The organism is Kaistia nematophila (assembly GCF_026343855.1).
Lineage (GTDB): Bacteria > Pseudomonadota > Alphaproteobacteria > Rhizobiales > Kaistiaceae > Kaistia > Kaistia nematophila.
Genome location: NZ_JAPKNK010000006.1, coordinates 111,154 through 303,138, shown reverse-complemented (window position 1 = coordinate 303,138; position 191,985 = coordinate 111,154). Strand labels below are relative to the sequence as shown.

At 65.9% G+C, this 191,985-nt stretch carries 197 protein-coding genes, 2 tRNA genes and 1 pseudogene; 98 read left to right on the top strand and 102 right to left on the bottom strand.

Annotated features, from left to right (window positions below; translation table 11 throughout):
* Nucleotides 1–125: 125 nt before the first annotated feature.
* The 4 genes from OSH07_RS16050 to OSH07_RS16030 form a co-directional block, all read right to left on the bottom strand.
* The gene (locus OSH07_RS16050; RefSeq protein ID WP_266339677.1) at nucleotides 126–860 is read right to left on the bottom strand and encodes an outer membrane protein; all 735 of its coding nucleotides are present in this window, start codon (nucleotides 858–860) and stop codon (nucleotides 126–128) included.
* A gap of 516 nt (nucleotides 861–1,376) precedes the next feature.
* Nucleotides 1,377–2,102 (bottom strand): outer membrane protein, encoded by a 726-nt coding sequence (locus OSH07_RS16045; protein ID WP_266339676.1) that lies wholly within the window; start codon nucleotides 2,100–2,102, stop codon nucleotides 1,377–1,379.
* Between the two features lie 1,332 nt (nucleotides 2,103–3,434).
* On the bottom strand, nucleotides 3,435–4,232 hold the full coding sequence (locus tag OSH07_RS16035) for an RBBP9/YdeN family alpha/beta hydrolase (protein WP_266339675.1): 798 nt from the start codon (nucleotides 4,230–4,232) through the stop codon (nucleotides 3,435–3,437).
* Nucleotides 4,233–4,293: 61 nt separating this feature from the next.
* The gene (locus OSH07_RS16030; RefSeq protein ID WP_266339674.1) at nucleotides 4,294–5,409 is read right to left on the bottom strand and encodes an anhydro-N-acetylmuramic acid kinase; all 1,116 of its coding nucleotides are present in this window, start codon (nucleotides 5,407–5,409) and stop codon (nucleotides 4,294–4,296) included.
* Between the two features lie 315 nt (nucleotides 5,410–5,724).
* On the opposite strand from OSH07_RS16030, the gene OSH07_RS16025 reads away from it, so the two are divergent.
* Both OSH07_RS16025 and tyrS read left to right on the top strand, forming a co-directional pair.
* Nucleotides 5,725–6,786 (top strand): 3-deoxy-7-phosphoheptulonate synthase, encoded by a 1,062-nt coding sequence (locus OSH07_RS16025; protein ID WP_338149888.1) that lies wholly within the window; start codon nucleotides 5,725–5,727, stop codon nucleotides 6,784–6,786.
* Nucleotides 6,787–6,879: 93 nt separating this feature from the next.
* Nucleotides 6,880–8,133, top strand: coding sequence for a tyrosine--tRNA ligase (tyrS, locus tag OSH07_RS16020; RefSeq protein WP_266339672.1), 1,254 nt, complete (start codon nucleotides 6,880–6,882; stop codon nucleotides 8,131–8,133).
* A gap of 248 nt (nucleotides 8,134–8,381) precedes the next feature.
* On the opposite strand, the gene OSH07_RS16015 is transcribed toward tyrS, so the two are convergent.
* Both OSH07_RS16015 and OSH07_RS16010 read right to left on the bottom strand, forming a co-directional pair.
* Nucleotides 8,382–11,138, bottom strand: coding sequence for an autotransporter family protein (locus OSH07_RS16015; RefSeq protein WP_266339671.1), 2,757 nt, complete (start codon nucleotides 11,136–11,138; stop codon nucleotides 8,382–8,384).
* A 539-nt stretch (nucleotides 11,139–11,677) separates the two neighbouring features.
* Complete coding sequence (locus OSH07_RS16010; RefSeq protein WP_266339670.1) at nucleotides 11,678–15,010, bottom strand: YhdP family protein; 3,333 nt, start codon at nucleotides 15,008–15,010, stop codon at nucleotides 11,678–11,680.
* A 314-nt stretch (nucleotides 15,011–15,324) separates the two neighbouring features.
* Between OSH07_RS16010 and bcp the strand changes: the two genes are divergently transcribed.
* From bcp to OSH07_RS15990, 4 genes and pseudogenes are all read left to right on the top strand, one after another.
* Nucleotides 15,325–15,792, top strand: coding sequence for a thioredoxin-dependent thiol peroxidase (gene bcp / locus OSH07_RS16005; RefSeq protein ID WP_266339669.1), 468 nt, complete (start codon nucleotides 15,325–15,327; stop codon nucleotides 15,790–15,792).
* A gap of 7 nt (nucleotides 15,793–15,799) precedes the next feature.
* Nucleotides 15,800–16,627 carry a ferritin-like domain-containing protein gene (locus tag OSH07_RS16000; RefSeq protein ID WP_266339668.1) on the top strand — a complete coding sequence of 276 codons (828 nt, stop codon included), beginning with the start codon at nucleotides 15,800–15,802 and terminating at the stop codon, nucleotides 16,625–16,627.
* 106 nt (nucleotides 16,628–16,733) lie between these two features.
* Entirely contained in the window at nucleotides 16,734–18,173 is a 1,440-nt protein-coding gene (locus OSH07_RS15995) for a peptidoglycan DD-metalloendopeptidase family protein (RefSeq protein WP_266339667.1), read from the top strand.
* 25 nt (nucleotides 18,174–18,198) lie between these two features.
* Nucleotides 18,199–18,806 (top strand): annotated as a pseudogene (locus OSH07_RS15990) (nucleotidyltransferase domain-containing protein).
* Between the two features lie 11 nt (nucleotides 18,807–18,817).
* On the opposite strand, the gene OSH07_RS15985 reads toward OSH07_RS15990, so the two are convergent.
* Nucleotides 18,818–19,789, bottom strand: coding sequence for a GlxA family transcriptional regulator (locus tag OSH07_RS15985; RefSeq protein WP_266339666.1), 972 nt, complete (start codon nucleotides 19,787–19,789; stop codon nucleotides 18,818–18,820).
* Nucleotides 19,790–19,891: 102 nt separating this feature from the next.
* Between OSH07_RS15985 and OSH07_RS15980 the strand changes: the two genes are divergently transcribed.
* The 3 genes from OSH07_RS15980 (at nucleotide 19,892) to OSH07_RS15970 (ending at nucleotide 21,722) form a co-directional block, all read left to right on the top strand.
* Nucleotides 19,892–20,440 (top strand): cysteine hydrolase family protein, encoded by a 549-nt coding sequence (locus OSH07_RS15980; protein ID WP_266339665.1) that lies wholly within the window; start codon nucleotides 19,892–19,894, stop codon nucleotides 20,438–20,440.
* 91 nt (nucleotides 20,441–20,531) lie between these two features.
* Nucleotides 20,532–21,005, top strand: coding sequence for a cupin domain-containing protein (locus tag OSH07_RS15975; RefSeq protein WP_266339664.1), 474 nt, complete (start codon nucleotides 20,532–20,534; stop codon nucleotides 21,003–21,005).
* Between the two features lie 120 nt (nucleotides 21,006–21,125).
* A complete protein-coding gene (locus OSH07_RS15970) occupies nucleotides 21,126–21,722 on the top strand; it encodes a class I SAM-dependent methyltransferase (RefSeq protein WP_266339663.1) in 597 nt (198 codons plus the stop codon).
* Nucleotides 21,723–21,799: 77 nt separating this feature from the next.
* Here OSH07_RS15970 and prfB read toward each other — a convergent pair.
* Nucleotides 21,800–22,928 (bottom strand): peptide chain release factor 2 gene (prfB, locus tag OSH07_RS15965; RefSeq protein WP_266339662.1). Its coding sequence is split into 2 segments (ribosomal slippage): nucleotides 21,800–22,858 and nucleotides 22,860–22,928, totalling 1,128 coding nucleotides; the frame shifts between segments, so codons are not numbered across the junction.
* A 107-nt stretch (nucleotides 22,929–23,035) separates the two neighbouring features.
* On the opposite strand from prfB, the gene OSH07_RS15960 reads away from it, so the two are divergent.
* On the top strand, nucleotides 23,036–23,644 hold the full coding sequence (locus tag OSH07_RS15960) for a DUF4893 domain-containing protein (RefSeq protein ID WP_266339661.1): 609 nt from the start codon (nucleotides 23,036–23,038) through the stop codon (nucleotides 23,642–23,644).
* Between the two features lie 176 nt (nucleotides 23,645–23,820).
* On the opposite strand, the gene mgtE is transcribed toward OSH07_RS15960, so the two are convergent.
* The 5 genes from mgtE to OSH07_RS15935 form a co-directional block, all read right to left on the bottom strand.
* Nucleotides 23,821–25,188 carry a magnesium transporter gene (mgtE, locus tag OSH07_RS15955; RefSeq protein ID WP_266339660.1) on the bottom strand — a complete coding sequence of 456 codons (1,368 nt, stop codon included), beginning with the start codon at nucleotides 25,186–25,188 and terminating at the stop codon, nucleotides 23,821–23,823.
* A 314-nt stretch (nucleotides 25,189–25,502) separates the two neighbouring features.
* A complete protein-coding gene (locus tag OSH07_RS15950) occupies nucleotides 25,503–25,940 on the bottom strand; it encodes an EamA family transporter (protein ID WP_266339659.1) in 438 nt (145 codons plus the stop codon).
* 190 nt (nucleotides 25,941–26,130) lie between these two features.
* The gene (locus tag OSH07_RS15945) at nucleotides 26,131–26,646 is read right to left on the bottom strand and encodes a GNAT family N-acetyltransferase (protein ID WP_266339658.1); all 516 of its coding nucleotides are present in this window, start codon (nucleotides 26,644–26,646) and stop codon (nucleotides 26,131–26,133) included.
* A gap of 61 nt (nucleotides 26,647–26,707) precedes the next feature.
* Entirely contained in the window at nucleotides 26,708–29,143 is a 2,436-nt protein-coding gene (locus OSH07_RS15940; RefSeq protein ID WP_266339657.1) for a penicillin-binding protein 1A, read from the bottom strand.
* Between the two features lie 323 nt (nucleotides 29,144–29,466).
* Nucleotides 29,467–30,642, bottom strand: a complete 1,176-nt coding sequence (locus OSH07_RS15935; RefSeq protein ID WP_266339656.1) for an N-acetylmuramoyl-L-alanine amidase — start codon at nucleotides 30,640–30,642, stop codon at nucleotides 29,467–29,469.
* 971 nt (nucleotides 30,643–31,613) lie between these two features.
* On the opposite strand from OSH07_RS15935, the gene OSH07_RS15930 reads away from it, so the two are divergent.
* Nucleotides 31,614–34,484 (top strand): Rne/Rng family ribonuclease, encoded by a 2,871-nt coding sequence (locus OSH07_RS15930; protein WP_266339655.1) that lies wholly within the window; start codon nucleotides 31,614–31,616, stop codon nucleotides 34,482–34,484.
* Nucleotides 34,485–34,572: 88 nt separating this feature from the next.
* On the opposite strand, the gene OSH07_RS15925 is transcribed toward OSH07_RS15930, so the two are convergent.
* A complete protein-coding gene (locus tag OSH07_RS15925) occupies nucleotides 34,573–35,001 on the bottom strand; it encodes an organic hydroperoxide resistance protein (protein ID WP_266339654.1) in 429 nt (142 codons plus the stop codon).
* Between the two features lie 182 nt (nucleotides 35,002–35,183).
* On the opposite strand from OSH07_RS15925, the gene OSH07_RS15920 reads away from it, so the two are divergent.
* From OSH07_RS15920 to OSH07_RS15890, 7 genes are all read left to right on the top strand, one after another.
* On the top strand, nucleotides 35,184–35,663 hold the full coding sequence (locus OSH07_RS15920) for a MarR family winged helix-turn-helix transcriptional regulator (protein ID WP_266339653.1): 480 nt from the start codon (nucleotides 35,184–35,186) through the stop codon (nucleotides 35,661–35,663).
* Nucleotides 35,664–35,768: 105 nt separating this feature from the next.
* Nucleotides 35,769–36,173, top strand: a complete 405-nt coding sequence (locus OSH07_RS15915) for an NADH:ubiquinone oxidoreductase subunit NDUFA12 (RefSeq protein WP_266339652.1) — start codon at nucleotides 35,769–35,771, stop codon at nucleotides 36,171–36,173.
* A gap of 821 nt (nucleotides 36,174–36,994) precedes the next feature.
* Entirely contained in the window at nucleotides 36,995–40,702 is a 3,708-nt protein-coding gene (locus OSH07_RS15910; protein WP_266339651.1) for a vitamin B12-dependent ribonucleotide reductase, read from the top strand.
* A 131-nt stretch (nucleotides 40,703–40,833) separates the two neighbouring features.
* Nucleotides 40,834–41,232, top strand: coding sequence for a DUF3010 family protein (locus OSH07_RS15905; RefSeq protein WP_266339650.1), 399 nt, complete (start codon nucleotides 40,834–40,836; stop codon nucleotides 41,230–41,232).
* 3 nt (nucleotides 41,233–41,235) lie between these two features.
* Nucleotides 41,236–42,300 carry a protein kinase domain-containing protein gene (locus OSH07_RS15900; RefSeq protein ID WP_266339649.1) on the top strand — a complete coding sequence of 355 codons (1,065 nt, stop codon included), beginning with the start codon at nucleotides 41,236–41,238 and terminating at the stop codon, nucleotides 42,298–42,300.
* 151 nt (nucleotides 42,301–42,451) lie between these two features.
* Entirely contained in the window at nucleotides 42,452–42,880 is a 429-nt protein-coding gene (gene parS, locus OSH07_RS15895; protein WP_266339648.1) for a type II RES/Xre toxin-antitoxin system antitoxin, read from the top strand.
* 43 nt (nucleotides 42,881–42,923) lie between these two features.
* Nucleotides 42,924–43,361, top strand: a complete 438-nt coding sequence (locus tag OSH07_RS15890) for an RES family NAD+ phosphorylase (RefSeq protein WP_266339647.1) — start codon at nucleotides 42,924–42,926, stop codon at nucleotides 43,359–43,361.
* A 15-nt stretch (nucleotides 43,362–43,376) separates the two neighbouring features.
* Here OSH07_RS15890 and OSH07_RS15885 read toward each other — a convergent pair whose 3' ends face one another.
* On the bottom strand, nucleotides 43,377–43,784 hold the full coding sequence (locus OSH07_RS15885) for a hypothetical protein (RefSeq protein ID WP_266339646.1): 408 nt from the start codon (nucleotides 43,782–43,784) through the stop codon (nucleotides 43,377–43,379).
* A 131-nt stretch (nucleotides 43,785–43,915) separates the two neighbouring features.
* Between OSH07_RS15885 and OSH07_RS15880 the strand changes: the two genes are divergently transcribed.
* The 6 genes from OSH07_RS15880 to OSH07_RS15855 all read left to right on the top strand — a co-directional run bounded on the left by OSH07_RS15880 (nucleotide 43,916) and on the right by OSH07_RS15855 (nucleotide 49,455).
* Nucleotides 43,916–44,521 carry a TetR/AcrR family transcriptional regulator gene (locus tag OSH07_RS15880; RefSeq protein ID WP_266339692.1) on the top strand — a complete coding sequence of 202 codons (606 nt, stop codon included), beginning with the start codon at nucleotides 43,916–43,918 and terminating at the stop codon, nucleotides 44,519–44,521.
* A 69-nt stretch (nucleotides 44,522–44,590) separates the two neighbouring features.
* Nucleotides 44,591–45,289: a pentapeptide repeat-containing protein gene (locus OSH07_RS15875; protein ID WP_266339645.1), complete on the top strand. Its 699-nt coding sequence runs from the start codon at nucleotides 44,591–44,593 to the stop codon at nucleotides 45,287–45,289.
* Nucleotides 45,290–45,389: 100 nt separating this feature from the next.
* Nucleotides 45,390–45,560, top strand: coding sequence for a hypothetical protein (locus OSH07_RS15870; protein WP_266339644.1), 171 nt, complete (start codon nucleotides 45,390–45,392; stop codon nucleotides 45,558–45,560).
* 215 nt (nucleotides 45,561–45,775) lie between these two features.
* On the top strand, nucleotides 45,776–45,937 hold the full coding sequence (locus OSH07_RS15865; protein ID WP_266339643.1) for a hypothetical protein: 162 nt from the start codon (nucleotides 45,776–45,778) through the stop codon (nucleotides 45,935–45,937).
* A 240-nt stretch (nucleotides 45,938–46,177) separates the two neighbouring features.
* A complete protein-coding gene (locus OSH07_RS15860; protein ID WP_266339642.1) occupies nucleotides 46,178–47,320 on the top strand; it encodes a hypothetical protein in 1,143 nt (380 codons plus the stop codon).
* Between the two features lie 164 nt (nucleotides 47,321–47,484).
* Nucleotides 47,485–49,455, top strand: coding sequence for a hypothetical protein (locus OSH07_RS15855; RefSeq protein ID WP_266339641.1), 1,971 nt, complete (start codon nucleotides 47,485–47,487; stop codon nucleotides 49,453–49,455).
* Nucleotides 49,456–49,513: 58 nt separating this feature from the next.
* Here the strand turns inward: OSH07_RS15855 and OSH07_RS15850 are convergent, their stop codons facing one another.
* The gene (locus OSH07_RS15850) at nucleotides 49,514–50,137 is read right to left on the bottom strand and encodes an FMN-dependent NADH-azoreductase (RefSeq protein ID WP_266339640.1); all 624 of its coding nucleotides are present in this window, start codon (nucleotides 50,135–50,137) and stop codon (nucleotides 49,514–49,516) included.
* Between the two features lie 114 nt (nucleotides 50,138–50,251).
* On the opposite strand from OSH07_RS15850, the gene OSH07_RS15845 reads away from it, so the two are divergent.
* On the top strand, nucleotides 50,252–50,863 hold the full coding sequence (locus OSH07_RS15845; protein WP_266339639.1) for a TetR/AcrR family transcriptional regulator: 612 nt from the start codon (nucleotides 50,252–50,254) through the stop codon (nucleotides 50,861–50,863).
* Nucleotides 50,864–51,008: 145 nt separating this feature from the next.
* Here the strand turns inward: OSH07_RS15845 and cydC are convergent, their stop codons facing one another.
* A complete protein-coding gene (gene cydC / locus OSH07_RS15840) occupies nucleotides 51,009–52,664 on the bottom strand; it encodes a thiol reductant ABC exporter subunit CydC (RefSeq protein ID WP_266339638.1) in 1,656 nt (551 codons plus the stop codon).
* Nucleotides 52,661–54,373 (bottom strand): thiol reductant ABC exporter subunit CydD, encoded by a 1,713-nt coding sequence (gene cydD / locus OSH07_RS15835; protein ID WP_266339637.1) that lies wholly within the window; start codon nucleotides 54,371–54,373, stop codon nucleotides 52,661–52,663. Before cydD ends, cydC begins: the two co-directional genes overlap by 4 nt.
* A 207-nt stretch (nucleotides 54,374–54,580) precedes the next feature.
* Here cydD and OSH07_RS15830 point away from each other — a divergent pair, with 207 nt between their 5' ends.
* From OSH07_RS15830 to cydX, 3 genes are read left to right on the top strand one after another with little or no spacing between them, the layout of a single operon-like run.
* Nucleotides 54,581–56,161 carry a cytochrome ubiquinol oxidase subunit I gene (locus tag OSH07_RS15830; protein ID WP_266339691.1) on the top strand — a complete coding sequence of 527 codons (1,581 nt, stop codon included), beginning with the start codon at nucleotides 54,581–54,583 and terminating at the stop codon, nucleotides 56,159–56,161.
* 15 nt (nucleotides 56,162–56,176) lie between these two features.
* Nucleotides 56,177–57,328, top strand: a complete 1,152-nt coding sequence (gene cydB, locus OSH07_RS15825; protein WP_266339636.1) for a cytochrome d ubiquinol oxidase subunit II — start codon at nucleotides 56,177–56,179, stop codon at nucleotides 57,326–57,328.
* A 15-nt stretch (nucleotides 57,329–57,343) separates the two neighbouring features.
* Entirely contained in the window at nucleotides 57,344–57,472 is a 129-nt protein-coding gene (gene cydX, locus OSH07_RS15820; RefSeq protein WP_266339635.1) for a cytochrome bd-I oxidase subunit CydX, read from the top strand.
* Between the two features lie 110 nt (nucleotides 57,473–57,582).
* On the opposite strand, the gene OSH07_RS15815 is transcribed toward cydX, so the two are convergent.
* Nucleotides 57,583–58,593: a saccharopine dehydrogenase family protein gene (locus OSH07_RS15815; protein ID WP_266339634.1), complete on the bottom strand. Its 1,011-nt coding sequence runs from the start codon at nucleotides 58,591–58,593 to the stop codon at nucleotides 57,583–57,585.
* 66 nt (nucleotides 58,594–58,659) lie between these two features.
* Between OSH07_RS15815 and OSH07_RS15810 the strand changes: the two genes are divergently transcribed.
* On the top strand, nucleotides 58,660–59,019 hold the full coding sequence (locus tag OSH07_RS15810; protein ID WP_266339633.1) for a winged helix-turn-helix transcriptional regulator: 360 nt from the start codon (nucleotides 58,660–58,662) through the stop codon (nucleotides 59,017–59,019).
* On the opposite strand, the gene OSH07_RS15805 is transcribed toward OSH07_RS15810, so the two are convergent.
* The gene (locus OSH07_RS15805) at nucleotides 59,016–60,002 is read right to left on the bottom strand and encodes a CorA family divalent cation transporter (RefSeq protein ID WP_266339632.1); all 987 of its coding nucleotides are present in this window, start codon (nucleotides 60,000–60,002) and stop codon (nucleotides 59,016–59,018) included. The two genes, OSH07_RS15810 and OSH07_RS15805, sit on opposite strands and share 4 nt — an antisense overlap.
* Before the next feature lie 242 nt (nucleotides 60,003–60,244).
* Between OSH07_RS15805 and OSH07_RS15800 the strand changes: the two genes are divergently transcribed.
* Both OSH07_RS15800 and amaB read left to right on the top strand, forming a co-directional pair.
* Nucleotides 60,245–61,528, top strand: coding sequence for an NAD(P)/FAD-dependent oxidoreductase (locus OSH07_RS15800; RefSeq protein WP_266339631.1), 1,284 nt, complete (start codon nucleotides 60,245–60,247; stop codon nucleotides 61,526–61,528).
* A 36-nt stretch (nucleotides 61,529–61,564) separates the two neighbouring features.
* Entirely contained in the window at nucleotides 61,565–63,106 is a 1,542-nt protein-coding gene (gene amaB / locus OSH07_RS15795; protein ID WP_266339630.1) for an L-piperidine-6-carboxylate dehydrogenase, read from the top strand.
* Between the two features lie 80 nt (nucleotides 63,107–63,186).
* Here amaB and OSH07_RS15790 read toward each other — a convergent pair whose 3' ends face one another.
* Both OSH07_RS15790 and OSH07_RS15785 read right to left on the bottom strand, forming a co-directional pair.
* Nucleotides 63,187–63,378 carry a CsbD family protein gene (locus OSH07_RS15790; protein ID WP_266339629.1) on the bottom strand — a complete coding sequence of 64 codons (192 nt, stop codon included), beginning with the start codon at nucleotides 63,376–63,378 and terminating at the stop codon, nucleotides 63,187–63,189.
* A gap of 60 nt (nucleotides 63,379–63,438) precedes the next feature.
* Complete coding sequence (locus OSH07_RS15785; RefSeq protein ID WP_266339628.1) at nucleotides 63,439–64,644, bottom strand: MFS transporter; 1,206 nt, start codon at nucleotides 64,642–64,644, stop codon at nucleotides 63,439–63,441.
* 167 nt (nucleotides 64,645–64,811) lie between these two features.
* Here OSH07_RS15785 and OSH07_RS15780 point away from each other — a divergent pair, with 167 nt between their 5' ends.
* The 7 genes from OSH07_RS15780 (at nucleotide 64,812) to OSH07_RS15750 (ending at nucleotide 71,229) form a co-directional block, all read left to right on the top strand.
* Nucleotides 64,812–65,699, top strand: a complete 888-nt coding sequence (locus tag OSH07_RS15780; RefSeq protein ID WP_266339627.1) for a LysR family transcriptional regulator — start codon at nucleotides 64,812–64,814, stop codon at nucleotides 65,697–65,699.
* 48 nt (nucleotides 65,700–65,747) lie between these two features.
* Nucleotides 65,748–66,350, top strand: a complete 603-nt coding sequence (locus tag OSH07_RS15775) for an alpha/beta fold hydrolase (protein WP_266339626.1) — start codon at nucleotides 65,748–65,750, stop codon at nucleotides 66,348–66,350.
* A 397-nt stretch (nucleotides 66,351–66,747) separates the two neighbouring features.
* A complete protein-coding gene (locus tag OSH07_RS15770; RefSeq protein WP_266339625.1) occupies nucleotides 66,748–67,944 on the top strand; it encodes a substrate-binding protein in 1,197 nt (398 codons plus the stop codon).
* Between the two features lie 11 nt (nucleotides 67,945–67,955).
* Nucleotides 67,956–68,708 (top strand): ABC transporter ATP-binding protein, encoded by a 753-nt coding sequence (locus OSH07_RS15765; protein WP_266339624.1) that lies wholly within the window; start codon nucleotides 67,956–67,958, stop codon nucleotides 68,706–68,708.
* Nucleotides 68,701–69,405 carry an ABC transporter ATP-binding protein gene (locus OSH07_RS15760; RefSeq protein WP_266339623.1) on the top strand — a complete coding sequence of 235 codons (705 nt, stop codon included), beginning with the start codon at nucleotides 68,701–68,703 and terminating at the stop codon, nucleotides 69,403–69,405. Before OSH07_RS15765 ends, OSH07_RS15760 begins: the two co-directional genes overlap by 8 nt.
* A 4-nt stretch (nucleotides 69,406–69,409) precedes the next feature.
* Complete coding sequence (locus OSH07_RS15755) at nucleotides 69,410–70,267, top strand: branched-chain amino acid ABC transporter permease (RefSeq protein WP_266339622.1); 858 nt, start codon at nucleotides 69,410–69,412, stop codon at nucleotides 70,265–70,267.
* Nucleotides 70,264–71,229, top strand: a complete 966-nt coding sequence (locus OSH07_RS15750; protein WP_266339621.1) for a branched-chain amino acid ABC transporter permease — start codon at nucleotides 70,264–70,266, stop codon at nucleotides 71,227–71,229. The genes OSH07_RS15755 and OSH07_RS15750 overlap by 4 nt, the downstream gene beginning before the upstream one ends.
* Before the next feature lie 26 nt (nucleotides 71,230–71,255).
* Here OSH07_RS15750 and OSH07_RS15745 read toward each other — a convergent pair whose 3' ends face one another.
* Nucleotides 71,256–72,047 carry an inositol monophosphatase family protein gene (locus OSH07_RS15745; RefSeq protein WP_266339620.1) on the bottom strand — a complete coding sequence of 264 codons (792 nt, stop codon included), beginning with the start codon at nucleotides 72,045–72,047 and terminating at the stop codon, nucleotides 71,256–71,258.
* A gap of 27 nt (nucleotides 72,048–72,074) precedes the next feature.
* Nucleotides 72,075–72,758, bottom strand: a complete 684-nt coding sequence (locus OSH07_RS15740; RefSeq protein ID WP_266339619.1) for a FadR/GntR family transcriptional regulator — start codon at nucleotides 72,756–72,758, stop codon at nucleotides 72,075–72,077.
* A gap of 421 nt (nucleotides 72,759–73,179) precedes the next feature.
* On the opposite strand from OSH07_RS15740, the gene OSH07_RS15735 reads away from it, so the two are divergent.
* The gene (locus OSH07_RS15735; protein WP_266339618.1) at nucleotides 73,180–75,144 is read left to right on the top strand and encodes an autotransporter outer membrane beta-barrel domain-containing protein; all 1,965 of its coding nucleotides are present in this window, start codon (nucleotides 73,180–73,182) and stop codon (nucleotides 75,142–75,144) included.
* Nucleotides 75,145–75,248: 104 nt separating this feature from the next.
* Here the strand turns inward: OSH07_RS15735 and OSH07_RS15730 are convergent.
* Nucleotides 75,249–75,325, bottom strand: a tRNA-Met gene (locus OSH07_RS15730).
* Between the two features lie 338 nt (nucleotides 75,326–75,663).
* Here OSH07_RS15730 and aspT point away from each other — a divergent pair.
* Both aspT and OSH07_RS15720 read left to right on the top strand, forming a co-directional pair.
* On the top strand, nucleotides 75,664–77,355 hold the full coding sequence (gene aspT / locus OSH07_RS15725; RefSeq protein ID WP_266339617.1) for an aspartate-alanine antiporter: 1,692 nt from the start codon (nucleotides 75,664–75,666) through the stop codon (nucleotides 77,353–77,355).
* Between the two features lie 10 nt (nucleotides 77,356–77,365).
* On the top strand, nucleotides 77,366–78,979 hold the full coding sequence (locus OSH07_RS15720) for a bifunctional aspartate transaminase/aspartate 4-decarboxylase (RefSeq protein WP_266339616.1): 1,614 nt from the start codon (nucleotides 77,366–77,368) through the stop codon (nucleotides 78,977–78,979).
* A 359-nt stretch (nucleotides 78,980–79,338) separates the two neighbouring features.
* On the opposite strand, the gene OSH07_RS15715 is transcribed toward OSH07_RS15720, so the two are convergent.
* On the bottom strand, nucleotides 79,339–79,743 hold the full coding sequence (locus tag OSH07_RS15715) for a PRC-barrel domain-containing protein (protein ID WP_266339615.1): 405 nt from the start codon (nucleotides 79,741–79,743) through the stop codon (nucleotides 79,339–79,341).
* Between the two features lie 389 nt (nucleotides 79,744–80,132).
* Between OSH07_RS15715 and OSH07_RS15710 the strand changes: the two genes are divergently transcribed.
* Genes OSH07_RS15710 through OSH07_RS15700 form a run of 3 tightly spaced genes read left to right on the top strand, consistent with a single transcriptional unit; the run spans nucleotide 80,133 to nucleotide 83,122 of the window.
* Complete coding sequence (locus OSH07_RS15710; RefSeq protein WP_266339614.1) at nucleotides 80,133–81,635, top strand: sensor histidine kinase; 1,503 nt, start codon at nucleotides 80,133–80,135, stop codon at nucleotides 81,633–81,635.
* Between the two features lie 33 nt (nucleotides 81,636–81,668).
* A complete protein-coding gene (locus tag OSH07_RS15705) occupies nucleotides 81,669–82,082 on the top strand; it encodes a response regulator (RefSeq protein ID WP_266339690.1) in 414 nt (137 codons plus the stop codon).
* A 2-nt stretch (nucleotides 82,083–82,084) separates the two neighbouring features.
* Nucleotides 82,085–83,122 carry a histidine kinase dimerization/phosphoacceptor domain -containing protein gene (locus OSH07_RS15700; RefSeq protein WP_266339613.1) on the top strand — a complete coding sequence of 346 codons (1,038 nt, stop codon included), beginning with the start codon at nucleotides 82,085–82,087 and terminating at the stop codon, nucleotides 83,120–83,122.
* A 52-nt stretch (nucleotides 83,123–83,174) separates the two neighbouring features.
* On the opposite strand, the gene OSH07_RS15695 is transcribed toward OSH07_RS15700, so the two are convergent.
* A complete protein-coding gene (locus OSH07_RS15695) occupies nucleotides 83,175–83,888 on the bottom strand; it encodes an SOS response-associated peptidase (protein ID WP_266339612.1) in 714 nt (237 codons plus the stop codon).
* 101 nt (nucleotides 83,889–83,989) lie between these two features.
* Here OSH07_RS15695 and OSH07_RS15690 point away from each other — a divergent pair, with 101 nt between their 5' ends.
* On the top strand, nucleotides 83,990–84,175 hold the full coding sequence (locus OSH07_RS15690) for a hypothetical protein (protein WP_266339611.1): 186 nt from the start codon (nucleotides 83,990–83,992) through the stop codon (nucleotides 84,173–84,175).
* 1,236 nt (nucleotides 84,176–85,411) lie between these two features.
* On the opposite strand, the gene OSH07_RS15685 is transcribed toward OSH07_RS15690, so the two are convergent.
* The 3 genes from OSH07_RS15685 to OSH07_RS15675 all read right to left on the bottom strand — a co-directional run bounded on the left by OSH07_RS15685 (nucleotide 85,412) and on the right by OSH07_RS15675 (nucleotide 87,653).
* The gene (locus OSH07_RS15685; protein ID WP_266339610.1) at nucleotides 85,412–86,656 is read right to left on the bottom strand and encodes an NRAMP family divalent metal transporter; all 1,245 of its coding nucleotides are present in this window, start codon (nucleotides 86,654–86,656) and stop codon (nucleotides 85,412–85,414) included.
* Between the two features lie 110 nt (nucleotides 86,657–86,766).
* On the bottom strand, nucleotides 86,767–87,339 hold the full coding sequence (locus OSH07_RS15680) for a general stress protein (protein WP_266339609.1): 573 nt from the start codon (nucleotides 87,337–87,339) through the stop codon (nucleotides 86,767–86,769).
* 17 nt (nucleotides 87,340–87,356) lie between these two features.
* Nucleotides 87,357–87,653 carry a PepSY domain-containing protein gene (locus OSH07_RS15675; protein ID WP_266339608.1) on the bottom strand — a complete coding sequence of 99 codons (297 nt, stop codon included), beginning with the start codon at nucleotides 87,651–87,653 and terminating at the stop codon, nucleotides 87,357–87,359.
* A gap of 306 nt (nucleotides 87,654–87,959) precedes the next feature.
* Here OSH07_RS15675 and OSH07_RS15670 point away from each other — a divergent pair, with 306 nt between their 5' ends.
* From OSH07_RS15670 to OSH07_RS15660, 3 genes are all read left to right on the top strand, one after another.
* Nucleotides 87,960–88,463: a YciE/YciF ferroxidase family protein gene (locus tag OSH07_RS15670; protein ID WP_266339607.1), complete on the top strand. Its 504-nt coding sequence runs from the start codon at nucleotides 87,960–87,962 to the stop codon at nucleotides 88,461–88,463.
* A 141-nt stretch (nucleotides 88,464–88,604) separates the two neighbouring features.
* Nucleotides 88,605–89,225, top strand: coding sequence for a cysteine hydrolase family protein (locus OSH07_RS15665; RefSeq protein WP_266339606.1), 621 nt, complete (start codon nucleotides 88,605–88,607; stop codon nucleotides 89,223–89,225).
* Nucleotides 89,226–89,259: 34 nt separating this feature from the next.
* Nucleotides 89,260–90,219 (top strand): SDR family oxidoreductase, encoded by a 960-nt coding sequence (locus OSH07_RS15660; RefSeq protein WP_266339605.1) that lies wholly within the window; start codon nucleotides 89,260–89,262, stop codon nucleotides 90,217–90,219.
* 36 nt (nucleotides 90,220–90,255) lie between these two features.
* Here the strand turns inward: OSH07_RS15660 and OSH07_RS15655 are convergent, their stop codons facing one another.
* Together OSH07_RS15655 and OSH07_RS24460 are read right to left on the bottom strand one after the other, a co-directional pair.
* Nucleotides 90,256–91,512 (bottom strand): NAD(P)/FAD-dependent oxidoreductase, encoded by a 1,257-nt coding sequence (locus tag OSH07_RS15655; protein ID WP_266339604.1) that lies wholly within the window; start codon nucleotides 91,510–91,512, stop codon nucleotides 90,256–90,258.
* A 51-nt stretch (nucleotides 91,513–91,563) separates the two neighbouring features.
* Entirely contained in the window at nucleotides 91,564–91,764 is a 201-nt protein-coding gene (locus tag OSH07_RS24460) for a KGG domain-containing protein (RefSeq protein ID WP_338149886.1), read from the bottom strand.
* A 195-nt stretch (nucleotides 91,765–91,959) separates the two neighbouring features.
* Between OSH07_RS24460 and OSH07_RS15645 the strand changes: the two genes are divergently transcribed.
* The 4 genes from OSH07_RS15645 (at nucleotide 91,960) to OSH07_RS15630 (ending at nucleotide 93,470) form a co-directional block, all read left to right on the top strand.
* Nucleotides 91,960–92,223 carry a helix-turn-helix domain-containing protein gene (locus OSH07_RS15645; RefSeq protein WP_266339603.1) on the top strand — a complete coding sequence of 88 codons (264 nt, stop codon included), beginning with the start codon at nucleotides 91,960–91,962 and terminating at the stop codon, nucleotides 92,221–92,223.
* A 340-nt stretch (nucleotides 92,224–92,563) separates the two neighbouring features.
* Nucleotides 92,564–92,818 carry a DUF982 domain-containing protein gene (locus OSH07_RS15640; protein ID WP_266339602.1) on the top strand — a complete coding sequence of 85 codons (255 nt, stop codon included), beginning with the start codon at nucleotides 92,564–92,566 and terminating at the stop codon, nucleotides 92,816–92,818.
* Between the two features lie 98 nt (nucleotides 92,819–92,916).
* Nucleotides 92,917–93,105, top strand: coding sequence for a hypothetical protein (locus tag OSH07_RS15635; protein WP_266339601.1), 189 nt, complete (start codon nucleotides 92,917–92,919; stop codon nucleotides 93,103–93,105).
* Nucleotides 93,106–93,260: 155 nt separating this feature from the next.
* Nucleotides 93,261–93,470 (top strand): hypothetical protein, encoded by a 210-nt coding sequence (locus OSH07_RS15630; protein WP_266339600.1) that lies wholly within the window; start codon nucleotides 93,261–93,263, stop codon nucleotides 93,468–93,470.
* Nucleotides 93,471–93,544: 74 nt separating this feature from the next.
* Here OSH07_RS15630 and OSH07_RS15625 read toward each other — a convergent pair whose 3' ends face one another.
* Nucleotides 93,545–94,516, bottom strand: coding sequence for a helix-turn-helix domain-containing protein (locus tag OSH07_RS15625; RefSeq protein ID WP_266339599.1), 972 nt, complete (start codon nucleotides 94,514–94,516; stop codon nucleotides 93,545–93,547).
* Nucleotides 94,517–95,224: 708 nt separating this feature from the next.
* On the opposite strand from OSH07_RS15625, the gene OSH07_RS24530 reads away from it, so the two are divergent.
* The gene (locus OSH07_RS24530; RefSeq protein ID WP_420909638.1) at nucleotides 95,225–96,028 is read left to right on the top strand and encodes a glycosyltransferase family 32 protein; all 804 of its coding nucleotides are present in this window, start codon (nucleotides 95,225–95,227) and stop codon (nucleotides 96,026–96,028) included.
* A 32-nt stretch (nucleotides 96,029–96,060) separates the two neighbouring features.
* Here OSH07_RS24530 and OSH07_RS15620 read toward each other — a convergent pair whose 3' ends face one another.
* The 47 genes from OSH07_RS15620 to OSH07_RS15395 form a co-directional block, all read right to left on the bottom strand.
* Entirely contained in the window at nucleotides 96,061–96,411 is a 351-nt protein-coding gene (locus tag OSH07_RS15620) for a hypothetical protein (protein ID WP_266339598.1), read from the bottom strand.
* A gap of 120 nt (nucleotides 96,412–96,531) precedes the next feature.
* Nucleotides 96,532–96,777 carry a hypothetical protein gene (locus OSH07_RS15615; RefSeq protein ID WP_266339597.1) on the bottom strand — a complete coding sequence of 82 codons (246 nt, stop codon included), beginning with the start codon at nucleotides 96,775–96,777 and terminating at the stop codon, nucleotides 96,532–96,534.
* Nucleotides 96,774–97,436 carry a lysozyme gene (locus tag OSH07_RS15610; RefSeq protein ID WP_266339596.1) on the bottom strand — a complete coding sequence of 221 codons (663 nt, stop codon included), beginning with the start codon at nucleotides 97,434–97,436 and terminating at the stop codon, nucleotides 96,774–96,776. Before OSH07_RS15610 ends, OSH07_RS15615 begins: the two co-directional genes overlap by 4 nt.
* 124 nt (nucleotides 97,437–97,560) lie before the next feature.
* Nucleotides 97,561–98,412: a DNA adenine methylase gene (locus tag OSH07_RS15605; RefSeq protein WP_420909642.1), complete on the bottom strand. Its 852-nt coding sequence runs from the start codon at nucleotides 98,410–98,412 to the stop codon at nucleotides 97,561–97,563.
* 179 nt (nucleotides 98,413–98,591) lie between these two features.
* Nucleotides 98,592–99,275 (bottom strand): hypothetical protein, encoded by a 684-nt coding sequence (locus OSH07_RS15600; protein ID WP_266339594.1) that lies wholly within the window; start codon nucleotides 99,273–99,275, stop codon nucleotides 98,592–98,594.
* Entirely contained in the window at nucleotides 99,275–99,703 is a 429-nt protein-coding gene (locus OSH07_RS15595) for a hypothetical protein (protein ID WP_266339593.1), read from the bottom strand. The genes OSH07_RS15600 and OSH07_RS15595 overlap by 1 nt, the downstream gene beginning before the upstream one ends.
* Nucleotides 99,700–100,596: a hypothetical protein gene (locus OSH07_RS15590; RefSeq protein ID WP_266339592.1), complete on the bottom strand. Its 897-nt coding sequence runs from the start codon at nucleotides 100,594–100,596 to the stop codon at nucleotides 99,700–99,702. The genes OSH07_RS15595 and OSH07_RS15590 overlap by 4 nt, the downstream gene beginning before the upstream one ends.
* A complete protein-coding gene (locus tag OSH07_RS15585; RefSeq protein ID WP_266339591.1) occupies nucleotides 100,533–101,414 on the bottom strand; it encodes a hypothetical protein in 882 nt (293 codons plus the stop codon). The genes OSH07_RS15590 and OSH07_RS15585 overlap by 64 nt, the downstream gene beginning before the upstream one ends.
* Before the next feature lie 20 nt (nucleotides 101,415–101,434).
* Nucleotides 101,435–101,812: a hypothetical protein gene (locus tag OSH07_RS15580; protein WP_266339590.1), complete on the bottom strand. Its 378-nt coding sequence runs from the start codon at nucleotides 101,810–101,812 to the stop codon at nucleotides 101,435–101,437.
* A gap of 41 nt (nucleotides 101,813–101,853) precedes the next feature.
* Nucleotides 101,854–102,219, bottom strand: coding sequence for a hypothetical protein (locus OSH07_RS15575; RefSeq protein ID WP_266339589.1), 366 nt, complete (start codon nucleotides 102,217–102,219; stop codon nucleotides 101,854–101,856).
* Nucleotides 102,220–102,233: 14 nt separating this feature from the next.
* Nucleotides 102,234–102,842 (bottom strand): hypothetical protein, encoded by a 609-nt coding sequence (locus OSH07_RS15570; RefSeq protein ID WP_266339588.1) that lies wholly within the window; start codon nucleotides 102,840–102,842, stop codon nucleotides 102,234–102,236.
* Nucleotides 102,835–103,203 (bottom strand): hypothetical protein, encoded by a 369-nt coding sequence (locus OSH07_RS15565; protein ID WP_266339587.1) that lies wholly within the window; start codon nucleotides 103,201–103,203, stop codon nucleotides 102,835–102,837. The genes OSH07_RS15570 and OSH07_RS15565 overlap by 8 nt, the downstream gene beginning before the upstream one ends.
* Nucleotides 103,204–103,216: 13 nt before the next feature.
* Nucleotides 103,217–103,609, bottom strand: a complete 393-nt coding sequence (locus tag OSH07_RS15560; protein ID WP_266339586.1) for a hypothetical protein — start codon at nucleotides 103,607–103,609, stop codon at nucleotides 103,217–103,219.
* Nucleotides 103,609–103,980: a hypothetical protein gene (locus OSH07_RS15555; protein WP_266339585.1), complete on the bottom strand. Its 372-nt coding sequence runs from the start codon at nucleotides 103,978–103,980 to the stop codon at nucleotides 103,609–103,611. The genes OSH07_RS15560 and OSH07_RS15555 overlap by 1 nt, the downstream gene beginning before the upstream one ends.
* Nucleotides 103,981–103,984: 4 nt before the next feature.
* Nucleotides 103,985–104,926 (bottom strand): hypothetical protein, encoded by a 942-nt coding sequence (locus tag OSH07_RS15550; protein ID WP_266339584.1) that lies wholly within the window; start codon nucleotides 104,924–104,926, stop codon nucleotides 103,985–103,987.
* Nucleotides 104,926–107,424, bottom strand: a complete 2,499-nt coding sequence (locus OSH07_RS15545) for a phage tail protein (protein WP_266339583.1) — start codon at nucleotides 107,422–107,424, stop codon at nucleotides 104,926–104,928. The genes OSH07_RS15550 and OSH07_RS15545 overlap by 1 nt, the downstream gene beginning before the upstream one ends.
* 1 nt (nucleotide 107,425) lies before the next feature.
* On the bottom strand, nucleotides 107,426–107,842 hold the full coding sequence (locus OSH07_RS15540) for a DUF6950 family protein (RefSeq protein ID WP_266339582.1): 417 nt from the start codon (nucleotides 107,840–107,842) through the stop codon (nucleotides 107,426–107,428).
* Nucleotides 107,839–108,471 (bottom strand): hypothetical protein, encoded by a 633-nt coding sequence (locus OSH07_RS15535; protein WP_266339581.1) that lies wholly within the window; start codon nucleotides 108,469–108,471, stop codon nucleotides 107,839–107,841. The genes OSH07_RS15540 and OSH07_RS15535 overlap by 4 nt, the downstream gene beginning before the upstream one ends.
* On the bottom strand, nucleotides 108,471–109,094 hold the full coding sequence (locus tag OSH07_RS15530) for a hypothetical protein (RefSeq protein WP_266339580.1): 624 nt from the start codon (nucleotides 109,092–109,094) through the stop codon (nucleotides 108,471–108,473). Before OSH07_RS15530 ends, OSH07_RS15535 begins: the two co-directional genes overlap by 1 nt.
* Nucleotides 109,094–111,805, bottom strand: a complete 2,712-nt coding sequence (locus OSH07_RS15525; protein ID WP_266339579.1) for a phage tail length tape measure family protein — start codon at nucleotides 111,803–111,805, stop codon at nucleotides 109,094–109,096. The genes OSH07_RS15530 and OSH07_RS15525 overlap by 1 nt, the downstream gene beginning before the upstream one ends.
* Nucleotides 111,792–112,061 carry a phage tail assembly chaperone gene (locus OSH07_RS24525; RefSeq protein WP_420909641.1) on the bottom strand — a complete coding sequence of 90 codons (270 nt, stop codon included), beginning with the start codon at nucleotides 112,059–112,061 and terminating at the stop codon, nucleotides 111,792–111,794. The genes OSH07_RS15525 and OSH07_RS24525 overlap by 14 nt, the downstream gene beginning before the upstream one ends.
* Before the next feature lie 98 nt (nucleotides 112,062–112,159).
* Nucleotides 112,160–112,561 (bottom strand): hypothetical protein, encoded by a 402-nt coding sequence (locus OSH07_RS15520; protein WP_266339578.1) that lies wholly within the window; start codon nucleotides 112,559–112,561, stop codon nucleotides 112,160–112,162.
* Between the two features lie 43 nt (nucleotides 112,562–112,604).
* Complete coding sequence (locus tag OSH07_RS15515; RefSeq protein ID WP_266339577.1) at nucleotides 112,605–114,080, bottom strand: phage tail tube protein; 1,476 nt, start codon at nucleotides 114,078–114,080, stop codon at nucleotides 112,605–112,607.
* A 24-nt stretch (nucleotides 114,081–114,104) separates the two neighbouring features.
* Complete coding sequence (locus OSH07_RS15510; protein WP_266339576.1) at nucleotides 114,105–114,539, bottom strand: phage tail terminator-like protein; 435 nt, start codon at nucleotides 114,537–114,539, stop codon at nucleotides 114,105–114,107.
* Nucleotides 114,540–114,541: 2 nt separating this feature from the next.
* Nucleotides 114,542–115,210, bottom strand: a complete 669-nt coding sequence (locus tag OSH07_RS15505) for a hypothetical protein (RefSeq protein ID WP_266339575.1) — start codon at nucleotides 115,208–115,210, stop codon at nucleotides 114,542–114,544.
* Complete coding sequence (locus tag OSH07_RS15500; protein ID WP_266339574.1) at nucleotides 115,210–115,536, bottom strand: hypothetical protein; 327 nt, start codon at nucleotides 115,534–115,536, stop codon at nucleotides 115,210–115,212. Before OSH07_RS15500 ends, OSH07_RS15505 begins: the two co-directional genes overlap by 1 nt.
* A complete protein-coding gene (locus OSH07_RS15495) occupies nucleotides 115,537–116,166 on the bottom strand; it encodes a head-tail connector protein (RefSeq protein WP_266339573.1) in 630 nt (209 codons plus the stop codon). It lies immediately after the preceding gene.
* Nucleotide 116,167: 1 nt separating this feature from the next.
* A complete protein-coding gene (locus tag OSH07_RS15490) occupies nucleotides 116,168–116,629 on the bottom strand; it encodes a hypothetical protein (protein ID WP_266339572.1) in 462 nt (153 codons plus the stop codon).
* A 60-nt stretch (nucleotides 116,630–116,689) separates the two neighbouring features.
* On the bottom strand, nucleotides 116,690–117,970 hold the full coding sequence (locus OSH07_RS15485; protein ID WP_266339571.1) for a phage major capsid protein: 1,281 nt from the start codon (nucleotides 117,968–117,970) through the stop codon (nucleotides 116,690–116,692).
* Nucleotides 117,971–118,018: 48 nt separating this feature from the next.
* Nucleotides 118,019–118,618 (bottom strand): HK97 family phage prohead protease, encoded by a 600-nt coding sequence (locus tag OSH07_RS15480; RefSeq protein WP_266339570.1) that lies wholly within the window; start codon nucleotides 118,616–118,618, stop codon nucleotides 118,019–118,021.
* A complete protein-coding gene (locus tag OSH07_RS15475) occupies nucleotides 118,602–119,888 on the bottom strand; it encodes a phage portal protein (RefSeq protein WP_266339569.1) in 1,287 nt (428 codons plus the stop codon). Before OSH07_RS15475 ends, OSH07_RS15480 begins: the two co-directional genes overlap by 17 nt.
* Nucleotides 119,885–121,660 carry a terminase large subunit gene (locus tag OSH07_RS15470; protein WP_266339568.1) on the bottom strand — a complete coding sequence of 592 codons (1,776 nt, stop codon included), beginning with the start codon at nucleotides 121,658–121,660 and terminating at the stop codon, nucleotides 119,885–119,887. The genes OSH07_RS15475 and OSH07_RS15470 overlap by 4 nt, the downstream gene beginning before the upstream one ends.
* Nucleotides 121,657–122,121: a P27 family phage terminase small subunit gene (locus OSH07_RS15465; protein WP_266339567.1), complete on the bottom strand. Its 465-nt coding sequence runs from the start codon at nucleotides 122,119–122,121 to the stop codon at nucleotides 121,657–121,659. The genes OSH07_RS15470 and OSH07_RS15465 overlap by 4 nt, the downstream gene beginning before the upstream one ends.
* Before the next feature lie 122 nt (nucleotides 122,122–122,243).
* Nucleotides 122,244–122,699 (bottom strand): HNH endonuclease, encoded by a 456-nt coding sequence (locus tag OSH07_RS15460; protein WP_266339566.1) that lies wholly within the window; start codon nucleotides 122,697–122,699, stop codon nucleotides 122,244–122,246.
* 90 nt (nucleotides 122,700–122,789) lie between these two features.
* Nucleotides 122,790–123,314 carry a transcription termination/antitermination protein NusG gene (nusG, locus tag OSH07_RS15455; protein ID WP_266339565.1) on the bottom strand — a complete coding sequence of 175 codons (525 nt, stop codon included), beginning with the start codon at nucleotides 123,312–123,314 and terminating at the stop codon, nucleotides 122,790–122,792.
* Between the two features lie 22 nt (nucleotides 123,315–123,336).
* Nucleotides 123,337–124,500, bottom strand: a complete 1,164-nt coding sequence (locus tag OSH07_RS15450; protein ID WP_266339564.1) for a helix-turn-helix domain-containing protein — start codon at nucleotides 124,498–124,500, stop codon at nucleotides 123,337–123,339.
* Nucleotides 124,497–125,048, bottom strand: a complete 552-nt coding sequence (locus tag OSH07_RS15445; RefSeq protein WP_266339563.1) for a helix-turn-helix domain-containing protein — start codon at nucleotides 125,046–125,048, stop codon at nucleotides 124,497–124,499. The genes OSH07_RS15450 and OSH07_RS15445 overlap by 4 nt, the downstream gene beginning before the upstream one ends.
* The gene (locus OSH07_RS15440) at nucleotides 125,045–126,271 is read right to left on the bottom strand and encodes an MT-A70 family methyltransferase (protein ID WP_266339562.1); all 1,227 of its coding nucleotides are present in this window, start codon (nucleotides 126,269–126,271) and stop codon (nucleotides 125,045–125,047) included. Before OSH07_RS15440 ends, OSH07_RS15445 begins: the two co-directional genes overlap by 4 nt.
* On the bottom strand, nucleotides 126,268–126,678 hold the full coding sequence (locus OSH07_RS15435) for a helix-turn-helix domain-containing protein (protein WP_277614290.1): 411 nt from the start codon (nucleotides 126,676–126,678) through the stop codon (nucleotides 126,268–126,270). The genes OSH07_RS15440 and OSH07_RS15435 overlap by 4 nt, the downstream gene beginning before the upstream one ends.
* The gene (locus OSH07_RS15430; RefSeq protein WP_266339561.1) at nucleotides 126,671–127,555 is read right to left on the bottom strand and encodes a DUF6551 family protein; all 885 of its coding nucleotides are present in this window, start codon (nucleotides 127,553–127,555) and stop codon (nucleotides 126,671–126,673) included. Before OSH07_RS15430 ends, OSH07_RS15435 begins: the two co-directional genes overlap by 8 nt.
* Before the next feature lie 24 nt (nucleotides 127,556–127,579).
* Complete coding sequence (locus OSH07_RS15425; protein WP_266339560.1) at nucleotides 127,580–127,903, bottom strand: hypothetical protein; 324 nt, start codon at nucleotides 127,901–127,903, stop codon at nucleotides 127,580–127,582.
* Nucleotides 127,903–128,130 carry a DUF2312 domain-containing protein gene (locus OSH07_RS15420; RefSeq protein WP_266339688.1) on the bottom strand — a complete coding sequence of 76 codons (228 nt, stop codon included), beginning with the start codon at nucleotides 128,128–128,130 and terminating at the stop codon, nucleotides 127,903–127,905. Before OSH07_RS15420 ends, OSH07_RS15425 begins: the two co-directional genes overlap by 1 nt.
* Before the next feature lie 128 nt (nucleotides 128,131–128,258).
* Nucleotides 128,259–128,501, bottom strand: coding sequence for a hypothetical protein (locus tag OSH07_RS15415; protein WP_266339559.1), 243 nt, complete (start codon nucleotides 128,499–128,501; stop codon nucleotides 128,259–128,261).
* On the bottom strand, nucleotides 128,483–129,157 hold the full coding sequence (locus OSH07_RS15410) for a hypothetical protein (RefSeq protein ID WP_266339558.1): 675 nt from the start codon (nucleotides 129,155–129,157) through the stop codon (nucleotides 128,483–128,485). The genes OSH07_RS15415 and OSH07_RS15410 overlap by 19 nt, the downstream gene beginning before the upstream one ends.
* Nucleotides 129,158–129,162: 5 nt before the next feature.
* The gene (locus OSH07_RS15405) at nucleotides 129,163–129,315 is read right to left on the bottom strand and encodes a hypothetical protein (RefSeq protein WP_266339557.1); all 153 of its coding nucleotides are present in this window, start codon (nucleotides 129,313–129,315) and stop codon (nucleotides 129,163–129,165) included.
* On the bottom strand, nucleotides 129,312–129,803 hold the full coding sequence (locus OSH07_RS15400; protein ID WP_266339556.1) for a hypothetical protein: 492 nt from the start codon (nucleotides 129,801–129,803) through the stop codon (nucleotides 129,312–129,314). The genes OSH07_RS15405 and OSH07_RS15400 overlap by 4 nt, the downstream gene beginning before the upstream one ends.
* Before the next feature lie 354 nt (nucleotides 129,804–130,157).
* Entirely contained in the window at nucleotides 130,158–130,415 is a 258-nt protein-coding gene (locus OSH07_RS15395) for a hypothetical protein (RefSeq protein WP_266339555.1), read from the bottom strand.
* A gap of 77 nt (nucleotides 130,416–130,492) precedes the next feature.
* On the opposite strand from OSH07_RS15395, the gene OSH07_RS15390 reads away from it, so the two are divergent.
* From OSH07_RS15390 to OSH07_RS15325, 14 genes are all read left to right on the top strand, one after another.
* The gene (locus tag OSH07_RS15390; RefSeq protein ID WP_266339554.1) at nucleotides 130,493–131,164 is read left to right on the top strand and encodes a S24 family peptidase; all 672 of its coding nucleotides are present in this window, start codon (nucleotides 130,493–130,495) and stop codon (nucleotides 131,162–131,164) included.
* 507 nt (nucleotides 131,165–131,671) lie between these two features.
* Nucleotides 131,672–131,926 carry a hypothetical protein gene (locus OSH07_RS15385; protein WP_266339553.1) on the top strand — a complete coding sequence of 85 codons (255 nt, stop codon included), beginning with the start codon at nucleotides 131,672–131,674 and terminating at the stop codon, nucleotides 131,924–131,926.
* Nucleotides 131,927–132,012: 86 nt separating this feature from the next.
* Complete coding sequence (locus OSH07_RS15380) at nucleotides 132,013–132,309, top strand: hypothetical protein (RefSeq protein ID WP_266339552.1); 297 nt, start codon at nucleotides 132,013–132,015, stop codon at nucleotides 132,307–132,309.
* Nucleotides 132,310–132,399: 90 nt separating this feature from the next.
* Nucleotides 132,400–132,525 (top strand): hypothetical protein, encoded by a 126-nt coding sequence (locus OSH07_RS15375; protein WP_266339551.1) that lies wholly within the window; start codon nucleotides 132,400–132,402, stop codon nucleotides 132,523–132,525.
* Nucleotides 132,522–132,758 carry a hypothetical protein gene (locus OSH07_RS15370; RefSeq protein WP_266339550.1) on the top strand — a complete coding sequence of 79 codons (237 nt, stop codon included), beginning with the start codon at nucleotides 132,522–132,524 and terminating at the stop codon, nucleotides 132,756–132,758. The genes OSH07_RS15375 and OSH07_RS15370 overlap by 4 nt, the downstream gene beginning before the upstream one ends.
* Nucleotides 132,755–134,770: a DNA cytosine methyltransferase gene (locus OSH07_RS15365; RefSeq protein WP_266339549.1), complete on the top strand. Its 2,016-nt coding sequence runs from the start codon at nucleotides 132,755–132,757 to the stop codon at nucleotides 134,768–134,770. The genes OSH07_RS15370 and OSH07_RS15365 overlap by 4 nt, the downstream gene beginning before the upstream one ends.
* Nucleotides 134,767–135,027 (top strand): hypothetical protein, encoded by a 261-nt coding sequence (locus OSH07_RS15360; RefSeq protein ID WP_266339548.1) that lies wholly within the window; start codon nucleotides 134,767–134,769, stop codon nucleotides 135,025–135,027. The genes OSH07_RS15365 and OSH07_RS15360 overlap by 4 nt, the downstream gene beginning before the upstream one ends.
* A complete protein-coding gene (locus OSH07_RS15355) occupies nucleotides 135,024–135,230 on the top strand; it encodes a hypothetical protein (protein WP_266339547.1) in 207 nt (68 codons plus the stop codon). The genes OSH07_RS15360 and OSH07_RS15355 overlap by 4 nt, the downstream gene beginning before the upstream one ends.
* Complete coding sequence (locus tag OSH07_RS15350) at nucleotides 135,227–135,397, top strand: hypothetical protein (protein WP_266339546.1); 171 nt, start codon at nucleotides 135,227–135,229, stop codon at nucleotides 135,395–135,397. Before OSH07_RS15355 ends, OSH07_RS15350 begins: the two co-directional genes overlap by 4 nt.
* Complete coding sequence (locus OSH07_RS15345) at nucleotides 135,394–136,038, top strand: hypothetical protein (protein WP_266339545.1); 645 nt, start codon at nucleotides 135,394–135,396, stop codon at nucleotides 136,036–136,038. Before OSH07_RS15350 ends, OSH07_RS15345 begins: the two co-directional genes overlap by 4 nt.
* Nucleotides 136,035–136,295: an RING finger protein gene (locus OSH07_RS15340; RefSeq protein ID WP_266339544.1), complete on the top strand. Its 261-nt coding sequence runs from the start codon at nucleotides 136,035–136,037 to the stop codon at nucleotides 136,293–136,295. The genes OSH07_RS15345 and OSH07_RS15340 overlap by 4 nt, the downstream gene beginning before the upstream one ends.
* Nucleotides 136,292–136,639: a MerR family transcriptional regulator gene (locus OSH07_RS15335; protein ID WP_266339543.1), complete on the top strand. Its 348-nt coding sequence runs from the start codon at nucleotides 136,292–136,294 to the stop codon at nucleotides 136,637–136,639. The genes OSH07_RS15340 and OSH07_RS15335 overlap by 4 nt, the downstream gene beginning before the upstream one ends.
* Nucleotides 136,636–136,884, top strand: a complete 249-nt coding sequence (locus OSH07_RS15330) for a hypothetical protein (protein WP_266339542.1) — start codon at nucleotides 136,636–136,638, stop codon at nucleotides 136,882–136,884. Before OSH07_RS15335 ends, OSH07_RS15330 begins: the two co-directional genes overlap by 4 nt.
* Entirely contained in the window at nucleotides 136,829–138,514 is a 1,686-nt protein-coding gene (locus OSH07_RS15325) for a recombinase family protein (protein WP_338149887.1), read from the top strand. The genes OSH07_RS15330 and OSH07_RS15325 overlap by 56 nt, the downstream gene beginning before the upstream one ends.
* Here the strand turns inward: OSH07_RS15325 and OSH07_RS15320 are convergent.
* Nucleotides 138,471–138,547: transfer RNA gene (locus tag OSH07_RS15320), tRNA-Met, on the bottom strand. The genes OSH07_RS15325 and OSH07_RS15320 overlap by 44 nt on opposite strands.
* A gap of 111 nt (nucleotides 138,548–138,658) precedes the next feature.
* Entirely contained in the window at nucleotides 138,659–140,440 is a 1,782-nt protein-coding gene (gene aspS, locus OSH07_RS15315) for an aspartate--tRNA ligase (protein WP_266339541.1), read from the bottom strand.
* Nucleotides 140,441–140,886: 446 nt separating this feature from the next.
* Here aspS and rnd point away from each other — a divergent pair, with 446 nt between their 5' ends.
* Nucleotides 140,887–142,065 carry a ribonuclease D gene (rnd, locus tag OSH07_RS15310; RefSeq protein WP_266339540.1) on the top strand — a complete coding sequence of 393 codons (1,179 nt, stop codon included), beginning with the start codon at nucleotides 140,887–140,889 and terminating at the stop codon, nucleotides 142,063–142,065.
* 89 nt (nucleotides 142,066–142,154) lie between these two features.
* On the opposite strand, the gene ppx is transcribed toward rnd, so the two are convergent.
* The 4 genes from ppx to OSH07_RS15290 all read right to left on the bottom strand — a co-directional run bounded on the left by ppx (nucleotide 142,155) and on the right by OSH07_RS15290 (nucleotide 147,803).
* Nucleotides 142,155–143,699, bottom strand: a complete 1,545-nt coding sequence (gene ppx, locus OSH07_RS15305; RefSeq protein WP_266339539.1) for an exopolyphosphatase — start codon at nucleotides 143,697–143,699, stop codon at nucleotides 142,155–142,157.
* Between the two features lies 1 nt (nucleotide 143,700).
* Nucleotides 143,701–145,899, bottom strand: a complete 2,199-nt coding sequence (locus tag OSH07_RS15300; protein ID WP_266339538.1) for an RNA degradosome polyphosphate kinase — start codon at nucleotides 145,897–145,899, stop codon at nucleotides 143,701–143,703.
* A gap of 82 nt (nucleotides 145,900–145,981) precedes the next feature.
* Nucleotides 145,982–146,686, bottom strand: a complete 705-nt coding sequence (locus OSH07_RS15295) for a P-loop NTPase family protein (protein WP_266339537.1) — start codon at nucleotides 146,684–146,686, stop codon at nucleotides 145,982–145,984.
* A 25-nt stretch (nucleotides 146,687–146,711) separates the two neighbouring features.
* Nucleotides 146,712–147,803, bottom strand: coding sequence for an AI-2E family transporter (locus OSH07_RS15290; RefSeq protein WP_266339536.1), 1,092 nt, complete (start codon nucleotides 147,801–147,803; stop codon nucleotides 146,712–146,714).
* 135 nt (nucleotides 147,804–147,938) lie between these two features.
* On the opposite strand from OSH07_RS15290, the gene OSH07_RS15285 reads away from it, so the two are divergent.
* From OSH07_RS15285 to purN, 5 genes are all read left to right on the top strand, one after another.
* Nucleotides 147,939–149,396, top strand: coding sequence for a class I adenylate-forming enzyme family protein (locus OSH07_RS15285; RefSeq protein WP_266339535.1), 1,458 nt, complete (start codon nucleotides 147,939–147,941; stop codon nucleotides 149,394–149,396).
* A gap of 22 nt (nucleotides 149,397–149,418) precedes the next feature.
* A complete protein-coding gene (locus OSH07_RS15280; RefSeq protein ID WP_266339534.1) occupies nucleotides 149,419–149,658 on the top strand; it encodes an acyl carrier protein in 240 nt (79 codons plus the stop codon).
* A gap of 44 nt (nucleotides 149,659–149,702) precedes the next feature.
* Nucleotides 149,703–150,317 (top strand): GNAT family N-acetyltransferase, encoded by a 615-nt coding sequence (locus OSH07_RS15275; protein ID WP_266339533.1) that lies wholly within the window; start codon nucleotides 149,703–149,705, stop codon nucleotides 150,315–150,317.
* Between the two features lie 63 nt (nucleotides 150,318–150,380).
* Complete coding sequence (gene purM / locus OSH07_RS15270; RefSeq protein WP_266339532.1) at nucleotides 150,381–151,454, top strand: phosphoribosylformylglycinamidine cyclo-ligase; 1,074 nt, start codon at nucleotides 150,381–150,383, stop codon at nucleotides 151,452–151,454.
* 2 nt (nucleotides 151,455–151,456) lie between these two features.
* Nucleotides 151,457–152,119, top strand: coding sequence for a phosphoribosylglycinamide formyltransferase (purN, locus tag OSH07_RS15265; RefSeq protein ID WP_266339531.1), 663 nt, complete (start codon nucleotides 151,457–151,459; stop codon nucleotides 152,117–152,119).
* A 12-nt stretch (nucleotides 152,120–152,131) separates the two neighbouring features.
* Here the strand turns inward: purN and OSH07_RS15260 are convergent, their stop codons facing one another.
* Both OSH07_RS15260 and OSH07_RS15255 read right to left on the bottom strand, forming a co-directional pair.
* Complete coding sequence (locus OSH07_RS15260; protein ID WP_266339530.1) at nucleotides 152,132–153,439, bottom strand: MgtC/SapB family protein; 1,308 nt, start codon at nucleotides 153,437–153,439, stop codon at nucleotides 152,132–152,134.
* Between the two features lie 91 nt (nucleotides 153,440–153,530).
* On the bottom strand, nucleotides 153,531–155,618 hold the full coding sequence (locus OSH07_RS15255; protein WP_266339529.1) for a molybdopterin-containing oxidoreductase family protein: 2,088 nt from the start codon (nucleotides 155,616–155,618) through the stop codon (nucleotides 153,531–153,533).
* A 153-nt stretch (nucleotides 155,619–155,771) separates the two neighbouring features.
* On the opposite strand from OSH07_RS15255, the gene OSH07_RS15250 reads away from it, so the two are divergent.
* Complete coding sequence (locus tag OSH07_RS15250) at nucleotides 155,772–156,272, top strand: GFA family protein (RefSeq protein ID WP_266339528.1); 501 nt, start codon at nucleotides 155,772–155,774, stop codon at nucleotides 156,270–156,272.
* A gap of 203 nt (nucleotides 156,273–156,475) precedes the next feature.
* On the top strand, nucleotides 156,476–156,925 hold the full coding sequence (locus tag OSH07_RS15245) for a host attachment family protein (protein WP_266339527.1): 450 nt from the start codon (nucleotides 156,476–156,478) through the stop codon (nucleotides 156,923–156,925).
* On the opposite strand, the gene OSH07_RS15240 is transcribed toward OSH07_RS15245, so the two are convergent.
* Entirely contained in the window at nucleotides 156,922–158,073 is a 1,152-nt protein-coding gene (locus OSH07_RS15240) for a GGDEF domain-containing protein (RefSeq protein ID WP_266339526.1), read from the bottom strand. The genes OSH07_RS15245 and OSH07_RS15240 overlap by 4 nt on opposite strands.
* Nucleotides 158,074–158,310: 237 nt before the next feature.
* Here OSH07_RS15240 and OSH07_RS15235 point away from each other — a divergent pair, with 237 nt between their 5' ends.
* The gene (locus OSH07_RS15235; protein WP_266339686.1) at nucleotides 158,311–159,180 is read left to right on the top strand and encodes a 23S rRNA (adenine(2030)-N(6))-methyltransferase RlmJ; all 870 of its coding nucleotides are present in this window, start codon (nucleotides 158,311–158,313) and stop codon (nucleotides 159,178–159,180) included.
* A gap of 12 nt (nucleotides 159,181–159,192) precedes the next feature.
* On the opposite strand, the gene OSH07_RS15230 is transcribed toward OSH07_RS15235, so the two are convergent.
* Entirely contained in the window at nucleotides 159,193–160,173 is a 981-nt protein-coding gene (locus tag OSH07_RS15230) for a glutathione S-transferase family protein (protein WP_266339525.1), read from the bottom strand.
* A gap of 173 nt (nucleotides 160,174–160,346) precedes the next feature.
* Between OSH07_RS15230 and OSH07_RS15225 the strand changes: the two genes are divergently transcribed.
* The 4 genes from OSH07_RS15225 (at nucleotide 160,347) to OSH07_RS15210 (ending at nucleotide 163,059) form a co-directional block, all read left to right on the top strand.
* On the top strand, nucleotides 160,347–160,811 hold the full coding sequence (locus tag OSH07_RS15225; RefSeq protein ID WP_266339524.1) for a hypothetical protein: 465 nt from the start codon (nucleotides 160,347–160,349) through the stop codon (nucleotides 160,809–160,811).
* 47 nt (nucleotides 160,812–160,858) lie between these two features.
* On the top strand, nucleotides 160,859–161,473 hold the full coding sequence (locus OSH07_RS15220; protein ID WP_266339685.1) for a ribonuclease T2 family protein: 615 nt from the start codon (nucleotides 160,859–160,861) through the stop codon (nucleotides 161,471–161,473).
* Between the two features lie 59 nt (nucleotides 161,474–161,532).
* Nucleotides 161,533–162,135, top strand: coding sequence for a glutathione S-transferase family protein (locus OSH07_RS15215; protein ID WP_266339523.1), 603 nt, complete (start codon nucleotides 161,533–161,535; stop codon nucleotides 162,133–162,135).
* A gap of 78 nt (nucleotides 162,136–162,213) precedes the next feature.
* Nucleotides 162,214–163,059: an inositol monophosphatase family protein gene (locus OSH07_RS15210; RefSeq protein WP_266339522.1), complete on the top strand. Its 846-nt coding sequence runs from the start codon at nucleotides 162,214–162,216 to the stop codon at nucleotides 163,057–163,059.
* 141 nt (nucleotides 163,060–163,200) lie between these two features.
* Here the strand turns inward: OSH07_RS15210 and OSH07_RS15205 are convergent, their stop codons facing one another.
* The gene (locus OSH07_RS15205) at nucleotides 163,201–163,857 is read right to left on the bottom strand and encodes an outer membrane protein (RefSeq protein WP_266339521.1); all 657 of its coding nucleotides are present in this window, start codon (nucleotides 163,855–163,857) and stop codon (nucleotides 163,201–163,203) included.
* Between the two features lie 343 nt (nucleotides 163,858–164,200).
* Between OSH07_RS15205 and OSH07_RS15200 the strand changes: the two genes are divergently transcribed.
* Nucleotides 164,201–164,965 (top strand): SDR family oxidoreductase, encoded by a 765-nt coding sequence (locus tag OSH07_RS15200; RefSeq protein WP_266339520.1) that lies wholly within the window; start codon nucleotides 164,201–164,203, stop codon nucleotides 164,963–164,965.
* The gene (gene uvrC / locus OSH07_RS15195; RefSeq protein WP_266339519.1) at nucleotides 164,929–167,001 is read left to right on the top strand and encodes an excinuclease ABC subunit UvrC; all 2,073 of its coding nucleotides are present in this window, start codon (nucleotides 164,929–164,931) and stop codon (nucleotides 166,999–167,001) included. Before OSH07_RS15200 ends, uvrC begins: the two co-directional genes overlap by 37 nt.
* Before the next feature lie 14 nt (nucleotides 167,002–167,015).
* Here uvrC and OSH07_RS15190 read toward each other — a convergent pair whose 3' ends face one another.
* A complete protein-coding gene (locus tag OSH07_RS15190) occupies nucleotides 167,016–167,540 on the bottom strand; it encodes an opioid growth factor receptor-related protein (RefSeq protein ID WP_266339518.1) in 525 nt (174 codons plus the stop codon).
* Between the two features lie 47 nt (nucleotides 167,541–167,587).
* The gene (locus tag OSH07_RS15185; protein WP_266339517.1) at nucleotides 167,588–168,013 is read right to left on the bottom strand and encodes a VOC family protein; all 426 of its coding nucleotides are present in this window, start codon (nucleotides 168,011–168,013) and stop codon (nucleotides 167,588–167,590) included.
* A gap of 303 nt (nucleotides 168,014–168,316) precedes the next feature.
* On the opposite strand from OSH07_RS15185, the gene OSH07_RS15180 reads away from it, so the two are divergent.
* Complete coding sequence (locus OSH07_RS15180; RefSeq protein ID WP_266339516.1) at nucleotides 168,317–169,771, top strand: DUF1254 domain-containing protein; 1,455 nt, start codon at nucleotides 168,317–168,319, stop codon at nucleotides 169,769–169,771.
* A gap of 81 nt (nucleotides 169,772–169,852) precedes the next feature.
* Here the strand turns inward: OSH07_RS15180 and OSH07_RS15175 are convergent, their stop codons facing one another.
* Nucleotides 169,853–170,563, bottom strand: a complete 711-nt coding sequence (locus OSH07_RS15175; protein ID WP_266339515.1) for an HAD family hydrolase — start codon at nucleotides 170,561–170,563, stop codon at nucleotides 169,853–169,855.
* Between the two features lie 112 nt (nucleotides 170,564–170,675).
* Nucleotides 170,676–171,722 carry a Tim44 domain-containing protein gene (locus OSH07_RS15170; RefSeq protein ID WP_266339514.1) on the bottom strand — a complete coding sequence of 349 codons (1,047 nt, stop codon included), beginning with the start codon at nucleotides 171,720–171,722 and terminating at the stop codon, nucleotides 170,676–170,678.
* Nucleotides 171,723–171,861: 139 nt separating this feature from the next.
* On the opposite strand from OSH07_RS15170, the gene trhO reads away from it, so the two are divergent.
* Complete coding sequence (trhO, locus tag OSH07_RS15165) at nucleotides 171,862–172,626, top strand: oxygen-dependent tRNA uridine(34) hydroxylase TrhO (RefSeq protein ID WP_266339513.1); 765 nt, start codon at nucleotides 171,862–171,864, stop codon at nucleotides 172,624–172,626.
* 160 nt (nucleotides 172,627–172,786) lie between these two features.
* Here trhO and OSH07_RS15160 read toward each other — a convergent pair whose 3' ends face one another.
* Both OSH07_RS15160 and OSH07_RS15155 read right to left on the bottom strand, forming a co-directional pair.
* The gene (locus OSH07_RS15160; protein WP_266339512.1) at nucleotides 172,787–173,041 is read right to left on the bottom strand and encodes a DUF3297 family protein; all 255 of its coding nucleotides are present in this window, start codon (nucleotides 173,039–173,041) and stop codon (nucleotides 172,787–172,789) included.
* An 82-nt stretch (nucleotides 173,042–173,123) separates the two neighbouring features.
* Nucleotides 173,124–173,489: a diacylglycerol kinase gene (locus tag OSH07_RS15155; protein WP_266339511.1), complete on the bottom strand. Its 366-nt coding sequence runs from the start codon at nucleotides 173,487–173,489 to the stop codon at nucleotides 173,124–173,126.
* A gap of 208 nt (nucleotides 173,490–173,697) precedes the next feature.
* Here OSH07_RS15155 and pgsA point away from each other — a divergent pair, with 208 nt between their 5' ends.
* Genes pgsA through OSH07_RS15130 form a run of 5 tightly spaced genes read left to right on the top strand, consistent with a single transcriptional unit; the run spans nucleotide 173,698 to nucleotide 176,360 of the window.
* Complete coding sequence (pgsA, locus tag OSH07_RS15150) at nucleotides 173,698–174,309, top strand: CDP-diacylglycerol--glycerol-3-phosphate 3-phosphatidyltransferase (protein WP_266339510.1); 612 nt, start codon at nucleotides 173,698–173,700, stop codon at nucleotides 174,307–174,309.
* Nucleotides 174,306–174,557, top strand: coding sequence for a molybdopterin converting factor subunit 1 (gene moaD, locus OSH07_RS15145; RefSeq protein WP_266339509.1), 252 nt, complete (start codon nucleotides 174,306–174,308; stop codon nucleotides 174,555–174,557). The genes pgsA and moaD overlap by 4 nt, the downstream gene beginning before the upstream one ends.
* A 7-nt stretch (nucleotides 174,558–174,564) precedes the next feature.
* Nucleotides 174,565–175,044, top strand: coding sequence for a molybdenum cofactor biosynthesis protein MoaE (locus OSH07_RS15140; protein WP_266339508.1), 480 nt, complete (start codon nucleotides 174,565–174,567; stop codon nucleotides 175,042–175,044).
* On the top strand, nucleotides 175,041–175,703 hold the full coding sequence (locus OSH07_RS15135) for an HD domain-containing protein (protein WP_266339507.1): 663 nt from the start codon (nucleotides 175,041–175,043) through the stop codon (nucleotides 175,701–175,703). The genes OSH07_RS15140 and OSH07_RS15135 overlap by 4 nt, the downstream gene beginning before the upstream one ends.
* 36 nt (nucleotides 175,704–175,739) lie before the next feature.
* A complete protein-coding gene (locus OSH07_RS15130; protein ID WP_266339506.1) occupies nucleotides 175,740–176,360 on the top strand; it encodes a glutathione S-transferase family protein in 621 nt (206 codons plus the stop codon).
* A gap of 78 nt (nucleotides 176,361–176,438) precedes the next feature.
* Here OSH07_RS15130 and ndk read toward each other — a convergent pair whose 3' ends face one another.
* Complete coding sequence (ndk, locus tag OSH07_RS15125; protein ID WP_266339505.1) at nucleotides 176,439–176,861, bottom strand: nucleoside-diphosphate kinase; 423 nt, start codon at nucleotides 176,859–176,861, stop codon at nucleotides 176,439–176,441.
* A 115-nt stretch (nucleotides 176,862–176,976) separates the two neighbouring features.
* Nucleotides 176,977–177,678 (bottom strand): cyclic nucleotide-binding domain-containing protein, encoded by a 702-nt coding sequence (locus OSH07_RS15120; RefSeq protein WP_266339504.1) that lies wholly within the window; start codon nucleotides 177,676–177,678, stop codon nucleotides 176,977–176,979.
* 137 nt (nucleotides 177,679–177,815) lie between these two features.
* Between OSH07_RS15120 and OSH07_RS15115 the strand changes: the two genes are divergently transcribed.
* The 3 genes from OSH07_RS15115 to OSH07_RS15105 all read left to right on the top strand — a co-directional run bounded on the left by OSH07_RS15115 (nucleotide 177,816) and on the right by OSH07_RS15105 (nucleotide 181,217).
* Nucleotides 177,816–178,331: a DinB family protein gene (locus OSH07_RS15115; RefSeq protein WP_266339503.1), complete on the top strand. Its 516-nt coding sequence runs from the start codon at nucleotides 177,816–177,818 to the stop codon at nucleotides 178,329–178,331.
* Between the two features lie 110 nt (nucleotides 178,332–178,441).
* The gene (locus OSH07_RS15110) at nucleotides 178,442–179,263 is read left to right on the top strand and encodes a DUF4344 domain-containing metallopeptidase (RefSeq protein ID WP_266339502.1); all 822 of its coding nucleotides are present in this window, start codon (nucleotides 178,442–178,444) and stop codon (nucleotides 179,261–179,263) included.
* Nucleotides 179,264–179,330: 67 nt separating this feature from the next.
* Nucleotides 179,331–181,217 carry an ABC-F family ATP-binding cassette domain-containing protein gene (locus tag OSH07_RS15105; protein ID WP_266339501.1) on the top strand — a complete coding sequence of 629 codons (1,887 nt, stop codon included), beginning with the start codon at nucleotides 179,331–179,333 and terminating at the stop codon, nucleotides 181,215–181,217.
* A 278-nt stretch (nucleotides 181,218–181,495) separates the two neighbouring features.
* On the opposite strand, the gene OSH07_RS15100 is transcribed toward OSH07_RS15105, so the two are convergent.
* Nucleotides 181,496–181,945: a DNA polymerase III subunit chi gene (locus OSH07_RS15100; protein ID WP_266339500.1), complete on the bottom strand. Its 450-nt coding sequence runs from the start codon at nucleotides 181,943–181,945 to the stop codon at nucleotides 181,496–181,498.
* 73 nt (nucleotides 181,946–182,018) lie between these two features.
* Nucleotides 182,019–183,533, bottom strand: a complete 1,515-nt coding sequence (locus OSH07_RS15095; RefSeq protein ID WP_266339499.1) for a leucyl aminopeptidase — start codon at nucleotides 183,531–183,533, stop codon at nucleotides 182,019–182,021.
* A gap of 308 nt (nucleotides 183,534–183,841) precedes the next feature.
* Between OSH07_RS15095 and lptF the strand changes: the two genes are divergently transcribed.
* The 6 genes from lptF (at nucleotide 183,842) to rsmA (ending at nucleotide 191,631) form a co-directional block, all read left to right on the top strand.
* Nucleotides 183,842–185,029 carry an LPS export ABC transporter permease LptF gene (lptF, locus tag OSH07_RS15090; RefSeq protein WP_266339498.1) on the top strand — a complete coding sequence of 396 codons (1,188 nt, stop codon included), beginning with the start codon at nucleotides 183,842–183,844 and terminating at the stop codon, nucleotides 185,027–185,029.
* Nucleotides 185,030–185,032: 3 nt separating this feature from the next.
* Nucleotides 185,033–186,214: an LptF/LptG family permease gene (locus OSH07_RS15085; protein WP_266339497.1), complete on the top strand. Its 1,182-nt coding sequence runs from the start codon at nucleotides 185,033–185,035 to the stop codon at nucleotides 186,212–186,214.
* A 35-nt stretch (nucleotides 186,215–186,249) separates the two neighbouring features.
* On the top strand, nucleotides 186,250–188,646 hold the full coding sequence (locus tag OSH07_RS15080) for an LPS-assembly protein LptD (RefSeq protein ID WP_266339496.1): 2,397 nt from the start codon (nucleotides 186,250–186,252) through the stop codon (nucleotides 188,644–188,646).
* Nucleotides 188,647–188,772: 126 nt separating this feature from the next.
* On the top strand, nucleotides 188,773–189,702 hold the full coding sequence (locus tag OSH07_RS15075) for a SurA N-terminal domain-containing protein (protein WP_266339495.1): 930 nt from the start codon (nucleotides 188,773–188,775) through the stop codon (nucleotides 189,700–189,702).
* 40 nt (nucleotides 189,703–189,742) lie between these two features.
* Nucleotides 189,743–190,798 carry a 4-hydroxythreonine-4-phosphate dehydrogenase PdxA gene (pdxA, locus tag OSH07_RS15070; RefSeq protein WP_266339494.1) on the top strand — a complete coding sequence of 352 codons (1,056 nt, stop codon included), beginning with the start codon at nucleotides 189,743–189,745 and terminating at the stop codon, nucleotides 190,796–190,798.
* Nucleotides 190,799–190,860: 62 nt separating this feature from the next.
* Nucleotides 190,861–191,631 carry a 16S rRNA (adenine(1518)-N(6)/adenine(1519)-N(6))-dimethyltransferase RsmA gene (rsmA, locus tag OSH07_RS15065; protein ID WP_266339684.1) on the top strand — a complete coding sequence of 257 codons (771 nt, stop codon included), beginning with the start codon at nucleotides 190,861–190,863 and terminating at the stop codon, nucleotides 191,629–191,631.
* Between the two features lie 88 nt (nucleotides 191,632–191,719).
* Here the strand turns inward: rsmA and OSH07_RS15060 are convergent, their stop codons facing one another.
* Entirely contained in the window at nucleotides 191,720–191,926 is a 207-nt protein-coding gene (locus OSH07_RS15060) for a helix-turn-helix domain-containing protein (protein ID WP_266339493.1), read from the bottom strand.
* Between the last annotated feature and the right edge of the window lie 59 nt (nucleotides 191,927–191,985).

The following is a 191,985-nucleotide window of genomic DNA, read 5'->3' as shown; positions in this document are numbered from 1 at the left end:
CTGAGCCCTGAGCCCTGAGCCCTGAGCCCTGAGCCCTGAGCAAGGTGCGCCGGCACCTGAAAAACGACAAGCGCCAAAAGGCCCCGCCGAAGCGGAGCCTTTCAGAGTGCGCCCCGTCCGTTCGATCAGAACTTGTAGCTGAGGCCGACCGTGACCGCCGTCTGCGTCCAGTCCGCATCCACCGGCCCTTCGAGGAGCTGGTAGGTCTTGTTGCCGAAATCGGTGTAGCGAAGTTCGGCGCGGGCGATCCAGTTGGGCGAGAAGGCATATTCGGCGCCGACACCGACCGTCCAGCCGACATGCGTATTGCTGTCGTCCGAGCCGAAATTCTCACCGGCATCGTAGTCGTAGCCGTTCGACGACAGCTTGCCGTCGGCGAAGGCGATACCGCCCGTGCCGTAGACCAGGAAGTTGTCGATGGCGTAGCCGGCGCGGGCACGAAGCGAGGCCTGCCACTGGCTCTTCATTTCGAGGTTACCCTCGACATAGTCGCCGCCGAAATTCGTCACGTAGCCGGCATAACCCTCGCTGCCCTTGATGTTGGAATAGTCGAGGTCGCCTTCGACACCGAAGACGAACTGGTCCATCTGCCAGTTGTAGCCGGCATGAACGCCGCCGATGAAGCCGTCCATGTCGAAGCTGTCGGCCGGGGTCGGCTCAGGACCAAACAGATTGCTCTGATTGTCGTCCTCACTGCCCCAGGCATAGCCGGCATGAACGCCCGCGTAGAAGCCGGCCCAGGAAAAGGGAGGCGGCGGCGCCGGCGGCGGCTCATAGGTCAGGTCGGCCGCGAGCGCCCCGCCGACGCCCATGGCAAGAACGGATGCGGCTGCGGCGGCAGCCAGGAGCGAGTGTTTCATGCGTGCCCTCTTCAAGCTCAATGTTCACGAAGAATGCGATGAAAGTGCCACCCAGAAGCCATACCCTAGCACCGCATTGGCAAACAAACCATTGCCAGGCGATCACAGTGACCTCGGAATCTACGTCTGCACCGATCTTTTCTTGGCGGCCGGGTCTTATTCAAAGACAAGTTGAATCGAAAAGCCCCCGAAGACCTCCGGTCGACCTGATCTCGTGCGGTTAGCTAAGAAGAATGGCGCAAGCCATGCTGGCCAATTCGCCGCGCGCGGCCAGGCACCCCGCCGCCGTAGACGCTGGAGCAGGCCTACGCAGAACCGGGAGGCCGGGGCGACGACGACCGGCCGATGGAGGAGGCCCGAGGTAGAACGCCGCGCCCCGCGGAACCGGGAGCGTCCGGCGCCGGCGCGCCGCGCCCTGCCTGAAGGGCGGCTGGCTGCAACGGATCGGTCGCATCGCCGCAAACAAAAGGGCCCCGCAATGCGGGGCCCTCGCTATCTGCCGGAGACTGCAGCCGATCAGAACTTGTAGTTCAGGCCGACCTTGAGCGTGTGGAAGGCGACGTCCGTGTCGAACCGGCCATCGAGGTCCTCGAGGGCATTGTAGCCATCCTGATGTATGCTGCCGAGGTCGACATACAGGTATTCGGTCTTGAGCGTGATGTTCTTGGTGATGCCGTATTCGATGCCGGCGCCGATCGTCCAGCCCCAGCGCGTATCCGAGAAGGACGTGCCGTCCGAGAAGCCGGGCTCGGAATAGTTGGTCTTCACCTCGACATCGCCATAAGCGGCGCCGCCCGTGCCGTAGAACAGCACGTTGTCCCACGCATAGCCGATGCGGCCGCGCAGCGTGCCGAACCAGTCGACGTCGGTCTTCAGGTTGTAGCTGGAGTCGTTCACATAGCTCCAGGTCGAGTCGGCGTTGATACCGGAATAGGCAATATCGGCCTCGACGCCCGCGACCCAGTTGGTCGCGAACTGCCAGTTGTAGCCGATCTGGGCACCGCCGAAGGCGCCGAAGGCGTTGTTGCTGTAGTCGCTATAGGGGAAACCATCGACCGAGAACGCCGTGTCGATGTCCCCGCCGCCAATGCCGCCATGGACGCCAACGTAGAAGCCGGTCCAGTTGAAGACGACCGGAGCAGCGACAGGGGCCGGCTCGTAGGTGAGATCAGCAGCATGCGCGCCGACGACGCCGAGCGCCAGAACCGATGCCATTGTTGCACTGCGCAGAATGAACTTCATCGTGAGCCCCTTTGCTCGCAAACGTGGATCCAGACAACCTTGCTTCACGGGGGGAGGCTATCCAGGTTGCATCAAGCTAGCGCAACTCCATCCGTTTGACTGTTGCGGAAGAGCATCACCAAACCCGCAAGTGACGTAGCGTCTGCCTCACTTTTTCTCCATGATCAACTGATTGCCTTAGGTTTTGACGCCCAAGCATCTGATCGGACAGACATTTTGTAAGGCAACACGAAACACTCGACGGCACGAGGCATCGTCGAGAAAAATAGCAGCCAGGCCTTTGAGAGGCTTCAGAAGGACGAAATGGCCCCCCAATTCAGGGGCAGGAGGGCGTTCGGCACGCCCCTTTAGCCGGACCCAGGCCAACCTTCGCCGGATCCCGGCGGAGGCAGCCAGCAGCCAGGGCCCACACAGGTCCTCGCCGATTCCGCGGGGGATCGAGGTCGAAAGTCTCCCGTCCCGATGTTGCACCGCCGAAAGCCCCCCGCTCGCGCGATGCACTTCCCTGATGCTCCTGATAGCCCGAGGCCGAGACGTCGTTCTGGCCGAAGGAGCCGCCATGGACACCGACATAGAAGCCGGTCCAACTGAATACTTACGGCGCGACGACCACCGGCTCCTGCGTCAGGTCCGCAGCCTGGGCGCCCGCAACGCCCAGCGCGAGCACCGACACCATCGTCATTCCACGCAAAACCGTCTTCTTGCCCAACCCCAGCTCAAGCCGTTAAGCCTCCCCCCGGACGGCTCCCAGCAAGGACACCCGCCCTGATATCTCAGGCTAGCGATTTCAGACGTGATCCGCTGTGGCGGAATTGCACCAGATTCAACCAATTGACGTAGGGAATTGCTGGACTGGGGAGCCGATCCGCCGCCGGGAATCGGGGCATCCGCCCACAACCTATTGATGCGATTACGCTTCGCTCCGGCTATCATTCTAAAATCGAACTATTTTCGTATGACTCAAAAAGCGCGGGTCACATCACCTTTATTTGGGTCACAGGATCGCCGTTCGCACGATTTCAACGCGCCCAGGATGCGACCACCCGGCGGCTGTAACCTGCACGGGAAATTTCCAGAATCCCCTGTCGAAGCAAGACACCCGGAAAGCGGCGCAACAAGGGATGCCAGCGCGGTCGGGGCGGCGCACCACCCAGCTGCAGCGGCGGCGTTTTCCCGCCAGATCGAGGACCGGCGGCTCATCGGTGCCCGATTCAGGCACGATAGCGCGGCCAACGAAAAAGGGCTCCGCCACGACGGAGCCCCTCCCATTCATTCGGTCCATGCCGATCCGGCCCGGCAACCCCTACGGGACGGGGCCCCAGACAGCATTCCCTACATCGTGCCGGTCTTGGGCTGCACCTTCGGCTGCAGCTTGGGCTGCTTCGGCCTCGCACCGGTCAGGCGGACGATCTCCGCCACCACCTGCTGGTGCAGGACGCGGTTCTTGTCGATGTCGAAATGCGACAGCTGCGCCTTGATGTCGGTGCGCTTGCGCACGTCGGAATTGACGACGCGCTTGCCGGCGCCGGCCGGAACGTCGAGCGCCGAGCTCCAGCCATTGTTGGACTGGTAGAGATTCAGGTAGCGGCGCACGCCGGGCGTGATCGGGCCGCTCGTCGTCGGATCGAAGGTGACGACTAGATCGACGGGAACGCCGTTGCGCACCAGTTGCTGGCTCATGACCAGCACCGCATTCGCGCCGAGCGAGTGGCCGATCAGGATGATCGGGCGGGTTCCCTTCGGATCGGCCTTGTACTTGGCGGTGATCTCGGCAGCGATGCGCGGCCAGTTGGCGTGGTTCAGCACCTCGTTCTGCACGCCCTGGGCGCGCAGCTCCTTCGACATGTCGTCCATGCCGAGCGAGAAGACGTTGGCGAGGCCGCGGAAGAGATAGACCTGGGGATCGCGATTGACCTTCGGAGCCGACTTGGCGCGCCGAACGACCGGCTTCTGTTCCGGCCCCGCCACAGCGGCGGCACCGGCCGCGGGCGCAGTTGCCGCGGCGGGTGTCGCGGGCGCCTCGGCCGCCATCGCCTGCACCGTGGCGGCCTCGGCGGATGCCGCCAGCGGCAAGGCCAGCGCCGCGCCGACCATCGACAACAAGCCAAATTTCAGCAGGCGATTGAGCATCCGGATCACTCCCCAGGAAAACGTTGCAACGATGGTGGCCGACACGGGCGCGATTCGTCCATCACGGCGCCGGCGGTCGCGGCTCGGCGAGGACGCCGCCCGGCATCGGATAGGGCACGCCCGTGGTCTCGGGCAGGCTGAGCGGCAGTCCCGCGACGCTGCGGGCGGCGAGATAGGCGAAGGCCTGCGCCTCCATGAAATCGCCCGACCAGCCGAGCGCGTCGGCCGTGGTGACGGTCGCGCCGCTGGCTTCGGCCAGCAGGCGCAGGATGGCCGGATTATGCGCGCCGCCGCCGCAGACGATGATCTCGCCGGCGCCGCCGGCGAGCGCCACGCCGCGCGCGATCGTCTCGGCCGTGAAGGCGGCGAGCGTCGCCGCGGCGTCGGCCGTCGACAGTCGCGCCACCGGCGCGCGCGAAAACGCGTCGCGATCGAGCGATTTCGGTGGCGGCAGGTCGAACCAGGGATCGTCCATCAATTCTGCCAGCGATTGCAGCTGCACCGTGCCGGAGGAGGACAGGACGCCACCGACATCCATGCTGGCGCCAGTCCGCTCACGCACAAGGTCGTCGATCAGCGCATTGCCGGGCCCGGTGTCGAAGGCGACGATCGAACCGTCGGCGCCGATGCGCGTGACGTTTGCGACACCGCCGATATTCACCACGGCGACATCGCCGGAAAGGCCGGCAGCGCGCACAAGCGCCGCATGGAAGACAGGCACCAGCGGTGCCCCCTGCCCGCCCGCCGCGACGTCGGCGGCGCGGAAATCATAGACCACCGGAATGCCGAGCCGATGCGACAGCGCTGCTCCGTCGCCGATCTGGATCGTCAGCCGGCGGTCCGGCGCGTGGAAGACGGTCTGGCCGTGGAAGCCGACCAGGGTGACGCGGGGTGCGTCGACATCCTGCCGCGCCAGCAGCGCCTCGACGGCCTCGGCATGCGCCTCGGTGACGATCCGCTCCGCCTCGCTCAGGATGCCCGGCCGGGCGTCGCGGCTGTCGAGATCGACGGCAGCCGTCAGCGCGGCGCGAAGCACCGCGCGCTCATCAGGCTCATAGGGCCGGAAATGGGTCGGGCCGAAGGCCTCGACTTCTTCGCCGTCGGTCGCGATCAGAGCCGCGTCGACGCCATCCATCGACGTTCCGCTCATGAGTCCGACAACGACAGTCCTGTGCATTGGTTCCCCCGGAAACGTTCTAATCCGGGATAGCGGCAACGGCCGCGTCGGCAAAGAGCAGATCGGCAACAGTCTCGCCGTTTCGTCGAAAGCCGCATTCTCCCCCGTGACAAACCCCGGCGGCTGATCTATATGCGCTTCCATGACTTTCGCCGCCACCACCTATGCTTGGTACTTTAGCTATCCGCTCGCAATGGCGGAGGTAGGGGTGCGCGCGGTCTAAAAACCGCAAAATGTCCCGAAGCCGCCAGACACCTGGCGGCTTTTTTTGTGCCGCCGGGTGGGTCAAAATCACAAGGAACCCACACCGTGCTGATCACCGACGACCTCCGCATCCGCCAGCTGAAAGAACTCTCGACACCGGAACAGGTGATCCGCGAGTTCCCGCGCACCGAGACCGCGACCGACACCGTCACCGCCGCGCGCCGTTCGATCCATGACATCCTGCACGGCACCGACGACCGCCTTACCGTGGTGATCGGTCCCTGCTCGATCCATGATCCCGTCGCCGCCATGGACTACGCCCGCCGCCTCGCCGAAATCCGCCCCTACCTCGCCGACCGGCTCGAGATCATCATGCGGGTGTACTTCGAGAAGCCGCGCACGACGGTCGGCTGGAAGGGCCTGATCAACGATCCCGGCCTCGACGGCAGCTTCGAGATCGACAAGGGCCTGCGAATCGCCCGCAACCTGCTCGTCGACATCAACGATCTCGGCGTGCCGGCCGGCTCGGAATTCCTCGACATGACGACGCCGCAATATTTCGCCGACCTGGTCAGCTGGGGCGCGATCGGTGCGCGCACGACCGAGAGCCAGGTGCATCGTGAGCTGGCCTCCGGCCTTTCCTGCGCCGTCGGCTTCAAGAACGGCACGGACGGCAATGTGAAGATCGCGCTCGACGCGGTGCTCTCGGCCTCGCAGTCGCATCATTTCCTGGCCGTGACCAAGACCGGTCGCGCCGCGATCGCCGAGACGGCCGGCAACGACGACTGCCACATCATCCTGCGCGGCGGCAAGTCGACCAACTACGACGCCGCCAGCGTCGAGGAAGCGGCCAAGGCTTCGGAAAAGGCCGGCATCGCGCCGCGCATCATGATCGATGCCAGCCATGCCAACTCGTCGAAGAAGCCGGAGAACCAGCCGATCGTCGTCGAGGACATCGCCCGCCAGATCGAGGCCGGCGACGACCGCATCATGGGCGTGATGGTCGAGAGCAACCTGGTCGCCGGCCGGCAGGACCTCGTCGAAGGCCAGCCGCTGGTCTACGGCCAGAGCATCACCGATGGCTGCATCGACTGGGATACCTCGGTCGACGTTCTCGAGCGGCTCGCCGCCGCCGTCGAGGCCCGCCGCGCCAAGGCGCGCCGCGCCGCCTGATCCACGATCCGGGAAATTTCGCCCTTCAAGGTGAAATTTCCCGTTCCGGCTGCTAGAAAGCCGGCCAATCCCAACATTCTCCAAAGGTCCGTCATGAGCGCCTTCAAGTCCGAGTTGATGCAGATCCTGACCGAGCGTGGATTCGTCCACCAGTGCTCGGATGGCGAGGGGCTCGATCGCCGCTTCGCGACGGAGACGGTCACCGGCTATATCGGTTTCGACGCCACGGCGAAGAGCCTTCATGTCGGCTCGCTCATGCAGATCATGATGCTGCGCTGGATGCAGAAGACCGGCCACCGCCCGCTCGCGCTGATGGGCGGCGGCACGACGCGCATCGGCGACCCGTCCTTCAAGGACGAGGCGCGCAAGCTCCTGACCGACGAGATGATCGACGAGAACCTCGTCGGCATCCGCAAGGTGTTCGCCAACTACCTCGATTTCGACCGCGCCGAGCGCCCGGCGATCATGGCCAACAATGCCGAATGGCTGAACGGCTTGCAGTACATCGACTTCCTGCGCGATGTCGGCCGCCACTTCTCGGTCAACCGCATGCTGTCCTTCGACTCGGTCAAGCTGCGCCTCGACCGCGAGCAGTCGCTGTCCTTCCTCGAATTCAACTACATGATCCTGCAGGCCTACGACTTCGTCGAGCTGAACCAGCGCTACAATGTCACGCTGCAGATGGGCGGCTCCGACCAGTGGGGCAACATCGTCAACGGCATCGAGCTCGGCCACCGCATGCTCGACAAGCAGTTCTATGCGCTGACGACGCCGCTGCTCACCACCTCTTCCGGCGCCAAGATGGGCAAGACGGCGAACGGCGCCGTCTGGCTCAACGCCGACATGCTCGGCTCCTACGAGTTCTGGCAGTTCTGGCGCAACACCGAGGATGGCGACGTCGAGCGCTTCCTCAAGCTCTACACCGAGCTGCCGATGGGCGAGATCGCCCGCCTTGCGGCGCTGGGCGGTTCCGAGATCAACGACGCGAAGAAGATCCTCGCCACCGAGGTGACCGCGCTGGCGCATGGCCGCGCCGCCGCCGACGAGGCGGCAGAGACGGCCCGCCGCACCTTCGAGGAAGGCGCGCTGGCGGAAAACCTGCCGACCATCGAGGTAGCGGCTTCGGAATTCGCCAACGGCCTCGGCGTGCTGTCGCTTTTCGTTCAGGCCGGCCTCGTCGCCTCGAACGGCGAAGCGCGCCGCCAGATCAAGGGCGGCGGCCTGCGGGTGAACGACCAGGCGGTCACCGACGAGAAGGTTCTGGTCGGCCCCGACGCGCTGACGTCGGAAGGCGTCGTCAAGCTGTCGCTCGGCCGCAAGAAGCATATCCTCGTCCGCCCGCTCTAAAGCTTCGGGCCGGACGAATTTCAGGGCGGCGCAGGTGACTGCGCCGCCCTTTTTCATCTGTGATGCGGCGCTGCCCAATGTATGCGAGCCGCCGGCCTCAACTTTCTGCAGAGGCCGCGGGGCCGTCACGAAGCACGCAATTTGGCCGTGCGATCCAGCCTCGCTCGCAGGCTGCGACATTCAAGCCGCCAACGAAAAAGGGCGGCGCAGTGACCTGCGCCGCCCTTTTTCGTGTCCGGAGAGAAACCTCAGAAGGCGACGCTCAGGCGGCCCTGGATCGAGTTGTCGGCGGCGTCGCTCGCGAGCTGGCCGGCATAGAACAGCCCGAGCTTGGCGCCCGCCGTCACGTCGACGTCGAAGCCGGCCTTGAGCAGGGCCGCGTCCTTGGCGATCGGCGCGCCAGTGACCTGGAAGGCGTCGCCGCCGGAGAACGCGAGCGTGCTGACCGGGATCACGTCGCCCCAGGCATGCTGCCAGGCGGCCGAGCCCTGCAGCGTCACGCCGACATTGCCGACCACGATCTTGTGCTCGGCGCGCAGGCCCAGCGTGCCATAGGTGACGCCCTGGTTGGCGCCGTCGACGGCGAGCGCGGCCGAACCGCCGGTCTCGTTGTAGCCGTCCGTCGACAGATGGACATAAGCGAGGCCGGCGAAGGGCTCGATGGTGGTCGCGGCGCTGACGGCGACGTCGTAGCCGAGCTCGCCGAACACCTGCGCGGTGCCCGCGGAATAGTCCGCCTTTTCGGTCTCGAAGAAACCGGGGATCGAGACGTGCCGCGTCGTATCGACCTCGTTCCAGCTATAGCTGGCGCCGAGGCGGACATTGACGTCCGAGACCTTGCCGCCGGCATAGGCCAGCAGGTGATAGTTGTTGCTGTCGCCGGACGAGGCGCGGTCGTCGAGGCTGAAGCTGGTGCGGCTGTAGCCTGCCGCGGCGCCGATCAGCCAGTCCTGGCCGAAGGTGTGATCGTAGCCCACCAGAACGCCGCCGGTCGAGCGGTTGAGCTTGGCGACATTGGCGTCGCCATCGCTGTGGCCCCAGGAGCCATAGGCCTGAGTCCAGAAGGTGTTGGGCTCGGCGGCAGGCGCGGCGGCCGTGCCCGGGAAGGGAGCGGCGCTGCGCTTGTCGGCCTCGGCATAGCCGGAGGCAAGGCTCGCGGCCGGCGCCGTCGCGCCCTTCGACGGATATTGCAGCCGGCCGAGCACCGCATCGCGCAGGAAATAGCTCTCGTTCAGGAGCGCACTGGCGGAAGCGGCATGGATCTCGCCGGAGATGGCGTTAAGCGCCGCAGGGGCGTCGGCCGTCGAAACGACCTCCATGGCCTCATACAGGGACCCGGAACCGACGGAATCGAGGCCGTTCGCGGCCGCCTTCTGGTTCGCGGTCTGCGCGGCGGAAGCAAACGCGCTCTCGCGGACGAGGCGCAGATAGAGCTCGGTGCCGCCGTTGCCATAGAGCAGTTCGGGCGACACGAAGGCGAAGTCGTGCGGCGCGATCTGGAACGTGTCGTCTGCGTTGCCCGACTGGTTGAACGAGGTAGCGGTGACGATCGTGTAGTTGTAGTTCGCCTTGTAGCCCGAGCTGGAGTCGATCTGCAGCGTCGCACCGTCCAGATCGGCGGCGCCTGACACCTCGATGCGACCGGCCTGACCGTTGGAATCGATGCCGACGACGAAGGTGTCCTCGTCGCCGAGCGAAAAGTCGCCATTGACCTTGAGGCGCGTCCCCACCGCCAGATCGAGCGTGGTCGAGGCGAGGGAACTCTTGAACTGAGCGCTCGAGCCGAGCGCGACCGAGCCCTCGGCAATCTGGAGACCGCTGATCTCGCTGGAAAGGCTACCAATCTTGAGTTCGCTAGCGCCGAGCTTCACCAGCCCGCCTTGGCCGAGCAAGTCGCCCCGCCAGTCGGCGCCGAAGGTAGAGGTGTCGAAGGTCGACGTCGTGCCGTCGACGAGTGTGGCATCGACGTCGGCAGCCGTCACCAGCTGCGAGCCGATCACCCGGATCGTGCCGCCGCCGAGGTTGAAGGCATAGGAGCCCTGGCCGTTGACGCGGTGGGCCCGCAGGCTCGACCCGCCGATCTCCAGCGCGCCGCCATTGAGGTCGTAGGTGCCGGCGCCCGTGCCCGCGAGGAACAGCGAAGACGTGCCGTCTACGCGCAGGACGCCACCGGTCTGGTTGATCGCGCCCGTCGCGTCGGCGGCCCCGTTGTTGGTCTCGCGGCCGAAGCCGATGGCGAGATAGCCGCTGTTCTGGATGGAGACCGTGCCGCCCTCGATGTTGAGGGTGCCGCTGGTGCCCGTCGTCTGGGTGGTGTTGCGGCCGATGGTCATGCGGGCCGCGTCGACAACGAGCTCGCCGCCGCTGATCGTGTAGGTGCCCTGGCCGCCCTGGTTGCCGATGTGGAGCGCGGCGCAGCGAGCCTCGTCGCCACAGGTCGGCGAAACCGTCACCGTGCCGCCGGTCTGATCGACCGTGCCCACGCCGCCATAATAGCCGACCGAGAGGCCGACGCCGAAGGCGACGCTCGCGCCGCTGCCGATGGTCATCGCGCCCAGATTGGAGCCACCCGAACCCACGGCCAGATAGTCGACCGTGCTGCTGCCAGTGAAATTGACCGTGCCGCCGGCGACATAGGCCTCGCCGCCCAGGATCGAGGCGCCGTTCAGCGTCAGGGTGCCCGCCCCCATCTTGGTGAAGGTGCCATAGGGATTCGCCCAGGCAACGCCATCCAGCAGGATCTGGTCGGAGAAGGTTACGGCGCCAGTATTGTTGAGGATGAGCTGATCGGTCGCCGCGACCTCGATCGTGCCGGGCGCGCTCGGCGCCGCGCCGACCAAGCCGTTCAGCTCGGATTCGGTTTCGACGACGATCTGAGCGGCCGATGCCGGAATGGCCAGGACGGCGGTCAGCGCAACCAGAGATGCACCCGCGGCCCAGCGCGTGCGTGCGAGAGAATGCGGCAGAGCGGATCGATCCGCGCTGCCTCGTTTGAACGATGCCATGATGCCCCCAAATGCCCTTGCTCGAAACCGGAACGCCGTGGAGAGCCACGCTCCAACCACGGCTCCTGTCTTCGAGCCCCCCGGAATTGACGGACCAAGGCTATCAACCCGTCCGCCTCACTTCAATACTGATTCATAAGTAATTCAAAATCGGCATGATTCAGAAATATGCGTATATGCGCAGCAAAATGACGATCTTCGGACTCCAAAGGGAATCCATTGTCCGGAAAATCGAAAGTAATATTGTAGTTAATCTACTTATACTTAAGTGTATCGATAAAGCTATCGGAATTATCTGGACCGTAACGCATAGTCAAACTAGCCCCAGACGGCCCAAATTGCCGCCTGCGGCTTAATGCATCGCGATCCTTATCAATTAGGATTGCTTGCAATACGAATGAATCAACCTCGCGTTGCTTCGCGGCGAGGTTGATTTCCGACTGCCTTGACCGGTACGCGCGCACAACCGAGCACAACACGGCGCGTGCAATACCGGCGACAGCCGCCAGCGGATCGCGACGCTAGGCCGCGATGCAGCGTCAGTTCACCGGGAATTCGAAGATCTTGCGGAAGATGCCGGGCGTGATCACCGAGAGCGGGTTGATCATGAGGCTCGGAGCGCTCAGCTTGCCGTCGACCTTGAAGGTCACGCCGATCAGGCCGCCCTTGCTGCCGCCGCCGAGCGCCAGGCCAATGATCGGGAGCCGGCCGAACAGGTTGTTGAAGGCGTAGGCGGGCAGATAGGTGCCGGCCAGCGACACGGTCTGCTTGGCAAGGTCGAGCGTACCGTTGAAGGTAGCGCCGACCGAGGCACCGCGCAGCGTCGCGTCGTCGATCACGACGACCGAGCCGCGCTTGGTATAGTCGAGGCGCATGCGGTCGAACGGCACGTTGGCCGGATCGAGGCCGGTGCGGGTCGCTTCCGGCCCGTTGCCATTGGTCGCCGACACAAGCCGCCCCATCGACGGCTCGTCGACGATGCGGAAATTCAGGATGTCGAACACGCCGGAGAACGGGCCGGAGGAACCAGCACGCTGGCCGGTCAGAGTCATGCGGCCGCCGTAGATGCGGCTGTAGATGTCGATGAAGCGGAACACGCTGCCGGCATCGCCGGAATTCAGCCGCAGTTCGGCCTGGTCGCCGCTGTCGACGAAGTTCATCGAGATGCCGCCCTTGTCGAGCATGCCCTCCAGCGACGCCTTCTGGACGACGCCACCGCGCGCCTGCACGATGATCGCCGCGTCCGACAGGGTCGCCTGGTTGAAGCCGATCAGCGTCGCCACCTTGGCGTCGACCGAGATGTCGGCGGCGGCCTCGTTCGGCCCGGTCGCAGAGGCCTTGTACTGGGCGATCAGGCCGCGCACGTCGAAGGAGGAGCCGCGGGCGACGATCGAATAGCCATTGCCCTTGCGGCTCAGATTGACCGAGATCTGGTCACCCTTGCGCAGCGCCAGCTTGTCGAGCTCGGCCGAGACGAGGCCGTATTTAGCGTCGAGCACCGCCTTGCCGCGAAAGCCGAAGCCGTCGCCGGTGGCGACCATGTTGTCGACGACGAAGCCGTTGCCGGTCGGGCGCAGGTCGAAGCTCAGCTTGGCCGGGACGCCGATCCCCTTCGACCAGCCAACCGCCTGCAGCACCAGGCGGGCCTGCTTCAGGTCAAGCTCGTAGTGCTGGCCCTTGCCGTCGCCAAGGTCGGAGACGATGGCGCCGACGGTGCCGCCGAGCACGTTGTCCAGGCCGATTCCGAGCGCCTTGCGTGCCTTCTCGTCGAGGCTCAGCGTCACCTTGCGGCGCCCCGCCTCGGCCTGGCCGTCGCCATCGGTGTCGCCGAGTGGCTGGGAGACGTCGATCGCCGCGGGTACGCCGTTGATCGTCGCCTTGCCGTGGATGGCCACCTCTGCCGGCGTCGCGGTCATGGCGAGCGCGCCGTTCTGGATCAGCTTGCCCTCGATCGGCGCGCTGCTGGCAAAGCCCGTGGTCGTCAGCGCGACCCGCCAGTCGACCTCGGCCGGCGTCACGCCCGGCCGAAGCGGCAGCTTGATCGAGACGTTCGCGCGCGCCTTGCCGGAAAGCGTCGCCGGGTCGATCGACCGGCGCTCCATGGCGCGGATCGGCTCACTGTCGGCGATCTCGGCCAGCGCGCCGACGCTACCCTCCAGTTGCATCTCGATCTGGCCATCGGGGAAACGCTGCGCGGTGTTGGAGACGGCAAAGGCGCCGGCCGTCACATCGACCGTGCCACCGAGCGGCGTGACGACCTTCCCCTTCTCGACGTCGATGCCGAAGGTCGAGCCGGCCAGCACGGCATTGCCGGTCGCTCCGGTCACCGCCGGCACATTGCCGATGGTGGTGAAGGAGACGTCATCGAGGCGCATGTCGAGGCGCATGTATTCTTCTGGCAGGATCACCCGCTCGCCGGTCCAGAGCACGCCGGACGGCACCGACGCCTCGAACCGGCCCGCCTCGAGCGTGCCGCCCTTGATATGCTCATAGGCCCATTTACGCGCCGCTCCGGCCAGGAAGGGCGGCCACATCTGCTTCAGCGTCGAGAGTGCCATCGGCGTGAAGGAGGCGGCCATCGCCAGCGAGGGCGTGGGCCCGTCGAGGCCGAGCGAACCGGCGGCGGCGACCGATCCGCCCTGGGTGGTTATCGAGGCGTCGGTGAAATCGATCCGCTTGGCCAGAACGTCGGCCGTGCCGACAAAGGCAATGCGGTCGGCGACGATCGGCGGCGCATTGGCGTCGTCCGCGAAGAGGACCGCATTGCGGCTTTCGAGCGTGAATCCGTACTGGCCGTCGGACTTGTCCGAGAGCGGCTTGACCTGGCCGACGACCACGGCGCGGGTATCGCCGAAGAAGAGCGAGGAAGGCTCGATGACGATGGCCCGCCCGGGGACATCCCAGCGCATGCGCACGGTCGCCTCGTCGAGCAGGACCGTATCCTTGCCAAGCCCGGAAACGATGTTGCCAGCGCCGAGATCGAGCCGGGCTGTCGCGGCCTGGATCTCGCCCTTGTCGTTCAGGCGAACGGTGAAACGCCCGAACATCGGCACGTCGGATTGCAGCAGGCTGTCGGGCTTGCCGAAGGCGGGGTTGATGTCGGCGAGCGAGAGCTGCGAGACGATCAGCGAGAGGTTGCGATCGTGGTTGTCGGCATCGACCAGGCGCTCGGCCTGCACGCCCCAGCGGCCGGCATAGCCCGACGTCTCGAAATTGGCTTTCACGGCGCCGCTGCCACCATCCACCGTCAGCGCGATGTCGGTATGACCGAAGGTGCGCAGCTGCATCTGGGACGCATCCCAGAGCTGGATGGTCGAGGCATCGACCGAGAGCCGCTCGAAGCCGCGCGCGATGGCGAAATCCACGGCCGGATCGAGCGCGCCATTGACCGTGCGGAGCGCCCGGAGCAACTCCGGGAAGCCGCCATCGGCCAGCGCGGGGCTGTCCGGCGCGGCCGGCGCCACGCTGATGGCGGAAGGCGCCGGAATGTCCTGGCGGACGGTGTCGGCGGTGCCGAGATAGATCGCGCCCGAGGCGGAGCGCACCAGCGACACGTCGGCGTCAGAGATCTCGACCGTGCGGATATCGAGACGCAGTCGCAGCAGCGACAGCGGATCGATCGCCAGCCGCGCGGCGGGAACGGCGCCGACCACAGCATTGCCACGATCGCGTATCGAAATGTCGTCGATCTGCACCACGAGGCCGAGCACGGGATCGACGTCGATCATCGCCCGGCCGACCTTGACCGCATAGTCGGGGCCGAGGCGCGAGGCGATGGAAACGCGGACGCGATCGCGCACGGCGCCAAGCTCGACAGGGCCGGCCGCGACGATCGCCGCGAGCGTGCCGAAAAGAACGACGACAAACAGCAACAACGCCCCGAGCAGGCGCGCCAGCAAGCGAGACCAGCCACGCCTTCTGGGCGGCGGACGCTCATAGAGAGGCCGATGAGCGCGCGCCGATGGATACTCGTCGAGGCGCATTGTCAGGCGTCAACACCCCTTGCCGGCCGTTCCCGTCCCGGGAGCAGCATGAAACCCATCGGTGACGTCGACCGATCCCGTGGAGCAGACCGACTGACTGATTCCGATCTCAGCCGGAATCGCGGGACGATCCAAGCCCCACTTGCAAATTCCCCGTCAATTCTGCTTCTCACGCCAGACAAGTGCGACGAAAGGAAGGCAGCATGTCCACCCTGGCCCAAGGTTCCCTCGCTCCCGATTTCGACCTCCCGGCCGAAGGCGGCAGCAGAATCAAGCTGTCGGACCTCAGGGGACGCAAGGTTGTTCTCTATTTCTATCCGAAGGACAACACGTCCGGCTGCACTCTGGAAGCGATCGATTTCTCGGCCCGCAAGGCCGACTTCGAAGCCGTCGAAACGATTGTCGTCGGCGTGTCGCCCGACAGCGTGAAATCGCACGATTCCTTTCGCAGGAAGCACGATCTTTCGATCCGCCTCGCCTCCGACGAAAACCACGCCATGCTGGAGAGCTATGGCGTTTGGGCCGAGAAATCGATGTTCGGTCACAAATATATGGGCGTGGTGCGCACGACCTACCTGATCGACCGCGACGGCCGCATCGTCCAGGTTTGGGACAAGGTGAAGGTCAAGGGCCATGTCGACGAGGTTCTCGCCGCGGCGCGGAGCGCCTGAAGCCGACATGCAGTCCACCGATCTCCGCAGCCTCGCCGCCGCCTCCGCTCGCATCGTCGCCACCGCCGACCTCGACGAGAAGGTCGAGCTCGCCTTCGCCACCGCCAAGGCGTGGTTCGGCCGCCGCCTGTCGCTCTCCGCCGGCGCGCTCGACGGCGCCATGCCGGCCCGGCCCGGCCGCCCCGCCAACCTCGTGCTGGTGCCGCCGCGCGAATTGCCGAAGCGGTCGGTCCATTCCGAGCATGGCCGGATCTCGATGATCCACTCGCTCGCCCATATCGAGCTGAACGCCGTCGACCTGACCTGGGACCTGGTCGGCCGATTCGTCCGCGTGCCCCTGCCCCGCTCCTTCTTCGACAACTGGGTGCAGGTCGGCCTGGAGGAAGCCAAGCACTATTCGCTGCTCGCCGACCGGCTGAAGGATCTCGGCGCCGCCTATGGCGACCTGCCGGCGCATGATGGGCTGTGGCAAGCGACGCAGGAGACCGGACACGACCTGACCGCGCGGCTGGCCATCCTGCCCCTCGTGCTGGAGGCGCGCGGGCTCGACGTGACGCCGCCGCTGATCGACAAGATGATCGAGGTCGGCGACACAAAGAGCGCCGACATCATGTCGATCATCTACCGCGACGAAAAGCGCCATGTCGCCTTCGGCGCCAAGTGGTTCCGCTTCATGTGCGACCGCCAGCGCCTGCCGCCGGAACCGACCTTCCGGCAGCTCGTGATCAAGCATTTCCGCGGTCCGCTGAAGCCGCCGTTCAACGAAGCGGCGCGCTCCGAGGCAGGCATGACGCCCGGCTTCTACCGCCCGCTGGCGCCCTCGCGCGACCGCTGAAGCAAAGGCCATCAACCAAGCTTTAACCTTAACCGCCTCTAATCGTTGCGATCGGTCGTTCTCCTCGGCCAAAGGTCCGAGTACCGACGTCACGGTTGGAACGCAGATGCCGAGTCACTATCCAGAATATCATCCCGCCCCCCGCCAGAGCCTGGTCTCCCACCTCCCCGCGCCGCCCTTGCCGGAACCCGAGCCGCAGGCGGAAGCGCGCAGCGGCAAGGGCAAGACCAAGCTCGTCGTCTCGCATGGCGAGGGCGTGCGCGCGATCCATATCCGCCCGCGGACCGTGGCGATCGGCGGCGTCTGCCTGCTTCTGCTCTCCTCGCTCTATTTCGGCGCCACCGCCTATCTGTTCTTCCGTGACGGCCTGCTGAACGCGGCTGCCGAGCGACAGAACGCGATCATCGCCTCGCAGAATGTGCGCGAGGCGCGCGAGGTCGAGGCCGCGGCCATCCACGAGGGCCAGATCTCGGCCTATGAGGGCCAGGTGGCCGCGCTGCGCGACAAGGTCGGCAAGCTCAATTCCGAAATCGAGAACCTGAACAAGACGCGTTCGAAAGAGAACGCCGGCGTCGACGAGAAAGTGCGCAGCCTGCTCGACCGCCAGAAGGAACTCGAGGCCCGCCAGAAGGCGCTGGCCAAGGTCGCCGAAGCGGCGAAGCGCGCCGGACTCGACGTCACCATTCCACCGCCTTCCGCCGCGCCTGCCAAGCCGAAACCCGCCAAGGGCCGCAAGGCCGCGCTCGATCCGGAAGTGACCGGCTCGATCTCGCCGGCCGTCGCCAAGCCGAGCGTGCAATTTGCCGACATGGGCCTGCGCTCGCCGCAGCCGATGCCACCGGTCGTGGCCCCGCGCCTCGATCCGCTCGAGGACAAGATCGCCTCGATGGCCGCCGACCAGGACGCGCTCGTCGGGGCCCTCATGGCGGGCGTCAGCCAGCGCAACCAGAAGATCGACAGCGCGTTGCGCAAGCTCGGCCGCCGCGTTCCTCCCGCCCCTTCGGGCATCGGCGGACCGTTCGTGCCGGCACCGAAGGGCGCCGTCTCCACGCCTGCCGAATTCAAGGCCGACGTCGCGACGCTTTCCAACCAGTTCGACCGCCTCGCCAAGCTCCGCCAGATCGCACTCGCCCTGCCGCTGAAGCGGCCTCTCGAGGACGCCGACATCAGTTCGGGCTTCGGCACCCGCCGCGACCCGTTCCTCGGCCGCCTCGCGACCCATACCGGCATCGACTTCCGCGCCCTCTCCGGCCTGCCGGCCCGCACCGTCAACGCCGGCACCGTCATCGCCGCCGCCTATAATGGCGGCTATGGCAATTGCGTCGATGTCGACCATGGCAATGGCGTCGTGACGCGCTACGGCCACCTGCGCAGCATCAGCGTCAAGGTCGGCGAACGCGTCGTCGCCGGCCAGAAGATCGGCACCGTCGGATCGACCGGCCGCTCGACCGGCCCGCACCTCCACTACGAGATCCGCGTTGACGGCGAGGCGATCGACCCGATGATCTATCTGCGCGCCGGCCAGGAAATCAATCGCCTGCTCTAGCCCTGAACCGGCAGGGCAAGGCGCGATGTCCGAAACCGAAATTCCCGACGACGACGCCTGGAGCGCGTGGCGCCCGGAGGAACTCGGCCGCCGCCTACGCGGCGTCGAGAAACCCTGGTGCGTCGTCGGCGGCTGGGCGCTCGACCTCTGGCACGGGCATGAGACCCGCGCGCACGAGGATCTCGAATTCACCGTGCTGCGCGAGGACGTCGCCGCTTTCCGCGCTGCGCTCGGCGGCATGGCGTTTTTCACCGCCGGCGACGGCATCGTCGCGCCGCTCGTCGACGGACGGGATCCAGCCGCCGGGATCTTCCAGATCTGGGCGCTCGACCGCGCGGCGCGGCGCTGGCGTGTCGACATGATGATCGAGCCGGGAACGCCCACCGGGCGGGAGTCTGCAAGCGCGACAACCGCATCCGGCAGCCTCGTGCGGAAATGGTGGCGGTCACGGGCGACGGACTGCCCTATCTGAAGCCGGCCGCGATCCTGCTGTTCAAGGCCAAGCACCGGCGCCCCAAGGACGAGGCCGATTTCGCCCGCGCCTTGCCGAAGCTTCCGGCCGACGAGCGCGTCTGGCTGCGCGACAGCCTGTGCCTGCTCTACCCCGGCCATGACTGGATCGCCGCGCTCTAGGAGCTGGCGGCTCACGCGTGAAAGCGGCGGCGGTACTCGACCGGCGACAGGCCGACGATGCGCGCAAACACCTTCCGGAACGCACCGGGATCGCCATAACCGACCTCCCAGGCGATCTGGTCGACCGACAGGGCGCTGAACTGCAGCGATTCGCGCGCGCGGTTCACCTTGAGCTGCTGCTGGTATTCCGTCGTCGTCAGTCCGGTCGCCTTGCGGAAGCGGCGCAGGAAGGTCCGCTGCTCCAGCCCCGCCCGCGCCGCGAGATCCTCCAGCGATGCATCCCTGGCGCCGACGCCGTGCAGCCAGTGCTGCGCCTGCAGGACCGCGCGGTCGCCATGCTCCAGCGGCGGCACGAAGGTGCTGTAATAACGCTGCTCGCGGCCGGGCGGATCGACCAGCAGGGTCCGCGCCGTGTCCAGCATCACCTCCGAGCCCAGATAGCGGTCGACCAGCTTGAGGCCAAGGTCGGTCCAGGCCATCAGCCCGCCAGCGGTGATGATGTCGCCCTCGTCGATGATCAGGCGATCGAGATCGAGGCGGGCGTCGGGAAAGCGCTGGCGGAAGCGCTCGCCGAGAACCCAATGCGTGGTTACAGCGCGGCCCGACAGCAGGCCCGTCTCGCCGAGCAGGAAGATGCCGGCGCAAACCGAAACCAGCGTGCCGCCAGCCGCGTGAAACCCCCGCATCCACGCCGCATAGGGCGCCGCCACGGCCGCCTCGACGGGACCGAGCAGGCTCGGGACGACGATGAGGGCGGCCGGCTCCCCGGCCGCGCCTTCCGGCGCCGAATCGAAGACACGGACGACCGGACCGCCGGGCGCGTCCTGTCGCCAGTGCGACACACGGATCGGCTCTGCGTCGACCTTGCCGAGGCGCAGCGCCGCCCGGTTCGCCACGGCGAACAGGTCACCAAGGCCGAGCACCGCCGCCATCTGCGCGTCGGGATAGAGCACCAGCCCGATTTCAGTCGAACGCGTCGCCATTTGTCGGAATCGCCCCGAAGATTGTCGATTTCGCCAGTTTAGCGCGAGGCCGCCTGCCTGCATATTCTCCTCGTCTTTCAACAACGCGTCAGGAAATCCGCCATGAGCCAGCGCGCCCTCATCATCGTCGACCTCCAGAACGACTATTTCCCCGGTGGCGACTTCCCGCTGGACGGCATCGACGCCGCCGCCGCCAACGCGGCGAAGGTCCTCGACGCCGCGCGCCGGAACGGCGACGCGGTGATCCATGTGCAGCATCACTCGCTGGCGCCGGAGGCCACCTTCTTCGTGCCCGGCACGCAGGGCGTCGAGATCAACGCTGCCGTCCGCCCGGCCGAGGGCGAGCCGGTGGTGGTGAAGAACTTCCCCAACTCGTTCCGCGCCACGACGCTCAGGGAACTGCTCGACCAGAAGGGCATCGAAGACGTCGTCATCGTCGGCGCCATGAGCCACATGTGCATAGCCGCGACGGGCCGGGCCGCCGCCGATTTCGGCTATCGCACCACCGTCATCCATGACGCCTGCGCCACCCGGGCGCTGGAGTTCAACGGGACCGTCATCCCGTCGGCGCAGGTCCACGCGGCCAACATGGCCGCGCTCGCCTTCGGCTATGCCAAGGTGATCCCGGCCGCCGAGCACCTCGCCGGCTGACCGACGACCAGGGCCGCGAAATTGATGCGGCGACATTCCGAACCTCCTGTAGATTGATGACGCTACGTCATGCATCGCATGGAGGTTCGGAATGCCAGCGTTCGACAAGCCGCTCGCCTCGTTGCCGGGCCGGGAGCGCATCGTCCGCAATTCGCATGGCGGACAGGTCTTCATCCACGCGACCGCCGCCGAGACCGCCGGCGCGCTCGGCATGTGGGAGACCTTCTCCGCGCCCGGCACGGGGCCGCACTGGCACACGCACACGCGGGAGACCGAGGTCTTCCGCGTCATCAGCGGCCGCTACCGCTTCTGGTGCGGCGACACCGTGGTGGAAGCGGAGCCCGGCGCGACGATCACACTGCCGCCCTATGTGCCGCATTGCTGGCGCAACATCAGCGACGTACCCGGCCGCATGCTGGCGATCGTCACGCCGGGCGGCTTCGAGCAATTGTTCATCGAGCTGGAACGAAGGGGCGCGACATCGGACGCCGACGTATTGGCAATCGAGACCGCGCTCGGGATCGTCGACAGCGGCCTGCAGGGAGCCGCTCGCCCGGATCCCTGACGGACGGCACCGCGATACCTGTCGCGCGCCCATCTGTCTGTCATGGAGATCTGGCAGGAGCTGCGGCAGGACCGCGCGACGCCGACATCCGGTTGCGCGCCAGAGATCGAAGGACGACAGATGGCTGCCCAGGACGACCCGACACTCGATTTCTACACGCGCGAGGCGGCCGCCTATACCACGCGGGTCCAGGGGGCGAGCGAGCGCCGGCTGCAGCACTTCCTCGCCGGCCTGCCGGCCGGCGGCGCCGTGCTCGAACTCGGCTGCGGCGCCGGGCAGGACAGCGAGTTCATGATCGCCCGCGGCTTTGCCGTCCGCCCCACGGACGGCACGCCGGAAATCGCGCAGGCGGCGGAACGGCGGCTCGGCATCCCGGTCGCCACCCTGCTCTTCGACGAACTCGACGAAAGTGAAACCTGCGACGGCATCTGGGCCAATGCCTGCCTGCTGCATGTGCCCCGGGCCGACCTGGCCGCCATCCTCAAGCGGATCCATGCCGCGCTGAAGCCGGGCGGCGTGTTCCATGCGAGCTTCAAGGCCGGCCGGGCAGAAGGCCGCGACCAGTTCGACCGCTACTACAATTACCCATCCGAAGCCTGGCTGCGCGAGCTCTATGGCGCCTTCGATTGGGAGATCGCGATCGAGGCCGGCTTCGGCAGCGGCTTCGACAACAAGCCGACCGACTGGCTCTACGTCACCGCCATTCGCCCCGGCTGAGGCGATGGAATCAAAACGGGCGGAGCCATCGCTCCGCCCGTCGCATTCGTCCACATGGACCGGCGGCAATGCCGCCGTCAGTCGATGTCCTGCACGTCGGCGGCGGGGCCGCCGAGGCGCTGGGCGAGCGCCGCTTCCATGAAGTCGGTCAGGTCGCCGTTCAGCACGTCCTGCGGGCTGGTCGATTCCACGCCGGTGCGCAGATCCTTCACCAGCTGGTACGGCTGCATGACGTAGGAACGGATCTGGTGCCCCCAGCCGATGTCCTTCTTGCTCGACTCGGTCGCCATGGCGGCCGCCTCGCGGCGCTCCAGCTCGGCCTCGTAGAGGCGCGAGCGCAGCATGTCCCAGGCAGCGGCCCGGTTCTTGTGCTGCGAGCGCTCGCTCTGGCACTGCACGACGATGCCGGACGGCATGTGCGTGATGCGCACGGCCGAGTCGGTCGTGTTGATGTGCTGGCCACCGGCGCCCTGCGCGCGATAGGTGTCGATACGGCAGTCGCTTTCGTTGATCTCGATCTCGATCGAATCGTCGACGACCGGATACACCCAGATCGAGGCGAACGAGGTGTGGCGGCGCGCGGCGCTGTCATAGGGCGAGATGCGGACCAGGCGGTGAACGCCCGACTCGGTCTTCAGCCAGCCATAGGACTGCTCGCCCTTGACGAGGATCGTGGCCGACTTGATGCCCGCCTCTTCGCCGTCATGGACTTCCAGCAGTTCGACCTTGCGGCCGCTCTTCTCCGCCCAGCGCGTGTACATGCGCAGCAGGATATTGGCCCAGTCCTGGCTCTCGGTGCCGCCGGCGCCGGCATGGACTTCGAGATAGGTGTCGTTGCCGTCGGCCTCGCCGGACAGCATCGAATTGACCTGGCGCTTGCGGATGTCGCCCTTCAACGCGACGATCGCGGCCTCGGCGTCGGCGATGATCGAGGCGTCGCCTTCGGCCTCGCCCATCTCGATCAGCTCGATATTGTCGGCAAGCTCGCGCTCGCTGGTCAGGACGGCGTTGATGCCATCCTCGAGGCCCTGGCGCTCGCGCATCAGCTTCTGCGCCTTCTGGGGATCATCCCAGAAATTCTGCGTCTCGGAGAGGGCGTTCAGTTCGAGCAGGCGTCTCTGGGCACGATCCCAGTCAAAGATGCCTCCTCAGCAGGGTTATGCCCTGCTTGATTTCGTCGATGATCGATTCGATCTCGGCTCGCATTGGATGGACGTCCATTTCTCGTTCGGGCAGGTTCTCCCCGCCGGGTGGGGCAACATAGTGAGCCCCCCTCTCCATGTAAACCAAGCGGATCGACCCGGGAGACTTTCATGACGCTGCTTCCCAAGGCATTGAACACCCGCCGCCGCCTGCTGGCGGGCCTGGCCCTGCTGCTCTTTCCGGGCATCGCGTTCGCCGATGGCACGATGGCGGCGCGGACCCTGACCAAGACCGACAAGGAGCGGATCGCCCGCTATGAGGCGGCGCAGAAATCCGCCATCGCCGAGGCGCGGAAAGGCGGCGACAGCGCCGAGGTGGCGACGCTCGACGCGCTGCTGGCGTTGAAGCCGCAGCCGATCCTCGGCGTCGACATCCGCGGCGATTATCGCTGCCGAACGATCAAGCTCGGCGGCAGCCTTCCCCTCACCGTCTATGGCTGGTTCAACTGCCGGATCGACGAGGACGACCTCGGCTACCGGCTGACCAAGACGAGCGGCTCGCAGCGCCTGACCGGCCACTTCATCGACGATTCCGCCAATCGCTTGCTCTATTACGGCGTCTCGTACATCGCCGGCGACAAGCCGGGCCGCTACGGCGCCAAGGCCGACGACGACCAGGTCGGCTACTTCCTGAAGACGGGCCCGTCGAGCTACCGCCTCGACCTGCCGCTGCCGAAATTCGAATCGAAGTTCGACATCATCGAGCTGAAGAAGAAGTAGCGTTCACGGGATCACCGTGCGTGCTTCGAGGCCGGCTTTCTTGAACCTCCCCCTCGAGGGGAGGTCGAAAACGCCCTTGCGTTTTCGGGAGGGGGTATTTGGCGAAGATTCCCTCCCCAAGACCGCCCAATGCGGTCTTGCTCCTCCCTCCAGAGGAGGGTTCAAGCGCCCGTCCCCTACAACAGCGTGCCGCTCAGGATGACGAGCGCCACCGAGAAGTAGATGACGAGGCCGGTCACGTCGACGAGCGTCGCGACGAATGGCGCCGAGGCGCTGGCCGGGTCGAACCCGAGCCTCTGCAGGATGAAGGGCAGCATGGAGCCCGTCATCGAACCGAAGGTGACAATGCCGAGAAGACCGGTGCCGACGGTTGCCGCGACCAGGATCCAGTGCTCGCCATAGTCATAGAGGCCCAGCATCTGCCAGACGGTGATGCGGATGATGCCGAGCGTGCCGAGGATGGCGCCGAGCGTCAGGCCGCTCGGCAGCTCGCGCAGCGCGACCCGCCACCAGTCCCTGAGCTTGACCTCGCCGAGCGCCAGCGCGCGGATGATCAGCGACGTCGCCTGCGAACCGGAATTGCCGCCCGAGCTCATGATGAGCGGGATGAACAGGGTCAGGACGATCGCCTTCTCCAGCTCCGTCTCGAAATGCTGCATCGCCGTCGCCGTCAGCATCTCGCCGATGAACAGCGCGCAGAGCCAGCCGGCCCGCTTCCGCATCATCATCAGGAAGCTGATGTCCATGTAGGGCTCGTCGAGCGCCTCCATGCCACCGAACTTCTGCACGTCCTCCGTGCTCTCCTCGAAGATGGTGTCGATGATGTCGTCGACGGTGACGATGCCGACGACATGGAAGCGTTCGTCCACGACCGGCACGGCGATCTGATCGTATTTCGAGAACAGGCGCGCCACTTCCTCGCGGTCTGTGCGGGGGGTGACGGTGATCGGACGGCGGTGCCGGGCTGCGGACAGGACAGGCGCATTCGGTTCGGCCGCGATCAGGCGGCGCAGCGTCACCGTCTGGACCAGGGCCTGCGTTACTGGATCGAGCACGCAGATCGTGTAGATCGTCTCGCGGCTCTTCTCGACCACGCGGATGTGCTGCAGCGTCTGGCCGACGGTCCAGTTGGCCGGCACGCTGACCACCTCCGTCGTCATGATCGAGCCGGCGCTGCCCTCGGGATAGGCGGCCAGCCGGGCGACGGCGTTGCGCGTCTCGGGGTCGAGCTTGGCGATCAGCTGCGACCGGCGCGGCTCCTCGATTTCGGCAAGAAGGTCAGTGGCCCGATCCGCCGACATGCCGGCGAGAACGCGCACCGCGCGCCCGATCGGCAGGCTCGAGATCAGTTCGACCGAGGCCTCGAACTCCGGCTGGTCGAGAACCTCGATCAGCCGATCTTCGGAAAGGCCGGCCAGGATGGCCGGAGCCTCCTCGGGCTCGTGTTCGTTGAGATGTTCGACGAGGTCGGCGACGTGCTCGCCTTCGAGGTCCAGTGCGCGCGAACGCAGGGTCGCCTCGTCTTCGCGGACGATATCTTCCATGACTCACTCCGATCGGCCACCCAGCCGGTCGCGTGAGCCGATCGAGCGATCAGGTCACGGCGGCCGTGGGCGGCGCCTGTATTCGACAGCTACTGTCGCTCGACATGAAACGGGGGTTCCGATGGGGGTCGGCGGCCCGGAGGCAAACCGACTTGACTGTGGTGAGGTGCGCCAGTACGGGCGCGGCGTCAAGGCCTTTCGCGCAGCTCCCTGCAACGAAATCCAAAATGACGCAGAATTGCGGCACGATGGCACCCTGAGGCGGCTACGGAACACGCAGAGCCCGATCCTGGCAAATCCCCCAGGGACCCGGCTCAGCTGCGCATGGCCACCAGAATCGCCCCGGACGCGATCAGGAGCACGCCCAGCCAATTCTTCGCCGAGAGCTTCTCGCTCAGGAAGACGACTCCGAATACCGCCACCAGGACGACGCTCAGCTTGTCGATCGGCGCGACGCGGGCGGCGTCGCCGAGCTTCAGGGCGCGGAAGTAGCAGAGCCAGGACGCGCCCGTCGCGAAGCCGGATAGCACCAGGAAGGCATAGCTCTTCGGCGACACCGTGCCGAAGGGCTGCCACTGACCGGTCGCCGTCAGGATGAAGGCGATGGTGACGAGGATGACGATGGTGCGAATGAAGGTGGCGAAGTCGGAATTGACATTGCTGATGCCGACCTTGGCGAAGATGGCGGTCAGAGCGGCAAAACCGGCTGAGAGCAGCGCCCAGAAGATCCACGACGCAAGCATGTCCCGCATTTCTGTTCTCCTCGGCGAGGCCGGAAGCGTCGCAGAAGGCAGTTCGGCGCGCAACGCGGGAAAGCCCCTCACCCCAGCCCTCTCCCGCGCGCGGGAGAGGGAGCACGACGGCACTCCTCACGAGGACAGGGCCGCGCACCTGCTGGCCCTCACCCGCTTGTGGGAGAGGGTTGGGTGAGGGTCTTGCTGCCTAGCCGAGCGGCCGCACCATAAAGCGGGCGTCGTCGTCGTAGCTGCGGAGCTTCGTCTCAAGCGTCGGGTCCGACACCGTCTCGAAGCCATGTCGGCCCCAGAACCCGGCCGATTCGTTGACCGCGACCAGAGAGACGTCCGGGCAGCCCGCCCTTGCCGCGCCCTCGAGCAGGATCCGGACGATGGCGGAGCCGGCGCCCTGTCCGCGCGTCTCCGGCAGCAAGGCGAGGTCATGGATGTAGTAGGTGGTCGGCCGCTCCGGCAAGGCGCCGAGCAGCGTGTTCAGCGACGGCGGCGCGAAGGCGAGCGCCGGATGGCTCAGCACATAGGCGATGAGCGCGCCGTCCTTCTCATAGACCCAGCATCCCTCGGGCCACAGGCGCAGCCGCTCGGCAAAGATCTCGGGATCCTCGGGATAGGCCTCATGCACGCGATCGGCGATCGCGGCCACGGCCGGGAGGTCGGCCGGCCGCATCGGCCGCCATCCGCCCGTCGTCATCGGAAATTCGGTCATGGTCTCGTTCGGGAATACGGCGCAAACGAAGAGGCCGCGGGGGAGCCCGCGGCCTCTTGGATCAATACAGTCCGCCGGTGCCGGATATGACAGCCCGGTCGGCCTCCGGCGCCACGGTCAGCGGCTGACCATTCGCATCGGTCTGGCCGATGATCGAGTAGGTATCCGGCGGACCCGTGCCCGGCTTGAACGCCTCGAGGATCGTGCCCGGATTGCCGGCGGCGGAGCGCATACCGGTCTTGCGGTCGATCGGGATCAGCGTCAGTCCCTCGGGCACGCGGAAGGGAATGCCCGGCTTGTCCGCAAGCGCCAGCTTGAAGAAGTCGCCGGCGATCGGCGCCGCGACCTCGCCGCCCGTCATGCCACGACCCATCGGCTTCGGATTGTCGTAGCCGATGAAAACGCCAACCACGAGATCCGGCGAGTAGCCGATGAACCAGGCGTCCTTGTAGTCGTTCGAGGTGCCGGTCTTGCCCGCGAGCGGCTTGCCGACGCTCTTAAGCACCGTCGCCGTACCCCGCTGCACCACGCCTTCGAGCATGGAAGTGACCTGGTAGGCCGTCATCGGGTCGAGCACCTGCTCGCGATTGTCCTCGATGACCGGCTCGTCCTGATGGGTCCACTGCTCGGCGTCGCACTGCTCGCAGACCCGCTCCTCATGCTTGAAGATGGTCTTGCCGAAGCGGTCCTGGATGCGGTCGATCAACGTCGGCTTCACCTGGCGGCCGCCATTCGCGAACACCGAATAACCGGAGACCATGCGCAGCACCGTCGTCTCCGACGCGCCAAGCGCGTTCGGAAGGAATGGCCCGAGCTTGTCGTAGACGCCGAAACGCTTGGCGTATTCGGCCACGAGCGGCATGCCCATGTCCTGCGCCAGACGCACCGTCATCACGTTGCGCGACTGCTCGATGCCGGTCCGGAGCGTCGACGGCCCGTAGAACTTCTGGGCGTAGTTTTCCGGACGCCAGATCGGCTGGCCATAGCCTGGGTCGATTTCGATCGGCGCGTCCATCACGACGGAGGACGGCGTGTAGCCATTGTCGAGCGCGGCGGCGTAGACGAATGGCTTGAAGGACGAACCGGGCTGGCGCATCGCCTGCGTCGCACGGTTGAACTGGCTCTCCGAATAGGAGAAGCCGCCATCCATCGCCAGCACGCGGCCGGTATGCGGATCCATCACCACCATGGCGCCGCCGATGTTCGGCACCTGGCGCAGGCGGTAGGAGTCGGGCTTGCCGTCGGCCGGCTCGACATAGACGACGTCGCCGACCTTCAGCACGTTCTCGACGGTCCGCTTGCCGCCGAGCGTCCATTTCATCTCGGAGGCCGGGATCGTGCCCGTTTCGCGCGCGGCCAGCAGCTTGCCGGTTTCGTCACGGCCGGGCTGCAAGCCGATCTGGGCCTCGTCCTTGCTGGTCGCGGTGACGATGGCCAGGCGCCATTCGATGACGTCGGTGAGCGCAGGCACGCTGCCGACGGCAACGCCCCAGTCCCCCTCGATCGGCACGTTCTTGACCGGGCCGCGCCAGCCATGCTGCTCGTCGAACTGCACCAGGCCGTTCATCAGCGCCTGACGCGCCATCACCTGCATGCCCGGGTCGAGCGAGGTGCGGACCGAGAGGCCGCCGTCATAGAGCGCCTTCTCGCCATACATCTGCATCAGCTGACGGCGCACTTCCTCGACGTAATAGTCGGCGGCGAAGATGTGCGGGCTGGCGACGCGCGTCTTGACGCCGAGCGGCTGGGCCTTGGCGGCCTCGCCCTCATCGGCGGTCGCGTAGCCATTCTCGACCATGCGGTCGATGACCCAGTTGCGGCGCTCGATGGCGCGGTCGGCGTAGCGGAAGGGATTGTAGTTGTTCGGGCCCTTCGGCAGGGCGGCGAGATACGCGGCCTCGGAGAGCGTCAGCTCATGCACCGACTTGTCGAAATAGGACAGCGACGCCGCGGCGACGCCATAGGAGCCGAGGCCGAGGAAGATTTCGTTCAGATAGAGCTCGAGGATCTTGTCCTTCGAGTTCGCCTGCTCGATGCGCAGCGACAGGATCGCTTCCTTGATCTTGCGATCGAGCGAGCGCTCGTTGGTGAGCAGGAAGTTCTTGGCGACCTGCTGGGTGATCGTCGAGGCGCCGATCATGCGCTTGTCGGACGAGAGCGCGGCGACGTTCTGCAGCGCGGCGCGGGCGATGCCGTAATAGTCGAGGCCGGCGTGCTGGTAGAAATTCTTGTCTTCGGCCGAGATGAAGGCTGCCTTGACCCGATCCGGGATCGCCTGGATCGGCAGGTAGAGACGCCGCTCGCGGGCATATTCGCCGACCAGCTGGCCGTCCGACGCATGGATGCGCGTCATCACCGGCGGCTCGTATTTCGCCAGCACCTCGACGGAGGGCAGACCGCCCGTCAAGCCGGAGACATACCAAGCCACACCTGCAGCAACTGCCAAGAAAAACACGGCGCCAATCCCGAATAAATAGCCGATTAGTCGCAGAAACATATCGCTCGCGTTCCCCGCTGGATCGCCTTGCCGGCGACGAGCTCAGGCCGACGAGACGAACCCCGGTTCGAAATTGGATGAACGGCCTGGCACGGGTTGCCACACCGGTTCCGATAAAAGAACGACACCGCCCGCGCTCTCCGCGCGACCAACGCCACAAGGCTTCAGGCTCAACCGCCCGTTGACTGAAGGCGAACTGCAGGTTCGTTTGGCCTCGATAGACCCAACGGGTCCGTTCTTCCAGTCGATTTGTGGAGAAACTTGGGCGCAGAGGCCACCAAGGGAAGCGCTGGCGGCTGCGTGATTTTCAGGCAACAGCGGATTCATGGCGCGCCGACCGCGGAATTCGGGGCTTCCGAGGCCGCCATGTTCGCCACCCGGTTGCGGAAATATTCGTCTATCGCCCGCGAGATCGCCACCGCCGTCTTGTCCCGCCATTCGGAGGAAGTCAGCAGCTTTTCATCATCCGGATTGGACAGATAGCCGAGTTCGACCAGCGCCGACGGCACGTCCGGCGCCTTCAGCACCATGAAGCCCGCCTGCTGGTGCGCGCGCTTGAACAGCCGCACGCCGGGCTTCAGTTCCTTGATCACGTTGCGGGCGAAGACGACGGCGAAATTCTTCGTCTCGCGGCGCGCGAGGTCGATCAGGATGTCAGAGACCTCGTTGGTATCCTCGGGCACCTCGACGCCGGCGAGGATGTCGGACTTGTTTTCCGATTCCGCGATCGACGCCGCCATCTGGTCCGAGGCGCGCTCCGACAGGGTGTAGACGGTCGCGCCGCGGATATCGCTGCCCGAGAACGAATCGGCGTGGATCGAGATGAACAGGTCCGCGTGCTTGGCGCGCGCATACTGGACGCGGCCGCGCAGGGGGATGAACGTGTCGTCCGAACGGGTCATCAGCACTTCGTAGCGGCTGTTCGCCTCCAGCTTCTCGCGCAGCGTCTGGGCGAAGGCGAGGACGATGGTCTTCTCCATCATGCCGGACTTCGCGATGGCGCCGGAATCGATTCCGCCATGGCCGGGATCGAGCACGATGCGCAGCTTGCCGTCGTTGGGTGCCGGGCCCGGCGTCGCGTCGAGCTCGTGCTGGGCGGCGGCGCGGTCGCGATCACGCGAGATCCGCAGCGTATCGAGAAAGGCGGTGCGGGTGCTCTTGACCAGGTCGACCACGAGACGGGCGGGCTGGTCGTTCTCGGCCGGCAGCACGAAGGCCTTGTCGACCGCGACCGGCCCGGTCGCGTCGAGCACGATGCGCGACTTGCCGGCGGAGATCAGACCGTAGCGGAAGGCGGAGATCAGCCCCTTGCCGGTCTTGCCGGCGTCGGCGGCGAGGTCGAAATGCATTTCCGGCAGGTCGACGACGACGCGATAGGGCTCGTCGAGCGTAAAGACCGACACGGCCGAAGGGCCGGTCAGGTCCATGACGAAACGGGTGCGCGCCGCATCCCCGACGACGCGGGCCTCGCGCGCGACGACCGGTGCCGTCTCGGCCACGGCCGGGACGACCGCCGACGGATCATCGCCGGCCGAAGGGCTCGCGACCCGCGAGGGAAGCTGCGAAACGGGCGACGCGTCGCCGGGCCGCGATCCGGCCGGCGCAATCGCGGAGGTGATGCTGTTGTCGATCGGGGATTCCGCCGCCGAAGCCAGCGCGGAAACCAGTATGAAGCACCCGGCGCCCAGCCATCGCCCGAGCCCGTGGCGGACCCGTCGCCAACTCCGTGGATTGCCGCTGATGCCTTGTCGTTCTCGCATGCCTGTCGTATCGCCCGGTTCAGCCTGGCCCCCGCCCCGATCACGGCTGTTTAGACGAATAGGATCGAATGGTTAAGAGCTCCTGACCAGACGAGACCGGCGCAGTGTAGCACAACTGAAAAATCTGAGCCGGATCAGTGCCGGTAGCGCCCTCTCGATCGCCGGTCCGCCCCACCCAATATCCTTGCCAAGAATCGTCGCCTTCCATAAAAGGAGACTACGGAATTCATCCTCCGACCGGTTTGCTGCCTAACGTGGCGTGATCGGCATGATGCGGTGGGGCGCTGAGAGACATCCGGCCGGAGCTAACGGCCCAAAGTCCCAGGAGCGCTCCGCGGTCACTTCGGTGCATGGTGGGAGGATGGGACAGGTATCCTTGTCGTGCACGCTCGACTTTTCCGAGCGCTCGACGAGCGGACCTGCGATCCGGCGGCTGCGTGACGCGGAAGCGTCCACGGTCGGATTTCCGGCTGAGGCAACTTGGCCGGCGTGTTCTTCAAGAGGCTCAAAGCGCGTACCGATGTTCTTGCCGACCCCCTATCGTCCCGCCAACCTTGAACCGGCCATTGCCGGTCGGGTGGCATCGACGGTGCTGGCGCAGGCACGCGCACGTTCACTTTTCCCCCATTTCGGCTTCTTCGCGATCAACACGGCATCGGCGCTTCGCGCCGGCCGGAGACTTGCGCGTCGAGCCATGGAGAATTTCCAATATGGCAAACAAGATGCTCATCGATGCCACCCACCCGGAGGAGACCCGGGTCGTGGTGGTGCGCGGCAATCGGGTCGAGGAATTCGACTTTGAATCTGCCAGCCGCAAGCAGCTTCGCGGCAATATCTATCTAGCCAAGGTCACGCGCGTTGAACCCTCGCTGCAGGCGGCCTTTGTTGAATATGGCGGCAACCGCCACGGCTTCCTCGCTTTCTCGGAAATCCACCCCGACTACTACCAGATCCCCGTCGCCGACCGTCAGGCGCTGATCGAGGCGGAAGAGCAGGAAGAGCGCGAGGCCGAGGAGCGCGCCGCCGCCAAGGCCAAGAATGCGCGCCGGCGCAGCGGCCGTTCGGCTGCCGCCAAGGCCGCCGACGAAGCCCGCTCGGAAGCCGTCGGCGCCGAGGAAGGCGCATCGGCCGAAGCAGCCCAGGCTGACGAGGCAAACGCCGAGGCCGGCGCCCATGACGAGGCGCATGCCCACGACGCGCATGCCGGCGAGCACCACGACGATCATTCCCATGATGACGAGGCTCATGGCGAGCGCCGGGCCTCGGCCGAGAGTGACGACCATGCCGACGAGAACGGCGCGGAGGACGATTCCTCGTCGCATCTCGACGCCCCCGCCTCCGATCATAGCGTCGAGGAGATCGGCGGCGACGAGGAGCATGAGGAAGACGCCGTTGAGCTGGTCGGCGCCGAGGACGCGCTCGAGGAACTGCCGGAGCGCCGCCGTGGCCGTGGCCGCCAGTACAAGATCCAGGAAGTGATCAAGCGCCGCCAGGTGCTGCTCGTCCAGGTCGTCAAGGAAGAGCGCGGCAACAAGGGCGCGGCTCTCACCACCTATCTGTCGCTCGCCGGCCGCTATTCGGTGCTGATGCCGAACACGGCGCGCGGCGGCGGCATCTCCCGCAAGATCACCAACACCGCCGATCGCAAGCGCCTCAAGGAAGTCGCCGCCGATCTGGAGGTGCCGGAGGGCATGGGCGTCATCCTGCGCACGGCAGGCGCCTCGCGCACCAAGGCCGAGGTCAAGCGCGACTTCGAATATCTGCTGCGCCTCTGGGAGAACGTCCGCGAGCTGACGCTGCGCTCGGCCGCCCCTACCCTCGTCTATGAGGAAGGCAGCCTGATCAAGCGCTCGATCCGCGATCTCTACAACAAGGACATCGACGAGGTTCTCGTCGCCGGCGATGACGGCTATCGCGAGGCGAAGGACTTCATGCGCATGCTCATGCCGAGCCATGCGAAGAACGTGCAGCCCTATCGCGAGAGCCAGCCGATCTTCGCCCGCACCGGCATCGAGGCGCAGCTCGACGCGATGTTCTCGCCGCAGGTGACGCTGAAGTCCGGCGGCTACATCGTCATCAACCAGACCGAAGCGCTCGTCGCCATCGACGTGAACTCGGGCCGGTCGACGCGCGAGCACAACATCGAGGACACCGCGCACCAGACGAACCTGGAAGCGGCCGAGGAAGTGGCGCGCCAGCTCCGCCTGCGCGATCTCGCCGGCCTGATCGTCGTCGACTTCATCGACATGGAGGAGAAGCGCAACAACCGTTCGGTCGAGCGCAAGCTCAAGGATGCGCTGAAGAACGACCGCGCCCGCATCCAGGTCGGCCGCATCTCGCATTTCGGCCTGCTCGAAATGTCGCGCCAGCGCCTGCGCACCGGCGTCGTCGAGAGCTCGGTCGAGACCTGCCCGCATTGCCATGGCACCGGCTATGTCCGCGCGCCGGCGTCGGTGGCGCTGCATGTTCTGCGCTCGCTCGAGGACAACCTCCTCAAGGGCGCAACCCACAACCTGACCATCCGCACCAAGACGGTCGTCGCGCTCTACATTCTCAACCAGAAGCGCAACCACCTGGCCGAGATCGAGGCGCGCTTCGGCATTGCCATCACCGTTCTCGCCGACGAAAGCGTCAACTCCGCCCAGCACTACATGCTGGAGCGCGGCGAAGCGGTCGCTCCGCGTGACGTCCCGCAGGTCGCGGCCCCGTCTCACATCGTTCATCCCGACACGATCCAGCCGGTCGACGAGGAGATCGAGGACGAGACGGAGGCCGATGGTGCCGAGGCAGAGGCGGAAGCCGCTGGCGAAGGCTCGGCCGATGGCGCCCGTGCCGATGAAGGCGGACGCCGCAAGCGCCGTCGCCGTCGTCGGCGTCGTGGCGGCGAGGCTGCCGGCGAGGCCGGACAGGAAGCCGGAGCCGCCGATGCTGGTGACGAGGACGAGGACGGCGAGGCCGGTGAAGGCGCCGCTGCCGAGGCCTCGACGGGCGAAGCCTCCGAGGCGGGCCAGGACGCCGAAGGCGACGAGACCGAGCACGACGAGAATGGCGAGCCGCGCCGTCGTCGCCGCCGTGGCCGTCGCGGCGGGCGCCGTGGTCGCCGTGGCGCCGAGGGCGAAGGCTCCGAGGAGAACCGGACGCTCGAGCTCGACGAAACCGGCGAAGTCATCTCCGAAGGCTATGTCGAGGTCGAGGATGAAGGCATTCGCGACGTCGAGCCGGAAGATGCCGGCGAGCGCCTGATCGCCTCGGACATCCCGGTCGCCGACATCGCCGACATGTCCGAGCCGTTCCTGGACGAGATCCGCGACGAGCCGGAACTCGACATGCCGGAAACCGGCGACAACGAGGATGACGCGCCGGCGGAAGAACGCCCGAGCTTCAGCGTGATCACCGAGGACACGATCGAGGCCGAGGAACAGGCCGAGGCGGTCGAGCGCGAGCTCGATCAGGCAGCCGCGGCGTCGGAAGCGCCGGCCCCGCAGGCCGAGCCCGCCGCCGAAGAGGCCACGCCCCCGGCAGAGCCCGAGGAAGACCGCCCGAAGCGCGGCGGCTGGTGGCAGCGCCGCTCCTTCTTCTAGGCGCAGCGAAAAGCATCCGGCGAAAGCCCTATGAATCGAAAAGGCCCGGCATCCGCCGGGCCTTTTCCTTTACGAGCTTCGCCGCGTCTCAGACGGCGACGGCGAGGCGGACGTCGAGATTGGAGCGGGTCGCTTCCGAATAGGGGCAGACGACATGCGCCTTGGCGACGAGATCCTCGGCCGCGGCCTTGTCGAAACCCGGGATGGCCACCTGGATCGCCGCGTCGAGGCCGAAGCCGGCGCCGTCGGCGCGCGGACCGATGCCGACTTCCGCCGTCACGGTGGTGTCGTCCGGCAGCTTGACCTTCTCCTTGCCGGCGACGAAGCGGAGTGCGCCCATGAAGCAGGCCGAATAGCCCGCCGCGAAGAGCTGTTCCGGATTGGTGCCGGGGCCGTCATTGCCGCCCAGCGACTTCGGGATGCTCAGTTGAAGATCGAGGCGACCATCGGAGCTGGTGCTGCGGCCGTCGCGGCCACCACCCGAGGACGTTGCGGCGGCGGTGTAAAGTATCGTCATGATTGGCTCCTGCATGCTCGGCGCCGAGGCGCCCATCGGTCCGGCTGTCGTCCGGCGACGAATTAGATCGCACACGATTTAATCGATGACGATATACATGATCGCATGGCTGCGCTGCGATTCAGGCGCTTCCGCTTCAATCGCACGCGACCTAATATGCGCGGTCAAACCGGAGATGCCCCATGGCGCCGACAGATGCCCCCGTGCTCGACCTCGATCGGATGCTCTGCTTCGCGATCTATTCCGCCAATGGCGCCTTCAACCGCGCCTATCGGCCGATGCTCGACCAGCTTGGCCTCACCTACCCGCAATATCTGGTGCTGATGGCGCTCGGCGATGCCGACGGCCTGACCGTCGGCGAGATCGGGGCGCGCGTCTTTCTCGAATCGAACACGCTGACGCCGCTCTTGAAGCGGCTGGAGGCCGCCGGCCACGTCGCCCGCCGCCGCGATGCCGCCGACGAGCGGCAGGTGCGCGTCTCGCTCACCGATCAGGGGCGGTCGCTGCTGCAGGATGCCTGCGCCGTGACCGGGTCGCTCGCCGGCAGGCTCGCCATCACCGAGACGCAGGCGATGGCGCTGCGCGACAGCATCGCCGCGCTGCGCGACATCCTGCAGGATGCCGGCGCCACCGCGCCGGCCGCCGCGGACCGCGACGGATGAGCGCAAGCGGGTCCGTATTCCTCCGGATTGCGCGCGACGGCCTTTGACTTGGCCGCGTCGCGGCGGCATAAGCAGGGGAAATACCTGTCGAGAGAAGGGTCGAAAATGGGCTGGTTCCTGACCGAATTGTTCACCTGGTGGAACGGCCAGACCATGGGCACGCGCCTCTATACCCGGCGCAAGGGCGAAAAGGTCGGCACGGACGAATTCGGCAACACCTATTACCGTACCCCGGACAAGGACCGCACCGCTGGCGGTTTCCCGGAGCGCCGCTGGGTCGTCTACAACGGCTACGCCGAAAGCTCGACGATCCCGACCGGCTGGCATGGCTGGATCCATCACCGCCTCGAGACGCCGCCGTCGCAGCTCGCCTATACGCCGCGCGACTGGCAGAAGCCGCACCAGCCGAACGGCACCGGCACCGCCGCCGCCTATCGCCCCAAGGGCTCGATCGTCGGCGCCGACCAGCGCCCGCGGGCAACCGGCGACTACGAGGCCTGGACGCCCTAGTCCCGCTGCCCCTTTGCCGACCCCGGCCGGCTTGCGAGCCCTCCCCTGCGGAGGGCTCTTTTGTTTCGGGCCCGCCTTGCCCGATCGCGAATGATAGCCTCCGGCCCGCTGGCCGTCCCCGCCCACGCGCCTGCCGATTCGCCGGGCGGTGCGCAGCCGACGAACACCATGGCGAGCGCGCTCCCCGCAAGGCTGGCGGCTTTCCGCCATTTCCAATTTCGCAAGGTCGCCGCGGCCACACTCGCCGCGATCCTCGCCTCCTGTGGAGATTGAGGAAAAGGCGGGCACACCACCCTCCCCGCGGGACCCGTCATGCGGGTGGCATCGCTTCGTGCCTCGGGTCGCAAGGCTTTGTTAACCTTGAAACTCCTGTCGATCCAATCGGCTGTGCCGTTGCGCTACGCAACCGCCTCCGGAAAATGCAATGACAAATCCACATCTAGCCGGCTCAGAATTCACCACCACTATTCCTTGACGCTTTCGCCGGACTCGTCATAGCTTCCGGACAGAGAGTTGGAATGCGCTCTGGGCCGCTCGGCCCAGATTTTCCAGGACATCGCTGGCAGATTCGGCATACGCGGACGGGCAGACTCCCGCCCCGTCTGATCGCCTTTTTGTGTCCTCGGCGTGAGTTCTCAGCCGTGACTTTTGGATGTGTAAATACTATATTTAGAGCTTCAGCGTAGCTTGAGCACAAGATGATGGATGGCTAAAACCCATCCGCGCGTAATGCGTTGGGCAAGGGACAGAGCGGGCGCCATGGCGCGCCTGCCAATGGCGGGTCCGGGACGGGACCGCCAGAAAGCAAGGGGCTTGAGACGATGCGGATCGAACGGCGCTACACTACAGCAGGCCAGTCAGCCTATGCCGGTATCGAGTTCCGAACGACCAAGAGCGAGATCCGCAATCCCGACGGATCGGTCGTCTTCCGGCTGGAAGGCATTGCCGTACCTGCCACCTGGAGCCAGGTCGCGAGCGACATCATCGCCCAGAAGTATTTCCGCAAGGCAGGCGTCCCGGCGCGCCTGAAGCGCGTCGAGGAGAACGACGTTCCGTCCTTCCTCTGGCGCTCGGTCGCCGACGAGAAGGCGCTGGCTGCCCTGCCCGAGAAGGAGCGCTACAGCGGCGAGACCGATTCGCGCCAGGTGTTCGACCGTCTCGCCGGCACCTGGACCTACTGGGGCTGGAAGGGCGGCTATTTCGACACCGAGGAGGACGCCCAGGCCTTCTTCGACGAGCACCGCTACATGCTCGCCACCCAGCGCGTCGCCCCCAACTCGCCGCAGTGGTTCAATACCGGCCTGCACTGGGCCTATGGCATCGACGGCCCGAGCCAGGGCCATTTCTACGTCGACTACAAGACCGGCAAGCTGGTCAAGTCGAAGACCGCCTATGAGCACCCGCAGCCGCATGCCTGCTTCATCCAGTCCGTCTCCGACGACCTGGTGAACGAAGGCGGCATCATGGACCTCTGGGTCCGCGAGGCGCGCCTGTTCAAGTACGGCTCCGGCACCGGCTCCAATTTCTCGGCGCTGCGCGGCGAAGGCGAGCGCCTGTCCGGCGGCGGCAAGTCGTCCGGCCTGATGAGCTTCCTGAAGATTGGCGACCGCGCGGCGGGCGCCATCAAGTCGGGCGGCACGACGCGCCGCGCCGCCAAGATGGTCGTCGTCAACGCCGACCACCCGGATATCGAGAAGTACATCAACTGGAAGGTGCACGAGGAGCAGAAGGTCGCCGCCCTCGTCACCGGCTCGAAGATCAACGCGCAGCACCTCAAGGCCATCATGAAGGCCTGCGTGAACTGCGAGGGCTCGGGCGACGATTGCTTCGACCCGGCCAAGAACCCGGCCCTGAAGCGCGAGATCCGCGCCGCCAAGAAGGCGCTGGTGCCGCAGAACTACGTCCTGCGCGTCATCCAGTTCGCCAAGCAGGGCTACACCGACATCGAATTCCCGACCTACAACACCGACTGGGATTCGGAAGCCTACCTCACGGTCTCGGGCCAGAACTCGAACAACTCCGTCTCGATCACCGACGACTTCCTGCGCGCGGTGGAAACGGATGGTGACTGGAACCTGATCCGCCGCACCGACGGCAAGATCGCCAAGACGCTGAAGGCGCGCGACCTCTGGGAGCAGATCGGCCACGCCGCCTGGGCCTCCGCCGATCCGGGCCTGCACTTCAACACGACGATGAACGAGTGGCACACCAGCCCGGCATCCGGCCGCATCAACGCGTCCAATCCGTGCTCGGAGTACATGTTCCTCGACGACACGGCCTGCAACCTCGCCTCGCTGAACCTTCTGCAGTTCCGCAACGAGGACAAGTCGTTCGACGTCGAGCGCTACGAGCATGCCTGCCGGCTCTGGACCGTCGTGCTCGAGATCTCGGTGCTGATGGCGCAGTTCCCGTCGAAGGAGATCGCCGAGCTCTCCTACGAGTTCCGCACCCTCGGCCTCGGCTACGCCAATATCGGCGGCCTGCTGATGACCGCCGGCATCCCCTATGACTCGGCCGAAGGCCGCGCCATCTGCGGCGCGCTGACCGCGATCATGACCGGCACCGCCTATGCGACCTCGGCCGAGATGGCCAAGGAGCTCGGCCCCTTCCCCGGCTTCGCCAAGAACCGCGAGCCCATGCTCCGCGTCATCCGCAACCATCGCCGCGCGGCGCATGCGGAAGCGACGGGCTATGAGGGCCTGTCGGTGCTGCCGGTGCCGCTCGACCATGCCTCGCTCCGGGATGCCCGCCTCGGCGAGCGCGCCAAGGCGGCCTGGGACAGGGCGCTCTCGCTCGGCGAGCAGCACGGCTACCGCAACGCCCAGGCCACCGTGATCGCGCCGACCGGCACGATCGGCCTGGTCATGGACTGCGACACGACGGGCATCGAGCCGGACTTCGCGCTCGTGAAGTTCAAGAAGCTCGCCGGCGGCGGCTACTTCAAGATCATCAACCGCGCCGTGCCGGAGGCGCTCGCCTCGCTCGGCTATGCCGAGCACCAGATCGCCGAGATCGAGGCCTACGCCGTCGGCCACGCCTCGCTGCGCCAGGCGCCGGGCATAAACCACACGACGCTGAAGGCCAAGGGCTTCACCGACGAAGTCCTGGAGAAGCTGGAGGGCTCGCTCGCCTCCGCCTTCGACATCAAGTTCGTCTTCAACAAGTGGGCGCTTGGCGAGGACTTCCTGAAGTCGATCGGCTTCACCGAGGCGCAGCTGAGCGACCCGGCCTTCGAGATCCTGCCGGCGCTCGGCTTCTCCAAGAAGGACATCGAGGCCGCCAACATCCATGTCTGCGGCGCGATGACCCTCGAGGGCGCCCCGCACCTGAAGACCGAGCACTACGCCGTGTTCGATTGCGCCAATCCCTGCGGCAAGCTCGGCAAGCGCTATCTCTCGGTCGAGAGCCACATCCGCATGATGGCGGCGGCGCAGCCCTTCATCTCGGGCGCCATCTCCAAGACCATCAACATGCCGAACGACGCGACCGTCGAGGACGCGAAGAGCGCCTACATGCTGTCGTGGAAGCTGGCGCTCAAGGCCAACGCGCTCTATCGCGACGGCTCGAAGCTGTCGCAGCCGCTGAACTCGCAGCTTCTCGCCGATGACGAGGACGACGCCGAGGACGCGGTCGAGGCGCTGGTCGCCAAGCCCGCCGCCGCGCGCGCCGAGCAGATCGCCGAGCGCATCGTCGAGCGGATCATCGAGCGCGAAGTCCGCAAGCGGGAGAAGATGCCGGACCGCCGCACGGGCTACACCCAGAAGGCGAATGTCGGCGGCCACAAGGTCTATATCCACACCGGCGAATACCGCGACGGCCGCCTCGGCGAGATCTTCATCGACATGCACAAGGAAGGCGCCGCCTTCCGCGCGATGATGAACAACTTCGCCATCGCCATCTCGCTCGGCCTGCAATATGGCGTGCCGCTGGAAGAATATGTTGAGGCCTTCGTCTTCACCCGCTTCGAGCCGGCCGGCATGGTCACCGGCAACGAGGCGATCAAGAACGCCACCTCGATCCTCGACTACGTCTTCCGCGAGCTGGCCGTGTCCTATCTCGGCCGCAACGACCTGGCGCATGTCGTCCCCGAGGACAACAACGCGACGACGCTCGGCGGCGGCGACCAGCCGACGGTGAAGCCCGCCCCGGTCAGCCACGGCCTCGTCCGCGGCAAGACCGAGCGCTTCAAGCTGGTCGATCGCGCCGGTGAATCGAAGGGCGCCGCCGCGGCTCCGGCCACGACCGCCTCGACCGTGACGGCGCTGCGCACGACGGGCACCGGCGGCGCGGCCGCCACCGCCTTCAAGCGCGACGTCGCCACCGAGGCGGAGCTTGCTATCGGCAATGTGGAGCCGGTCACGGCAGCCCCCGCCGCCCAGCCGAAGCCGAAGGCGGCCGAGCAGGTCGCGATCGCGCGGATGAAGGGCTACGAGGGCGAAAGCTGCACCGAATGCGGCAACTTCACCATGGTGCGCAACGGCACCTGCCTGAAGTGCGACACGTGTGGAAATACGAGCGGCTGCTCGTAGGGGACTAGTTAGCTCTGGATTTGGCGCATCCATGGACTGGCACAACCAGTCCATGGATGCATAGGGCCGCCAGGAATCTAGTCTAGACGGCATCTGGCAGCTTCAATTGAGCCCCCAATTGCAGGAGCACTATGAACGTTCTCGGCGTAGAATTCTCCTCACGTAAGCTCAACTATGTGCTGCTCGCGTGTGAAGGCGAGCATGTGCAGATTTTGCAGTCGAACCGACTTGAGCTTTCCGACACTCGTTCAAGACAAGCCTTGCGAGCGTTTCAAAGTGCGATCGCTGCTCTAATCAACGGGACCAGCCCTGAGCTAATCGGCATCAAGGACAAGCCAGAGACCGGGCACATGCGCGCCGGCGCAGCAGCCTTGAAAATGGAGGGCATCCTACTAGCAGCGGCTCCATGCGACGTCGAGTTTATCTCTGGAAAGAGAATTAATGCCTGTGCGGACGACGATAGCCTTAACGCGTATCACCAGCCGGCATACAAGGCAGCGCTAGCGGCCTTTCGTAAGCAATCGGCCTAACCGATGGAGAATCTTCCCGAGGAGCTACAAGCGGCCATCATCGAACTTCAACGCGATCATGAAGGGTTCGAGTTCCATCCAGTAGGCGCCAACGGCTATCTCGTCTTCGCTAAGAATCGCATTTCGGGAGCGGATGTTGCAGTCAAGTTCTACTATGGTGCTCCCGGAGAACGTCGGCATGATGAGCCGCGTCTTCTCGCCAGCATACGCTCCCCCAACGTTCTCCGCATAATTGACGCTCGAAACCTATCCGATGAATGGGCGTTTTTCCTAACTCCACGATGCGCTGATGGCGATCTCGACTTGCTGATCTCCGCTAGTCCGTCCGCCGTTCAAGCAATCGACGTCGCATTGGGGATATGCACGGGCGCGAGCGCAATTCATGCGAATGGCCTTATCCACCGGGACCTAAAGCCAGCAAATATAGTCTGTGACGAGGGAATTCCGCTAATCGCTGATTTCGGTAGCGTGCGGCAGCTGATTGAAGGTGAAACAGATCTCCCTGCGTCAGGACATAGCGCGCTATACCGCCCACCAGAGTCGTTCGAGACCCGCCGTTATGCCGCGAGTGGCGACATATATCAAATTGGCCTAGTAACCTATCAATTGCTAGGTGGGACACTACCCTACTCACCTTTTGAATACTTCAAAACCTCCGATCACCGTGAGTATTCGAAGATTGTCGATGACTTTGACAAGTCGCAATTCGAGGATGGTGTCATTCATCGCAGAGCAGCCTCAGGCACCCTTATGAAATTCAACTCCCTACCTCCATGGGTAGGTGTCGGCGCCAAAAACGCGCTGCGCGATATGACCCACTTCAATATCGACAAGCGGCTGAGGAGTATGGCTGATGTGGCAGCAGTCCTAACCCGCATCAGGGCAGACATTGCCGATTGGCGATGGGTCGGGGATATTGCCAGATTGGAGCGGAATGATCGCGTGATTGAGCTTCGGCCGATCGGCGATGGAATTTTTGAGCCTATGCAGGCAAAAGGCGGGAGTTTTCGACGAATCCCTGCTCAAGCAAACGGCCTTCTCAAAGACCTAGTCAGTCAGGTGTCCTGACTAAACAAGTTAGTTGCTGGCAGATCGCCAGCTTAACATGCCACCGTTGCCCCCAAGCGGTGCACCGTTCTACCCCACAATCCCGCCCTTGCCGCGTCGGCCACATGCCCCTACTTTTGGTGCATATCGCCAGCAACGGCAGAGGCCTCCCATGGCTCACACCCACGCACTCGACATCGTCGGCGGCGAGAGCGCGCTCGGGATTTCGATCCGCAGCGGGCGCGACCTGATCGCGGCGGTCCGGCACGGCTTGCCGGTCAAGGCGGTCGAGCATGTGCTCGATACCGGCCGGATGACGCTCGCCGAGCTCGATCTGGTCGTGCTGCCGCGCAAGACCCTTTCGCATCGCCGCAAGATCGGCACGCTGACGGCCGACCAGTCCGACCGGCTGATGCGCGCCGCGCGCGTCATCGCCGCCGCCGAGGACACGTTCGGCTCGAAGGAGAAGGCGGCGACCTGGCTGCGCCGGCCGACGACGGCGCTCGGCGACGAGACGCCGTTGTTCCTGCTCGACACCTCGGAAGGCGCGCTGCAGGTGGAAACCCTGCTCGGCCGCATCTCGCACGGCATCGCAGCCTGATGGTCCGCCCTGAGCCGGCGGGCACGACGCCGGGCCGCATACGTTGATCGCCTGGCGCATCAGCCGCGCCCCGTTCGCCGATCTCTCCGGAACCGGCGCGCGGCTCTATGGCGGGCGCTGGAACTCGCCGGGACGCGCGCTGATCTATGCGGCCGAGACGGCGGCGCTCGCCGTGCTCGAGGTCCGCTGCTATCTCGACCTGACGCCCGACCTGCTGCCGGACGATTATGTGCTGACCGGCATCGAGATCGGCGACGCCGCGATCGAGACGGTCGAGGCGTTGCCGGAGGCGCCGCTGGAAGTCGGCGACGCTTGGCTCGCCACGGCGCGAACGCCGGTGCTGCGGGTGCCCTCCTTCATCGTGCCGGAGAGCTTCAACCTGCTGCTGAACCCCGCCCATCCGGCCGCCGGCGATCTCAAGGTGGCGAGCCAGCGACCCTTCCGCTTCGACGCGCGCCTCTGGCAAGCCGGCGGCTTCTGAGCCGCCGGCGCGGCCTCACATTTGCGACGACAGAAGCCCCTCGCGCTGGGGCGCGCGGATGAACTTCTCCACCAGTTCCGGCGTCCACTCGACATATTCGACGAGGAGGCCATCGGCATGGCGGGCATAGAGAAAGCGCCCGGTCGGCGAAGTGGCCGCCGGCTGGGTGATGGTGGCGCCCGCCAGCAGCAGTCGGCGCTCCGCCTCGTCCAGATCCTCGACGATCCACGGGCCGTGACTGTCGCGGATCGGCGCCAGCGCCGCGTCGGCGCCGCCGACGATGAAGGTGTCGCCGATGCCGATCAGGTCCCATTCGCCGAAGCGCAAACGAAGATGCGGCTCGCGACCATGGAGAGCCTGGAATGTCTCGAGCGCCTCGTCGGCATCGTTGGTGAATACGCGGGCATAGGTCTTCAGGATCATGGGATTTTCCTCGATTTCCGATATCTCGCCCAAACGGACGATGCGCGGTCGGATCGCGCCAGCTCGATTCTTAGTGATCACTAAAGAACATGAACTTGACGCCTCGGGTCAAGGGATATTTAGTGACCGCTATGAAACAGGACACCCCATCGCGCGGCGGGCGCCCGCGCGGTTTCGATCGCGACGGCGCACTCGACGTCGCCATGCGGCTTTTCTGGCGGCACGGCTATGAGGGCGTCTCGATCGGCGAGTTGACGCGCGCGCTCGACATCGCGCCGCCCAGCCTCTACGCCGCCTTCGGCAGCAAGGCCGGGCTCTATGAAGAGGCGCTGCGCCGCTACGAGGCGCTTGTGTCGGTGGAACTGCCGCAGCCTGGCGACGCGGCGACGCTGGAAGACGCCGTCCGGCAGATGCTGGAGGCGAGCGTGCGCGCCGTCACGGATCCCGCCGGCGAACTGGGCTGCATGATCTCGACCGGCATGATCTCCGCCCACGCCGAGCACGAAGACCTGGCGCGCGCCGTCTCCGACCGGCGCAACCGCTATCGCGAGGCCATGCTGCGCACGCTCGCGCGCTGGACCGGCGAGGCGGAGGCCGCCGCCCTCGCCCGCTATCTGACCGCCGTCATGCAGGGTCTTTCCGTGCAGGCGCGCGACGGCGCCGGCGCCGACGCGCTTTCTCTCATCGTCGACGAGGTGCTGGCGGGCCTGCGGGCGCGACGACAAAGGGCCGGATAGGTCTGGTCGCCATTGGAGCCCCCGACGGGTTGGCGCTACAACGGGCCGACCAACGAGGCGCCCGATTCCATGACGAAGTCCCCTGCCCGCATTCTTGAAAACCTTTCGGCCGAGCGGGTGCGTCTCGCGACGGTGTTCGATGGCGAGACCGATCTTTCCGGCGTCCGCTTCGTCGATTGCCGGTTCCTCGAATGCGACATCAAGGGGCTGAACCTCGCCGAGGCGGAGTTCGAGCGCTGCGATCTCTCCGGCTCGGATCTGCGCGGCGTCGAGGCGACGGGCTCGCAATGGCGCGAGGTGCGGGCACCGAAGGCGATCCTCGCCGGCGCCGAGCTTTCGGACACCGGCTTCCGGAACTGCAATCTGAGCAATTCCGACTTCGTGCGGGCGCGGCTGACCAATGCCCGCTTCGAGGATTGCAAGCTGACCGGCGGCGATTTCCAGGGCGCCGCGACGATCGGCATTTCCTTCCTGCGCAGCCGCCTCAACGGCGCGATGCTGCGCAACATCGTGTTTCGCAAGGAGCGGATCGACGGGGTCGACTTCGCCGACGCCGACCTCGGCGGCGCGGATTTTCGCGATTGCGTGTTCACCGACTCGTCGCTGCGTTCGGCAAGCCTCAGGGCGGCGAAGTTCGAGGGCGCGGACCTGCGCGGCTGCGATCTCGGCGCGATCACGCTCTCCGATGCCGGCCTCTTCCGCAAGGCGATCATCTCGAAGGCCCAGGCGGCCGAACTGCTCAAGGGAATCGGGCTGATCGTGCTTTGAAATGGCGCTTGCGCGCGACCTTGGGTTGCGCGAACCTCCGGAAGCTCGACGGCGTCAGGTCACATTGCGGGCCGGGCGCGGGGCCAACCAGGGGAAGTCCATGCGTACGCTTCTTGCCGTCCTCGCCCTCAGCGCCGGCCTCGCCGGCCTTTCCAGCCTTTCCGCCTGCACGACCAATCCGAACTCGCCCGCGATCAAGGCGATGGACGATCCGGTCAATGCCTGCGGCCCCGGCGGCACCAGCGGCGACTGCTCGAGCGGCCGCCGCTGATCCACCCTCCCCGGCGGCGGGCGGGCTTTCCCACCTGCCGGTCGGGAGGGCTTCGGCATCCACAGATTTCGGAAACGGCCCGGCTCCCGCAGCGGGAAGGGTAGCCTCGGTTGCGCGCCCGCCTATATCGCCAGGAGATCTCCTCGAAGGCCCCGCCGGACCGGCAACGACGGGGTCCATCGCCGCCATGCGGCACATACGGGTGAAACAAGCACATGCGCTCTTTTCTTATGGTTCTCGCGGTCCTCTCGGCCACCGTTGGCCTTCAGGGCTGCACGACGGATCCGAACTCCCCGGCCATCAAGGCCATGGAGCCGGTCAATGCCTGCGGGTCGGGCGGCACCTCCGACATCAACGCCTGCTCGCGCAGCCGCTGACCGCCCGGCGTCCATCCCGCCCCATACCGGCGGTTGCGGCGCTCAACCGGCGGAATTCCTGCGTGCCGCGAGCGAATCCGGCGGATTCCGTCGCGTGCAATCCCCCATTTTCGCACGGGTGACGTTCATCACAGGCAGGCCGGCCGTTCTTGCTCTCGCCACGAAGTCCGGCCAGAATGCCGGCCGGACCTTGCTTCGGCCCTTGCCGAGGCACTCTCGATTCGTTCCTTGGAGGACATGATGAACCTGACGGTTTCCGGCTTCGCGGTGCGCAGCCTCACGCTCGCATCGGCGCTGATGCTGTCGACCGCCGCCTTCGCGGCTCCCGACGCCCAGAAAATCGCAGACGCCTTCGTCGCCGCCGCCCAGGCCCGCGGCGAGGCCAAGGTCACGTTCGACTCCGCCAAGGCGGACGGCGACAACGTCACGCTCAGCAACGTGAAGATGGTTTCCAAGCACGGCGGCGACGTGAGCATTCCCGCCGTCGTCATCGAAAGCCCGCTGGAGCGCACCAGCGGCGGCTTCACGGCAGCCAGCATCGCCTTCGACGGCGGCAAGGTCGTCGACGACGAGACGACGATCACCTGGCAGAAGGGCATCTTCAAGGACGCCATCGTCCCCGCCCCGACCGAGATCAACTCCAAGGCGAAGATCACGCCGTTCTCGAACATGGAAGTGACGGGGATCAGCGGCGGCGCGGCCGACGCGCCGGCTCCGGTCACCGTCGACGCCGTCAATGTCACGCTCGGCGACGTCATCGAAGGCGCGCCGAACGATGGCCAGCTGCGCATCAGCGGCGTCACCATCCCCGGCGAGGTCCTGAAGGCGGACGAGCAGACCAAGGATTGGGTCGAGCAGCTCGGCTATGACAAGCTGACCTTCGACGTCGGAATCGATGGCGCCTATGACAATTCCAAGCAGAGCTTCACCTTCCGCTCGATCAGCTTCGACGGCAAGGATGTCGGCAAGCTGGTGATCACCGGCACGTTCGGCGGCCTGCCGCGCGACAAGCTGCAGGATCCGGACAAGCTCTCGGAACTCGCCGCCACCGCCACGGTCGACAGCGCCAAGATCCGCTTCGACAATGCCGGCATCGTCGGCCGCATCATCGAGATGCAGGCGAAGGCGATGGGCGCCACCCCGGACCAGTTCGTCGAGCAGATCTCCGGCGCGCTGCCGCTGCTGCTCTCGGTCGTCGGCAACCAGGGCTTCCAGGATCGCATCGCCACCGCGGCGACCGCCTTCCTGAAAGACCCGAAGTCGCTGACCATCACCGCCGCGCCCGGCAATCCGGTCTCGATCATGCAGATCTTCGGCGCCGCCTCGGCCGCGCCGCAGACACTGCCGGACGTGCTGGCCGTCGACATCCAGGCGAACCAGTAAGCGCCGCGGACAGAGGCGCCAGGAACGGACGTGCCAGGCGCGCCGAATGAATTCCCGGGCGGTGCAGACCGCCCGGTTTTTTCTATCCCGGATCGGGACATCTTGAATGTCACGGTCGATCGCGGCTCGCCGAGCCGCCCGGTCGTCCCGCCATGGAGTTACCTATGAGCCGTTCGTCGCTACGCGTCCGACTTCTCGCCGCCGGTGTCAGCGCCTTCGCCATGACGGCGTCGCTGCCCGCCCTTGCCGAGGAGCCGATCGAGACGGCGATCCGCAACTGGGTTTCGACGCTCGACGCCTCGCCCAACTGGGTCGCGGGCTTCTCCGAGCTTTCCTATGACGAAGGCCGGCGCACCGCGACGCTGCGCAACCTTACCATCCGCAGCGAGACGCTGGCGACCAAGCTCGAGATCAGCTTCGGCACCATCGCCATCACCAATTATGCCGAGGCAGCCGATGGCGGCTTCAAGGCGAGCGAGATCACGGCCGACAGCGGCAAGCTCGTGGTGGGCGAATTCGGCAGCTCGACGCTTTCGGATATTCGCGTCGACAACCTGTCGGTGCCGAGCTTCGTCAACTACGTGTTCGACCAGAACCGCATCTTCACCTCGCTCGCCAAGGGCTGGGGCATCATCGCCAAGGCTTCCGTCGACAGCATCCGCGTCGGCCGCATCCAGGCGACGGAGACCTCGGAAGGCCAGACCTCGGCCGCCAGCTTCGGCAGTTACGAACTGAAGGGCATGGCGAACGGCGTCATCGACCAGGTAACGATGGGGCCGATCTCGCAGGAGATGCCCTCGCCCGACGGACTGATCAAGTTCACGATCGACAAGATCGAGGCGCGCAAATACGACCTCGATGCCCTCTCCGCCGTGCTCGATCCCGACCGGTATGCCGGCGGCGTCGGCGATGGCAAGTGGCGCACCGCGCTTGGGCTCGAGGTCTACCGCAACTTCTCGATCGAGATGCCGGGCGCCTCGGTGCGCATGGGCTCGTTCGAAATGGAGAACCTGCGGCTGCGCCAGCCAAAGAAGAGCTTCACCGACTTCCTCGATACGTTCCTTTCCAAGCCCGACCTCCCCGATAACGAAGCGGCGCGGCTGGTGCGCGACAACTTTGCCGGCCTGCTCAGCTTCGCCGGGGTCGGTTCCCTGCGCCTCAGCGACCTCGACGTCACCGCCCCGGAAGTCGAGCGCTTCCATCTCGGCGATTTCCATTTCAACGACTTTTCCAGCGACGGCATCGGCGAGATCGGCGTGCACGACCTCGACGTCGCCATCCAGGACAAGGGTACGCTCGGCGCCGAGCGACTGGCGGTCGGCGGCTTCAAGTTCCCGTCGCCGGAACTGCTGGTCTCGTCGATGTATGCCAGCGAGAGCGGCATCGACTTCGATCCGATGCCGCTTATCCCGACCATGGGCTTCGCCGAAGCGGTCGGCGTCGACGTCACCCAGGGCGGCAAGAAGCTCGGCGCCGTCGATCGCGCCCGCATCGACCTCGGCGACTATATCGGCCCGGTCCCGACCAGCATCGCCAGCGACGTGCGCGGCCTCGACCTCGACCTGTCGCAGATCGACGACCGTCGCGCCCGCGAGATGATCAAGGGCCTCGGCTATGACCGGCTGGTCGCCGACTATGGCTTCCGCCTGTCGTGGCGCGAGGCCGACGAGGCGGTGATCCTCGACGGCTTCAAGCTGGCCATCAAGGACCTGGCGACGATGAATGCCGACGCGACGCTGACGGGGCTGACGCGCCAGGCCATCCAGGATCCCAAGCAGCTGGAAGGCGCGCTGTCGTCGCTGCTTTTCACGCGCGGCAAGCTGTCGGTCGAGGACAAGTCGATCGTCGAGCGCGCCGTCGGGATGCAGGCGAAGAAGATGAACGTCGAGCCGGACAAGTTCCGCCAGCAGATCGCCGGCGCCCTGCCGCTGTTCCTGATGGTGCTGAAGAATCCGGGCTTCCAGGCGAAGCTGGCCCCGGCCTTGCAGGCCTTCATCAAGGCCCCGGGCACGATGACGATCACCGCCGCGCCGGCGACGCCGGTGCCGCTGATGAAGCTGATCGAAACGGCCGACAGTGCGCCGCAGAAGCTGCCCGACCTGCTGCAGGTCGAGATCAAGACCACCAACCCGTAACAAAAAAGGCCGGATCCAGGATCCGGCCTTTTTCTTGGAATGCGCGCGGGATCGACGATCAGGCCGCGATGGAACGGGCCGTCTCCGACGCCTTGGCCTCGGCGGCCGCGACGGCGCTCGCCGCCTGCTCCGGACCGAAGGCGACGCCCTCGACGGTGATCTCCTCGACATCCTTCAGGCCGATGAAGGCGAGGATGAAACGCAGATAGGGCAGCTGGAAATCGGCCGGCTTCATCGGGCCTTCCGAATAGATGCCGCCCTTCGACTCGACCAGCACGACGCGCTTGCCGGTGACGAGACCGACCGGGGCGTTGTCGACATAGGCGAAGGTGCGGCCGGCGCGCGCGACATAATCGAGCCAGGTCTTCAGCGTCGAGGTGATGGTGAAATTGATCATCGCCGAGGCGATGACGATGATGTCGGCGGCGAAGAGCTCGTCGATCAGCGTGTCGGAAAGCGCGGCGATCGCCTTCTGCTCCTCGCTGCGCGCCTCGGCCGGCGTGAACACGGCGCCGAGATAGGCTTCGTCGACATGCGGCAGCGGATCCCGCGCCAGATCACGGCGGACGACGGTTGCGTTCGGATTGTGGGCGACGAGGTCGGCCAGAACACGCTCGGCCACCTTGCTCGAATGCGAGGCGCCGCCGCGAGGGCTCGACGTCACGAAAAGGATGTTGGTCATCGGTCTTCCCTTCACTATGTTACGGAAACCGGCCGAAACCCAGGGGGGGAGCTGCGCCGATACCGTTGAGTAACATTAGCAAATGTTACTATCGGGTAACATCGAGTCAATGGGATGGATGTGAAAAGCGCTGAACAGTCTGTTCACAGCGGCGCCGCTGCGAAGCCGCAGCCGCCGCGCGAGCGCATTCTCGTGGCGGCGCGGGAACTGTTCGGGCGGCACGGCGTCCATGGTGTCGGCGTCGAGACGATCGCCGAGGCAGCCGGCACCAACAAGATGACGCTTTACCGACATTTCGAATCGAAGGACCTGCTGGTGGCCGAGTACCTGCGCGGCCTCGCCGCCGAGGGCGCCGCCATCTGGTGCGAGATCGAAACGGAGCATCCGGGCCAGCCGCTGGCCCAGATCGATGCCTGGCTGACGCGGATCGCCAACCATGTCGAGCACGGCAACGAGGCAGGCTGCGCGCTGGCGAAGGCGGCGGTGCAGATCACCGATCCGGACCATCCCGGCCGCGAGGTGCTGGATGCCAACACCCGCCAGCACCGGGACAATCTGATCCGGCTCTGCCGCGCCTCCGACCTCGCCGAGCCGGAATTGCTGGCCGATCAATTGTTCCTGCTGATCGAAGGATCGCGCGTCACCTGGCAGCATGTCGGCGACGGCCGCCCCGGCGCGGACCTCCCGACGCTGGCGGCCGGCATCATCGCTTCGCACCGGCGCTAGGGTCTCCTCCTTCACCTCTCCCAGAGGGAGAGGTCGACGGCCGCAGGACGGCGGGTGAGGGGTTTAGGCCTCACCCGAGAGATCGCAGCCCCTCACCCGGAGCTTCGCTCCGACCTCTCCCGATGGGAGAGGTGAAGGGTAGGCCTCATCCCTCCAGCGCCAACGCTCCATCCTCCAGCCGATACACCCGATCGACCGCACCCGGCGGCAGGGCGGCGTGCGTGGCGAGCACCAGCGTGCGACCCGTGGTGACGGCGAGCAGGTCGGCGAGGAACGCCGCCTCGGTCGGCCGGTCGAGTCCTGCCGTCGGCTCGTCAAGCAGCAGCACCCTCGCCGGCGACAGCAGCGTGCGCGCCAGGCAGAGCCGCCGCGCCTGTCCGGCCGAAAGCGTCTCGCCGGATTCGCCGAGCCAGGTGTCGAGCCCCTGCGGCAGGCCGCGCACGAAGCCGTCGAGCCGGGCCTTTTCCAGCACGGCGAGAAGCGCCGCATCGTCGGCGGCCGGGTCGGCGATCCTCAGATTGTCGCGGATCGTACCGATGAACACGGGCGCATCCTGCGAAAGCAGCGCGACATGGGCATGGAGATCCGCCTGCCGGACTTCGCGGATACCGACACCGCCGATGCGGATCTCGCCGGCATCGACGTCGACGAGGCGGAGCAGCAGACCGAGCAGCGTCGACTTGCCCGAGCCGCTCTCGCCGACGATGGCGACGCGCTCGCCCGGATGCAGGGTCAGGTCGAGGCCGGAAAGGACCTGCTGGTCGCGGCCATAGGTGAAGCCGACCTTGTCGAAGACGATATCGCCCGTCTCGGGCAGCGCGACCGGTCGGGGGGGATCGATGACAGACGGACGCATGTCGACCAGCGACTGGACGCGCTTCGCCGCCGCGCTGGCCGCGCCAAGCCGGCCGGCACCGCGCAGGATCGGCCCCGAAACCTCGAAAATCGCCATGACGGCAAGCAGCGCGCCAACGAGGACAGGCCCCGAAACGCGGCCCGCTTCCAGCACGGAAAGGCCGACATAGAGCGTGGCGACCGCGGTGGCGCCCGTGCCGAGCACGACGAAGGCAGGCCCGAAGGCGATGCGCCGGCCCTGGCGCAGCCGCGCCGTCCGCACGGCCGCAGCCGCCTCGTCGACCGAGCGGCGGGCGCCGTCGACGGCGCCGAGCGCGACCAGATCCGCGTGGCCGTCGATGCCGTCAAGCACGGCGCTGCGCAGGTCGGCCGCGGTGCGTACCGTGGCGGCGCCGCTGCGGCGGCCGGCGAGCACGATCAGCCCGGGCAGAAGCAGCGTCGTCAGGCCGAAGCCGATGAGCGCTACCGGCAGGCTGTCCGGCAGCACGATCCACAGGAACAGGCCGAGCCCGAGGGCGCCGAAAATCGCGGTCGCGACCGGGGCCACGACCTGCAGGAACATCATGTCGAGGGTCTCGACATCCGCCGTCAGCCGGGCGACGAAATCCCCGGTCCGGTGCGCCGCTGCCCGCAGCGGCACCAGAGGGATCAGCCGCGAAAAGATCCGGACACGAATATCGGACAGGATCTTGAAGGTGGTGGCATGGCCGGCGAGCCGCTCGCCATAGCGCGAGACGATGCGCAGGAACGAGAAGCCGCGCACCATGGCCGAGGGGCCGAAGAGGTTGAAGGTCAGCGCCGAGGTGGCGAGCGCAGCCCCGGTCAGGAACCAGCCGGAGACGCCGAACAGGGTGACACCGGCGGCGAGCGTCAGGCAGGCAAGCAGAAGCGCCAGCAGAAGCCCGCCGGACCGCTTGGCGTAGAGGCTGAACAGAAGCCGCATCATGCCACTCCCAGCATGGACGCCGAGGCGGGCGCCCCGGCGCGGCTGACGATCCGCCTGCGGTCGTCGATCTCGCAGATCCGGTCCATCAACGCCGCGACGGCGGTCGAATGGGTGGCGATCAGCAGGGTGCGGCCGGCGGCGAAATCGAGCACGGCGCGCATGACGCGGGCTTCCGTCTCGCGATCGAGATGGGCGGTCGGCTCGTCGAGCAGTACCAGCGCCGGATCGCGCAGGAAGATGCGGGCGAGCGCTACGCGCTGCGCCTCGCCGCCCGACAGGCCCCTGCCCCGTTCGCCGACCGGGGTATCCAGTCCATCCGGCAGCCTGTCGGCGAAATCGAGCACGCAGGCGCGCTCGGCCGCCGCGCGGACCTCGGCGTCGCTGGCGTCGGCGCGGCCGAGCCGGATATTGCTCGCAATGGAGCCATGGAACAGGCGCGACCGCTGACCGAGCACCGCGACATGGCGGCGAAGTGCCACCTCGTCGATGTCGGCAAGCGACCCGCCGCCGAGCTCGACGCGGCCCTGGTGGGCGCGCAGACGGGCCAGCACCTCGATCAGCGTCGATTTGCCGATGCCGCTCGGGCCGAGCAGCGCGACCGTCTCGCCCGGCGCGATATCGAGCGACGCGTCGGCGAGGATGGCGCCGCGATCCGCCGCCTCGACGGTCAGGTGGCGCACCGTCACGCCGACGGCGCCGCGCGGGCTCCAGTCAACGCCCGGAATTGCCGCGGCCTCATCGACGGCCGGCAATGTCTCGAACACCGCCGAGAGGTTCGTCACCGCCGCCTTGGCCGAGGCGCGATCGTGATAATGGGCCGCGAGCGTGCGCAGCGGCATGTACACTTCGGGCGCCATCAGCAGGCAGAACAGGCCGGCCTGCAGGCCGAGCTCCGCGCCGCGCAGATCGAGCAGACCGATATAGGTGAGCCCGACATAGAGCGCGACGCCGGCGACACCCAGCGCGGCAAAGAACTCGAGCACTGCCGAGGAAAGGAAGGCGATCCTGAGCACGGCGAGCGTGCGCGTCGCGAATTCGTCGCTGGCGCTGCGGACGCGGACGATCTCGTCCTCGGCCCGACCGAACAGCTTCAGCACCAGGAGGCCGCGCAGCCGGTCGGCGAACATGCCGGAAAGCCGCGACAAAGCCGTCAGATGCTGGCGGCTCGCCGCCTCGGCGCCCCAGCCGGCCAGCGCCATGAACAGCGGGATGAGCGGCGCCGTGACGAAGAGAAGCAGGCCGACCGCGAGATCGACCGGCATCAGCCCGACGGCAAAGGCGACCGGCACCACGGCGGCGGCGATCATCGCCGGCACGAAGCGGGAGAAATAGCCGTCGAGCGCCTCGACCTGGTCGAGGATCTGGCTTGCCAGTTCGCCGGAGGCGCGCTGGCGCATCCAGTCCGGCCCGCGCCGCATCAGCGCCGCGAACAGGTCCTTGCGAATCGCCTGCTTGATGTCCTCGGCGGCGCGTATGCCAGCCGCTTCGCCGGCCCAGGCCAGCACCGCCCGCAGTGCAACCAGACCGAGCAGGCCCAGCATCGCCGTTGCCTGCGCCGCACTCGCAACATGGTCGACGATGGCCCGATGCAGGATGGTGGCGAGAAGATAGGCCTGCGCGACGGTGAGGCAGGCGCTGACAAGCGGCACCAGGATCGCCAGCCCCATGGCGCGACGACCGACCCGGCCGCGCGCTTTCAGCCACTTCATCACGGTCGGGCCAGAACGGGCAGACTTCGCGCCCGCTGCGGATTCGGAGGTGTTCATTCACCCAGCTTACAGTGTTCAGGATCATCCGGGCGCTGCCTGTGCCAATCCACCGCACGCGGCAGCTCGCTGCATTGATTTCGCTCAATGTTGCGTGCCTTATGAGCCGGTAGCTGTGAAATCCTGGCGACTCAAAAGGTATAGGCCATGATTGATATCGATATTGTTACTCTGTCGCGGCTGCAGTTCGCTGCCACCGCGATGTATCATTTCCTCTTCGTGCCCCTGACGCTCGGGCTCTCCTTCCTGATGGCGATCATGGAGAGCGTCTATGTTATGACCGGGCGCGAGATCTGGCGCCGCATGACGCTTTTCTGGGGCACCTGCTTCGGTATCAATTTCGCCATGGGCGTCGCTACCGGTGTCGTCATGGAGTTCCAGTTCGGCATGAACTGGTCCTATTACAGCCACTACGTCGGCGACATCTTCGGCGCCCCGCTCGCCATCGAAGGTCTGATGGCCTTCTTCCTGGAAGCGACTTTCATCGGCCTGTTCTTCTTTGGCTGGGACCGCCTGTCGAAGGTGGGGCACCTCATCGTCACCTGGCTGGTCGCCTTCGGCGCCAATTTCTCGGCGCTTTGGATCCTGATCGCCAATGGCTGGATGCAGCATCCGGTCGGTTCGGTCTTCAACCCTGACACGATGCGCATGGAGGTCACCGACTTCATGGCGGTTGTGTTCAACCCGGTCGCCCAGGCCAAGTTCGTCCACACCGTCAGCGCGGGCTACGTCACCGGCGCGATGTTCGTGATGGCGGTCAGCTCCTGGTACCTGCTGCGCGGCCGTCACCAGGAATTCGCCAAGCGTTCGATGGCGGTCGCCGCCAGCTTTGGCCTCGCCGCCGCCCTTTCCGTCGTCGTCCTCGGTGACGAGAGCGGCTACGTCGCGACGGAAAACCAGAAGATGAAGATCGCCGGCATGGAATCCATGTGGCACACCGAGCCGGCCCCGGCCGCGATCAACGTCATCGCCTTCCCCAATATGGAGAAGCAGGAAAACACCTTCGCGATCAGCATTCCCTACGTGCTCGGCCTGATCGGCACGCGCTCGCTGACCACGGAGCTGCCCGGCATCGTCAACCTCGTCGATACCGCGCATGACAAGATCCGCGACGGCATCGAGGCCTACAAGGCGCTGCAGAAGATCCGCGCCAATCCGAACGACACCGCCGCCCGGGCCGAGTTCGACGGCAAGTGGCAGAACCTCGGCTATGGCCTGCTGGTGAAGCAGTTCCGTCCCGACGTCGAGAACGCCACGGAAGAAGACATCACCAAGGCCGCCAATTCGACCATCCCGAACGTGCCGGTGCTGTTCTGGAGCTTCCGCGTGATGGTCGGCCTCGGCTTCTACTTCATCGCCTTCTTCGCAGCCGCCTTCTGGGTCGCCTCGCGGCACAAGCTCGGGGAGCAGCGCTGGACGCTGTGGCTGGCCCTCTTCAGCCTGCCGCTGCCCTGGCTCGCGATCGAGTGCGGCTGGTTGCTGGCCGAGTATGGCCGCCAGCCCTGGGCGATCGAAGGCGTGCTGCCGACCTTCTACGCGGCTTCCGGCCTGACCCTTTGGGATCTCGCCCTCAGCCTCGCGATCTTCCTGATCCTCTACAGCATCCTCGCCGTGATCGAGGTCATCCTGATGGTCAAGACGATCAAGAAGGGTCCGCTGGAATACAACCCCTTCCAGTCCGCCGGCGCCGAAGCGTTGCCGACGGCGGCAACCGCCGCCCCCAAGCTTTGATCCGCGAGGTTCGCCATGCACGACATCGTACCAATCGACTATGAATACCTTCGCCTGATCTGGTGGCTGCTGCTCGGCGTGCTGCTGATCGGCTTCGCGGTGATGGACGGCTTCGATCTCGGGGTCGGCGCCCTGCTCCCCTTCGTCGCCAAGACGGACGAGGAACGGCGCATCGTGATCAACGTCGTCGGCCCGGTCTGGGAAGGTAACCAGGTCTGGCTCATCCTGGGCGGCGGCGCCGTGTTCGCCGCCTTCCCGCTCCTCTATGCCGTCTCCTTCTCCGGGCTATACCTCGCGATGATGGTGATCCTGATCGCCCTCATCCTGCGGCCGGTCGGCTTCAAGTACCGCAGCAAGATCGGCGATCCGGGCTGGCGCTCGAAGTGGGACATGGTGCTGTGCTTCGCCGGCATCGTTCCCGCCCTGATCCTGGGCGTCGCCGTCGGCAACGTCCTGCTCGGCCTGCCCTTCGAGTTCGACGACACGATGCGGGTGTTCTATCGCGGCAACTTCTTCCAGCTGCTGACGCCGTTCGCCCTCCTCGCCGGTCTCGTCAGCCTCTCCATGCTGGTCATGCATGGCGCGGCGCTGCTGACCTGGAAGACGTCCGGCCCGATCGCCGACCGGGCCCGCACCTTCGGCCGCTTCGCCGCGCTGGCCGCCATCGTGCTGTTCGCGCTGGCCGGCGTCTGGGTCACCTACGGCATTGGCGGACATGTCCTGACCAGCGTCGTCGACCCCAACGGTCCGTCCAACCCGCTCGGCAAGACGGCGTCCGTCGTCACCGGCGGCTGGCTGGCCAACTACACGACCTATTCGTGGATGATCCTGGCGCCGATCCTCGGTTTCGTCGGCACGGCGCTCGCCTGGGTCGGCTTCACCGCCCGCAAGCCGGCCATCACCTTCATCACCTCGGCCATCGGCATCCTCGGCATCATCGCAACGGCCGGCGTCTCGCTGTTCCCGTTCCTGCTGCCGTCCTCGATCAGCCCGAATGCCGGCCTGACGATCTGGGATGCGTCTTCCTCGAAGCTGACGCTCTGGATCATGCTGCTGGTGACCTGCTTCTTCATGCCGATCATCCTCGCCTATACGGCCTGGGTGTACCGGGTGATGCGCGGCAAGGTCACGGGCGACAGCATGGCCAAGAACCCCAACGCCTACTGATCGGAGAAACGAGCAATGTGGTACTTCTCCTGGATCCTCGGCCTCAGCCTGGCCTGCGCCTTCGGCATCCTGAACGCCATGTGGTACGAGCTGCGTGACGATCGGCTGAAGGGACGCGTGGCGATCACGCCGCCGGAAGACTAGGCGGCGGAACCGGCGCGCCCGTCGCGCGCCGGCACATGAATGCAGAACGACCGCCCGACGGAACCGTCCGGGCGGTCGTTTCGTTTGGCAGGGTGCCTCCGTCCAGCGCGTCAGCCGCCGCGTCCCTCCGCATGGACCGCGATGCCCTCGGCGGCGAGTTCCCGAGCGAAATCGCCGAGGGCCCAGAGTTCCTCGATGTGATGGACGCCCGCGCGGGGAGCCTCCCGCAGGAGAAGCGCGACCCTGGCGGCGATCAGCGCGGTGATTTCGGCCTCGGCCCAGCCCTCCAGAGCCAGCCGGCGCCGCCGCCCGCCCTTTCCCACGGCCTCGACCGCCAGCGCCGTGCGATCGGAGCCGAGCCGGAAGCGGGCCATGCTCCAGCGCAGGAGCCGGCGGAACCAGTCGCGCCGCGCCAGCCCCGACAAGAGGCGCAGCGAGCTCGCGCCGATCAGCGGCGAGGCGAAGCCCAGCCGCGTGGTCACGCTCGGCCACCCATGCCGACGCATCAGGACATGCTGATCGGCGAAGGCGAAGGGGATGGTGGGAACGGCCCGGCCGGGGACGCCGAAATCGACCGGCACGATCTCTCCCGGCCCGAGCGGCTGCAGATTGTCCAGCGTCCAGTCCACGGCGGCGGCGCCGTGCGCGTCGCCGAGACCGAGCAGCACGCCGATCGTGACGCCCTCGGGCCGATCCAGATCCGCAACAACCTCGAGCGCCATCAGGTTGGTCAGACCCGGCGCGAGGCCGACGGAGAGCACGGCGCTGCCGCCGCTCCGGCGCGCCAGCCCGTCCAGCGCCTCGACACGCGCCAGCACGGCGTCGGTCGCGGAGATGTCGATATAGGCGAGCCCACGCCCCAGCACCGTGGCCGGAAAGTCGGCGGTCGCGAGGTCGATGCAGACGACTACCGTGCCGATCCCGTCGAGCGCCGCGTCCCAGCCGGCCGGATCGGCCATGTCGATGACGGCTCCTTCGCAGCCGAGTGCGGCTGCCGTCGATCGCGCCCGCGCGCCGTCCCGGCCGGCGATCCGCACGCCCGCGACGCCCGCCCGGACCAGCCGCGCGGCGATCCTCTGCCCGACATGGCCATAGCCGCCGACGATCAAATATCCCGCCATCGCTTGTTCCCTGCTGCCTCCGGGGCGATATCACGCCCGACGACGCCGCAAGGACCATACCGAATCGTGACTATCCAAACGGAAAGCCCGCCGAGCGACGATGCGCCAAAGGCCTGTCGCCCCGCCGACTGTCTGGCCGAGGACTGGCTGAGCTTTCTCGGGCATCGATGGAACGCGCTGGCGCTCTGGCAGCTGACGGCGGGGCCTCTGCGCTTCACGGAGCTGCAGGCCGCGCTGCCCCGCATCACGCCCAAGGTCCTGACCGAGCGGGTGGCCGGACTTGTGGCGCGCGGGCTCGTGCTCCGGTCGGAGAGCAACCATTACCCGCGCGAGGTGAGCTACAGCCTCAGTCCGCGCGGACGCGCGCTCGGCCGGATCCTGCTCGATCTCTACGACTGGGCCGAAGCGGACGCCGCCGCCCCCTAATCGAAAAAGCCGAGGCGCTTCAACAGGAGGAGCGTGCAGACGGAGGCGAGGCCGCCGATCAGCGTGGCGCTGATCCAGCCATGCGCGCCCTCGAGAAAGGGCAAGCCGCCGGTATTCATGCCGAAGAAGCCGGTGACGAGCGTCGGCGGCATCAGCAGCGCCGTCATGATCGACAGGAAATAGAGGTGGCGGTTGCTGATCGTGGCGAGCTTCGCGGCGATCTCGTCCTGCAGGAAGCGCGCCCGATCCTGCACCTCCTGCACCTCCTGATCGAGCGTTTCGATCCGACGCAGCAACCTTTCCGCCGCCGCTCGCGAAGCGACATGGCTGTCGTCGGCATGCTCGTCCTCCGCGAATTCGCGCAGGATGCTGCGCAGGCCGGAAAGCTGGCGGTGCAGTTTCACGGCTGTGCGGCGCAGGGGCCCGAGCCGGCGCGACTCGTCGTGCAGGCTTTCGTCGAGCACCCGATCCTCGATCGAATCCGCCTCGGCGCGCGACGCCCGCAACGTCTCGGCGACGGCGCGAAGCACCTGGTCGATCATCATCTCGAACAGGGCGACGGGCCCGCCGACGACCTGCCCGCCATCGACCTTCTTGCGGGTCAGGGCGGCGGCGCGCACAGGATGGCGGCGGCCGGAAACGAGATAGCCGGGGCCGAAGGCAAAGCGCATCGGCACCGTGCGGTCGCTGTCTTCGTCGGGATCCTGCAGCGTGTCGGAGAAGCGGCCCCAGACCGACTGGGTGTCGTATTCGAGCGCCGGGTAATCGTCGGCGCTGAGCAACAGGCGGCGCGCATCCTGCCCGAGCCAGCCGACGCAGTTGACCCAGTCGCGCGCAAGCCTGTTGACGACGTCGAGATGGACCCAGAGGAACCCTTCGCCCGGCGCCGTCGGCACGATCGTATCGTCGAGCGGAACCGGGCGCGCGCGCCCCTCGCCATCGAACCGATAGGCCCAGATCACGCCGGAGGCGGGTCGCGCCATCCGCTCAGCCGGCAATGGATTTTCTGCGTGGCTCATCGATCGTGGGCAACTCGAAATCGTTCAGGCGCGGTGCCTGCCGCATCACTGCGACGACAGTCATGACAGAACGATGACAGTCCCGCAGGGCGTCATGACGCAGCGGCGGGAAGCAACCGGATTTTCATTGTCGACAGACCGCCGGCCAGCCATGATCACCCCTGCCCCTCCGGCACCTGACCGACTGGAACCTGGCGGAACCGCACATGCAGAACGACCCGCGATCGCACGGCCTCTGGGAACGCACGGCGCCCGCCGCTCCGGCCACCTCGCCGCTTCATCGCGATATCAAGGCCGACGTGGTGATCGTCGGCGGCGGCTATACCGGCCTCTCGACGGCATTGCACGCGGCGCGCGACGGGCTCGACGTCGCGCTGCTCGAAGGGGTGGAGTTCGGCTTCGGTGGCTCGGGCCGCAATGTCGGCCTCGTCAATGCCGGCATGTGGGTGATGCCGGACGATCTGCCGGCCACGCTCGGCCGTGATCACGGCGACCGCCTGCTCGACCTGCTCGGCAACGCGCCGAAGCTCGTCTTCGAGATCATCCGCAGCTACGACATCGCCTGCGAGCTGGAAACGGCCGGAACGCTGCATTGCGCTGTCGGCGACAAGGGCCTCGCCGAAATCCGGCAGCGCGCGGCGCAATGGAGCGCGCGCGGCGCGGCCGTGCGCCTGCTCGATGCCGACGAGACAGCGGCGAAGCTCGGAAGCCGCGCCTATGCCGGCTCGCTGCTCGACCTTCGGGCCGGGACGGTGCAGCCGCTCGCCTATGCGCGCGGTCTCGCCCATGCCGCGATCGGCGCCGGCGCGCGGCTGCACACGCGAAGCCCCGTCCGGCAGGCGGAAAGGGTCGCTTCCGGCTGGCGGGTGAAGACCGATCAAGGCAGCGTCACCGCGCCGTGGATCGTCGTCGCGACCGACGCCTATACCAACATGCCCTGGCCCGAGATCCGCAGCGAACAGGTTCACCTGCCCTATTTCAATTTCGCCACCGCGCCGCTCCGCGCGGAACTCCGCCGCTCGATCCTGCCCGAGCGGCAGGGCGCGTGGGACACCAAGGAGGTGCTAAGTTCATTCCGCTTCGACCGCGCCGGACGGCTGGTGTTCGGCAGCGTTGGAGCGCTGCGCGGCACGGGCGCCTCCGTCCACCGCGCCTGGGCCAAGCGGGCGCTCACAAGGATCTATCCGCAGATCGGCGACGTCGCCTTCGAGGCCGAGTGGTATGGCCAGATCGGCATGACCGACAACAGCCTGCCGCGCTTCCACAAGCTGGCGGAGAACGTCATCGCCTTCTCGGGCTATAATGGTCGTGGCATCGCGCCGGGTACGGTGTTCGGCCGCGTGCTGGCGGAGCACATCGCCGGCAGGATCGCCGAAGCCGACCTGCCGCTGCCGGTCACGCCTCCGGTCGAGGCGCGCTTGCGCCGGCTCAAGGAAGCCTATTACGAATTGGGCGCGCAGATCGCCCATCTCGCCGATGCCCGGCTCTGACCGCCGCGCGGACACCACGGAATTCGAGGAAACACCATGACGATCGCCATCAAGAACCCCCTCGCGGCCGAGGTCGACGCCCTGCTCTCCGGCCTGGGCGTCACCGCGGCGCGCACCGGCGGCACGCTCGCCGTCCATTCGCCCATCACCGGCGAGGAACTGGCCCGCCTCGCCGAGACCAGCGCCGCCGATGCCGGCAAGGCGATCGAAACGGCGCACGCCGCCTTCCTGGCCTGGCGCAGCGTGCCGGCGCCGAAGCGAGGCGAGCTGGTGCGCCTGCTCGGCGAGGAACTGCGCGCCCACAAGGCCGCGCTCGGCCGCCTCGTCTCGATCGAAGCCGGCAAGATCGTCTCCGAAGGCCTCGGCGAAGTGCAGGAGATGATCGACATCTGCGATTTCGCCGTCGGCCTGTCGCGCCAGCTCTACGGCCTCACCATCGCCACCGAACGCGGCGACCATCGGATGATGGAGAGCTGGCACCCGCTCGGTGTCACGGGCGTGATCTCGGCCTTCAACTTCCCCGTCGCTGTCTGGTCGTGGAACGCGGCGCTGGCGCTCGTCTGCGGCAACAGCGTCGTCTGGAAACCCTCCGAGAAGACGCCGCTGACAGCACTCGCGACCTCGGCCCTGTTCGAGCGCGCTCTGAAGCGCTTCGTCGCCGAAGGCGGCGCGGCGCCGGAGGGCCTCGCCGCGCTTCTGATCGGCGGACGCGAGATCGGCGAAGTGCTGGTCGATCACCCCCGCGTGCCGCTCGTCTCGGCCACCGGCTCGACCGCCATGGGCCGCATCGTCGGCCCTCGCCTCGCCGGCCGCTTCGCTCGCGCCATCCTCGAACTCGGCGGCAACAACGCCGCCATCGTCTGCCCGTCCGCCGATCTCGACCTGACGCTGCGCGGCGTCGCCTTCGCCGCCATGGGCACGGCCGGACAGCGCTGCACCTCGCTGCGACGCCTGTTCGTGCATGACAGCATCTATGACAGCTTCGTGCCGCGCCTGAAGCAGGCCTATAGCTCGGTGACGATCGGCAATCCGCTGGAGACCGGCACGCTGGTCGGCCCGCTGATCGACGCCGCCGCCTACAAGGGCATGCAGACGGCGCTGGATGCGGCGAAGGCGGCGGGCGGCAGCATCACCGGCGGGGCCCGCGTCGACGCCGACAGGGCGGCGAACGCCTATTACGTCCGTCCCGCCATCGTCGAAATGCCGGAGCAGAGCGGCCCGGTCGCGCACGAGACCTTTGCGCCGATCCTCTACGTCATGCGCTATTCGGCCTTCGAGGACGTGCTGGAACTGCACAATGCCGTGCCGCAGGGCCTCTCCTCGTCGATCTTCACCAACGATCTGCGCGAGGCCGAGACCTTCCTGTCGGTGCGCGGTTCGGATTGCGGCATCGCCAACGTCAACATCGGCCCGTCGGGCGCCGAGATCGGCGGCGCATTCGGCGGCGAGAAGGAAACCGGCGGCGGCCGCGAATCCGGCTCCGACGCCTGGAAGGCCTATATGCGCCGCGCCACCAACACCATCAATTACGGCAAGACGCTGCCGCTGGCGCAGGGCGTCAAATTCGACGTCGCCTAGGACATCGCTGCAAAAGCAAGACCCCGGCCGGTGCGAACCGGCCAGGGTCTCGTCGTTTCGTCAACGATGGAAGAAAGGCGTCAGGCCTTGTCGATGGCGCTCTTCACGGCATCCTTGGCCTTGCCGACCGCCTGCTGGGCCTCGCCCTTCAATTCCTGAGCCTTGCCCTCGGCGCGCAGGCGATCATTGTCGGTCGCCTTGCCAATGCCCTGCTTGACGTTACCGACGGCTTCGTTGGCAAGGCCCTTGATCTTGTCGCTGGTGCTGCTCATCAAATCATCCTCATGATTGTCATTGCGGGAGGACAACCGCCGAACTGGCGGATGGTTCCGCTATGAAACCGGGAAGCCGTGACGGCGCGCCGCCCACGCGACAACCAGCGTCGGCAGCAAGGCGAGGATCATGGCCCACGGAAACGAGACCACGCCGAGGCTGTCGAGCAGCACGCCACCCGCGATGCCGCCGCATGCGATGGCGAGGTTCCAGACCGTGACGACCATCGCCTGCGCGACATCTGCCGCCTCCCTGGCGGTCTTGGCCGAGGCGGTCTGGAACAGCACCGGCGCACCGCCGAAGACGATCCCCCAGACCGCGACCGCGCCATAGACCACCGCGGTCGAATGGCTCCAGAACGCCAGCGCCAGCATCGAGGCGATGAAGGCGACGATGCTCGTCAGCACCACCTCGCGCAGCCAGCGATCGATCAGCACGCCAGCGATCCAGAGGCCGCCGACACCGCCAATGCCGAAGACCAGCAGGATGCCGTCGACGCGATCGAGCAGGCCGAGCGGCGCGAGATAGGGAGCGATGTAGGTGTAGAGGATGTTGTGGGCGAGCACGAAGGCGAAGATGACGAACAGGATGGAGCGGATGCCCGGAATCCGCGCCACGGCGCTGAGCGACAGACGCTTGCCTTCCGGCTGACCCGGGAAATCCGGCACCTTGGCGAGGACCAGGCCGATCAGCACCACCGTCAACCCGCTCATGATGCCGAAGGCGAACCGCCAGCCGACCTGGCCGCCGAGAAAGGTGCCGGCCGGAACGCCGACCGAGAAGGCGAGCGGCGCGCCGATGCCGCTGATCGCGATCGCCCGCCCCGCCAGATGCGATGGCACCATCCGCGCGGCATAGCTTGCGAGCAGCGCCCAGACCAGACCTGCGGAGACGCCGGCGAAAAAGCGCGCCGCCAGCGTCAGCCAGAAATAGCCGGACATGGCCGTCACCGTATTGGTCACGGCGAAGCCGCCGATCGCGAGAAGCAGCAGGCGGCGACGGCGCAGGCCCTGCGTCGCCGTGATCAGCGGGATCGCCGTCAGCAACGAGCCGAGCGCGTAGACCGTGATCAGCTGCCCGGCCATGCTCTCGGAAACGGCGAGGCTGGCGCTGATCCGCGGCAGCAGCCCGGCCGGCATCACCTCCGTCAGCATGGTGATGAAACCGGCCATGGCGAGCGCCAGCAGGCCGGCGAGCGGGAGCGGATCGGAACGGCTGGCGACATGGCCGTCCGGCGGCAAGTCGGTTGGCGTGATGGATGTCATGAACAAGGCCTCTGCCAGAGTTGGGACCGAAGCGGAGACGGCGACGCCAGGTAACGGCGCAGTCTCGAACTCCGGGGTTCGGACGGAAGCTAGAGGCTCGCCCCTGCCCGACAAACAGGCTATAGTTCACAACACTTCCGACAATATCGTCTCGCATCGAGGAGCGAATGGACAGTCTCGGAGCGCTCGGCGCCTTCGTTCAGGCCGCCGATTCCAACGGCTTCACGGAGGCCGGGCGCAGGCTCGGCGTATCGCCGTCCGCCGTCAGCAAGGCCGTCGGACGGCTGGAGGAGCGCCTCGGCGTCCGCCTCTTCCATCGCTCGACGCGGACGATCGCGCTGACCGCCGAGGGCTCACGCTTCCTCGAGCGCTGCCGACGCATCCTCTGCGAGGTCGAGGCGGCCGAGGCCGAACTGACGCAGACGCAGGCCGAGCCGCAAGGCAGGCTACGCGTCAGCCTGCCCTCGATGGGCATCCTGTTCATGCCGAAGTTCGCGGATTTCAAGCGCCGCTATCCGCTGATCGAGGTCGAACTCGATTTCAGCGACCGGCTCGTCGACGTGATCGACGAAGGTTTCGACGCCGTGATTCGGACGGGCGATCCGGCGGATTCGCGCCTGATGGTGCGGAAATTCGGCAGCTTCCGCCGGGTTCTGGTCGCCTCGCCGGCCTATCTGGAGCTGCATGGCCGACCTAGCCGGCCGGAGGACCTCATCGATCACGCCTGCCTGATCTTCCGCTATGCGACGACCGGCAAGCTCGACCGCTGGCCGCTGCACCGCGATGGCGAGCTGCTCGCCATCGACCTGCCGACCACGGTGGTGATGAACACGCTGGAGCCGCAGATCTGCCTTGCCGAGCACGGCCTCGGCATCGCCTGCATCCCCGACCTCGCGATCCACCGCCAGCTGCAGGCCGGCACGCTCGTGACCGTGCTCGACGACTGCATGCCGGTGACGACCGGGCTGAGCGTGCTCTGGCCCTCCAGCCGCCAGCTGTCGCCCAAGCTGCGCGTGTTCGTGGATTTCGCGGCGGAGTGCCTGCTAGAAGCCTGAGCGACGCCGCGCCCGCCCATTTCCGCCATCGATCCAGAGGCACGCCCCATGACGATCTTCTTCCTCCCCGGCGCCGGCGGCAGCGCCTCGTTCTGGCGCCCGGTGTCGGATCGGCTGGACCGCGACGAAGACAGGCATTTCTTCGCCTGGCCGGGCCTCGGCAACGAGCCGGCCGAGCCGGATGTGAACGGCATCGGCGATCTCGTCGGGCGCGTGGTCGACGCGCTCGAAGAGGCCTCCGGCCCTTCCGTGCTCGTCGCGCAATCCATGGGCGGCTATGTGGCGATGCAGGCGACCCTCGCGGCGCCCGGGCGAGTCCGCAGTCTCGTCCTCGCCGTCACCTCGGCAGGCGTGCCGATGGATGAACTCGGCGCCAGCAACTGGCGCGAAAGCTATCGCTCAGGCTTCCCGCATGCGGCGCCATGGATCGGCGATCCAACGGAGGACCTGTCGACGAAGCTGCCGGAGGTGACGGCGCCCTGCCTGCTGCTCTGGGGCGATTCGGACCCGATCAGCCCGGTCGCCGTAGGCAAGAGCCTGCTCGGCCTGCTGCCGGATGCGCGCCTGCACGTCCTGGCCGGCGCCGATCACGACCTCGCCATCACCCACGCCGCCGAGGTCGCGGCCCTGATCCGCGCGCATCTCGCATAGGCGCCAATCCATCCGTTCCGATGCGGCTTCCCGAGGGCGACATCCGCGTATGACGTGTCGGCGACCACCGACCGGAGCCCGGGGACGAGCAAGCCGGCTCAACTCTCCCGAGGGATTGCGAGCAATTCTCGCCAACGCGCGACGACGGCGCGGCTTGGGCGCGGACTGCGCTTTAACGATCGCTTATTTTGTTTGATGAGCAACGATATTCGTTCGCCCAGCCGGAAGGGATCTGGCTGGGAACGCTGCGGGTCCTGGAAGTGACCGGCTCAATTCTGAGCATTTGTGCAAATTGCGGGCGTACGATCAAGACCTCTTGACTGTTAGAGTACAAATGAAATGATTTCCTCTCTGCTATCGACTTGCGAAGACAAGCGCAGAGCAAAGGGGAACGATCATGACGCGAGACAAGAACCTCATTCTGGGTGGCCGCCTGAGCCGCCGTTCCTTCATGGGCGGCGCTGCCGCACTGACCCTGCCGCTGGCGATGCCGAGCCTGGCGCGCGCCCAGGCGGCGCCCTTCAAGCTCGGCGTGCTGCTGCCGTTCTCGGGCGGTCTCGAACTCTTCGCCCAGCAAGGCATCCAGGGCGTGAAGATGGCCGTGGACGAGGCGAACGCCGCCGGCGGCGTGCTCGGCCGCCAGATCGAGATCGTCCAGGCCGACGACAAGACCGATCCGCGCACGGCCGTCGAGCGCGCCACGCAGCTGATCCGCCGCGATGCGGTCAACGCGATCGTCGGGCCCGTCACCAGCGCCAACCGCGACGCGATCAAGTCGACGATCGAGCGCGGCAAAACCCCGCTGCTCTACGCCACCGACTATGAGGGCGGCGTCTGCAGTCCGTGGATGGCCTGCTACAGCGCCGTGCCGGCGCACTTCGTCGAGCCGCTGATCCCGTTCCTCGCCGGCCGCGGCGCCAAGAGCTTCTACCTGTTCGGCGCCGACTACACCTGGCCGCAGAAGATGAATACCGCGATCCGCACCAAGATCGAGGCCAGCGGCGGCAAGGTCGCGGGCGAGGAATACACGCCCTTCGGCATGAAGGATTTCGCCCCGACCTTGCGCAAGATCGAGGAATCCGGCGCTGATTTCGTCATCCTGACGCTGCCGGGCGCCGACGGCGTCACCTTCGTCAAGCAGTTCGCCGCCTCCGGCCTCAAGGGCAAGGTCGGCGTCTCCTTCCTCGGCTTCAACGAGAACTACCTGCCGGGCTTCAGCGGAGAGGAAGCCGAGGGCATCATCGCCCCGCTGCCATTCATGCAGTCGCTCGACCGGCCCGAAACCAAGGAGTTCGTCGCCAAGCAGCAGAAGATGTTCGGCGACGACGTCGTCGTCACCTACTATGCCGACTCCCACTACGGGCTGACGAAGTTCTACCTCGACGCGGTCCGCAAGGCCGACACGGACGACAAGGCCGCCATCATGGCCGCGTTGCCCAACCAGTCGATGATGTCCGGCAATGGCGAGGTGACGCTGCGGCCGTCCGACCGGCATGTCGACCTGAACATCCTGATCGCCTCGGTGAAGGGCGGGAAGCTCGGCATGGAGGAATATATCGGCAAGGTGATCGCACCCGACCAGTGCAGCCTTTGACGAGGTCTTCCGTGACCGTCGACTTCCTGAAAATTGACGGATTGCGCAAGAGCTTCGGCGGCATCCATGCCCTGCAAGGGGTGAGCTTCACGCTCGGGGCCGCCGGGATCAAGTGCATCGTCGGACCGAACGGTTGCGGAAAGAGCACCCTGTTCAACGTGCTCACGGGCGTCCTGACCCCGAGCGCCGGCACGGCGACGCTGGCCGGACGCCGCATCTCCGGGCTCGCCGCCCACAAGGTCAGCCGCATGGGCGTCGGGCGCAAGTTCCAGGTGCCCGGCGTCCTCGCCGACCTCTCCGTCATGGAGCACATGGAGATCGCGCTTGCCGCCCGCGCCACGGGCGGCAAGGTGTGGCGGACGCTACGCTGGCGCGGCAACCGGGCCGAGGCGATCGCCATGCTCGACGAGGCCGGTCTCGCCGACTATGGCGACAAGCTCGCCTCGCAGCTGCCGCACGGCATCAAGCAGCGCCTGGAGATCCTGATGCTGGTCGCGCGCGGCATGAAGCTGCTGCTGCTCGACGAGCCGACCGCCGGCATGACCGCCACCGAGACGCAGGCGACGATCGACCTGATCCGCCGGATCAACCAGACGACCGGCGCGGCGATCCTCGTCATCGAGCACGACATGACCTTCGTGCGCAGCCTCGCCTGCCCGCTGATCGTCATGATGCGCGGCGAGGTGCTGCGCGAGGGCAGCTATGACGAGGTCCGCGCCGACCCGCATGTGCGCGCCGCCTATCTCGGAGACCGCCATGCTTGAGATCAACGCAGTCCGCGCCGGCTATGCCCGCGGCGCCGACGTGCTGAAGGGCATCGACCTCACGGTCGCGCCCGGCGAGCGCCTCGCGATCATGGGGCGCAACGGCATGGGCAAGACCCTGCTGGCGAAGACCATCATCGGGCTGATCAAGCCCTCCGCCGGCGCGATCACGCTCGAAGGCAAGCCGATCGGCGGCCTGCCCGCCCACCGGATCAGCAACATGGGCGTCGCCTATGTGCCGCAGGGGCGCGAGATCTTCGGCGATTTCTCGATCCTCGAGAACCTGCGCATGGGCGTGATCGGCAAGCCCGGCCTCGGGCTGGAGCATCTCGACCAGATCTATCACTGGTTCCCGATCCTGCGCGAGCGCCACGCCCAGCGCGCCGGCACGCTCTCGGGCGGCCAGATGCAGCAGCTCGCCATCGCGCGCGCGCTCATCGGTCGGCCGAAGCTGCTGCTGCTCGACGAGCCGTCCGAGGGCATCCAGCCCAACATCGTGCACGAGATCGCCGAGAAGCTCGCCACGATCAGCGCCACCGAGGGGCTGACCGTCGTCGTCATCGAGCAGAATTTCGAGATGGTCGAGATCCTCGCCGAGCGCGTGGCCTTCCTCGAGAACGGCCTGATCACCGGCGAGAGCCCGACGGCGCGGCTGATCGCCGACCCTGAGCTCATCACGCAGAACATGGGACTTTGAAGCCATGGTGTCCTTGTTCGGACTGGCGCTGGATGCCCTGAACTACGTATCGGTGCTGCTGCTGGTGTGCGTCGGGCTGGTCGTCATCTTCGGCCTGATGCAGGTCATCAATCTCGCCCATGGCGAGTTCTTCCTGCTCGGCGCCTACACGGTTCTGGTGGCGCAGGGGTTCGGCGTACCGTTCTGGCTCGCCGTGCCGATCGCCTTCGTCGCGGTCGGGCTGGTCGGCCTTCTCTGCGACGCGGCCATCCTCCGCTTTATCTATGACCGGCCGGTCGACACGATCCTCGCCACCTGGGGCCTCTCGCTTGCGATCCGGCAGGCGATCGTCATCGTCTTCGGCCCGCAGTCGCAGCAGGTCGCCGCACCGCTGACGGAACCGGTGCAGCTCTTCGGCGTCGCCTATTCCTCCTACCGCCTGGTGGTCATCCTGATCGCCATGCTGGTGGCGCTGGCCGTGTTCCTCGTGCTCTACCGCACGTCCGTCGGCCTCGCCGCGCGCGCCGCCATGGCCAACCGGCAGATGGCGCAGTGCCTCGGCATCAACATGCGCCGGCTCGACCGCGCCACCTTCAGCGTCGGCGCCGGTCTCGCCGGCCTCGCCGGCGCGGTGATGGCGCCGCTGATGAGCGTCGATCCGCAGATGGGCATGGGCTTCGTGCTGCCCGCCTTCCTGTCGATCCTGGTCGGCGGCGTCGGCAGCCCGGCCGGCGCGATCTGGGGCTCGATCGTCATCGGCAGCTCGACGACGCTGGTGTCCGCCTGGTGGACGCCGGTGATCGCGCAGATCGTGGTGTTCCTGCTCGCCATCGTCGCGATCCGCTTCCTTCCCACCGGCCTGTCGGGACTGCGCAGAAAATGACCCTTCGTCTAATTCCGACCCTGGCGGTCTGGGTGGTGCTCGCGGCGCTGCCGACGGTGCTCGGCCTGTGGGAACTGGCCATGTTCGGCCAGTTGCTGATCTACGGCATCGCCGCAATCAGCCTCGCCTTCATCTGGGGCCAGGGCGGGCTGGTCAGCTTCGGCCAGGCGCTGTTCTTCGGCGCCGGCGCCTATGCGATGTCGCTGACGGCGAAGGGCATGCTGCCCGGTATTCCCGAATCCCCCTGGCTCGGCCTGTTGCTCGCCGTCGTCGCCGGCGCCGTGTTCGGCGCGCTGACCGGCGTCGCGCTCTTCTTCGGAAAGGGGCTGCGCACGGCCTATTTCGGCATCATCACCATCGCCGCCGCCGTCATCGCCGAACGCGTGACCACCAACTGGCGCTATATCGGCGGCTTCAACGGCCTGCTCGACGTGCCGCCTCTGCCGCTCCCGGGCGGGCTCGACAGCGCCGATCCGCTTGCCGGCTACCTGCTGGTGCTCGGCTTCGCGCTCCTCGCTTTCCTCTTCCTGCTCGCCGTCGAGCGCTCGCCCTTCGGCACGGTGCTGCGCGGCATTCGCTGCGACGAGCGGCGCATAATGAGCCTCGGCTATTTCGTACCGCTCTGGAAGGTGATGGCGCTCGCGCTTTCGGGCGGCGTGGCCGGCCTCGCCGGCGGCCTGTTCGCGGCCCAGTTCGCCTTCGTCTCGCCCGCCGTCATCGGCCTCGCGCTCTCGACCGAAATCCTGATCTGGGCGGCGGTCGGCGGCAAGGCCGTGCTGATGGCGGCCTTCATCGGCGCCATCTTCGTCAAATACATGGAAGGCTACCTGTCGGAGACGATCGGAAACTACTGGCTGCTCGTCACCGGCATCGCCTTCATCGCCGTCGTCGTGCTCTTCCCGGAAGGCTTGCTGGGGCGGATCTTCAAGCTGCCGCCGCCGGCGCGCCTGCGCCGCGACTAACACCCGTGCCGCAGACCCTGCCGCGCCTAGAGGGCGGATCGAAGCGGCAGGATGCGCTCCATCGCCTCGCGGATCGCCGGCGTGCTCGCGAGAACGGCATTGCCGTTGAGCAGGCCGCCGCCGGCGGTGAAATCGCTCGTCCAGCCGCCGGCCTCCTCGACCAGCAGCAGGCCGGCGAGCACGTCCCAGCTGTGCAGGAACAGCTCGCAATAGCCGTCGATCCGGCCGCAGGCGAGCTGGGCGAGGCCGATCGCGGCGGAGCCGTTCTGGACGAAGGCGAAGCCGTTCTCCAACAGCCGGCCCACCAGCGCGACGTAGTCGACAAGCGGACGCTTCGATGAATAGCCGGCATCGATCAGGGCGTCGGTCGGGCCGCGGGTTTCGCGTACCCGGATCGACCGCCCGTTGCAGGTCGCGCCAAAACCGCGCCGGGCGACGAACATCTCGTCGAGGATCGGGTTATAGACAACGCCGCTCTCGGTGCGGCCCTCCGCATGGAAGGCGATCGACATGGCGAAATGCGGGATCCGGCGCGAGAAATTCGTCGTGCCGTCGATCGGGTCGATCACCCAGAGATTCGCGGCCTCCCCGCCCCCCGATTCCTCGGTCAGGATGCCGTCCCCCGGAAAGGCCTGACCGAGCCTTCCGATCAGGAAGCGGTCGATCTCCAGATCCGCCTCCGTGACGAGATCATGCGCGCCCTTCTCCGTGGCGCGGATGCTATCGCCCGCCTCGAAGTAGCGCCGCGCGATCGCACCGGCCTCGCGGGCGATTTCCTGGGCAAAGGTGTGTCGGCGGGCAATCTCGCTGCTATGCATGGTGGTCTTCGACTATCGATATGAGGGTTATTTCAGGCGGCCGAGACGGGCATCCAGCGAAGCGCGGACATCCGCCTCCGCGCCCTCCAGCAGGGCAATCAGCGCGCGCGAGGCGGCGTCCGGATCGCGCCGCTCGATGGTTTCGACGATCTCGCGATGCAGGCCGAGCGAATGCATCTGGCCGGCAGGGTTGTCGTCCGTCAGGCGGAAACTGATCACCAGAGCCGTCTCGATCAGGGCGGAGAGCGAGCCGATCAGCTCATTGCCGGACATGTGCAGGATCGCCTGGTGGAAGGCGAGGTCCGGAACGGCGAACCGCTCGCCGTCGCTGCCGGCCTGTTCCATCTCGTCGAGCAGCGCGCGCAGCTCGGCGATCTGTTCCGGCGTCGCGCGCTCGGCCGCCAATGCGCCTGCCATCGGCTCGATCGCCCGGCGCAGCTCGAACAGGGAGCGCGCTTCCTCGGCCGTGGTGCGCGTGCTGAAGCGCCAGAGCAGGACGTCGGGATCGAGAAAGTTCCAGTCCTTGCGCGGGCGGACGCGCGTTCCCGTGCGCGGGCGCATTTCCACCATGCCCTTGCCGGCCAGGACCTTCACCACCTCGCGCAGGCCCGTACGGCTGGCGCCGAAGGCGGCGCTCCAGTCGTCGCCGTTCGGCAGCTGGTCGCCCGGAACGAGCTCGCCGCGCACGATGCTGAGGCCGATCTCGTTCAACAGCCGAGCATGCAGGCCGGACCGGGAAGAGCCCTCGATCCGCGGTCTCGTGCGGGATGCCCTCGCGAGGGCGTCGGCATTCTTCATATCATTCACACCATTCACACAGATGTCATGCCCCGGCCCTACTAAGCACACCATCGGCCACGCATCCAGAGTATTCGATACAAAGACGCATAAATAGTTCTCGATATAATTCGATATCTAGAGATCTTATCGATCTGGCTGGATCTATATTCCGGCCCGATACATCTATTCATAGCGATGTATCCCGCGCATTGATTTTGCTGACTTCTATTAATTCAGCGAGATCACCACAAATCGATTTTGAATCTTGCCACCGTCGAGGGCTGCCGCCGTCGGGGAACGATGTCGCGCGGGCTGAGAAATCGACGCAATGCACCAACAGGAATTCGACAGCATGCCATCCACGATGATCGATACTGCCGGCGAAACCGCCCGCCGCCCGGCTCCGCATCAGCGCCGCCTTGCCGCCATGAAGAACGCGGCCGCCGGCCGCCTTCCGAAGACCCTGATGTCCAGCCTGCTCTGGTCGACCGCGCTCGTCGCGACGTCGCTGCCGGCGCTCGCCGTCGAACCGTGGATCATGGTCGAGCGCAACTTCTTCCTCGATGCCGACCCGGCCCGCGGCCAGGGCGTCACCTCGGACGGCACCTACTGGTACTTCTCGGGCACGCATTCGCTCGAGATCGCCGACAGCAACTTCAACACCGTCTCGATCAATTCCGACGCGATCGCCGCCTCGCTGAAGATCCCGTCCGAGTTCTCGGATGCGGGCCTCAACCACATCGGCGACATCGATTACGCTAACGGGCTGCTCTACATCTCGCTCGATTCGAGCAACCGCGACCCGGTGACCAACCTCAAGTACAACAACCCGGTTTTCGCGATCTATGACGCGACGACGCTGGAATATACCGGCCAGGCCTATGTGCTCAATCCGCCGGACGGCACCGTCGATATCGCCAGCTGGGTGGCCGTCGACGCCAAGGCCGGCCTCGCCTATGGCATGGCCTATGACAACGCCACGCAGATCGCCGTCTACAACCTGTCCGATTTCAGCTTCAAGGAATACATCCCGCTGTCGCAGGTCGTGGACCAGGCGCAGGGCGGCAAGATCCTCGATGGCTGGATGTATTTCTCCAGCGACGACGCCGAGAAGACGCTGAGCCGCGCCAATCTCAAGACCGGCGAAGTCGAGGTTCTCGGCTATCTCAAGCTCGACGCCGAGCAGGAAGTCGAAGGCCTCTCCTTCAAGTGGACGAAGGATGGCTGGTCGCTCAACGTCCTCGACCGCGAAGAGAGCTCGCCCGGCAATGGCGAGGAAGGCGTCGCCTTCTACAAGTATCTGCGCCCCTACGGAAACGTGCTCTCCGGCGAGATCCATTCCGACATCAAGGGCGGCCTGATCGAGGATAGCCGCTATGTCCGCGACGCGGCGAACCGCCGTCTCCGCTCGGCCTTCAACGCGATCGCCACGCCGCCGTCGGTGACCGCCACCTTCGACGCCAACGGCCTGCATGCAGCGCCGGCCAATACGGACGGCATCGTACTCTGGGGCGAGGCGCTGGCCCTGACGGCCGACGCCAAGGGCTCCGGCTATGCCGCCGATTTCGACCGCACCGCGGCCGGCTTCGTGGCGGGCGTCGATGCCCCGGTCGGCGGCTGGCGCGTCGGTCTGCTCGGCGGCTACAGCCATTCGAGCTATGACGTCGACGATCGCGCCTCGACCGGTTCGAGCGACAACTACGATATCGGCGTCTATGCCGGTACCCAGTGGGGCGCGCTCGGCTTCCGCTCCGGCGCGATGTATGGCTGGCACGAGATCGACACCCGCCGCAACGTTGTTTTCCCGGCGTTCAGCGAGTCGCTCTCGGCCGACTACAACGCGGCGACCGCGCAGGTCTTCGGCGAACTGGCCTATCGCCTCGACATGGGCAAGAGCGCGATCGAGCCCTTCGCCAACCTCGCCTATGTCCACCTGGACACGGACGGCTTCTCCGAGACCGGCGGCACCATCGCGGCGCTTTCTACCGACGACTCGACGACGGAAAACACCTTCTCGACCTTCGGTGCCCGCGCCTCGACCAAGTTCGATCTCGGCAAGACCAAGACGGCCCTGCACGGCATGCTCGGCTGGCAGCACGCCTATCAGGACGTGACGCCGGTCTCCACCTTCGCCTTCGGCACCGGCGCCTCGTTCGACAGCCTCGGCGTGCCGATCGCCAAGGACGCGCTGGCGCTCGAAGCCGGCTTCGACGTCTCGCTGACCGACAGCGCCACGCTCGGCGCTTCCTATTCGGGCCAGATCGCCAACGACGTCCAGGCGCACGCCTTCAAGATCAACTTCGACGTCAAGCTCTAGTCGTCCGATCCCTTTCCCCGCCGGCGCCAAGCGCTGGCGGGACTTCAAAGGGCCAGCCACAAAGAAAAAGCCCCGGATCTTGCGATCCGGGGCTTTTTCCTTGCTGGTTGCGGGGACCAGATTTGAACTGATGACCTTCAGGTTATGAGCCTGACGAGCTACCGGGCTGCTCCACCCCGCGTCACGCGCGGCGACTTTGTCGTCGCGCAGGGGTGATATAGGGGGTCTGGCCGCCGTTTGAAACCCCACCCGGCGAATTAATCGCGGGTTATGCACGGCGACGAGCCAACGCATTCCAGCCACCGGATCCCCGCCTTCCGCGCCGGGCGGCCGGCGTCGACCTACGCCCGGCCCGCATTGTCTCCAACGACCGCCGACAGGCCATCGAGACATCTTCCAACCGCCAGTAACCATCACCGCGTAAAGCATATCGCCAGGAATTGACCGGGATCGATACGTTCCGATTTGACATCCAAGCTTTTCGGTATCCTGATGACGGCAGTTTCGTTGGAGGTTCCGATGCACTGGATACACGAAATCTTTCAACAATCCCCCGAAATCGCCCTGTTTCTTTCCCTTGCCGGCGGCTATGCGATCGGCAAGATCCAGTTTGGCAAGTTCCAGTTGGGCGGCGTCGCCGGCTCGCTGCTGGTGGCGGTGCTGATCAGCCAGGTCGGCGTCTCGATCGACAACGGCGTCAAGTCGCTGCTGTTCGCGCTGTTCATCTACGCGGTCGGCTTCGAGAGCGGCCCGCAATTCTTCCGCTCGCTCGGCCGCCAGTCGTTGCGCGAGATCGCCATGGCCGTGGTGCTCGCCGTCAGCGGCCTGCTGACCGTGGTCGTGCTCTCGCGCATGTTCGGGCTCGACAAGGGCCTCGCCTCCGGCATCGCCGCCGGCGCGCTGACGCAATCGGCCATCATCGGCACGGCCAGCGCCGCGCTCTCCAAGCTCGGCCTCGCCGCCGACGAGGTGCAGCGCCTGCAGGGCAACGTCGCCGTCGGCTACGCGGTCACCTACATCTTCGGCTCCTTCGGCGCGATCATCATCTGCGTCAACCTGCTGCCGAAGCTGATGGGCCGCAGCATCCGCGACGACGCGATCAAGGCAGAGGCCGAACTTCTCGCGGGCGTCCGGGTCTACGGACCGGGCGAATCCGCCGCGACGCCCGACCTGGTCGGTCGCATCTTCCGCGTCGACCAGGTCGCCGGAAAGACGGTCGCCGAGGTGGAGGCCGGAACGCCGAAGGACGCGGCGATCGCCATCGAACGGGTCAAACGCCGCGGCAAGCTGATCGGCGTCGAGCCCAATCTGCAGCTCGCCAAGGACGACATCGTGCTGCTGGTCGGCCGCCGCGCCGGCATGGTGGCGACAGCCCCTTCGATCGGCCCCGAACTGCAATCGTCGGAGGGCATGGATGTGGTCGTGGCGCTCCGCGACGTCACGATCAGCAATCCCGAATTCGTCGGCAAGACGGTCGGCGAGATCCGGGACATCGCCGCAGCGGACCTCCGGCACGGCATCTTTGTCGTCGGCCTGAAGCGGGCCGACCGGCCGCTGCCGCTCGAACCCGACACCAAGATCGAGACCGGCGACGTCGCGACGCTCTACGGCACCGACCAGGACCTGCAGCGCGCGGCCCGGTCGATCGGCACGGTTCTCGTCCCGAGCGACAAGACGGATTTCGTCTTCCACGGCCTCGGCCTCGTCGTCGGCCTGCTGATCGGGCTGATCGTGGTCCGCATCGGCTCGGTGCCGCTGACGCTCGGCAGCGGCGGCGGCGCGCTGCTGTCGGGCCTGCTGTTCGGCTGGTATCGAAGCCGCAACCTCGCCATGGGCAACATGCCGACGGCGGCGTCGACGCTCCTGCGCGATCTCGGCCTTGCCGGCTTCGTCGCGGTGGTCGGGCTGCAGTCCGGCCTGCAGGCGGTCCAGACCATCGCCACCAGCGGGCTGTCGATCTTCCTGATCGGCGTCGTGGTGACGATCCTGCCGCTGATCATCACCATGCTGTTCGGCCGCTATGTGCTGAAATACGACAACACGGCGGTCTTCGCCGGCGCCCTCGCCGGCTCGCGCAGCGCCAATCCGGCCTTCGGCGAGATCCTCGACAAGGCGGGAAACTCGATCCCGACCACGCCCTTCGCCATCACCTATGCCCTCGCCAACGTGTTCCTGACATTGCTCGGCCCCCTGGTCGTCGCATTCGCCTGAGGAGAACGTCATGCCCCGTGAAGACTATAGCCAGTATGCCAAGCTCAGCCCGTTCGAGCTCAAGGACGCGCTGATCAAGATCGCCTCGAGCGACAAGAACCGGCTGATGCTGAACGCCGGGCGCGGCAATCCGAACTTCCTCGCGACGCTGCCGCGGCGCGCCTTCTTCCGGCTCGGCCTGTTCGCGGCGACGGAGTCGGAACTCTCCTTCTCCTATATGGCCAACGACGTCGGCGGCCTGCCGAAGATCGAAGGCGTCGAAGGCCGCTTCGAGCGCTATATCGCCGACCACCGCGACCTGGAGGGGGTGGCGTTCCTCGGCCGCGCGCTCAGCTATGTCCGCGACCAGCTCGGCCTGTCGGCGTCCGATTTCCTGCATGAGGCGGTCGAGGGCATCCTCGGCTGCAACTATCCCGTCCCGCCGAGAATGCTCCGGGTCAGCGAGGAGATCGTCAAGCAGTACATCGTCAAGGAGATGGCCGCCGGCTTCGTCAACGCGTCGGAGATCGACCTGTTCGCCGTCGAAGGCGGCACCGCCGCCATGACCTACATCTTCGACACGCTGAAGCAGAACAAGCTGATCCAGGAAGGCGATACCGTCGCGATCGGCATGCCGGCCTTCACGCCCTATATCGAGATCCCGGAGCTGAACAATTACCGGCTGAAGCAGATCCACATCAACGCGGACCCGAAGGCCGACTGGCAATACCCGGACTCCGAGATCGACAAGCTGCTCGACAAGGACGTCAAGATCTTCTTCTGCATCAACCCGAGCAACCCGCCCTCGGTGAAGATGGACGATCGCAGCGTCGAGCGCATCACGAAGCTGGTCAGCGAGAAGCGCCCCGACCTGATGATCCTCACCGACGACGTCTACGGGACGTTCGCGGACGACTTCAAGTCGCTGTTCGCCACCTGCCCGGCCAACACGCTGCTGGTCTATTCCTTCTCGAAATATTTCGGCGCGACCGGCTGGCGCCTCGGCGTCGTCGCGGCGCAGCGCGGCAATGTCTTCGACAAGAAGCTCGCGGCGCTGCCCAAGGCCGACAGGAAGGAGCTCGAAGAGCGCTATTCGACCCTGGTGCCGGACGTCTCCGCGCTGAAGTTCCTCGACCGCCTGGTCGCGGACAGCCGCACCGTGGCGCTCAACCATACGGCCGGCCTCTCGACGCCGCAGCAGATCCAGATGGTGCTGTTCTCGCTGTTCGCGCTGATGGACGAGAACGACAGCTACAAGGGCGAACTGAAGAAATTGATCCGCCGCCGCGAGGCCGCGCTCTATCGCGAGCTCGGCCTGCCGCCCGAATCCGGCGGCAACCAGGTCGACTACTACACGCTGCTCGACCTCGAAGACATCGCGCGCCGGCTCTATGGCGACGACTTCGCCGCCTGGGTGACGAAGAACGTCTCGCCGACCGAACTGCTGTTCCGCATCGCCCACGACACCGGCGTCGTGCTGCTGCCGGGCAGCGGCTTCGGCACGCTGCATCCGGCCGGCCGCGCCTCGCTCGCCAATCTGAACGAGTTCGAATACGCCAATATCGGCCGCTCGCTGCGGAAACTCGCCGATCAGGTCCACCAGACCTATCAGGGCGGCAAGAAGAGCAAGCCCCGAAAGGGCTGACGGCCGGCGCCGGGACCACGGGCTGCCGCCTTCGGCGACGACGGGCGAAGGGGCGCCACCGGCCCAAAACAAAAAACCCGCCGGTTAGGGCGGGTTTTTCGTATTTGGTTGCGGGGACACGCAACCAGCTTAGCTTGACACCAAGAACAGACAGCGAATTGGGCGGCTTTCTGCGGTTCACGAAGGTGCTGCCAATCTAGTGTCCTGGATACCAGAGGATCTGTCCACGCCCAGCCTAGCGCACCAAAAGCTGTCCGACGCTTTCGTCATCAGGACTATGAGGCAGGCGGCGCAATCTCTGCCTGTTCCGCGTCTCCGGTCGCCAGCCGCGACGATGGCCGCGCCGTCGCGGGCAACCTTTACTCGGCGTACTTGAATTCCGGCGCCGTCGTCAGGCTCTCCTTGGTCGCGGCATGGAGGATCGTTTTGCCCTTCTGGGTGGTATCCAGTTCCCGATATGGGACGGCGACGAGCTTCGAGCCCAGGCCCAGGAAACCGCCCACCGATACGATGGCGTAGGGTACCTGTTGGTCGGCGGTGAGGATGAGGTCGTCGACCGAGCCGATCTTGTCGCCATTCTCGTTCTCGACGGTCGAGCCGATAATCTTCGACGCCCGCCAACCGGTGGCGATCGTGGCGGGGTCGAGCTTGACCTCGCCGACCGTCTCCTTCGGCGCGGGCTTGGAATCCTGCGCGTAGGCCGGAACGGCGATGGGAGAGGCCAAGACCGCCAGAACGGCCAGTTTCGCGAACATCTTCGTCATCCGAGTGTCTCCGGGTTGTTGCGTGATCATCAACCCGCGCATAGCGGAATCGTTCCTTGCCGCAGTTAATGGCCGGGACAGGAAATTTGCCTGGGGCGTCCGCGGCCTTGCGAAGGCAGTCTCCGAGATAGATGCGGAACTGCGGTGCTGTCCGCCTTGAATGCTGCAGCATCTTCCCGATGTCGCGGGCCTCGGTCCCGCTTCTTCCAGCCGTCATCGCCGCAGCCCAAGATTGTGCCCGGCTGCAGATTGCCGTGGCGACGTTGAGAATGGCACGCCTGAGCCGCGAAAGGGGGCAGAAAGACCCTGATGATGCCCCTTCCCTCCTCCCTACCATTGGCGTACTGACAAGGGCGTCCAGCAGTCGACTGGGCCTGAAATGTGGTCCCATGCCGATCTCGAAAAGCGCCCTCGTCCGCTCGACGGTCCTCTTCATCCTGCTCGGCCTTGCGGCCCTGCTGGCCATCGTCGGAGCCATGTTCTGGCTCGTCAGCGAAACGGCCGACAGCTCGAAGGATCTGATGCAGGCGCGTACCGAACGCTCCTTGCTGATCACCCTGCGAAGCCTGGGCCAGGACGCCGAGACCGGTCAACGCGGCTACCTCTTGACAGGAAACCCGCTGTATCTGGCGCCCTATGAGGACGCAGTCGCGAAGTTCCCAGCCCAGATGGATCGTGTCCAGGCGGCCTTCGAGGGAGATAAGGAGCAGGCGGCCCTGATGGCTCGCCTGCGGCAGACGCTGACGGCGAAGTTCGACGAACTGAAGCGGACGATCGACCTTGCAAAAGGCGGCCAGCACGACGCGGCCATCGCGATCGTCAATGCCGACAGCGGCCGCGAGCTCATGGACGATGCCCGTCAATTCTTCGAACGTTCCATCGCCCGCGCTGATCAGGCCGTGCTCGACAGCATCGCGCGCCAGCAGCGAGGAATCGAGCTGCTTCGCTGGGTGACGTTCCTCGGCGCCCTGGTCATCCTGGTGGTCGTCGGCGGGTCCGCCTGGACCGTCTGGCAATATACTCGCCAGTTGGTGATGGCGCAGCGTGAGGTCGCGACCCTCAACGCCGACCTCGAGCGACGCGTCAGCGAGCGTACCGCCGACCTTGGCCGCGCCAATGAAGAAATCCAGCGCTTCGCCTATATCGTGACGCATGATCTGCGCGCGCCACTCGTCAACATCATGGGGTTCACGAGCGAGCTCGAAGCGAGCCTGGACGCGCTGCAGGACTACGTCGGCCGCGATGAAATGCCATCCACCGGCGACGAGGACGACAAGCAGGCGGCGGCGGCCCGCGTGGCGGCGTTCGACGATCTGCCCGAGGCGATCGGCTTCATCCGCTCGTCGACCCGCAAGATGGATGCGCTGATCAACGCCATCCTGAAACTGTCACGTGAAGGACGCCGCACCCTGAAGCCGGAGAGCATCGAGCTGCAGGCGATCCTCGAGAATGCCGCGGACGCCGTACGCCATCAGATCGTCGAGGCGGGCGGCGAAGTCACCATCGCCGGTGCGCCGCCGGCGCTGCTGTCGGACCGCCTCACGCTGGAGCAGATTTTCGGCAATCTGCTCGACAATGCCGTCAAATATCGGGCGCCGGACCGGCCCCTGCGAATTCACATTCAGGCCGGAACGGGCCCCGGTAACACCATCCAGGTCAAGGTCGCCGACAATGGCCGCGGCATTGCCGCCCAGGACCATGAGCGCATCTTCGAGCTGTTTCGTCGGTCGGGATCGCAGGATCAGCCCGGCGAAGGCATCGGGCTGGCGCACGTCCGATCCATGGCCCGCAATATCGGTGGCGACATCGTCGTCCGGTCGGAACTGGGAACGGGGTCGACATTTGAACTCACATTCGCGCGCGACCTGCGCAAAATCATCGGAGCTGCCTAAGTGAACCAGCACGCCAAACCGGTCGTCATCGTCATGATCGAGGACGACGAGGGCCATGCCCGCCTGATCGAAAAGAACATCCGTCGCGCCGGCGTCAACAACGAGATCCTCCCGTTCACGAACGGCACTGACGCGCTAAAGTATCTGCTGGGGCCCGATGGTTCGGGTCTGGCGAGCGCCGGCCGCCAGATCCTCGTGCTCCTCGACCTGAACCTGCCGGACATGACCGGCATCGACATCCTCGAGAAGATCAAGTCGAACGCCCATACCCGCCGATCGCCAGTCGTTGTCCTGACCACGACGGATGACAGTCGCGAAATCCAGCGCTGCTACGACCTCGGCGCCAACGTCTACATCACCAAGCCGGTCAATTACGACGGTTTCGCCAATGCGATCCGTCAACTCGGCCTGTTCTTCGCGGTCATGCAAGTGCCGGAAACCGAGTAGCAATGCCGAACCGGCCCGTCTCTATCCTCTACATCGACGACGATCCGGGCCTCACCCGGCTCGTGCAGAAGACTCTCGGCCGACGTGGCTATACGGTGGAATCGTCATCGACCGGTGAGGCAGGTCTGGCACGGCTTGCTGATGGCGGCATCGATGTCATCGCCCTCGATCACTTCCTTCCGACCGGTACGGGTCTCGATTTCCTCGGCGATCTCGCCCGATTGCCCGAGCGGCCACCGGTCGTCTACGTCACGGCCTCCGGTGACACGACGGTGATCGTCGCGGCCCTCAAGGCCGGCGCCGCCGACTACGTGCCGAAGGCCGTCGGTGAGGAGTTCCTGGAGATCCTTGGCAGCGCGATCGACCAGGCGGTCGAGAAGGCGCGCTTGCAAAGGGCGCGGGATCTCGCCGAGCACGAAATGCGGATCGCCAAGGAGCGCGCTGAGATCCTGCTGCACGAGGTCAATCATCGCGTCGCCAACAGTCTCGCGATTGTCGGCTCGATGATCCGGCTGCAGACCAACGCCGTGGCGGACCCGCATGTGAAGCAGGCGCTCGGCGAGGCGCAGAGCCGAATTGCAGCGATCGCCGGCGTTCACCGCCGGCTGTACTCGTCGCACGACGTGCGCAACGTCGAGCTTTCGGCCTATCTCGGCGGCCTGGTCAGCGAGCTCGAGACCACGATGAAGGCGTCGGGTCACACCTCGACGACGCTTTGCCAGATGGACACCGCCTTCGTCCCCACGGACAAGGCGGTGACGGTCGGCGTCCTGGTTACGGAACTGGTGATCAACGCGTTCAAGTACGCCTATCCCGATCAACAGACCGGCGAAATCCGCGTCATCCTTCGGATCGAGGATGCAGACCGGCTGGCGCTTATCGTCGAGGATGACGGCGTCGGCCGATCCAGTGCGAACTCGTCGGGTGGAACCGGCGTCGGCAGCCGCATCGTCAGTGCGATGGCAACCAGCCTCGATGCCACGATCGCCTACTCCGAGCCGCCCGGCTGCTCCGCTCGGCTATCCTTCAAGGCGAGTTAGCGGACGCGTAGACGGCAAGAACGACATCGTCAAAGCTCCCGGCCAGGCGGCGCTATCCATCCTGCTTCGTCCCGCGGGCGACGACCTGGAGCGCGCCATCCGGCAGCGGTCGCTGCATCTCCGGCACCTCGTTCGCCGGCGCCGTCATCCAGCGCTCAATCTCGGCCTCGGTCCGCAGGATGACCGGCATCGCCTTCGGGTGGATCGCCTTCACCTCGGCGTTCGGCTCCGTTGTCAGGAAGCCGAACAGGTCGTTCGTCGTTTCCCCTTCCCTCACCTTCCGCACGCTGGTCCAGTTGGTCCATATACCGGCGAAGAAGGCGAGCGGCCGATCCTCGGAAAGGGCGAACCAGATGTCGCCGCCGGCGTCGCGGTTGAATTCCGAGAAGGACGTGAACGGCACCAGGCATCGGTTCTCGACCCCAAGCCAGCGCTGCCAGTGCTTGCTGCCGATGTTGCGGATATTGGTGGTGCCGGAGTCCGGCTCCATCCGCAGCAACTCCTTGAAGTCGACCGTCTGCCCCTTCGCCTCTAGCTTGGCTGCCCGCTTCTTGGTCGCCTCCATCAAGGCGAATTGCGAGGTCGGCATGCCCCACCGGGCCGTTGCCAGCTCGCGGACACCGTCGGCACTGGTGCGCACGATCGGCGCGGCATAGTCGGGGAAGATGCCGGGCAACGGCGGCACATTGCCGGCGTAGTCGCGCAGCGCTTTGGCGAAGGCGCGAATGGCATCCTGCGTTCGGGTCATCGAGTAAAGGTTGCACATGGGGCGAGCCTATCGGGGAGATCGGCCGCCTTCAACCAGAGGCAGATTGACTCTCTCTCGCATGAGAACAAAATAGGAACATAAACCCAGAGGTGACCACCATGGCGCATGCCGCCAAGACCATCGATGCCGAGCAGACCGCGCTCGACGAGCGGGTCGATAGCCTGCTCGCCGCCCACAATGGCGACGCCCGCGCTGTGATCGAGACGCTCTTGCTCACAGCAGATAGCCGCGCCGCGAGGATCTCGTTCGGCTATGTGCGCGGCCGACTACCCGATGAGCCATGAGCATTGGTCGCCCCCTCTCGCCTTGGGCGGTCCTATCGCGGCTGGAACAGAGGGTCAGCCAGCAGAAGGAGGTGCGGCTCACACCGGCGACCGCGGCCCTCTTGTTGCAGGCCCTGCGCGCGTATCTGGCCAACCCCAGACGGGATGAGATCGCGGCCATCATGTGCATGCGCCACAACATCAAACGCGAGCCCTGCCAGCCACTCTGCCGACGGTGCAGGGAAACGGCATGGGAGTTGAAATGCCTGATGCGTGGAGAGATAAACCCCTTCGGCGACGGGGACGATCGCTAGCAGCGGTCTTGTCTAGAACGCCTGGCTGACGTCGAGAGCCAGAAGTCCGACAGCCAAGCAACATCCGATCGTGGCCGCAACCAGACCGACATACATCATCGCGTAGGCAAACGATCTAAACATGCTCGCAAAGGTAGCATGCGAAAAAAGCTGATGATATCGGCACTAGAGTACCGTGCCATTCCGTTCCGGACTATTGTGTTCCCTGACCATTCATTCAAAACTGCCTTGACTCTCATGAAGGGAGCCGCGTTGTGAGCGCGCAATGTCGGAAGATGACTCTCTCTATAGCCTGATGAAACGGGCACTTGATGGAGACGAGAGACGGGACCACTCGCATGGAGGTCCTGTTCATCCACGGATTGCCCATCTCGAAGAAGAGCTGGCCCAACGGGACGCCAAGATCGCCGACCTCAAAAGCTTGGTCTGGGTCCTCTGGGCTGCGCTATTCTGCGTGTTCCTGGTATGGGGACTGAGGGAATGGCTGTCCAGATAGCCAAGCTCGTCTCCAAAAGAAGCGGCGCCAGAGCGAGCTTTCCGTGAGGATCTATTGAAGACATTTGATGCAACCCGCCCCGAGGCGCGAAGTCAGACCCTCTTCTCCATCGCAGCGGCAGCCATTCCGGGTCTACGGCAGCCAGCGCCAGGCGGATCGTGATATCTTCTTTGCGGCTCATGAAACCCAACCTCTCAATCGCGAGGAGTGTGCAATCAGGGAGAAAGCAATAGGGCCGCGCACGCCGCGTCTCTGAGCAGACCTTGCGGCGGGCGGGCCCCTGAGCGCCATCAACTAGGCCCTCGACAAGCCAACGCGTCGGGCCCGGGGCGGTTGCGAATGGATGCTTTCGTGAGAGCCAATATTGAAGGCGCGCCTGAGTGCAAATCTCACCGCCAGCGCCCATCAGCGCAGCAGAGTTCTCACGAGCTCCTGGAGCTGCGAAGGTCAGAAAATGACCATCGCCAACGCCGTTGCGCCCATCAGGAATGTAGTCAGCCACCCCAGAACCTTAAGCGCCAACGGGGCGGTATAGTCCGCCATGACAGAACGCCTTGAGACGGCGACCATCATTCCAGCGAGAACCGGAACCGCCACTATTCCGTTCACGACCGCACTCCAGAAGAGCGCCTTGATGGGACTGAGCGGCGTCCACTCGATCGAGAGCCCGAGTACCACCCCTAGTGCGATCACTGCGTAAAAGGCCTTGGCCCGCATTGGGCGATGCTCAAGGCTCGCTCTCCATCCGCCGATCTCGCAGATCGCATAGGCCGACGACCCGGCCAACACCGGGACGGCAAGCATCCCTGTTCCAATGATTCCCAAGCTGAAAATGGCGAAGGCTAAATTGCCAGCAACTGGCTGCAGCGCCTTCGCGGCGTCCGCCGCGCTTGCGATGTTCACCTGGCCAGCCGCGTGCAACGTTGCCGCCGTTCCCAGCATGATTGCGAGCCCGACGATGTTCGAGACAGCCATGCCGACAAAGGCATCCCAGCGAATTCGGACAAGCGCGTCCTCGCCCTGAGATGGGGCTTGCTTCAGCGGCTTCCGCTCGGGGACCCGGTGGATCTCCTCGACCTCCTGGGAGGCCTGCCAGACAAAGAGGTAAGGACTGATCGTCGTGCCGAATATGGCGACTATCGTCGTAGTGGCATCCCGGCTGCTCAACCGCGGCACCAACATTCCGATAGCCACCGTCGCCCAGTCGATCTTGACCATGAAGAGAAGCGCGACATAGGACAAAAGGACGAGCGTCAACCACCTCAGATAGTCGGCGTATCGATGGTAGGGAATCCAAAGCTGGAGGATCAGCGACGCCAGTGCAAAGGCAACGGTGAAGGCGAGTTGGGCCCGTCCGGCCAAGAGCGCAGCGGCCTCCCCCATCGCCGCCAGATCCGCACCGACATTGATCGTGTTTGCCACGAACAACAGCGCCGCCAGACCCAAGACCACCCAGCGGGGCAGCGTTGCTCCCAGACTATGGATGAGCCCCCTGCCGGTGACACGCCCGATGCGGGCGCTCAGCATCTGAACAGCGACCATGAAGGGGTACGAGAAGACCAGCGTCCAAAGGAGCGTGGGCCCGAATTGGGCCCCTGCCTGGGAGTATGTCGCAATGCCGCTGGGGTCGTCGTCTGCCGCACCGGTAATGAGACCGGGACCCAGCCGCTTCAATTGCTCGCCAAGGCTCATGGCCGCCTACCTGGAAGCCTCAGCTCGCGCCACAAAGGCGGCGCGAGCGCGAAACCGAGATCAAGCCGTGGGGTAGGAACATCCGCAACGGCCTGCCCCGCAGGGAATGCCTAGATCTCATCCTCTCGCCGAAAAGCGGAAGGAGGCGCGTTGGGATCAAAGCGCGTCCAGCCTCCCCGCTCGTAGTCGGCTCGACGCAGGTCGAGGTCGACAGAGCCGCGCTGGAGGATCGTTGTCGCGGCTCCGACGTCCGCGTCCTCGACACGCGCGGTGACCAAGGTCCCGCCGCGCCGGACACCCTCGGCATAGACGTTTGCGTCCCTTTCGGGAATGCCCGAGCTGGTCATCGCGCCAACGATACCGCCTGCAGCGCCGCCCACGACCGCTCCGGCGGCAGCGCCCGCAGCCGTCGAAACGAGCCAGCCTGCCGCCACGACTGGCCCGACGCCGGGGATGGCCATCAGGCCGAGCCCCGTCAGAAGTCCGCCCAAACCTCCGACCGCGGCGCCCAGGCCGGCGCCGGCGCCCGCATCGGCTCCCACGTGCGAATCTTCGATCTCGCCGTTCTGGCCCGATGCAACCACGCTGATGTCGTCCCCTGCGACGCCAAAGGCCTGGAGCTGGTTGACGGCGGCCGCGGCCTCGGCACGACTATCAAACAGGCCGGAAACTGTAGTCGTCATTTTGTATGCTCCCATCGCTACTTGCTGGTGACGTTGCCCTGAAAATCGACCTGGACATCGACGGTTGCGCCATCCTTGGTCGCCTTGCCGCGCCAGATGCCGTTGTCGTCCTTGGAGAGGCCTGACACAGCGGTAAATCCGGCATCAACGATGCGAGCTCGCGCCTGTTCTTCGGTGAAACTATTGGCGCCGGGGACCGGGGCCTTCGGGTTTGTGGATCCCTGGGTCGATACAGCGGGGGTCGTCGCATCCTCCGCGATCGCGGGCAGACAAAGGGCGGCCGAGACCAGCCCGGCTAAGGCTATGGCTTTCATGGAAGTCTCCTCCAAAGGCGCTCCATCTTGAGCGCAGGCGACGAAGACCAATCCCCGCGAAGGCACGAAGTTCCCGAACATTGCACCCTTGCGGAGAGCCCGGCCCAAAGCCGGCGGCGCTGCGGACAGCGCTTCTGCGAATTTCATGGGACGCGGAACCATGGGCCGTGGCGACAGTTGAAACAGCTTCATCCCCGGACCGCCAGGCGTAGCTGACCGCGGTCGGAGGAAGGGGCGGCTGGAGCCGTCATTGCCAGATCGAACCAAGCATCAGCAGCCCGGTACGAAACCGAGGAGGAAACTGTCATGAGCCTGTTTTCGAAAGACATCACGAGCCTGGACGAATTGTTCGTGCACCAGCTTCGGGACATCTACTACGCCGAAAATCAGATCCTGAAGGCCCTTCCCAAGATGGCAGAGAAGGCCAATTCGGCGCCGCTTGCCGAGGCTTTCCGCAATCATCTTGCCGAGACCAAGGAACACGTGAACCGCCTCGAGGAGGTGTTCGAGCTTCACGGTGTCCAGGTGAAGGGCGTCGACTGCCCGGCGATCGACGGCATCATCGAGGAAGCGGACGATGTCGCCGGCGACGTCGACGATTCGGCCGTTCTCGATGCGGCGCTGATTGCGTCTGGCCAGGCGGTCGAGCACTACGAAATGGCCCGCTACGGCACTCTCGTCGCCTGGGCAAAGCAGCTCGGCCGTGACGATTGTGCGGCGCTGCTGCAGCAAAACCTGGATGAAGAAGGCGCAGCCGACAAGAAGCTCTCAGCGCTGGCAGAAGGCGGCGTCAACGCTCGCGCGGCGTGAAAATGGCTCGCTGGCGCCTGCTGCGTACCCTGCTGGGAACGCGGCTGCGCTATCGCAAACCGCCCCGCATCCGGGCACGGCCCTGGTACTATCCCGGATAGTCAGGACCGTCCTCTGGGGCTCAGGAGATGGACGGCCGCTGTGGACGAAATCAAGTCATCGTCGTTTCCGTGGCAACCGACCGAGCGGACCGTTCATCTCTGCATCGACATGCAGGGCCTGTTTGCGGCGGATGGACCATGGCCGACACCCTGGCTGGAGGCTGCTCTTCCGAACATTCTACGCATCGCGGAGTTCAGACCCGAGAGGGCCGTCTTCACCCGCCTCATCCCGCCTCGTACTGCCGAGAACGCCCGGGGCACCTGGCGGCATTACTACGACGTCCATGCTCATGCGACCCGGCAACAGCTGAAACCGGTTTCGCTTCAGCTGTTGCCACCTTTGGCTGCGCTCGTGCCGCCAGCGCTTGTCGTCGACAAGCCCGTCTATTCCGCATTCCTTGGGTCCGATCTGCGCCGCATCCTAATGACGCGGAAGGCCGATGGACTCATCATCACCGGCGCCGAAACCGATGTCTGCGTACTCGCAACGGTGCTTGATGCGGTCGATCTCGGATATCCGGTCTTTGTGATCTCCGACGCGATCTGCAGCTCGACAGACGCCTCGCATGACGCAGTCGTCACCCTTTACCGGACGCGCTTCTACCGCCAGGTGCAGGTTCTGTCGACGGATGCGCTGCTGGAACGCTGGCCGCGAAACTGATGCTTTCAAACAACTCTATAGAAGGGAGGGAACGATGAACTCGGCGAACAAGGCTGCGGAGAGGCAGCGCCGGATCCAGCGACAGGTCGACAGCAACGACGCCTCCGCTTCGCCACGACGCGTCGAGGCCATGCAGGCCGGCGCGCGTGCCTATCCTGCTCCCCCCTTCCCTAAGCAGCGCCACCCAAAGCCTGGACATGAGAGCGAACTCGAGCCGGCCCCGATGTATGAGGCACCCTTCTGGGAGGGATCGGGAAAGCTCGATTCCAAGGTTGCGCTGATCACGGGCGGCGATTCCGGCATCGGCCGGGCCGTTGCGGTTCTTTTTGCCCGCGAGGGGGCTGACGTCGCGATCTTCTACCTCACGGAACATGACGATGCCGAAGAGACGAAATCTGCCGTCGAGGCAGAGGGGCGGCGCTGCGTCCTGATATCCGGCGACGTCAGCCGACGAGAGGATTGCCACGGCGCCGTTGCAAAGACCCTGAAGGAATTCGGCCGCCTTGATGTTCTCGTCAACAACGCGGCGTTCCAGGTGCATTCCGACGCCTTTTCCGACCTGACGGAAGATCACTTCGATGCGACGCTAAAGACCAATCTCTACGGCTATTTCCATATGGCCCAGGAAGCGGCTGCGCACATGCAGCCCGGCTCGGCCATCGTCAATACCGGTTCGGTCACCGGACTTACGGGCTCCAAGAACCTGGTCGACTATTCCATGACGAAGGGCGGCATCCATGCTTTCACGCGGGCGCTGTCCGCGAACCTGATTTCAAAGGGGATCCGGGTGAATGCGGTCGCACCAGGCCCGGTATGGACTCCGCTCAACCCGTCGGAGAAGAGCGCCGAGGACGTGGCGCAGTTCGGAGCCGACACGCCGATGAAACGCCCCGCGCAGCCGGAGGAGATTGCTCCGGCCTATGTCTTCCTGGCGTCGCCCCAATGCTCGAGCTACATCACCGGCGAGATCCTTCCGATCGTCGGAGGCTACTAGCACTCAGCACTGGTACTTAGCTCCGCCGCTCCTAGTTCATCGGTCCAGCGCGAAATCACTGAACCACTGTCGTTCCTCGCCGGCGACGATCGCAGCGATCATGCGCGAGGCAATATAGCTGAACGTGATCCCGTTGCCGCCGTAGCCATAGGCGGCGATAGCCTGGGGCGCCCGAGGAACCCGGCCTATAAGTGGCAACCCGTCGGCGGTTTCGCCAAACGCGGCCGACCAAGAATGGCTGACGTCGAACTCCAGCTGCGGCTGCAGGCCGCGCATGCGCTGGACGAGCCGGGCAGCTTTCTCCGGCATCAAGGATTCCCGCGCGTCCGCAACAGAAATTGCGGCGTCCTCGCCACCGATCAACAGCCGGTCCTGACTATCAAACCGGGCATAGAGATAGGGGTCCGCCGCCTCCCATACCAAAGCACGGTGCGGCCAGAGACGGGCCTCTGCCTGCGGAAGGGTAGCAATACACCAGGTGGAGACTATCCGGTGCAGGTCGGAGGGAACAAAGGACGGCATGTCATAGCCCGTCGCGAGCACGATATGTCGGGCCTCAATCACCGCGCCGGATGCGAGCACTGCCGCGGCACCGTTCTGGGCGAATTGGTAGTCGACGACGGCGTCGGCTACCAGTCGGGCCCCACGCTCGAATGAACGGTGCAGCAGTCCGTTCGCCAGGCGAACAGGATCAGCTTCGGCCGCACCTGAGACGACCAGCGCGGCCGGTCGGCTCATGCCAAAGGATTGCTGCAACTCGGCCATGGATAGATGGGTACTAGGAAGATTCGCCCGGAGTCTCGCCTCCTGTTCCGCCGCCAGGCTGTCGGGTTGGGCGTCGGACTCGGCCAGGTAGAGTGACGGCCTCGCCGCAAAATTGCAGTCGATGGCAAGCCCCGACACAAGCTCACCGAGTTCGCGCAAGGCCGCAAGGCAGCGACCGTAAAGCATGGAGGCCTTGGTAAATCCGTAGCGCTCTGCCAGTTCCACAAGGGATGTGTCGATCTCCCAGAGCAACATCGCGGTGCTTGCCGCCGTACTTCCGCGCCCCGGAAAGGATCGATCCACCATCAGGACGGATTTCCCCTGACGCGTCAGCGCCTCCGCTGCGAATGCCCCCGTGATGCCGGCGCCGACGATAACGACATCGCAGCCGGCGCCACCTCTTAGTTCGAGAATGGGTAACGGAGGCCGTTCATCCGACCAAGGCGCTCTGCCGGAACGCAAAGGATGGATGCGGGGATTTGGCGAAAACTCGGCATTGAGACGTGGATCAGAAGGCAGTCCAGACATCCCCTCCCCCCGAACCGACAGAGGCCCGCCGGACGGCGGGCCTCTCGCAACTTATCGCTGGTCGTTCTGGCGGCCGGGGCGATCCTTGTTGTGGTCGGCACCGCCCTGCTGACGGCTGCCGCCATGCTGGCTCTGCTCGTGCTGCTTCTGGCCACCATGACTATGCTCGCCGCCCTTGCGTCCGGCCTCGGAGGCCTTCTTCGGGCCGTTCGCGAAGTTTCCGGCGCCGCCACGCTTTTCGTTGTCGGGCATTGTTCAAACTCCTCTCTTGCGCTTCCCCCGATAGGACAAGTTCTCAGCGCCAAGGTCGTTCCGAGGACACCGCCAAACATGCCGTTCGGGTGGAGGTGACGCTCCCCTCGGAGCCCGGGCATGTCGCATACATGATAAGGGACGAATATATGCATCCATCCGTCCTAAGCCGCGTTGGCTGGCAGGAGGCCCCGTATGCGGACACCAAGGAACCTGGAGCATGGCCCGGACGGTGACGAAGATCTGCCCGAGGCAGTGATCGCCTTGATTGAAAGCGGCGTCTCGCCCCTCACCGCCGTGCGGCAATGGCGAGGGCTCTCGATCGAGGATCTCGCCATCCGATCCGGTGTCAAAGCTTTCGTCATCCGGAGCGCGGAAGCTGGAAGCGAGCTTTCGCCCGAGGCGCAGGTGAAGCTCGCATGGGCGCTCGATGTTGGCGCGGACCTGTTTATTGACTAGCGACGCCTGAACAAAGCTGCGCCCGCTGCATCGCGGGGGGAAGGATGATCAGCGGGCGCGCCTTGAGTGCATCGCAAGGGTCCGCACTCGACGGATCAACGCCATCCGACGGCGATAGTTGCGCCGCCCCCGCACCCAACTCGCCTCGCCGTTTCTAGATTATCGCTGCAGCGCGTCGATGGCTTGGCAAAGCTCGGAGTGCGCGCCTCGAAGCCAAAGGCCCGCAGGGGTGCGGCGACGGAATCACCTTCGGCGTGGCGGGGCAGCGTCTTGCTCGGGAATTCAGGTCTCCCTCATGAAGGCCGGTGCTTATCCGAATTCTTGCCCTATTTAGCCGGGCATGAACCACAAGTTCGCACCGGTCTACCTCTGGAATTCGGACGGCAAGCAGTTCGCTGTCAGTGACGTGCTCCGCGTCGCCAAGTGGCTGACCGAGCTATGGCCGGCCGAATACCGGGGCACCGACCGGCACATTGAAGCCATGGAGATCTGCCTGCTGGAGTTGGAGGGCAACGCGACGCCAGACGATGTTCGCGCTCTATTCGTCGAAGCGGCGTTCGAAGCCGACCTCTTGGCAGTCGACCTGTTGGCATGAACCGCCCTCCCGAATTGCAAAGGCGCAACCAGGGAGAGTAAGCTGCTGCGACCGTCGGCATGGTTTCGGGCGCCGATGGCAGGGACCGGGAGGTTGAAATGTCCCAGAAGATCTCCTCCGTTATTGTCGAGCTCAACCACTTGGCGGAGCAGGCTCCCGACGCAACAGCTCGTGCCGATCTGCAGGAAGCCGCCCGCACCCTCCAACGGAAAACGACTGCATCGGACCCTGACCATGATCGGGACGACCGGCTGCCTGATGCCACCAATCTGTCGCCAGACGACTGACCAGACTTCAGCGCGTCTGCCTCGACGCCTCGATCAAAGGCGTCGCCCGCACTCGGCTTCTGCAAATGGTGGCAGACTGAGGTACTCTTCCGGCTGTCCAACATCGTCGGAGTCGCAAATGCCAATACAAACTTATGCTTCCGGTCGTCCTGAAGATGGAACTGGAGATGGCTGCGGCGCGACGGCGGCGAAGCCTGTCGGCAGAGGTCGTTGAACGGTTGAGGGTTTCGCCCCTCACCGGGGAGGATACCCACCCCACGGCGCTCGAGATGCGCCGGCAGGCTTTGTGGATAGACATCCAGACCCTGAGAAAGCGTCTCGACGAACTGAGCGAGAAGCTGGAAATTCTAACCGACGGGTCGTGAGCCGTGTGCCTCTGCCGGCGGCCAGAATTGCTATTGCCGCTTCAAGCTCCCATCGTGCATCGCGTGGGAGCGGATCAGCGGTCCAGCTCAGCCAGGAACTTATCCAGCTCGCCAACATGGCGCGGCCCTGCATGGTTCGCCACGCGGTACTCGGACGGGCTAACGCCGAAGCAGGACTTGAAAGCTCGCGAGAATGTTGAAGGGTCGTAAAACCCATAGCGAGCAGCGATGGCTCCGATCTTTTCCTGGTCGTTGGTCACCAACACCTCCGCGATCGCATTGAGGCGCTCCTTTTGAATGACGGCTTCGACGCCCTGATCGGGAAAGATGCGGTAGAGTGCGGACCGGGAGAGACGGAATGTGCTGCAGAGCATATCTATCCCGAGATCCGGGGCTTGGACGCTAGATCGGATCTCGCGAAGAATGCGTTGGTTCATCAGAAAACGCTGCACCTCTCGGGCGTTCTCGGGGTGTCGGGCGAGAGGCGACACGGTAGCGGAAATCAACGCAAGGAGCGTCTTGCGGACCGCTAGCGGGTCGATCGACAGACCGTCGAACAGGCGCCCCCGGAGCGAACTAAGCAGATCCATGAGCAGACCCGCGGAGCCAGACTCGACGATCGGCTCATGGATGCTATCCAAGGTCGACGCCAACTGAACCGATACGGCATCGCGAGGAATGAAAAGGCTGATGACGTCGGTGTCGCTGCCCTGCCCGGAAAACGGCATTCCAAGAGAGGACACATACAGGGTCCTTGGTGCGTAGGGCTGTCGCCAACCATCTGCGATCGGAAGCATAAGCGACCAATGATCTACCGCCGGCTGCCTAACTTGGGTCCACCTTCGCGCATAGCCGAGTCCGGGCATCCGCATGGAAACGAGACCGACACCAGCGAAGTCCCATGCGTTCAGGACTGCCGGAAAGCCTGGTGGTCCGTCCCGCGTGTCGACGCGGGCGACATCAATGACCGTCTCCATGGCGGCGTGCCACATGTCGAACTGCTGATTGGCAGAAACAGTTTCGGTGTCAATCTGAAATCCCGACATTGAAGCCTCGTCAGTCCGCTCCAGCCTTGCAACAGCGGAGGAGAAGGCTACGTCCTTCTGTTGTCGTCTTCCAGACTCCTCGGATGCGGCGGGGCCCTCCACCGCGTCGCATTTGCCCACTCTGCCGGGACGGCGAGCAAGAGGAACAGTCCCCGCTAGAACGCAGGGCTGACGTCGAGCGCAAGAAGCCCTGCGACCCACCAGCATGTGATGGCGGCGGCAATCATGCCTGCATACATCGGTGCAAAGGCGAGCGCTCGTGGCATGTCCGTCAAAGTAGCATGGATCTGGGGTTGGCAGTATGTCGCCTGCTAGAACGAGGCCGCTAGGATGTCGACCGCGGCCTTCCAGATCGCCCACCAGCACAGGAGGGAGAACCCAGTTAGGCTGACGAAGACCGCTGATCGAGTAATGGCCCGTATCATGCTCGCCAAGGTAGCGCCGATCACAGGCTGGTGAAAGCGGCGTGACGGCCGCCACGGCCGCCGCCACATCAGCGTGATGTTCGACGTGACGCCCAGAGAGAGAACCTGAGTGAACCTAACGCGGGCGGGAATGCCTCAGGGAGGCGCCCACGAAGCACCCGCTTGCTTCCGTTGGCGGCCTGGATGACAGCCTGCCTTGGTGGCGAAGCCTGGACATAGGTTATACAAAGCCGGCCAAGGTGCGGCTGAACCGCCGCGTCCACGGATCCCGGAATATCGACTCATGCCAAGAACAAGAATTGGTCCCGTTCACCAGATACTGATCAACCGCCCCTTCAATCGCGCACCCGTCCTCCCCTCTCTCGTTCAGGATAATGTCGACAGACTGAAGCAGCTATATCCCCACTCGCCTTATCGACTTTGGTGCCACGACAGCCTGCGCACCGACCTAGACGCCTTGGGAGGTGATGTTGTCTCAACCTTCGACAAGCTCCGGCCCTTTGCATACAAAGCAGATCTTGCTCGCCTGTGTCTCCTGTACATCTATGGGGGCTTGTACTCGGATCTCTCGCTCTTCTTCCTGAACGCATTCGCGCCTCCCGAGTGGGCGGAGTTCAGCGCCTTTCAAGATGCACCTCAATCGGGCCAGCACTGGACCTCCACCGCCAATGGAATTCTCTGGTCCATACCTGGCAGGACAGAGCTGGAGTTGGCTATCACGGCGATCATGGCGAACTGCTCGTTAGAGTACTACGGCAGCAGCTCGCTTCACCCAACGGGTCCAGCCCTGTTGGGGAAGGCAATGATCAAGGCACTGGCGAATGACTCGGGCGATCGAACCCGGGAATCCCAGTGGATTGGCAAGGCGCGGCTACTTACCCCCGGATCCAGGACAGGAAATCTCGCGTTTTTCGACCCTCATGACAATCTCGTGGCAGTATCACGAAAGAAGGGAGGGACAAGTCTATCGGAGTTGGGGATCGAAGGGGGCAACGATTACAATACGCTATGGAATAGACGTACCGTTTATGGCGAAGGCAGGAAACGTCAGTTAGTGAAGGGTTTCATGCGACGCTTTCAACGATAAGGACAATGCTCCTCCGCTAGCACTCGCCGGGGCTAGTGCTTGGATGGAAGACTTTTCAGTGCCTCGATCGTCGCGGTAAGCGCGGCGATCTGCCCGGCTTGGCTGTCGACCTTGTCGGTGAGCTTGATCAACTGGGCGAGCACCTGGTCCTGATACCGGATCCGGTCCTCGCGCCCGGTGGCTTCGTTCCCCTCCAACACGGTGACGCGGGTCTCCAACTTGGTCGCGGTTCCAACGGCGGCGCTGGCATCGGCAGCAATCCCGTTAAGGTAGAGCCAGAACAGAAAGCTGATGGCAGCGAGAAGCCCCGGCGTTGCGACCATGGAAAGCCGCGACAGGATTAGTATCGTCGTGTTCGCGGCAATCTTGTCTGCAGCAGTCATCGTGCCTTCCACCCGCATGCCTGTTCGCCATAGCTGTCGTGCTTCAGGATCTGCCGCTTCGTCCCCTCGGTAAGCCTGTCCTCGACGGACGGCAGGATCGGCGCCGCGACGTCGCAGAAGTTACCTGCCGTCCCGCATCCAGCGAGACAGCCTGCCACCAACGTCAGCAGCCCCAAGCTGATCCACCTCGGCATCGCTGGCCCTCCTCTTCGATATGGCCTTGAGTTTGTCGGCCGCCTGCCTGGCCTGCTCCTGCCCTCGCCCCACGGCGATCAGCTTCAGCGCGAGGCCGGCCAGGATCAGCAGCAGGGCACCGATGGCCGCCACATAGCGGCCGACGCGCGTCGCGAAGAACCAGGCGATCACCGCGACGCCTGCAGGGTCAGGCGGATGAAGTAGAAGGCGGCCACGGCGGCGCCGATAACGATCACCGCGCCAATGGCATAGGCGATCGGCCCCGGCCCATTGGCCGCCGCGATCACCGTGCCGGCGGCAGTCGCGGCCGGCATCAGCACTTCCGGCTTCGTCAGGATGTTCGCCTTGGGCGGCGCCGCCGGCACCGACGCGCTGGAGACGAAGGAGCCCTTCACCCAGAGGCCACCCTCGGCATTGCGGCGGTTCACCAGGCCGGTGATCTTCTTGCCGTTGTCATTGACCCACTTCGCCATCTCGGCCGGGACCGAGGCGTAGTCGCCCTTGTTCAGCTTCTTCAGCAGGGTCGAGCCGCGGAACTGTTTCTCGCCGATGTTGAAGACGAAGGAGACCAGGGCCGCGAACTGGTTGTCGTTGAGCGACACCTTCACCAGCCGGTTGATGATCTCCTCCGCCTCGCGCAGATCCAGCCGCAGCAGCTCCTCCGCCTTGGCTTCCGTGATGACCGCGCCGGCCTTCACGACATAGTTGCTGTCCGACGTGTGGCCGTAGCCGATGGTCAGGACGTTGCCGGTGTCGAGGTAGGCCTTCGCCTTGAAGCCCTCGAACCCCTTGATCATGGCGATGCCTGCCGCCGTAACTTCGCGGGTCATGTCGTCTCTCCGAATTGTGAAGCGGGATCGATTGAAAGCGCCAGAGCGCGCACCCAGAGTCTGGTCCTGGCTAGATGAAGCACTCCGCCCGCCGGCTAAGCCGCGCGGGCGCTCTTTTGCCGGCTCAGGCGCCAGCGAGGGTTTCGAACAAGGGCATACCGCCTTGCGGTGATGGCACCCCCTTCTCGTTGGTGATGATCAGCTCGGCGACCGTCTGGGCCGCGCCGGAAGCGATCGTATAGGTCGTCTCGACTTCCTCGATCGCGAAGCCGTCAAAGGCCGCGCGCACCTCCGGCGTATCGTTGATCGACAACATGAAGCCGCCGGCGATCGTGCGCAGCTGCGTCGCCAGCTTCACGAAATCGTCGGGACCGAACACACCCTTGCCGTAGTCGTCTTCCGATCCGGCATAAGGCGGATCGAGATAGAACAGCGTCCCGTGCCGGTCATACCGTCCGATAAACTCGCTGTAGTGCAGGCACTCGATCACGACGCCGGCGAGACGCTCGTGAACCGCCTCGAGGATGGGGCCGAGCTTGGTGACGTCGAAGCGGGCCGGCATGTCCGGGGAGACACCGAAGGTCCGGCCGCGAACCTTGCCGCCGAAGGCCAGGCGCTGCAGGTACAGAAACCGCGCCGCGCGCTCGAGGTCCGTCAACGTGGTCGGGTCCGTCGCCGTCAGCCGCTCAAATTCGCGGCGGCTGGCGACCTGGAAGCGCAGCATGTCCAGAAAGGCGACGTAGTGGCGCTGCAGCACGCGGAAGAAGCCGGCGACGTCGCCGCTGATGTCGTTGATCACCTCGGCCTTGGGCGCCCTCTCTCGCTTGAGAAAGACGCCGCCCATGCCGACGAACGGCTCGGCATAGGTGATGTGGTCGATCGCGTCGATCAGCTTGACCAGGCGCGCCGAGAGATTGCGCTTGCCGCCGATATAGCCGGCGACAGGCGAGACCGGCCTGACCGGCCGGAATTCCATTTCCATGGTTCGTTTACTCGAATCGATCACGCTCGACGGGCTGTGCACAGCAGCGGCGGACGTGACGTTGAGCATTTTGGCGTCTTGCGGGGACTCGGTGCCCACCTGTCCCGCAGTTCGGAGCGTTCGCGCGCTCCGGGCCGTCCGCTCCTTTTCGAGCGGCACGGATCTCTAGGCGCCTACCGCCAGTAGGCCGCCGCCATGCGCGGACGGTTCGGCGTGGCACAGTCCGCCGTGATCGCGATCAACGTCTCGAGGTCGTTGCCCATTGCAGCCGTGGCGACATGCGCAGCGAAGACATTCATGGCCTGCGTCGCCTGCACATCGAGCCCGATCCAGGTGATAGCGCCCGTTCCGATGTTGAGCGCCACCGCGATCGCGACGTTGCCGGTGTCAGTCGGGCTGAAGGTGGTCGTCGGGTCCGAGTTGGCCGGCGTCGTACCCGTGGTGACGAACGTCCCGATCGGCGTGGTGCTTTGCAGGTTCTCGAGCATGAACATGTCGAGCGTGCAGCCGCCGGCGGTGCCGTTGGACGAGACGACGATGGTCGCCGACGACATGTCGCTTGGCGCGACATACTGGTAGATGCCGACCATCGTCAGTCCGTTCGGACTCACCGCATTGGGCGAGGCCGCATTCCCGTTGACCGTGCAGCCATTGTAGTTGCGGTTCGCGCCGGAGGCGTCCGAGGTCAGGCACATGACCAGAACAGCGCCGGCCGGAACCGTCTGCCCGAACGACTGCGATGAGAAGGTGAACGACGTCGCGCCCGAAGTCTTCGGTGTCGCCGAGCCGAGAAACGTTACCTTGGCGCCGGACTCCAGAAGGGTGCCGAAGCCCTCGAGGTGATTGACCGCATACATCAGTCGTCGCCCGGCGCCAGGATCTCGTCAGGGTCGAGGTCAACCGCCTCGAGCACGGCAATGGTGTCGGGATCGTCGGAATTGACGAAGGGATAGTCACGCGAGATCCAGCGGACGAACTTCGAACCATCCTGCATCAGGATCGCCATGATCTCGGTCAGCTTGCCCGGATACCGATCGACGCGCGCCTCCACCAGGGTCTTCGCCACCTGGCGCTTCGGCTGCGGAATGGCCGCAGGATCCTGCACCAGGCGCAGCACACGATCGGCCTCGACAGTGTCACCGAAGGGCTCGCCGTATTCCTCGACGATCGGCAGCCAGCGCCAGCCGGGCTTGGTGCCGGCATCCGGGTCGATGAGACGCGCCGGCGAGATCCGGGCGATGACGCCCTGCGGCGAGACGAGCGCGATCAGACTGGCTTCGGTCATGCGTCATTGCCTGTGTTGAAGCTGATCATCAGCTTGATGCCGATCAGGATCGCGTCGCCGGCCATGTTGTCCGAGGCAACCACGCGCGAGACCTCGAACACGACAAGGTCGCTCTCGGCCGGAGTGTTGCCGATTTCGATGGGCGCGCTCTCCGGGCCGATGTAGAGCCAGTTCTGGCCGTTCCAGGCATCATCCGACACCTGCGCGGTCCCGAAGACGCCGTTGATGCCGTCTGCATTGCCAAGCGCGCGGCCGGCCAGCGACCAGACGACATTCTGGCCCGTCGCGCCGCCGGTATTGGTCCAGTAGGGAATGAAAGTGACCGTACCCACGTCCCAGCCCTTCGGCATGGCAACGGCGAAATGCGCGTATTCCTGCGTCGTCGTGTCGAAGTCCATCGTCGACAGGCTGATGTCGTTCGAACCGGAATCGTACTTGCCCCGACCGGCCGGGCTGGTCGCGCGCGGCATCATCGCGCCGGCGGGGATCCAGATCGTTTGCGGACCGACAGGGAAGTGCCGCGCAAGCGGCGTCACGAACATCTGCGCGGCTGTCGTGACATTGAGCAGCGAGCCGGTCGTCGACTTGATCAGGCTGCGCGAGAAGCTCGTCGTACCGGCAATATAGGTGCCGATGCCCCACTCGAAGGCCGAGCCCTCTTCGAGAACGTAGGCGAACTGGTCGCCATTGACCGCTCCGGCAGCAGCGAGGGTTTGATAGTAGCCCGTCGCGGCATTGCCCACGGCAGATCCGAGCGTGAGATTGCCCGCTCCGCCGGCCGCGACGGTCATCCGCACCCGGTCGAACAGTTTGACAGCCATCTTGTTCCTTACTGGTAGTTGGTGCGCCAGGAGCCGCCACGGCCCATCCAGCCGTGCGTTACGGGCTTCCATGTGCCGCCCTTGCGGACGAAGAGCTTGGCCGGCACCGCGATGCCGCCGCGCTTGACGAAGAACAGGCTGCCGCCGATCAACCCCAGCGAGATCTCGGCTGGCAGTGACTGCACATCGCTGCCATGCAGGGCATGGATCTGGCCCAGAGCCGACGCGCCCACGATGGCCGGCTGGGAGACGAGGGATTGCCCACCAAGCGCGTGGATCTGGCCGAGAACGGCGCTGCCGATCTCCGCAGGTGCTCCGACAAGCCCGAGGCCGACGAGCGGCACCAGAACGGCCAGCGATCCTGCATCGATTGCAGCGGGCGCGCCGATGACGGGCAAGCCCGCCAAGGCATGGACCTGGCCGAGCGCCCCCAGACCGATCGCTGCAGCGCCGGAGAGTACCTCCTGCCCGGCCAGGGCGTGGATCTGGCCGAGCGCCGCCGTGCCGATCTCGGCGGGCGCGGTAGCGACCGACAGGCCAAGCAGAGCCACGCCGGCGACGCCAAGCGAACCCAGTCCGATTTCAGCGACCACACCGGCAAGGCTCTGGCCGGCCAGAACGTGGACCTGGCCCAGCGCCGCCATTTGGACGACCGCCGTCGCGGAGACCAGGCCTGCGCCCGTCAGGGCATGGACTTGCCCAAGGACGCCCGCTCCGACGACGGCCCCCGAAGAGGTCACGGCGGCGCCGGAAAGAGCATGAACCTGGCCAAGCGCCGCCGTGCCGATCTGGGCATTAGCGGAGACGACGTCGCTGCCTGAGAGCGCGACGATGTTGCCCGGCGCCTGCCGGCCAAGCGGGACAGAGCCGAGAGGAGCTGATCCGAGCATCTATCCTCGCAGGATGAAGGTCAGGCCGGGCCGAGCAGGGAGACGTCCATGGCGCCAAGCGTGAAGACGTTGCTGGCCGTCACCGGTTGTGTTGCGGTCAGCGCTTGGGCGACCAGCAGGCGACTGTTGACGGTGTCGAGGCCCGCCCAATGTGACGCAGTGCCGGTCGTGGTGATCGATCCATCGGAAATTGCGGTCGATGTCACCTTGCGCCCACCAGAGCGAGCCGCCGGAGAGCCGAAGGCACCGCCTACGGAGAAGGCCTTGCTACCGAGCGCATTGGTAGCGTTGGCGGCCGTGAAGGTAGCCGGCTCGGCATTGCAGACGGCGATCTTGTCTGCCTCGGCGTCGAGCACGTTGAGGCCGAGATCAAGCACCCGGTCGTTCAGATAGGGCATGTGAAGACCTTTCAGTTTGGATTGATGGGCCGCCGGCCAGGTCAGCCGGCGGCGATCTCGGTCGCGCGAGCGATTGCCGCAACCTCATCGGGGTGGTCACTGTCTTCCTGCCACTTGCCCCGAGCATCGAGCAGATAGACGTAGAAGACATTCCGACCGGCGAGCCAGTCGAGATAGGCCATTGGCTGGCCGAGCAGGATGGGCTGGCCGAGAGCGTCACGGTGCGACCAGCCAATCTGTTCCCCGTCCTCGTTCAGAACGGGTTGGGACACCTGATAGTGTGCGGCGGTGTTTTCGTTCGAGAGCAGCGCTTCCGTTGCCTCCGCAGTCTTCCTGGCCGGCCCGCGCTCGACACGCGCCTTGCCGCCGATCTCGATAAGGTCTTCGTTGATACGGATCGTTTCCATGGTCGGTCCTTTGGTTAGGCGGGAACTTTCAGCCAGAGCGCATTTTCCGGCGCGGTGCCGGTCGGGTCGTTGGTGCTGATGGTGATCAAGGGAATGCCGAGCGCGGCGAGCACGTCGGCCGTCGTCGCGCCGGGCGCGCCGGGTGTGCCGGCATTGCCCTGCATGCTGGTCGGCCCGGCCCAGTCGCCGGAGGTCGCGCTGGCCTTGATGTAGATCTGGAACGGCACGACGTCGGTGCGGACGAAGATGAAGCCCTTCGCTGCGGCGTTGTTGGCCGCGCGATCGGTGAGCGCGCCGGTCGCGTCCGGCTTGAAGCCGATGCCCGCCTCGAGCGCCGCGACGATCGACGTCAGGCGGGCGTTGATCTCGACGGCGGAGTGCCAGCCGACGCCAGTGCGCAGGATCCGATAGTCCTGCTCGTCGGTGAGCATGGTGCCATTCCAGGGCGTCGCCAGCGTCAGGCTGGTGTTGCTCGGAACCGCCTCGATCACCGCAAAGCCGTTGCCCTTCAGCAGCGTATCGCCGGGCTTCACCTGGCTCAGGAACGCCGTCAGCGTGCCGAGCACGGCAAGACCGCCGGCGGCGACGGAAATCGAGCCGGCGTGATAGGTGCTGTCAGCCATTCAGGAACTCCTCGAGCGCGGCTTCGATGGCGGCCGGATGCGGCGCGGAACGAATGGCGGCCTGCGTCGCCTGTCGGCGAGCCTCGATCGTCGCCAGCGTTTCCGCCCCGGCCGTTGCCTTCTCGACGACAGATGCCGCCAGTGCGGCGACCCGGACCCCCTTGGCGCGGGCCTCGGCCTTCAGCATCGGCGCCCCGCCCTCGCCTGCCAGCACGCGCTTCGCCTCGGCCAGCTTCCGCGCCCGCAGCATCGCGATCGGCGACGCCGTCTGAGCGTAGATCTGCTGGCCGACGAACTCGTCGAGATGCGCGAGGGCGCCCGCCCGGAACGGGTCCAGGTTCTTCGTCAGTCGGATTTTCAAGGGAAGGCTCCGGCTAGGTGGCCGTAATCTCGGCCGACCAGGGCATGTACGGGAACTGGTCGAAGACAATCGAATAGGTCGCAGGCATGTCGGCCGTCAGCTCCAGCAGCCCGCCCGCGACCGTGACGGGCTCGCCGTCGACGAGCACGACGCAGGGATCCGGCAGGCCGGCGATCTTGACCTTGCTGAGCTTGTCGGCCGGGATCTCGGTGCGGTTGATCGTGATCGGCGCCACCGGCCGGGCGGCAAGCTCGCCGTCGAGCACATAGCTCTGGGCGAAGGCCGCATCGTCCGGGACCGTGAGAAACAGCTGACGCTCCGCCAGGCCGACCAACTCCTCTGGCGAAAAGGCCCCGGAGGCCTGGCCGGTCAGCCTGCCCTCGGCATCGTGATAGAACAACCGCATCAGGTCATCTCGTTGTCGAAGACGTTGTAAGAAAACACTGCGCCCGCCGTGGTGTTGTTGATCGTGAAATAGTTGCTGGCCCGGCGATAGGTGACCTCGAACCCCCGCCCTGGTCCGCGCACGCCACTGGCGCCGTAGAACATATCAACGAGGATCAGCGGCAGGCCGGTGAACGTCTTTGGCAGCGGGATGTTCGTGTTTCCCGTCGGCAGGGCGGCAGTGATGCCCGACAGGAGGGGCCGAAGTCGCTTGGCAGTCGAGTCGAAGACCAGGCCGGAGGCGGGCGCCGTCAGCACGTCATAGCCGGGCCTGGAAAACTGGAAGACGAACTGGCCTTCGCGCAGCCCGATGTAGCCACGGGTGATCGGCATGAGATCAGTCCGTCGGCACAGGCTTGTCGATCACGATGATCGAGACATTGCCCCAGACCCCGTTGCCCCAACGTCGGATCTTCGCCTGCGCTACACCGGGCGAGTTTGTAATGACGTATCCGGACATCGGGTAGGCCGAGCCATAGGTGTTCACCTCTTTGTCGGATGGCAGGGTGTAGATCTGGTCATTCTGGGCACCGTTGAACGTCCCGAAGAAGAAGATGATCGGGTAGTAGCCCTTCCACTCGTAGGTGAAATCGATGTCGGTATAGACGTTGTCCGTGGGGCTGTCGGCCGCGCCCTTCCGGCTCGAGGCGGGCGCATAGGTCTTGTTGATGACCGAGAAGTCGTCGTCGGAACTGAAGACCATCTGCGCCTTCGAACAGGTCTCGACGTCGAAACCTGGCCGCGAGACGTAGAGACCATACTCATTGCCCCGCTTGCCCATCATCATCCGCGCCAGTGGGTGCGGATCGTCGCCGACGATGTCCAGATCGCGCGCCGGGATCTTGAAGACGATGGCGCAGAGGTAATGGTTGAAGCGAAACTGCCCCGACTGTGAATAGATCACCACCCGGTCGTTGTAGGCCTCATAGGTGAGCGATCCCGCTCCTGGCGCCAGCGGGCCGATATCCTCGCGCCACCAGATCGTGCTGCCGTCCGGGCTGGATAGAAACACCTTCACGCACGGGACATAGGGAAGCGCGGGAAAGAAGATCTGCAGCGGGCTCGAATTGTCCGGTCCAGGGCTCTGGCTTGCATTGATGCCAATGATCCTGCGGCTGGCGACCGCATGAATGTTGCCGGCGAAGGGCCAGGCCGTGTCGAAATCGAGCCTGTCGCGTGTCAGGCTCGGATCGGATGCATCGAAGCCGGGCTTTGAAACGCGAGCCCGCCAATCGCCCGGCGACAGCTGGCCCGCAAACAGGCGAGGAGTGGCGACCATCAGGGCTCCGTGAAGATCATGGCGTCGTTGCGCAGATCGAGCTGGACGACGCTGTTCGAGGACTTGATCACCACGCCGCTCATGTAGACGACGCCATCGACGATCGCGAACGGAACGACATTGGTGGCACCGTTACCGATCGAGAACTTGTCGACCTGGAACATGCAGCGCGACACGCCACCGACGATGTCGAGCACCATGCCGGCCTCTTTCCAGTTCGGCGTCCCGACCGAGCCGGCATTCAGGAAGATCTGGAACCGCACGTCGACGCCTGACGGCGCCGCCGTCGCCGCGAACTTCACGAAGCCGCCGGCCGACATCTGGTCGGCCTTGACGTTGACCGCGGTGGTCTGGTCGGCGATCGCCGTGTCGCCGGCGATGTAGGCCTGCGTCACCTGCTGGATGGCAGCGACCAGGTCGCCTCGGATCGCCGCGCGCTGGATGTAGTCGGCGCCGACATTCTCGGCCCCGTCGAGCGCGATCCGATCGATCACCTCGTCGAGTTGGCGCTGCAGTTCCTGCATCGAGCCGCGGGCATCGTTGGTGTTGAGCGCCAGCTCATAGGCCTGTTGCTGCGTCATGCCTTCGGCCACATCCGGCGTCAGGACGTTCAACCATCCCGACCAGGCGGTGTCGCGAGGCGATGCGGGACGATAGCGGCCACGCGCCTGATACTGCGTCCGGCCCAGGATGTTCTGCGAGATCAGGATTGCGCCGGCGTCATAGCGGTCCGTCTCGCTCTGCAAGATGACGGTGCCGTCGACGGCAAGGCGGATCTCGAACTGCACGCCATCGACATCATCGACGTTCGGGTCCCAGGCGAGGCGGATGCCGGCACGCTGGCTGCCCTCATCACCATTGATCGTCACCGGCGTCGCCGACCAGTCGATGATCATCTGCGCCGCTGGCGGCAGGTTGAGCGTCGGCGCGATGACGATCGGCGTGAGGGCGCCAAGGTTGTAGTCGCTCGGATCCACCTCGGTCAGCGTCCAGCCGCTGTTCAGATTGGCGAGATCCTGCACGGCGTCGATGCGCCAGAGCTTGCCGGAATAACGGTTGCGGTCGCTCGACCAGGCGACGAAGTCGTTCGGCTCGAAGATCGAGCAATAGGACGGCATCGGCAGGTTGTGGCGACGGAATCGGCGCGATTCATCGCGGGCCGCCTTCATGAGCCGTTGCACCTGCGTGCCGGAGAAGACGAGCGCATAGTCGACGTCGACGGCCTGGCGCCGGCCGCCATCATCCGCCTCGAGCGTCAGCGAATAGAGCGGCGGCGCATCCTTCTGCACCCAGCCCTCGCCGGGCTCGACGTACTTGGCCGTGACCGCATTGACCGCCTGGTCGAGCGACGGGAACGGTTCCAGCGACTGCTTGTCCGACGTCAGGATATCGGCGTCGGTGAAGGAAAAGATGGCGGAGCCGGCTGCGCCAACATGCGGCTTATAGATGCCGCCGACCTCGGCCAGACGACCGTTGCAGGCCTTCATCAACTCGGCGAGCACGTCGGCCGGAAGCGCCTCGAGCGAGATCTCGCCGGCTGCGCGGAACTGCTTCTCCGTCCCCGAACCGATCGCCGCCACCAGCCGGTCGCACTCATTCGCGGCGGCCGTCCAGGTCGACAGCGGCAATTGCGGCGCCGCGACTGTCTGGCCGCCGAAGAACCATTTTCCGGCGAAGCGGATGCCGCGAATGATGTTGTAGGCAATCACGATCGGATTGTCGGGCGAGCCGGCCCAGGTCGACGGATCGGTCCAGCGCTGCGCGCCATCGCCACCGGCCGAACTGTCGGCGCGCCAGTCATAGAGCGGGATGCCGTCGACGACGAACTTGTACTGCGGCAGGCCCGACCAGAGCTTGTCGTTGAGCCGCGCCGTCATCACGACATAGGCGATGCCGGTGCCGACCCGCGTCGGCAGATAAGGATGCGCCGAACCCGCGAACTTCGACACCATGAGGCTGTCGGCCGCGGTCTGGCGCCCGTCATAGAAACGGACCCAGAGATGATCCTTGCTGTCGTTGCGATATTCCGGGATCGCAACGCCGTTGCCGCCCGGCGTCGCGGCCGGATTCCAGGTCACCTTCTCGCCACCGACCCAGATCTCGGCCAGCCCTTGCACCGGCAGGTCGGACAGCTTGATCACCATCGACAGGAATGCGTTCGGCGTGTTGTCGACCTCGCCCCAGGTGCCGCCGTAGCGGAGCTGGCCGCCAGTCATGGCACGACCAAGGATGAAGAAGCGCGGCAGCGCGCCGCCGCTCTGCAGCTTGCCGGAGACGCCACCAACACCCTGCTGCGGCTTCTTTCCGAAGAGCGTCTGCGACAGATAGGAGAAGCCAATCCCAATGGCGCCGGCAATCGCCGTGCCGACCACCGTTGCAAGCGTGCCGGTCAGACCGATGAAGCCGGCAATCGCGGCGCCGATCGGCAGAGCCCGGGCGGGCTCGATCGCGCCGGCGAGAAGCGCCAGCGCTATGAAGATCACCACGATGAAACGCATGTCAGGGAACCCGGAATGCCCTGGTGACCATGGAGCGGTCGACGCTGCCGAGCCCGTCCGGCCGCAGCACGGTGACACGCGGCCCGCCATAGACGCCAAGCGCCCAGCCTTCCGCCGTCTCGATCGCGGCAATATCGCCGACGCCGGCGCGAACCGGATGGATCTCTTCGAAGAAACTGGCGACGACATCAGGCAGATCCGAGAAGCCGGCACGGCGCAGAGCCTTGGCGGCGCCGGCCGCGTCGTCATAGCTGCCACGAAAGCCGAAACCGAGATCGATCCCGGTCATCGCCTTGACGCAGTCGGCCGCGAACAGCGCGCAGTCGCGTTCGCCCCATTGGAACGGCTCGCGCCTGGTCGCCTCGATCGCTTCATGCAGGGCCGGCCGCCAATCGTCGCGGCGCTGGATCGCGCTCATCTCTGTCCTGCCTTCTCCTGCTTCCTGCCCCAGAACAGCGTCCAGTCGCCGACAACTCCGGCGTCGCGCTCGAAGTCATCGGAGGCGCTGCGCAGGATCTGGCTCTCGTGCGATCCGACATCCGGATTGCGGCGCCGGAGCTCCTGGGTCGTCGAGGTGCAGGAGATCGCCACCGTCGAAGCGCCGCCCTCGGCCGCCGTCTCGATCGGCGCCGTGTCCACCTGGCCGAGAAACCGGCAGCGCGCCGGCGCGACCTGGACCATCGTGACGGGATCGAGGTAGACGCGGTGGATCTCGATCGGCGCATTGCGCACGTCATAGGTCCGCACCGCCTCCTGGACGTCACCATCGATCGCCGCCAGCACGACCTCAACCTCACGCACCGAGATGTCGGAGATCAGCGGGATCTCGCCAACACTGATCAGGGCGTCGCCGATGAAGCTCCTCGCCTCGGTTGCCCCGGTGCGCGGGTTGATGACATTGAAGGCGCCCGGCCCGGCATCCATCCAGAAGCCGAGCGGGACGGGGTTGCCGGTGAGCCGATCCTTCACGGTGAGGGAAATCAGCGTGCGCGCGACGACGGTGCCGGCCTGGATCGCGGCGAGTTCGGCAGGATCAACGTCACGCATCAGACCACCTGCACCGCTTGCAGGTTGATCGAACCGAGCATCCCCTGCGCATTGCCATTGAACGATCCCGGCACCAGCCGCATTTCGACGGTCGAACGCTTCAGCGTCACGTCGGCGTTCGTCGCAGCGCCGGCGCGCAGGTTGGGCACCACCTCGAATTCCGGCGTGACGCCGCCACCGTTCGCAGCCGCCGATACGGCGGAGATCCGGTGAAACGCGCGACGCCCGCCGAAATCGAAGCAGAGGGGATCGCCGCGTGACAGCACGTAACCGGCCGGCAGCCCCTTCAGCGACAAGCTCCGATTGTCGGTACCGAGGCTGTTGATCTTGACTGCGCTGGCGCCAAGACCGGAACCGTCCGGGTCGAGCTTCGGAAAAGGCCGGCGCGGATCCCAGGCGTAGAAGCTGCCCTTCGAGCCGCCGATCTGGTCGATCAGCGTCTCGACATTGAGCAACTGGTCGAGGGTCAGCGTCGAGCATTCCGCCTCCATGGTCCAGAGAGGTGAACGCAAGTCGGCGACACGAATGGTGCCGCCGGCCTGGCCCGACGTTTCCTGGCCGTAGCTCAGGCCGAACTTGACGCTGGCGACGACGAGCGCCGCCATAAGGTCGGTATTCGCCATCAACCGCGCCCCTGAAACTGGCCGCGGACCTGCGCCTTGGTAACGAGGCCCGGCAGATCCGCGCGGAGCTTTCGATCTCGCCGATCGAGTTCCGACTGGAGCCGGGCGAGCGTGTCCTTATCGGCCCCGCCCTGCACGGTGATTGTCGTCGACGGGGCGAAGGTGATGACGTTGCCGCCGCCCCCGCCATTGCCAACGGCCTCGACGCCGAGCCTCCCCCCAGCCAGGCGGCGCAACGGCATGACCGCCTCGAAATCCTTCTCTCCCATGACGCCAGTTCGACCACCGGACATCGGGAAGGGTGTCGGCCGGGTGACGATGCCGCCGTTTGCGAACGGGATCACGTTGCCGCCAGAGAACGCCGCGCCGTTGGCGAACAGGCCTCCCGTGATGGCGCCACCGCCGCCGAGCACGCCGGAGAGCTGTCCGAACAGGCCGCTGATCAGCTGGTCGGTCGCCATCTCGATCAGCTTATCCGCGAGGCGGTTCAGCGAGTTGCCGAGCGCCTCGAGGATCGACTGACCGTCGCGCAGACCGGAGATGAAGCTCGACGAGAAATCCATCGCCATATCCTTGCCGATAGCCAGCTGTTCGTTGAGGCGGATCATCTGCGCCTCGGTCGAGTTCATGTCCTCCGGCAGGCCAGCGCCGCGCAGCGTTGCCGCCACCGTCTGATCGATCGCCGAGCGGCCAAGCTGGCGCCGATCGAAAAGCAGATCCTGCTGCAGCCGCGCCTTCGCCACCTGCTCCGCCAGCGCCGCATATTCATCGGCCAGCTTCTCGATCTCCTTGCGCATCGGCTCGGAGACCTTCCGCCCCTTGTCAGTCGCGCTCGCGAGCAGCTCCTGCCGCATGCGGTACTTCTCGGCCGCAGCATCCGCCATGCCGACAGTCTCGATCTCGACATGCAGCTGGTCGATGCGATCCTGTGCATTCTTGACCAGGTCGCGATAGGCGTTGGCGTCGCGCTCCGCCGCCTTGCCGGCTGCGGCGCCATAGCTGCCATCCGGATTGGCGGCGAGATAGTTCGGCTTCGAACGCGGCAGCGGCACCTTGCTGTCGGCGATACGCTGGCGGGCAGATTCGGCCGCACTGATCGCGGCGGCTCGATCGGCAGCGCTAGCTGTGCTGCCCAGCGCTGTATCGAGCGCCCGGTCCACCTGCTCAAGGTCTGAGAGCTGCGGCAGGGCGATCTGCGAGATCGTCTTGAGGGCATTGGCGTAGTTGTCGAGGCTGACCTGGTTGCGCCGGGCCGCCGAACCGGCAGAGTCGAAGCCGCCAGTCAGCCCAAGGAGCGAGCCCTGCGCCTGATTGGCCGTGTCGGTGATTTCCATCAGCTTCTTGACGGATTTGCCGAGCGCCTCGTTGGTCGGATCGAGGTTGGCCAGGTTGGCAACCTCCGAGCGCAGCTTGCGCACGTCCGGCTGGCCAGAGCGCACGCTTTCGAAGAACCGGTTCAGCGGCGCCTCGAGCGCCTCGAACTGTTCGGCCAGCGCGAAGCCGCCGCCGCTCGCACCGCGGGCGAGGTCACCGAAGCCATAGCGCAGGGCCTCGGAAGCCTTCTTCATCTGGTCCTGCAGATCGTTCTGCTGGATGCGCGCCAGCACTTCGGCGACGTTGCGTCCCTCCGCCGCGAACGCCTCCAGCTTGGGAGCGGCATCGCCATAGCTCGCCTTCAGCGTCTGGATCACGGACTGGTGGCGCTTCAGCACGGACTCGAGGCTTTCGGAATCGCCGCGCATCTTCCTGAAGATCAGGCTGGCCGCATAGCCACCCGCAGCCAGCGCCGCCATGCCGAGCGTCACCGGTGTGATCATCGACGCCAGGCCCTGGAAGGTGCCGACGAGCGCGGTGCGAATGCCACGGCTGCCGAAGATCTGCGAGACCTGTCCGCTCTGCTGGGCCAGGATCATGAAGGGAGACTGGCCGGTGGCGAGACCGGTCGCGATGTCGTTCAGCTGATAGGTGAGGTTCGTCACCTCATGGGCAGCCAGTTTGCTACCGCCGGCGACGCGCGTGAGAGAGCCGGCAGTAGCCTCGTATCGCGCTCTCGCCATCGCCTGTGCCTGCGCCAGCTCACCGGCGGAGATGGCGCCGGCATCGGCGAGCCGGGTATATTGTGCCAGTTCGTCGTTCAGACGATCTAGCGCTGCACCCAGAGGATCGATCTGGGCGCGTAGCTGCGCGGCCTCGCGCGCCATCTGCTGCTCGGCGCGCGCGGCATCCTCGAACACAGCGGCGCTGTCGCGGGCAGACTTGCCACCGGGCGCAAAACTCGCCGAGAGATCCTGATTGAAGTTCTGGCCGGTCTGCTGCGCCATCAGCGCGGCAATCTCAGCCCTTCTGGCGTTCGTCGCGGCTAGCGTCGCATCCATTCGGGCATACTTCGCCGTCAGCCTCTCGACCGCCTCGGCTGCCGCCTGAGTATCGATGACGCCCTGCTCGAGCGCAGCATTGATTATCCGCTGGCCCTTTTCCATCTGCACTTGGGCACGATAGTCCAGATCAATCGACTGGCGCAGCCGGTCATAGGCGCCGGCCGAAGACGTCACCTTCTTGGCGACGGTATCGGTGGCGACACCAAGCGGACCGGCCGAGGCCGCCACCTGCTTCTGCGCCGTGTCGACCAGGCGCAGATCCGCCGCGACCTTGTCGAGGCCCTCCGAGTTGCCACGGACCGACAGTCGCCGGATGGTTTCAAGCGTTGCCATTGTGAGGCTGGTCTTTCCGGGCTTTCTCGCGCTCGCGCTCGAGGTGGTCGAGATAGGTGCTGTCCATCGCCCGGATCAGGGCATGGAAGCGCTCGAAGCTGTCGGCATCATCGAGCCGATGGCGGATGGCGAAACGGTCTATCGCCGTCCAAGGGATGGGTCCGGTCGCAAAGCCGACCGGGCGATCCGTAGTCAGGCACCAGAAGGCATCCCAGACGAAGCGTGTCGCCTCGTCGGGATCCTCGCGTGTCGCCAGGAACGGCAGGTCGCCGAGCGGCAGTCCACTCTCATCTGCCGCAGCCGCGATCCGTTCGGCATGCGCCCCCCACTGGAGATGCCAGTTGAGGGCGCCCGTCAGTTTCCCGCGTCGTCGTCGAGATCGGACTTGCGCCGCTCGGAGACGGCGCCGGCCGCCCAGATCACGCCGTCGCTGAACGCTCGCATGTCGGGATCGGAGAGGATCGCCAGCACATTCTCGCGAGTGAAGGCCAGAGGCTTGCCGTCATCGGCCTCGACCTTCTCCCAGCCCTCGAGCAGGGTCTCGACGATCAGGGTGTTCAGGATCTTATCCTGCTCCGCCGGCTCCTTGCGAAGGTGGCGCGGCAGCGCGGCGGAAAGCTCCGACTGGCGCCGGCGATAGTCGTCGTTGCCGAGACCACGCACACGCAGGCGGATGTCGCCTAGGCCGGGGATGTCGCCGACCCAATCGCCATGCTCGAGCCTGGCGGAATCGATCTTGAGATTTGCGAGTTTCATCGTGAGGGTCCGGGTTGAACAGAGGGAGGGAAGCGGCGCCGTCCTACGGCAGGAACCAGAAGCGGCCGATGCTCATGGTGAAGCCCTTCACGGCGTCCATGATCGCGGTGAAGCCGGCCGACAGCATCACGTCGGCATTCTTGCCGGAGACGCCCGGCGAGCCGCTCGAGAGCTTGATCGACGGGAAATCGAACAGCAGCGCTTCCTTGTTGCCGTCCTGGCGGCCGAGACGCAGGTCGAAGGAGGTCAGCGTGTTGTTGATGACCTTCTGGTAGACCGTGGCGTCGCCGAAATAGGTCTCGAGCGTACCGGTCACCGAGAATTCGCCATTGCCGATGCCGACCGCGCCGAGATGGGCGACGGCGTCCTGGCGGCGAAGATTGTTGTTCACCTCGAACTGCGCCGACATGACGAAGTTCGGGCCGGAGAGAGCCGCGCCGTCGAAGCCGAGGCGACCGACATTCGACGATGTGTTGAGCACCGGATAGGTCGGCGCCGGAACGTCTGTGACGCCAGCGAACCGCACCGATGCGACCTCGGCGTCGGCGCCGATGTAGGACTTAGTATAGGCGGCAGGCTTCTTGGCCGGCGCGTTGACCGACAGCCGGTCGAGCGTCTGACCACGCAGATACTCGTAGGTCACCGGCGAATGGTCGAGATACTGCCGCTCGATCGTGTTCGAGCGCTTCGTCGAGCCGTTCACCAGGAAGTCGCCGGCATAGATCTCGATCGACTTGCCGGTACCGGCGTCGGCCGCAAAGCCTGCCGGCACATTCTCCAGCGACAGCCGGTTCGCTCCGATCGCCGCGATCCGAGCCCAGCCATTCGCGCCGGCCGTCGCGAAGAAGCTGTTCGCCGCCTTGCCGCCGATCAGGATCCACTCGCCGACATGCAAGCCGAGCGTCGTGAAGTCGAGCGCCGTCGACGCCAGCGCATTGCCGCCAGCCGTGACCGCGGAGATGTCGGCCGCCGCGCCGGCGAAACCGACGACGCGCACCGCGGCGCCGACCGGGATCGGATCCGTCTCGGCGGCGAAGGTCGCGGCCGGGAAGACGATAGTCGTGCCGGTCGACGAGGTGACCTTGGCCACCTTGTTGTTGCCCGCGGTAGGCAGTCCGGAAAGCAGTACCAGATGGTTCGCCTTGAAAGGCGAGCCGAGCCCGGCGCCGACCGTCAGCGTCGTCGCGGAGACGTCCGAGATCTCGGTGTCGGTCGTTGCGACCTCGATCGCCGGCTTGCTCGACCATGTGCCCTGCAGGGCCTCTTCGAGATCGTCATCGGCCGACCTAAAGGACAGCTCACCGCCAACGTCGCCGCCCGCTTGGATCCCGACCAGGATCAGATCGGTCACCTGACGGTCCGGCCGGATCTCGGCCGAAACTTCCGTCTGGGGACTCGCCGAAAGACCAGACGAGGTCTGGCGGATGCTCTTGAATGCCGGATTCGGCGGCGTGACGCCAAAGGTCGCTTCCCGAACCTTGGCGAGGGCAACGCGGTTCGTCGACTGAAGGTCGGCCATGGTACGGCTCCGTAGGGTGAAAGATCAGCCGAGCAGATCGGCCTGGTAGGGAACGGCGATCGAGAGCAGCAGGTAGTTGCCGTTGTCGGTGTCGTCCTCGATTGCGGGCGACGTCGGCGCATAGGTCGTCACGCCCATGAAGGTGTCGCTGGCGCCGAATTGCTTGCCGCGGAAGAGCCGCGCCAGCTCGTCCGTCCAGATCAGCGCCAGCAGTCGCCCATCGACAGTGCGCGGCATCGCCAGCACCAGGCGGAAAGCGCCCTCCTCCCGGAAGACGTTGCTGCCCGGCGCGCCGATGGTGATCTGGTCCGACATCGAAACCGGGTACTGAACGACGAGGAAGGCCGAGCCATCGTCCGGCGTGTCGCCGTTGTTGTCGTCAAAGCCGCGAACCGGACAATGCGTCCAGCCGTCCGCGAGCCGCGCCTCGACCGCGGCCACCACCTGTTGCAAGGGCATGTTCAGTGCGTCCTGATCTTGATCGCCGGCTGGCGGCGCAGCCACTCGCCGGGCGCCTTACGGCGGCCATGCCGACGGGCATGGCGAAGCGCGCTGGCGGTGTTGGCCCATTCGTCGATCTGGCCGGCCTGCAGCACGACATGGGTGAAGGAGATCGAGGCAAGATTGGAAAAGCGCCGCGCTGCGATGGCGGCGACGGCCTGAAAGACGCCGTCCGGTGCCTGCGAAGACAGGCCGCGCTCGATCTTGCGGGCATAGGCGACCGAGCTGACGAAGACATATTCCGATGCCGGCGGCACGGCTGCGCCCGGATCAACCACAACGCCGTCAGCGAGGAACAGGAACGACCGCGCATAGCGCCCAGAGCGGATCGGCGACGCCTGCACCAGCATCTCGCCGATCTGGGCGAAGATGTCCTGCAACATCTCGAACTCGAAGACGACGACGCCATCCGGCCGCACGGTCTCGATCGCAGCGCCGGCGCGGCCGTCGACATAGGTGTCATGCGGCGGCACCTGGCCGAGCGCCTGCAGGTTGATGCGCTGCGCCTCGGCCAGCTCGCGCCGGGCGAATGACGCCAGCTCGAGGCTGCGCGCCTCCGGTGACAACGTCTCGTCGAGCATGACGGCGATGTCGCGCTCGATCGAGTCGATCCGCGAGGCGATGGCCATCAGCCGCGGACCTGCAGGTTGATCCGCACAAGCCGATCGTCGATCAGCACGAAATCAGCAGCCTCGACATTGCGGACCCTACCCCGGATGACGACCTTGTCGTTGCGCCTGATAGGCGCGGCGTCAAATTGCGAACCGGCAATCTGGGTTGGCGAAAGCGCAATGTTGGTATCGCCTTGGGCGATGCCGCCGACGATCTCCTCCGGCTTGTAGTCGCGCACGAAGCCTCGCGCGGTCAGGTCGTCCGTGGCCCGTCGCAGAATGACCGTCTGGCCGTGACGCGCGACCGTCCGGTCGAGCATCGCAATGGCGGCGTCGGGTGTCATCTACAGCGGCCAGCGGCGATAGTTGGAGAGCAGCGCGGACACGGCGCGCTCGACAGATCCGGAGACCTCGACGACGCCGCCAAATTGGGTCGAGCCGACACCCTCGACCGTCTCGGTGCGAACGAGCGCATCCCGGCCCGCCAGGCTGGCCGCGAGGCCGACCAGCAGAAGTATGGCGGACCGGATCTGTGCCGGCACTCGCTCCGGCGAGCCATATCCCGCGACGGCCGTAGTCACAATCCGCGACCCTGGTTTCTTCGCAGGCCACTGTCGGCCCGGGCTCAGACCAATCATCGGCGACAGCTCGTCGGCATCGACGTGATAGATATCGGCGGGGACGATCACGCTACTACCGTCGAGGTCGGTGTAAGCGATCGCCAGCAGCTCCTGGATGGGAGCCACAGGCAACGACGTCAGGTCCGAAAAATCGTCGCAGCTCATCTCGATTGTCTGGGTTACCAGGCGGACGCTGCAATGGAGCTCGACGAATTCGCGGGCCGTGGAGATATGCCGCTCGAGCTCCGACTGCCGGTTCGAAGCGGTAAGCGAAATCCCGCATTGCGCGGCAGCCTCGGTGACCGTGGCGGGCTCTTCGGCCGGCCCCTCCAGAAGCTTCGTTGCGCGCCACACGTCAGCCGCGCCGCTTGCGAGGGGAGCCGGCCTTCTCGCTCGCTTCTCCGCCGGCCTGCGGCTCGATCTCTGCCGGCAACGCGAGCGCGGGCTGCGCCGGCTCAGAAGCCCCGGAATCGGCGTCGGCGGCCGAGCCGTCACGCTCATCCGCTACGGGCGCAACTCCGGACTCGACCGCAGCCGTGGCCACTTGGCCCTCGGTCTCGGCCAGCTCCGCAGGCGTGGACGCGGCGGCGCCCTCGTCATCCAGCGCCTCACCCGCCGACGGTTCGATCTGTACCGGTTCGACATCCGCCGCCGATACGGGCCCAGGCACGGCACCGCCAGCCGTCGGCTCGACGGCCACGGCATAGGCAGCCTCGATCAGCCGGGCAGCCTGGACCTCGTCGAAGCGATCCGTTTCGTCGCCGCGGGAAAGGGCAAAGTGAGACCCTGCCAGGCTGACGAGCATCCGCACTTTCATGATGTTTCTCCTCGGGTTTCGCGGGCGGCGGAGGCCGCCCGCCTGGCTGTGCGCTGCGGCCTACGATGCGGCGGTGATGAGGTGCTTGACGGCGGCGCTGTCGCCGAGCTCGCCATCGAAGCGGATCAGGCCGGCGATGCCGAGATCGGGCCAGAAGCGCTCGCGCAGCACGCCGATCGCCGGCGCGCCGACCTTGCGGACGTAGTACTTGCCGAAGTCGCCGAACAGCATGACCTTCTTGGCGGCAGCGAGGGAATCCATCGCCTGGTTGATGCTGTAGCGGTAGCCGAGCAGCGTTCCGGGCTGGCTCTTGGAGACGTCCCCCATCTGCCAGAGATAGTTGCCCTGGCCGTCCTTCAGCTTGCGGATGGCCGCCAGCGTCAGGTCGTTGAACATGAAGCGCACCTTGGGCGACTGGCGATAGGCCGGGTCGACTGAGTGCACGAGATCGATGATCTCGTCGCCGGTGATCGCCGCGGCGGCGACCGACGTCCGGCCAAGGCTCGACGCGGCAACGACGCCGTTCGGCGAGCTCGTGCCGGTTCCGACCGAGAGCTGGCTGTTGGCGATCCGCCCGAGCCGCTCGCCGAGCAGGCTGCCGAGCAACGTCTCGACGTTGAACATCGAGTCCTGGGCCAGTTCGAACGAGAACCGCACGAAATGCGTGTCGAACACGTAGGCGTCGAGCGACTTCTGGCCGAAGGTGACATCCTTGTCGCCGGTGTCGGTGAGCGCGGCGCCCTCGGTATGCGCGGTGGCGGTGACGGCGGTATCATCGACCGTCGGGATCTTCATCGGCACACCGCTCGTCGTGCTGAAGACCGTGCAGATGTCCTCGTCATACATCGGCCCCCAGGCCTTCATCGACTTGACGATCTCGTTCGCCAGCTCGACCGGCACGGTGTAGCCGCCGGCCGAGCCGCCGCCGCCCGAAGTCGACTGGGCGCGGAATTCGGCATTGGCGACCGCGCCGGCACGCAGCACCGCCCGCTCTTCGGCGGAGAGCTCGCTGGGGTCGCCGCCATGCGCCAGGAACTTGTGAAAGATCTCGCGGTACTCGGGCTGGTCGCCCTCGTCCTGGCCGCGCGCCTCGCCTTCCGGCGGAATCGGCCGCAGCCGGGCGCGCAGTTCCTCTTGCCGCTTCTCCGCGGCCACGAGCTGCTCCTCGCGCTCGATCTGCTTCTCGAGCCGGTCGTGCTCAGCCATCGCCTTGTCATGCTGGGCTTCCAGCTCCTTGGCGCGGGCCTCGTCGGTCTCGGCGCCGATCTGGTCGAGACGCTCGCGAGCCTCGGCAACGATGATTGCCTGCTTCTCGCGCAGTTCCTTGATCCGATTAAGCATCGGTCAATCCTTTCCGAAAATGGAGGGGATTGGGCCTTGGCGCGATGCCTAGGCTTTACTCCGGATCCTGAGATCCAGGTTGGTTTTCATCCGCAGCCGGTAGGCGGCGGCCGTGAAATTCTGTCTGCGCTTTTCCTTGCGGGCACTGTCGAGCGATCGCAGCGCGATCGAGGTGCCGTCGTAGGCCGGCTCGGAGACGATCGAGACTTCGCGAAGCTCGACCTCGAGGATGGTGCGAAGCGGGATCTCGCCAGATTCGTCCCACTCCTGGCGCAGCACGACGAAGCCGAACGACATGCCGCTGATGTCGCCCCGCTCGATCAGCGTGCGGATGTCGCGCCCGTCGGAGGTATCGGGAAGATCGATCTCGACCGCGAGCCCCTTCGCGTCCTCCTGCAGACGCAACGTTCCGGCGGTGGTACGCCCGAGCACCCGGCCACGGTCATGGTCGAAAAAGGCGCGGACATCCGCCTTCTGCAGGGTCTTGGTGAAGGCACCGCGCGCCAGAACTTCCTTAAAGTACCCGCCAATGTCGGCGACATCGCCGAAGGTGGCGGCGTATCCGGAGACAGTTGTCGTATCTCCTTCCGCCCTTCGCTCGACGGGTAGGACAAGCGATCGCTGTTCCGCTTCAGGCCGCGTCGTCATTCGTGTCTCCAACATCCGAGGGGGCCTCGGCCGGCGGCGCCGGACCGGACAAGACGGGCGGCGTGGCACGACGACCCAGTTCAACGGTCGCCCCCTGCATGAACAGTTCATCCGCCGCGGAATTCCTGTGGTTGGGGCGGTTCTCGATCGCCCGCCCCTCATTCGGTGTGAGCAGGCCAGACTGAACGCCACGCGCGAGGCCTTCGATCCGGCTCTTGAAGTCGCCGCGCATAAGCGCGTCGAGATTGTGTTCGATGTAGCGCGTCGGATTGAGCCGACCGAACAGCTTCAGGTTCAGCTCGTCCTCGAGCGCCAGGGTCCACTGGCCGATCAGGTGCTTGACCAGGTGCAGGTCCTGCTGCTCGGCATTGGTGAAGGTGGCCCGCTCAAGATCCTGGAGAAACACAGGCGGCAGCTGGTAGGCGCGCGCGATCTCCACGGTCTGGAACTTACGCGCCTCGGTCATCTGCCCCTTGTCCGGATCAAAGCCGACGGGCTTGAGGTCGTGTCCCGGCGGCAGCGGAAAGACCGGCTTGGCGCTCTTCTTGGCGGCATCGATGACGCGATGAATGTCCGCCATCGCCCGCTTCAGGGCGTCCGCACCGGCCGGAAGCGGTCCCGTCAGAGCCAGCGGCGGAACACCGCCGCCGGCAAAAAACGTACTGGCATAGTCATTCATCGCCAGCGCCAACTGGATGGCCTTGGAGGCGAGATTGATCGGCCCATAATGCGATAGCTGATTGGCCCTCAGCATGAACGGGACATCGATCACGTCGCTGCCTGGATATGTCTTGCCGCCGGACTTGTAGGCAAGTTCGACACCATCACGCTGGATGGTGGTGCGGGTCGGATCGAGCAGCCACATCCCCTCAATTCCGGCGGCACCCGGGCGGCTGCGCTCAATCCAGGCGAGGCCGCGTCCACCCGTAAAAACCTGCTGCCAGAAGAACTGCCAGAACTTGAAGGCGCCCATCTGGTCGTTCGGGCTCTTGTGCACGATCGTGCCGAGCTTACCCTTGACCCGGACCGGTCCTTCGGCGGTTTCGCGGTAGGCATGCTTCGGGACGGCGGCGAGTGTCCGGGACAGAAAGGCGACGGCTGCCATGACGGCCGGCACCTTCAGCGCCGTGTCAGTCGTAACCGCGGGCAGATCGACGCCCTGCATCCCGAAGAAGCCGAGAAAGTTTTCGGCACTCACCGGAATCGTTGGGTTTTCCAGCGAAGTTCCCGAGCGTGTCTCACGCTCGACCCGAAGCCCGAGAAACCTCATGCCGACACCAGGCTGAACTCGGGATCATCCCATGGGGAGGTGATGACGCGCTTGCTCCGCAGCGTGGCGACGCCGATCGACATCGCTTTCGAGACGATGCCGTCGATACGGCCGAACGCCTTGTCCTTGGCAAACATCCGATGCCCCGTCCTGTTCTCGTGATAGACGACGGCTGCCGCACAGCTGTTCATCATCGGGTTGCGGTCGATGCGGAGGCGCTTCTCGAAGAGCGCGTTCTCTAGCTTGTTGATGCTGTCCGGCATCCAGAGGTACAGCTCCTGCTCCCCCTCGACGGCGCCCGGCTCCTTCTCGATGATCCGCTTCTGGAAGCCCTGCGGGTGGATCGTGAGCGGCAGATCGGCGCCGATTTCGTTGACGTGGTCGCGGAGCTGTTCGAGGCCGTACTGATCGCAGCCGATCTCGACGGGATGGGTCACGGCGCAGATCTTGGCGAGCGCCTCGGCAATCCAGCGATAGGAAACACGATCGCCGGCGACCGCTTCGATGAAGCCCTGCTTCTCCCAGACATCGTAAGGGGCGCCATCCTTGGCGGCGCGCCGCGCCAGCGTATCACGGGGCGTCCAGAACCATGTCTTCGATGCAAAGACTTCCTGATCCTTGGTGTTGTCGAGCACCCAGGTCAGGGTGAGTGCCGTGAAGTCGCGGACCCGCGAGAGGTCCAGGCCGCCGAAACAGGGATAGCCGGCAAGCACCAGCGCATCGACATCGACATCGCCGACGCAGGCCATCCAGGCCTCGCGCGAGAAGGCCGCCGACTCGGCGTCGGTCCATTCGCAGAAATGCAGCCGCGCGATGCCGTTGCGCTTGCCCGGGATTGCCTTTGCCTGCGCCACGACGCCGGCCAGGTAGTCGCGCGTGATTGTGACGTCGAGCAGCGGGTTTGGCTTGCCCCAGCAGGTGGGATCGTTCTCCCAGTCGTCCATCTCGTCGAGGGAGCAGACGAAGGAAAAGGTCGTGTCATCCTGGATGAGGCCGGCCGCGACGTTCACCGCGTGCTGGTGTTCCTCGAAGCAGATCGAGTTCCGGTCCGTACCGGAGTTGGTCGCCATCGCCAGCAGCGGCTGCTTGCGGAACTTGAAGCCGCGCTCGAGCAGATCGATCGTGTCGCGGTTCTTGTGCTCGTGTACTTCATCGCAGAGCGCGAAGTGCGGTCGCGGCCCCGACTGGCCGTCATCGGATGAGATCGGCTTGAAGAAGCGCCGGTCATTGCCTCGCCCTGCATAGGACAACTGCCACACGGGGTCGATGCCGTGCGACCTCACGCGCGCCTTCAGCGATGGCGACTGGTCCCGCATCGCGACAGCATCACGAAACAGGACCATGGCCTGGTCCTTCTTCGACGCAGCGGCGTAGATCTCTGCACGCGGTTCTGGATCCTTTACCAGGCCGAGCAGGCCAATGCCGGCCAGCATCGGGCTCTTGCCGTTGCCCTTGCCTTCCTCGTCGTAGAAGCGGCGAAACCGGCGCAGTTTGGTGTCGCGCCACTTCCAGCCGAAGATCGAGCCGACCCGGAAGGCTTGGCTCGGATGGAGCTCAAACGGGCGGCCCTCGAAGTCACCGCCGTTCAAGCGGAGGCGGCGCGGGAAGAACCCGATTGCGTCTTCAGCAGCTGCGACATCCCAGAACAGGCCTCGCTTCGGACCATCCTCCAGATCGGTCAGATGGCGCTTGGCGGTATTGCGGACATTCGGACCCGCAACGATACGCCCGGCCGCAACGTCCTCGGCCCATTTGGTGACGGCATCGGTCACGCGAAGTCACCGTCGCCGAAGTCGAAATCGCCCTGATCGGACGTCGCCTTAATGCCTCGCTCGGCCGCAGGCGTGAGCCCGAAATCCCGCAACAGGGTCAGCGCCTGCCGGAAGCTCTCGTTCATCTGGCCGACCTCGGGCCGCGACTTCAGCTGAGCGCCGTTGCGCGTCTGCGTCTCGTAGGTCTCGCCTTCCAATTCCATGGCTGCGCGAAGCCGCTCGTGACGAGCGATGCAGCGGCAGAGCATCACGAAGGATTCGACCATATGCGCCGCCAGCCGATTGACCGTCGGATGGCAGACGCATGGCGCCAGCCGGTCCCAGACCTTCGACACATCGCGCTCGAGGCCACGAGGCTTGAGGCTCCTCGCCTTCGCCTTGGCCGATGCTTCGAAGTCGAGCCGCCGGACGTCTTCTGTCAGCGGTACGACGTTCGAGTTCTGAGGCTTCCGTCCACGCACGATCAGTTTCCCGGATCACAGGCCACTTCTCGAAAGTGGCTTTTTGTCTCCAATTTCCGCTCGCCACACAGAATTGCCCTGAGCGGTCCGGCACCCCAGGCGCTCCAGAGCCCGTGCCACCCCTACCCCATGGGCCAGCCATCGGCATCGAGGCGACGAGGCTGGAGGCGGCGGGTGAGACGTTGGGCGGCGCGGCTGTCGAGCCAGAGGTCGGCGACGCCGATTTCGCCGCTGTCGAACATCAGCTCGAGGCGCTTCTTCACCACATCGTGGTGCCATCGGCAGCACGGCTGCCACATCGAGCTATCCCAGAACTTGGCCTGGTCGCCTCGGTGCGGCTCAACGTGATCAGTGACATCGACGGCGGTCACCTTGCCGACCGCCTTGCAGCCAAGACAGCACGGATGCTGTCGCTTGAACTGCTGCGACGCTCGATCCCAAGCGGCTGTGTAGCCGCGATGTCGGGACGAACCGCGATCGCGCTCATACACGACGTATATGCCGCGCTTGCCAGGTAGCCATACCCTAGGAAGACGAATGCCCGACCGCATCGCTGCGTGCCGGGCATAGAAATCCATCGTGGAGAGCGGGGATCCGCCTCCTGGGGGCGCCCTGCCACTCGCCGTTTCCGGTGCGACAGATCGAGCGCGCTCGTCCTGTGGCCAGCGTTAGGCCAAGAGCCGAAGCAGGTCAACCGGCACACTGACCTCCCTCACGCCTCCAAGCATGCGAACGGACACCATGGCGCGCGCCTGTCCCTGCTCAAAAGAGGCGACGCGCGCCTCGTAACCCACTAGCGGACCGGAGATAATCGTCACCGATGCATCTCTATGAATGAGATCCGGACTGGTCGCCCTGACCTGGTCGAACTCGCCGCAGTCCTGTGCATAGCGCAGCGCGTCTACCAGCTCCGACCGGGCGCGAACCGGCCGCTCGTTGTTCGTCAGGATGCCGCCGACGCCATCGACCTGGAGCAGCTGGTACCAGCGCGGGCAGGCCTCTATCGCGACGAACATATAGCCAGGGAAAACGGCCACCTGCACTTCGCGCTCGGCCTTCACATGCCGAGGCTTGATCCACTTCTTGCCCAGCGGCAGGTAGACCTCGAAGCCCGCTCTCAGCAGCCTGTCCCGCGTCGCCATCTCACGACGCGGGACAGTGTAGACGACGTACCAATCGAACTCGCCTGCCATCAAAGACCTACTTTCAGAATCATCAGCCGGCCCTCGTCACAGTCTGAGCAAGATCGGACGGCCACTGGCTCGGCACCTTGATGAACGGCATCCGCAGGTCGTTGGCGTTGAAGCGGAACAACGAATCCTGCGCCATGCGATCCGCCCAGGCATGGAACTCCGCCGTCTGATTGCCGGCAGCGTCCCGCACGGCAATGGTCACCAGAGCCGCAACTTCGTCCTGTTTCGGGACCGCGTTGGCCGACACGCCGATGCCTTGCCGCGCCTGCCCCCCGAGCGGAAAGGCCTGCTCGAACATGAACTTCACGCGCTCGCCGGCCTTCCACCGCCGCCAGAACACGGCCCACCACAGATCGGTCCCGGGCTCGATCGGCAGCGGCACGCCAGCCGGCGACACGCCGCCGGTTTTAGAGGCGAGATCCAGCCATTTCCGTTCTTCGATGAACGTGAAGAAGCGGCAATGAGCCCTGTCGATGCGCAGCTTAGCGATGAAGACCGGCACGGCCGCGCTCGCAGCGACTCGATCCGCCGCCGACAGCCGCAGCCAGCTGCCATGGGAACGGACGATGTTGTCGGTGTCCTGTTTCGGCCACTGTCGAAACTGAGACATGAACGCTTCGTCGGCCCGCGCAACTTCGGCCAAGGCCGCTCGCTCGGCGCCGGCATCGAGCTTCCTGCGAATTTCCGATCCCGATCCAAGCGGCGCGCGCGCCTCTCTCTCCAAGTCGTTATTAGAAGGGATCGTTCTATTGGATGCCGGTTCTGGACCGGCATCCCCATGCCGGTTCTGGGGCGGCATGGGGGATGCCGGTATACCGGCATGGGGGGAAGCCGGATCGATAGTAACGTCGTCCTCGTCATCATCGTAATCATCAAGACTATTGATGAATTCGGCCGGCCGCTTGTCGTCGAGCAGAACGCGATATTCATGCGAACGCTTGCCATTGTTCGGATGGAAGCGCTCCTGTTGCTGGACATACCCGCACTCGACGAGGATCGCGATCGCCGCCTGGACGGTCGAGCGTGCGCACTGCAACTGCTCGGCCATCTTCACCTGGCTGCGCGAACACCAGCCGCCGCGATCCGTGTGGCGACCGAGCATGCAGAGCACTTGCAGGGCCTTGCCCTTCAAGCGCGGATCCGTGGCGGCCTCGCCATGGATGATCGAATAGCGCGGCCCGCTCATGCCACGCCTCCCGGCGGTCGCGGCCGATCTAGGCCGAGTCTTTCCGCATGTCGCGCGATGCCGTGGACAACAGAAGAATGATCGCGCTCGAGGAAGCGGCCGATCTGCGGCAGCGACAGTTTCGTCTCCTTGGCGGCGCGATACATGATCTCATGGCGCGCCCGCACCAAGGCAGGGTTCCGCCGGTGCGAGAACAGCTCATTCTCGTTGAGGCCATCACGCAGCATCACCGCGGCGGCAATCGACAGCAGATGTTCCATGTCGACGTCCGGCGCCTTCCTCCGCGACGGCCGCGCGGCCACCACCTTGGCGGCACGCTCCCGCCGGCGGGCGACTGCCGCCGGCGCCAACAGAGGCGGCGGCTCGTCCCGCCGCACAGCAGTCGCCCCGGCCGCGATCTGGCCGCGCAGGCGCGCCACGGCGGCGCGCGCGGCGCCATCGGGCGGGTTCGCGCCATGGTGGATCAACAGCAGCGACAGGGATCGTCGGCAGGCCTCGATCCGCTGCCCGCGCGACATGGCGAGGTCTTCAGGTGTTGCGTGGTTCATGCCACCGCCTCCGGCGCTTCCAGCCCCCAGACGTCCCATCCCGGCCGCGCGCGGCGGGCGTTCAGCTCTATCTTGGGGAGGTTCGGGTAATAGGCTTCGATCATCTCGGCGAAGATCTCCGGCTTCGCCGAATGCTCGCCGACGGGCGCCTCGATCACCGAGGGCCATTGCTCGCCCATCGCCGGCGCAGGGATGTCGCCCCGCGTGCCGACGAGCAGCAGCTCGTGCTTGTTGCGGTTCCAGAAGCCAGTGCTGATCCGGTCCTTTAGCCAGATGAACTGCGCCTTGTAGGTGAAGCCCCAATGCTCCATGACGCGCAGCGCAGCCTTGATCATCGGCGCGGTCGCCCAGAGGAACAGCACCGAATCCTTCGCCGCGATGTCGCCGACCGGGCGCGCCACGATGTCGTTGGTCGGCGAGGTCGGATAGTGGTTGTCGGCCGCGCGATCCATGCCCGTCTCGCGGCTATAGACCTCGAACTGCCATTCCGGGTCGGCGTAGATCACGCCGAAGCGCTTTTCCGGCAACGCGCGCTGGCGAACTGCCAGTGCCGCCTCGCGACCGGCGCGCTTTGCCTTCTTCTCCGCCGTCTTTCGGTCGCGAAACTGGCGCGCCACGGCCGCGAAGGCGCGCGGATCGACGCTCTCGACCAAACGCTTTTGCTGGTCGATCGGCAAGGATGCGATGTCGGCCGCTGCTGAAACAGAGACGCGCCCGCCCTCGACGGCGCGGACCAGTTCGGCCGAGCCATGCGCCAGCACTTCGCGCGCCGTCGTGACGCTGCGATCCGAGACGTTCGCGGCGCGCGCCGCCTCGCCCTGGCTGACCTTCCGCAAATTTGCGGAAGGTTCGGTCAGGTCCGTTCGCTCGCCTTGGCGCATCGTCGCGACGCGCGCGGCGATGATCGCGCGCTGGCTCGGCGACAACTGACGGCGATGCAGGTTTCTCGACATGACATAGGCGAGCGGGTCGCTACCGCGAAACTGGCGCGTGTGAACCGTCGCGCCGACGGCGAGCGCGGCGCGGTAGCGGTTGCGGCCGTCGAGGATGGCGCCGTCGAGCAGCTCGATCGGCTCCTGCAGCCCGTTGGCTGCGATGTCCGCCATCAGGTCGTCGAAGGCGTCGCCCTCGATCAGCGGAAACAGGTTCGCCAGCTCGTGAAACGGCAGCTGGCCGACCGGCGCCGGCACATCGCCAGGCTGCCAGGGCGCCACCGTCGTCATGCCGCCTCCGCTGGCCGCGACAACGCGGCGTTGAAGGTCGTGATCATGTCGTTTGCGCGCTGCCGCGCCTCGGCATCGAGGTAGTAGCCCCGTCCCCAGAGCGTGCCGATCGAAATGTCGTGCGGCTTCAGTTTCCTGCGGATCTTGCAGATGAAGACGTCGATGATCTTGATGGCCGGCAGTTCGCCGTCATGCAGCAGGTCATAGGCAGCATTCATCAGCTGCTCCTTGCTGCAGACATCGCGCTTCAGCAGCGCCAGGAAGACCCGCGCCTCGTGTGGCGTCAGGCCCAGACCGGGCGGCAGGTGCAGATGAAGACCGGCGTCGCGCTCGAGCGTCGCGACACGGTCCCGGAGGATCGCGTTCTCGGCCTCGAGCATGGCCACCTTTGCCGCAAGATCAGCCATTGCGCGCCTGCCGTTGTTTCGGCGTGGCGCGGAACCAGGCGATGGCCAGGGCGCGAGCCATCGGCATCTTCATGCCCTTGCGCACGGTGGATTCGGCATGAGCCTGCCACTGGCGGGCCGACTTCGAACGGATCGTTGCCGTCAGGTCGGCCGGATCGAGCGAATCCTTCCATTCCGGCTCGGTCAGCAGTGCGGTGACCGCGCCGATCTCGGCCGAGGCCAGCGGCGCGCGCTGCGCATCGATCAGGATCTTCAGCATCCGCGCCGTGAAATTGACGCCGCGCCGCTCGGTAATCGCGCGCAGCCCGGCGATCGCCATCGTGTCGCCGACCTTGAAGATTCCCTGCGCCGGCGGGCTGCGCAGGATGCGCGCGCCCGCCTTTTCGCAGGCCTGATCCATGGCCACCGCGATCTCGTCGCCCGCGGCGAGCGCGGCGTAGTAGAGCTGGTTGCTCGTCATCGCGACGCGGTTGGAATTGTGCCGGACGAAGGCCATGGCGCGCAGCGCCAGCTCGGCCGCGTCGACCACCATGACGGGAATCGCGTCGATGCCGGGATGGCTCGCCGCGGCGATCGCCGTGTGCTGCCCATCGATCACCATCAACACGCCGTCATCGCCCTCGGCGCAGACCGGCGGCTTGAACGAATCCCACGACCAGTTCCCGACGATGCGGCGGATCAGGGTGACCGACTTGTCCGCCAGCTCGCGCTGATACTTTTCCTCGACGCAGAGCGTCGTCGGATCGACCCAGCGAAATTCAGGCCGGTCGGCCACGACTTCGTTCGGCTCGACACCAGCGATCGGAATCGCCTTGATCGGCCGGAAGCCCGGAACCATGGCGGCAAGGTCGCCGCCGGACACGTCATGCTCGCTCATACGCCATGCCTCCGTTCAATGAATTCAACGTGTTTCACCAGGTGTTTCGCGTGGAACCGGCGCTTCCGGCGGGTTCACCAGCCGCTTGCCCGTCTTGGGGTCGACGAGGAACCAGTAGGGATTGGCGTCGATCCAGAGGCAGAGCCGCAGCATGTTGCCGGCCGAGATCGGCTGCGCGCGTTCAGCGCGGCAGTGCGTGGCGTAGGAAATGCCGGTAATCGTGGCGGCTGCGCGCATGCTGACGCCGAGGATCTCGGATCGATGCGCATGGACGAAGAGGCCGAACGTCTGGCGATCGATGTCCCAGCCGATGGCCGCGCGCGCCGCGCTGTCTTGGGGCGACGCCATCAGACCATCCCCAGCGCGTTCTTGTAGAGTTCGAGGATTGCCTCTTCCTCTTCGCGCTCGTTCGGATCCTTCTTGCGCAGCGCCACGACCTTGCGCACCGTCTTGGTGTCATAGCCATGCGCCTTGGCCTCGCCGTAGACGGCCTTGATGTCGTCGGCGATCGCCTTCTTCTCTTCCTCGAGGCGCTCGATCCGCTCGACGAGCGACCGCAGCTGCGACGCGGCAATGCCGTTGACGTAGTCGCCGCCTTCGCCATCGCTGTCGGACTTGTCGTCGGCCGCAGATTTCGGATTGAGCGTCTTGCCCGGCCGGGCATGGCCGACTGCATAGGGATCGTAGACGTCCTCATGCTCGCTCATGCCGCGCCTCCGAAAAGCTCGGCCTGGCCGGCATCGGCGGCCGGCGTCATCAGCTCTTCCTGTTCGGCCAGCCAGCGCGGAATGGTGACGATCGCGCGCGAGGCGCCCGCCATGGCGACATCCAGATGCGCGAGCGCGACCCAGCGCGAATTGCGCAGGTCGCCATCACGCGACAGGCGGACGGCGCGATCCGTCCGGCCATGCACGAAGAGGTCGAGCGTCAGGATGGGAGCAGCCACGGCTCACCTCCCCGGCTCTGCACCTCGACATGTCGCGGGTGCCAGGCGCGAAGCCGCGACATCCATTCGCGCGCCACATCCATCCGGCTGCCACCGCGGAAGAAATCCCAGCCCTCGAGGCTTCGGATCGGCGCGGCCGTCTCGACATTGTTCGCCCACGGTCCGGGCGGATCACCAATCAGCTCGTCGCGCTCGCGCCGCAGCATGCGCAGATCCATGTCGGCGACGATGCCATGCAGATAGGCCGAGAGCGGCCAGTCCAGCCCAAGCCGGCGATAGATTTCGGCGTCGAGCCCCGCCTTCATGATCTTGAGAGTGCTCTGGATGACGCCGTTCACCGGCCGGCCGAGCCGGTCGATCGCCATACGGTCGAGGCTGGCGACGAACGGCGACGTCGGGTCGCCGATGAAGGCTTCGTGCGCGTCGTGCAGCAGGAAGGCCAGCGCGGCGTCGGTGTCGCCGCCGGTCTCCTGCAGCACGGCGTCGGCGCCGAGATAGGCGTGCTGCGCGGTCGAAAAGCCTCCGCAATCCAGCTTCGCCGTATGCCCGGCGAAGCGGTTGGTCAGCGAAAGCGGAATGGCGACATCGACCATCATGTCGATCGCCGAGAGGTCCGGCCGCGCCAGGTCGACCGCAAGGCCGGAGCGGGTCTGCATCCATCTCATGACTTCACCCAATCAATGACGGTGGAAACGATGGCGGCCCCGGTCAGGAGCAGCGCGGTCGCGCTGCAGAACCAGAGGCCGGTGATGCTGATGGCGCGCCAAAGCGTGTCGCGCGCCTCAGCCGGTGGGGTTTCGGCGAAGGTGCTCACTCGGTCCCCACGACACGAAGGACCGGCCCGCCCTTGGCCTGCGCGATGCCGAGGCGCAGGCCCGCCACGACGCGCTCAAGCGTGCCGGCGTTGCGGTCGAGAATTTCCAGTTCGGCGCCGGTAATCAGGCCATCGGCGAAGGCGGCCGCCGCCGATCCGAGCAACTCGGACGCCGCGCGCATCGTCTCGGTGTAGTGCGCGAGAACGGCGGCTGCGCTGCCCGCCTCCTCGGACGGGCCTTCCAGCCGGCGCCCGCCGAGATCCGCCATGACGGTCGTCACGAGCGGCAGTCCGCAATCGGCCTCGAGCACGAGCACGGCTGCCAGCGGAATGATCGCCTCGTCAGTGGCGACCTGCCAGCGCGAGACCTCGGATTTCGAGGCATGCGCGATGGCCTCGACGCGCTTCAGCCCGCCGCAGGCCTGGACAAGGTCGCGGGTGGCGGATTTCACGCGGTGGAACCAGGCGTCGGAGATGGGTCGGGACATGGTCGCCTCGGGCAAAGCTTTCCCGGCTCGGGAAACGCCATGAGGCTTTCCCAGAGTGGGAACGGTTTCGGTCTGTCAGAAGGGGAGCGTCGGAAACGCCTCAGGGAGGGCCGCGCAGATGTCGACCGTCAGGATGCTGATTCTCGCCAAAATGGAGCGGGCTCGGCTGAAGGAGATCCCGGCCCGCTCCAAGTCTGGGGAGGAAGGAACCTGCGCGCCGCCACATAGCGCGCAGGCCAGTCACGATCGTCCCGTAGACCATTCGACGATCGCTTCTCGGTCCGGCCGCAGCCGGAAGATCGGAGCCCTCGGCGGCGCGAAGACGGTCCACCATTGCCATGTCGGACTCGACGCTCATGCGCTTTCCTCCGCTTTGGGGCGCTCGACATCGTCCGGCCACGCGCCGTGCTCGGGCCATTCATCCGCGAACCATGCCACCAGGCGATCGTAAGTTCGCACGTTGAAGCCACGCCCATCTCGAAGGCGATGGAAGAACGTGTTGTCGTTCAGTGCCCGCTTTCCGACTGTCGCAGGCGAAATGTCTGTCGCCGCCTCAAAGGCGGCGGCCAATGCCAAAAGACTATGCCGAAGTGACTCTTCCATGAGCGCCAATATGCGGATTTATCCGCACATGACAAGAGGAAATTACCGCATGGCATCCGCACACGGAAAAGCGGAATAATCCGCACATGTCAGCAATCCGCGCAGATCAACTGAGGACGCTTCTCCTAAATGAGATGGAGGGGCGGACCGACCCCACCAGGCTCGCCCGCGACATCGGCAGAGGCAAGGATTACATCCGGGATTTTTTAGGCGGCAAGAAAGAGTCCATTGGCGCGGCCGAGCTGCTTGCGATCGAAGAAGTGCTGGGACTTCCGGCAGGAAGATTGACTGGCCGGGCTACGGCGGAGCCCTCGGCAGCGACGGCTCTGGCGCCCACTATCATTCCCGGCCATGAACTTGTCGGCGCTAAAGATCTTCCGGTTTATGCAGCCGCTATGGGCGGGCACGGACACGAGATCGTGACCTTCGATCCGATCGACTGGGTCAAGCGGCCGGTGATCCTTGAACGCGTAAAGGGCGCCTATGGCATCCTAGTGGTGAATACGTCGATGTCGCCCTTATACCGACCGAACGATATCGCACTCATCAACCCCCACCTTGCGCCGACGCCCGATACGGAGGTTGTGCTCTATCATATGCCTCCCAATGGGGAGTCAGAGGCGATGATTAAGACGCTGGTGAGCAGCGCCGCGAAAGAATGGCGGCTGCGTCAGTACAACCCAGCGCAAGACTTTAGTGTCGATCGAGTTGATTGGCCGGTCTGTCACCGCGTCGTCGGCAAATACGACAGGCGGTGAGTCGATGTGACAAAGGCCCGTTCGATGCCCGGGCCTTTCTCTTTCCTAGATCACGCAACATCAGAGAGCGGATCAGCCTCTAGCGGCATTCGTCCATATGCGGCGATAATAACCGCATCGGCATATTCCCCGGTCGTGTCATCGCCCGTCCTTGAGAAGGCAACGACACCCGTTCTTGTCTCCGACAGCCGCCGAGCTCTCGCCGAAGCCTCGTCCGCAGATCCCACCAAGACGGGCTGATCGGCCACTAGAACACCCCTCTTTGAGGCCTGGAACGATTGGACGACATAGTAGGTAATCATCGGACCCTCTCCCTGTTGGCCCTCTCACGCTGACTCCGAAAACAGAACAAAGCAAGAACGAAAAGGGGCAAATCTCGTGCGGATCGAGATGCGGAATTTACCGCATCTAGGGTTGACGTGCGGATTTTTCCGTACAATAGTTCCCCATCGGCGCAGGCATTCCGCCTCGCGCACCGAACCGAGCCCGGTTCCGATGGAGCGACCCATGAAGATCCACGCCAATTCGCTGCGCCATCGGCGCACCAACAAGAGCAACGAGACGGCCCTCGACGTCGCCCGTCGCACCGGCCGCCTGCCGGACCTGATGGCGTCCGAGATGATCGAGCAGGCATCGATCAGCGGCAGCTGCGACGCTGACCACCTGAAGCTCTGCGGCTTCACCCAGGGCGAGATCCTGCTGCACGCAGCCGAAGCCCGCCAGATCGCCGAGCGCCGGACCACCGAGCTTCTCGCGGCCTGACACGATCGTCAGGCCAGCGCGGCTTCGGCGAATTCCCCACCCGCCGAAGCCGCGTCGCCGGACGATCCTGTCCCGGAGACAACCCAATGAACAAGATAAGCCCCCTCGGGGTACCCGGAGTTGCAGAGGCGATATCGCCGATCATTCGCCTGGCGGAACAACTGGCTGAGACCGTGAAGGACTCTGCTGCTTCCCTCTCCATGGAAATCGTCGTCGATGCCGAAGCGCTGAAGGACGTCCATTTCCTGACCATCAGGACCGAGGGCGTCGCTATCGAGATAACCGGCCGCGAGGAATACGAGGCAAGCTACAGGTCAGTCAGGGCAGCAACAGACACCGACGCCTCGTGCATGGCCGCGACCAAGTTGGCCCCCAGCATCTGACACGATCGTCAGGCCAGCGCGGCTTCGGTCCCTGCCCCTCCCCCACCGAAGCCGCGTCGCCGGACGATCCTGTCCTTCGACGAGACCCCCATGAAAACCGTTCTGGATTTCTATGACGCCGTTCGCGGAAGCGAACGGGACGACTGGTTGGCGCTCGCCTTCCTGCCGGCGATGGCGGGACTGGTGATCATCTTCGCGATCGGCTTCGCGCCATGACGGTCATTTCCCCGGCCGATCAGCAAGCCCTGGCCCACGCCGCCGACCTGATGAGCGAGGCATGGCGCCTGCTCTGCGACGCCAAGCGCCTGCGCCAGCCGACGCCGCGCTCCGCCGTCAAAAAGGTGGCCCAGGTCGTCGCCACGGCCCTGCGCATCGCCAACGAACGCGCCCACGACGCCGCCCTTCTGGACGCGCTCGAAAAGTGGCTGGCCGAGGATGCAGCGCGATGATGGAGATCATCGTCGACAGCTTCGCCGGCGGCGGCGGCGCGTCCACCGGCATCGAGATCGCGCTGGGCCGCTCGCCCGACATCGCCATCAACCACGATGCCGAGGCGCTTTCCATGCACGCGGCGAACCATCCCGACACGCTGCACCTGCCGCACAATGTCTGGAAGGTCGATCCGCACGCGGTGACCGCCGGCCGCCCGGTCGGCCTGCTCTGGGCCTCGCCCGACTGCAAGCACTTCTCCAAGGCCAAGGGCGGCAAGCCCGTCGCCCGCAACATCCGTGACCTGGCTTGGGTCGTCGTCCGCTGGGCGCGCCAGGTGCGGCCGCGCGTGATCATCCTCGAGAACGTCGAGGAGTTTCAGGGCTGGGGACCGCTCCGCGAGGACGGCATGCCGTGTCCCGAACGGAAGGGCGAAACGTTCAGGCAGTGGACCGACGAGCTGCGCAAGCTCGGCTACAAGGTCGAATGGCGCGAGATGCGCGCCTGCGACTATGGCGCGCCGACGATCCGCAAGCGCCTGTTCCTGATCGCGCGCCGCGACGGCCGGCCGATCATCTGGCCGAAGCCGGCGCATGGTGACCCGAAGTCGGAGGCTGTGAAGTCGGGCAAGCTGCGGCCCTGGCGCACCGCCGCAGAGATCATCGACTGGTCGCTGCCGTGCCCGTCGATCTTCCTGACGAAGGAAGAGGCGCGCGCCGTCGGCGCCAAGCGGCCGCTGGCCGAGGCCACCATGGCGAGGATCGCCAAGGGCGTGCAGCGCTACGTGCTGGATGCCGCCAAGCCCTTCGTCGTGTCGTTCCGGCACGACCAGGTCGGCCGCGCCATCGACGAGCCGCTGGCAACCGTCACCGCTAACAGCTTCATCAAGCGGCCCGGCGGCGCCGTGCCGCTCGGTCTGGTCACGCCCTTCACCGCGCCGCTCACCCATCAGGGCGGCGACCGCGCCCATTCGCTCGAGGAGCCCGCCCGTACCGTTACGGCCGCGCACCGCGGGGAAGCCGCGCTTGTCGCTCCGGTTCTTTCCTATGCGCAGCAGGGCGGCGCGGTCCGTTCGCCGGAGACGCCCCTGCACACGATCACCGCGTCGTCGAAGGACCAGAACTGCCTCGTCGCGCCGCACCTGATGACCATGCGCAACGCGCAGAAGCCCTTCAATGGCGCGGACGAACCGACGCACACCGTCACAGCCGGCGGCGCAGGGCTCAGCGTGGTTGCGCCCCATCTCGTGCCGCGATACGGCGAGCGAGACGGTCAAGAGCCGCGCACCATGCAAGCCGATGGGCCGATCGGGACCATTGTTCCCGATAGCAACCAGGGCAGTCTCGCTGCCATCCATCTCTCGCGGCAATTCGGCGCTTCGATCGGCAGCGCGGCCGACGCGCCTGTCGGCACGATCACCGCCGGCGGCGGCGGCAAGACAGCGCTCGTTGCAGCCTTCCTTGCCCAGAACAACTACCAGGAGCCCGGGCACGACGCGCGCGAGCCGATGTCGACCATCGTCGCGAAGGGCAGCACGCAGTCGGTTGTCTCGGCCGGCATCCTGAACCTCAAGGGCAGCGATCGGCGCGACGCCGAGATCGACGAGCCCGCGCCGACGATTTGTGCCGGCGGCGGCCATGTCGCCGAGGTCCGCGCCTTCATCGCCAAATACTACGGCTCGACCGAGGACGGCCAGCCGGTCGACGAGCCGTTGCACACCGCCACCGCCAAGCCGCGCTTCGGTCTGGTGACGGTCGAGATCGACGGCGAGCCCTATGCGATCGTCGACATCGGCATGCGCATGCTCTCGCCGCGCGAGCTGTTTCGCGCCCAGGGCTTCCCTGACAGCTACATCATCGACCGCGGCGCCGACGGCGCGCCGCTGACCAAGACCAGCCAGAACCGCATGTGCGGCAACTCGGTCTGCCCGCCCATGGCGGCGGCACTGGTCGCGGCGAACTACGCGGTCGAGGACGTCGATCTTCCCGCCCCTTCCGACATTGGCCCACTCTTTATGGAGGCTGCAGAATGAGCCGCAACTATCTCGTTTGCGCGGGCTGCCATCGGCCGCTCGACATCGGCGACCGCTACTATCCCGGCATCTGTTGCACGCTCGGTGTTTGCTGCGCGCCGACCTTCGATGCACTGCTCCAGGAGCCGACCAGCTTCGTCGAGCGGGACGACGACACGATGCCGCTCAGCCGCGAGAAGCGCCAGGCCATGCTCGACGAGCACCTCGCCACCGGCGGGCGCATGACCGACTCCATGGCGCTCGAGGTGGTCGAATGACCAAGCGCCGCGACATCACACCGGCCATGCGCCAGCAGGCGAACGACTTCCTGCACTGGCGCCAGGCGCGCGGCGGCGCCGTCCGCTGGGATCGAGGCGGAGCCGCCGCCCGCCGGCGCAACCGCGAGCGCCGCGACGAGATCGCGTCGACCGGGCTGATGCCGATCGACAGCTTCCTGCTCAACGAAGGAGTCCTGCCATGAGGGCGGAACGCATCGTTCTGATGATCCTCGTCTACGGCGCGGCGATCCTCGGCGTGACCGCCTATGCCGTGTTCTGGCTTGACCGGTCCGGCTGGTGGTTTCTGCTCGCCATAATCCTGGCCGGCGGCGCCGAGTTCACCTTCTCCGAGAAGAAGGACCGGCCATGAACGAGCCCAAAGCCAAGGACCGCCCCATGCTGTTTTCGGGGCCGATGGTCCGAGCGTTACTGGACGGCAGAAAAACGCAGACGCGCCGCCGGCTGGACGCCTGGACCGACGAGCCACTGGCATACGTCGAGGCTGGCGCGATCGAGGCCCTCGACGCCGACGACCGTCCCTATCGCTGGCCTCGGACCCATGCGGTCGGTGATCGTCTTTGGGTGCGCGAGGCATGGAAAGCGCACAGCACGTTCGAGGGGGTTCCGCCTCGCGATGTCCCGCCGTCAGGTGTGTTCTATCTGGCTGATGACAGCTATTCGCCTTCGGGATCGCGCGGCCGTCCTAGTGTGTTCATGCCCCGATGGGCGTCACGGCTGACCCTCACCGTGACCGACGTCCGCGTCGAGAGGCTGCAGGACATCAGCAAGCCCGACGCCATCGCCGAGGGCCTCATTCAGTTGCGGACAACCCGGCGATGGGTCGCCAGCAAGGGAGACCAGTATCTGGGATACGCGCACGCCGACCCTCGGGTCGTCTACGGCTGGCTCTGGAACACGATCAACGGCGATGGCGCCTGGGAGGCCAACCCTCGGGTTGCCGCTTACACCTTCACCATCGCTGACCGGAACATCGAAGCGGAAACAGCATGACGACAGAGATCAACGAGCGCGATACCTTCGTCGAGCACGGCGAAGTCGGCGTCAGCCTCTATCAGCTTGAGTGCGCGATCCAGACATGGTCCGCGCTGCAGAGCCGCGAGACGTCGATCGCCGAGGCTGCGACGACGTTCAATGTCCGCCCCGAACTGGTGCGCGAAGTTGTGGAGGCGAATATCTGGATGTCCGTGACTGGCCACGAGAGCGATCCGACGCAGCAGTTCATCGAGCACGAAGGCAGCGACGAATGACCGAATTCACAATCCGCGACCTCGTCGAGGAATTCGGCCTCACCCTGCGCACCCTCCGCTTCTGGGAAGAGCGCCAGATCCTGAAGCCGGCGCGGCGAGGCGCCATGCGCATCTACTCGGACGCCGACCGCGAGACCGTCCGCCGGATCACGGCCTGGTCGGATGCCGGTCTCACGCTGCTGGAGATCCGGGAGATGTTGTCGATGACAGCACCGGCTCGCAATGCCTTCTTGCGACGGCGCCTGCCGGAGATCCAGACGGCGGCCGAGCAGTCTCATGCGCGGCAGGCGGCCGCCCTCCAGAGCGTACTGGCCGGCCTCGCCGCCGAAGAGGAAGCGGCATGAGCAAGCGGCTCCGGCTCGATCCAAAGCAGCAGGGTAGCGACAGCGGGCGGATATCCGCATCGAAGTCGGGCAACGCAACCAGTGAACGCGCGGACGGGGCCTTGCTACTTCGACGACAGAGCGCAGATACTCGCACCGACGAGCGATTGATGGAGTTTGTCCGGATCCTCGCGCGCAAGGCAGCCAGAGATGACTACCGCGCAAGGAATCAGTGGCCCAACAACGACAACGTCGAGAGGATCTGATCCCGTGCGGGTAGCGCTCTACGGCCGTTACTCATCGGACATGCAAAGCGCTTCGTCGATTTCGGATCAGTTCCGAATTTGCCGGGACCATGCAGCTCGCCTCGGCTGGACGATAATCGAAGAATACTCGGATCACGCGATATCCGGGTCCTCCATGTTGAGACCCGGGATTCAGGCGCTTATGTCGGATGCCATCGCCGGCCGGTTCGATATCGTGCTGTCGGAAGCGCTCGATCGCATCTCCCGGGACCAGGAGGACATCGCCGGCTTCTTCAAGCGGATGATGTTCAGCAGCGTCCGGATGGTCACCCTTGCAGAAGGCGAGATCAATCAACTTCACATCGGGCTCAAGGGGACAATGAACGCCCTCTTCCTCAAGGACCTGGCTGACAAGACACGCCGAGGCCAGCGGGGTCGAGTCGAGGCCGATCGGTCGGGCGGAGGCAACTGCTACGGCTATGACGTCGTCCTGACCCTGGGAGATGCGGACCGCGGCAAGCGGACCATCAATGCGGCCGAGGCGGAAGTCGTCCGTCGAATCTTCAGGCAATACGCCATCGGCCAGTCCCCGATGGCAATTGCGTCAGCTCTGAACGCTGCTGGTGTCGCCGGCCCTCGCGGCGGAGAATGGTCGGCAAGCACGATCAACGGAAACCGGAAGCGCGGCATCGGCATTCTGAACAATGAGCTCTACCGCGGACAGCTGATCTGGAACCGACAGCGGTTCCTCAAGGATCCGATCTCCGGCAAGCGGATCGCCCGGGAAAACCCCGAGACAGAATGGATCATCCGAGATCGACCGGACCTGCGGATCGTCAGCGACGAAGAATGGCAGACCGTCCGTGACCGGCAGGAAAGCCTGACGCGCGAGGATTTCGGCCAGAAGCCGCTAAATGCCCGGAAGCGCGCGAAGTATCTCCTATCGGGCCTCCTGGTCTGCGGTGAGTGCGGCGCCAACTATGCAGTGAGCGGCAGGGATCACCTGCAGTGCAGCAGAGCCACCAACAAAGGCACATGCGCCAATCGACGCCTCATCCGGCGCTCGAAGGTCGAGCGCGCCGTCCTGGATGGCCTGCGCTTCAATCTGCTCGAGATGGATGCCTTCCAGGAATTCTGCGACACCTACGTCCGTGAGACCAACCGCCTGCAGGCGTCGATCCTGGCCACGATCCAAGCCGATGAGGCGGAGATCGCGAAGATCGATCGGGATCTCGGCCGCCTGGTCGATGCCGTCCTGGCAGGAACGCTCTCCGACGACGTCGTGCGAGAAAGGAGCCAGAAGCTGGAGGCGCGGAAGACAATCCTGGCTGACCGTCTTGCCGGGGCCAAACGCCCGCCCCCTGCTCTTCATCCTCGAATGGCCGACAATTATCGGAAGCAGATCGAGGAGTTCTACGAGCAGCTCCAGGACGAGACGGCCAAGCCGGAAGCGATGGCCCACATCCGGAGCCTCGTCGAGCGGATCGAGATCACGATCCGGGGCGACGAAGTCATCCTCGATGTGGTCGGAGAATTGGCTGGAATCCTCACGATCGCCGCAAATGAAAAAGCCCCAGCCGTTAAGGCCGGGGCTTATCAAGTTATGCTGGTTGCGGGGACCAGATTTGAACTGATGACCTTCAGGTTATGAGCCTGACGAGCTACCGGGCTGCTCCACCCCGCGTCACGCGCGGCGACTTCCGTCGTCGCGCAGGGGTGATATAGACGGACACCCGACCTTTGTGAACCCCGGCTAAGAACTATTCGCCGTCGTCCACAGGTCAGGCCCTGCCGATCAGGTCGGCAGGTTCAGGCGGATGTGCAACTCGCGCAGCGCCTTCGGGGTCGGATCGCTCGGCGCGCCCATCAGCAGGTCTTCCGCCTGCTGGTTCATCGGGAACAGCGTGATCTCGCGCAGGTTCTGCGCGCCGCAGAGCAGCATGACGATGCGGTCGACGCCGGCGGCCATGCCGCCATGCGGCGGCGCGCCATACTGGAACGCGCGGTAGAGGCCGCCGAAATCGCGCTCGACGTCTTCCTTCGACCGGCCGACCAGTTCGAACGCCTTGACCATCGTCTCCGGCAGCTGGTTGCGGATCGAGCCCGAGGCGATCTCGAAGCCGTTGCAGACGGCGTCGTACTGGTAGGCCTTGATCGTCAGCGGATCCTGGCTGGTCAGCGCCTCGATGCCGCCCTGCGGCATGGAGAAGGGGTTGTGCGCGAAGTCGAGCGTCTTCGTCTCGTCGTCCCATTCGTAGAACGGGAAATCGACGATCCAGCAGAGCTCGAACCGGTCCTTGTCGACGAGGTTCAGGTCGGTGCCGACGCGCGTGCGCGCATCGCCGGCGAACTTGTAGAACTTCTGCGGATCGCCGGCGACGAAGAAGACGGCGTCGCCATCGTCGAGACCGAGCTGGACACGGACCGCCTCGGTGCGCTCCGGACCGATGTTCTTGGCAACCGGGCCGGCGCCCTCGAGGACGTCGCCTTCCTTGCGCCAGAAGATGTAGCCGAGGCCCGGCTGACCCTGCTGCTGCGCCCAGGAGTTCATGCGGTCGCAGAAGGCGCGCGAGCCACCGGTCTTGGCCGGAATCGCCCAGACTTCGGCCTTCGGGTCGGCCTCGATCATGCGGGCAAACACCTTGAAGCCGGAACCGGCGAAATGCTCGGTGACGGCCTGCATCTCGATCGGGTTGCGCAGGTCGGGCTTGTCCGAACCATAGGTGCGGATCGCCGTGTCATAGGGGATGCGGCGGAACTTCTGCGTCACCGGCTTGCCGTTCGCGAACTTCTCGAAGATGCCGCGCAGCACCGGCTCCATCGTGTCCCAGACGTCTTCCTGGGTGACGAAGCTCATCTCGAGATCGAGCTGGTAGAATTCGCCCGGCAGGCGGTCGGCGCGCGGATCCTCGTCGCGGAAGCAGGGCGCGATCTGGAAGTAGCGGTCGAAGCCCGCCATCATCAGCAGCTGCTTGAACTGCTGCGGCGCCTGCGGCAGCGCGTAGAACTTGCCGGGATGGATGCGCGACGGCACCAGGAAGTCGCGCGCGCCTTCCGGCGACGACGCGGTCAGGATCGGCGTCGTATATTCATGGAAGCCGATCTCGGTCATCTTCTCGCGCATCGAGGCGATGATCTGGGTGCGCTTGACGATGTTGGCGTGCAGCGTCTCGCGGCGCAGGTCCAGGAAACGGTACTTGAGGCGGATGTCTTCCGGATATTCCGGCTCGCCGAACACCGGCAGCGGCAGTTCCTTGGCCGCGCCGAGCACTTCGATGTCCTGCGCGAACACTTCGATCTGGCCGGTGGGCAGGTTGGCGTTGACCGTCTCGGCCGTGCGCTTCTTCACCAGGCCGTCGATCTTGATGCACCACTCGGAGCGAACCGACTCGGCCACCTTGAAGCCCGACGAGTCGGGGTCGCAGACGATCTGCGTCAGGCCGTAATGGTCCCTGAGATCGATGAACAGCAGGCCGCCATGATCGCGCACGCGATGAACCCAGCCCGAGAGACGGACGGTCTCGCCCGCATGGGTCTCGCGGAGTTGTCCGCAGGTATGGGTGCGATAGCGGTGCATGGTGCTGGGATCCGAGTTTGGTCTGGCGACAACGGGACATGCGCAAAGACCGGCTGACAAGGTAGATGCGCACGCGCGCGGAAGAACACACGCGGGTCGGGCTTTGTCAAGAACGGCCCCCTCGCCGCCGCCCCGCGCCCTCCCCTTGTAATCAGGGAAAGGCTACCCATCTAAGTCTCATCCCAGCCACACAATACGGGCCGCGCGCCGAAAGGCGCCGCAGTTCGAACGATCGGGTCAGGACGGATGTACTCCGGCCCGTTCGGTTGGCTCGCGACCGGCTAGCCGTCGCGCGCCATGGCGGGAAATCGGATTGCCCAGGCCCGCAGTCGACGCATGAGGCGCTTTCTCCTGGCGCCCGGTGTCGCCGGAGCCTGGGCTCTCTATGTCCGCGGAACCCGCCTCCCCCCGCGACAAGCCGGCCGGCCTGCGCTATTAGAAGCTTCATGACCGATATCATTACGACAACTGAACACCTCGCCGCCGCTTGCGATCGCCTTTCCCGGTTCGATTTCGTCACCGTCGATACGGAGTTCATGCGCGAGACGACCTACTGGCCGAAGCTCTGCATCATCCAGATCGCGAGCACGGACGAGGCGGTGGTGATCGACGCCGAGGCCCCCGGACTGGACCTCGCCCCCTTCTTCGCCCTGATGGCGAACGAGGCCGTGGTGAAGGTCTTCCACGCCGCCCGCCAGGACATCGAAATCGTCTGGCACCTGGGCGGCATCCTCCCGCACCCGATCTTCGACACGCAGGTCGCCGCCATGGTCTGCGGCTTCGGCGAATCGATCAGCTATGACCAGCTCGTCGGACGCATCACCGGTCACCCGATCGACAAGTCGTCGCGCTTCACCGACTGGAGCCGCCGCCCGCTGACGCCGCAGCAGATCGAATATGCGATCGCCGACGTGACGCATCTGCGCGACGTCTACAAGGCGCTGAAGAACAAGCTCGACAAGGAAGGCCGCAACGACTGGGTTGCGGAGGAAATGAACGTGCTGACCTCGGTCGACACGTATCAGGTGGATCCCGCCAATGTCTGGAAGCGCCTGAAGATGCGCATCAAGAAGCCGCTGCAGCTGGCCGTGCTGATGGAAATCGCCGCCTGGCGCGAGCGCGAGGCGCAGGCCCGCGACGTCCCGCGCGGCCGCATCCTGAAGGACGACGCGATCTACGAGATCGCCGAGCAGCACCCGACCACGGCCGAGGCGCTCGCGCGCCTGCGCTCGATCCCGCGCGGCTTCGAGCGGTCGCGCACGGCCGAGGACATCCTCGCCGCTGTCAAGAAGGCCGTCGATCTGCCGAAGGACAAGCTGCCCAAGGTGCCGAAGGTGAAGCCGGCCTCGGAAGGCAACGGCGCCGCCGTCGACCTGCTGAAGGTGCTGCTGAAGATGACCAGCGAGGAGCACGGCGTCGCCGCGCGCGTGATCGCCACGGTCGACGATCTCGAAGCGATCGCCGGCGACAACAACGCCGACGTGCCGCCGCTGCATGGCTGGCGCCGCGAACTTTTCGGCGAGCAGGCGCTGAAGCTGAAGCGGGGCGACATCTCGCTGCGCCTCGACGGCCGCCGCGTGACGATCGTCAGCGACGAGCCGAAGCCGGCCATCGAAGCCGCCTGATCCCGCGGATCGAGGACATCCTCGAACGACAAAGCGCCGACGGCCCGCCGTCGGCGCTTTCTTTTTGACCGCCTTCGCGGCGGATCAGCCTATGTGTCTTCGACGACGATCGCCGGCTTCATCGCGCCGAGCTTCGCCAACTGGGCGACACGGCGCTGCAGGCGGCTGCCGGCGAGCATGCCGCGATCGGTCGGCAGAACCAGGGTCAGCTGGTCGCCGCGCGCTTCCATCCGCGTGCGCGGAATAACGCCGGCCATGGCCCCGGAAACGAGATAGGCGACGCGAAGCGCGGCGCCGAGCGCTCTCGCCCGCTCCAGCAGGCGCGTCGTCGCCAGTTCGCGGATGCGCGAGGAGATATGCTCGTCGACGAGGCCTTCGTGGCGATAGTAGTTGGCGAGCGCCAGATAGGCCCGGCCGGGATGGTCGATGCCGACGAAGGAGCCATGCGCGATCATGTTGAGGCTCTGCTCGCCGCGATAGTCGGGATGGCCGCGCCAGCCGAGATCGGCGAGCAGGCAGGCCGCCGTGCGCAGGCGAATCTCGTCCGGCGTTTCCTCGATGCCGATCGCGGCCAAGGCCTGGCCGGTCCAGGGGCCGAGCTCGCGGGCATGGCCGGGCGAGCGCGAACGCAGCAGTGCCAGTTCGTCGGCGGCGGCGATCAGCGGGTCGAGCTGCTGCGTCTCGGTGTCGAGCAGGTCGTAGAGCAGCCCCTCGCGCACGCCGAGCGCCGACAGGATGATCATCGACGGCTTCATGGCGCGGATGACCTCGCCCAGCACGATCGCGCCATAGGGCAGCAGCAGACGGCGGCTCTTCGAGACCGCCTCGATCGAATCGAGCGATTCCGCGTCGCGGCGCGCCACCATGCGGCAGAAGTCGAGCGCCTCGCCGGCGGGAATGGCGTATTCGTGCATGATATGCAGCGGATAGCCCTTCTGGCGCATGTGCAGGCGGGCGAGCGAGCGCCAGGTGCCGCCGATGGCATAGAAGGGGCGACCCTGCCCGTTTGCCAACACCGCCGAACCCGAAAGCGCGTCGGAAGCGATCTTCTCGGCTTTCTTCAGCGTCTTCTCGGACACTTCCTCGAGACGAAGACCGCCGAGCGGGAAAGTCTCGCCAAGGCCGATCTCGCGGCCCCGGATGTCGACGACCTCGAGGCTACCGCCGCCGAGATCGCCGGCGATGCCATCCGGCTCATGCACGCCCGACAGCACGCCCATGGCGGAGAGGCGCGCCTCTTCCGGGCCGCTCAGAAGCGCCACTTCAGCGCCGGTGATGTCCTCGACCTGGGCCAGAAATTCCGGGCCGTTCGCCGCCTCGCGCGCGGCGGCCGTGGCGAGCACATGCACGGACTGCACCTGCATCTGCTCGCAAAGCCCCATGAAGCGCCGGATCGCCGCCAGCGAGGCCTCGACGGCCTGGTCATTCAGGCGGCCGGTGGCGGCGATGCCGCGACCGAGGCCGGCGAGTTCCTTCTCGTTGAAAAGGGCCATCGGCGTGCGGCTCAGGCGCTCGTAGACGACGAGGCGGACCGAATTGGAGCCGATGTCGATGATCGCGACGGGACCGCTGCCATTCAGCCGTCCCGGCGCATATTCATGCGTCAGCAGGGTTCCCCCTGTCCCGATATCCATTTCAAGGCTTGGCAGGTCGGCTTCCGATTGACCGAGGGGAGCTGTTTTTGAGCGATTTTCCACGGCCAGAGAGACTCGGGTTCGTCATGAAATACTGATGGGCGTTGAAGACTTCTTCGCCCTTGCGCGGCACGATCCGTTTGGACGACCCGTCAGGCTGGATTTCCCAACTCTGCTGATTGTCCTTCAGGTTGGCGACCATAATCTGATCGAGCACCTGTTCGTGCACGGTCGGATTCAGCATCGGGATCATCGCCTCCACGCGACGATCAAGGTTCCGCGGCATCAGGTCTGCAGATCCGATATAAACGATCGCTTCCGGCGAGGGCAACCCGTGGCCGTTGCCGAAGCAGAGAATGCGGGCATGCTCCAGGAAGCGCCCGACGATCGACTTGGCGCGGATCCGGTCGGAAAGGCCCGGCACGCCCGGCCGCAAACAGCAGATTCCCCGAATGACAAGATCGATTTCGACGCCGGCGCGGCTGGCGTCATAGAGCGCGTCGATGATCTGGGGATCGACGAGCGAATTCATCTTCATCCAGATCGCGCCGGGGCGGCCAGCCTTCACATGGTCGATCTCGGCATAGATCAGGTCGAGGATGCGCTTGCGCAGGAAATGCGGCGAGGTCGACAGCCGCTCGATCTCGACCGGCTCGGTGTAGCCGGTGATGTAGTTGAAGATCCGCGCCACGTCGCGGGCGATCGCAGGATCGTCGGAGAAGTAGGAGAGATCGGTGTAAACGCGCGCCGTGACCGGGTGATAATTGCCCGTGCCGATATGGACGTAGCTGACCAGCGCCCCGCCCTCGCGGCGAACCACAAGCGACAGCTTGGCGTGGGTCTTCAGCTCGATGAAGCCGTAGACGACCTGCACGCCGGCCCGCTCCAGGTCGCGGGCCCACTTGATGTTGGCTTCCTCGTCGAAGCGCGCCTTCAACTCGACCAGCGCCGTCACCGACTTGCCGGCTTCGGCGGCTTCGGCCAGCGCCTTGACGATCGGGCTGTCCTTCGAGGTGCGGTAGAGCGTCTGCTTGATCGCCACCACGTCGGGATCGAGGGCTGCCTGGCGCAGATACTGCACCACGACGTCAAAAGACTCGTAGGGATGGTGGACGATCAGGTCCTTCTTGCGGATCGCGGCGAAGCAGTCGCCGCCATTCTCGCGGATGCGCTCGGGGAAGCGGGCCTGATAGGGCGGAAACTTCAGGTTGGGACGGTCGATGCCGACGAGCTGCGACAGGTCGTTGAGCGCCAGCATGCCGTCGACCAGGAAGATCTCGTCCGGGAGAACGGCGAGCGCGCCGGCGACGAAGTTGCGCAGCGCCTCGGGCGTCGCCGATTCGATCTCCAGGCGGATCACCGAACCGCGACGGCGGCGCTTCAGCGCCGTCTCGAAGAAGCGGACGAGATCCTCGGCTTCTTCCTCGACCTCGATGTCGGAGTCGCGGATGATGCGGAAGGCGCCAACGCCCTCGATAGAATAGCTCGGGAACAGGCGCGCGGTGAACAGCGAGACGGCATTCTCGAGGCTGATGAACCGCTCGATGCCCGCCTCGGACGCCGGCAGGCGGATGAAGCGGTCGAGCGTCATCGGCACGCGCAGCAGCGCGGTCATGCGGCTGCCCGTCGCCGGGCGCACCAGCTGCAGCACCAGCGAGAAGCCGAGATTGGGGATGAACGGGAACGGATGGGCCGGATCGATGGCGAGCGGCGTCAGGACCGGGAAGACCGAGTCCATGAAATAGCCCTCGAGCCAGATCCGCTCGTTTTCCTTGAGGCCGGCCGGATCGACCAGCATGATGCCGGAGATCGCCAGTTCGTCGCGCAGTTCGGCCCAGCGGCTCTGCTGGTCGGAGGCGAGCGACGAGACGGCATCGGCGATCTTCACCAGCTGTTCGCTCGGCGTCAGGCCGTCATCGCTGGTCAGGCTCACGCCCTCGCGCTGCTGGCCGCGCAGACCGGCGACGCGCACCATGAAGAACTCGTCGAGATTGTTGGCCGAGATGGAGAGGAAGCGGAGACGTTCCAGGAGCGGATGCTGCGGATTGCCCGATTCCTCCAGAACGCGCCGGTTGAACTCCAGCCAGGAGAGCTCGCGGTTGATGAAGCGCTCCGGGCTATGGCGCAGCCGGCTCACCTCTTCCGCCTCTACCTTGATCGCAGCCAGGGCCGCCTTGGCGTCCGGATTCTTCTGGTCCATTTCCGCTCTTCCACTCGCGTTGTCCGGGCAGGATACACGCGAATTGTGACAATTGCGTCAGGATCAGGCTGGCACCCGATCTTTAGTCGTCGAAAGGCAATTCCGGCTCGTCGCCCGCCTCGCGGGTCAGCACCGCCGCAGCCAGCTGGCGGTTGATCGGCCGGCCGGCGGCCAGCGCCTCGCGGTCGAGAAGCTCGACCAGCCGGTTGGCCGCGCCGAGCGAACGCTCCATGCGGTGGCTGATGAAATCGATCACGGCGGGGTCGACCGTCACCTGCCGGTCGGCGAACAGCTTGAAGATGACGCGGGCGAGAAGCTCGTCTTCCGGCTCCTGCAGTTCTACCGGCACGGCTGCCCGCAGGCGCGAGGCGAGGTCCGGCAGGTCGAAGCCGAGCGCATGCAGCGGCTTGCGGCTGGTCAGCAACGCCGAAACCCGGCGCTCACGCACCAGGTTGAACAGATGGAACAGCGCCGGCTGCGACACCCCCTCGTCGTGCAGGTCTTCGACCAGCACCGGGTTCGCACGGACGAGCTCGTCCAGCCCGGCGGTCGCGAGATCGCGCGCCGCGATCTCGACGGCGCCGGCGGCGCCCTTCCAGATCTGGCCAAGATGGGTCTTGCCCGATCCCTCCGGTCCGACGAGCAGGGCGACCGGATTGGGCCAGTCGGGAAAGCGGTCGATCAGCGCGACAGCCGGCTGGTTCGCGCGGCCGACGATGAAGTCCGCGCGCGTCATGGCCGCGCTGTGCGGCAGCGAAAGCGGCAGCTGCCGCAGGGGTTCACTCATATCGACAAGGCTCGAACGAAGACGCTCAAGGATGCGCGGGAGGCTGGTCGTCGCCGCCCAGCCGGCCCCGATAGATCGGGCTGGTCAGATAGCGCGCAATCGCAAAGCGCATCAAGACGGCGATCGCTGCGGAAGCGGGGACAGCCACCAGCAATCCGACGAAGCCGAACAGGGCGCCGAAAGCGAACAGGGCGAACATCAGCCAGACCGGATGCAGGCCGACGCTGCGTCCGACGAGGCGCGGCTGCAGGATATTGCCCTCGATGAACTGGCCCACGGCGAAAACCAGCACGGTCGCGCCTATCCACTGCCATTCGGGCCAGAACTGCACCAGCGCGACGCCGACCCCGACGATGAAGCCGACCGTCGTGCCGACATAGGGGATGAAGGACAGGATGCCGGCGCCGATGCCGATCAGCAGGCCGAAATTCAGCCCGACCAGCATCAGGCCGAAGGCGTAGATGCAGCCGAGCAGGGCGCAGACCAGCCCCTGCCCGCGCACGAAGCCGGCAATGGCGTGATCGATGTCGCGGGCGATCGATCGCACGGTCTCGACATAGTCACGCGGGACCCAGCTATCGATACGGGCGACCATCTTGTCCCAGTCGATCAGCATGTAGAAGGCGACGACGGGCGTGACGACGAACAGCGCGCCGAGGTCAACCAGCGCCGACCCGCCGCTCCAGATCGATTTCAGCAGCGCCGAGAGCCAGCCGGCGGCCTCGCTCATCAGGGTGCCCATCGAGTTCGACAGCTGGCCGGGATCGACCTTCAGCATCTGGCCGAGACGCGTTTCGAGGAACGCCTGCACCAGCGCCTGCAATTGCTGCGCATAGGTCGGGATCTTGTCGATCAGCCCGGCGAGCTGATTGACCATCAGCGGCACGATCAGCACCACCAGCAGCGCGAGCAGAACGACAAAGCCGACCAGAATCACCAGCGAGGCTGCGAGCCGGCTCAGGCCCCGTCGCTCGAGCCAGTCGGCGATCGGATCCAGGCCATAGGCGACCGCCATGCCCACCAGGAAGGGGAGCAGCACGTCGCGGAAGATGAAGAGGAACAGGACGAAGACCAGGAGCGTACCCAGCCAGAATCCGATCTGACGCTGCAGATTCATGGCGTAGGCACCCTCTCGCTTCGTCGGTCGGCCGGGTACTCACCACAACCTGTTGTGCCCCAGATAGGGTTTCGAGGGCTGGATGGTCAAGGCGACCCGTTTGCAAGACACATGAACTCAAGGCAAAGTCGATCGATGTTCGCCAATATTCCAGATTCTGCCTGCATAATCGACGCACGATCGGGCGAGAGCTTCACCCGGACCGCGCTGGCCAGCGCAGTCCGGAACCGGGCCGAGGCGCTGCTTGCCGCCGGGATCCGCACCGGCGACCGCGCGGCCGTAGCCCATGGCTCGCCGGTCGGCGTGCTGATCGATCTCTTCGCACTCTGGCGGATCGGCGCCGTCGCCGTCCTGCTGAGCAAAACGCTCACCGCAAGCGAGCGGGCGAATGTGGTCAGCGCGATCCGACCGAGCCTCTGGATCGGCGATATCGACGACGGTCTCGTCCGGCACCTGCCGCCCGCATCCGCCACCTCCGGCATGGCGCTGCTCGCCCCGACCGACGAGCGGGACAATTCGGATCCGGATGCGCCGGCGCTGATCCTGATGACGTCGGGCACGACGGCGACACCAAAGGGCGTGGTGCACACGCGCCGCTCGCTGATGGCCCGGATCGCCCTCAACATCGCCCATATCCCGGCAGTGGATCTCGCCCGCAGCCTGTCGCTGCTGCCGATGCATTTCGGCCATGGCCTGATCGGCAATTGCCTGACGCCGCTCTTCGCCGGGGCGACGCTGGTGCTATCGCCCGATCCCGGCGCGATCGGCCTCGCCCGTCTCGGTGCGCTGCTCGATGCGCAGCGGATCACCTTCATGAGTTCGGTGCCGTCGCTCTGGCGCATCGTCCTGAAGACGAGCTCGCCGGCCGAGCGCGGGACGCTGCGCCGCGTCCATGTCGGCTCGGCCCCGCTTTCGGCCGAACTCTGGCAGGCGATCGCGGCGTGGGCGCGCACCCGGCACGTCGTCAACATGTATGGGATAACCGAGACGGCGAACTGGATCGGCGGCCACGATCTCGCCGAGGGACTGCCCGCGGACGGCCTGGTCGGCCGGCCGTGGTGCGGCGCCTTCCGCGTGCTGCGCGAGGACGGCACGCTGGCCGGACAGGGTCGCGGCGAGGTCGCCGTGTCGACGCCCGGCGTGATGACGGGATATCTCGACCAGCCGGACCTGACCGCCTCCGTGCTGCGGAGCGGCTGGTTCCTGACCGGCGACAGCGGCGAGATCGATGCCGAGGGCCGGCTCAAGATCGTCGGCCGGCTGAAGCACGAGATCAATCGCGGCGGAATCAAGATCCCAGCCGAGGAGATCGACCTGCTGCTGGAGCGCCATCCCGACGTGATCGAGGCCTGCGCCTTCGCCCTGCCCGACCCGATCAGCGGCGAGACGGTCGCAGCCGGCGTTGTGATGCGCGCCGGATCGACGCTATCGGCTGCCGACCTCAGGGCCTGGTGCCGGAGCGTCATCCGCGCCGAGGCCGTGCCGGAACATATCGCGGTCCTCGCCGAGCTGCCACGCAACGAGCGCGGCAAGCTGGACCGGCGCCGCATGGCCAGCACATTCGAAGCGATGCGCGCGGTGCCGGCCGGATGAGCACCAGGGTGCGAGGTCTCGCATGAACCCGTTCAACAGGAGCGGAAACATCGAGCTGGCGCGGAGCGTCATCGCCGCCGCCCTCGAGCTTCCGACCGAAGGCGTGCCGGCCGATGGCACGATCGAGACCGTGCCCGGCTGGGACAGCATCGGCCATGTCCGCATCATCCTGGCGATCGAGACGCATCGCGGCGAGCGCCTTCCGCCGGAAGAGATGCTGCGGGCGATCGACGTGCCCTCCGTCGCCGAATTGCTTGGCTGAGCGATGCCGGCCGGGAAAGCGCCCTCTGGACGAAGGAGTGCCGGGTGGTCAAATCGTTGCTGAAGCGGTTGTTGCCGCTGCCCCGCGTCGTCATCGAAACCGAGCGCTTCACGCTCAGGGCCGTGCGCCGCGATTGGCTCGGCGCGCGCAGCCTGCACTGGTCGGAAGACACCGATTTCGTCGAGGGCCTGGGCTGGCCTCCCGGTCCCTACAAACCGCGGCAGTGGCGGCGGCGCTTCAACCGCCCGGACAATCGGAAGATCTTCCACTTCGCCATCTTCCCGCGCGGGACGGAGACGCTGATCGGCGCGCATGGCGTGAATTTCACCGAGCCCGGCATCGCCTCGCTCTATGTCGGCATAGGCGACCATGCCTGGTGGGGCAAAGGCGTCGTGCAGGAAGTGCGCGCAGCGCTGCTCGACTTCATCTTCGACCAGGCTGGCGGCCATCGCGCCTTCGGCATGGTGCATGCCAGCAATACCGCCTCGATCTACAACTACCAGCGCCTGGGTTTTCGCCATGAAGGGACCCTGCGCCGGCACCGCACCCTTGCAAGGACCGGCGAGCAGGTCGACCTGCTCGCCTTCGGCATGCTCAAGGAAGAGTGGCAGGCCCGCCGCCGGGGCGTCAAAAGCGCCGCAATCGCAGGCATCCGGTGATTCCGGGTTGACGGCGACGGCGCGAATGTGGTCCTCCCTGCCCAAAGCAACCGGGATCCTTCGATGACCGAAAAGACCGGCGCCAAAAACGCCCTGAGCTATGCCGACGCGGGTGTCGATATCGACGCCGGCAACCGTCTCGTCGACATGATCAAGCCGCTGGTGAAGGCGACACGCCGTCCCGGCGCGGACGCCGATATCGGCGGCTTCGGCGGCATCTTCGATCCGAAGGCGGCCGGTTACACCGATCCGCTGCTGGTTGCCGCCAATGACGGCGTCGGCACCAAGCTCAAGGTCGCGATCGATACCGGCATCCACGACACGGTCGGCATCGATCTCGTCGCCATGTGCGTCAACGACCTGATCGTGCAGGGCGCCGAGCCGCTGTTCTTCCTCGACTATTTCGCCACCGGCAAGCTCGACCCGAACGAGGCCGCTACCGTCGTCGCCGGCATCGCCGAGGGCTGCCGCATCGCCGGCGCCGCGCTGATCGGCGGCGAGACGGCCGAGATGCCGGGCCTCTACAAGGCGGGCGACTACGACCTCGCCGGCTTCGCCGTCGGCGCCGTCGAGCGCGCCGGCCTGCTGCCGCGCCCGGATATCGCCGAGGGCGACGTGCTGCTCGGCCTCGCTTCCTCCGGCGTGCATTCGAACGGCTTTTCGCTGGTGCGCAAGATCGTCGAGATCTCCGGCCTCGGCTTCGACGCCCCTGCCCCGTTCGCGCCGGAACTTTCGCTCGGCCGCGCCCTGCTCGCGCCGACCCGCATCTACGTGAAGCCGCTTCTCGCCGCGATCCGCGCCACGGGCGCGATCAAGGCGATGGCCCACATCACCGGCGGCGGCTTCGTCGACAACATTCCGCGCGTCCTGCCGGATGCGCTCGCCGCTTCCGTCGATCTCGATGCCGTCGACGTGCCGCCGGTCTTTGGCTGGCTCTCCCGCACGGGCGGCGTCGCCGAGCACGAGATGCTGCGCACCTTCAACTGCGGCGTCGGCATGATCGTCGTCGTCAGCCCCGACGCGATCGAGGCCGTCACCGCGGCGCTCGCCGCCGAGGGCGAGACCGTGATGCGGCTCGGCACGCTGGTTCCGCGCAGCGGCGAAGGCGTCGAATTCTCCGGCGCGCTGGCGATCTGACCATGGCAAGAAAGCGCGTCGCGATCCTGATCTCGGGCCGCGGCTCGAACATGACGGCGCTGATCGAGGCGGCGGCGGATCCCGAATTCCCGGCCGAGATCGCGCTGGTGCTTTCGAACCGCGCCGATGCGGGCGGCCTCGTCCGCGCGGCGGAAGCCGGCATCGCGACGGCCGTCATTGATCACAAGGCCTATGGCAGCCGCGCCGAGTTCGACGCGGCGATGGATGCGCGGCTGCGCGCCGAAAACATCGATCTCGTCTGTCTCGCCGGTTTCATGCGGCTTCTGACCGATGGCTTCGTCGAGGGCTGGCGCGACCGGATGATCAACATCCACCCGTCGCTGCTGCCGCTGTTCCCCGGCCTGCACACGCATGAGCGCGCGCTGGAGGCGGGAATGCGGCTGCATGGCTGCACCGTGCATTTCGTCCGCGCGCAGATGGATTCCGGCCCGATCATCGGCCAGGCCGCCGTGCCGATCGCGCTCGACGATACGCCCGACACGCTGTCGAAGCGGGTGCTGACGGCCGAGCACCAGCTCTACCCGCTGGCGCTCGCCCTCGTCGCCTCCGGCCTCGCGACCGTCGAGGACGAGCGGCTGAAGCTGCACGAGGACCTGCCGGCCGATCTCGGCGGCATGCTGATCGGCCCCACCTTCGAAAGCTGACCGGCAGAACGCTCAGCCGGCAACCGCCCGAGCCAGCAAGAAGGCCGCTGTCGCGACCAGCAGCGTGATGGTCGAAACCCCGCCGAACAGCCGTCCAAAGCGACCTCGGCCGACCACCAGTGCATAGACGGCCTTGGCGATGGTGTTCACCGCCACCGTCAGGGCGATCGCCAAAGCCGCGATCCCGGTGTCGAGGTTGGGAAGCTTCGCCACGGTCACGATCGCGGCGTCGACATCGCCGATGCCCGCCAGGGCGGACACTGACACGATGCCGGCCGAACCGAAGACGCTCGATGCCGCGCGCACGGCGAAGCCGATCGCGGTCAAGAACAGCACGACCTTCAGCACGCCTGCCAGCTCGAACGGATTGTCCAGCCGGCCCAGTTCATGGGCGCTGGCGAGGCGGCCGCGCACCAGCCACAAGGCGGCGGAGGCCATGACCAGCGCCCCGAGCAGCAGCGGCGGCAGCAGGAAGCCCGCAAGCGCGGGCGCGAGGCCGACCGCCAGCACGGCGGAGCGAAGATAGGAAACGCATCCCGCCGCGGCCGCCCCGGCCGCGAGCCGGTCGGCATCGCCGCCGGCGGCGACGCGGCGCGCATTGTCGAGCGTGACCGCCGTAGAGGATACAAGCCCGCCGGCGGCGCCTGCCGCCAGCTCGCCCCTCCCCGCGCCAAAGAGGCGGACGGCGACATAGCCCACATAGGAGATCGCCGCGAGCAGGATGGCGAGCGACCAGACGGACCGCAGCGACACGCCGCCAAACGGCCCATAGGGCGCTTCCGGCAGCAGGGGGAGGATGACGAAGCTCATCGCCAGGAGGATGATCGCCGAACGCAGCTCGATCCAGCTCAGCTGCTCGATGAAGCGGTGCAGCGGTTCGCGGCTGGCGAGGATCGCGGTCAGGCCGACGGCGCCGGCGGCGGCAAGGCGGAGATCGCCGACCACGGCCAGGACACCGAACAGATAGGTGAGCATGGCCGCGACCACGGTCGTCACACTGAAGTCAGATTCCGCCTGCTCCTCGCGCCATTTGTAGAAGGCGAAGATGCCGGCAAAGGCGAGGAAGATCGAGGCGACGACAAGGCCCGGCGGCCCGCCGGCCGGAAGCGCCGCCTCGATCAGTCCGGCGGCGCCGCCCAGCATGCCGATCAGCGCAAAAGTGCGAATGCCCGCCGTGCGCTGACCGGAAGCGGCCTCGCGCTCGCGCCAGTGGCGCTCGACGCCGACGGTCAGGCCGATCGCGGCAGCCACGGCGAGGCGATAGAACGGCTCGAACTCGGTCACGCCCATCTCCGGCAGGGAATCGACGATGCCGATCATAGCGGCCGCCGCCGGTCGCGGCACGGCGTCCGGCGACGTCGCCTGAAACCGTGCCGAACCGGGCCTGCGCCGACGGGTCGAAAGGACGGCCTCAGGCCGCCCTCACCCACACCTTGATGTCATGCACCGCCGCTCCGCCGAAAGGAGCGACGGGGTCGGCGCCGGTCAGTGTGTTGATGCCCTTGCCGTCGACGAAGGCGCTGTTCGGCCAGAGGCCTTCCGAGATCACCACGCCGCGCTTCAGCCCCTCGAACAGGCGGGCATGCACCTTCACCTCGCCGCGCCGGTTGCCGACCGTGACCAGGTCTTCGGCGGCGATGCCGAGGCCGGCGGCGTCGTCGGGATGGATCATCAGTTCGGGGCGGCCCTCGCGGCCGATCGAGGACGGCGTCTCGTTGAAGGTCGAATTCAGGAACTGCCGCGCCGGCGAGGTGGCGAGGCGGAAGGGATGCGCCTCGTCCGCCGCCTCGATCGAGCCCCAGTGATCGGGCAAGGTCGGCATGTCGGCATGCGGACCGACCACACCGTAGTTCTCGTTGTCGACCGAGGCCCAGTCGACGCGGAAATGATACTTGCCGTCGGCATGGCCGAAGCCGTTCAGGAAATGCGCGGTCTCGAAGTCCGACTGGCAGTCGATCCAGCGCTTCTCCTCCAGGTCGGCGAGCGTGCCCCAGCCTGAACGCTGCAGCATCAGGTCGATGTGCTCGCGCTCGGTCATGGCGAAGCCGGGCTGCTCCAGCCCGAGGCGCCTGGCGAGGCCGGCGATCACCTGATGGTTGGTGCGGCACTCGGCCGGCGGGTCGACCAGCTTGGGCCCGAAGATGATGTACTGGTGGCCGCCGCCCTTGTAGATGTCGTCATGCTCCAGGAACATCGTCGCCGGCAGCACGATGTCCGCCATCTTCGCGGTGTCGGTCATGATCTGCTCATGCACGGCGACGAACAGGTCCGGCCGGGCAAAGCCCTGCTTCACCAGCGTCTGGTCCGGGCAGACCGTCACCGGATTGGTGTTCTGGATGATCATCGCCGTCACCGGCGGGCCGCCGGCGAGCGCGTCGGGATCGTTGGTCAGCACCGAGGCGGTGCGCGACTGGTCGAGCTGGCGCACGTTCGGGTCGAGCAGGTCGAGGCCTTCGATCGCGGTCCGGTCGAGATGATAGATGCTGCTGTTCGAGTGGAACGCGCCGCCGCCCTCATATTGCCAGGCGCCGGTCACGGCCGGGATCGACAGCGCCGCATGCATGGCGACCGCGCCGTTGCGCTGCCGCGAAAAGCCGTAGCCGAGCCGGAAGAAGGTGCGCTTCGTCGTGCCGACCAGGCGGGCGAACGCCTCGATCTCCGCGGCCTCGAGCCCGGTGATCGCGGCGGCCCATTCCGGCGTCCGTCCGGCGAGATGCGCCTCCAGCGCCTGCGGCTCGTCGGTGTAGCGGGCGAGATAGGCGCGGTCGGCGTGACCGTCGCGGAAAAGCACATGCATGACCGCGCAGGCGAGCGCCGCGTCGGTCCCCGGCTTCAGGCAGAGCGCGAGGTCGGCCTGCTTCATCGTCTCGTTCTGGTAGATGTCGATCGCGACGATCTTGGCGCCGCGTTCCTTGCGCGCCTTGATCGCGTGGGTCATGACGTTGACCTGCGTGGCGACCGCATTGGTGCCCCAGATCACGATGCAATCCGACTTCGCCATCTCGCGCGGGTCGGAGCCGGCGATCTTGCCGGCACCGGCGATGAAGCCGGTCGACGCCATGTTGGTGCAGATCGTGCCATAGAAGCCGGAATAGCGCTTGGCATGGCGAAGCCGGTTGATGCCGTCGCGCTGCACCAGCCCCATCGTGCCGGCATAGTAATAGGGCCAGACCGTCTCGGCGCCGAGCCGGGCCTCGGCCTTCACGAACGCCTCGGCGATCTCGTCGAGCGCATCCTCCCAATCGACCACCTGCCATTCGCCGGATCCCTTTTGGCCTTTGCGGCGAAGGGGTTGCGTCAAGCGGTTCGGATTGTGAATCCGCTCGGCGTAGCGGGCGACCTTGGCGCAGATGACGCCGGACGTATAGTCGTTGTCCTTCGCCCCGCGAATGCGGCCGATCTTGTTGCCCGCCAGCAGCTCCACATCGAGAGCACAGGTCGACGGGCAATCATGCGGGCAGGCCGAATGACCGATGCGGGAAAAGGCGGGAGCGTTCATAGCGAGGGGTTTCCGTGTGTCTGCCCGTTATCGCGCGATATTTCCCCGCGGTCCATGGCAACAGCGAGGCACGCCGCGACGCGTCGCCGCGCCCTTTGACAGAATCGTGCGTGCCGGACGATCGTCGACCGGCATGCAGGCAAGGAGGCGGCCATGAGCGAAGCGGTGACATCGGGCGGCGACGCATTCGTGCGGGAGGGCGGCTGCCGCTGCGGCGCGGTCCGGCTCCGGATCCGCGCCCGCCCGCTTTTGACCATGGCCTGCCACTGCACCGGCTGCCAGAGGATGTCGTCGAGCGCCTACTCGCTGTCGGCCGCGATCCCCAGCGCCGCCTTCGAGGTGACGAAGGGCGAGCCGGTGATCGGCGGCCTGCGCGGCGCGTCGCAGCACTTCTTCTGCGGCCACTGCATGACGTGGATGTTCACGAAGCCGGAAGGCATCGACTTCTTCGTCAACCTGCGGCCGACCCTGCTCGACGACGCCAGCTGGTTCGTCCCCTACATGGAGACCTGGACCGGCGAGAAGCTCGCCTGGGCGACGACGCCGGCGGTGCGCAGCTTCGCAGCGCTGCCGCCGGAGGACGCCTACGGCGACATGATCGCGGGCTACGCCGCGACGTGGGAAGGCGGCGACATGGGAGGGCGGGGCGGCTGACGACGCTCCCATCGAACACGCAAAGCTGATCGAACGAACGCGGATTGCGATGTCGGCGCGCCGCGCGCGGGCTCATAATGGCGCAACCCAACGGCGCAGGTAATGGCGCAACCCAACGGCGCAGGGCGCGTTGGCGTGATAGGTGCGCACCCCATGCCGGGAGGCGGCCGCCGTCCGCAACGATCCCCGCAGGAAGGTTTCCCATGCCCGATTTCCTCATCCATCACAACGCCCTGGTTCTGGTCGGCGACGGGCGCAAGGCGCTCTTCCTGCGCAATCGCGGCACGCCCCAGGCGCTGGACCTGGTCGTCGAGGAAATCCTCGACGGCAGCGACAATCCGCCGACGCGGGAACAGGGCACCGACCGTCCGGGACGGGTGATGCAGAGCGCGGGCTTCTCGAGAAGCTCCGTCGAACAGACCGACTGGCACCTTCTGGAAGAACAGAAATTCGCCGGCACCATCGCCGAGGCGCTCTACAAGGCGGCGATGGCCAACAGCTTCAGCGAACTGGTCATCGTCGCGCCGCCGAAGACCCTCGGCACGCTGCGGCAGAGCTTTCACAAGCAGGTCAGCGACCGCATCCAGGGCGAGATGACGAAGACGCTGACATCGGCCCCGATCGACGAGATCAGCCGGCTGCTGGCGGCCTAGGCGGCGAGCGCGTAGCCATCACGACCGTCGCGCTTGACGGCATAGAGAGCCCGATCCGCCAATTCCAGCAGTTCCGTGCCCGTCCGGGGATGGGCTGCGCTGGCTTCGGCCACGCCGATGCTGAGCGTCAGCGGGATGCCGCCCCCGCCCCAGGGCACGGGCCGCTGGCGAAAGGTCGCGACAAGCTCTGATGCGATCGCCGAAGCTCGCGAGCCGTCGAGATCAGCGAGCAGGATGCAGAATTCGTCTCCTCCCGGCCGGGCGACCAGATCGGCCGGGCGAAGCGCACCGGCGGCGATGTCGGCGACCTGGCGAAGGCAGGCGTCGCCGGCAGCGTGGCCATGCTCGTCATTGATGGACTTGAAGTTGTCGAGGTCGACCATCATCAGCGTGAAGGGCAGCCCGGTGTGCCGCAGGCGCTCCTCTGCGGCGACGAGCCGCTCCTGAAGCAGACGCCGATTGCCGACGCCGGTCAGCTCGTCGCGATAGGTCAGCACGGCGAGCTCGGCGCGCAGATGGTCGATCGCCATGACGATCATGCCGAAATTCCAGACGACGCCACTGAAGATCACGAGCAGGATTACGACGGTCTCGATCGTGTCGTAGTGAAGCTGGGCCATGCCGCCATGGGTGAAGGCGATGTTCGCCGCGGTCTCGACGCCGTGAACGAAGATCGCGATGGCCATGGCGACGGCGGCCAGCATGCTGCCCGGCGTCCGCCGGCCGGGCCGGGTCAGATCGAAGATGGCGCAGGCGAGCGGAATCGACTGGCCGATGGCATAGACCGCGTTGCGCGCGCCGTTGCTCGGATAGGCCGTCGAGAAGACAACAAGCGCCACCATCGCGCCCGTCGTGATCAAGACGCTTTCGACCCAGGGCCGGCTGCGGCCATAGAACTGGCGCACGCCGACCCAGTAGAGGCAGAAGCCGAAGAAGATGACGCCGTTGCCGATGACGTTGGTCGGCACCTTGGCGAGCGATTCCAGCGCCAGGATCAGCCCGCCCAGCGCCGTGGTCAGGCAGGCGAACATCCAGATCCGGGCGGCGGCAAAGCTGCGATAGGACCACCAGATCAGGCCCCAGATGATCGCCATCGTGAACGCGTTGAGCAGGATGACGATGGACAGCGTCAGGAAATCGAGAACCATGGCGATCTTCGGAATCCGCGGCGGATGAGAGGGAGGTGGCCGGACATGCGCGGACGATCAGCTCGCCCAATTCCAGGAGACTGCAGCACCGACTAATTCATTCGGACCCCGATCGTCAACCTGAGGTTGAGATAAAATTCGCCCCGGCGCCACGAAGCCCCTCGTCGGACGCCTGAGATCCGGATGGCGGAGGAATGCCCCTTGCGCGGTCAGCGCGGCAATGCCAACACCTTGGCCATGAACTATCGTCACGCCTATCACGCCGGAAACTTCGCGGATGTCGTCAAGCACGCCATCCTCGCCCTGCTCATCGAGCACCTGAAGGCCAAGGACAAGCCTTTCCGGGTGATCGACACCCATGCCGGCATCGGCCTCTACGACCTGACGGCAACAGAGGCGGGCAAGACCAACGAATGGCAGGGCGGCATCGGCCGGCTGCTCGACGCCGGCGGCCAGCCGGCGACCGAGCTGTCGCGCAAGCTCGCCGAAGCGCTGGCGCCCTATCTGGAGACCGTGAAGGCCGCCAATCCGGATGGCGGGCTGAAGCATTATCCGGGCTCGCCCTGGCTGATCCGCCACCTGCTGCGCAAGACCGACCGCATGACCGCGGTCGAGATGCACCCGGAAGACCATGCGACCTTGGCCGAGCTCTTCGCCGGCGATTTCCAGGTCAAGGCGATCGAGCTCGACGGCTGGCTGGCGCTCGGCTCCTTCGTGCCGCCGAAGGAGCGGCGCGGTCTGGTGCTGATAGACCCGCCCTATGAGCAGCCGGACGAGTTCAAGACCCTGTTCGACCGGTTCGAGAAGGCCTATCAGCGCTGGCCGACGGGCGTCTATGCGCTCTGGTATCCGATCAAGGACATCGGGGCCGTCACCAACTTCCACAAGCGCCTCGCCGAGAGCGGCATTCCCAAGATCCTCGCCGCCGAGCTCTGGGTGCGCGAGCGGGCGACGCCCGACACCTTCAACGGCACCGGGCTCGTGATCTGCAATCCGCCCTGGCAGATCGACCGCACGCTCGACGGCCTGCTGACAGGCCTCGCGCCGATCCTCGGCGAGACGGAAAAGGCGGGTCGCCGCGTCTGGTGGATTCGCGGCGAAACCTGACACTCCGGCCGGTCAGGCCGCGAAGGCGCGGTCCGGCCTCGCGTCGAAATCGAGGATCGGCCCGAGCGGAACGACGCCGGTCGGGTTAATCGTCTTGTGGCTCTCGTAGTAGTGCCGCTTGATGTGGTCGAAATCGACGGTCTCGCGGATGCCGTCCACCTGGTAGAGCTCACGCGTGTAGGACCAGAGCGCGGGATAGTCGACCAGCCGGCGCAGGTTGCACTTGAAGTGGCCGACATAGACGGGATCGAAGCGCAGCAACGTGGTGAAGAGCCGCCAGTCCGCCTCGGTCAGCCGGTCGCCCGTCAGGTAGCGCTGCTCCGAGAGCACCCCCTCAAGCCAGTCGAGGCTGGCGAAGAGCGGATGGATCGCCTCCTCATAGGCCGTTTGGCTGGTCGCGAAGCCTGCCTTGTAGACCCCGTTGTTGACGGTGTCGTAGATACGCGCGTTGAGCGCGTCGATCTCTGGCCGCAGCGCCTCCGGGTAATAGTCGCCCGGCTTGGCGCCGACGCCGTCGAAAGCTGAATTCAGCATGCGGATGATCTCGGACGATTCGTTGCTGACGATCGTCCCGGTCTGCTTGTCCCACAGCACCGGCACGGTGACGCGGCCGGAATATTCGGGATCGGCCTTGGTATAGACCTGGTGCAGGAACCGGAAGCCGTTGACCTTGTCGGCGGTGACGCCCGGTCCGGGCTCGAAGGTCCAGCCGTTCTCGGCCATCAGCCAGTTGACCACCGAATAATCGATCATCCCCTCGAGCCCCTTCAGCGCGCGGAAGATCATCACGCGGTGGGCCCAGGGACAGGCGCGGGCAATATAGAGATGATAGCGGCCGGGCTCGGCCTTGAAGCCGCCCTTGCCCGTGGGGCCGGGGCTGCCGTCCGCCGTCACCCAGTTGCGAAAACCCGCCGCGCTGCGCTGAAAGCGACCGCCCGTGTTGCGGGTATCGTACCATTGGTCCTGCCAAACGCCATCGACCAGAAGGCCCATATCCGTGCTCCGTTCATCGTTGAACGACATATCGGCTTAATCAGGAGTTGTTGCCAGCACTCCACACGGCGACTCTCTGTTCACCACCCTGCCCGATCCGGCCGGTGAATGCTTGACCGTCGTGGCGGCTGTGACGCATCGTCTGGCAGAGCGTCCTCTGGGGAATCGCAATCATGATCCGTCGCCTCGTCGCAGCCCTTTCCTTCGTCGCCGCCCTCGCCGGATCCGGCGCGGCCCTTGCGGCGGATTATGACGGCAGCTACGGCCAGGAAGTGCACCGCGGCTGGGATCGCGGCAGCGTTCCGCTCTGCGATTCGCCCAAGGTTCTCTCCAACATCGCCGAGCGCTACCACTGGGCCAACACGCATACCTGGGGCAACAACCTCGCCTTCCGCGAAGTCGCCTCGGTCACTGAGACCCAGTTCCGTCCCGGCGATCCCGGCCTGATAGACCGCCGCTTCTGCAAGGCCGACGTCTACATCGCCGACAATGTCCGCCCCACCGCCGTCTACTACCTGATCGAAGAGCGCATGGGCTTCGCCTCGATCGGCTGGTATGTCGATTTCTGCGTGTCAGGCCAGGATCCGTGGCGCGTGCATGACGGCTGGTGCCGCACGGTTCGTCCCGGCTGGTTCTGAGCGTGAGGCCCTCCTCGGTCGTGCGCGGCCTGTTCGCCGCCTTCCTGATGCTTGCCGGCTGGGTGACGAGTGCGCCGGCCTCGGCCGATACCCCAGGCGACTTCGATTTCTACGTCCTGTCGCTGTCATGGTCGCCGACCTATTGCCAGGATCGCGGCCGGTCGGATCGGATCCAGTGCGGCGGTCCGCGCCCGTTCGCCTTCGTCGTGCATGGCCTCTGGCCGCAATATGAGCGTGGTTCTCCGCGCGATTGCGATGTGGGCCCGCGCAGCGGCCTGCCGCGCCGCCTCGTCGACAGCATGCTCGACGTGATGCCGAGCCCGTCGCTGGTCCGGCACGAATGGCGGACGCACGGATCCTGCTCTGGACTGCAGCCGGACGACTATTTCGACCTGACGCGGCAGGCGCGCGAGGCCGTGGAGATCCCGACGCAGTTCGTCGACCTGCCGGACTATCTGACCGTCTCGCCCCGCGACGTGGAATCGGCCTTCATCGCCGCCAATCCCGGCCTCAAGGCGGATAGCATCGCGGTCAGCTGCGATTCACGCCGGCTGAAGGAAGTCCGCATCTGCATGACCAAGGACCTGCGCTTCCGCAGCTGCGCCGAGGTCGATCGCAAGGCCTGCCGCAACAACAGCCTCGTCATGCCGCCCGTCCGCTGACGCGGGCGGCGGCCGACGCCCGGCCCGCTTCTCCCTCCTTCGGACAAGGACCCCGAACTTTGCTCGTCCTGCGCAGTTCCCCCGCCTCGCCCTTCGGGCGCAAGGTCAGGATCGCCGCCCATCACCTGGGTCTGATCGACCGGATCGATATCGTCGCCGCCGACACCACCGATCCGAACGAAATCCTTCGGCAGCAGAATCCGCTCGGCAAGATCCCGGCTCTGATCCTCGAAGACGGCACGGTGGTGTACGATTCCCGCGTCATCGTCGACTATCTCGACCATCTCGCCGGGGGCGGGAAGATCATCCCGGCCGACGCGGCGTCGCGCTATCCCGCACTGGTGATGCAGGCGCTCGCCGACGGGATCGCCGACGCCGCGCTTCTCCAGGTCTATGAGAGCCGCTGGCGCGAGGAAGGGCAGCAGAGCGTCACATGGAAGACGCATCAGCAGGGCAAAGTCGAGCGCGGCCTCGCCGCCGCGGAGGCTCTCCCCGTCGACGGCGCGGTCCATGTCGGCACGATCGCGCTCGCCTGCGCCCTCGGCTATCTCGATCTTCGCTTCCACGGAGCCTGGCGCGCGACACATCCGAATCTGGTCGCCTTCCTCGACGACTTCGCGGCCCGTGTGCCGAGCTTCGAACAGACGCGCTTCAAGTCCTGATCCTTTTGTCTGGCCGCGTCTTCCGCCTGCGAGCCGGTGTCCGCTTCGCCTGAAGACGCCCCCATCCCGGAGATTCGCATGAGCTTTTCAGTGGGCGATGCCCAGACCGTCGCCCGGATCCTGCGCGACGCGGCCGAGGCCGAGATCCTGCCGCGCTTCCGCCATCTGAGCGCCGGCGCCATCCGCCAGAAAACCTCGGCCGAGGACCTGGTCACCGACGCGGACGAGGCGGCCGAGCGGAAGATCACCGCGGCGCTGCTCAAGGAATTCCCCGGCGCGGTCGTTATCGGTGAGGAAGCGGTATCCGCTGACGATACACTGCTCGACAGTCTCGACGGGGCGGACCTCGCCTTTGTCGTCGATCCCGTCGACGGCACCAAGAACTTCGCGTCGGGACTGACGCTGTTCGGCGTCATGGCGGGTGTCGTCGTGCGCGGCGAGGCGGTCGGCGGCGTCATCCTCGATCCGATCGGCGGCGACTGGACCACGGCGCTGCGCGGCGAAGGTGCCTGGACGGAGAATTCCCGCGGCGAGCGCAACGATCTTCGCGTCGCAGCGCCGAAGCCGGTCAACGAGATGGCCGGCACCGCGTCCTGGTCGCTCCTGCCCGAGCCGTTGCGCACGCAGGTGTGCGCCAATCTCGCCGCCACCCGCTCGGCCGCCGGCTATCGCTGCGCGGCGCACGAATACCGGATGCTGGCGGGCGGCCACAGCCATTTCGCGCTCTATGCCAAGCTGACGGTCTGGGACCATGTCGCAGGCTGGCTGATCCACCGGGAGGCCGGCGGCTATTCCGCCCGTTTCGACGGCAGCGCCTATCTGCCGGCGCATCGCGAAGGCGGCCTGCTCTGCGCGCCGGACGAGACAAGCTGGCGGGCGCTGCAGGCGGCCCTCTTCGCCGGCACGGAATATGCCGTCGCCTGAACGGCGCTATATCGCCATTTCCGCAGAGAGCACCGGCATTCCACCGGTGCTCTTTTCATTTGTGCGCTCAGACGCGGCGCCCAAACGAAAAGAGCCGGCGGGTCGCCCCGCCGGCTCTTCGATACGGTTCGGAAGAACCGATTAGAACTTCACGCCAACGCCAGCACGGATCGTGTTGGTGTTGAAGTCGATGTCGGTGCCGCCCGGAGCGCCGATGTCGTAGTGCTCCTTGCCGTACGAAGCGTACTGGTACTCGACGCGAGCGGTGACGTTGTTCCAGACCTGGGCCTCGACGCCGGCGCCGACGGTCCAGCCCATGTGGGTCTTGTCGTCCGAGCCAGCACCGTCGACCGAAGCCTTGGCGCCCGAGAGAGCCGCACCGCCCGTGCCGTAGGCCAGGTAGCGGTCGAAGGCGTAGCCGACGCGGGCGCGGGCCGTGCCGTCCCACTTCTGACGGACGCCGCCGATGGCGTTCGAGCCGCTGACGTCGTCGAGGTTGGCGTCGATTTCGGCGCCGATCACCCACTGGTTGCCCAGGTCGAAGTTGTAACCGGCGTAGAGGCCGCCCTTGAAGCCGTCACCGTTGACGCTGCCGAAAGCGTAGCGCGAATTGGCGTCCGAGGAGGACCAGCCGTAGCCGACCAGGGCGCCGACATACGGGCCGGTCCAGCTGAAGGCCTGCGCTGCGGGAGCGAGCGGAGCCGGAGCCGGCTCGTAGGTGAGATCCGCAGCCAGAACCGGGGCTGCCGAGAGGGCCAGCGCCATGGCGCCGAGGGAGAGGGTGCGGATACGCAGCATCTTGGTCTCCATGCGTACTAAACTAAAAGCTACAAAACTTGATCCGGGAGCGACCTTCTGCCCCGATCCGATGGTCTGAATTAACCCTGCCATTGCGGCAGAACATGACAGGAATTGCGGCATGTTCGAGGCATTCGCGCCTCGTTGCCAAAATCACGCAATCCGCCGTTAAGCATCTGATTTCATGCAAATTTTAGCGACCGGAACCTTTCCGCGTTAACCTCTCTGACATGGTGTCGACGCAGGTGTTGACCACATTTAACGAAGCCTAACTAAGGCTTACCGAAATGGGCCTGCCACCCTATCTTCGCAGCTCCACGGATTCGCACGAACGGCAGGCAACATGACGGACGAAATGGGCACGGCACTGGTCACGGGCGGCGCGCGCAGAATCGGTCGCGCGATCGTCGAGGACCTCGCCCGGAACGGCTTCGCCGTCGCCATCCATTGCCGCAGCTCCGTCGACGTCGCCGAAGCGCTGGCAGACGACATCCGCCGCCAGGGCAGGCGCGCCCTCGTGCTTTCGGCCGATCTCGCCGACCTCGACGCAGCGCGCGCGCTCCCGGCCCGCGCCGCCGAGGCGCTGGGCCCGCTGACCCTGCTCGTCAACAATGCCTCGATCTTCGAGGCGGACGGCATCGGCTCGCTCGATCCCGAACGCTTCCAGCGCCAGACGACCGTCAACCTCGCCGCGCCGGTCTTCCTGGCCGACGCCTTCGCCGCGCAGTTGCCGGCTGATCGCGAGGGGCTCGTCGTCAACATGGTCGACCAGCGCGCCTGGAAAACGACGCCGCATTTCCTGTCCTACCAGCTATCGAAGTCGGGCCTGCTGACGGCGACACGCACGCTGGCGCAGGCGCTGGCGCCGCGCATCCGCGTCAACGCCATCGGCCCCGGCCCGACCCTGCCCTCGCCGCGCCAGGATCCGGCCGAATTCCGCAAGCAGGCCGAGGCCGTGCTGCTGCGGCACGGGCCGGACCTTTGCGAATTCGGGCGGACGATACGATATCTCTACGAGACGCGTTCCATAACCGGCCAGATGATCGCGCTCGATGGCGGGCAGCATCTTGCATGGGAAACGCCCGATATCGTAGGCATCAGCGAGTGAACACCCTGCCCCCCAACGATACCGACAAGTCCGAGATCGCCGCCGAAGCCGGCCCGCCGCCGACGCTGTCGAGCGCAGACGCCGGCAGCGAAGCCGCGAAACCGGCCGACGACGACACGCAGCCGGCCGAGGCCGCCTTCGAGGCGGGCGGCGAGCTGGTGGCGCGCGGCAAGGGTGCGGCCGTCATCGCCGATTTCGTCACCCGCCTGCCCAATGCGCCGGGCGTCTACCGCATGTTCGATCAGGGCGGCAACGTCCTCTATGTCGGCAAGGCGCGGAACCTGAAGAAGCGCGTGACCAGCTATACGCGCGTCGGCATGCAGTCGAACCGGATCATCCGCATGATCCAGCAGACGGCGACGATGGAATTCGTCACGACGCGCACCGAGACCGAAGCGCTGCTGCTGGAAGCGAACCTGATCAAGCGCCTCCGGCCGCGCTACAACGTGCTGCTGCGCGACGACAAGTCGTTTCCCTACATCCTGATCACAGACCACGAGGCGCCGCAGCTTGTGAAGCATCGCGGCGCCCGCAGCCGCGGCGGCGAATATTACGGCCCCTTCGCCTCGGCCGGCGCCGTCGGCAGCACCATGAACGCCATGCAGCGCGCTTTCCTGATCCGCACCTGCACGGATTCGGTCTATGAGAGCCGGACGCGGCCCTGCCTGCTGTTCCAGATCAAGCGCTGCTCCGCCCCCTGCACCGGCGAGATCTCGCTCGGCGACTATGCGGAGCTCGTGCGCGAGGCCAAGGGCTTTCTCACCGGCAAGTCGTCGGCCATCAAGACGGACCTCGCCCGCGCCATGGAGGCCGCCAGCGCCGATCTCGACTTCGAGCGCGCCGCCATCTACCGCGACCGCATCGCCGCGCTGTCGCATGTCCAGTCGCACCAGGGCATCAACCCGCAATCCGTCGACGAGGCGGACGTGCTGGCGGTGCATCAGGAAGGCGGCCAGAACTGCGTGCAGGTGTTCTTCTTCCGCACCGGCCAGAACTGGGGCAACCACGCCTTCTATCCGCGCGCCGACAAGAGCCTCGACGCCGCCGAGATCCTCGGCGCCTTCCTGGCGCAGTTCTACGAGGACAAGCCCGTGCCGGCGCTCATCCTGCTCAGCCACGAGGTGGAGGAGATGGACCTGATCGCCGCGGCGCTCTCCGAGCATGCCGGGCACAAGGTCGAGATCGCGGTGCCGAAGCGCGGCGAGAAGAAGGACCTGGTCGACCACGCGCTGCTCAACGCGCGCGAGGCGCTCGGTCGCAACCTCGCGGAAACCTCCAGCCAGGCCCGCCTGCTCGAAGGCGTCGCCGAGGCCTTCGGGCTGGAGGCGCCGCCGCGCCGCATCGAGGTCTACGACAACAGCCACATCATGGGCACAAACGCCGTCGGCGGCATGATCGTCGCCGGGCCGACCGGCTTCGTGAAGAACCAGTACCGCAAGTTCAACATCCGCTCGGAAGAGATCACGCCGGGCGACGATTTCGGCATGATGCGCGAGGTGCTGACGCGGCGCTTCTCGCGGCTGGTCAAGGAAGTCGGCTCGCGCGAAACCGCGCCGCGTGACGAGGACGGTTTCGGTCCCTGGCCCGATCTCGTCTTCATCGATGGCGGCCAGGGCCAGCTCTCCGCCGCGCAGACCATCATCGACGAGTTGGGCCTGACCGACCAGGTGCCGCTGATCGGCATTGCGAAGGGCCCCGACCGCGACGCCGGCCGAGAGAAATTCTTCGTGCCGGGCCGCGAGGCCTTCATGCTGCAGCCGCGCGATCCCGTGCTCTATTTCGTCCAGCGACTGCGCGACGAAGCGCACCGCTTCGCCATCGGCACGCACCGCGCCAAGCGCAAGGCGGCGCTGACCAAGAGCCCGCTCGACGAGATCGACGGCATCGGCCCGACGCGCAAGCGCGCCCTGCTCGCCCATTTCGGCACCGCCAAGGCAGTCGGCAGGGCCAGCGTGCCAGACCTCCTCGGCGTTCCCGGCATCTCCGAGCAGATGGCCCGCAACATCTACGATTTCTTCCACGACAAGGGCGACTGAGGCGTTCGGGCGGCCTACCGGACCGCCCGGCGCCAATAGGCGATCGCCACCGGCCCCAGCTGGTCGGCCGCTTCGGCATGCAGCGCTTCGAGCGCGGCCAGAAAGCTGCGGGCCTCGCGCTCGAGCCCCAGCAGCGTCAGGGCGCGCAGGATGCGGCTGATGCGCAGCAGGTTGTGATTGCCGGGCCGCAGCCAGTTCCGCGCCTTTTGCGGGAACTCGGCCGTGCGGCTGATTTCAAGCCCGTCCTCCGTCTTCACCTCGGCGAAGCCATAGAAGGCCAGCAGCCGCTGGAGGGCCCTGTACAGCGAGTTGCGCAGATCGGCGCGCTCCCGGAACGCTGCGATGTCGGACGGGGTCAGGATCGGCGCATACGGATTGAAGCCGCTCCGCTCCGGGAGAGGAAACAGCCACTGGATGTAGTCGTGGACCCGTTCGAGATCGTCGTCACCCCAGGCAAGTATCTCGGCGATCCGGCGTCCCTCGCTGTCGGTGGCGACGCCGGCGTGGAAGCGGACCAGCGCGGATTCGGCCGTCGTCATCCTGCCGCTCCCATGCCGATCGAAGGGCCTGACGGTTTCGGGCACATTCAGTTGCCCTTCCCCGCGCCCCGCGCGGTCTTCTCGCCATATTTCATGCCTTCGAGCTTCAACCCGTCCGGATCCAGGAAAAACACGGCGTAGTAGTCGTCGTAGTACTCGCCCGCGGGATCGACGATCTCCACCTTTTCCCGTTTCAGGAAGGCCTCGAGATCATCTACGTCCTGCCGGCTCCGGAGTTCGAAGGCGTAGTGGTGGAAGCCGATGTCGCCGATGCGGTATTTGTGCTTCTTGCCTTCGGCATCGGCCTCGCCGATCCAGAAGCGCGTCTTACCGTTGGTCCAGCCGATCGTGTCGCCATAGTCGCCCAGCACCTCGAAACCGAGAAACGCGAAGAGGCGGCCATAGAAGGCCTTCGATATCCCGAAGTCGCTGACGCGGATGACGAGATGGTCAATCCCGACGACGCGGACCATGGCGTGTTCCTCCTCCCGGCCCTCTCGAGGGGCATTGGAAACAATTCGCCGGCCGAAAGCCCGTTCCATCGTTCCGCTCAAAACCACGCGAGCCAGAAACCCCGCCGGATTCTGCGTTCATGAAGTTGATACGGTAAGCATAACATCGTGCACCCGTATCAGATCTATCCGGATCGCGAATTCCGGAAAGTAAAAATCGCGCTTAAACCGAATTTACTCGACGGAACATCGTCAATCGCCATAGTTGCAGCCTGCGGAGCATCTCACCCAGACCGCCTCGGGCGGAGAAAGCAGGCCAGGCTGATGCGTACTCGATGGATCGCCGCGACGCTGGGGGCTGCGCTGGCAGTCGCGGCCTCGCTGCCGGCTCAAGCGGAGCCGGCCCTGACAAAGGAGCAGGCGCGCGCCATCGGCGCCGACGCCTATCTCTACTTCTACCCCATGCTGACCATGGACCTGACCCGGCAGCAGAGCACCAACATCGAGCCCGGCAAGGAATTCGGCCGCGGGCCGATGAACATGTTCGTCAACGTCCCGGAATTCCCGCCGGCCGATTACAAGGTCGTCGTCCGGCCCAACTTCGACACGCTCTATTCGGTGGCCTGGCTCGACATGACGAAGGAACCGGTCGTCGTATCCAATGCCGACACGGACGGGCGCTACTTCCTGCTGCCGATGCTGGACATGTGGTCGGACGTGTTCGCCTCGCCCGGCTGGCGCACAACGGGCACCGGCGCCGCCAACTATCTGGTGACGCCGCCCGGCTGGCGGCCCGACCTGAAGGATTCGTGGCGCACGGAACTGAAGCTGCCGGAAGGCACGAGCCGCATCGAGGCGCCGACACCCTATGTCTGGGTCGTCGGCCGCACCAAGACCGACGGGCCGCCGGATTATGACGCGGTCCACAAGGTCCAGGCCGGTTACAAGGTCACGCCCCTGTCGGAATGGGGCAAGGACGCCAAGCCGCCGACCGTGACGGTCGATCCCAAGATCGACATGAAGACGCCGCCCAAGATCACCCTCGACACCATGCCGGCCGACCAGTACTTCGCCTATGCGGCCGAGTTGCTGAAGCTGCATCCGCCGCACATCACAGACCAGCCCATGGTGGCCAACCTGGCCAAGATCGGCATCGTGCCCGGCCAGTCCTTCGATGCCGGCAAGCTGTCGCCCGAGGTCCAGGAGGGCCTGAACCTGGCGCCCAAAGCGGCTCAGGACCTGATGGCCTGGAAGGTGAAGTCGCTGGCACGCAACGTCAACAACTGGTCGATGAACACCGACACGATGGGCGTCTATGGCAACTACTACCTGAAGCGCGCCATCGTCGCGCAGCTGGGCCTCGGCGCCAACCTGCCGGAAGACGCGATCTACCCGCTCAACCTCGGCGACGCCTCCGACAAGCCGCTGGACGGCAACAACGACTACGTGCTGCATTTCGAAGCCGGCAAGACGCCGCCCGTCGATGCCTTCTGGTCCGTCACGCTCTATGATCCAGACGGCTTCCAGGTCGCCAATCCGCTGAACCGCTTCGCGGTGTCGAGCTGGATGCCCTTCGTCAAGAACGCCGACGGCTCGCTGGACCTCTATTTCCAGAACGCCAGCCCCGGCAAGGACAAGGAAGCCAACTGGCTTCCGGCCCCCAAGGGGCCGTTCAACCTGACGATGCGTCTCTACGCGCCGCAGAGCAGCGCGCTGACGGGCCGCTGGAACCCGCCGCCGGTCGAAAAGGCCGAGGCAGCGCAGATGCTGGCGCAGTAGGTCCTGTCGCTCCGGCAAAAATGCAGAAGGGCGAGGCGCAAGGCCTCGCCCTTTTTTTGCGTGAGACAGCGAAGGACTGTGTCAGTCGAGCTTGGCAAGCAAAGCCAGCAACTCGCCAAGATGCGGCACCTCGCGGAAGCGCGGCGCGCCGACCGGCGCCTCGACATGCTCGAATGACCACGTCAGGTCGTGCGGAACATAGACGCCCCAGCTTCCCGCCTCGATCGCCGGCACGATGTCGGACTTCAGCGAATTGCCGACCATCATGCTGTGCGCGGGGCCATCGGCATGGCGGGTGAAGATGCGCTGATAGGTCGAGGTGTTCTTGTCGCTGACGATCTCGACGGCATCGAACAGGTCGCCAAGGCCGGAAGCGGCCAGCTTGCGCTCCTGGTCGAACAGGTCGCCCTTGGTGATCAGGATCAGCCGATAGGCGCCGGCAAGCTGCTCCAGGGTCTCGCGCACATGCGGCAGCGTCTCGACCGGATGCACCAGCATGTCACGACCTGCGGCCAGGATCTCGCTGATCGCCGCCGACGGGATGCGGCCGCCGGTCAGCTCGATCGCGGTCTCGACCATGGAAAGCGTGAAGCCCTTGATGCCGAAACCGTAAAGCTTGAGGTTGCGCCGCTCCGCTTCGTTCAGCCGCCGCGAAATCTCCTCCCGGTCGCCATGCTCCGCCAGCAGGTCGATGAAGCGCTGTTCGGTCAGCCGATAGAACTGCTCGTTCTGCCAAAGCGTGTCGTCGGCGTCGAAGCCGATGGCGGTGAGGGAGGATCGCGGAGAGGGCATTCGAATTCTCGTATGGGGCGCCAGACAAAAATGGCGGGACCGGATTCTAGCCGGACCCGCCAGGAATTGTCACGGGCGCGCTTGCCGCGCGCTCGTCATTCGGTCCGGAGGCTCAGGCCTCCTGGATCGCCGAGAGCTTCCATTCGCCGCCGGCCTGACGGGTGAATGTCCAGATCTCGGTCGTCTCCGTCGGCGCATCGGCATCGCCCGAGAGGATCGCGCCGGTCGTCCGGTCGCGCATCACGTCGCGGCTCTCGTAGCGCATCGCGACGGTGGCGTAGTCGGTGTCGCCCTCGCTCCAGGCCTCGGCGAGATCGCCCTGCAGCAACGTGACGTCGGTGACGTCGTTGCGCTGGCCGCTGGTGGCGTTCTGGCTCAGTTCCTCCGAGAGATAGGACATGATCTCCGGCGTCGTGTGCTGGCGCAACGTCGCGTAGTCCTCGCGGCCGAAGGCGCCCTGCACTTCGCCCAGCAGCTTCTGGAACGCGTCGAGATCGCCGCCGGTGATGCCGACCTCGTCATTGGCGTTCATGGCGTTGGCCGGCCGCGCCGGCTTGGCGCCCGAACCGAAGCCGCCAAGGCCGCCGAAACCGCCAAAACCCGAGCCGAGGCCGTTGCGGGCAGCCGCCTGCGGCGCATCCGCCGCCGGGGCATCCGGGGTCATGCCGCGAGCCATGCCAGCCGGCGCCGCGCCGGCCATGCCGGCAGAGGCGCCCGCCGTGCGATTGCGGTTACCGAGGAAGCGGAACAGAAACATCGCGGCAATCGCGAGCAGCGCGATCTGCAGGATGAAGCCGAAGGCGCCCGCCATGCCCCCGAGGCCGTTGCCCAGCAGCATGCCGATCAGGCCGCCCATCATCAGGCCGCCCAGCATCGAGCCGCCAAGACCGCCCAGGAAACCGGGGCGTGACGCCTGCTGGGCCGCCGGACGAGCCGCATTGGTCGCCTGCCCGGCCGTCGGCTGCGTCATGGAACGCTGCACGGGCTGCGCCGCGCTGGGCGCGGTCGGCGTGGTGGCCGGAGCCTGGAAGGTGCGCGCGCCGCGGCTGCCGAAGCTCCCACCCCGCCGGGCGTCCGCGTCGTCCACAACAGCGAAGCTCATCGCCGTGGCGATGCCGACCATCGCCAGAAATCCCGGTGTGCGCTTGCCGAAAAACATGTCTCGTCCCTTGCTTGAAAGAGTGGGCCCTTTCAGGCCCTCGGACGCCATGTAGGAACGATGCAAGCCCTTGGTTAGGGGCAGCCCGCGTCATTCTTGCGATTTCTTCAATCGCGACATCGTGTTATTGGCTCGCGCCATGACATACAAGGTTGCCGCTCTCTATCAGTTCGCGTCGCTTGCCGATTTCGAGGACCTGCGCGCGCCGTTGCTGGAACTGTGCGAAACGCACGGGATTCGTGGCACGCTGCTGCTGTCACCGGAGGGGATCAACGGCACGATCGCCGGCCCTGACGCGGGCATCGACGCGGTCGTGATGGAGCTCGAGACCGGTGACCTTTTCGGCGGCCGGCTCAACCACATGGAGCTGAAATTCTCGACTGCCGCCGCCATGCCGTTCAAGCGGCTCAAGGTCCGGCTGAAGAAGGAGATCGTCACGCTGGCGCAGCCGCATGTCGACCCGACGAAGCAGGTCGGCACCTATGTAGCGGCCGAGGACTGGAATGCGCTGATCTCCGATCCCGACGTCGTTGTGATCGACACGCGCAACCGCTTCGAAGTGAAGATGGGAACCTTCCAGCGGGCGCTCGACCCGGAGACGCGCAAGTTCTCGCAGTTCCCCGACTTCGTCAGCCGCACGCTCGATCCGGCCAGGAACCAGAAGGTCGCCATGTTCTGCACCGGCGGCATTCGCTGCGAGAAGGCGAGTTCCTACCTGCTGTCGCAGGGCTTCGCCGAGGTGTTCCACTTGAAGGGCGGAATCCTGAAATATCTGGAAACCATCCCGCCGGAAGAGAGCCTATGGCAGGGCGAGTGCTTCGTGTTCGACGAGCGCGTTGCGCTCGGCCATGGCCTGGTCGAGCGCGTGGCCGCGGAGGAAGAGAGCGAAGGCGAAGCGCCCTAGATCGGGATGACGCATCGTCCCTCACCTCTCCCTGAAGGAGATGTCGACGCACGAAGTGCGGCGGGTGAGGGTATACGGCCTCACCCGATAGTTCCCTAAACCCTCACCCGGAGCTTCGCCCCGACCTCTCCCTCAGGGAGAGGTGCAGGATCGGGTCGCCTTAGCCGGCGTCTTCGGCGTCGTTGCGCAGATAGGCCTCGACGACGCCCTTGAGCTTGATCGTCAGCGGATTGCCGAAACGGTCGCGCGCCTTGCCGGCGGCGACGCGGATCCAGCCTTCGCTGATGCAGTATTCCTCGACATTGGTCTTCTCGGCGCCGTTGAAGCGGATGCCGATGCCACGCTCCAGCAGGGCCTCGTCATGGAAGGGGCTCTTCGGATCGTTCGAAAGACGGTCGGGCAGCGTGTCGGTCATGATGAAGCCTTCAAATCGATGAGCATTGGCCGGGAGACATAGCGGGACGGCACCGTCCTGCCAACCCGCCTGACACGGCGGTTCACCGGCCTATCGCGGCCGCGACCGTCAGCAGCAGCACGTAGATCCCCGTGCCGAGCAGCATGAACATCACGGCAGCCGAGCCGAGGTCCTTGGCGCGGCGCGCGAATTCGGAATGCTCCGGCGAAACGCGGTCGACGATCTCCTCGATGGCCGTATTCAGAGCCTCGACCGCGAGCGAAGCGAAGGCCAGCATCAGGTAGACGCCGATCTCCGCCAGCGAGCGGCCAATGACGACGATCCAGACGAGGCCGACGACGCCAGCCGCCAGTTCCATGCGCGCCGCCATCTCGCCCCGGAACAGATCGGCCGCCCCGGCGCTTGACCAGCGCAGCGCCGAGAAGAAGTGGTCGATCCAGGCCCGCATGCTTGTTCCCCCATCCATGCGCGCCAGAACCGGCAGCCAGGATCCCTTGAATTGTTCCATGGTCGCGCAATTTTTGCGCGACGCGCTTATCATGTACGCGATTCCCCGCGATTGCCTCCCCCCGCATCGCATCCCCGCCATTCTTGCCTGCATAACCTTGGCAGGGCGCGGTCCGGATGCAATATGAGGGGAAGGGTTCAGGACAGACATGAGCGAACTTCGCACCTTCGACGTCAGACGGCCGCAGCGGGCACTCCTGCTCTCGCTTCCGAACATTCTGACCTATGGCCGCATCCTGGCCGTCCCGCTCGTCGTCTTCTGCGTCGTCGGCGGCAAGGACACCTGGCGCTGGACGGCGCTGGCGCTGTTCATCATCGCCAGCATCACCGACTATCTCGACGGCTATCTGGCGCGGATCTGGAAGCAGCAGTCATCGCTCGGCCGCATGCTCGATCCCATCGCCGACAAGCTGCTGGTCTCGGCCTGCCTGCTGGCCCTCGTCTTTGAGCGCACCATCGACGGCCTGTCGCTCTGGGCGGCGCTGATCATTCTCTCGCGCGAGATCCTGGTTTCGGGCCTGCGCGAATACCTGGCGGAGTTGCGCGTCAGCGTGCCGGTCTCGCGCCTCGCCAAGTGGAAGACGGCGCTGCAGATGGTAGCGATCAGCTTCCTGCTGGCCGGTCCGGCCGGCGACGCCTATTTCGCCTATACGACGCTGATCGGCCTCGTCCTGCTCTGGGCCTCGGCCATCGTGACGCTCTACACCGGCTATGACTATTTCCGCGCCGGCCTCGGACACATCCTGGAGGAAGAGCCGTGAAACTCGTCTATTTCGCCTGGGTCCGCGAGCGGATCGGCACGGCGGAGGAGACGGTGGAGCCGCCGCGCGGCGTCGACACGGTCGGCGATCTGCTAGGCTGGCTCCGGACCCGCGGCGACAGCTACGAGGCGGCGCTCGCGGAGCCGGCGGCGATCCGCGTGGCGCTTGATCACGACCACGCCGACCACGAAGCGTCCATCAGCGGAATTCGCGAGGTTGCCCTCTTCCCGCCCATGACCGGAGGCTAGGTTCGCCATGACCCATGCCCGTTCTCCCAATGTCCGCGTTGCCATCGTTGCCGAGCCGCTCGACATCACGGCGGAGATCGAGCGCGTTTCGGCAGGGCGCGGAGACATCGGCGCCATCGTCACCTTCACCGGCCTCTGCCGCGACGAGGACGGCCGGCTCGAGGCGCTCGAACTCGAGCACTATCCCGGCATGGCAGAGACCGAGGTCAAGCGCATCGCCGAGCAGGCGGCCGGCCGCTGGGAAATCTCCGACGTCACCGTCCTGCACAGGCACGGCAAGGTGCGCCCGGGCGAGAACATCGTCCTCGTCGTCACCGCCTCCAAGCACCGGCACGCCGCCTTCGAATCGGCCGAGTTCATCATGGACTTCCTGAAGACCCACGCTCCCTTCTGGAAGAAGGAGCACACGGCCGCTGGCGCCGTGGCCTGGGTCGCCGCCAAGCAGGCGGACGACGAGGCGGAAGAGCGCTGGAACAACTCCGATTGAGCCATTCCCGAAGTGACCGGCCCGGCGGCGCCTTCGCGCCGCATGAGCCCTTGGCCGAAGCGCTGCTGCCGCATGCGACGTCGAGCGACGACGGCTCGCACGATGTCGCGCATCTTGCGCGCGTCTGGAGCAACGCCGCCACGATCCTGGCCGAGGAAGGCGGCGCAGCCGAGGTCGTCGCGGCCGCGGCGCTGCTGCATGACTGCGTGACGGTCGAGAAGAACGATCCGATGCGCGCCCAGGCCTCCCGCCTCGCCGCCCGCAAGGCGGAGACGGTGCTGCGGGATCTCGGCTGGGACGGCGAGCGGATCGCCGCTGTCGCACACGCGATCGAGGCGCACAGCTTTTCCGCCGCGATCCCGCCGGAGACGCTCGAAGCGAGGATCCTGCAAGACGCCGACCGGCTCGATGCGATCGGCATGGTGGGCGTGGCGCGCTGCTTCTATATCGCCGGGCGGATGGGCAGTGGCCTCTACGATCCCGCCGATCCCGAGGCTGCGTGGCGCCCGCTCGACGACAAGCGCTTTGCCATCGACCATTTCGAAAACAAGCTCTTCAAGCTCGCGGCCGGCTTCCAGACCCGGACGGGCGCCCGGCTGGCCGAATTGCGGCAGGCGCGGCTGCGCCGCTTCTACGACGAATTCCTCGACGAAATCTGAGCCGCGCCGTCGAAAGCCGGCCATGGGAGACACTTCATGCTGACGATCTGGGGCCGCAACAACTCGAACAACGTCAAGAAGGTGCTCTGGTGCGCCGAGGAGATCGGTCTCGCCTATGAATCGATCCCGGCCGGGGGTAGCTTCGGCCTGACCACCGATCCCGCCTATCGCGCCATGAACCCGAACGGGCTTGTTCCGACGATCCGCGACGGTGACTTCGTTCTGTGGGAATCGAACGCCATCGTCCGCTACCTGGCCGGGCGCTATGCGCCGGGCGTGCTTTCGCCGGAGGATCCGCAGGCTCGCGCCAGCGCCGACCGCTGGATGGACTTCGCCACGTCCAGCGTCGCCGCCCCGTTCCGCGACCTGTTCTGGGGCATGGTCCGCACGGCGCCGGACAAGCGCGACCTGGCCGCGATCGAGGCCGGCCGCGCGAAATTCGCCACGCTGCTCGCGATCGCCGATCGCACGCTGGCCGAGCAGCCCTTCCTTTCGGGCGACAGCTTCGGCATGGGCGACATCCCGCTCGGCTGCTTCACCTATGCGTGGTTCGAGATGCCCATCGAGCGCCCGGACCTGCCGCATCTCGCCACCTGGTACGAAAGGCTGAAGCAGCGCCCCGCCTACCAGAAGACGGTGATGATCGGCCTGAGTTGAGATCGGCTCACGGCGATCGCCAAACAAAAATGGCCGGGACGAGCCCGGCCATTCGCAACTCTCCGAAGCTTCGGCGAATTAGCCGACGAGTTCGATGCCCGAGAACCAGTAGGCGATCTCCTGGGCAGCGGTCTCCGGAGCGTCCGAACCGTGCACCGAGTTCTCGCCGATCGACAGGGCGAATTCCTTGCGGATGGTGCCGGCGTCGGCGTTGGCCGGGTTGGTCGCGCCCATGACTTCGCGGTTCTTCAGGATGGCGCCTTCGCCTTCCAGGACCTGCACGACGGTCGGGCCGGCGGTCATCGTCTCGACCAGCTCGCCGAAGAAGGGACGCTCCTTGTGGACGGCGTAGAAGCCTTCGGCCTGCTGGCGCGACATCCACACGCGCTTCGAAGCGACGACGCGCAGGCCGGCCTCTTCCAGCTTGGCGGTGATCTTGCCGGTCAGGTTACGCTTGGTCGCGTCGGGCTTGATCATCGAGAAGGTGCGTTCGATCGCCATGTCTTCGGTCCTGTCGAATGGGAAGGGGTAAATGGGTGGCGCTGTATAGCCTTGGCGCAGGCACCGGGCAAGGGCGGCGACGGCGCCTGCGATCGTTTGAACCGCCCGGATTCGGCTACGAGATCGAGAGAGCGCCTTGATTCGGTAAGCCGGCTTGCTCGGGCAAGGCGCTGTGGGACGTCTTCACGGCAAGGTCGTGGCTGAGCAGCCCGCGCAGCGCGATGTCGATCGCCTTCTCCTTGCGCATCAGGGCGCGAAGCCGCCCGACATCCCATTGCAGCACGCGCGCTCCGGCCTGCAGGCGCACATCGGCCGTGGCGGGACCGCCGGTCAGGAACGCGATCTCGCCGATGAACGATCCGGCTCCGACACCGAGCCGCCGGCCGTCCTTGTTCACCTCGGCGGCGCCGGAAAGCACGTGGAACAGCGAAGTCGGCCGCACGCCCCGCTCCGTCAGCGGCATCGCTCCTCCCCGGCGCTCCGCGCAGGCGAGCAGCCTGCGGAACTGGCCGGGCGACAGCACGCCAAACGCCTCGAACAGCGGCTTCACCTCGTCGTCGATGCCGAAGCGCAGCCGGTCGCGGAACAGCAGGGCGATCATGACGACATTGACGACGATGGTCAGGATCTTCCAGCTGAGCGGATCCCAGAGCGGTCCGCCGGCCGAGATCAGCACGTAATAGCTCGACTGAAGGATCATGCTGACGATGACTACCACGCGCAGATGGATCTGGTCCCGGAACAGATAGGCGATCAGCGCGATCGCATTGCCGACATGAAAAATGATCTCCAGCAGGAGCGGGTGGGATATTCCCATATCGCGAACGAAGCCTCAGCATTGCGCGGGATTCGCCCGCCGGTCTGACGCTAGGTTATCCGCAATATTCCCCCTGCCGTATGACAGGCTTCATATATTCCCGCCGCCACTTGCCGTCATTTGGAGAACCCGAGGCCATGAAGCCGCATTTCGAGATGTTCGCCGCCTATAATGGCTGGGCCAATGACCGCCTCTATGGCGCGGCGCGCGCCCTCGCCCGCGCGGACTATCTCGCCGATCACGGCGCCTTCTTCGGCTCGCTCAACGGCACGCTCAACCATCTCCTGGTCACCGACCGTATCTGGATGCGCCGCTTCACCGGCGAAGGCCCCGCCCCTGCCGCACTCAACGAGTTGGTGACGGACGACCTGGAGGAACTGGCGACGCAGCGGGCGACCGAGGACGCGCGGATCATCGCCTATGTCGACGGGCTCGATGAGGCGACCATCGCCGGCACCTTCACCTATCGCCCGGTCACCAATCCGGTCGAGATCACCCAGCCGCTCGGCCCCGCCCTCGCCCATCTCTTCAATCACCAGACCCACCACCGCGGCCAGGCGACGGCGATCCTGACGCGGATCGGCGGCCGCGACGCCTGCCCGAGCCTCGACCTGATCCAGTTCCAGCGGCAGACCGGAATCGGCCTCCGCTGAGCGACGGCCAGTCGCGCAAATATATCGGAGATGTGTGAAGCCGGTCGCTTGATTCAACCGGCACGGAAGCGCACGCTTTCCAGAGTCTGTACCTGTCTCTGTGAGTCCTCATGTTTCGGCCCCTGGTCCTTGCGTTCGCTCTTTCCGTCTCCGCCGCGCAGGCAGCGACCCCGAAGCTCGAGGCCGAGCCGCCGCAGGGAATGTCGGATGCCGAGATGGCCGAGGTCGTCGATTTCGTCGTCGGCAACGCCGTGTTCGCGCTCTATCACCAGGCCGGCCACATGATGATGGAGCGCTACGGCATCGAGCCCGCCGGCGGCGAGCAGGCAGCCGACGATTTCGCGGTCATGACCCTCCTGGAGCCGCGCAGCGGCGCCGGCGACCAGACGCTGGTCGACGCCGTCGACAGCTGGATGCTCTCGAATCACCTGACCGCCTCGGCCGGATCCGACGCCATTGGCCTGCCCGACCGGCATTCGGTCGACGCCGATCGCGCCAATGCCATCGTCTGCAACATGGTGGGATCCAACGACAAGGATTTCGCCGACATCGCCGACGCGGCAGCGCTCACGCCCGCCGCGCGCGCCAACTGCGCGACCTCCTACCAGAGCAAGCGTTCGCTCTGGGACAACGCGCTGAAGCCGATGCGACGGGCTGCCGGCGCGCCGCTCTCGGTCATTCCGGTCGTCTACGACCCGCCGGCCGCCAACGAGGTCGTCGAGCTGACCATCCTGCACGACAACAAGGTGCTGGAGGAGGTCGCGACCCGGCTCGCCAACGATTTCACCCTGCCGCAGCCGCCGACGCTGCGCGCCAAGAGCTGCGGCGCGGTGACATCCAGCTATGACCCGGCCAGGAACGAGATCGTGCTCTGCTACGAGCTGTCCGGCTATCATGCCGAACTGATCGTCCGCGACATCCAGGCCCGCTGAGCCCCAAGCAGCGACATCTTCACGCGATCCGCTTGCGTCCGCCCGCAAGGCACGGCACATAGCCGCCATGCTGCACGTCAATGAAGTCACCTATCGCATCGCCGGCCGTACGCTTCTCGAGGAGGCGACCATTGCGCTGCCCGACGGCGTGAAGGCGGGCTTCGTCGGCCGCAACGGCACCGGCAAGACGACCCTGTTCAAGCTGGTCACGGGCGACATCGCTCCGGAGAGCGGCTCGATCGGGCTACCGCGCGGCGTGCGCATCGGCCAGGTGGCGCAGGAAGCGCCCGGCACCGAGCAGTCGCTGATCGAATTCGTGCTCGCCGCCGACACGGAGCGCGCCGCGCTCATGAAGGAAGCCGAGCACGCCACCGACCCGCACCGCATTGCCGAGATCCAGATCCGCCTGACCGATATCGGCGCCCATGCCGCCGAGGCGCGGGCCGGAACGATCCTCGCCGGCCTCGGCTTCGACGCCGAGGCGCAGCTGCGCCCCTGCTCCGCCTTCTCCGGCGGCTGGCGCATGCGGGTGGCGCTCGCCGCCGTGCTGTTTTCCGAGCCGGACCTGCTGCTCCTCGACGAGCCGACCAACTATCTCGACCTCGAAGGCACGATGTGGCTCGAGAACTATGTGGCGCGCTATCCGCACACCGTGTTCCTGATCAGCCACGATCGCGACCTCCTGAACCGCGCCGTCGACATGATCGTCCATCTCGACCAGGGCAAGCTCACCGCCTATCGCGGCGGCTATGACAGTTTCGACCGCCAGCGCCGCGAGAAGCAGGCGTTGCAGCTGAAGCTGAAGAAGAAGCAGGACGAGCAGCGCAAGCACCTGCAGGCTTTCGTCGACCGCTTCAAGGCGAAGGCCTCCAAGGCGCGCCAGGCGCAGTCGCGCATGAAGGCGCTGGAGCGGATGCAGCCGATCGCCGGCATCGTCGACGAACACGTCACCCCCTTTTCCTTCCCGCCGCCGTCCAAGATCCTGGCGCCGCCGATCATCGCGCTCGACAACGCCTCGGTCGGATATGAGGAAGGCAAGCCGATCCTGCGCAAACTCGACATCCGCATCGACGTCGACGACCGCATCGGCCTGCTCGGCGCCAACGGCAACGGCAAGTCGACCTTCGCCAAGCTGCTCGCCGGCCGTCTTGCCGCCGCCGGCGGCGCGATGCGCCGCGCCGACAAGCTCGACATCGCCTTCTTCGCCCAGCACCAGCTGGACGACCTGAGGCCAGCCGACACCGCGGTGCAGCATGTGCGACCGCTGATGCCGGACGCGACCGAGGCGCAGCTTCGCGCCCGCGTCGGCGCCATGGGCTTTCCGACCGCCAAGATGGACACGCCGGCGCGCGAGCTTTCCGGCGGCGAGCGCGCGCGGCTGCTGCTCGGCCTCGCCACCTTCCGCGGCGCGAACCTGCTCATCCTCGACGAGCCCACGAACCATCTCGACATCGACAGCCGCGAGGCGCTCGTGCAGGCGCTCAACGACTATCCGGGCGCCGTCATCCTGATCAGCCACGATCGCCATCTGATCGAGGCCTCGGTGGACCGGCTGCTGCTCGTCGCCGACGGCACAGTGTCGCCGTTCGACGGCGACATGGACGATTACCGCAAGCTGATCGTGAAGGGGCCGGAGACGGCCACCGCCAAGCCGGATGCCGACGCCGCGAAGACCTCGGCGCAGGATCGCCGGCGCGAGTCGGCCGCCCGGCGCACGGAACTCGCGCCGCTCCGGAAAAAGATCAAGGAAACCGAGTCCTTGATGGAGAAGCTTCAGAAAGAGATTCAGAAGCTCGACACCGCCCTGGCCGATCCGAACCTCTACACCCGGGACCCAGCCAAGGGGACGACGCTCGCCAAGCAGCGCGCCGACGCCGTCAAGGCGCTGGCCGAACGCGAGGAAAGCTGGCTGGAAATGTCGGCGGAGTACGAAGAGGCGGTCGGCGCGGACTGACGCCCCGTAGGGTTGATCGAAGCGGGTGATCTTCGCTGCTTCACCAGCCGCGGCCGTCATCCCTGCGAAAGCAGGGATCCATGCATCCGCGGAACTCCGGAGCTTCGCGCGTCGACCGCGCCGCCGGAATGGATCCCGGCTCGGAGGCCGGGATGACGGCGAGCGTGTTGCTGGCGGCGGGGTTCCAGCGTCGGGGGCCTCCTCCCTCTCCCCATGGGAGAAGTGAACGCAAAGGCGTCCCCGGCTCGGGGGCCGGGATGACGAAGAGCCAGTTGCGATCACGCCTTCTTCTGCCAGCGGCCCTGTTCGGATTGCTGCCAGTAAGTCGCGTCGTGGCCCTCGGCCTTGACGCGCTTCCAAGAGGCGCGGGCGGAATCGAGCGCTTCGGGATCGTTGCCGTCGAACATCAGCACCACGCGGGCATAGCCCGCAAGGTCGCCCGCCGAGGCGCCCGCGACGAGGAAACGGACATTGGCGCCGTTCGGATTGCCAGCCTCCGGCGTGATCAGGATCGGGTGCTGCGCGGCTTCCGGATCGCGCCAGAGGCCATGCGGCAGGAAGCTGTCGTCGGAATAGGTCCAGAGCAGCGCGTCGAGCTGGTCGCAGCGCTCGGCCGAGCCGGCCTCGACCACGACGCGCCAGCCGCGTTCGAGCGACTTCTCCAGCAGCCCGGGCAGGAGCGCTTCCAACGGCTGCTGCTGCAGATGGTAGAACAGGACCTCGGTCATCACGCCTTCTCACGCGGCGCCGTCCGCCCCGAGGCATTCGGAGCGGACGGCGTCTCGCGGGACTTGTAGCAGATCAGCCTTCGTAATTGTCGGCGACGAGGCGATCGAGAATGCGCACGCCCCAGCCCGAGGCCCAGGAGCGGTTGATCTCGGTCTGCGGCGAGCCCATCGCCGTGCCGGCGATGTCGAGATGCGCCCAGGCGACGCCGTCGTCGACGAAGCGCTTCAGGAACTGCGCGGCCGTGATCGAGCCGCCATAGCGGCCGCCAGTGTTCTTGATGTCGGCGAACTTCGATTCGATCATCTTGTCGTAGGCGGCGCCGAGCGGCATGCGCCACACCTTCTCGCCGGTGGCGGCGCCCGCCTTCGACAGCGCCTCCGCCAGCGCGTCGTCATTGGCGAACATGCCGGCATGGTCGCTGCCGAGCGCCACCATGATGGCGCCGGTCAGCGTCGCGAGGTCGACGATCGCCTTCGGCTCATAGGTCTTCTGCGCGTACCAGAGCGCGTCGGCGAGCACGAGGCGGCCCTCGGCGTCGGTGTTGATGATCTCGATCGTCACGCCCGATGCCGCCTCGACGATGTCACCCGGGCGCTGGGCGTTGCCGTCCGGCATGTTCTCGACGAGGCCGATGATGCCGACGACGTTCGCCTTGGCCTTGCGCGAGGCGAGCGCGTGCATCAGGCCGACCACGGCGGCGGCGCCGCCCATGTCACCCTTCATGTCCTCCATGCCGCCGGCCGGCTTGATCGAGATGCCACCCGTATCGAAGACGACGCCCTTGCCGACGAAGGCAACCGGCTTTTCCTTCGACTTGGTGCCGTTCCAGTGCATGGCGACGAGGCGCGGCGGCCGGACGGAGCCCTGCGCCACGCCGAGCAGCGCCCGCATACCGAGCTTCTTCATCTGCTTTTCGGTCAGGGTCTCGATGGTGACGCCGAGCGCCGCCAGTTCGGCCGCCTTCTCGGCGAACTCGACGGGGCCGAGCACGTTAGCAGGTTCGTTGACGAGTTCACGCGCGAGGATAGCGCCCTCGGCGATGGCCGAGCGCGCCGCCCAGGCCTTTTTCGCCTTGCTGGCCTCGCCGGCGACGATGTCGAGCCGGATCGGGCCCTTGGCCGCCTTGCCGTTCTCGCCCTTCGAATCCTTGCCGGCCTTGCCGCCCTTGTAGCGATCGAAGGAATAGCCGCGCAGCACGGCGCCGAGGCCGATATCGGCGAGTTGGTCCGCCGATATCGCCGTGCCGTCCGGCCGCTCGGCCAGGAGGGTCGCCTGTTCGCCCTTTCGCAGCGCACCTAGGACCGTCCCGCCGAGACGGGACCAGTCTTCCTCCACAAGTTCTTCGGCCTTGCCGAGTCCGACCACGATCAGCCGGTCAAAGTTGAGCCCGGCCGGCGCCAGCAGATCGAGGGTTGCGAGAGCCTTGCCCTTGTAGTCGGCCGTCCCTGCGGCCTTTCGAAACAGATCGGCGATCCCCGACGCCTGTGTTTCCACACCCAGGGCGAGCGTTTCGTCGGTGAGGACCACCAGCGTGCCGGCCTCGGACGAAATGGATTTATGGAAGGAAATGGCTGGGCTTTCGGTCATTTTAATACTCGCGGACGAGGATGGGCGGGCGCCGATCGGCGCTGTCTGGGACAGGGGGTGCGTGCGTTAGGCCACACCCAGAGGATGATCAATCTGTCCATGGCCGGCGTCTCTGGCAAGTAGCGCCGGTTCCAGTTAAGCGTTTACGCTTTGTTAAGGGCGTTCATTCGCGTTTGATTCACCCAATTGGTTCACCCATGGACGGGGTCGAACCCGAGCTCGCAAGGAGGCTGGTCCGCCAATATCTCGCAGCCAGGCAAGGCTGACATCGCAGGGGCGTTCAGAGTTCGAGGATCGACGAAACCAAGATGAAGCTCATCGAGCGCTACATCTTCAAACGCATGTTCGCAGCGTTCCTGCTGAGCCTTTGCGGCTTGTCGGGCACCGTGTGGCTGAGTCAGGCCCTGCGCGAGCTCGACCTGATCACCAGCAAGGGCCAGAACTTCGTCACCTTCTTCCGTGTGTCGAGTTTGATCTTCCCGGGCCTGCTGCTGATCGTCTGCCCTGTCGCCCTGCTGATCGGCGCGATCTACACGTTCAACCAGCTCAACGCCGATTCCGAGCTGGTGGTCATCAACGCCAGCGGCGCCTCGCAGACCCGGCTGCTCAAGCCGGCGCTCGCCATGGGCCTGATCACCGCCATCATCGTCGGCTCGATGTCGCTCTATCTGGTGCCGCGCTCGCTGCAGGCATTCCGCGGCCTGCTGACGGGAATCAATGCCGACCTGATCACCAGCTTCGTGCGCGAGGGCCAGTTCATGGAACTCGGCAACCGGCTGGTCTTCCATGTGAAGGACCGCAAGCCGGACGGCACGCTCGAAGGCATCTTCATCCAGGACGGCCGCCAGCCCGACCAGACCTCTGTCTACATCGCCAATCGCGGCGCGGTGCTGAAGAACCCGCTCGGCACCTTCCTGATCATGCAGAACGGCACGATCCAGCAGAAGTCCGAGACCAACCACTCGATGTCGATCATCGAGTTCGAATCCTACGCCTTCGACCTGTCGACCTTCGGCAGCCGCAACAGCCTGCCTGACTACACGGCCTCCGAGCGCAGCACCGCCTATCTGCTCGCGCCGAACCCGAACGATCCGGAATACCAGAAGCGGCCGGGCGCCTTCCTGTCGGAGCTGCATGACCGCCTCGCCGCGCCGCTCTACGCCCTCTTCTTCGCGATCCTGCCGGTCGCGGCGCTTGGACAGGCGCAGACGACCCGCCAGGGTCGCGGCATCGTCATTCTCGGCACCATCGCGGTCGCGACCGGCGTGCGAATCGGCGGCCTGATCCTCGCCAGCCTCGCGGCCAGTGATTCCCGGCTGATCCCGGCTCTCTACGCTCTGCCGATCGCCTTCATCCTGCTGTCGCTTTTCGCCGTCTACAGCTCGTTCCGCTTCTCCGCCTCCGACAGCATCGGGTCGATGGTGACGGAGTTCGTGCAACGAATCGCCAATCGGTTCAGGATTGGCCCACGCCCATCGGCAGGGGGCCGGACCTAAGCCATGTTCCGAAACCCGACGCTCAGTCGCTATTTCGCCAAGCGCTTCGCAAAGACGGCGCTGATCATCTTCATTGTCGTCTTCGTCCTGATGGCGTTCATCGACTATCTCGAGCTCGCGCGCCGCGCCGCGCGCCGCGAGGGCTTCGACGCCTTCCTCTATCTCCTGGTGTCACTCGCCCGCGTGCCGAACGTCATCGAGCGCGCCCTGCCCTTCACAATCCTGTTCGCTGCGATCGCCGCCTTCGTCATGGCGAATCGCCAGCTCGAGCTGGTGGTCGCGCGCGCGGCGGGCGTCTCGGCCTGGCAGTTCCTGCTGCCGGCCGGCCTCGTCGCCGTGATGATCGGCGTGTTCGCGACGACGGTGTTCAACCCGATCTCGACCGACCTCAAGGCGCGCTCGATCCTGCTCGCCAACGAGCTGGCGCAGAACCGGGCCAAGCTGGAGGCGAAAAACAATCCGACGCCGACGCCGGAGCCAGCCGCCGAACCTCCGCCATCCATGCCGTCCGACGTGTCGTCGACTCCCGAATCATCCTCGTCCGACTGGACGATCTGGATGCGGCAGACGGGACGCGAGGGCTCTTCGATCATCGGCGCCAAGCAGAGCCTCAATCGCGGCCTTTCGCTCGTCGACGCGTCGGCTTTCGTGTTCAAGAGCAACGGCACGCTGGACCATCGGATCGACGCATCCACAGCTGATTTCGAGAGCGGCGACTGGGTGTTCCGCGACGCCACCGTGACCCGTCCGGGCAGCCGTCCCGCACCGGAAGCCGAGGTCCGCCTCCCCACGGATCTCAACGCCAACCAGGTCAGCCAAAGGCTGGCCGACCCTGAGACAGTTTCGTTCTGGTCCTTGCCGGAACTCATTGAAATATCGAGAAAATCGGCAGTTCCGAGTGATGCGTACGAAATGCAGTTCCAGTCCCTGCTGGCGCAGCCCCTGCTCTTCCTCGCCATGGTGTTCGTCGCCGCGACCGTGTCGCTCCGATTCTCCCGTTCAAGGGATCTCGGGCAGGTGATTTTGACTGGTGTCGCCGTAGGCTTCGTGCTTTATGTTGTCACTGAATTGGCGAGGGGTTTGGGGAGGAGCGGCGTCGTGTCACCGATGATTGCCGCTTGGACTCCAGCCGTCATCGCCAGCTTGTTGAGTATCACAGTGCTTCTGCATCGGGAGGACGGATGATGTTCGTTTCCGTTCCTCTCCGAGGGCGTAGCGTGATGTCTCGCGCCAGGCGCGGTCTCGGCGTCCTGCTGCTCGCGGCGACGATGGGGCTTGGCTTCGCGGCCGTCTCCGGCAGCGCCCATGCGCAATCCAAACCCGGCACGCTCGGCTTCGGCGCCGACAACCTGCCGCGTCCGGCCAAGGACGCGCAGATGGTGCTGGAGTCGGACCAGCTCGTCTACGACTACGACAAGTCCGCGGTGTCGGCCGTGGGCAAGGTCAAGATCTACTATGACGGCTATACGCTGGAAGCTGACCGGGTCACCTACGACCAGAAGAACAAGAAGATGCGCGCCGAAGGGCGCGTGAAGATCGTCGACCGGACCGGCGCCGTCATCACGGCAGACACGATCGACATCACCGACGATTTCGCCACCGGCTTCGTCAACGCGCTGCGGCTCGACACGCCGACGCAGACGCATTTCGCGGCCGAGAAGGCGTTGCGCGACCAGGGCAAGACCACCACCTTCTATCGCGGCGTCTACACCGCCTGCGAACCATGCCGCGAGAAGCCCGAAAAGGCGCCGATCTGGCAGGTGAAGGCGGCGCGCATCATCGTCGATCACAACGAGCACATCGTCTACTTCAAGCAGGCCTCGCTCGAATTCCTGGGCATGCCGATCGCCTATTTCCCGGCGTTCTCGGCGCCCGATCCGACGATCAAGCGCAAGAGCGGCTTCCTGTTCCCGTCTGCCGGCTACAAGAAGACCCTCGGCGCTTTCATCCAGACACCCTATTTCTGGGCGCTGGCTCCGAACTACGACCTGACGCTGGCTCCCGCCGTCTACACCAACCAGGGCTTCCTGATGGATGTGGAATGGCGCCATCGCCTTGAATACGGCCAGTATTCGCTGCGCATGGCCGGCATCAACCAGTTGAACCCGGACGACTTCTACGACGAAGGCACACGCAATTCCGGCGTCAAGGATTGGCGCGGCGGCGTGAAGACCGAAGGCGAGTTCTACCTGAATCGCTACTGGACCGTGGGCTGGGACGCAACGCTGCTCAGCGACCGCACCTTCAGCCGCGACTACAACCTTCTGTCGAACAACACCGATATCAACGTCTCGAACGTCCACCTGACGGGCATCAGCCAGCGCAACTATTTCGACGCGCGCGCGCTCTATTTCCAGGTGCTGACCAATGACGAGGACATCAAGTACGACCAGGGCCGGCAGGCGATCGTCCATCCGGTGATCGACCACAGCTACCTGTTCGATGATTCGATCCTGGGCGGCCAGCTCTCGATCAAGTCGAACCTGACCAGCCTGTCACGCGACGAGACCGACATCGTCAACAACAAGGGCGATGGCATCACGGTCGCCGAGGGCGTCACCAACGGCGTGCTCGATAACAACGCCCACATTCTCGGCCTCTCGGGCAACTACAACCGCGTCAGTTCGCAGGCGACGTGGGAACGCAGCATGATCGGCCCCATGGGCATGGTCTTCAAGCCGTTCGGCTATCTGCGCGGCGACGGCTACTACCTGAACCAGGACCAGATCATCGCCGGCCTGAACGATGACGGCACCTATTTCCGCGGCATGCCGGCGATGGGCCTGGAATGGCGCTGGCCGATCATGGCCGCCGGCCTATCCTCGAGCTTCCTGTTCGAACCCGTTGCGCAGATGATCGTCCGCCCGAACGAGCCGATGGCCGGCGAGCTGCCGAACGAAGACGCGCAGAGCCTCGTATTCGACGATTCGAGCCTGTTCGACTGGGACAAGTTCTCCGGCTATGACCGCATCGAGGGCGGCACCCGCGCCAATATCGGCTTCCGCTACCTGGCGAGCGTCGGGCAGCTGGCGACGATCCAGGGCGTGGTCGGCCAGTCCTACCAGGTCGCCGGCGAGAACTCCTTCGCCGTCACCGACCTGACTTCGACCGGCGCCGTGTCGGGCCTCGAGGACACCGTCTCCGACTTCGTAGCCGGCATGACGCTGGACACGGGCTACGGCTACTTCCTGACGGCGCGCGGCCGCTTCGACCACGACAACCTCGACGTCAACCGCGCCGAGCTCACGGCGACCGGCAAGTTCGGCGACGTGACGGCGTCTGCGTCGTACCTGTTCCTGCGCGAGCAGCCGGCGATCGGCAACGATTCCCGCACGGATACGATCAGCGGCAAGGCATCCTGGCAGATGACCGAGACGTGGCGCGTGTTCGGTTCCGTCGCCTGGGACATCGAGGGCGACCAGCTCGCCTCCAGCGGCATCGGCATCGCCTATGACGACGAGTGCACGACCTTCTCGATCGCCTATAGCGAGATCCGCCAGGACTACACCGACCTGCAGACCTCGAAGCAGCTGATGGTGCGGCTCGAGCTCCGGACGCTCGGCGGAACGAAGCTCAAGAGCGACGTTGGCTCGCTCACGAGCAACAGCAGCTATTGATCTTCATGGTTTCGCCGGATTTGCAGGGTCTATCGCGTCGAAATCAACTCCTCCGTAGCGGCAGGATGATTCGACGCGCCGTGATGCTGGCGCATCCCCGCAGCTGACAGGACCCGGATTTTCGCCATGCGCAATCGACTGAACTCCACTCTTCTGCCGGCCATCGCGATCGCCCTCGGCCTGGCAAGCGCCAGTCTGCCGGCCACTGCCTTCGCGCAGGCGGCAGTCCGGGCGACGGTCAACGACCAGGCCATCACGTCCTATGACGTCAGCCAGCGCATCAAGCTGATGAAGCTGTTCCACCAGCCTTCGGGCGACAAGGCGGTGCTCGACGACATGATCGACGAGACCCTGCTCGACCAGGTGGCGAAGCGCCGTGGCATGAGCGTGCCGGATTCGGCGGTCGAAGAGCGCTTCAACGGCATCGCCAAGCAGGTCAAGCTGCCGCCGGCGCAGTTCGCCAAGGCGCTCAGCTCGCAGGGCGTGCAGGCCGATACGCTGCGCAAGTTCCTGCGCGCGCAGATGATGAGCGGCATGGTGATCAAGGCGCGCGCGCGCAGCATCAAGGTCAGCGAAGCCGACGTGCAGGCGCAGATCGAGAAGCAGGGCATCAACACCGAGAACGCGACGATCAAGGAGTTCAAGCTCCAGCAGATCGTGTTCGTCGTGCCCAAAGGCTCCTCGCCCGGTTTCGTCGGCCAGCGCCAGCGTGAGGCCGAGGCCTTCCGCAAGCGCTTCGCCGGCTGCGACGGCAGCCTGGCCCAGGCCAAGGCCATGAAGGGCGTCGTGGTGCTCAACATGGGCCGCCGCGACAGCGCGCAGGTCCAGGGTCCTGTCGGCGACGAGCTGAAGACCACGCCGGTCGGCGGCACGCTGAAGCCGCAGGTGACCGAACGCGGCGTCGAGATCATCGCCATCTGCGAGGCCAAGGAAGTCCGCAGCTCCGCCGGCGTCCGCGCGGAGATCGAAGAGAAGCTGACCGCCGAGCAGGGCAAGAATCTCGGCAAGGATTTCATTGCCGAGCTCCGCAAGGATGCCAAGATCAATTACAAGTAAGGCGGTTCCGCGCATGGCGGAGCCTATCGAGTGAGACGACATGGTTGATTCCGCATCGTTCCGGCCGCTTGCACTGACCATGGGGGAGCCGGCCGGCATCGGTCCGGATGTGACCCTGGCGGTCTGGCGGGAACGGCGCGAGCGCAACCTGCCGCCTTTCTACGTTCTGGCCGATCCCGAGGCGCTGCGCAGCCGCGCGGCGCTGATGGGGCTGGACATCCCGATCGAGACCATCGACGCGCCGGAAGCGATTGACGCGTTCGATCGCGTGCTGCCGGTGGTGGCTCTCGAATCGCATGCCGTCGCTGCGCCGGGCGTTCCGGAACGAAGCGCCGCGCGCGGCGTCATCGAGGCGATCGCGCGGGCCGTTGGCGATGTCCGCGCCGGGCTCGCTTCTGCACTCGTCACCAACCCGATCAACAAGAAGGCGCTGTTCGACGCCGGCTTCCAGCATCCGGGCCATACCGAGTTCCTCGGCATGCTGTCGGCGGCCTGGAGCGGCTCGCCCGCCCACCCGGTGATGATGCTCGCCGGCCCCGGCCTGCGCGCGGTGCCGGCCACTATCCATGTGCCGATCGCCTCCGTACCCAACCTGCTGACCGAAGAGATGCTGATCCGCACCGGCCGCACGATCGACCACGACATGCGTCGCCGCTTCGGCCTCGCCAATCCGCGCATCGCGGTAGCCGGGCTCAATCCGCATGCCGGCGAGGGCGGCGTCATGGGCACCGAGGACGACGCCGTCATCCGTCCGGCCGTCGCCGCGCTCCGCGCCGAGGGCATCGACGCCTTCGGGCCGCTGGCGCCCGACACCATGTTCCATGCCGAGGCGCGCGAGCGCTACGACGTCGCGCTCTGTATGTATCACGACCAGGCCCTGATCCCGACCAAGACCATCGCCTTCTCGGAGACGGTCAACGTCACGCTCGGCCTGCCCTTCGTGCGGACCTCGCCGGACCACGGCACCGCCTTCGACATCGCCGGCACCGGCAAGGCCGACATTTCGAGCCTCGCGGCGGCGCTGCGCCTCGCCGACGAGCTGGCGCGGCACGAGGCGGATTATCGCCGGCTCGAGACTGCGGGCGCCGCTTCGTGACCCTGGCGCAGGACGGGCTCCCTCCCCTTCGCGAGGTGATCGCGGCGCATGGCCTGCAGGCCATGAAGGCGCTAGGGCAGAACTTCCTGCTCGACCTGAACCTGACCGGCCGGATCGCCCGCGCCGCCGGGCCGCTCGCCGGCGTGACGGTGATCGAGGTCGGGCCCGGCCCCGGCGGCCTGACGCGGGCGCTGCTCGCCGAGGGCGCGGAGAAGGTCATCGCCATCGAGCGCGACCGCCGCTGCCTGGATGCGCTGGCCGAGATCGCCGCGCACTATCCCGGCCGCCTCGAAGTGATCGAGGGCGACGCGATGCAGGTCGACATGGCGAAGCTCGCCACCGGCCGCGTTCGCATCGCCGCCAACCTGCCCTACAATATCGGCACGCCGCTGCTGCTCGGCTGGCTGCAGAGCGAGCCGTGGCCGCCCTTCTACGAGAAGATGACGCTGATGTTCCAGCGCGAGGTGGCGGAGCGGATCGTTGCCACGCCTGACGACGACGCCTATGGACGGCTCGGCGTCATCTGCGGCTGGCGCGCCGAGGCGCGCATCCTGTTCGACATCTCGCCCAAGGCCTTCACGCCGCCGCCCAAGGTGGTGTCGTCGGTCGTCGAGGTGGTCCCGCGCCAGGCGCCGCTCGATTGCAGCCGGGTGAGGCTGGAGCGCGTCACCGCCGCCGCCTTCGGCCAGCGCCGCAAGATGCTGCGCCAGAGCCTGAAGAGCCTTGGGACCGATCCGCTGCCGCTGCTGGCCGCGGCCGGCATCGTCGAGACAGCCCGCGCCGAGGAGATCGACGTCGCCGGCTTCGTCCGCCTCGCCAACGCCCTGCCCTAGCGCGAGCGGCGCAGTCGGGTATTTGTCCGCACCCGGCGCCGGGACTCTCGAGAGTCAGCCGCGAGGCGGATCCCATCCATGTCTCGCACTAGGTTCCGACAGGCTGCAGCCCGGCGCTGAGAGCCGCACACGCCAGTGCCACCGTCTTCGGGATTGCGACGGCGCGACCGTCTTCGCGCCTAACCCCGCTTTCGTAGTTTTGAACCGAGCCCGGCGACAGGCCGAGGGCCTCGGCCGCCTGCCTCTGGGTCAAACCGAGTTGATCGCGCCAGGACCGGAACTCATCCGAGGTCATTTCGCATTCTCCAGCAATGGGGCAGTCAATCGCTTTGCCACACGCGGCCCGGGCCTTCC

Bases quoted from the DNA above. Each gene is read 5' to 3' on its own strand.
- OSH07_RS16050 (WP_266339677.1), bottom strand. From the start codon at position 860: ATGAAACACTCGCTCCTGGCTGCCGCCGCAGCCGCATCCGTTCTTGCC.
- OSH07_RS16045 (WP_266339676.1), bottom strand. From the start codon at position 2,102: ATGAAGTTCATTCTGCGCAGTGCAACAATGGCATCGGTTCTGGCGCTC.
- OSH07_RS16035 (WP_266339675.1), bottom strand. From the start codon at position 4,232: ATGCTCAATCGCCTGCTGAAATTTGGCTTGTTGTCGATGGTCGGCGCG.
- OSH07_RS16030 (WP_266339674.1), bottom strand. From the start codon at position 5,409: ATGCACAGGACTGTCGTTGTCGGACTCATGAGCGGAACGTCGATGGAT.
- tyrS (WP_266339672.1), top strand. From the start codon at position 6,880: ATGAGCGCCTTCAAGTCCGAGTTGATGCAGATCCTGACCGAGCGTGGA.
- OSH07_RS16015 (WP_266339671.1), bottom strand. From the start codon at position 11,138: ATGGCATCGTTCAAACGAGGCAGCGCGGATCGATCCGCTCTGCCGCAT.
- bcp (WP_266339669.1), top strand. From the start codon at position 15,325: ATGTCCACCCTGGCCCAAGGTTCCCTCGCTCCCGATTTCGACCTCCCG.
- OSH07_RS16000 (WP_266339668.1), top strand. From the start codon at position 15,800: ATGCAGTCCACCGATCTCCGCAGCCTCGCCGCCGCCTCCGCTCGCATC.
- OSH07_RS15995 (WP_266339667.1), top strand. From the start codon at position 16,734: ATGCCGAGTCACTATCCAGAATATCATCCCGCCCCCCGCCAGAGCCTG.
- OSH07_RS15985 (WP_266339666.1), bottom strand. From the start codon at position 19,789: ATGGCGACGCGTTCGACTGAAATCGGGCTGGTGCTCTATCCCGACGCG.
- OSH07_RS15980 (WP_266339665.1), top strand. From the start codon at position 19,892: ATGAGCCAGCGCGCCCTCATCATCGTCGACCTCCAGAACGACTATTTC.
- OSH07_RS15975 (WP_266339664.1), top strand. From the start codon at position 20,532: ATGCCAGCGTTCGACAAGCCGCTCGCCTCGTTGCCGGGCCGGGAGCGC.
- OSH07_RS15970 (WP_266339663.1), top strand. From the start codon at position 21,126: ATGGCTGCCCAGGACGACCCGACACTCGATTTCTACACGCGCGAGGCG.
- OSH07_RS15960 (WP_266339661.1), top strand. From the start codon at position 23,036: ATGACGCTGCTTCCCAAGGCATTGAACACCCGCCGCCGCCTGCTGGCG.
- mgtE (WP_266339660.1), bottom strand. From the start codon at position 25,188: ATGGAAGATATCGTCCGCGAAGACGAGGCGACCCTGCGTTCGCGCGCA.
- OSH07_RS15950 (WP_266339659.1), bottom strand. From the start codon at position 25,940: ATGCGGGACATGCTTGCGTCGTGGATCTTCTGGGCGCTGCTCTCAGCC.
- OSH07_RS15945 (WP_266339658.1), bottom strand. From the start codon at position 26,646: ATGACCGAATTTCCGATGACGACGGGCGGATGGCGGCCGATGCGGCCG.
- OSH07_RS15940 (WP_266339657.1), bottom strand. From the start codon at position 29,143: ATGTTTCTGCGACTAATCGGCTATTTATTCGGGATTGGCGCCGTGTTT.
- OSH07_RS15930 (WP_266339655.1), top strand. From the start codon at position 31,614: ATGGCAAACAAGATGCTCATCGATGCCACCCACCCGGAGGAGACCCGG.
- OSH07_RS15925 (WP_266339654.1), bottom strand. From the start codon at position 35,001: ATGACGATACTTTACACCGCCGCCGCAACGTCCTCGGGTGGTGGCCGC.
- OSH07_RS15920 (WP_266339653.1), top strand. From the start codon at position 35,184: ATGGCGCCGACAGATGCCCCCGTGCTCGACCTCGATCGGATGCTCTGC.
- OSH07_RS15915 (WP_266339652.1), top strand. From the start codon at position 35,769: ATGGGCTGGTTCCTGACCGAATTGTTCACCTGGTGGAACGGCCAGACC.
- OSH07_RS15910 (WP_266339651.1), top strand. From the start codon at position 36,995: ATGCGGATCGAACGGCGCTACACTACAGCAGGCCAGTCAGCCTATGCC.
- OSH07_RS15905 (WP_266339650.1), top strand. From the start codon at position 40,834: ATGAACGTTCTCGGCGTAGAATTCTCCTCACGTAAGCTCAACTATGTG.
- OSH07_RS15900 (WP_266339649.1), top strand. From the start codon at position 41,236: ATGGAGAATCTTCCCGAGGAGCTACAAGCGGCCATCATCGAACTTCAA.
- parS (WP_266339648.1), top strand. From the start codon at position 42,452: ATGGCTCACACCCACGCACTCGACATCGTCGGCGGCGAGAGCGCGCTC.
- OSH07_RS15885 (WP_266339646.1), bottom strand. From the start codon at position 43,784: ATGATCCTGAAGACCTATGCCCGCGTATTCACCAACGATGCCGACGAG.
- OSH07_RS15880 (WP_266339692.1), top strand. From the start codon at position 43,916: ATGAAACAGGACACCCCATCGCGCGGCGGGCGCCCGCGCGGTTTCGAT.
- OSH07_RS15875 (WP_266339645.1), top strand. From the start codon at position 44,591: ATGACGAAGTCCCCTGCCCGCATTCTTGAAAACCTTTCGGCCGAGCGG.
- OSH07_RS15870 (WP_266339644.1), top strand. From the start codon at position 45,390: ATGCGTACGCTTCTTGCCGTCCTCGCCCTCAGCGCCGGCCTCGCCGGC.
- OSH07_RS15865 (WP_266339643.1), top strand. From the start codon at position 45,776: ATGCGCTCTTTTCTTATGGTTCTCGCGGTCCTCTCGGCCACCGTTGGC.
- OSH07_RS15860 (WP_266339642.1), top strand. From the start codon at position 46,178: ATGAACCTGACGGTTTCCGGCTTCGCGGTGCGCAGCCTCACGCTCGCA.
- OSH07_RS15855 (WP_266339641.1), top strand. From the start codon at position 47,485: ATGAGCCGTTCGTCGCTACGCGTCCGACTTCTCGCCGCCGGTGTCAGC.
- OSH07_RS15850 (WP_266339640.1), bottom strand. From the start codon at position 50,137: ATGACCAACATCCTTTTCGTGACGTCGAGCCCTCGCGGCGGCGCCTCG.
- OSH07_RS15845 (WP_266339639.1), top strand. From the start codon at position 50,252: ATGGATGTGAAAAGCGCTGAACAGTCTGTTCACAGCGGCGCCGCTGCG.
- cydC (WP_266339638.1), bottom strand. From the start codon at position 52,664: ATGATGCGGCTTCTGTTCAGCCTCTACGCCAAGCGGTCCGGCGGGCTT.
- cydD (WP_266339637.1), bottom strand. From the start codon at position 54,373: ATGAAGTGGCTGAAAGCGCGCGGCCGGGTCGGTCGTCGCGCCATGGGG.
- cydB (WP_266339636.1), top strand. From the start codon at position 56,177: ATGCACGACATCGTACCAATCGACTATGAATACCTTCGCCTGATCTGG.
- cydX (WP_266339635.1), top strand. From the start codon at position 57,344: ATGTGGTACTTCTCCTGGATCCTCGGCCTCAGCCTGGCCTGCGCCTTC.
- OSH07_RS15815 (WP_266339634.1), bottom strand. From the start codon at position 58,593: ATGGCGGGATATTTGATCGTCGGCGGCTATGGCCATGTCGGGCAGAGG.
- OSH07_RS15805 (WP_266339632.1), bottom strand. From the start codon at position 60,002: ATGGCGCGACCCGCCTCCGGCGTGATCTGGGCCTATCGGTTCGATGGC.
- OSH07_RS15800 (WP_266339631.1), top strand. From the start codon at position 60,245: ATGCAGAACGACCCGCGATCGCACGGCCTCTGGGAACGCACGGCGCCC.
- amaB (WP_266339630.1), top strand. From the start codon at position 61,565: ATGACGATCGCCATCAAGAACCCCCTCGCGGCCGAGGTCGACGCCCTG.
- OSH07_RS15790 (WP_266339629.1), bottom strand. From the start codon at position 63,378: ATGAGCAGCACCAGCGACAAGATCAAGGGCCTTGCCAACGAAGCCGTC.
- OSH07_RS15785 (WP_266339628.1), bottom strand. From the start codon at position 64,644: ATGACATCCATCACGCCAACCGACTTGCCGCCGGACGGCCATGTCGCC.
- OSH07_RS15780 (WP_266339627.1), top strand. From the start codon at position 64,812: ATGGACAGTCTCGGAGCGCTCGGCGCCTTCGTTCAGGCCGCCGATTCC.
- OSH07_RS15775 (WP_266339626.1), top strand. From the start codon at position 65,748: ATGACGATCTTCTTCCTCCCCGGCGCCGGCGGCAGCGCCTCGTTCTGG.
- OSH07_RS15770 (WP_266339625.1), top strand. From the start codon at position 66,748: ATGACGCGAGACAAGAACCTCATTCTGGGTGGCCGCCTGAGCCGCCGT.
- OSH07_RS15760 (WP_266339623.1), top strand. From the start codon at position 68,701: ATGCTTGAGATCAACGCAGTCCGCGCCGGCTATGCCCGCGGCGCCGAC.
- OSH07_RS15755 (WP_266339622.1), top strand. From the start codon at position 69,410: ATGGTGTCCTTGTTCGGACTGGCGCTGGATGCCCTGAACTACGTATCG.
- OSH07_RS15750 (WP_266339621.1), top strand. From the start codon at position 70,264: ATGACCCTTCGTCTAATTCCGACCCTGGCGGTCTGGGTGGTGCTCGCG.
- OSH07_RS15745 (WP_266339620.1), bottom strand. From the start codon at position 72,047: ATGCATAGCAGCGAGATTGCCCGCCGACACACCTTTGCCCAGGAAATC.
- OSH07_RS15735 (WP_266339618.1), top strand. From the start codon at position 73,180: ATGCCATCCACGATGATCGATACTGCCGGCGAAACCGCCCGCCGCCCG.
- aspT (WP_266339617.1), top strand. From the start codon at position 75,664: ATGCACTGGATACACGAAATCTTTCAACAATCCCCCGAAATCGCCCTG.
- OSH07_RS15720 (WP_266339616.1), top strand. From the start codon at position 77,366: ATGCCCCGTGAAGACTATAGCCAGTATGCCAAGCTCAGCCCGTTCGAG.
- OSH07_RS15715 (WP_266339615.1), bottom strand. From the start codon at position 79,743: ATGACGAAGATGTTCGCGAAACTGGCCGTTCTGGCGGTCTTGGCCTCT.
- OSH07_RS15710 (WP_266339614.1), top strand. From the start codon at position 80,133: ATGCCGATCTCGAAAAGCGCCCTCGTCCGCTCGACGGTCCTCTTCATC.
- OSH07_RS15705 (WP_266339690.1), top strand. From the start codon at position 81,669: ATGATCGAGGACGACGAGGGCCATGCCCGCCTGATCGAAAAGAACATC.
- OSH07_RS15700 (WP_266339613.1), top strand. From the start codon at position 82,085: ATGCCGAACCGGCCCGTCTCTATCCTCTACATCGACGACGATCCGGGC.
- OSH07_RS15695 (WP_266339612.1), bottom strand. From the start codon at position 83,888: ATGTGCAACCTTTACTCGATGACCCGAACGCAGGATGCCATTCGCGCC.
- OSH07_RS15690 (WP_266339611.1), top strand. From the start codon at position 83,990: ATGGCGCATGCCGCCAAGACCATCGATGCCGAGCAGACCGCGCTCGAC.
- OSH07_RS15685 (WP_266339610.1), bottom strand. From the start codon at position 86,656: ATGAGCCTTGGCGAGCAATTGAAGCGGCTGGGTCCCGGTCTCATTACC.
- OSH07_RS15680 (WP_266339609.1), bottom strand. From the start codon at position 87,339: ATGACGACTACAGTTTCCGGCCTGTTTGATAGTCGTGCCGAGGCCGCG.
- OSH07_RS15675 (WP_266339608.1), bottom strand. From the start codon at position 87,653: ATGAAAGCCATAGCCTTAGCCGGGCTGGTCTCGGCCGCCCTTTGTCTG.
- OSH07_RS15670 (WP_266339607.1), top strand. From the start codon at position 87,960: ATGAGCCTGTTTTCGAAAGACATCACGAGCCTGGACGAATTGTTCGTG.
- OSH07_RS15660 (WP_266339605.1), top strand. From the start codon at position 89,260: ATGAACTCGGCGAACAAGGCTGCGGAGAGGCAGCGCCGGATCCAGCGA.
- OSH07_RS15655 (WP_266339604.1), bottom strand. From the start codon at position 91,512: ATGTCTGGACTGCCTTCTGATCCACGTCTCAATGCCGAGTTTTCGCCA.
- OSH07_RS24460 (WP_338149886.1), bottom strand. From the start codon at position 91,764: ATGCCCGACAACGAAAAGCGTGGCGGCGCCGGAAACTTCGCGAACGGC.
- OSH07_RS15645 (WP_266339603.1), top strand. From the start codon at position 91,960: ATGCGGACACCAAGGAACCTGGAGCATGGCCCGGACGGTGACGAAGAT.
- OSH07_RS15640 (WP_266339602.1), top strand. From the start codon at position 92,564: ATGAACCACAAGTTCGCACCGGTCTACCTCTGGAATTCGGACGGCAAG.
- OSH07_RS15635 (WP_266339601.1), top strand. From the start codon at position 92,917: ATGTCCCAGAAGATCTCCTCCGTTATTGTCGAGCTCAACCACTTGGCG.
- OSH07_RS15630 (WP_266339600.1), top strand. From the start codon at position 93,261: ATGGAACTGGAGATGGCTGCGGCGCGACGGCGGCGAAGCCTGTCGGCA.
- OSH07_RS15625 (WP_266339599.1), bottom strand. From the start codon at position 94,516: ATGTCGGGATTTCAGATTGACACCGAAACTGTTTCTGCCAATCAGCAG.
- OSH07_RS24530 (WP_420909638.1), top strand. From the start codon at position 95,225: ATGCCAAGAACAAGAATTGGTCCCGTTCACCAGATACTGATCAACCGC.
- OSH07_RS15620 (WP_266339598.1), bottom strand. From the start codon at position 96,411: ATGACTGCTGCAGACAAGATTGCCGCGAACACGACGATACTAATCCTG.
- OSH07_RS15610 (WP_266339596.1), bottom strand. From the start codon at position 97,436: ATGACCCGCGAAGTTACGGCGGCAGGCATCGCCATGATCAAGGGGTTC.
- OSH07_RS15605 (WP_420909642.1), bottom strand. From the start codon at position 98,412: ATGGAATTCCGGCCGGTCAGGCCGGTCTCGCCTGTCGCCGGCTATATC.
- OSH07_RS15600 (WP_266339594.1), bottom strand. From the start codon at position 99,275: ATGTATGCGGTCAATCACCTCGAGGGCTTCGGCACCCTTCTGGAGTCC.
- OSH07_RS15595 (WP_266339593.1), bottom strand. From the start codon at position 99,703: ATGACCGAAGCCAGTCTGATCGCGCTCGTCTCGCCGCAGGGCGTCATC.
- OSH07_RS15590 (WP_266339592.1), bottom strand. From the start codon at position 100,596: ATGGAAGCCCGTAACGCACGGCTGGATGGGCCGTGGCGGCTCCTGGCG.
- OSH07_RS15585 (WP_266339591.1), bottom strand. From the start codon at position 101,414: ATGCTCGGATCAGCTCCTCTCGGCTCTGTCCCGCTTGGCCGGCAGGCG.
- OSH07_RS15580 (WP_266339590.1), bottom strand. From the start codon at position 101,812: ATGCCCTATCTGAACGACCGGGTGCTTGATCTCGGCCTCAACGTGCTC.
- OSH07_RS15575 (WP_266339589.1), bottom strand. From the start codon at position 102,219: ATGGAAACGATCCGTATCAACGAAGACCTTATCGAGATCGGCGGCAAG.
- OSH07_RS15570 (WP_266339588.1), bottom strand. From the start codon at position 102,842: ATGGCTGACAGCACCTATCACGCCGGCTCGATTTCCGTCGCCGCCGGC.
- OSH07_RS15560 (WP_266339586.1), bottom strand. From the start codon at position 103,609: ATGCGGTTGTTCTATCACGATGCCGAGGGCAGGCTGACCGGCCAGGCC.
- OSH07_RS15555 (WP_266339585.1), bottom strand. From the start codon at position 103,980: ATGCCGATCACCCGTGGCTACATCGGGCTGCGCGAAGGCCAGTTCGTC.
- OSH07_RS15550 (WP_266339584.1), bottom strand. From the start codon at position 104,926: ATGGTCGCCACTCCTCGCCTGTTTGCGGGCCAGCTGTCGCCGGGCGAT.
- OSH07_RS15545 (WP_266339583.1), bottom strand. From the start codon at position 107,424: ATGCGTTTCATCGTGGTGATCTTCATAGCGCTGGCGCTTCTCGCCGGC.
- OSH07_RS15540 (WP_266339582.1), bottom strand. From the start codon at position 107,842: ATGAGCGCGATCCAGCGCCGCGACGATTGGCGGCCGGCCCTGCATGAA.
- OSH07_RS15535 (WP_266339581.1), bottom strand. From the start codon at position 108,471: ATGCGTGACGTTGATCCTGCCGAACTCGCCGCGATCCAGGCCGGCACC.
- OSH07_RS15530 (WP_266339580.1), bottom strand. From the start codon at position 109,094: ATGGCGAATACCGACCTTATGGCGGCGCTCGTCGTCGCCAGCGTCAAG.
- OSH07_RS15525 (WP_266339579.1), bottom strand. From the start codon at position 111,805: ATGGCAACGCTTGAAACCATCCGGCGACTGTCGGTCCGTGGCAACTCG.
- OSH07_RS15520 (WP_266339578.1), bottom strand. From the start codon at position 112,561: ATGAAACTCGCAAATCTCAAGATCGATTCCGCCAGGCTCGAGCATGGC.
- OSH07_RS15515 (WP_266339577.1), bottom strand. From the start codon at position 114,080: ATGGCCGACCTTCAGTCGACGAACCGCGTTGCCCTCGCCAAGGTTCGG.
- OSH07_RS15510 (WP_266339576.1), bottom strand. From the start codon at position 114,539: ATGCCCTTGCAACAGGTGGTGGCCGCGGTCGAGGCGCGGCTCGCGGAC.
- OSH07_RS15505 (WP_266339575.1), bottom strand. From the start codon at position 115,210: ATGGCCATCGCCTCGCGGATCGACTCGATCGAGCGCGACATCGCCGTC.
- OSH07_RS15500 (WP_266339574.1), bottom strand. From the start codon at position 115,536: ATGACACCCGACGCCGCCATTGCGATGCTCGACCGGACGGTCGCGCGT.
- OSH07_RS15490 (WP_266339572.1), bottom strand. From the start codon at position 116,629: ATGAAAGTGCGGATGCTCGTCAGCCTGGCAGGGTCTCACTTTGCCCTT.
- OSH07_RS15485 (WP_266339571.1), bottom strand. From the start codon at position 117,970: ATGCTTAATCGGATCAAGGAACTGCGCGAGAAGCAGGCAATCATCGTT.
- OSH07_RS15480 (WP_266339570.1), bottom strand. From the start codon at position 118,618: ATGACGACGCGGCCTGAAGCGGAACAGCGATCGCTTGTCCTACCCGTC.
- OSH07_RS15475 (WP_266339569.1), bottom strand. From the start codon at position 119,888: ATGAGGTTTCTCGGGCTTCGGGTCGAGCGTGAGACACGCTCGGGAACT.
- OSH07_RS15460 (WP_266339566.1), bottom strand. From the start codon at position 122,699: ATGGATTTCTATGCCCGGCACGCAGCGATGCGGTCGGGCATTCGTCTT.
- nusG (WP_266339565.1), bottom strand. From the start codon at position 123,314: ATGGCAGGCGAGTTCGATTGGTACGTCGTCTACACTGTCCCGCGTCGT.
- OSH07_RS15450 (WP_266339564.1), bottom strand. From the start codon at position 124,500: ATGAGCGGGCCGCGCTATTCGATCATCCATGGCGAGGCCGCCACGGAT.
- OSH07_RS15445 (WP_266339563.1), bottom strand. From the start codon at position 125,048: ATGAACCACGCAACACCTGAAGACCTCGCCATGTCGCGCGGGCAGCGG.
- OSH07_RS15440 (WP_266339562.1), bottom strand. From the start codon at position 126,271: ATGACGACGGTGGCGCCCTGGCAGCCTGGCGATGTGCCGGCGCCGGTC.
- OSH07_RS15435 (WP_277614290.1), bottom strand. From the start codon at position 126,678: ATGGCTGATCTTGCGGCAAAGGTGGCCATGCTCGAGGCCGAGAACGCG.
- OSH07_RS15430 (WP_266339561.1), bottom strand. From the start codon at position 127,555: ATGAGCGAGCATGACGTGTCCGGCGGCGACCTTGCCGCCATGGTTCCG.
- OSH07_RS15425 (WP_266339560.1), bottom strand. From the start codon at position 127,903: ATGGCGTCGCCCCAAGACAGCGCGGCGCGCGCGGCCATCGGCTGGGAC.
- OSH07_RS15410 (WP_266339558.1), bottom strand. From the start codon at position 129,157: ATGCAGACCCGCTCCGGCCTTGCGGTCGACCTGGCGCGGCCGGACCTC.
- OSH07_RS15400 (WP_266339556.1), bottom strand. From the start codon at position 129,803: ATGTCCCGACCCATCTCCGACGCCTGGTTCCACCGCGTGAAATCCGCC.
- OSH07_RS15390 (WP_266339554.1), top strand. From the start codon at position 130,493: ATGTCAGCAATCCGCGCAGATCAACTGAGGACGCTTCTCCTAAATGAG.
- OSH07_RS15385 (WP_266339553.1), top strand. From the start codon at position 131,672: ATGAAGATCCACGCCAATTCGCTGCGCCATCGGCGCACCAACAAGAGC.
- OSH07_RS15380 (WP_266339552.1), top strand. From the start codon at position 132,013: ATGAACAAGATAAGCCCCCTCGGGGTACCCGGAGTTGCAGAGGCGATA.
- OSH07_RS15375 (WP_266339551.1), top strand. From the start codon at position 132,400: ATGAAAACCGTTCTGGATTTCTATGACGCCGTTCGCGGAAGCGAACGG.
- OSH07_RS15370 (WP_266339550.1), top strand. From the start codon at position 132,522: ATGACGGTCATTTCCCCGGCCGATCAGCAAGCCCTGGCCCACGCCGCC.
- OSH07_RS15365 (WP_266339549.1), top strand. From the start codon at position 132,755: ATGATGGAGATCATCGTCGACAGCTTCGCCGGCGGCGGCGGCGCGTCC.
- OSH07_RS15360 (WP_266339548.1), top strand. From the start codon at position 134,767: ATGAGCCGCAACTATCTCGTTTGCGCGGGCTGCCATCGGCCGCTCGAC.
- OSH07_RS15355 (WP_266339547.1), top strand. From the start codon at position 135,024: ATGACCAAGCGCCGCGACATCACACCGGCCATGCGCCAGCAGGCGAAC.
- OSH07_RS15350 (WP_266339546.1), top strand. From the start codon at position 135,227: ATGAGGGCGGAACGCATCGTTCTGATGATCCTCGTCTACGGCGCGGCG.
- OSH07_RS15345 (WP_266339545.1), top strand. From the start codon at position 135,394: ATGAACGAGCCCAAAGCCAAGGACCGCCCCATGCTGTTTTCGGGGCCG.
- OSH07_RS15340 (WP_266339544.1), top strand. From the start codon at position 136,035: ATGACGACAGAGATCAACGAGCGCGATACCTTCGTCGAGCACGGCGAA.
- OSH07_RS15335 (WP_266339543.1), top strand. From the start codon at position 136,292: ATGACCGAATTCACAATCCGCGACCTCGTCGAGGAATTCGGCCTCACC.
- OSH07_RS15330 (WP_266339542.1), top strand. From the start codon at position 136,636: ATGAGCAAGCGGCTCCGGCTCGATCCAAAGCAGCAGGGTAGCGACAGC.
- OSH07_RS15325 (WP_338149887.1), top strand. From the start codon at position 136,829: ATGACTACCGCGCAAGGAATCAGTGGCCCAACAACGACAACGTCGAGA.
- aspS (WP_266339541.1), bottom strand. From the start codon at position 140,440: ATGCACCGCTATCGCACCCATACCTGCGGACAACTCCGCGAGACCCAT.
- rnd (WP_266339540.1), top strand. From the start codon at position 140,887: ATGACCGATATCATTACGACAACTGAACACCTCGCCGCCGCTTGCGAT.
- ppx (WP_266339539.1), bottom strand. From the start codon at position 143,699: ATGGATATCGGGACAGGGGGAACCCTGCTGACGCATGAATATGCGCCG.
- OSH07_RS15300 (WP_266339538.1), bottom strand. From the start codon at position 145,899: ATGGACCAGAAGAATCCGGACGCCAAGGCGGCCCTGGCTGCGATCAAG.
- OSH07_RS15295 (WP_266339537.1), bottom strand. From the start codon at position 146,686: ATGAGTGAACCCCTGCGGCAGCTGCCGCTTTCGCTGCCGCACAGCGCG.
- OSH07_RS15290 (WP_266339536.1), bottom strand. From the start codon at position 147,803: ATGAATCTGCAGCGTCAGATCGGATTCTGGCTGGGTACGCTCCTGGTC.
- OSH07_RS15285 (WP_266339535.1), top strand. From the start codon at position 147,939: ATGTTCGCCAATATTCCAGATTCTGCCTGCATAATCGACGCACGATCG.
- OSH07_RS15280 (WP_266339534.1), top strand. From the start codon at position 149,419: ATGAACCCGTTCAACAGGAGCGGAAACATCGAGCTGGCGCGGAGCGTC.
- purM (WP_266339532.1), top strand. From the start codon at position 150,381: ATGACCGAAAAGACCGGCGCCAAAAACGCCCTGAGCTATGCCGACGCG.
- purN (WP_266339531.1), top strand. From the start codon at position 151,457: ATGGCAAGAAAGCGCGTCGCGATCCTGATCTCGGGCCGCGGCTCGAAC.
- OSH07_RS15260 (WP_266339530.1), bottom strand. From the start codon at position 153,439: ATGATCGGCATCGTCGATTCCCTGCCGGAGATGGGCGTGACCGAGTTC.
- OSH07_RS15255 (WP_266339529.1), bottom strand. From the start codon at position 155,618: ATGAACGCTCCCGCCTTTTCCCGCATCGGTCATTCGGCCTGCCCGCAT.
- OSH07_RS15250 (WP_266339528.1), top strand. From the start codon at position 155,772: ATGAGCGAAGCGGTGACATCGGGCGGCGACGCATTCGTGCGGGAGGGC.
- OSH07_RS15245 (WP_266339527.1), top strand. From the start codon at position 156,476: ATGCCCGATTTCCTCATCCATCACAACGCCCTGGTTCTGGTCGGCGAC.
- OSH07_RS15240 (WP_266339526.1), bottom strand. From the start codon at position 158,073: ATGGTTCTCGATTTCCTGACGCTGTCCATCGTCATCCTGCTCAACGCG.
- OSH07_RS15235 (WP_266339686.1), top strand. From the start codon at position 158,311: ATGAACTATCGTCACGCCTATCACGCCGGAAACTTCGCGGATGTCGTC.
- OSH07_RS15230 (WP_266339525.1), bottom strand. From the start codon at position 160,173: ATGGGCCTTCTGGTCGATGGCGTTTGGCAGGACCAATGGTACGATACC.
- OSH07_RS15225 (WP_266339524.1), top strand. From the start codon at position 160,347: ATGATCCGTCGCCTCGTCGCAGCCCTTTCCTTCGTCGCCGCCCTCGCC.
- OSH07_RS15220 (WP_266339685.1), top strand. From the start codon at position 160,859: ATGCTTGCCGGCTGGGTGACGAGTGCGCCGGCCTCGGCCGATACCCCA.
- OSH07_RS15210 (WP_266339522.1), top strand. From the start codon at position 162,214: ATGAGCTTTTCAGTGGGCGATGCCCAGACCGTCGCCCGGATCCTGCGC.
- OSH07_RS15205 (WP_266339521.1), bottom strand. From the start codon at position 163,857: ATGCTGCGTATCCGCACCCTCTCCCTCGGCGCCATGGCGCTGGCCCTC.
- OSH07_RS15200 (WP_266339520.1), top strand. From the start codon at position 164,201: ATGACGGACGAAATGGGCACGGCACTGGTCACGGGCGGCGCGCGCAGA.
- uvrC (WP_266339519.1), top strand. From the start codon at position 164,929: ATGGGAAACGCCCGATATCGTAGGCATCAGCGAGTGAACACCCTGCCC.
- OSH07_RS15190 (WP_266339518.1), bottom strand. From the start codon at position 167,540: ATGACGACGGCCGAATCCGCGCTGGTCCGCTTCCACGCCGGCGTCGCC.
- OSH07_RS15185 (WP_266339517.1), bottom strand. From the start codon at position 168,013: ATGGTCCGCGTCGTCGGGATTGACCATCTCGTCATCCGCGTCAGCGAC.
- OSH07_RS15180 (WP_266339516.1), top strand. From the start codon at position 168,317: ATGCGTACTCGATGGATCGCCGCGACGCTGGGGGCTGCGCTGGCAGTC.
- OSH07_RS15175 (WP_266339515.1), bottom strand. From the start codon at position 170,563: ATGCCCTCTCCGCGATCCTCCCTCACCGCCATCGGCTTCGACGCCGAC.
- OSH07_RS15170 (WP_266339514.1), bottom strand. From the start codon at position 171,722: ATGTTTTTCGGCAAGCGCACACCGGGATTTCTGGCGATGGTCGGCATC.
- trhO (WP_266339513.1), top strand. From the start codon at position 171,862: ATGACATACAAGGTTGCCGCTCTCTATCAGTTCGCGTCGCTTGCCGAT.
- OSH07_RS15160 (WP_266339512.1), bottom strand. From the start codon at position 173,041: ATGACCGACACGCTGCCCGACCGTCTTTCGAACGATCCGAAGAGCCCC.
- OSH07_RS15155 (WP_266339511.1), bottom strand. From the start codon at position 173,489: ATGCGGGCCTGGATCGACCACTTCTTCTCGGCGCTGCGCTGGTCAAGC.
- pgsA (WP_266339510.1), top strand. From the start codon at position 173,698: ATGAGCGAACTTCGCACCTTCGACGTCAGACGGCCGCAGCGGGCACTC.
- OSH07_RS15140 (WP_266339508.1), top strand. From the start codon at position 174,565: ATGACCCATGCCCGTTCTCCCAATGTCCGCGTTGCCATCGTTGCCGAG.
- OSH07_RS15130 (WP_266339506.1), top strand. From the start codon at position 175,740: ATGCTGACGATCTGGGGCCGCAACAACTCGAACAACGTCAAGAAGGTG.
- ndk (WP_266339505.1), bottom strand. From the start codon at position 176,861: ATGGCGATCGAACGCACCTTCTCGATGATCAAGCCCGACGCGACCAAG.
- OSH07_RS15120 (WP_266339504.1), bottom strand. From the start codon at position 177,678: ATGGGAATATCCCACCCGCTCCTGCTGGAGATCATTTTTCATGTCGGC.
- OSH07_RS15115 (WP_266339503.1), top strand. From the start codon at position 177,816: ATGAAGCCGCATTTCGAGATGTTCGCCGCCTATAATGGCTGGGCCAAT.
- OSH07_RS15110 (WP_266339502.1), top strand. From the start codon at position 178,442: ATGTTTCGGCCCCTGGTCCTTGCGTTCGCTCTTTCCGTCTCCGCCGCG.
- OSH07_RS15105 (WP_266339501.1), top strand. From the start codon at position 179,331: ATGCTGCACGTCAATGAAGTCACCTATCGCATCGCCGGCCGTACGCTT.
- OSH07_RS15100 (WP_266339500.1), bottom strand. From the start codon at position 181,945: ATGACCGAGGTCCTGTTCTACCATCTGCAGCAGCAGCCGTTGGAAGCG.
- OSH07_RS15095 (WP_266339499.1), bottom strand. From the start codon at position 183,533: ATGACCGAAAGCCCAGCCATTTCCTTCCATAAATCCATTTCGTCCGAG.
- lptF (WP_266339498.1), top strand. From the start codon at position 183,842: ATGAAGCTCATCGAGCGCTACATCTTCAAACGCATGTTCGCAGCGTTC.
- OSH07_RS15085 (WP_266339497.1), top strand. From the start codon at position 185,033: ATGTTCCGAAACCCGACGCTCAGTCGCTATTTCGCCAAGCGCTTCGCA.
- OSH07_RS15080 (WP_266339496.1), top strand. From the start codon at position 186,250: ATGTCTCGCGCCAGGCGCGGTCTCGGCGTCCTGCTGCTCGCGGCGACG.
- OSH07_RS15075 (WP_266339495.1), top strand. From the start codon at position 188,773: ATGCGCAATCGACTGAACTCCACTCTTCTGCCGGCCATCGCGATCGCC.
- pdxA (WP_266339494.1), top strand. From the start codon at position 189,743: ATGGTTGATTCCGCATCGTTCCGGCCGCTTGCACTGACCATGGGGGAG.
- rsmA (WP_266339684.1), top strand. From the start codon at position 190,861: ATGAAGGCGCTAGGGCAGAACTTCCTGCTCGACCTGAACCTGACCGGC.
- OSH07_RS15060 (WP_266339493.1), bottom strand. From the start codon at position 191,926: ATGACCTCGGATGAGTTCCGGTCCTGGCGCGATCAACTCGGTTTGACC.